Annotated in this window: 209 protein-coding genes and 6 pseudogenes (2 of these 215 running past the window's edge); 92 read left to right on the plus strand and 123 right to left on the minus strand. The window is 66.1% G+C overall.

Going from position 1 to position 226,740, the window contains the following annotated elements; genetic code table 11:
• The 3 genes in view from AB3K92_RS07895 to AB3K92_RS07905 are tightly spaced (at most 52 nt apart) and all read right to left on the minus strand, a layout consistent with a single transcriptional unit that may run on beyond the window.
• Positions 1-1,082, minus strand: the 5' portion of a protein-coding gene (locus AB3K92_RS07895; protein WP_021163707.1) for a patatin-like phospholipase family protein. The gene continues 136 nt to the left of window position 1, outside the view; 1,082 of the gene's 1,218 nt are visible here — the first part of the coding sequence; the start codon lies at positions 1,080-1,082; its stop codon lies beyond the left edge, outside the window.
• Positions 1,079-1,864 carry a 3-hydroxybutyrate dehydrogenase gene (locus AB3K92_RS07900; RefSeq protein ID WP_048021178.1) on the minus strand — a complete coding sequence of 262 codons (786 nt, stop codon included), beginning with the start codon at positions 1,862-1,864 and terminating at the stop codon, positions 1,079-1,081. Before AB3K92_RS07900 ends, AB3K92_RS07895 begins: the two co-directional genes overlap by 4 nt.
• A gap of 52 nt (positions 1,865-1,916) precedes the next feature.
• Complete coding sequence (locus AB3K92_RS07905; RefSeq protein WP_021157498.1) at positions 1,917-2,657, minus strand: acetoacetate decarboxylase; 741 nt, start codon at positions 2,655-2,657, stop codon at positions 1,917-1,919.
• Between the two features lie 443 nt (positions 2,658-3,100).
• Here AB3K92_RS07905 and AB3K92_RS07910 point away from each other — a divergent pair, with 443 nt between their 5' ends.
• Positions 3,101-3,682: an undecaprenyl-diphosphatase gene (locus AB3K92_RS07910; protein ID WP_021157499.1), complete on the plus strand. Its 582-nt coding sequence runs from the start codon at positions 3,101-3,103 to the stop codon at positions 3,680-3,682.
• Positions 3,683-3,706: 24 nt separating this feature from the next.
• On the opposite strand, the gene AB3K92_RS07915 is transcribed toward AB3K92_RS07910, so the two are convergent.
• The 6 genes from AB3K92_RS07915 to AB3K92_RS07940 all read right to left on the minus strand — a co-directional run bounded on the left by AB3K92_RS07915 (position 3,707) and on the right by AB3K92_RS07940 (position 9,742).
• Positions 3,707-3,931, minus strand: a complete 225-nt coding sequence (locus AB3K92_RS07915) for a hypothetical protein (RefSeq protein WP_021157500.1) — start codon at positions 3,929-3,931, stop codon at positions 3,707-3,709.
• Positions 3,932-4,098: 167 nt separating this feature from the next.
• A complete protein-coding gene (locus AB3K92_RS07920; protein WP_059496690.1) occupies positions 4,099-4,920 on the minus strand; it encodes a siderophore-interacting protein in 822 nt (273 codons plus the stop codon).
• Positions 4,921-4,957: 37 nt separating this feature from the next.
• Positions 4,958-5,671 (minus strand): PadR family transcriptional regulator, encoded by a 714-nt coding sequence (locus AB3K92_RS07925; RefSeq protein WP_048021182.1) that lies wholly within the window; start codon positions 5,669-5,671, stop codon positions 4,958-4,960.
• Positions 5,672-6,651: 980 nt separating this feature from the next.
• Complete coding sequence (locus tag AB3K92_RS07930) at positions 6,652-7,860, minus strand: alpha/beta fold hydrolase (RefSeq protein ID WP_369464764.1); 1,209 nt, start codon at positions 7,858-7,860, stop codon at positions 6,652-6,654.
• A gap of 70 nt (positions 7,861-7,930) precedes the next feature.
• Positions 7,931-8,533, minus strand: coding sequence for a hypothetical protein (locus AB3K92_RS07935; RefSeq protein ID WP_369464765.1), 603 nt, complete (start codon positions 8,531-8,533; stop codon positions 7,931-7,933).
• A 69-nt stretch (positions 8,534-8,602) separates the two neighbouring features.
• The gene (locus tag AB3K92_RS07940) at positions 8,603-9,742 is read right to left on the minus strand and encodes an NmrA family NAD(P)-binding protein (RefSeq protein WP_369464766.1); all 1,140 of its coding nucleotides are present in this window, start codon (positions 9,740-9,742) and stop codon (positions 8,603-8,605) included.
• Positions 9,743-9,927: 185 nt separating this feature from the next.
• On the opposite strand from AB3K92_RS07940, the gene AB3K92_RS07945 reads away from it, so the two are divergent.
• The 3 genes from AB3K92_RS07945 (at position 9,928) to AB3K92_RS07955 (ending at position 12,931) form a co-directional block, all read left to right on the plus strand.
• Entirely contained in the window at positions 9,928-10,461 is a 534-nt protein-coding gene (locus AB3K92_RS07945; RefSeq protein ID WP_318827606.1) for a helix-turn-helix domain-containing protein, read from the plus strand.
• A gap of 337 nt (positions 10,462-10,798) precedes the next feature.
• A complete protein-coding gene (locus AB3K92_RS07950; protein ID WP_318828335.1) occupies positions 10,799-12,094 on the plus strand; it encodes an MFS transporter in 1,296 nt (431 codons plus the stop codon).
• Between the two features lie 54 nt (positions 12,095-12,148).
• The gene (locus AB3K92_RS07955) at positions 12,149-12,931 is read left to right on the plus strand and encodes a substrate-binding domain-containing protein (protein ID WP_059811951.1); all 783 of its coding nucleotides are present in this window, start codon (positions 12,149-12,151) and stop codon (positions 12,929-12,931) included.
• A gap of 24 nt (positions 12,932-12,955) precedes the next feature.
• Here the strand turns inward: AB3K92_RS07955 and dctA are convergent, their stop codons facing one another.
• From dctA to AB3K92_RS08010, 11 genes and pseudogenes are all read right to left on the minus strand, one after another.
• The gene (gene dctA, locus AB3K92_RS07960; protein WP_369464767.1) at positions 12,956-14,284 is read right to left on the minus strand and encodes a C4-dicarboxylate transporter DctA; all 1,329 of its coding nucleotides are present in this window, start codon (positions 14,282-14,284) and stop codon (positions 12,956-12,958) included.
• A gap of 33 nt (positions 14,285-14,317) precedes the next feature.
• Entirely contained in the window at positions 14,318-15,241 is a 924-nt protein-coding gene (locus tag AB3K92_RS07965; protein WP_318827607.1) for a LysR family transcriptional regulator, read from the minus strand.
• A 17-nt stretch (positions 15,242-15,258) separates the two neighbouring features.
• Positions 15,259-15,546: pseudogene (locus tag AB3K92_RS07970) on the minus strand (helix-turn-helix domain-containing protein); the annotation flags it as partial.
• 52 nt (positions 15,547-15,598) lie between these two features.
• On the minus strand, positions 15,599-16,801 hold the full coding sequence (locus AB3K92_RS07975; RefSeq protein WP_369465768.1) for an MFS transporter: 1,203 nt from the start codon (positions 16,799-16,801) through the stop codon (positions 15,599-15,601).
• A 144-nt stretch (positions 16,802-16,945) separates the two neighbouring features.
• Positions 16,946-18,373 (minus strand): MFS transporter, encoded by a 1,428-nt coding sequence (locus AB3K92_RS07980; protein ID WP_369464768.1) that lies wholly within the window; start codon positions 18,371-18,373, stop codon positions 16,946-16,948.
• A gap of 204 nt (positions 18,374-18,577) precedes the next feature.
• Complete coding sequence (gene aroQ, locus AB3K92_RS07985; RefSeq protein WP_021157525.1) at positions 18,578-19,021, minus strand: type II 3-dehydroquinate dehydratase; 444 nt, start codon at positions 19,019-19,021, stop codon at positions 18,578-18,580.
• Positions 19,022-19,040: 19 nt separating this feature from the next.
• Positions 19,041-19,874, minus strand: a complete 834-nt coding sequence (gene aroE / locus AB3K92_RS07990) for a shikimate dehydrogenase (protein ID WP_369464769.1) — start codon at positions 19,872-19,874, stop codon at positions 19,041-19,043.
• Complete coding sequence (locus AB3K92_RS07995) at positions 19,874-21,094, minus strand: CaiB/BaiF CoA-transferase family protein (protein WP_021157527.1); 1,221 nt, start codon at positions 21,092-21,094, stop codon at positions 19,874-19,876. The genes aroE and AB3K92_RS07995 overlap by 1 nt, the downstream gene beginning before the upstream one ends.
• Complete coding sequence (locus tag AB3K92_RS08000; protein ID WP_059489770.1) at positions 21,094-21,552, minus strand: MaoC family dehydratase; 459 nt, start codon at positions 21,550-21,552, stop codon at positions 21,094-21,096. The genes AB3K92_RS07995 and AB3K92_RS08000 overlap by 1 nt, the downstream gene beginning before the upstream one ends.
• A gap of 2 nt (positions 21,553-21,554) precedes the next feature.
• Positions 21,555-21,947, minus strand: coding sequence for a VOC family protein (locus AB3K92_RS08005; RefSeq protein ID WP_059620176.1), 393 nt, complete (start codon positions 21,945-21,947; stop codon positions 21,555-21,557).
• On the minus strand, positions 21,944-22,894 hold the full coding sequence (locus tag AB3K92_RS08010; protein ID WP_027790148.1) for a ketopantoate reductase family protein: 951 nt from the start codon (positions 22,892-22,894) through the stop codon (positions 21,944-21,946). Before AB3K92_RS08010 ends, AB3K92_RS08005 begins: the two co-directional genes overlap by 4 nt.
• A 132-nt stretch (positions 22,895-23,026) precedes the next feature.
• Here AB3K92_RS08010 and AB3K92_RS08015 point away from each other — a divergent pair, with 132 nt between their 5' ends.
• Complete coding sequence (locus AB3K92_RS08015; protein WP_042973576.1) at positions 23,027-23,947, plus strand: LysR family transcriptional regulator; 921 nt, start codon at positions 23,027-23,029, stop codon at positions 23,945-23,947.
• Here the strand turns inward: AB3K92_RS08015 and AB3K92_RS08020 are convergent.
• Positions 23,923-24,138 (minus strand): hypothetical protein, encoded by a 216-nt coding sequence (locus AB3K92_RS08020; RefSeq protein WP_021157532.1) that lies wholly within the window; start codon positions 24,136-24,138, stop codon positions 23,923-23,925. The two genes, AB3K92_RS08015 and AB3K92_RS08020, sit on opposite strands and share 25 nt — an antisense overlap.
• A 36-nt stretch (positions 24,139-24,174) precedes the next feature.
• On the opposite strand from AB3K92_RS08020, the gene AB3K92_RS08025 reads away from it, so the two are divergent.
• The 11 genes from AB3K92_RS08025 to AB3K92_RS08075 all read left to right on the plus strand — a co-directional run bounded on the left by AB3K92_RS08025 (position 24,175) and on the right by AB3K92_RS08075 (position 33,868).
• A complete protein-coding gene (locus tag AB3K92_RS08025; protein WP_042973529.1) occupies positions 24,175-24,855 on the plus strand; it encodes a hypothetical protein in 681 nt (226 codons plus the stop codon).
• A gap of 31 nt (positions 24,856-24,886) precedes the next feature.
• Entirely contained in the window at positions 24,887-25,384 is a 498-nt protein-coding gene (locus AB3K92_RS08030) for an Lrp/AsnC family transcriptional regulator (RefSeq protein ID WP_048021211.1), read from the plus strand.
• Positions 25,385-25,535: 151 nt separating this feature from the next.
• Positions 25,536-26,615: a homoserine dehydrogenase gene (locus AB3K92_RS08035; RefSeq protein ID WP_042973579.1), complete on the plus strand. Its 1,080-nt coding sequence runs from the start codon at positions 25,536-25,538 to the stop codon at positions 26,613-26,615.
• Positions 26,612-28,042, plus strand: coding sequence for an aldehyde dehydrogenase family protein (locus AB3K92_RS08040; protein ID WP_369464770.1), 1,431 nt, complete (start codon positions 26,612-26,614; stop codon positions 28,040-28,042). The genes AB3K92_RS08035 and AB3K92_RS08040 overlap by 4 nt, the downstream gene beginning before the upstream one ends.
• Before the next feature lie 78 nt (positions 28,043-28,120).
• Positions 28,121-28,918, plus strand: a complete 798-nt coding sequence (locus AB3K92_RS08045) for an ABC transporter ATP-binding protein (RefSeq protein ID WP_021157537.1) — start codon at positions 28,121-28,123, stop codon at positions 28,916-28,918.
• Positions 28,919-28,949: 31 nt separating this feature from the next.
• Positions 28,950-29,729, plus strand: coding sequence for a transporter substrate-binding domain-containing protein (locus AB3K92_RS08050; RefSeq protein WP_369464771.1), 780 nt, complete (start codon positions 28,950-28,952; stop codon positions 29,727-29,729).
• A gap of 71 nt (positions 29,730-29,800) precedes the next feature.
• Positions 29,801-30,478 carry an ABC transporter permease gene (locus AB3K92_RS08055; RefSeq protein WP_369464772.1) on the plus strand — a complete coding sequence of 226 codons (678 nt, stop codon included), beginning with the start codon at positions 29,801-29,803 and terminating at the stop codon, positions 30,476-30,478.
• A gap of 13 nt (positions 30,479-30,491) precedes the next feature.
• Entirely contained in the window at positions 30,492-31,187 is a 696-nt protein-coding gene (locus tag AB3K92_RS08060; RefSeq protein WP_021157540.1) for an ABC transporter permease, read from the plus strand.
• 43 nt (positions 31,188-31,230) lie between these two features.
• Positions 31,231-32,400, plus strand: a complete 1,170-nt coding sequence (locus tag AB3K92_RS08065; protein ID WP_369464773.1) for a PLP-dependent aspartate aminotransferase family protein — start codon at positions 31,231-31,233, stop codon at positions 32,398-32,400.
• Between the two features lie 104 nt (positions 32,401-32,504).
• The gene (locus AB3K92_RS08070) at positions 32,505-33,434 is read left to right on the plus strand and encodes a homocysteine S-methyltransferase family protein (RefSeq protein WP_369464774.1); all 930 of its coding nucleotides are present in this window, start codon (positions 32,505-32,507) and stop codon (positions 33,432-33,434) included.
• Entirely contained in the window at positions 33,431-33,868 is a 438-nt protein-coding gene (locus AB3K92_RS08075) for an Lrp/AsnC family transcriptional regulator (RefSeq protein ID WP_059651769.1), read from the plus strand. The genes AB3K92_RS08070 and AB3K92_RS08075 overlap by 4 nt, the downstream gene beginning before the upstream one ends.
• A 29-nt stretch (positions 33,869-33,897) precedes the next feature.
• Here the strand turns inward: AB3K92_RS08075 and AB3K92_RS08080 are convergent, their stop codons facing one another.
• Positions 33,898-34,839 (minus strand): LysR substrate-binding domain-containing protein, encoded by a 942-nt coding sequence (locus AB3K92_RS08080; protein WP_059489757.1) that lies wholly within the window; start codon positions 34,837-34,839, stop codon positions 33,898-33,900.
• Between the two features lie 82 nt (positions 34,840-34,921).
• Between AB3K92_RS08080 and AB3K92_RS08085 the strand changes: the two genes are divergently transcribed.
• Both AB3K92_RS08085 and AB3K92_RS08090 read left to right on the plus strand, forming a co-directional pair.
• Entirely contained in the window at positions 34,922-35,320 is a 399-nt protein-coding gene (locus AB3K92_RS08085; protein WP_185735145.1) for a nuclear transport factor 2 family protein, read from the plus strand.
• Positions 35,321-35,348: 28 nt separating this feature from the next.
• A pseudogene (locus AB3K92_RS08090) lies at positions 35,349-35,501 on the plus strand (aromatic alcohol reductase); the annotation flags it as partial.
• A 144-nt stretch (positions 35,502-35,645) separates the two neighbouring features.
• On the opposite strand, the gene AB3K92_RS08095 reads toward AB3K92_RS08090, so the two are convergent.
• Genes AB3K92_RS08095 through AB3K92_RS08105 form a run of 3 tightly spaced genes read right to left on the minus strand, consistent with a single transcriptional unit; the run spans position 35,646 to position 39,224 of the window.
• Positions 35,646-36,767 (minus strand): Rieske 2Fe-2S domain-containing protein, encoded by a 1,122-nt coding sequence (locus tag AB3K92_RS08095; protein ID WP_369464775.1) that lies wholly within the window; start codon positions 36,765-36,767, stop codon positions 35,646-35,648.
• On the minus strand, positions 36,761-38,341 hold the full coding sequence (locus tag AB3K92_RS08100) for a GH3 auxin-responsive promoter family protein (protein WP_369464776.1): 1,581 nt from the start codon (positions 38,339-38,341) through the stop codon (positions 36,761-36,763). The genes AB3K92_RS08095 and AB3K92_RS08100 overlap by 7 nt, the downstream gene beginning before the upstream one ends.
• A gap of 13 nt (positions 38,342-38,354) precedes the next feature.
• Positions 38,355-39,224, minus strand: a complete 870-nt coding sequence (locus tag AB3K92_RS08105; RefSeq protein ID WP_230953725.1) for a fatty acid desaturase — start codon at positions 39,222-39,224, stop codon at positions 38,355-38,357.
• A 179-nt stretch (positions 39,225-39,403) separates the two neighbouring features.
• Here AB3K92_RS08105 and AB3K92_RS08110 point away from each other — a divergent pair, with 179 nt between their 5' ends.
• Positions 39,404-40,288 carry a metal-dependent hydrolase gene (locus tag AB3K92_RS08110; protein WP_226281702.1) on the plus strand — a complete coding sequence of 295 codons (885 nt, stop codon included), beginning with the start codon at positions 39,404-39,406 and terminating at the stop codon, positions 40,286-40,288.
• Positions 40,289-40,449: 161 nt separating this feature from the next.
• Entirely contained in the window at positions 40,450-41,205 is a 756-nt protein-coding gene (locus tag AB3K92_RS08115) for a hypothetical protein (protein ID WP_369464777.1), read from the plus strand.
• Here AB3K92_RS08115 and AB3K92_RS08120 read toward each other — a convergent pair.
• Both AB3K92_RS08120 and AB3K92_RS08125 read right to left on the minus strand, forming a co-directional pair.
• Entirely contained in the window at positions 41,193-42,299 is a 1,107-nt protein-coding gene (locus AB3K92_RS08120; RefSeq protein WP_059651781.1) for a hypothetical protein, read from the minus strand. The genes AB3K92_RS08115 and AB3K92_RS08120 overlap by 13 nt on opposite strands.
• Positions 42,300-42,303: 4 nt before the next feature.
• Complete coding sequence (locus AB3K92_RS08125) at positions 42,304-43,029, minus strand: hypothetical protein (RefSeq protein WP_081058090.1); 726 nt, start codon at positions 43,027-43,029, stop codon at positions 42,304-42,306.
• On the opposite strand from AB3K92_RS08125, the gene AB3K92_RS08130 reads away from it, so the two are divergent.
• Positions 43,028-44,551, plus strand: coding sequence for a fatty acid desaturase family protein (locus tag AB3K92_RS08130; RefSeq protein WP_230956726.1), 1,524 nt, complete (start codon positions 43,028-43,030; stop codon positions 44,549-44,551). The genes AB3K92_RS08125 and AB3K92_RS08130 overlap by 2 nt on opposite strands.
• Positions 44,552-44,856: 305 nt before the next feature.
• Here the strand turns inward: AB3K92_RS08130 and AB3K92_RS08135 are convergent, their stop codons facing one another.
• Entirely contained in the window at positions 44,857-45,507 is a 651-nt protein-coding gene (locus tag AB3K92_RS08135) for an alpha-ketoglutarate-dependent dioxygenase AlkB (protein WP_369464779.1), read from the minus strand.
• A 67-nt stretch (positions 45,508-45,574) separates the two neighbouring features.
• Complete coding sequence (locus AB3K92_RS08140) at positions 45,575-47,086, minus strand: DNA-3-methyladenine glycosylase 2 family protein (protein WP_369464780.1); 1,512 nt, start codon at positions 47,084-47,086, stop codon at positions 45,575-45,577.
• 1,080 nt (positions 47,087-48,166) lie between these two features.
• On the opposite strand from AB3K92_RS08140, the gene AB3K92_RS08145 reads away from it, so the two are divergent.
• The 3 genes and pseudogenes from AB3K92_RS08145 to ansP all read left to right on the plus strand — a co-directional run bounded on the left by AB3K92_RS08145 (position 48,167) and on the right by ansP (position 53,944).
• Entirely contained in the window at positions 48,167-49,168 is a 1,002-nt protein-coding gene (locus tag AB3K92_RS08145) for an FHA domain-containing protein (RefSeq protein WP_369464781.1), read from the plus strand.
• 47 nt (positions 49,169-49,215) lie between these two features.
• A pseudogene (locus AB3K92_RS08150) lies at positions 49,216-52,107 on the plus strand (TOMM system kinase/cyclase fusion protein); the annotation flags it as partial.
• 346 nt (positions 52,108-52,453) lie between these two features.
• Complete coding sequence (gene ansP, locus AB3K92_RS08155; RefSeq protein ID WP_048021232.1) at positions 52,454-53,944, plus strand: L-asparagine permease; 1,491 nt, start codon at positions 52,454-52,456, stop codon at positions 53,942-53,944.
• Positions 53,945-53,993: 49 nt separating this feature from the next.
• On the opposite strand, the gene AB3K92_RS08160 is transcribed toward ansP, so the two are convergent.
• The 6 genes and pseudogenes from AB3K92_RS08160 to AB3K92_RS08185 all read right to left on the minus strand — a co-directional run bounded on the left by AB3K92_RS08160 (position 53,994) and on the right by AB3K92_RS08185 (position 59,869).
• Positions 53,994-54,533 carry a cytochrome b gene (locus tag AB3K92_RS08160; protein WP_059620183.1) on the minus strand — a complete coding sequence of 180 codons (540 nt, stop codon included), beginning with the start codon at positions 54,531-54,533 and terminating at the stop codon, positions 53,994-53,996.
• Positions 54,534-54,918: 385 nt separating this feature from the next.
• Positions 54,919-56,010, minus strand: a complete 1,092-nt coding sequence (locus AB3K92_RS08165) for a porin (RefSeq protein ID WP_369464783.1) — start codon at positions 56,008-56,010, stop codon at positions 54,919-54,921.
• Between the two features lie 184 nt (positions 56,011-56,194).
• A pseudogene (locus AB3K92_RS08170) lies at positions 56,195-56,912 on the minus strand (SDR family NAD(P)-dependent oxidoreductase).
• Positions 56,890-58,011 (minus strand): 2,3-butanediol dehydrogenase, encoded by a 1,122-nt coding sequence (locus AB3K92_RS08175; protein WP_369464784.1) that lies wholly within the window; start codon positions 58,009-58,011, stop codon positions 56,890-56,892. Before AB3K92_RS08175 ends, AB3K92_RS08170 begins: the two are co-directional and overlap by 23 nt.
• Before the next feature lies 1 nt (position 58,012).
• The gene (locus tag AB3K92_RS08180; protein ID WP_369464785.1) at positions 58,013-59,317 is read right to left on the minus strand and encodes an MFS transporter; all 1,305 of its coding nucleotides are present in this window, start codon (positions 59,315-59,317) and stop codon (positions 58,013-58,015) included.
• Between the two features lie 18 nt (positions 59,318-59,335).
• The gene (locus tag AB3K92_RS08185; protein ID WP_021157568.1) at positions 59,336-59,869 is read right to left on the minus strand and encodes a 2,4'-dihydroxyacetophenone dioxygenase family protein; all 534 of its coding nucleotides are present in this window, start codon (positions 59,867-59,869) and stop codon (positions 59,336-59,338) included.
• 184 nt (positions 59,870-60,053) lie between these two features.
• On the opposite strand from AB3K92_RS08185, the gene AB3K92_RS08190 reads away from it, so the two are divergent.
• Positions 60,054-61,034, plus strand: coding sequence for a helix-turn-helix domain-containing protein (locus AB3K92_RS08190; RefSeq protein ID WP_021157569.1), 981 nt, complete (start codon positions 60,054-60,056; stop codon positions 61,032-61,034).
• Between the two features lie 94 nt (positions 61,035-61,128).
• On the opposite strand, the gene AB3K92_RS08195 is transcribed toward AB3K92_RS08190, so the two are convergent.
• The 5 genes from AB3K92_RS08195 to AB3K92_RS08215 form a co-directional block, all read right to left on the minus strand.
• Positions 61,129-62,694 (minus strand): GMC family oxidoreductase, encoded by a 1,566-nt coding sequence (locus AB3K92_RS08195; protein ID WP_369464786.1) that lies wholly within the window; start codon positions 62,692-62,694, stop codon positions 61,129-61,131.
• Positions 62,695-62,839: 145 nt separating this feature from the next.
• Positions 62,840-63,820 (minus strand): helix-turn-helix domain-containing protein, encoded by a 981-nt coding sequence (locus tag AB3K92_RS08200; RefSeq protein WP_369464787.1) that lies wholly within the window; start codon positions 63,818-63,820, stop codon positions 62,840-62,842.
• 203 nt (positions 63,821-64,023) lie between these two features.
• A complete protein-coding gene (locus AB3K92_RS08205; RefSeq protein ID WP_369464788.1) occupies positions 64,024-64,812 on the minus strand; it encodes a hypothetical protein in 789 nt (262 codons plus the stop codon).
• 220 nt (positions 64,813-65,032) lie between these two features.
• Positions 65,033-65,980: an aldo/keto reductase gene (locus tag AB3K92_RS08210; RefSeq protein ID WP_060280207.1), complete on the minus strand. Its 948-nt coding sequence runs from the start codon at positions 65,978-65,980 to the stop codon at positions 65,033-65,035.
• A 381-nt stretch (positions 65,981-66,361) separates the two neighbouring features.
• A complete protein-coding gene (locus tag AB3K92_RS08215; RefSeq protein ID WP_369464789.1) occupies positions 66,362-66,982 on the minus strand; it encodes a LysE/ArgO family amino acid transporter in 621 nt (206 codons plus the stop codon).
• 110 nt (positions 66,983-67,092) lie between these two features.
• Here AB3K92_RS08215 and AB3K92_RS08220 point away from each other — a divergent pair, with 110 nt between their 5' ends.
• The gene (locus AB3K92_RS08220; RefSeq protein WP_039344521.1) at positions 67,093-67,986 is read left to right on the plus strand and encodes a LysR family transcriptional regulator ArgP; all 894 of its coding nucleotides are present in this window, start codon (positions 67,093-67,095) and stop codon (positions 67,984-67,986) included.
• A 56-nt stretch (positions 67,987-68,042) separates the two neighbouring features.
• Here the strand turns inward: AB3K92_RS08220 and fnr are convergent, their stop codons facing one another.
• The 3 genes from fnr to AB3K92_RS08235 all read right to left on the minus strand — a co-directional run bounded on the left by fnr (position 68,043) and on the right by AB3K92_RS08235 (position 70,354).
• A complete protein-coding gene (gene fnr, locus AB3K92_RS08225) occupies positions 68,043-68,789 on the minus strand; it encodes a fumarate/nitrate reduction transcriptional regulator Fnr (protein WP_042973551.1) in 747 nt (248 codons plus the stop codon).
• A gap of 103 nt (positions 68,790-68,892) precedes the next feature.
• Positions 68,893-69,360 (minus strand): universal stress protein, encoded by a 468-nt coding sequence (locus AB3K92_RS08230; RefSeq protein WP_021157579.1) that lies wholly within the window; start codon positions 69,358-69,360, stop codon positions 68,893-68,895.
• 583 nt (positions 69,361-69,943) lie between these two features.
• Positions 69,944-70,354 (minus strand): DUF3005 domain-containing protein, encoded by a 411-nt coding sequence (locus tag AB3K92_RS08235; protein WP_048021258.1) that lies wholly within the window; start codon positions 70,352-70,354, stop codon positions 69,944-69,946.
• A gap of 278 nt (positions 70,355-70,632) precedes the next feature.
• On the opposite strand from AB3K92_RS08235, the gene AB3K92_RS08240 reads away from it, so the two are divergent.
• A complete protein-coding gene (locus AB3K92_RS08240; RefSeq protein ID WP_011356723.1) occupies positions 70,633-70,866 on the plus strand; it encodes a hypothetical protein in 234 nt (77 codons plus the stop codon).
• 137 nt (positions 70,867-71,003) lie between these two features.
• On the plus strand, positions 71,004-71,924 hold the full coding sequence (epsC, locus tag AB3K92_RS08245; protein ID WP_021157582.1) for a serine O-acetyltransferase EpsC: 921 nt from the start codon (positions 71,004-71,006) through the stop codon (positions 71,922-71,924).
• Positions 71,925-71,966: 42 nt separating this feature from the next.
• On the opposite strand, the gene AB3K92_RS08250 is transcribed toward epsC, so the two are convergent.
• The 3 genes from AB3K92_RS08250 to AB3K92_RS08260 all read right to left on the minus strand — a co-directional run bounded on the left by AB3K92_RS08250 (position 71,967) and on the right by AB3K92_RS08260 (position 74,418).
• Positions 71,967-72,770 (minus strand): SDR family oxidoreductase, encoded by an 804-nt coding sequence (locus AB3K92_RS08250; RefSeq protein ID WP_048021261.1) that lies wholly within the window; start codon positions 72,768-72,770, stop codon positions 71,967-71,969.
• The gene (gene folE, locus AB3K92_RS08255; RefSeq protein ID WP_021157584.1) at positions 72,770-73,402 is read right to left on the minus strand and encodes a GTP cyclohydrolase I FolE; all 633 of its coding nucleotides are present in this window, start codon (positions 73,400-73,402) and stop codon (positions 72,770-72,772) included. Before folE ends, AB3K92_RS08250 begins: the two co-directional genes overlap by 1 nt.
• Positions 73,403-73,491: 89 nt before the next feature.
• The gene (locus AB3K92_RS08260) at positions 73,492-74,418 is read right to left on the minus strand and encodes a LysR family transcriptional regulator (protein ID WP_059489708.1); all 927 of its coding nucleotides are present in this window, start codon (positions 74,416-74,418) and stop codon (positions 73,492-73,494) included.
• A gap of 116 nt (positions 74,419-74,534) precedes the next feature.
• Here AB3K92_RS08260 and pobA point away from each other — a divergent pair, with 116 nt between their 5' ends.
• The 7 genes from pobA (at position 74,535) to AB3K92_RS08295 (ending at position 81,607) form a co-directional block, all read left to right on the plus strand.
• Entirely contained in the window at positions 74,535-75,767 is a 1,233-nt protein-coding gene (gene pobA, locus AB3K92_RS08265) for a 4-hydroxybenzoate 3-monooxygenase (protein WP_369464790.1), read from the plus strand.
• 143 nt (positions 75,768-75,910) lie between these two features.
• Positions 75,911-76,627, plus strand: a complete 717-nt coding sequence (locus AB3K92_RS08270; protein WP_021157587.1) for a 3-oxoacid CoA-transferase subunit A — start codon at positions 75,911-75,913, stop codon at positions 76,625-76,627.
• Positions 76,628-76,646: 19 nt separating this feature from the next.
• On the plus strand, positions 76,647-77,303 hold the full coding sequence (locus AB3K92_RS08275; protein ID WP_006482308.1) for a CoA transferase subunit B: 657 nt from the start codon (positions 76,647-76,649) through the stop codon (positions 77,301-77,303).
• Positions 77,304-77,391: 88 nt separating this feature from the next.
• Complete coding sequence (locus AB3K92_RS08280) at positions 77,392-78,750, plus strand: 3-carboxy-cis,cis-muconate cycloisomerase (protein ID WP_369464791.1); 1,359 nt, start codon at positions 77,392-77,394, stop codon at positions 78,748-78,750.
• Between the two features lie 16 nt (positions 78,751-78,766).
• Entirely contained in the window at positions 78,767-79,552 is a 786-nt protein-coding gene (gene pcaD, locus AB3K92_RS08285; RefSeq protein WP_060280203.1) for a 3-oxoadipate enol-lactonase, read from the plus strand.
• Positions 79,553-79,562: 10 nt separating this feature from the next.
• A complete protein-coding gene (gene pcaC, locus AB3K92_RS08290) occupies positions 79,563-79,949 on the plus strand; it encodes a 4-carboxymuconolactone decarboxylase (RefSeq protein WP_021157590.1) in 387 nt (128 codons plus the stop codon).
• Positions 79,950-80,248: 299 nt separating this feature from the next.
• Positions 80,249-81,607 (plus strand): MFS transporter, encoded by a 1,359-nt coding sequence (locus tag AB3K92_RS08295; protein WP_021157591.1) that lies wholly within the window; start codon positions 80,249-80,251, stop codon positions 81,605-81,607.
• Positions 81,608-81,667: 60 nt separating this feature from the next.
• Here AB3K92_RS08295 and AB3K92_RS08300 read toward each other — a convergent pair whose 3' ends face one another.
• The 8 genes and pseudogenes from AB3K92_RS08300 to AB3K92_RS08335 all read right to left on the minus strand — a co-directional run bounded on the left by AB3K92_RS08300 (position 81,668) and on the right by AB3K92_RS08335 (position 87,837).
• Positions 81,668-81,916, minus strand: coding sequence for a hypothetical protein (locus AB3K92_RS08300; protein ID WP_027790093.1), 249 nt, complete (start codon positions 81,914-81,916; stop codon positions 81,668-81,670).
• Positions 81,917-82,023: 107 nt separating this feature from the next.
• Positions 82,024-82,641, minus strand: coding sequence for a LysE family translocator (locus AB3K92_RS08305; protein ID WP_021157593.1), 618 nt, complete (start codon positions 82,639-82,641; stop codon positions 82,024-82,026).
• Positions 82,642-82,899: 258 nt separating this feature from the next.
• The gene (locus tag AB3K92_RS08310; protein WP_124818357.1) at positions 82,900-83,415 is read right to left on the minus strand and encodes a hypothetical protein; all 516 of its coding nucleotides are present in this window, start codon (positions 83,413-83,415) and stop codon (positions 82,900-82,902) included.
• A 255-nt stretch (positions 83,416-83,670) separates the two neighbouring features.
• Positions 83,671-84,075, minus strand: coding sequence for a hypothetical protein (locus AB3K92_RS08315; RefSeq protein WP_369464794.1), 405 nt, complete (start codon positions 84,073-84,075; stop codon positions 83,671-83,673).
• Positions 84,076-84,499: 424 nt separating this feature from the next.
• Entirely contained in the window at positions 84,500-85,678 is a 1,179-nt protein-coding gene (locus AB3K92_RS08320) for a chromate transporter (protein ID WP_369464795.1), read from the minus strand.
• Positions 85,675-86,652 carry a chromate resistance protein ChrB domain-containing protein gene (locus AB3K92_RS08325; protein ID WP_369464796.1) on the minus strand — a complete coding sequence of 326 codons (978 nt, stop codon included), beginning with the start codon at positions 86,650-86,652 and terminating at the stop codon, positions 85,675-85,677. Before AB3K92_RS08325 ends, AB3K92_RS08320 begins: the two co-directional genes overlap by 4 nt.
• Before the next feature lie 237 nt (positions 86,653-86,889).
• A pseudogene (locus AB3K92_RS08330) lies at positions 86,890-87,117 on the minus strand (hypothetical protein); the annotation flags it as partial.
• A 114-nt stretch (positions 87,118-87,231) separates the two neighbouring features.
• On the minus strand, positions 87,232-87,837 hold the full coding sequence (locus AB3K92_RS08335; protein ID WP_059676363.1) for a TetR/AcrR family transcriptional regulator: 606 nt from the start codon (positions 87,835-87,837) through the stop codon (positions 87,232-87,234).
• Between the two features lie 110 nt (positions 87,838-87,947).
• On the opposite strand from AB3K92_RS08335, the gene AB3K92_RS08340 reads away from it, so the two are divergent.
• The 4 genes from AB3K92_RS08340 (at position 87,948) to AB3K92_RS08355 (ending at position 92,460) form a co-directional block, all read left to right on the plus strand.
• Positions 87,948-89,003 (plus strand): sugar phosphate isomerase/epimerase, encoded by a 1,056-nt coding sequence (locus AB3K92_RS08340; RefSeq protein WP_021158065.1) that lies wholly within the window; start codon positions 87,948-87,950, stop codon positions 89,001-89,003.
• 32 nt (positions 89,004-89,035) lie between these two features.
• Positions 89,036-89,920, plus strand: coding sequence for an alpha/beta fold hydrolase (locus tag AB3K92_RS08345; protein ID WP_060155764.1), 885 nt, complete (start codon positions 89,036-89,038; stop codon positions 89,918-89,920).
• Between the two features lie 2 nt (positions 89,921-89,922).
• A complete protein-coding gene (locus tag AB3K92_RS08350; protein ID WP_060155766.1) occupies positions 89,923-90,861 on the plus strand; it encodes an alpha/beta hydrolase in 939 nt (312 codons plus the stop codon).
• Positions 90,862-91,224: 363 nt separating this feature from the next.
• Positions 91,225-92,460, plus strand: coding sequence for an MFS transporter (locus tag AB3K92_RS08355; protein WP_369464798.1), 1,236 nt, complete (start codon positions 91,225-91,227; stop codon positions 92,458-92,460).
• 27 nt (positions 92,461-92,487) lie between these two features.
• Here AB3K92_RS08355 and AB3K92_RS08360 read toward each other — a convergent pair whose 3' ends face one another.
• From AB3K92_RS08360 to AB3K92_RS08375, 4 genes are read right to left on the minus strand one after another with little or no spacing between them, the layout of a single operon-like run.
• A complete protein-coding gene (locus AB3K92_RS08360; RefSeq protein WP_176130281.1) occupies positions 92,488-93,222 on the minus strand; it encodes a polysaccharide deacetylase family protein in 735 nt (244 codons plus the stop codon).
• A 23-nt stretch (positions 93,223-93,245) separates the two neighbouring features.
• The gene (locus AB3K92_RS08365; RefSeq protein WP_225723393.1) at positions 93,246-93,812 is read right to left on the minus strand and encodes a hypothetical protein; all 567 of its coding nucleotides are present in this window, start codon (positions 93,810-93,812) and stop codon (positions 93,246-93,248) included.
• The gene (locus tag AB3K92_RS08370; protein WP_042973836.1) at positions 93,812-94,957 is read right to left on the minus strand and encodes a glycosyltransferase; all 1,146 of its coding nucleotides are present in this window, start codon (positions 94,955-94,957) and stop codon (positions 93,812-93,814) included. The genes AB3K92_RS08365 and AB3K92_RS08370 overlap by 1 nt, the downstream gene beginning before the upstream one ends.
• A 21-nt stretch (positions 94,958-94,978) precedes the next feature.
• Positions 94,979-95,284, minus strand: a complete 306-nt coding sequence (locus AB3K92_RS08375) for a hypothetical protein (protein ID WP_369464799.1) — start codon at positions 95,282-95,284, stop codon at positions 94,979-94,981.
• Between the two features lie 299 nt (positions 95,285-95,583).
• Between AB3K92_RS08375 and AB3K92_RS08380 the strand changes: the two genes are divergently transcribed.
• The 3 genes from AB3K92_RS08380 (at position 95,584) to AB3K92_RS08390 (ending at position 100,542) form a co-directional block, all read left to right on the plus strand.
• Positions 95,584-96,888: a dicarboxylate/amino acid:cation symporter gene (locus tag AB3K92_RS08380; RefSeq protein WP_048021285.1), complete on the plus strand. Its 1,305-nt coding sequence runs from the start codon at positions 95,584-95,586 to the stop codon at positions 96,886-96,888.
• Between the two features lie 538 nt (positions 96,889-97,426).
• A complete protein-coding gene (locus AB3K92_RS08385) occupies positions 97,427-99,361 on the plus strand; it encodes an SMP-30/gluconolactonase/LRE family protein (protein ID WP_369464800.1) in 1,935 nt (644 codons plus the stop codon).
• Positions 99,362-99,702: 341 nt separating this feature from the next.
• Entirely contained in the window at positions 99,703-100,542 is an 840-nt protein-coding gene (locus AB3K92_RS08390) for a peptidyl-prolyl cis-trans isomerase (protein WP_369464801.1), read from the plus strand.
• A gap of 25 nt (positions 100,543-100,567) precedes the next feature.
• Here AB3K92_RS08390 and AB3K92_RS08395 read toward each other — a convergent pair whose 3' ends face one another.
• A complete protein-coding gene (locus AB3K92_RS08395) occupies positions 100,568-101,005 on the minus strand; it encodes an N-acetyltransferase (RefSeq protein ID WP_059489793.1) in 438 nt (145 codons plus the stop codon).
• 130 nt (positions 101,006-101,135) lie between these two features.
• Positions 101,136-102,041 carry a LysR substrate-binding domain-containing protein gene (locus tag AB3K92_RS08400; RefSeq protein ID WP_369464802.1) on the minus strand — a complete coding sequence of 302 codons (906 nt, stop codon included), beginning with the start codon at positions 102,039-102,041 and terminating at the stop codon, positions 101,136-101,138.
• Between the two features lie 174 nt (positions 102,042-102,215).
• Between AB3K92_RS08400 and AB3K92_RS08405 the strand changes: the two genes are divergently transcribed.
• From AB3K92_RS08405 to AB3K92_RS08415, 3 genes are all read left to right on the plus strand, one after another.
• Positions 102,216-102,716, plus strand: a complete 501-nt coding sequence (locus AB3K92_RS08405) for a lipocalin-like domain-containing protein (RefSeq protein WP_053076238.1) — start codon at positions 102,216-102,218, stop codon at positions 102,714-102,716.
• A gap of 294 nt (positions 102,717-103,010) precedes the next feature.
• Positions 103,011-104,303, plus strand: coding sequence for an MASE1 domain-containing protein (locus AB3K92_RS08410; RefSeq protein WP_059586476.1), 1,293 nt, complete (start codon positions 103,011-103,013; stop codon positions 104,301-104,303).
• Positions 104,304-104,316: 13 nt separating this feature from the next.
• A complete protein-coding gene (locus AB3K92_RS08415; protein WP_059620206.1) occupies positions 104,317-105,132 on the plus strand; it encodes a carboxylesterase in 816 nt (271 codons plus the stop codon).
• A gap of 7 nt (positions 105,133-105,139) precedes the next feature.
• Here AB3K92_RS08415 and AB3K92_RS08420 read toward each other — a convergent pair whose 3' ends face one another.
• Positions 105,140-106,162, minus strand: coding sequence for a MerR family transcriptional regulator (locus AB3K92_RS08420; RefSeq protein WP_124469321.1), 1,023 nt, complete (start codon positions 106,160-106,162; stop codon positions 105,140-105,142).
• A 226-nt stretch (positions 106,163-106,388) separates the two neighbouring features.
• On the opposite strand from AB3K92_RS08420, the gene AB3K92_RS08425 reads away from it, so the two are divergent.
• The gene (locus AB3K92_RS08425) at positions 106,389-107,081 is read left to right on the plus strand and encodes a hypothetical protein (RefSeq protein WP_042973845.1); all 693 of its coding nucleotides are present in this window, start codon (positions 106,389-106,391) and stop codon (positions 107,079-107,081) included.
• A gap of 34 nt (positions 107,082-107,115) precedes the next feature.
• Here AB3K92_RS08425 and AB3K92_RS08430 read toward each other — a convergent pair whose 3' ends face one another.
• From AB3K92_RS08430 to AB3K92_RS08440, 3 genes are all read right to left on the minus strand, one after another.
• Positions 107,116-108,201, minus strand: a complete 1,086-nt coding sequence (locus tag AB3K92_RS08430) for an ATP-binding protein (RefSeq protein WP_059553797.1) — start codon at positions 108,199-108,201, stop codon at positions 107,116-107,118.
• A gap of 2 nt (positions 108,202-108,203) precedes the next feature.
• Positions 108,204-108,935, minus strand: coding sequence for a response regulator (locus tag AB3K92_RS08435; protein WP_021158045.1), 732 nt, complete (start codon positions 108,933-108,935; stop codon positions 108,204-108,206).
• A gap of 166 nt (positions 108,936-109,101) precedes the next feature.
• Positions 109,102-109,257: a DUF3309 family protein gene (locus AB3K92_RS08440; RefSeq protein ID WP_021158044.1), complete on the minus strand. Its 156-nt coding sequence runs from the start codon at positions 109,255-109,257 to the stop codon at positions 109,102-109,104.
• A 200-nt stretch (positions 109,258-109,457) separates the two neighbouring features.
• On the opposite strand from AB3K92_RS08440, the gene AB3K92_RS08445 reads away from it, so the two are divergent.
• From AB3K92_RS08445 to AB3K92_RS08470, 6 genes are all read left to right on the plus strand, one after another.
• Positions 109,458-110,132 carry a histidine phosphatase family protein gene (locus AB3K92_RS08445; RefSeq protein WP_048021300.1) on the plus strand — a complete coding sequence of 225 codons (675 nt, stop codon included), beginning with the start codon at positions 109,458-109,460 and terminating at the stop codon, positions 110,130-110,132.
• A gap of 19 nt (positions 110,133-110,151) precedes the next feature.
• Positions 110,152-111,183, plus strand: a complete 1,032-nt coding sequence (locus tag AB3K92_RS08450; protein ID WP_021158042.1) for a phosphotransferase — start codon at positions 110,152-110,154, stop codon at positions 111,181-111,183.
• A gap of 43 nt (positions 111,184-111,226) precedes the next feature.
• Positions 111,227-111,991 (plus strand): SDR family oxidoreductase, encoded by a 765-nt coding sequence (locus tag AB3K92_RS08455; RefSeq protein ID WP_027790057.1) that lies wholly within the window; start codon positions 111,227-111,229, stop codon positions 111,989-111,991.
• A 7-nt stretch (positions 111,992-111,998) separates the two neighbouring features.
• Positions 111,999-112,757: an SDR family NAD(P)-dependent oxidoreductase gene (locus tag AB3K92_RS08460; protein ID WP_059709205.1), complete on the plus strand. Its 759-nt coding sequence runs from the start codon at positions 111,999-112,001 to the stop codon at positions 112,755-112,757.
• Positions 112,758-112,790: 33 nt separating this feature from the next.
• On the plus strand, positions 112,791-114,035 hold the full coding sequence (locus AB3K92_RS08465; RefSeq protein ID WP_021158039.1) for an acyl-CoA dehydrogenase family protein: 1,245 nt from the start codon (positions 112,791-112,793) through the stop codon (positions 114,033-114,035).
• Between the two features lie 76 nt (positions 114,036-114,111).
• Positions 114,112-115,017: a LysR family transcriptional regulator gene (locus AB3K92_RS08470; RefSeq protein WP_027790054.1), complete on the plus strand. Its 906-nt coding sequence runs from the start codon at positions 114,112-114,114 to the stop codon at positions 115,015-115,017.
• Between the two features lie 17 nt (positions 115,018-115,034).
• Here the strand turns inward: AB3K92_RS08470 and AB3K92_RS08475 are convergent, their stop codons facing one another.
• The 4 genes from AB3K92_RS08475 to AB3K92_RS08490 form a co-directional block, all read right to left on the minus strand.
• A complete protein-coding gene (locus AB3K92_RS08475; protein WP_369464805.1) occupies positions 115,035-118,073 on the minus strand; it encodes an FAD-binding and (Fe-S)-binding domain-containing protein in 3,039 nt (1,012 codons plus the stop codon).
• A 52-nt stretch (positions 118,074-118,125) separates the two neighbouring features.
• Positions 118,126-118,887 (minus strand): 2-keto-4-pentenoate hydratase, encoded by a 762-nt coding sequence (locus AB3K92_RS08480; RefSeq protein WP_369464806.1) that lies wholly within the window; start codon positions 118,885-118,887, stop codon positions 118,126-118,128.
• 52 nt (positions 118,888-118,939) lie between these two features.
• Positions 118,940-120,214 (minus strand): MFS transporter, encoded by a 1,275-nt coding sequence (locus AB3K92_RS08485; RefSeq protein ID WP_060218443.1) that lies wholly within the window; start codon positions 120,212-120,214, stop codon positions 118,940-118,942.
• Between the two features lie 194 nt (positions 120,215-120,408).
• Entirely contained in the window at positions 120,409-121,629 is a 1,221-nt protein-coding gene (locus tag AB3K92_RS08490; RefSeq protein ID WP_048021310.1) for an alanine--glyoxylate aminotransferase family protein, read from the minus strand.
• Positions 121,630-121,812: 183 nt separating this feature from the next.
• On the opposite strand from AB3K92_RS08490, the gene AB3K92_RS08495 reads away from it, so the two are divergent.
• A complete protein-coding gene (locus AB3K92_RS08495; protein ID WP_369464807.1) occupies positions 121,813-122,517 on the plus strand; it encodes a GntR family transcriptional regulator in 705 nt (234 codons plus the stop codon).
• A gap of 49 nt (positions 122,518-122,566) precedes the next feature.
• Here AB3K92_RS08495 and AB3K92_RS08500 read toward each other — a convergent pair whose 3' ends face one another.
• The 7 genes from AB3K92_RS08500 to AB3K92_RS08530 all read right to left on the minus strand — a co-directional run bounded on the left by AB3K92_RS08500 (position 122,567) and on the right by AB3K92_RS08530 (position 131,874).
• A complete protein-coding gene (locus tag AB3K92_RS08500; protein ID WP_369464808.1) occupies positions 122,567-123,637 on the minus strand; it encodes a porin in 1,071 nt (356 codons plus the stop codon).
• 66 nt (positions 123,638-123,703) lie between these two features.
• Entirely contained in the window at positions 123,704-124,804 is a 1,101-nt protein-coding gene (locus AB3K92_RS08505; protein WP_369464809.1) for a porin, read from the minus strand.
• Between the two features lie 166 nt (positions 124,805-124,970).
• A complete protein-coding gene (hutH, locus tag AB3K92_RS08510) occupies positions 124,971-126,605 on the minus strand; it encodes a histidine ammonia-lyase (protein ID WP_369464810.1) in 1,635 nt (544 codons plus the stop codon).
• Between the two features lie 17 nt (positions 126,606-126,622).
• Complete coding sequence (locus tag AB3K92_RS08515) at positions 126,623-127,945, minus strand: MFS transporter (protein ID WP_369464811.1); 1,323 nt, start codon at positions 127,943-127,945, stop codon at positions 126,623-126,625.
• A gap of 30 nt (positions 127,946-127,975) precedes the next feature.
• Positions 127,976-129,619, minus strand: a complete 1,644-nt coding sequence (locus AB3K92_RS08520; protein WP_369464812.1) for a urocanate hydratase — start codon at positions 129,617-129,619, stop codon at positions 127,976-127,978.
• Positions 129,620-129,631: 12 nt separating this feature from the next.
• Positions 129,632-130,723: a DUF917 domain-containing protein gene (locus tag AB3K92_RS08525; RefSeq protein ID WP_369464813.1), complete on the minus strand. Its 1,092-nt coding sequence runs from the start codon at positions 130,721-130,723 to the stop codon at positions 129,632-129,634.
• Positions 130,724-130,983: 260 nt separating this feature from the next.
• The gene (locus AB3K92_RS08530; protein ID WP_369464814.1) at positions 130,984-131,874 is read right to left on the minus strand and encodes a LysR family transcriptional regulator; all 891 of its coding nucleotides are present in this window, start codon (positions 131,872-131,874) and stop codon (positions 130,984-130,986) included.
• Positions 131,875-131,974: 100 nt separating this feature from the next.
• On the opposite strand from AB3K92_RS08530, the gene AB3K92_RS08535 reads away from it, so the two are divergent.
• Together AB3K92_RS08535 and AB3K92_RS08540 are read left to right on the plus strand one after the other, a co-directional pair.
• Positions 131,975-133,360, plus strand: a complete 1,386-nt coding sequence (locus AB3K92_RS08535) for a dihydroorotase family protein (RefSeq protein WP_369464815.1) — start codon at positions 131,975-131,977, stop codon at positions 133,358-133,360.
• Positions 133,357-134,628, plus strand: a complete 1,272-nt coding sequence (locus AB3K92_RS08540; protein WP_369464816.1) for a Zn-dependent hydrolase — start codon at positions 133,357-133,359, stop codon at positions 134,626-134,628. The genes AB3K92_RS08535 and AB3K92_RS08540 overlap by 4 nt, the downstream gene beginning before the upstream one ends.
• A 35-nt stretch (positions 134,629-134,663) precedes the next feature.
• Here the strand turns inward: AB3K92_RS08540 and AB3K92_RS08545 are convergent, their stop codons facing one another.
• The 5 genes from AB3K92_RS08545 to AB3K92_RS08565 form a co-directional block, all read right to left on the minus strand.
• Entirely contained in the window at positions 134,664-135,686 is a 1,023-nt protein-coding gene (locus AB3K92_RS08545; RefSeq protein ID WP_027790048.1) for an AraC family transcriptional regulator, read from the minus strand.
• A 100-nt stretch (positions 135,687-135,786) separates the two neighbouring features.
• Positions 135,787-136,983: a porin gene (locus AB3K92_RS08550; protein WP_059553785.1), complete on the minus strand. Its 1,197-nt coding sequence runs from the start codon at positions 136,981-136,983 to the stop codon at positions 135,787-135,789.
• A gap of 137 nt (positions 136,984-137,120) precedes the next feature.
• A complete protein-coding gene (locus tag AB3K92_RS08555) occupies positions 137,121-138,305 on the minus strand; it encodes an MFS transporter (RefSeq protein ID WP_369464817.1) in 1,185 nt (394 codons plus the stop codon).
• A complete protein-coding gene (locus AB3K92_RS08560) occupies positions 138,302-139,732 on the minus strand; it encodes a D-arabinono-1,4-lactone oxidase (protein WP_369464818.1) in 1,431 nt (476 codons plus the stop codon). Before AB3K92_RS08560 ends, AB3K92_RS08555 begins: the two co-directional genes overlap by 4 nt.
• Positions 139,733-139,797: 65 nt before the next feature.
• Positions 139,798-141,024, minus strand: coding sequence for an amino acid deaminase/aldolase (locus AB3K92_RS08565; protein WP_369464819.1), 1,227 nt, complete (start codon positions 141,022-141,024; stop codon positions 139,798-139,800).
• A 430-nt stretch (positions 141,025-141,454) separates the two neighbouring features.
• Here AB3K92_RS08565 and plcR point away from each other — a divergent pair, with 430 nt between their 5' ends.
• On the plus strand, positions 141,455-142,174 hold the full coding sequence (plcR, locus tag AB3K92_RS08570) for a phospholipase C accessory protein PlcR (RefSeq protein WP_369464820.1): 720 nt from the start codon (positions 141,455-141,457) through the stop codon (positions 142,172-142,174).
• A 66-nt stretch (positions 142,175-142,240) separates the two neighbouring features.
• A complete protein-coding gene (locus AB3K92_RS08575) occupies positions 142,241-143,617 on the plus strand; it encodes a pectin acetylesterase-family hydrolase (protein WP_027790043.1) in 1,377 nt (458 codons plus the stop codon).
• A 71-nt stretch (positions 143,618-143,688) separates the two neighbouring features.
• Here the strand turns inward: AB3K92_RS08575 and AB3K92_RS08580 are convergent, their stop codons facing one another.
• The 4 genes from AB3K92_RS08580 to AB3K92_RS08595 form a co-directional block, all read right to left on the minus strand.
• A complete protein-coding gene (locus AB3K92_RS08580; protein WP_226167853.1) occupies positions 143,689-144,816 on the minus strand; it encodes a J domain-containing protein in 1,128 nt (375 codons plus the stop codon).
• Between the two features lie 108 nt (positions 144,817-144,924).
• Positions 144,925-145,248, minus strand: a complete 324-nt coding sequence (locus AB3K92_RS08585; protein ID WP_369464821.1) for a DUF4148 domain-containing protein — start codon at positions 145,246-145,248, stop codon at positions 144,925-144,927.
• 150 nt (positions 145,249-145,398) lie between these two features.
• Positions 145,399-147,795: a DNA polymerase II gene (locus tag AB3K92_RS08590; protein WP_369464822.1), complete on the minus strand. Its 2,397-nt coding sequence runs from the start codon at positions 147,793-147,795 to the stop codon at positions 145,399-145,401.
• Positions 147,796-147,990: 195 nt separating this feature from the next.
• Complete coding sequence (locus tag AB3K92_RS08595; RefSeq protein WP_369464823.1) at positions 147,991-148,971, minus strand: LysR family transcriptional regulator; 981 nt, start codon at positions 148,969-148,971, stop codon at positions 147,991-147,993.
• Between the two features lie 103 nt (positions 148,972-149,074).
• On the opposite strand from AB3K92_RS08595, the gene AB3K92_RS08600 reads away from it, so the two are divergent.
• The 3 genes from AB3K92_RS08600 (at position 149,075) to AB3K92_RS08610 (ending at position 151,811) form a co-directional block, all read left to right on the plus strand.
• Positions 149,075-149,449: a nuclear transport factor 2 family protein gene (locus AB3K92_RS08600; RefSeq protein WP_113044740.1), complete on the plus strand. Its 375-nt coding sequence runs from the start codon at positions 149,075-149,077 to the stop codon at positions 149,447-149,449.
• A 462-nt stretch (positions 149,450-149,911) separates the two neighbouring features.
• Positions 149,912-150,202 carry a hypothetical protein gene (locus tag AB3K92_RS08605; RefSeq protein WP_369464824.1) on the plus strand — a complete coding sequence of 97 codons (291 nt, stop codon included), beginning with the start codon at positions 149,912-149,914 and terminating at the stop codon, positions 150,200-150,202.
• 688 nt (positions 150,203-150,890) lie between these two features.
• Entirely contained in the window at positions 150,891-151,811 is a 921-nt protein-coding gene (locus tag AB3K92_RS08610; RefSeq protein ID WP_146107265.1) for a hypothetical protein, read from the plus strand.
• A 91-nt stretch (positions 151,812-151,902) separates the two neighbouring features.
• Here AB3K92_RS08610 and AB3K92_RS08615 read toward each other — a convergent pair whose 3' ends face one another.
• Complete coding sequence (locus tag AB3K92_RS08615; protein ID WP_042973830.1) at positions 151,903-153,471, minus strand: EAL domain-containing protein; 1,569 nt, start codon at positions 153,469-153,471, stop codon at positions 151,903-151,905.
• Between the two features lie 464 nt (positions 153,472-153,935).
• On the opposite strand from AB3K92_RS08615, the gene AB3K92_RS08620 reads away from it, so the two are divergent.
• Entirely contained in the window at positions 153,936-154,232 is a 297-nt protein-coding gene (locus AB3K92_RS08620) for a hypothetical protein (protein WP_104766528.1), read from the plus strand.
• A gap of 35 nt (positions 154,233-154,267) precedes the next feature.
• Here AB3K92_RS08620 and AB3K92_RS08625 read toward each other — a convergent pair whose 3' ends face one another.
• A complete protein-coding gene (locus AB3K92_RS08625; RefSeq protein ID WP_369464825.1) occupies positions 154,268-154,573 on the minus strand; it encodes a hypothetical protein in 306 nt (101 codons plus the stop codon).
• Between the two features lie 104 nt (positions 154,574-154,677).
• Positions 154,678-155,724 carry an AraC family transcriptional regulator gene (locus tag AB3K92_RS08630; RefSeq protein ID WP_369464826.1) on the minus strand — a complete coding sequence of 349 codons (1,047 nt, stop codon included), beginning with the start codon at positions 155,722-155,724 and terminating at the stop codon, positions 154,678-154,680.
• Positions 155,725-155,818: 94 nt separating this feature from the next.
• On the opposite strand from AB3K92_RS08630, the gene AB3K92_RS08635 reads away from it, so the two are divergent.
• From AB3K92_RS08635 to AB3K92_RS08645, 3 genes are all read left to right on the plus strand, one after another.
• Positions 155,819-156,838: a sterol desaturase family protein gene (locus AB3K92_RS08635; protein ID WP_059489608.1), complete on the plus strand. Its 1,020-nt coding sequence runs from the start codon at positions 155,819-155,821 to the stop codon at positions 156,836-156,838.
• A 35-nt stretch (positions 156,839-156,873) separates the two neighbouring features.
• Positions 156,874-157,554, plus strand: coding sequence for an alanyl-tRNA editing protein (locus AB3K92_RS08640; RefSeq protein ID WP_059857983.1), 681 nt, complete (start codon positions 156,874-156,876; stop codon positions 157,552-157,554).
• Between the two features lie 229 nt (positions 157,555-157,783).
• On the plus strand, positions 157,784-158,314 hold the full coding sequence (locus AB3K92_RS08645) for a YcxB family protein (RefSeq protein ID WP_318827659.1): 531 nt from the start codon (positions 157,784-157,786) through the stop codon (positions 158,312-158,314).
• 90 nt (positions 158,315-158,404) lie between these two features.
• On the opposite strand, the gene AB3K92_RS08650 is transcribed toward AB3K92_RS08645, so the two are convergent.
• The 3 genes from AB3K92_RS08650 to AB3K92_RS08660 all read right to left on the minus strand — a co-directional run bounded on the left by AB3K92_RS08650 (position 158,405) and on the right by AB3K92_RS08660 (position 162,321).
• Positions 158,405-160,024 carry a histidine-type phosphatase gene (locus AB3K92_RS08650; RefSeq protein ID WP_369464827.1) on the minus strand — a complete coding sequence of 540 codons (1,620 nt, stop codon included), beginning with the start codon at positions 160,022-160,024 and terminating at the stop codon, positions 158,405-158,407.
• Between the two features lie 179 nt (positions 160,025-160,203).
• Positions 160,204-160,638, minus strand: a complete 435-nt coding sequence (locus AB3K92_RS08655; RefSeq protein ID WP_048021354.1) for a phosphatase — start codon at positions 160,636-160,638, stop codon at positions 160,204-160,206.
• Between the two features lie 324 nt (positions 160,639-160,962).
• A complete protein-coding gene (locus AB3K92_RS08660) occupies positions 160,963-162,321 on the minus strand; it encodes an NAD(P)/FAD-dependent oxidoreductase (protein ID WP_369464828.1) in 1,359 nt (452 codons plus the stop codon).
• Positions 162,322-162,421: 100 nt separating this feature from the next.
• Between AB3K92_RS08660 and AB3K92_RS08665 the strand changes: the two genes are divergently transcribed.
• A complete protein-coding gene (locus tag AB3K92_RS08665; protein ID WP_021158002.1) occupies positions 162,422-163,375 on the plus strand; it encodes a LysR family transcriptional regulator in 954 nt (317 codons plus the stop codon).
• 26 nt (positions 163,376-163,401) lie between these two features.
• Here AB3K92_RS08665 and AB3K92_RS08670 read toward each other — a convergent pair whose 3' ends face one another.
• On the minus strand, positions 163,402-163,596 hold the full coding sequence (locus AB3K92_RS08670; RefSeq protein ID WP_059709232.1) for a hypothetical protein: 195 nt from the start codon (positions 163,594-163,596) through the stop codon (positions 163,402-163,404).
• A 194-nt stretch (positions 163,597-163,790) separates the two neighbouring features.
• On the opposite strand from AB3K92_RS08670, the gene AB3K92_RS08675 reads away from it, so the two are divergent.
• Complete coding sequence (locus AB3K92_RS08675; RefSeq protein ID WP_059493008.1) at positions 163,791-164,699, plus strand: AraC family transcriptional regulator; 909 nt, start codon at positions 163,791-163,793, stop codon at positions 164,697-164,699.
• Positions 164,700-164,902: 203 nt separating this feature from the next.
• Here AB3K92_RS08675 and AB3K92_RS08680 read toward each other — a convergent pair whose 3' ends face one another.
• The 5 genes from AB3K92_RS08680 to AB3K92_RS08700 form a co-directional block, all read right to left on the minus strand.
• A complete protein-coding gene (locus AB3K92_RS08680) occupies positions 164,903-165,415 on the minus strand; it encodes a hypothetical protein (RefSeq protein WP_133295788.1) in 513 nt (170 codons plus the stop codon).
• A 293-nt stretch (positions 165,416-165,708) separates the two neighbouring features.
• Positions 165,709-166,140 carry a hypothetical protein gene (locus tag AB3K92_RS08685; protein WP_226193510.1) on the minus strand — a complete coding sequence of 144 codons (432 nt, stop codon included), beginning with the start codon at positions 166,138-166,140 and terminating at the stop codon, positions 165,709-165,711.
• 4 nt (positions 166,141-166,144) lie between these two features.
• The gene (locus AB3K92_RS08690; RefSeq protein ID WP_060218458.1) at positions 166,145-166,894 is read right to left on the minus strand and encodes a hypothetical protein; all 750 of its coding nucleotides are present in this window, start codon (positions 166,892-166,894) and stop codon (positions 166,145-166,147) included.
• Positions 166,891-167,454: a PAAR domain-containing protein gene (locus AB3K92_RS08695; RefSeq protein ID WP_060218531.1), complete on the minus strand. Its 564-nt coding sequence runs from the start codon at positions 167,452-167,454 to the stop codon at positions 166,891-166,893. Before AB3K92_RS08695 ends, AB3K92_RS08690 begins: the two co-directional genes overlap by 4 nt.
• A 78-nt stretch (positions 167,455-167,532) precedes the next feature.
• The gene (locus tag AB3K92_RS08700) at positions 167,533-167,760 is read right to left on the minus strand and encodes a hypothetical protein (protein ID WP_369464829.1); all 228 of its coding nucleotides are present in this window, start codon (positions 167,758-167,760) and stop codon (positions 167,533-167,535) included.
• Positions 167,761-168,049: 289 nt separating this feature from the next.
• On the opposite strand from AB3K92_RS08700, the gene AB3K92_RS08705 reads away from it, so the two are divergent.
• Complete coding sequence (locus AB3K92_RS08705; RefSeq protein ID WP_369464830.1) at positions 168,050-168,937, plus strand: NAD(P)H-binding protein; 888 nt, start codon at positions 168,050-168,052, stop codon at positions 168,935-168,937.
• Between the two features lie 32 nt (positions 168,938-168,969).
• Here AB3K92_RS08705 and AB3K92_RS08710 read toward each other — a convergent pair whose 3' ends face one another.
• Entirely contained in the window at positions 168,970-170,172 is a 1,203-nt protein-coding gene (locus AB3K92_RS08710; protein ID WP_124627110.1) for a benzoate/H(+) symporter BenE family transporter, read from the minus strand.
• Between the two features lie 240 nt (positions 170,173-170,412).
• Entirely contained in the window at positions 170,413-171,438 is a 1,026-nt protein-coding gene (locus AB3K92_RS08715) for a fatty acid desaturase (protein WP_226204985.1), read from the minus strand.
• A gap of 299 nt (positions 171,439-171,737) precedes the next feature.
• On the opposite strand from AB3K92_RS08715, the gene AB3K92_RS08720 reads away from it, so the two are divergent.
• The gene (locus AB3K92_RS08720) at positions 171,738-172,562 is read left to right on the plus strand and encodes a phosphate/phosphite/phosphonate ABC transporter substrate-binding protein (protein WP_369464832.1); all 825 of its coding nucleotides are present in this window, start codon (positions 171,738-171,740) and stop codon (positions 172,560-172,562) included.
• A gap of 138 nt (positions 172,563-172,700) precedes the next feature.
• On the opposite strand, the gene dbpA is transcribed toward AB3K92_RS08720, so the two are convergent.
• Positions 172,701-174,098, minus strand: coding sequence for an ATP-dependent RNA helicase DbpA (gene dbpA, locus AB3K92_RS08725; protein ID WP_048021368.1), 1,398 nt, complete (start codon positions 174,096-174,098; stop codon positions 172,701-172,703).
• Positions 174,095-174,292, minus strand: a complete 198-nt coding sequence (locus AB3K92_RS08730; protein WP_021157994.1) for a hypothetical protein — start codon at positions 174,290-174,292, stop codon at positions 174,095-174,097. Before AB3K92_RS08730 ends, dbpA begins: the two co-directional genes overlap by 4 nt.
• Before the next feature lie 822 nt (positions 174,293-175,114).
• On the opposite strand from AB3K92_RS08730, the gene AB3K92_RS08735 reads away from it, so the two are divergent.
• The 5 genes from AB3K92_RS08735 (at position 175,115) to AB3K92_RS08755 (ending at position 182,380) form a co-directional block, all read left to right on the plus strand.
• A complete protein-coding gene (locus tag AB3K92_RS08735; protein WP_369464833.1) occupies positions 175,115-177,217 on the plus strand; it encodes a type VI secretion system Vgr family protein in 2,103 nt (700 codons plus the stop codon).
• A 14-nt stretch (positions 177,218-177,231) separates the two neighbouring features.
• Positions 177,232-179,916 carry an SH3 domain-containing protein gene (locus AB3K92_RS08740; protein ID WP_226281697.1) on the plus strand — a complete coding sequence of 895 codons (2,685 nt, stop codon included), beginning with the start codon at positions 177,232-177,234 and terminating at the stop codon, positions 179,914-179,916.
• A gap of 1,040 nt (positions 179,917-180,956) precedes the next feature.
• Positions 180,957-181,616 carry a hypothetical protein gene (locus AB3K92_RS08745; protein WP_224051545.1) on the plus strand — a complete coding sequence of 220 codons (660 nt, stop codon included), beginning with the start codon at positions 180,957-180,959 and terminating at the stop codon, positions 181,614-181,616.
• A 22-nt stretch (positions 181,617-181,638) separates the two neighbouring features.
• Positions 181,639-181,896, plus strand: a complete 258-nt coding sequence (locus AB3K92_RS08750; RefSeq protein WP_124469657.1) for a PAAR domain-containing protein — start codon at positions 181,639-181,641, stop codon at positions 181,894-181,896.
• A gap of 223 nt (positions 181,897-182,119) precedes the next feature.
• Positions 182,120-182,380, plus strand: a complete 261-nt coding sequence (locus AB3K92_RS08755) for a hypothetical protein (RefSeq protein ID WP_124469656.1) — start codon at positions 182,120-182,122, stop codon at positions 182,378-182,380.
• 31 nt (positions 182,381-182,411) lie between these two features.
• Here AB3K92_RS08755 and mqo read toward each other — a convergent pair whose 3' ends face one another.
• The 3 genes from mqo to AB3K92_RS08770 form a co-directional block, all read right to left on the minus strand.
• Complete coding sequence (mqo, locus tag AB3K92_RS08760; protein ID WP_369464834.1) at positions 182,412-184,073, minus strand: malate dehydrogenase (quinone); 1,662 nt, start codon at positions 184,071-184,073, stop codon at positions 182,412-182,414.
• Between the two features lie 522 nt (positions 184,074-184,595).
• The gene (locus AB3K92_RS08765) at positions 184,596-184,883 is read right to left on the minus strand and encodes a hypothetical protein (protein ID WP_059498326.1); all 288 of its coding nucleotides are present in this window, start codon (positions 184,881-184,883) and stop codon (positions 184,596-184,598) included.
• Between the two features lie 65 nt (positions 184,884-184,948).
• Positions 184,949-185,437: an Lrp/AsnC family transcriptional regulator gene (locus tag AB3K92_RS08770; RefSeq protein WP_059489442.1), complete on the minus strand. Its 489-nt coding sequence runs from the start codon at positions 185,435-185,437 to the stop codon at positions 184,949-184,951.
• A gap of 115 nt (positions 185,438-185,552) precedes the next feature.
• Here AB3K92_RS08770 and AB3K92_RS08775 point away from each other — a divergent pair, with 115 nt between their 5' ends.
• Positions 185,553-186,590, plus strand: a complete 1,038-nt coding sequence (locus AB3K92_RS08775; RefSeq protein ID WP_369464835.1) for a histone deacetylase family protein — start codon at positions 185,553-185,555, stop codon at positions 186,588-186,590.
• A gap of 69 nt (positions 186,591-186,659) precedes the next feature.
• Positions 186,660-187,802, plus strand: coding sequence for a branched-chain amino acid ABC transporter substrate-binding protein (locus AB3K92_RS08780; protein ID WP_369464836.1), 1,143 nt, complete (start codon positions 186,660-186,662; stop codon positions 187,800-187,802).
• A gap of 80 nt (positions 187,803-187,882) precedes the next feature.
• Here AB3K92_RS08780 and AB3K92_RS08785 read toward each other — a convergent pair whose 3' ends face one another.
• Entirely contained in the window at positions 187,883-188,752 is an 870-nt protein-coding gene (locus AB3K92_RS08785; RefSeq protein ID WP_021160618.1) for a mechanosensitive ion channel family protein, read from the minus strand.
• A 339-nt stretch (positions 188,753-189,091) separates the two neighbouring features.
• On the opposite strand from AB3K92_RS08785, the gene AB3K92_RS08790 reads away from it, so the two are divergent.
• Both AB3K92_RS08790 and AB3K92_RS08795 read left to right on the plus strand, forming a co-directional pair.
• On the plus strand, positions 189,092-190,456 hold the full coding sequence (locus tag AB3K92_RS08790) for a M23 family metallopeptidase (RefSeq protein WP_369464837.1): 1,365 nt from the start codon (positions 189,092-189,094) through the stop codon (positions 190,454-190,456).
• A 284-nt stretch (positions 190,457-190,740) separates the two neighbouring features.
• Positions 190,741-191,175 (plus strand): type II toxin-antitoxin system RelE/ParE family toxin, encoded by a 435-nt coding sequence (locus tag AB3K92_RS08795; protein ID WP_369465769.1) that lies wholly within the window; start codon positions 190,741-190,743, stop codon positions 191,173-191,175.
• On the opposite strand, the gene AB3K92_RS08800 is transcribed toward AB3K92_RS08795, so the two are convergent.
• The 4 genes from AB3K92_RS08800 to AB3K92_RS08815 all read right to left on the minus strand — a co-directional run bounded on the left by AB3K92_RS08800 (position 191,063) and on the right by AB3K92_RS08815 (position 193,757).
• Positions 191,063-191,908 carry an AraC family transcriptional regulator gene (locus tag AB3K92_RS08800; RefSeq protein WP_369464838.1) on the minus strand — a complete coding sequence of 282 codons (846 nt, stop codon included), beginning with the start codon at positions 191,906-191,908 and terminating at the stop codon, positions 191,063-191,065. The two genes, AB3K92_RS08795 and AB3K92_RS08800, sit on opposite strands and share 113 nt — an antisense overlap.
• 153 nt (positions 191,909-192,061) lie before the next feature.
• Positions 192,062-192,880 (minus strand): fucose-binding lectin II, encoded by an 819-nt coding sequence (locus AB3K92_RS08805; protein ID WP_124843561.1) that lies wholly within the window; start codon positions 192,878-192,880, stop codon positions 192,062-192,064.
• A gap of 124 nt (positions 192,881-193,004) precedes the next feature.
• Positions 193,005-193,394 carry a fucose-binding lectin II gene (locus AB3K92_RS08810; protein ID WP_021160613.1) on the minus strand — a complete coding sequence of 130 codons (390 nt, stop codon included), beginning with the start codon at positions 193,392-193,394 and terminating at the stop codon, positions 193,005-193,007.
• Between the two features lie 96 nt (positions 193,395-193,490).
• A complete protein-coding gene (locus AB3K92_RS08815; RefSeq protein WP_369464839.1) occupies positions 193,491-193,757 on the minus strand; it encodes a hypothetical protein in 267 nt (88 codons plus the stop codon).
• Between the two features lie 596 nt (positions 193,758-194,353).
• On the opposite strand from AB3K92_RS08815, the gene leuA reads away from it, so the two are divergent.
• A complete protein-coding gene (gene leuA / locus AB3K92_RS08820) occupies positions 194,354-196,063 on the plus strand; it encodes a 2-isopropylmalate synthase (RefSeq protein ID WP_042975707.1) in 1,710 nt (569 codons plus the stop codon).
• A 95-nt stretch (positions 196,064-196,158) separates the two neighbouring features.
• Here leuA and AB3K92_RS08825 read toward each other — a convergent pair whose 3' ends face one another.
• Positions 196,159-196,932: a helix-turn-helix transcriptional regulator gene (locus AB3K92_RS08825; protein ID WP_369464841.1), complete on the minus strand. Its 774-nt coding sequence runs from the start codon at positions 196,930-196,932 to the stop codon at positions 196,159-196,161.
• Between the two features lie 194 nt (positions 196,933-197,126).
• Between AB3K92_RS08825 and AB3K92_RS08830 the strand changes: the two genes are divergently transcribed.
• The 4 genes from AB3K92_RS08830 (at position 197,127) to AB3K92_RS08845 (ending at position 201,969) form a co-directional block, all read left to right on the plus strand.
• Positions 197,127-198,551, plus strand: coding sequence for an efflux transporter outer membrane subunit (locus tag AB3K92_RS08830; protein WP_369464842.1), 1,425 nt, complete (start codon positions 197,127-197,129; stop codon positions 198,549-198,551).
• Between the two features lie 47 nt (positions 198,552-198,598).
• Complete coding sequence (locus AB3K92_RS08835) at positions 198,599-199,717, plus strand: HlyD family secretion protein (protein ID WP_059488562.1); 1,119 nt, start codon at positions 198,599-198,601, stop codon at positions 199,715-199,717.
• The gene (locus AB3K92_RS08840; protein WP_369464843.1) at positions 199,714-201,300 is read left to right on the plus strand and encodes a DHA2 family efflux MFS transporter permease subunit; all 1,587 of its coding nucleotides are present in this window, start codon (positions 199,714-199,716) and stop codon (positions 201,298-201,300) included. The genes AB3K92_RS08835 and AB3K92_RS08840 overlap by 4 nt, the downstream gene beginning before the upstream one ends.
• 264 nt (positions 201,301-201,564) lie before the next feature.
• Positions 201,565-201,969 carry a hypothetical protein gene (locus AB3K92_RS08845; RefSeq protein WP_021160608.1) on the plus strand — a complete coding sequence of 135 codons (405 nt, stop codon included), beginning with the start codon at positions 201,565-201,567 and terminating at the stop codon, positions 201,967-201,969.
• 93 nt (positions 201,970-202,062) lie between these two features.
• Here the strand turns inward: AB3K92_RS08845 and AB3K92_RS08850 are convergent, their stop codons facing one another.
• From AB3K92_RS08850 to AB3K92_RS08870, 5 genes are all read right to left on the minus strand, one after another.
• Entirely contained in the window at positions 202,063-202,383 is a 321-nt protein-coding gene (locus AB3K92_RS08850) for a helix-turn-helix domain-containing protein (protein ID WP_048021404.1), read from the minus strand.
• Entirely contained in the window at positions 202,380-202,661 is a 282-nt protein-coding gene (locus AB3K92_RS08855; RefSeq protein ID WP_230942976.1) for a SymE family type I addiction module toxin, read from the minus strand. Before AB3K92_RS08855 ends, AB3K92_RS08850 begins: the two co-directional genes overlap by 4 nt.
• A gap of 577 nt (positions 202,662-203,238) precedes the next feature.
• Positions 203,239-204,048, minus strand: a complete 810-nt coding sequence (locus AB3K92_RS08860; RefSeq protein ID WP_369464845.1) for a prolipoprotein diacylglyceryl transferase family protein — start codon at positions 204,046-204,048, stop codon at positions 203,239-203,241.
• A gap of 727 nt (positions 204,049-204,775) precedes the next feature.
• Positions 204,776-205,363: a DUF4410 domain-containing protein gene (locus AB3K92_RS08865; protein WP_059587098.1), complete on the minus strand. Its 588-nt coding sequence runs from the start codon at positions 205,361-205,363 to the stop codon at positions 204,776-204,778.
• A gap of 258 nt (positions 205,364-205,621) precedes the next feature.
• Complete coding sequence (locus AB3K92_RS08870; protein WP_369464847.1) at positions 205,622-206,629, minus strand: hypothetical protein; 1,008 nt, start codon at positions 206,627-206,629, stop codon at positions 205,622-205,624.
• Positions 206,630-206,822: 193 nt separating this feature from the next.
• Between AB3K92_RS08870 and AB3K92_RS08875 the strand changes: the two genes are divergently transcribed.
• The gene (locus tag AB3K92_RS08875; protein ID WP_104766502.1) at positions 206,823-207,548 is read left to right on the plus strand and encodes a class I SAM-dependent methyltransferase; all 726 of its coding nucleotides are present in this window, start codon (positions 206,823-206,825) and stop codon (positions 207,546-207,548) included.
• Between the two features lie 42 nt (positions 207,549-207,590).
• Here AB3K92_RS08875 and AB3K92_RS08880 read toward each other — a convergent pair whose 3' ends face one another.
• The 5 genes from AB3K92_RS08880 to AB3K92_RS08900 form a co-directional block, all read right to left on the minus strand.
• Positions 207,591-208,934, minus strand: coding sequence for a type II toxin-antitoxin system HipA family toxin (locus AB3K92_RS08880; protein ID WP_059587101.1), 1,344 nt, complete (start codon positions 208,932-208,934; stop codon positions 207,591-207,593).
• 2 nt (positions 208,935-208,936) lie between these two features.
• On the minus strand, positions 208,937-209,200 hold the full coding sequence (locus AB3K92_RS08885; RefSeq protein WP_042975682.1) for a helix-turn-helix transcriptional regulator: 264 nt from the start codon (positions 209,198-209,200) through the stop codon (positions 208,937-208,939).
• 317 nt (positions 209,201-209,517) lie between these two features.
• Positions 209,518-209,994, minus strand: a complete 477-nt coding sequence (locus tag AB3K92_RS08890; RefSeq protein WP_369464848.1) for an N-acetyltransferase family protein — start codon at positions 209,992-209,994, stop codon at positions 209,518-209,520.
• 157 nt (positions 209,995-210,151) lie between these two features.
• Positions 210,152-211,147, minus strand: a complete 996-nt coding sequence (locus AB3K92_RS08895; RefSeq protein WP_059860128.1) for a zinc-dependent alcohol dehydrogenase family protein — start codon at positions 211,145-211,147, stop codon at positions 210,152-210,154.
• A gap of 61 nt (positions 211,148-211,208) precedes the next feature.
• Positions 211,209-211,511, minus strand: a complete 303-nt coding sequence (locus tag AB3K92_RS08900; RefSeq protein ID WP_048021417.1) for a helix-turn-helix transcriptional regulator — start codon at positions 211,509-211,511, stop codon at positions 211,209-211,211.
• Between the two features lie 36 nt (positions 211,512-211,547).
• On the opposite strand from AB3K92_RS08900, the gene AB3K92_RS08905 reads away from it, so the two are divergent.
• On the plus strand, positions 211,548-213,374 hold the full coding sequence (locus AB3K92_RS08905) for an ABC transporter ATP-binding protein (RefSeq protein WP_226281695.1): 1,827 nt from the start codon (positions 211,548-211,550) through the stop codon (positions 213,372-213,374).
• Positions 213,375-213,408: 34 nt separating this feature from the next.
• Here AB3K92_RS08905 and AB3K92_RS08910 read toward each other — a convergent pair whose 3' ends face one another.
• Positions 213,409-214,446, minus strand: a complete 1,038-nt coding sequence (locus AB3K92_RS08910) for an aldo/keto reductase (RefSeq protein WP_369464849.1) — start codon at positions 214,444-214,446, stop codon at positions 213,409-213,411.
• A gap of 133 nt (positions 214,447-214,579) precedes the next feature.
• Here AB3K92_RS08910 and AB3K92_RS08915 point away from each other — a divergent pair, with 133 nt between their 5' ends.
• The 8 genes and pseudogenes from AB3K92_RS08915 (at position 214,580) to AB3K92_RS08950 (ending at position 224,610) form a co-directional block, all read left to right on the plus strand.
• The gene (locus AB3K92_RS08915; RefSeq protein ID WP_369464851.1) at positions 214,580-215,467 is read left to right on the plus strand and encodes a LysR substrate-binding domain-containing protein; all 888 of its coding nucleotides are present in this window, start codon (positions 214,580-214,582) and stop codon (positions 215,465-215,467) included.
• A 174-nt stretch (positions 215,468-215,641) separates the two neighbouring features.
• The gene (locus tag AB3K92_RS08920) at positions 215,642-215,941 is read left to right on the plus strand and encodes a helix-turn-helix transcriptional regulator (RefSeq protein WP_021160594.1); all 300 of its coding nucleotides are present in this window, start codon (positions 215,642-215,644) and stop codon (positions 215,939-215,941) included.
• Between the two features lie 26 nt (positions 215,942-215,967).
• Positions 215,968-217,320, plus strand: a complete 1,353-nt coding sequence (locus AB3K92_RS08925; RefSeq protein ID WP_369464852.1) for an aspartate aminotransferase family protein — start codon at positions 215,968-215,970, stop codon at positions 217,318-217,320.
• Between the two features lie 239 nt (positions 217,321-217,559).
• Positions 217,560-218,027 carry a cupin domain-containing protein gene (locus AB3K92_RS08930; protein WP_021160591.1) on the plus strand — a complete coding sequence of 156 codons (468 nt, stop codon included), beginning with the start codon at positions 217,560-217,562 and terminating at the stop codon, positions 218,025-218,027.
• Positions 218,028-218,355: 328 nt separating this feature from the next.
• Positions 218,356-220,815, plus strand: a complete 2,460-nt coding sequence (locus tag AB3K92_RS08935) for a GH92 family glycosyl hydrolase (protein ID WP_369464853.1) — start codon at positions 218,356-218,358, stop codon at positions 220,813-220,815.
• A 67-nt stretch (positions 220,816-220,882) separates the two neighbouring features.
• Positions 220,883-223,537 (plus strand): GH92 family glycosyl hydrolase, encoded by a 2,655-nt coding sequence (locus AB3K92_RS08940; protein ID WP_369464854.1) that lies wholly within the window; start codon positions 220,883-220,885, stop codon positions 223,535-223,537.
• Between the two features lie 78 nt (positions 223,538-223,615).
• Positions 223,616-223,735: pseudogene (locus tag AB3K92_RS08945) on the plus strand (MFS transporter); the annotation flags it as partial.
• Positions 223,736-223,788: 53 nt separating this feature from the next.
• Complete coding sequence (locus AB3K92_RS08950; protein WP_369464855.1) at positions 223,789-224,610, plus strand: SDR family NAD(P)-dependent oxidoreductase; 822 nt, start codon at positions 223,789-223,791, stop codon at positions 224,608-224,610.
• Between the two features lie 234 nt (positions 224,611-224,844).
• On the opposite strand, the gene surE is transcribed toward AB3K92_RS08950, so the two are convergent.
• The 3 genes from surE to AB3K92_RS08965 all read right to left on the minus strand — a co-directional run.
• On the minus strand, positions 224,845-225,624 hold the full coding sequence (surE, locus tag AB3K92_RS08955; RefSeq protein ID WP_369464856.1) for a 5'/3'-nucleotidase SurE: 780 nt from the start codon (positions 225,622-225,624) through the stop codon (positions 224,845-224,847).
• 196 nt (positions 225,625-225,820) lie between these two features.
• Positions 225,821-226,129, minus strand: coding sequence for an AzlD family protein (locus tag AB3K92_RS08960; protein WP_060225747.1), 309 nt, complete (start codon positions 226,127-226,129; stop codon positions 225,821-225,823).
• On the minus strand, positions 226,122-226,740 hold the 3' portion of the coding sequence (locus AB3K92_RS08965) for an AzlC family ABC transporter permease (protein ID WP_048021436.1). The gene runs 116 nt beyond the window's last position; only the last 619 of its 735 coding nucleotides appear in the window; its start codon lies beyond the right edge, outside the window; it ends in the stop codon at positions 226,122-226,124. Before AB3K92_RS08965 ends, AB3K92_RS08960 begins: the two co-directional genes overlap by 8 nt.

Here is a 226,740-nt window from a genome sequence, read left to right on the forward strand (position 1 = left end):
AACTGATAGTCCTTGTAGTGATGCTCGTACGCCTTCTGCTGGTAGATCAGGTGCTGGATGTTGTACTTCTTGCTGGACGACATCGCATCGGCCTCGACGCACCAGGGATCCGCCTTGCGCTGCTCTTCCGGCACCTGCTCGAGCACGTGGCGCAAAACGTTGCGGTAGCGCTGTTCGCGCTGCAGCGTGTCGGTCACGAAGCGCGTGCGGCTCGAATACTGCACGTCCTTCGTGCGCTCGGCGACGTCGGCCATCGTGCGCGGCAGCGGCCCGCGCGCGCTCCACAGGTCGACCTGGAACGCGAGCGTGTCGCGGCGCGGCCGTGCGCGGAGCACTTCCATCAGCGGCGTGTTCGACACGACACCGCCGTCCCAGTAGTACTCGCCGTCGATCTCGACCGGCGGGAACGCGGGCGGCAGCGCGCCGGACGCCATGAAATGCTCGGGTGCCAGGCGGATGCGCGAGTTGTCGAAGTACACGAAGTTGCCGGTGCCGACGTTGACCGCGCCGACCGACACGCGCGTTTCGCCAGAATTGATCCGGTCGAAATCGCACAGCTTCAGCAGTGTCGCGCGCAATTGCGACGTGTCGTACCAGCTGATCTTCTCCGGATGATCCGACACGCCCGGCAGCGGCGGCGGGAAGCGCGGCACGAAGAAGCCCTGCTGGCCCTGCATCATCGCGCTTGCGGCCTGCGACGCGGTGAAGAACGTACGAACCTGGTCGATGCTGTTGAACAGCGCGAACTCGAATGCGGCCGGAACCGTCGGGAAGAACGCCGGCTTGCAGATCGTTTCCCAGAACTCGCGCAGCCGCTCGACGCGATGCTCGGGCGCATTGCCCGCGATCAGCGCGGTGTTGAGCGCGCCGATCGAGATGCCCGCGATCCAGTCGAGCGGAATGCCCGCCTCGTGCAGCCCTTCGAACACGCCGGCCTGGTACGCGCCGAGCGCGCCGCCGCCTTGCAGCACGAGTGCAATCGTTTCGTACGGCAGCGACCGTGCGGGGACCGGTGCGCCGGCTTCGTGATGCAGGTCCGCCGCATCGACGGCCTGCTTTTCCGTGGGGGCGCGCGGCTTCACTGCATGAACCAGCCGTGGCTGACGATGAACGACTGGCCCGTGAGCGCGGCGCTCGGGAACGCCGACAGGAACAGCACCGTCTGCGCGACGTCCTGCACCGTCGTGAACACGCCGTCGACCGTATTGCCGAGCATCACCTTCTTCACGACTTCCTCTTCGCTGATCCCGAGCTCCTTCGCCTGCTCCGGAATCTGCTTGTCGACCAGCGGCGTGCGCACGAAGCCCGGACACACGACGTGCGAGCGCACGTTGTGCTTCGCGCCTTCCTTCGCCAGCACGCGGGCCAGGCCGAGCAGGCCGTGCTTGGCCGTCACGTACGCCGACTTCAGCGGCGACGCTTCGTGCGAGTGCACCGAACCCATGTAGATCACGACACCGCCGCGATCGTCCTTGTACATGTGCTTGAGCGCGGCCTTGGTCGTCAGGAATGCGCCGTCGACGTGGATCGCCTGCATCTTCTTCCAGTCGGAGAACGAGTAGTTCTCGATCGGGTTGACGATCTGGATGCCCGCGTTCGACACGAGGATGTCGACCGAGCCGAACGTTTCGGCCACCTTGTCGATACCGCTGTTCACGGCTTCCTCGTTCGTCACGTCCATCGCGACGCCGATCGCCTTGCCGCCGGCCTTGACGATCTCGTCGGCAACGGCGTTCGCGCCGTCCTGGTTCAGGTCGGCGATCGCGACGGCCGCGCCCGCTTTCGCGAGCTCGAGTGCGATTTCCTTGCCGATGCCGCTCGCGGCGCCCGTGACGACTGCGGTCTTGCCATTCAGGTTGCTCATGTTCGAATTCCCGTGGTGAAAGGTTTGACAGGGAGAAAGGACTGCGGACGTGTTACTGAGCCAGGTAATCGTAGACGACTTCGCCGAGGCCCAGTGTCAAATCCGCGACGATGTGCCGGGCTTCGACGATTTCGAGCACGGGCAGGTCGGCTACCGGCGCGAGCGCGTGCGGCGCCAGCTCGAGCGATGCGGGGCCCGTCCACGCGCCCTTCATCTTGATGTCCTGCATGTAGTAGCGCACCAGTTCGCAGACGCGCGCGGTGCCGTCGACGTGCGGGATGATCTTCAGCAGGAAATTGGGGCCGGCAAGACGCTTCGTCTGCTCGTCGATGTCGAGTTCCTTGTGCTTGTAGCCCATCGTGCCGGTCGCGACGCGCACCTTGCCGTAGTCAAGCGTGCCGAGGAGGTGGTCGGTGTTCACGTGCAGCGTGGGCGATGCGAGTTTCTTCGGGAAGCCCCACAGTTCGCGGCCGCCGGCGATCGGCGGGTGATCGTCGAGATACATCGCGAGCGTATAGCCGCCCGGCTGGCCGTTGTATTCGACGGGAATGACCTGGCCGCTTTCGGTGTAATCGCCGAAGCCGGTCGAATCGGCCATGCGGATGAATTCGTAATGCACGAGCGGCTCGGTGACCTGCAGCGGCTCGGGGACGATTTCGCGGAGACGGTCCGGATCGGTGCGATACGTGATGATCAGGAACTCACGATCGACGAAACGGTAAGGGCCCATCGGGAAGGCAGGGCTGGTCAACGGCATCGCAAACGCTTTCGATCGGACATCGCTGGGTTTCATGCGGACTCCTTGTTGTTGATCGCTTCGTGGATGAGTGCTCGTAAGCTCGTAATCCTATGCCTGTGCGTTGCCGTTGTGCGATGCCGCATATGGAATTAATTGTTGCCGATTTCGTAGAATTCGACGCGTAAATATTGAGATGAATGATGCAAACGGCCTGGACGGCACCCGGCGTCCCGATATTCGCATGCATCGATGACGTCACGATGTGAAAAAGGTGAGTCTTTACGGGATGGTAGGTGAGCGTTTCCGGGAGGCGGTCGCTCGGGAATGTGACAATTGTGTGAACTTGTGCTGCAGTGCAGGCTCTAAGTGCGTTCGCCGCGACGGGCTTCGTCGCGTGCGACTGCCGCATTAAGCATCGCTTAAGCGGGAGCGCCCTAGCATCGTTCGTATCAGGCCGGGCAACCGGCCGAGTTTTTACGCCCCACGCAACCGGATTCATGCAGACCCTCAATCTCACCCTTTTTTCCGCCATCAACGCCGGGGTTGCGCCGCAGCCGGGCGTTGCCCGCCTCGCCATCTTCGCCGCCGACTGGCTCGTCTATGCGCTGCCCGCGATGCTGCTGCTGACCTGGATCTTCGGCGCACGCACGACGCGGCGCCAGGCGATCGAAGCCGGCGTCGGCGTGTGCGTGGCGATCGCGCTCGCGCAGGTCATCGGGCATTTCTGGTTCTCGCCGCGTCCGTTCATGGCCGGCGTCGGCACGCAACTGATTCCGCATGCGCCGGACAGCTCGTTTCCGAGCGACCACATGACGTTCGCGTGGAGCATGGCAGTCGGGTTGATGCTCGGCGGCACGACCCGGCTCACCGGGTTCGTGATGGCCGCGTTGGCCGCGGCGATTGCATGGGGGCGTATCTATGCGGGCGTGCACTGGCCGTTCGACATGGCGGGCGGCGTGCTGGTCGGTACGGCCGGCGCGCTGGCCGCGCACCTGTATGGACAACGCGCGACCGCGCTGCTCGAACGGCTCGGCGATTCGGTGCATGCAGTCGTGATGGGGCGCCGGCACGCGCCGTAAGCGGGGGGATCGGGCCGGACGCCGTCAGCCGGGTGTCCTGGCCGGTTCAGCCGATGCGGATGGTCCGCCGCCCGCATCGTGCAGTTCGGGCGTATCGGCCGGATGTTGCGCGGCGTCGCGATCGAGCGCGCTTTCCTTCAGGATCGCGCACATCGCGACGAACAGCGCAAGTACCACCGCGGCAAGGCCGCAATAGCCGGCGATCTTCAGGTTGCGAAGGAAAGGCGAAGCGGGGCTTTCTTTTGTCATGACCGGACGCTCCTGGGCAGGCTGCGACGGCTGTCGCCCGACAGCGGCGTCGCACACACAGATATATACCAGTCGCGATAGCGGTGCCAAGCCCGCTGGTGCGCCGACGCGACGATTGTGTCATCCGCCGGTCAACCGGGTACGCCTTTGACGGCTACCCGCATCCGTCAATCTTCCAGGGTTTCGTGCACGGCCGCCGCGCCGCGCTTCCAGTAGGCCGCCGCGCGGATGCGCGATTTGTCGACGCCGCGCTCGCCCGTCAGGTGCTGGCGTACCGCGCGTATCGACAGCGCTTCGCCTGCCGCCCACACGTAGCCGTCGCCGGACGGCGGCAGCGGCAGGTCGCGCACGGCATTCAGCAGCACATCGCCGTTCGCGGCGTCGGCTTCGGCGCGGAAGCGCCAGATTTCATGCACGTCGGCGCGCGTGTCGAACGCGATCTGCGCGGTGCGATCTGCGACTTCCATCACGACGACCGCGCGCGCACCGGCCGGCAATTCCTCGAGGCGCCGCGCGACCGCCGGCAGCGCCGTATCGTCGCCGATCAGCAGGTGCCAGTCGAAACCGGTCGGGACAACGAACGAACCGCGCGGGCCGCCGATGCCGAGCCATTGGCCGACGCGTGCCTGGGCGGCCCACTGCGACGCGGGGCCCGGGTGGTTCAGCACGAATTCCAGGTCGAGTTCGCGGGCGGCGCGGTCGAAGCGGCGCGGCGTGAAGTCGCGCGCGACCGGCCTCGGTTCGCCTTCCGGAAACTCCGGACCGTTCGCGCCGAGCGTCGGCATCGCAGGCCGTTCGGCGCCGGGCGGCGGGAAAAATACCTTCACGTGATCGTCGAACGACGCGGATTCGAAATCCGCGAGATCGGGGCCGCCGAGCGTGACGCGCAGCAGGTGCGGCGTCACGGCGTGCACGCGCTGGACCTGCAGCAAGCGGAACTTGAGGGTGTGGCGCACGCGGGTCACGGTGCGCTCGGATGTGTTCTGCATCAATCCGTTCTCCTGAGGTTTGACGGGGCGGCGCGGATCACGCGCCGGTGCCGCCTTCGATTTCGCCCGTCGCGCGGCGCAGGATGGCCGCGACGCGGCGCTGTTCATCCGGGCCGGCTGCGCTCTTGTGCAGCAACGCGCGCTTGAGTGCGAGGCGCGCCTCGACGAACTCCGGCAGCCAGCCTGCTTGCGTTTCGTCCTGCGTTTCGTTGCCCGCCGATTCCCCGGCGAACGCACGGCGCATGAACTCCATCTTGCGCGCGAGGTGCGTGAGGCGTGCGAACAGCGTGTCGACCCGTTCGCGCTGGGCGTCGAGATGGGTGCGGCCGGCGTCGGTCAGTGCATAACGCTTGCGGTTGCCTTCCGCCTGCGACGCGACGAAGCCGACTTCTTCGAGATACGTGAGCGCCGGATACACCATGCCGGGGCTCGGGCTGTAGAAACCGTTCGAACGCGTGTCGAGCGCCTTGATCAGCTCGTAGCCATGGCTCGGTTGCTCGGCGACGAGCGCAAGCAACAGCAACTGGAGATCGTCGGAGCTGAACTGGCGGCCGCGTGGCATGCCGTCGTCGCCGAAATCGCCAAAGCCGCCGCGCCCGCCGCGGCCGCCGAACGGGCCGCCGCCACCGAACGGATCGTGGCCGCGACGGTGGCGGCCGATCGCGTACCAGAGACCGGCGAACCAGTCAGGGCGGGCATGCGCACCATGACCGTCGCTTCGGGCATGGCCGCGGGAAGGGTTGTGTCGCATGATCGTGTCCTATATGTCGGAAAACATATCTAAAGATATATATCGAAAGATAGGCCGTCAAGGGGATTTATTGGGGATGGATGGTGGGGGCCGGCAAAAAGGTGACCACTTTTGCGGTGCTTGAGCAGAACTACTGAGATCGTATTTTCAATAGTTTTCAGCGGGCGAGTTCGTTTGCCGAGACATCGAATATCTGTCGATCCGCTTGCCCGCCTCGGTAGACGAGCATGCCGACATCGTCAGCTCGACGCTGTGACCACGCTTGTTGGAGCAACCCACGAGCAGGACGGGCGAAGACTGTGTTCGAGCGATGTAACTACTGGGTCGCCAACTGGCCGGGCACTGTACGAGCGCTGCGCATCGAGCGCCGCAGTTATGGCGCGGCTCGAAACTTGCGGTGTCTTTTGGGTAGCGAAATTGCGACGCTCTTGAATTTCAGTGACGGTTCGCCGATAACGCCGCACTCTTTGTTGAAGCCCTGCATGACGGCATATGCGATATCGATCGACGCATCCGAATATGGGGCTGCCGCCCTGGCACTACGTGAACCGGGTACTCGCGCCCAGCGGATATGCGATCGAACAGCCCGACCTGATCGTCGGGTTTATGGGTTCGGTTGTTGCTGTGCCCGAAAATGTGCAGTCTCTCGATACATAGGCTAACGAACTGATCCAGCACTCGCTGGCCCAGTCGGAAGATCTGCTCAACTCATGCAAACGGTGTAGCGGGAGTGATTTGTCCTCGGCGATGAAGTCATCAAGACATTCGGGACGCAACGTTACTTGCTTGTGGTCCTCTCCGTCGACAAAACGCCCCTTCGTCGCTTCTCATCGGAACGGGTTGATCCAGTCCAGGTGATCGAACGCGCTTTTATGCAGTCTCGGCCAGTAGCTGCCACTGGCCGATCCTTCAATAGACCGCTCAATTGCGACATCGAGATTCAGAAGCGGTCGCCGCGGCCCCATCCCTCGTAGAACACATCATGAGCCGGCTGAAACCGGAATCGGCCGGATATCGCCAAGACTCGCTTGTGTGGGTGCCTCGCCCAGCCATTGCATGAATTCGCCCACATGCTGCGCCCAAAGATCGGGACGAGTCATCGTGAAATGGCCCGGCGATGACGGTGTGCCCTGCTGCACCAGATACCGGCCATGCTGAAGCGTTGGCACAAGTCGCTCGAGAACGCGCAGGGTGTCAGGGTTGAATTCGTCGTCGGAGAAATTCAGGGCAAACAGCTTGGCCCGAATCCTGGAAAGCCCTGGCTCGGGATCGTAGTCAAACGACGACTTGAGCGAATAAAGAATGTCGTTCGCGTCGATATGCTCCGCCTGGAAGCGCACGGTCGCGAGAAACTTGCTTGCCGCCGCGCCGTCCGGAATTTCCTGCTGTAGCGCGGGCGCACTGTCGATCATCATTCGCAACACACCGAAGCCTTGGACCCAGCCTCGGGGCGTTTGCGTGTACTGCCCGCTCTTCCAGTCGGGATCGGAACGGATCGAGTCGATCACCATGCGCCGCCACAGCAGATTGCGGCCCGAGACCGTAATCGGTAGTGAGACCACGGGCATGACGCCGTCCATCATGTCCGGATATGTTTCCGCCCATTGCCAGGCGTTCATGCCGCCCATCGACATGCCGAGAATCGCATGAAGATGCTCGATGCCCAAGGTTTCGGTCACCAGCTTGTGCTGGAGATCGACGATGTCGCCGTAATCGTAGTTTGGAAATTTCGCCCTTAACCCGTCACTCGGTTTGCTCGACTGGCCGTGGCCCACGTTGTCGGGAAAAATCAGGTAGTAGCGATTCGCGTCGAGTGGACGTCCCCGGTCGAACAGCGCTTTTGTGTAGGTCGGACTCAGCAGCGTTCGACTGTCCGCGCCGGTCCAGTGCAGGACCAGGACGGCGTTGTCAACGGCGCCATGGGCATTGCGATGCGGCGTGCCGAGCGTTGCGTAGTGGATCCTCAGCCGGGGCAGCGTCTCGCCATCCCGGAACCGGTAGTTGTCGAACCAGGCATCGGCCTCGACGGCCGTCGGATTCGCGCGCGGGTCCCACGGCGCCGTCGCTTCGCCGGCGGAGGCGGCCGACGGGATACCGGGCTGCGCCGACGCGGTGTCCTCAAACGTGGGGCCGCACAGCAGTAAGCCGAACAGCACGCTGGCTGCGGCACGGGTACGACGAAAGTTCACGATGATTTCCTTGTCCGATTGAAGAAGCGGTTTTGCACAGGGCGCGCCAGTGCCGTTGCTTCGGCAAGCTTCACCGCACGTTCGAGAGGCCCGGGCGGCGGCGCAGCAGGTCGAACGCCATGATGTGGCTCGCTCCTGATATTCCGACGCCGTAGAACGGGATCAATGCCATCGGCAGTGTCTGGATGCCGGACATGCGGGGATCGTTGAGCAGGAAATAGGTCAATCCCGTACCGACCGCCACGACGAAATCTGCGAACCCGAACAGATGAAAGGTCAGATACCGGTTGCGTGTTTTCGGCAGCATGGTGACGCCGAACGCCATCAACCCCGCGATGAGGTCCCCCCATCCCGCGTTCCTGACGAACGCTTCCGGCAGGAGATCGTGCGCCCCGTACCAGAAGAAGACGAGCGCGGCCGCAATCCGCCAGATATGAAATGCCGTCAGCGTTCTTAGCCCGATGGTCGCGATGTATGTGCGAAAGCTCCGGGACATCGAATAAACGACGACTGGCGCCACGATACCGAGGGCAATGAGGCAGGCGAGCCCCAGCGGGTAGATCGCTCGATAAACCCCCGCTTCGGCCGCCGCGGCAACAGCCAGTCCCCAGACGATCAGCACACCCAGCAAGCCCGTCCCGCCGTTCTTCCGGATCTCGACGATCTGATTCATTTCAGAATCCAGTTAGGTAAACTAAGCATTGATCGAATTCCCGGTATCGACCGAACGCGATGCCGTAGATTAAAGCGCGCCTTTTCTGCCGTCTTCGGACACCTTCAGAAGCGGCACCGACTTGAGCAGGGTTTCCGGCTGCACCCGCTCCCAGAGACTTCCTTTGCCTTGCTGCCGGCCACGCTCGTCTTCGCGTCGAAGCCATTGCTCGACGGTCCGGATACGGTTCGGATGGATTTCGTCGAGTAGCGCGTAGTCGCGTCGGATGACGCCGTGCTTCCAGATGTTCCAGAAACCGGTGAAGTTGTCGCGGAAACTCATCGTGCTCTTGTCATTCGGGTCCGCGTTGTATCCGGCGGGCGAGCTCGCCGCCATCTTGAGCGGGCCGTTCCAGTAAGTGTCCAGATCCGTGTCGATATAGCGCGCCGGATGCCCCGTTACCCGTTCGAACGCCTCGGCCAGTTTCCCGTACTCGACGTGCTCGATGGCGACCTGGAGATCCATGCCGTTCGCGCGCTCCGGGTGATCGAACAGCCAGCGCGCGTAGTAGCCGCAATCCTCCAGTGCGACATGCGGCACCGCGCCGTTGCCGAGCGGCACGCGCCAGGTGACGACTCCGTCCTCGACGAAGGGCATCATCGGCGTCTTCGCCGAAATGGCCATCTCCATGTATGGCCCGGTGGTGAACACGGCCGCGCCCATGCGGTCCCGGTTCGTCTGGTTCTGGAACAGGATCCATTCGCCCACGCGGCCCTTGCCGTCGTAGTGGCCAGCACGAAAGCGCGAATCGTAGCCGGCCTGTTTGAGCGCGTAGTCGAGGTTGCCATACACGAAGAACTCGATGCCTTCTTCCAGCGCGATTTCGTAGCAACGTATCGCCCAGTAGATCTCCGTTTTCTCGCCGGTGTTGAACCCGTCCAGATTGACGTACGCACCGTCGCAGCCGCGAAAGCCTGCCCGCAGAACGGCTTCGTCGGCAAACGTGCCTTTCAGGATCGACACGTTGCCGAGTGCGAGCAGCGCCTTGGCGCGCCGGGAATCGGGATCCCGGCTCAACGCGCGAACGGAATACTTGCCGTCCGCGACGAGCGCGCTGATGACAGGCAGGCCCTGCGCGCCTGTACCACCGATGACGAAGATTCTGGAAGGGGCGTGAGGAGGCATGATGGTTTCCTTGAGTTCGATGCTACGGACGCTCACTGACGACATCGGTCAACAAGTGGGACACTCACTCTTATAATAAGAGTGAGTGTCCCACAAGACAAGAATATTTCGGCACTTGAACTGGGAAGGCGGCGGGCTCTTGGAGGGAAACGTCCTGCCGACGCTCATGCGACTCTTATAATGAGACTCACTCTCGGCGACGATCGCCGGGGCTAATCAGGGAAACGGCCATGCGCTCGAAGGGTTTTGACGGAATGGTGTGCCCGATTGCCGGCGTCATGGCGGCGATCGGCGACCGATGGGGCTTGCTGATACTGCGCGACCTTGTCTGCGGGCTCAGCCGGTACGACGAGTTTCGCCAGTCGTCCGGCATCACCAACGCGACGCTCAGCGACCGGCTCAAGCATCTGGAGGCCAACGGCCTCGTTGAGCGTAGGCGCTATCAGGTGAATCCGGAGCGATTTGAATATCTCCTGACTCACAAGGGCTTGCAGATCGCCCCGGTGATGCCGGTACTTGCCCAGATTGGGGACAGTCTGGACGTTTCCGGCGCTTCGGCGCCTCCGATGAAGTTCGTGAATCGAAAGACAGGCGCCGAGGTGCGGTGGAGCTTTATCGATCAGGAGACGGGGGAGCGGACCGACGCGGCGGATCTGGAGATCCAGGAAGGTCCCGGCGCAGACGAGCTGGTCCGCTGGCGCCTGTCGCACGGTAACCGGCGTCGCCGAAAAGCAGATCCGCCAGGCGGACGAGCGCCTGCTTGATGGTCGCCCGGGTTTCTCCGTAGAACGCCATCAGGTTCTTCCCGGACACCTCGTCAGGCAGCACGCTGCGCTGGCGATCGTGGGCGATCCTGGCGAGCAGCGCATCCTCGGCCCTCGCCGAGTGTTTCGCTTGATCAGCTCGACATCTCGTGATGCCCGCCGACGTCGCCCGGCGTGCAGGCGCTGATCGAAACAGGCGGCGCCGTGTCGATTGATAACCTCGGTGCATCAATTCTTCCAAAAATCGCACTTATCGTTTGATCGACGCCGGGAGAACATTCCGGAAAACGACAATCGTCCCGCCCCGCATATTTCCGGATTTTCAGGAGACACCTCGATGCACCCCTCGTCCAGCCTTCCGGCCGAACGTTCGAAGGCCGCCGCGATCTTTCGCGTCACGGCCGGCAATTTTCTCGAGCAGTTCGACTTCTTCCTGTTCGGCTTCTACGCCACGCAGATCGCCAATGTCTTCTTCCCTGCGCAAAGCGAGTTCGCTTCGTTGATGATGACCTTCGCCGTGTTCGGCGCCGGCTTCCTGATGCGGCCGCTGGGCGCAATCGTGCTGGGCGCGTACATCGACGAGGTAGGCCGCCGCAAGGGCCTGATCGTCACGCTGTCCATCATGGCGAGCGGCACCATCCTGATTGCGTTCGTGCCGGGCTACGCGTCGATCGGGCTGCTGGCCCCCGTGCTCGTACTGATCGGGCGGCTGCTGCAGGGCTTCTCCGCAGGCGCCGAGCTGGGCGGTGTATCGGTCTATCTCGCCGAGCTGGCAACGCCCGGCCGCAAGGGCTTCTTCACCAGCTGGCAATCGGCCAGCCAGCAGGTTGCGATCGTCATCGCGGCGGGCCTCGGCTTTGCGCTCAATCAGTGGCTGAGCGCATCGCAGATCGCCGCCTGGGGATGGCGCGTGCCGTTCTTCGTCGGCTGCATGATCGTGCCGTTCATCTTCATGCTGCGCCGCAACCTGGAGGAAACCCAGGAATTCAAGGCGCGCAAGCATCGCCCTGGAATGAAGGAAGTGTTCGGCACGCTGGTTCAGAACTGGGGCGTCGTGGTCGCCGGCATGATGCTGGTCGCGATGACCACCACGAGCTTCTATCTGATCACCGTCTATGCGCCGACCTTCGGTAAGACGGTGCTGCATCTCAGCACTGCCGACAGCCTGCTCGTGACGCTCTGCGTCGGCGTGTCGAACTTCGTGTGGCTGCCGATCGGCGGTGCGCTGTCCGATCGGTTCGGCCGTCGGCCGCTGCTGGTCGGCATGACGATGCTCACCGTCCTGACCGCCTATCCGGCGCTGTCGTTCCTCGCTCACGCGCCGTCGTTCGCCAACATGCTGCTCGTCCTGCTCTGGCTCTCGTTCATGTACGGGATCTATAACGGTGCGATGGTCGTCGCGCTTACCGAAGTGATGCCGGTGCAGGTGCGTGTCGCGGGCTTCTCGCTCGCCTACAGCCTCGCGACGGCCGTGTTCGGCGGCTTCACGCCGGCCATCTCGACCGGGCTCATTCACATGACGGGCGACAAGGCCGCACCCGGCTACTGGATGAGCTTCGCCGCGGTGTGCGCGCTGCTTGCGACGTTCGCGCTCTACCGTCACCGCACGGCGACGCTCACGCCGGCGCATTGATGTTCAGCCCATCCGAAACCTCACCCACCCACACGAATTCGCATGACCACGACCATGAGAAATCAGCTCCTGAAATTTTGCGCGACCGCGCTCGTCGCCACCGCGGCGTTTGCGGCCAACGTGCAGGCGGCCGAGCTCCACGTGATGAGCTCGGGTGGCTTCACGGCCGCCTATAAACTGCTCGGCCCGCGGTTCGCGTCCACGACCGGCAATACGCTCGACACCGCGCTCGGCCCGTCGATGGGCAAGTCGCCCGAAGCGATTCCGAACCGGCTCGCGCGCGGCGAGCCCGCCGACGCCGTCATCATGGTCGGCTACGCGCTGGACGAACTGATCAAGCAAGGCAAGGTCATCCCGGGATCCCGCGTCGAGCTGGCCGATTCGCGCATCGGCATGGTCGTGCGCGACGGCGCGGCAAAGCCCGACATCAGCACCGCCGAAGGTCTCAAGCAGGTGCTGCTGCACGCGAAGTCGATCGCCTACTCGGACAGCGCGAGCGGCGTGTATATCGAACGCGAGTTGTTCAAGAAGCTCGGCATCGAGGAGCAGGTGAAGTCCAAGGCGAAGATGATCCCGCGGATTCCGGTGGCGTCCGTCGTCGCGAACGGCGACTACGAAATCGGCTTCCAGCAGGTCAGCGAGCTGCTGCCCGTCCACGGTGCGACCTTCGTCGGCAAGATTCCCGAATCGCTGCAGTCCGTCACGCGCTTCGCTGCCGGCATCCCCGTCGGCGCGCAGCATCCGAAGGAAGCGAAGGCGCTGCTCGATTATCTGGCGTCGCCCGACGTGCAGGCCGACGTGCAATCGACCGGGCTGGATTCCGCTTCCGCTCATTGAGCCTGATCGACGGGAAGGCTGGTGTCAGACCGCCTTCCCGTCACCGCCGCCGTCTTCCGCGACACCGTTTTCATCGGCCCCGTCCGGCGAGGCCGGCCCGCCCGCCGCGAGCCTCTGCGCAAGACGCGTACGATCGCACGCACCTTCCCACAGCGAAACGAAGATCACCGCGCATGCATTGCTGATCACGCTGGTTAGCGCGCGTGCCTCCGACATGAAACGATCGATGCCGACCAGCAGTGCGACGCCGGCGACGGGCAGGTCGGGCATGACGGCGAGTGTGGCGACCAACGCGACCAGCCCGCTACCCGACACACCGGCCGCCCCCTTCGATGTGAGCAGCATGATGGCGAGCATCACCGCGATCTGTGACGCGGAGAGCGGCACGTCGCACGCCTGGGCGATGAACAATGCCGCGAGCGTCAGATAGATCGCGGTACCGTCCAGATTGAAGGAATAGCCCGCCGGCAGCACGAGCCCCACGATGCCCTTGTCGCAGCCGAGTGCCTCCAGCTTGACGATCAGACGCGGCAGAACCGGCTCCGTGGACGATGTCGCGAGGACGATGAGCAATTCTTCGCGCATGTAGCGCAGGAGCCGCCACAGCGCGAAACCGTGCAGTCGCGCGAGCGGTGCGAGCACCAGCGTGACGAACAGCACGCAGGCCACGTAGAAGGACGCCATCAGCTTCGCGAGCGAGCCGACCGAACCGATGCCGAAACGGCCCACCGTGAACGCCATCGCGCCGAATGCGCCGAGCGGCGCGAGCCGCATGATCATCGCGAGCACGCGAAAGACGACCTGGGCGACACCGTCGATCAGCGCAAGAACGGGCCGGCCGGCCCGCGGGTGCGCATTCAGCGAGAAGCCGAACAACAGCGACAGCAGCAGCACCGGCAACACTTCGCCTTTGGCGAACGCGCCGAGCATCGTGTCCGGAATCACGCTCAGCCCGAACGCGACAAGCCCCCGCGGCTGCGCATGCTTCGCATACGGAGCGAGGATGCCTGCATCTAGGTGGTGGACATCGACGTGCATGCCGGCGCCGGGCTGCAGCACATATGCGGTGACGAGTCCGAGCGCGAGCGCAGCGGCGGTCAACAGATAGAAGAGCGCCAGTGCCCGCACGATCGTGCGGCCGATCGCCTTCCCGTTCGCCAGCGACGTGATGCCCGAGACGATCGTGCAAAAGACGATCGGGGCGATGGTCATCTTGACCAGGCCGACGAACGCATCGCTGAGGGGCTTGAGCATCGTGCCCGCCGCGGGCCATGCGTGACCGATGCCCATGCCGAGCATCATCGCGAGCAGAACCTGCACGTAAAGCGATCCAAGCGGCCTGGCCAACCTCACTGTCCGGTCTTCCTTCGTGTCTCTCTGTCGTCGTTATGCCGATGCGCCACTGCTTGCGGTCCCGCCACGCTTCGCCTCGATGACCATCCGATGAAATGCCTCGGCGGCCGGTGTGAGCGGTCGTCCGCGCCGCTTCACGATTCCCACGCGCCGTTTGACGACCGGTTCGACGAGCGGCACGCTCGTGAGAATCGGGTGGTCATGCCCAGGCATCGCCATCGACGGGACCGCGGCGACGCCGAGCCCCGCTTCGATCAATCCGAGCAGGGTCGTCACGTGGCGTGTCTCGCAGACGCTCGGCGCGCGCGGCGCGACGGCGGTCAGCGCCTGGTCGAGCAGCAGACGGTTGCCGGAAGTCTTGTCGACCGCCACATAATCGTGCTCGTAAAGCTCGTTCCAGGTCACGCGCTTCTTGCGCGCGAGCGGGTGGTCGCGGCGACAGGCGGCAACGAAGCGTTCCTGGAGCAGCACCTTGAACTCGATCTCAGCCTCCTGGCTGCCGATGAAGCTCACGCCGAAATCCGCCTCGCCGCTGATTACAGCCCCGAGCACCTCGTTGGCGCTTGCATCGAGCAGCTTCACCCGGATGCGCGGAAAGCGCTGATGATAGCGCGCGACGATGGCGGGAAGAAAGTAGTAGGCGACCGACGGCACGCATGCGATCGTCACATGGCCCAGGCGGCTCGATGAAACGTCGCGAATGCCGAGCAGGGCGGCATCGAGATCGTCGAGCAGTTGTTCGGCACTCTGCGCGAACACGCGCCCGACCGTGGTGAGCGAGACGCTGCGCGTGGTGCGCTCGAACAGTCGCACGCCGAGCGCTTCCTCGAGCTTGTCGATACGACGGCTCAAGGCCGGCTGGGAAATGTTGACTGCGTCGGCGGCCTTTCGGAAGCTGCCTGTTTCCACGACGGCGCGAAATGCCTGCAAGTCGGTTAAATCGAAGTTGATCCCCACAGGCAAATCTCCGCCACTCAGATGCGGTGCATTGTGCATGATTCCGCCGGCGCCAGGCGCGTTGCGTTGCCTGAAACCGATGTCTTCGGGTTTGCCCGCCGTGGTTGCCCGAACCGCGCACGATAGTCTCGCGGCGATGCGCCGATGCATGTTGCAAACGCACGCTGCAATGCGTCCACGCTTCCCGATCCCGATCGTTCGGCTATCCGTTCGAGCGGCCGGTCGGCCCGCTGCAGCCATGCCTTCGCACGCCCGACCCGCGCAGCCGGCACGTAACGGGCCGGTGAGAACCCGGTCTCTTTGAGGCGTGTGATCCTTGCGCGGCGGCAGATCGTCGGATCGTGGAAATCGAGGAGATTACCGGGCGACCAAGGTCGCGTGGATGACTTTTGGCAGCCACGCATACGCAATCGTTACCAGCGTCACGCCGACGACGAGCATCGGCACAACCATCGGCCATGCGCCAGCTTGATAACGCGGATCGGCGAATCCCGCTGCCGTTTGTCCTACGCTGAACGCGAAGAACATCATGATGAAGCCGGACCAGGATACGGCGCGGCCTGCAAGTTGAGGCAGGCCGCTGACCGCCCCTGCCTGCCCGCACGGCTGATGGATTCCGTGGCCGAGGCAATACACGCCATGCCCGACGAGCAGCGGCCAGATGCTGCCGGGAAGCAGCGCGCACCCCAATGCCTGGATCACCGCGCCGCAGAGGCTCAGCGTTGCGCCTTGCCGCACCGTTCGCAACATGCTCTGACGGCGCAGCAGCACGCGGCAGCCGAACGTGCTCAGGACATAGACGAGCGTACCGCTTGCCGGTATCCAGCCATAACGCTGGGGCGAGATGCCGAACTGCCCGATGTAGATAGCCGGAGACAGCAGCAGGAAGCAGAACATGCCGGTGTACGTCGACGCGGCCAGCAGTGTCCACACCCTGAACGGGGCATTGCCGAATATCTCGCGCACCTCCCGGGTCGAGTTCCGGCTTGGCGCGCTTCGCGCGAAGCTTTCCTCGAAGCCGTACCAGCACATGACGAGCAGCCCGAACGCATACGCGCTCATCCCCGCGAGCACCCATCGCCATCCGGCTTGCTGTGCGACATACGCACCGAGGATCGGGGCGAGGAACGCCATCATTCCCATCCCCATGAAACCGCGCGCCATCACGTACGGGCCGTCGCCCGCCGAATACCGGTCTCGCACTGTCGCACGGGCGCATACCAGTATCGCGGCCATGGCCAGCCCCTGCATCGCGCGAGCGGCCACCAGCATCGCCGCGGTCGAGGCCAGCGCAGCGGCCAGTGCGGACAGTGCATAGAGCGCAAGGCCGGCCAGCAGGACGGGGCGGCGGCCGAACCGGTCGGAAAGGCTGCCCATCGGCAATTGCCCGACACCGAATATCAGCGCGAAAACCGTGAGGCTGATACTGGCGGAGCCCAGCGTGGCGGCGATTTCGGGCAGCGCCGGCAGGTAACTGTCGGTCGCCACCGGCTGGGCCGCCAGCAGAAGCGGCAACATGAGCGCGAAGTTCAGGCGAGCGGGTCGCGTGGAGTCCGGCATGGCGGTTTTCGACACGGTATCGGGCATCGTGCTTCGAATAAGGGCAGCGGTTACGCCAGGTTGCTCGCCCGGCGAGGGCGGCCGCGGCGAGCTGAAGTGGCTGGGCGGAAGGGGCGCCGAACCCGACGCCCCGCCGAACGCCGGCTAGCTGCCGACGGATCCGGGCACGGGTTCGCGCGCGATGCGATCGTGCGACAGCGCCTCGGCGCGCAGCAGGTCGTATTCTGCCTTGCCGACCGGTTGCGCGTTCGCTCGGCCCAGGTCGTTCAAATGGATACGACTGGTCTCGCGTGCGCTCCAGGCCGCGAGCGACGCGATCACGGTGATGCCGAACGCGATCGCACCGACGATCAGCCAGACGTGATGGGCGCCGGGCGGCGCGACCGCGGTGAACAGTGCGGGCAGCATCGCCGTGGCCGCGGTACCGAGGTTCTGCGCGATGGCCATCGCCGAGACGCGCGTGCGGGTCGGGAAGAGTTCCGGGTAAAAGGCGGGAAATACCGCGTTGTAGCCCTGGTACACCACGCCCCACATCAGCATCGACATCACGAATGCGAGCGGCACGTTCCGGATGCTGATCGCATACAGGTACGCGAACGCGAGCAGCCCGGCGGCCAGCGAGCCGATGATGATCGGCGGCCGGCGGCCGACGCGGTCGGACAGGTTGCCGACGAACGGAATCACGATCATCGCAACGATATTGCCGACCACCGTGATCCAGAGATAGACATCCTTCTGGAATCCGATTCCATATGCAGGCTGAACCGCATAGGCCGCGCCGAAGATCGTGGCGACGACCGGAATCACGTTCATCATCGACATGCAGGCCACGCGCAGCATGTCGGGAAAGTGGTGCCTGAAAGCGTCGGCCACCGGCGAGCCGGCTTGCGACCGGTTGCGTACCGCTTCGTCGAAGGCCGGCGACTCGTCGACCTCGCGGCGAATGATCAGGCCCGCGACGATGACCAGCGCACTCAGCAGGAACGGAATGCGCCAGCCCCAGCTATCGAATTGCGCGGACGGCATGTAGTAGGCGAGCGGCAGGAACACGGCGGCGGCCAGCACTTGCCCGGCCTGCACGCCCTGCAGCGTGAAGCTGACGAAGTAGCCGCGCCGGCCGAACGGCGCGTGTTCCAGGATCATCGAGCTCGCGCCGGTGATCTCGCCGGCCACGGCGAAACCCTGCAGCAGGCGCAGCGTGACCAGCAGGGCGGGCGCGATCAGCCCGGCTTGCTGATAGGTCGGCAGGAGGCCGACGCCGACGGTCGAGATGCCCATCAGGAACATGCAGAACAGCAGGACGGTTTTCCGTCCGCGCGTGTCGCCGAGATGGCCCAGCACGAACGCGCCGATCGGGCGGGACACGTAGCCGACACCGTAAGTGGCCAGCGACGCGATGATGGCCGTCGTGGGGCTCCCGTGCGGAAAGAATATCTGCGGGAAGATCAGCGCCGACGCCGTGGCGTAGATGAAGAAATCGTAGTATTCGAGCACCGATCCGATCCAGCCGCTGATGGCGGCTTTTCTCGATTGGTGCCTGCCCCTGGGCTCGTCTCGCAAGGTCGTGGTCATCGTCGTCTCCGGATATTGATATGTGTGCCGGGCAAGGCGGTGATGCGGGGAGTCGTCACTGCCCGATGTGTCGACCCCGTCGTGCGACCTGACCGCGGCCCGTCGATACGGCGCGCGGCGAGCACGCGCGGTGCGCAACGCCGCGCCCTGGCGACGGCTGCGCATGCGCGTCGGTCCCGCATCGGCAGCGATGCGGGAATCGGCTTATTCGTCGCCGAGCGCCGAAACCGCGGCCCTCAGCGCGAGCAGATAACTTTGGACACCGAAACCGCAAATCTGCCCGCTGACGATCTCGGCCAGGACGGAGTGATGCCGGAACGGCTCGCGTGCGTGAATGTTGGACATGTGCAGTTCGACGATCGGGCACGTGAGGATCGCAAGGGCATCGCGAATGCCGTAGCTGTAATGCGTCCATGCGCCCGCGTTGATCAGCACCGCGTCCTGGTGTTCCTCGAAAGCGCGATGAATGCGCTCGCACATCGCGCCTTCGTGATTCGTCTGGAACGATTCCACCTGCACACCCAGTTCCGTCGCCAGCCCTTGCAGCCGCGCATCGATCTGCGCGAGCGTGATCGTCCCGTACTGCGCCGGATCGCGCTTGCCGAACATGTTGTGATTGATGCCGTGCAGCATCAGGATCTTCTTCATGCGAATCTCCGTTGCGTGTTCAATCAAAGGGCACGGCCAGACGATCGATCACCGCGCTGGTCTGGGGGCGTACGCCGCGCCACCACGCGAACGCTTCGGCCGCCTGCTCGACCAGCATGCCGACGCCATCCGCGATCCCGTGTACGCCTGCGTTTTTCGCGAGCCGGAGAAACGGCGTCAGACGCTTGCCGTATGCCAGTTCGTAGGCCGTGCCGGCCGGACTGAACACGCTCGGCGGAACCGGCGGCAGGTCGCCGGTCAGGCTCGCCGACGTGGCATTGACGACCAGGTCGAAACGCCCCATGCGTGCGAGGTCCGCGTAACCGCTGGCAACGAGCGGGCCGCGTCCGGCAACCTGCGCGGCCATTGCGCGCGCCTTGTCGACGTCGCGGTTCGCGATGACGAGTTCCGCCGGGCCGGCTTCGAGGAACGGCAGCAGCGCGCCGCGTGCCGCGCCGCCGGCACCGAGCACCAGGACACGCTTGCCGGCCATCGGCAGATTGAGGTTCGTTTCGATATCGCGCACCAGCCCGATGCCGTCGAAGTTGTCCGCCAGGATGCGGCCGCCTTCGAACTTGAGCGCGTTGGCCGCGCCCGCGAGCTGCGCGCGCTCGCTGCGTTCGTCCGACATCGCGAACGCGTCGAGCTTGAACGGCGCGGTGACGTTGATGCCCTTGCCGCCGCCGTCGAAAAACGCGCGAACCGCGTCAGCGAAGGCGCCTGCCGGTTCGATCGGCCCCTCGATCGCCGTATAGCCGAGGTCCTGCCGCGTCTCCTGCGCGAAGAGGCCGTGAATCAACGGGGATTTCGTGTGTCCGATCGGATTGCCGATCACCGCGTATTGGTCGGTCATCATTGGCTCGCTTTTGAGTAGAGGACGCCGTCGGCCTGCATCGCGTCGATTTCGGCCGAATCGAACCCGAGGGAGCGCGCGATCTCCGCGTTGTGCTGCCCGAGATCGGGCGCGACGTCGCGAATCGTCGTATCGCAATCGGAAAACCGGAACGGCAGGTTGGGCAGGCGCAGCGTCCCGTAGCGCGGATGCTGTTGCTCGACGACCATGCCTCTGGCCTGGATCTGCGGATCGTTCAACACCTCGTCGATGCGCTGCACCTTCGCGCACGGAACGTCGATGCCGTCCAGCAGATCCAGCACCGACGCGACGGAACGCGCGGCCACCCACGGCTCGACCACTGACAGAATCTCCGCGCGGTGCGCATTGCGCCCGGTGCTGTCGTGAAACCGCGTATCGGCGCCGAAGCCCGCCGGGCCGCCGTGCGTCGCGATCAGCTCGGCGAAGCGCTTCCACGCGTCGTCGACTTGCGCGGCGATCACGAGATCGCCGTCCGCGGCGCGGAACACGCCGTAGAGCGTCGAGGTCGGCATGTCGTGCCCGGTCTGCTCGGGCAGCACGCCCTGCAGCGTGTAGCACTGCACCGCGTATTCGTGCATCGATACCAGCGTGTCGTACAGCGCCATGTCGACGTGTTGCCCGCGGCCGCTCTTCACGCGTCCGAGCAGCGCGGCGTTGATGGCCGCGACCGCATGGATGCCGGTGTACATGTCGCCGAGCGAGATGCGCAGCAGCGGCGGCCGCTCGCCCGGCGTGCCGACCATCTGCATGATCCCGCTCTTGGCTTCCGCGATCAGCCCGAAGCCCGCGCGATGCGCGTCGGGGCCGGTATGCCCGTACGCCGAAATCGAGCAGTAGACGAGGCCCGGATTGCGCGCGGACAGTTCGGCATAACCGAGCCCGAGCTTGTCCAGCGCGCCCGGCCGATAGTTCTCGATGAACACGTCAGCGGAGTCGCACAGCCGCTGCATGAACGCCTTGCCGCGTGCGTCCTTCATGTTGACGCTCACGCCGCGCTTGCCCATGTTGAGCTGCAGGAAGTAGCCGCTTTGCTGGTCGTCGAGCACGGTCGCGTGCTGCCGTCCGGCGTCGCCTGACCCGGGCCGTTCGACCTTGATGACTTCGGCGCCGAGCGCCGCGAGACAGCGCCCGACATACGGCCCGGCAAGGAAATGGCTGTAGTCGACGACGCGAATGCCTTCGAGTGGGCGAGCCTGCATTACAGTGCCTCCGGGCGGCGCGGCACCATCAGGCGATGCTCGCCGCGTTGAACGACCTGACCGTCCTGATTGATCAGCTCCGACGGCAGCACGACGATGCCCCAGTCCGGGCGGCTCTTGCTGGCCCGCATCGAGCCGACGCTGAACTTCACGTGCAGCACGTCGCCGACCTTGATCGGCAGCAGGAAATCCCAGGTCCAGCCGAGCGACATCCCCGGCAGAAAGCGATAGTCGCTCTGCGTCTTCAGGCCGTCGGCGATGGACAGGCCGAACAGCCCGTGCGCGACGAGGCACCCGAAATGGCTCGCGTTCGCGTATTCCTCGTCGACGTGGACGGGCGTATGGTCGCCGGTGAGGTCGGCGTACGCGAGAATGCGCTCCTTGGTCACGATGTAGTTCGGGCTCGTGCACGTGTCACCCTCGCGGGCGTCGTCCCAGTATTTTTCGACGATCGTCATGCTCATGCCTCCGCACGCGGGTTGATTGCCAGCGCTTGTGCGACGCAGGAAGCCGGCCGGGCCTGGATCAGTTCGACGGCGAGCCCGTCTGGCAGGCGAAGCCAGTTGCGCCCCTGCGGCATCTCCGTCACGCCGAATCGTTGGGCTGCGGCCAGCGCGGCCTCGAGGTCTTCGCACATCACGCCGAGATGCGCGAGGCGGCCTTCCGGGCCTGCGTATTCCGGCGCGTGGATGAACTGCAGGCCGCCGAGCGTCCAGTACTGCCGCGGTGCGTCGAGCGTGCCGTCGACTTCGCGCAGCGTCATGCCGAGCACGTCCTCGAAGAAACGGATGTGCCAGCGGATGTCCTTCACCCAGATCGCAACGTGTTCGAGATAGGCTTTCTTGGCATTCATGCGGCCGCCTCCTGCCGTTGGCGGTCGGCCATCGCGCGCTCCAGCCCCTTGATGCACGCGACGAGCGTTGCATTCACCGGGGTCGGCACGCCGTAGCGCTGGCCCCAGCGCACGACCGAACCGTTGATGAAGTCGATCTCGGTGATCGAGCCCTTCTCCAGGCTTTGCAGCATCGACGTCTTGAAGGTCGCGGGCAGCCCCTCGGCGGCCAACGTCCATGCCTGTTCGGGATCGGTCATCGACAGCTTCACGCCCGCAGCCTGCGCCGCCGCGATCGCCTCGGCCACGGCCGCGAGCGACGTCGCCTTCAGCAGCGGCTCGTCGTAAAGCTGCCCGTAGGTGAGGCCGGTCAGGCCCGTCAGCGCACCCGTCGCGACGTTCACCAGCAGCTTGTCCCACATCGTGCCGACGATGTTGTCGCTGATCGTCGTGGCGAGGCCGGCGGCATTGAACGCCGCGGCGATCGCCTCGACACGCGGTGTGATGCGGCCGTCGAGTTCGCCGATGTAGGTGTATTTGCCGATCACGCCGGATTCGATATGGCCCGCGCCGCGCAGCACGCCGCCGACGTAGGTCTTGCCCGCGAGGACGCGCTCGCGGCCGACGACGTCGATCAGGATGTCCTCGTGTCCGAGGCCGTTCTGCAGCGACAGCACGGCGGTATCCGGCCCCACCAGCGATTGGGCGCCGCGGATGGCCGCATCGGTGTGGAACGACTTGACCAGCACCACCACCAGGTCGGCCACGCCGACATCGGCAGCCCGGGTCGTCGCGTGGACGCGCACGTGGCGGGTGCCGCCGGCATCGTCGACGCGCAGGCCGTCGCGGCTCATCGCATCGACGTGGGCGGGCGAGCGGTCGATCAGCCAGGTCTCATGGCCGCCTTGGGTGAGGGTGGCGCCGATCGCGCAGCCCAGTGCGCCGGCGCCCAGAATTGCTATTTTCAATGGATTCTCCTGTGTCGACCGGAGTTGGCGCTTTGGCGCCTTACTCCGGTCCCATGCAAAGCTGACGTATGGCCTCACGATAGGCGTTGCCGCTCATGCCGCCAATGCAATGGATACAATGGCGTCATTGCCATCGACAATAACGCCGCGATGCCCGCCGACCTGCCCGACCTGAAGCTGCTTCAGCTTTTCGATCTCCTGTACGACGTGCGCAGCGTCACGCGCGTAGCCGAGCAACTGGGCCAGAGCCAGCCGACGGTCAGCATCTGGCTCGGGCACTTGCGGGAACACCTGCACGATCCGCTTTTCATCCGGACGCCCGGCGGCATGGCGCCGACACCGCAAGCCGACGCGCTGATCGGGCCGTGCCGGGAAATTCTCGAATCCCTGCGGCGCTTCACCGCGTGGGAGATCGCGTTCGATCCGGCGACGGCCCAGCGACGGTTTCGCATCTGCATGACCGACGCGAGCCACATCACGCTGCTTCCGCGGCTGCTGGCCCATGTCCGGGCGCAGGCGCCCGGCGTCCGGCTGGAAGCCGCACGGATCGACGGCAATACGGAGCGCGCGCTCGAATCCGGCGAAGCCGATCTCGCGATCGGCTATGTGCCGTGGCTCGGCGGCGGCATTTATCAGCAGAAGCTGTACGACCAGGACTGGGTATGCCTGGCCAACCGGCATCACCCGAGGATTCGCGGTCGCCTCGGGGCGAAGCAGTATCGTTCCGAAGGACATGTCGCCATTACGGCGGGAACGGGCGCGCAACTCCTCGAGCAGGCGCTGCGGCAGGCGCGCATCGAGCGCGACGTCGTGCTGGAGCTGCCGGGTTTTCTGGGGCTGGGGGCGATCGTCCAGACGACCGACCTGATTACGACGCTACCCCGTCATATCGGCCAGACACTGGCTCAGGCGAGCGATCTGGCGGTTCATGCGTGCCCGATCCCGGTCGACGGGTTTGCGGTACGGCAGCATTGGCATGCGCGATATCACCATGAGGCGGGCAATCGATGGCTGCGTGGTGTCGTGATTCAACTGTTCGGTGCATCGGATTGACCTGCGGGTTTGGCGTTCGCGACGGATGCCGGACTGGCCGGCGTCGGGTTGGATGAGAAACGTCCTGAAAGCCGTATTTTTCGACGTTTTACGTCGATGTTCGATTCGGTTGAGATTTTTTCAGTCGCATCGAGGCGATATGATTTCTCCAGCCCCAACACCGTCGGCCGATCCATGAAGCGCGCCAGCATCGCTGCGACGCGGCCCCGCAAGCACGAGAGAGTTGTATGCCGGACACGCCAATCGTCATCGTTGAACACGCCCGCAGGCGAACCGCCCAAGTCCGGTCCGGCGACGTCCCCGCCGCCTTGCAGGAGGGTCCCAAGTGGGTGTGCCGTATCGTTCCGGATCACGCACAGCGATCCTGCGAAGGGCGCCGATCCGCTGCAAGCGCGGCTGAAATGCTCGGCCGACTGAAGCCTGCGAACGTCGTGTTGACGGACTCCGTGCCGAGCGCCGGCGGCTGGCTGGCGCGCGCTTCGACCGACGAGGCGGGCCGGTGTCGCGCCTATGCGCATCTCGGTGCGGACCAGGTCCTCGAGATGGTCGGCATGCCGGGCGTCGGCCCGTGGCTCGACGAGCACGACACCTGGTGGCCCGGCGCGTACGAGCTGCCGTTGCTCGAACAGTTGTCCGCGAACGAGTCGCCCCTGCGCAACCTGCTTGGCGCGACTGCGCCCGCCCATCTGTTGATGAGCCTGACCGAAGTCGACGGCACCGCACTCGTGACCGAATCGGACGATGGCATCGAGCGGCCGTTCCGTATTCCTGCAGGTGTGGACACGATCCATTTCGAACCCGTATGCATCCGCGGGCCAGTCGCGCAGTGGCGCGAAACGCTGGTTACCGCGTTCGACCGTGTGCGGCATCTGGTCGGGCTCAGGTCGGCCCGCCCTTTTTATCTTTGACGCAAGTAACCGTTCTCCGGCAGGCCACGCGATGACCGACGCACTCGACTCCTTCGACCGCAAGATCCTGAATATCGTCCAGCGCGATTGCACCGCGACGGCGGACGCCATTGCCGAACGGATCGGCCTGTCCACCTCGGCCGTGCAGAAGCGCCTGAAGCGCATGCGCACCGAAAAGATCATTTCGGCGGAAATCGCGGTGGTCGATCGCGCGGCGGTCGGCAGGCCGATGACGTTCATTGCGGCAATCGAGATCGAACGCGAAAACTACGAGACGGTCGCCAGGTTCCGCGAGTGGTCGAAGGCGCATGACGAAATCCAGCAGATCTACTACGTGACCGGTTCCGTCGACCTGATCGCGATCATCACCGCGCACGACGTCGAGGCGTACGACCGGCTGTCCGCGCGGATCATGCAGAGCAACCCGATGATCCGCCGGATCAACACGAATGTCGTGCTGAGTGCGGTCAAGGTCGGGCTGTTCGTGCCGGTCGACAAGGACGGTGACGACGAACCGCCGGCCACCTGACGTACCTGTTTCGCGCGGGAACGGGCGATCCGTCCGTCCCGCATGACAAACCGCAATGGATGACGATCTGAATCGCGCGAAACGACTAATTTGAAAATCGATTCGCATAACTAACCTGTGTCGTGTGGTCAATGAACAGGAGATGATCGAGATGGAACTCAAACTGGCACTGGTCGGTTTCGGCGGAGTCAATCAGGGACTGGTCGAACTGCTCAAAAAGAAGCGCGGGATGCTCGGGGCGGCGGGACTCGACGTATCGGTGACGATGGTCGCCGACCTGCGGCTCGGGATCGCGACGAATCCTCGCGGTATCGCGCTGGATGTCCTCGACGAAACCGCGCGGCGGGGCGTCGATGCGGAAGCGCTGCGCCGCGATCCCGGCACGCTGGTGTCGCCGGACGTCGGCCTCGGTGCGGTGCTGAAGGCCATCGCGTCGGATCACGTGGATGTCGTCATCGAGGCGACCTTCACGGATCCGAACACCGGCGAGCCTGCGCTGTCGCATTGCCGTACCGCGCTCGAATGCGGCAAGCACGTGATCACGACCAACAAGGGGCCGATCGCGCTCGCGCAGCCGGCACTGGCGCGGATCGCCGCGCAATCGGGTGCGTGCGTGATGTACGAGGGCACGGTGATGAGCGGCACGCCGGTGCTGCGGCAGCTCGCGACCTCGCTGCGCGGCTGCGACATCAACGGTTTCGCCGGCATCCTGAACGGCACGTCGAATTACGTGCTCGGTGAGGTCGAGGCCGGCGCGAGCTTCGATGCGGCGATCCGGGATGCGCAGCAGCGCGGCTATGCGGAGGCGAATCCGGCGGCCGACGTCAACGGTTCGGACGTACAGCTGAAAGTCGTGATTCTGGCGAACGCGCTGTGGAATGCCGGCCTCAAGCGGGGCGACGTGACGTGCCGCGGCATCGTGGAATTGACCGAGCACGACGTGCGCGCAGCCGCGGCGGAGCGTATGTCCTGGCGGTTGATCGGTTCCGCCGTCCGCCATCCGGACGGCACCGTGACCGCGAGCGTCGAACCGCGCAAGCTCCCTGCCGGCCATCCGCTGCTTGCCGCGAGCGGCGTGACGAACGCGATCACGTTCGACACCGACGTGCTCGGCGGCGTGACGATCAGCGGGCCGGGTGCCGGCCGTGAGGAAACGGCGTTCGCGATCCTCTCCGACCTGATCGAACTCGCGGACAGAATCGGCGCAGCCTCGCACGAGGTGGCGGCATGAGCGCGCGCGATGCGGTGATGACCGACTGCACGGGAGCCGGCGTGGCCGATGTCCGGTCGCCCTATGACGGCTCGATCGTCGGCCAGGTTCGACTGTCGCCTGCGGATGCGGCACCGGCCCTTGTCGAGCGCGCGCTCGACGGCGCGCGCTCGGCCGCAACCCTGCCACGCAGCCGGCGGGCAGACATCCTGTTTCGCGCGGCCGCGAGCGTGGAAGCACAGGCGGAGACATTTGCACGCACGATCGCGCTCGAAGCGGGCAAGCCGCTGCGGCAGGCCCGCAAGGAAGTCGCGCGCTGCGTGAACACGCTGCGCCTGTCGGGCGAGGAAGCGAAGCGACTGGCCGGCGAGACGATCCCGTTCGATGGGTATCCCGGCTCCGAGGATCGCAGCGGCTACTACACGCTGGAGCCGCTGGGCGTGATTCTCGCGATCACGCCCTTCAACGACCCGCTGAACCTCGTTGCCCACAAGCTCGGGCCGGCGCTCGCGACCGGCAATGCGGTCATCCTGAAGCCCTCGTTGCTCGCGCCGCTGTCGGCGCAGGCGCTCGTCGAGGTTCTGTGGGAAGCCGGGGCGTCGCGCGACGCGCTGCAGATCGTGCATGGCGGCGCGGATATCGCGTCGGCTCTGGTGCGCGACCGGCGGATCCGGATGGTGACCTTTACCGGCGGCCCGCAGACCGGCGAAGCCATCACGCGCGATGCGGGGCTCAAGAAGGTCGCGATGGATCTCGGTGGAAATGCGCCGGTGATCGTCATGGCCGACTGCGACCTGAAGGATGCCGCCGAATCCTGCGTGTCGGGTGCGTTCTGGGCAGCGGGACAGAACTGCATCGGCACGCAGCGGATCTTCGTCGCCGAGGCGGCATACGAGCCGTTCGTCCGGTATTTCGTCGAGCTGACCGGCAGGATGGTCGTCGGCGATCCACTGGACGATGCGACCGACATGGGGCCGATGATCGGCGAGGAACAGGCGATCCGCGTCGAACGCTGGGTCGACGAAGCGGTGTCGCGCGGTGCGACGGTGCTGACCGGCCATCGGCGGCGCGGGGCGCTGTACGAACCGACGGTGTTGGCGGATGTGCCGCACGACACGCGTGTATGGACCGACGAGGTGTTCGCGCCGGTCGTGACGATCGAGAAATTCACCGACCTGCAGCAGGCGCTCGACGCGGCCAACGCGTCGGAGAGCGCCCTGCATGCTGGCGTGTTCACCAGCCGGCTGGAGGTGGCGCTCGGCGCGGCCGAGCGACTCCAGGCGGGCGGCGTGATGATCAACGATTCGTCCGATTACCGCTTCGACGGCATGCCGTTCGGCGGATTCAAGCATGGGTCGCTGGGCCGCGAGGGCGTTCGGTTCGCGATGACGGAAATGACACAGCCGAAGGTGGTGTGCTTCAGGCGCAACCGGCGGCTGTCGAGCTGATGCGCAAGCGCCGGCGCCTGGCGGGCCGGCGCGAACCGGAGCGGTGTGGTGAGCAACGTATCGAAGAAGGAGTCGAGGATGCCAGCAGCAATTCCTGCATGCAAACCGGCGGCGGACGCGCTGGTGGTCGAGGATATTCACAAGTCGTTCGGCGGTGTCGAGGTGCTGAAGGGCATCTCGCTGACCGCGAGGAATCACGAGGTCGTATCGATCCTCGGCAGCAGCGGGTCGGGCAAGAGTACGTTCCTCAGATGCATCAACCTGCTGGAAATGCCCGACCGCGGCCGGATCTGCGTGAACGGCGAAACGCTCGCGCTGAAGCCGGCGGGCCGCGACGGCGCGCTCGTCGCGGCCGACGCTCAGCAGGTGATGCGTGTGCGTCGCAAGCTCGCGATGGTGTTCCAGCAGTTCAATCTCTGGGCGCACATGACCGTGCTGCAGAACGTGATGTTCGTGCCGGCGCGCGTGCTCGGCGTGCCGAAGCGCGACGCACGCGACAAGGCGATCGCGATGCTCGAACGGGTCGGGCTCGCCGGCAAGTGTGAACACTATCCGAACCAGCTGTCGGGCGGCCAGCAGCAGCGCGTCGCGATTGCACGTGCACTCGCGACCGACCCCGATGTGATGCTGTTCGACGAGCCGACGTCCGCGCTCGATCCCGAGCTCGTCGGCGAAGTATTGAAGGTGATGCGCTCGCTGGCCGACGAGGGACGCACGATGCTCGTCGTCACGCACGAGATGGGATTTGCGCGCGAAGTGGCGAACCGCGTCGTGTTCGTCCACCAGGGAAGAATCGAGGAAGACGGCAGTCCCGATGAGGTGTTCGCGAGCCAGAAATCGCCGCGTTTCCAGAAGTTTCTGTCCAGCATCATCTGATGCGGATTCGTTGTCAACGGGAGAGGAAACCATGAAGAAGCTGCTTCAGTCGCTGTGCGTGGGCGCGGCATTGCTCGGATCGGTCGCGCATGCCGAGCAGGTCGTGCGGATCGGTACGCTCGCCGATTACGCGCCGTTCGAATACAAGGATGCATCCGGCAAGCTGCAGGGCATGGAGATCGACATCGGCAAGAAGATGTGCGACACGATGAAGGTCAAGTGCCAGTGGGTGACGATGGATTTCGACGCGCTGATTCCGGCGCTCAAGGCGAAACAGATCGATGCGGTGCTCGCGCAGATGTCGAAGACGCCGGAGCGCGAGCAGTCGGTGGACTTCACGCGCATTTTCACGACGGCACCCGTGCAGCTCGTCGCGAAGCAGGGCTCGGGCATCACGGACAACGCCGCCACGTTGCGCGGCAAGACGATCGGCGTTCAGACGGCCTCGACGCACGAATCCTATCTGCGCCGCCGCCTGCCGGCAGGCAAGTCGGGAGTCAACGTGAAGGTCTATCAGACGCTCGACGAGGCCTGGCTCGATCTCGAGGCCGGGCGCGTCGATGCGGTGTTCGCCGACAACACGGTCGCGTACGACTGGCTGACGAAGGCCGGCAGGAAGGAAGGCTTCGACTTCGTCGGCAAGCCGATCGCCGATGCGGAGATCTTCGGCGACGGTACGGCGATCGCGGTACGCAAGGGCGACGCGCCGCTGAAGGCGCTGTTCGACAAGGGCATCGCGCAGGTGCAGGCGGACGGCACGTTCGCCGCAGCCAACACGCGCTATTTCCCGTTCAGCATCGCGCCGCAATAACCGCGCATCGGGGCCGCGCGGTCGCCGGACGGCGGCCCGCGCGAATCGGGCTCACAAGGAGCGATATAACGATGGACATCTTGGTGAACTACGGCGCGCAGATCGCGGCTGGCGCGCTCGTCACGCTGGAGCTCGCGGTCGCCGCGCTGTGCGTCGGCATGCTGCTCGGCATCGCCGGCGCATCGGCAAAGCTGTCGAGCCTGGGGTGGCTCAGACATGCGACCTATGCGCTGACCAATTTCCTGCGCGGCATTCCCGAGTTCCTGATCCTGCTGATCTGCTACTTCGGGCTGTCGCATCTGCTCAACGCGCAATTCGATGGCGCCATCGTCATCAGCCCGTTTTCCGCCGGCGTGATCGCGCTCGCCGTGGTGTTCGGCGCCTACGCGTCGGAGATGTTCCGCGGCGCGTTCGTCGCGGTGCCGGCCGGACAGATCGAGGCGGCGCGCGCGTATGGAATGACACGCGCGCAGACACTGTGGCATGTGCGCCTGCCGCAGGCGTGGCGCATCTGCCTGCCGAGCCTGAACAACATGTGGCAGAACCTGCTGAAGGACACCTCGCTGGTGTCGATCGTCGGGCTCGAGGACATGCTGCGCAAGGCCAACATCGCCGCGCAGTTCACCAAGCAGCCATTCGTCTTCTACGTGACGGTCGGCATCGTCTATTTCGGCTTTCTCGCCGCATCCAACCCCGTGTTCGCGTGGCTCGAGCGCATCGCGGGCCGCGGTTACGCAAAACGCACCTGAGGAGGGCCATGCGATGAACGACTTTCTTTCCCTCATCGTGCAGTCCGGCCCGGATATCGCGCGCGGCATATGGATCACGCTCGAACTGCTGGTGCTGTCGTGCACGCTTGCATTCGCGCTTGCGGTGCCGCTGGCGGTCGCGCGCACGTCGGCACGCCCGTGGCTGTCGACACCGAGCCGCCTGTTCATGTCGGTGTTTCGCGGCACGCCGCTGCTGGTGCAGATTTTCGTGCTGTATTACGGGCTTGCGCAGTTCTCGGTCGTGCGTGCGTCGCCTCTGTGGCTGCTGGTCGGCGGATCGTTCTCGTGTGCGTTGTGCGCGCTGACGCTCAATCTGGCGGCGTACATGGCGGAAGACATCCGGGGCGGGATTGCCGGCGTCCCCGCCGGCGAGAAGGAAGCCGCGCTCGCGTTCGGGATGAGCCGCTTCATGCTCACCTGGTTCGTGATCGTGCCGCGCGCGATCGGCATCGTCGCACCGACGCTCGGCAACGAGATCGTGCTGCAACTGAAGTCGACCGCGCTGGCCAGCACGATCACCGTGCTCGACCTGACCGGTGTCGCGCGCCGCATCTCCATCGAAACCTATACGACCGACGCGCTGATGCTGGCCGGCATCGTGTACGTCGGTATCACTGCGGTACTTTCGACCGTGCTCAAACGTGTCGAAGGTCTGCTGAATCGCCATCTGGGCAGCGCGCGTGCGTGACGGACGCTGCATAACGCGACACAACGAACGATCCGAGGACGACATGGGATACAAGCTTGAAACGCTGGCGCTGGCTGCGGACCGCGACGTGACCGACGAGAAGTCGGTCGCGCCGGCGATTCACTATTCGGCGGTGTTCAAGGCAGCCGGCAGCGAGGAGTTTGCGGAGATGTCGAGCGTGCCGCAGCATCCGCGCAACTACACCCGCTACGGCAATCCGGTTCACGAGCGCGTGAAGGCGGTCATGGCGGAGCTCGAAGGCACCGAGACCGCGCTCGTCACCGCATCCGGAATGGGCGCGATCGCGACCGCGATCCTCAGTGTCGTGAAGGCCGGCGATCACGTCGTCGGCCAGACGCGTCATTACATGAGCACTACGAAAATGCTCGACGACATGCTGCGCCGGTTCGGCGTCGAGGTGACGTTCGTCGACCAGACCGACGTGGGCGCGTTCGATCGTGCGATCCGGCCGAACACGCGGCTGATCGTGCTCGAGTCGCCGGTCAATCCGCTGCTGCTCGTGACCGACATCGCCGCGGTGACGGAAATCGCAAGGGCGCGCGGCATCCTGACGCTCGCGGACAACACGTTCGCTTCGCCGGTCAACCAGCAGCCGCACCGGCTCGGGGTCGACATCGTCGTGCACAGCGCGACCAAGTATCTGGGCGGCCATCACGACCTGACCGGCGGCGTGATCTGTACGAGCCGCGTGCTCGCCGAGCAGATCTGGCATACGCACATCACGCTCGGCTCGGTGCTGTCGCCGATGGACGCGTGGCTGCTGCTGCGCGGGCTGCGCACGCTGCCGATGCGGGTTGAGCGGATCAACGCGAACGCCCAGGCGCTCGCCGAATTCCTCGAAGCGCACGCGAAGGTCGAACGCGTGTTTTATCCGGGCCTGCGCAGCCATCCGCAGCATGGTCTGGCGTGCCGGCAGATGCGCGGCTTCGGCGGTGTGGTGGCGTTCGGCGTGCGGGGAGGCTACGGCGAAGCGCAGCGCTTTGTCGAGGCGCTGCGCTTGCCCCTGAATGCAGGCAATCTCGGCGGCGTCGATTCGCTCGCGATCCATACGGCATCCATGTGGGCGGGCACGATGTCGGCGGAGCAAATGCGCGCTGCCGACATTCCGCTCAATTTCATCCGCTATTCGGTCGGCATCGAGCACATCGACGACCTGAAAAGCGATGTCGCGCAAGCATTGGAGCAGATCTGACACGGACCAGCGCGCACGCTCGATCGACGACTCGCGCGCGTCGCGCCGACCTTTGAATCGATTCGGGCACGAGATGCGCGGATTGCAACGACGGAGCACGGACTATGCATGACATCACAGTACTCGACGGCGGCATGGGGCGCGAACTGGCGCGGATGGGAGCGCCGTTCAGGCAGCCGGAGTGGTCGGCGCTCGCGCTGATGGAAGCGCCCCATTACGTCGGCCTTGCGCACGACGCATTCGTCGCGGCGGGTGCCGACGTGATCACCGCGAACAGCTATGCGGTCGTGCCGTTCCATATCGGCGACGAGCGATTCCGTCGCGACGGAGCCGCGCTCGCGGCCCTTGCCGGGCAACTCGCGCGGCAAGCGGCGGACCGCGCAGGGCGGCCCGTGCGCGTTGCAGGATCGCTTCCGCCGACGGGCGGTTCCTACCGCCCCGACCTGTTCGACGCGGCGCGCGCCGATGCCATCTTGGCGACGCTCGTCGATGGGCTCGATCCCTACGTCGACCTGTGGCTGGCCGAGACGCAGAGCCTGACCGACGAGATCGGCGCGGTCCGGCGAGCGCTGGGTGAGAATCCGAAGCCGCTCTGGGTCTCGTTCACGCTGCGCGATGACGTCGAAGCAGGCGCCACGCCGGTATTGCGATCGGGGCAGACGCTCGACGAAGCGATCGACGCCGCCGTGTCCGCGCGCGCGACCGCGCTGCTGTTCAATTGCAGCCAGCCGGAGGCGATGGGTGCGGCGATCGAGACAGTACAGCGCACGCTTGCGCGAATGGGAACGTCGCTCGTGATCGGTGCGTATGCGAACGCGTTTCCGCCTCAGCGCGCCGATGCGCGTGCGAACGAGGAACTCCACGGCTTGCGCGGCGACATCGATCCGCCCGGCTATGCAAGATGGGCGGAGCAGTGGCTTGCGCTGGGCGCGCAGATCGTCGGCGGATGCTGCGGAATCGGCCCCGACCACATCGCGGCATTACGCGACGCGGTCGATGCACGCGGCACCCGGCATACCGGGTTCGGCGAATGAAGATCGACGGCCTGGACCAGAAGATAATCGACGCGTTGTGTGCCGATGCGCGGATTCCGCTCGCGGTGCTGGCCGACAGGATCGGTCTGTCCAGGCAGGCGGTCCGGAACCGGATCGACCGGCTCGAAGCGCTGAACATCATTGCAGGCTATACGGTGCGGCTCGCATTGCCCGACGATGTCGTGCCGGTGCGCGCCGTGATGCTTGTGTATCGCAAGGACCGGATGCGCGGTGCGGACGTGCTGGCCGCACTCGAGCGGATCGCCGAGGTGCGCGATTGCGCGGTGCTCAGCGGCGAAGTCGATTTGCTCGTACAGATAGAGGCCGCCACACACGAGCGCATCAGCGACATCTGGGCCACGATCAGTGCGATGGACGGTGTGCAGAACATGACGACCAGCTTCGTGCTCGATTCGGTTGTCCACAAGCGTTGACCAAACCGGCGCGACGGGAAAAGAGCAGGTCAGTCTTCTCGCGCAAGCCGCAGCAAGATGTCGGCGAGGGCTCGAATTTTCGGTTGTGCCGCACGTTGGGACGGATATACGAGGAAGTAGGAAAGGCCGTCGTGAACCACCTCCTCAAACGGCGTCACCAGCGATCCGGCTCGGAGTCGGTCTCGTGCCATTCGTGGGTCGCCGATTGCAATTCCGTGTCCTTCCGCCGATGCCGCGAGCGTCAATTCGAGGGTATCGAATACAAGTCCACGGTCCGCATCGATCTGGAGCGCCCCAACATGATCGAGCCAGCATCTCCACTCCGCGTGGCTGGGCCCGGGATGGAGCAAATCGACATGCGCAAGATCGGCAACGGATCGCAGTGATGTTGCCAATGCGGGCGCGCACATCGGCGTGAGCGTCTCGGAAAACAGCGGTAGCGCTTCCATACCGGTCCACTGTCCCGTGCCTCGCACAATGATGGCATCGACGTCGGACGTAGTGAAATCTGGCGTATCGTCCGCGGATGTCGAAATACGAAGCTCCGTCCCGCTCATGGCGCGATGAATGTCCGGCAGCCGCGGGAGCAACCAGCGAATGGCGAACGTGGACGGCAACGTCAAGGTGAGAACCGAGGTCGTCCGTGCATGGATGTCCGCGTGCTGAACCAATTGCGTGAGCACGTTGACCGCGACCGTCAGCAGTCCATTTCCTTCCGCCGTCAACGTCAGCCCCGATACATGGCGCACAAAGAGCGCGCATCGATAATGCGTTTCCAGCTGCTGTATCTGGCGGCTCACCGCGCCTTGCGTACGGCATAGATGAGCCGCGGCCTTGCTGACGCTGCCAAGCTGCGCCGCGGCGACGAATGACTGAATCGCTGCCAGCGGTGGGAGGGGCCGCGTCAGGTCAGCCAGCGGATATGCATGCGCTGCATACCCGGATTGCATATTTTTCGATTGTTCGGTCATCGGTGCGTCGCTATCGTGCGTCTACCGGATGCCCTGTTCTTGCGAATGAACGGGGTTGTCGACGAATGATCGGAGGATAATCTTGGACTCAACGTCGGGATCACTATATACGGAACAGGTTCGCGCGTACCTTCGGGAACTGGAGCGAGGCGATGTCGGTGCCATCTGCGCGCTATTTACGCCGGACGCGCAGATTTTCTCGCCATTTCTCGGCTGGATGCACCCTGAGCCCTTCTTTTCGAAGGTCGCTGCCGCGTCGGGAGAAAGCAAGATTACACCGATCGATATCTGCGTCAGCGCGAGCGGGGCTCGACGTGCAACAGGTTATTTCATCTACGACTGGGGCCTGAAAGACGGATCGGCGGCGCGCTTCGAGTGCGTCGACGTGTTCGAGTTCGACATCGCGGGGCGCATCGAACGGATGATCATCGTCTACGACACTCATCCGATTCGTAGTACGGTCGGCGACAAGTACGCGTAGCGGAATCGATGTCGCGCAATACCGAAGGCTGATTTATGGGGAGGTTGCCGACAAGCTGCAAGCGGGCCTCGGCCGGCCGTTCAGCCGTTCGGTGTGGAGCGAGCAGTATTTGCTGGACGAGCTGGCGCGCGACGCGAACAATATGATGCGCAAGTATCGTGTGGCTTTTGCTCATGGGCAAGTTGCCGCCTGCGACGGCGACTTGCTGGCATGCGGAGCACGCCTGATCGCGAGCCAGGATCAGACCGGCGGCTAACGGAAATACGGGCACTTAGGGGTGCGCCGGTCAAGCCGGGCCGGCCTCGCCCGATCGTGCCCGTGATGCTCAGATCACGAATTCCATCGGCTTCGTGCCGCATTGGGCATCGGGCAACGGCTCGCCACGCTGCGCCGCGGCCAACAACCGGCCGATCGCAATGTGGACCACATCGGCGCGCACGCTCGACGGGGTGAAGCCTGCGGCGTTGTCGAGTCCCTCGCGGTGCGCACGCATGATTCGCACGTCTTGCTGGATCACGGAATGCGTGTAGAGGTGCAGCAGCGGTTTCAGCGCACGCAGAACCGCAGCCGGCAACGCAAAGCGATAGGCGATGTACGTATAGACACGCGATCGACGCGTGTCGAGCGGCGTGATCTGGCTGACGATCAGAAAACTCGATCGGCTGCCCCAGTGATAGTCGCACCGCGTGACGTTCGGTACATAAAAATGATCGGTATGCCGAAGCGGTTCCCCGGACGGATTGGTCAGCCAGTCCAGCATGCCGATCTTGTCGCCGTCATCGTGATACGTGACCTCGACGCTCTGCTGCTTGAGTTCGACGGATGCCCGTAGTCGCCGTCCGGTGGATGAGCGGAAGATCCGGTCGTGCACGAACACCGTATGCGGGACGTCCATGAAGTTCTCGACCAGCGCACCGAGGTCGCCATCGAACGTATTGACCATGTAGTACGACTGCCACGGCCGTTCGCCGTAGTGCGGCATGTCGAACGGCCGCTTCAGCGCTGGATCGTCTCGCCCGCGATAGACCCAGACGAGGCCATGCCGAGTCAGCACCGGTAACCTGCGCTGACGATACGGGTAGGTCGTACCGGGCGGTGCGGCGCTCGCGCCGTCGATGCTGGGAATTCGGGTGACGCTGCCGTGCTGGTCATAATGCCAGCCGTGATACGGACAGACGAGGCAGCCGTCGATGACCTTCCCGGCCGACAACCGGGTGCCGCGATGCACGCATTGATCGACGAGCGCGACGATCTCGCCGCCGGCCGTCCGGAACAGCACGATGCCGAGGCCGAGTACCCGCGTGCCGAACGGCTTGTCGCGCTTGACGTCGGCTTCGGTGCCCGCGACGTACCATTGCTCGACCAGCGCGCCGAAGGCTTCGCCATCGGCGTCCGGCACGGATTCGTCGCAAGGGGGATGCGTCGATGCGATCGATATGTTCAACATGTGCACGTGTTCTCGATGAAGGCGCGGAGTGCGTTCGCCACGGCGGGCTTGGCCACCAGGGCGCGGGGTTTGACATCGCCGGCGCGGATGCCTGCACGCTCGTGGGCTCGCTGGACGAGATCCGCCAGCTGGGCGGCGCCTCCGGGCACGCGAACCGCGCGCAACGGGCCGAGCTGGCCGACCGTGCGTGCGTGCCGGTAGTGAAAAGCGCGGGCGAGAGCCTGTTCCAGCGCATCGCGCAAGGCGGCGACGTCCTGCGTACCGCTGGCAAGCAACAGCAGGTAATGGGGCGGATCCGCGTCGGCGCACGGAATCACGCAACCTTCATCGCCCGGTTGCAGCACGTCGGAAAGCGACGCAGCCAGATAGGCTTCGTCCAGCTTTTCACCGACCAGATCGCTTTGCGTGCCAGCCCGCCCGACGAAGGCCACGCATGGTGTCCGTCCCGCATATCCGGTCACACGGACCCGATCGCCGAGCCGATAGCGGTACAGGCCGCCTCCCGTCGTCACGACGACCTCGGCCGTATCGCCCGGCTTCAGTTCTTCGACGCCAATCGCGGTTCCGTCGTCGAACAGAAACTCCAGGAAGTGGCTGCAGACGGCGAGGGGACAGCCGGTCGTATCGCCGAACGGCAGGCTGACCACCGCCTCGGTGGAAAACAAGCCTTTCGGAAGCCATGCCGCCTGCGGAAACAAGGTGCGGGCATGAGTGGCGTAGCCTTTGCTTGGACCGTCCATCCAGCAACTCACTGCCGCGAGCTGCGGCCACAGCCGGCCGCAGTGGCCATCGTCGAGTGCGCGTCGCAGCGCTGCCATACGGATCGACGGCAGCGAATCGAACAGGAAGGTGAGCGTATCGCGGCGCTGCGGCTCGGCGTGGTCGAACAGCGGACGAAGCAGACTGGTCAGGAAGGTCGGGCTCCATACGCTGATGAAGGCGAGATCGTCGGCGGCGATAAGCGCGCGTAACGTTTCGTTGCGCCACGCCCGACCATTACCCGACAGCGACGGGGCGACGAGCGTCGGCAGTAGATCGACGAGCGGGCTGCCAGCCAGGTAATCGAGATCGCTGTCCGATCCGATCATGATGCCGTTGGGGGCGCGTTCGCGCGCTTGCATTGGCGGCGACATCGACCAGTACGCGCGCCCGGCCGCGACGCCGGGCACGGTGCGATGCAGATCGGCGAGCCAGACGATCAGCGCGAACTGCAATTCTTCGAGAAAGGCTGGCGTATAGGGAATGAGCTTTTGCTGCTCGCTGCCGCCGCTGGTGCGCTCGAAGAAGCGTGGCGCCTGGTCGGTCAGGATCGGAGCGGACTCCTGGAGGGCACGATCGATCCATCGGGACATGCCGGCGTAGGAGGTAGCCGGCACGCGCTCGCGAAATTGTGCCGGATCCGCGATATCGGCAAACCCGTTGGCCATGCCGAACGCCGTGTTCCGATTCGCGGCGAGCAAGCGTGACAGAACGGTTGCCTGCGCGTCGCCCGGCGCATCGAGCGCGGTGAGCCACGCGTGACGGAAGGGTTCTGCAGCAGCGCTAAACGCGGCCCACGCATCTTGTGCACGCACGTGCATCCTCTCGTCAGAAATAGGTCTTTTCGAGCTGTGTCAGATCGCCGGGCAAGCGCCGGGGCGCGTCGAACACATGCAGCCAACCGTACCACAGCGGTCGCGTCTCCGCCGCGTCGGAGCAGGCATGAAGCTCCTGCCAGCGCAAGCTCGGATGCCGGTGATGCGTCAGGTTGTAGTTGAAGTTGAGGAATGCCCAGCGGATCAGTGTGGGGGCGCGCATGTTGTATGTGCCCTCGACAACGTCGAGCGGCGTGTGCATGTGATACACCCATTGGAGCGACGACCACGAAAACGCGAATGCGAGATAGGCAAGCGCGATATCGAGCACGCGCCAGTCCAGCAATGCGCCCAGTGCGATCCACGCGGCCACGCCTGCGAGGGTTTCGTAGCGAATTCGTCGAAAATCGGCCTGGTCGAAGTCTTTGAACGCGGCGGCATACGTGTTGTCGCGTCCGTACTTCGCCCAGCCATACGGGACGCGACTCGGAAGCACGGCCAGGACGAAGCTGCCCGCGAAACTCGCGAACCAGATGCCGCCGACGATCGCCGCGTAGTATTCGATTCGCTTGCGCCACAGCGAAGCGTCCGGCTCGACGAAGTCCACCCGCTCCGCGAGCGTTCGATTCCGCACGTGGTGGCCGAGATGATTCACGTGGATCAGCGTTGCGGCCGCGCCGAACATCGCCGATGCCCACCACATCATCAGGTAGTTGACTGCTCCGCGCCGATGCCCGAAACCGTGGAAAGTTTCGTGCATCATCGAAAACACACCTTGCATGATCAGGCAGAACGGTACGAGCGACACCCAGCGCAAGGGGCTCGTACCGTGCGACAGCCACGTCAGGATGCCGGCCCATGCAACGCTCTGCAGCGCGAGCACGCAGAGATTCAGCCGATCGAACCGTCGCGAACATTTATCTATGGCGCTTGCATTGGCAACGAACATACAATTCGGACAGGGATGGTGGCGGCGACGCAGAGCATACCTTCGATCGCCATCATCGAACAATACGCCCGCCTGCGCTGATCTTGCGCGTTACGCCACGATCGACCGCGACCATGTCCGCCAAACGAACCGACGATTCCATGCATGAGCGCTGCAACGACGCGGCAGACATCCGTCGGCGCAATCCGCGTTTTTGTTTTGCCGACCACATTCCGCGCTATTGGTATCGCGACAAACGCCTCGTGACGCGCTTTTTCGACGCGTTCTCGATCATGTTTCCGCTCGGCGAAAAGTTCTTTGTCGATAGCGTGAGGCAGTACCGCGACGCGCTGCCGGTCGATGGCACACTCGCCGCTCAAGTGGATGCTTTCCTGTACCAGGAAGCCGCCCACATCCGCGAGCATCGCGCGTATAACCGGCGCCTGGCTCGCCAGGGCATGCCGGTCGACGCACTCGAGGCGCTCATGCGGAGACGGCAGCAACAATGCCGGCGTGTCGCGTCGCCGCTGCTTCAATTGACCTTCACGGCATGTCTTGAGCACTACACGGCCATTCTGGCCGATCTGCTGTTGCGCGATCCGGCCATTCTTGATGGCGTCGACCCGTCGATGGCCGCGATCTGGCGATGGCATGCGATCGAGGAAACCGAACACAAGGCCGTCGCGTTCGACGTATTTCGCGCTTGCGGCGGCGGCGCGATCAAGCGCTATTTCATACGGACGGCGGCGATGCTCGGCGTCACGGCATGCTTCATCGTCGATCTGGGCTATTTCATCGTTCGTCTCGCGCGTGCCGACCGCGGCGCCGGCAATTGGCGAAGCTGGGCACAGCTTGGCTGGTGGCTGTTCGGCGCGCCGGGCATCGTCACCCGCGTGCTGCCCGCGTGGCTGGTTTGGTTCTCGCCGCGTTTTCACCCTGCGCGAATCGGGGATCCGGCCACGCTGGCTGCTGCCCGTGCGGCACTCGCTGCCGATGGCGTGACAACGGAGCCGGCATGAACGCACGGCGTCCGGCATGGTCGCCGTCCGGCTTCGACGAGTGGCGGCAACACTACCCATCGACGCCGTTCGAACCGGCGCCCGCAGCAATCGACTGGACCGGGCGCTTCATCGAATGCTGGCATGCGCATGGCACCCACGCATGCCCGGAGACCGTCGTCGTGCTGATTGCGGGACTCTATTCCGAGTGGATACCTGCCTGCTTCCGGCATGCCGTGCGGGCGTTGCGTGCCGCGCGGTACCCAATCCTGCGTGTGCCGGTCCGCTCGTCGCGCAGGGTTGCCGAGCAGGGCGCGCATATCGTGCGCTACCTGCATGCGCGCCTGCCTGCCGATCGCCGCTTTATTGTCCTCACCCATAGCAAGGGCGGGCTCGATGCATTGGCGGCGCTGCATGCGGATTCAGGGCTTCGTGCTCGCTGCGACGGTATCGCACTCGTTCAGCCGCCCGTCGGCCCGAGTGCGATCGTCGACGGGCTGCTCGGGCAACGGGGGGCGCGCATCGATCCCGCATGGCTGGGTCGAGCCGCCGGGAGATTGTTGCGCACACGCTGGCTGTATGCAGGCTCGCGCGATATCGGCAGCGAGCGCGACGCCGGCATCGCGAATCTGCTGTCTGCGGTGCCCGGTGACCTGCACTGCGTGCATGTCGTGAGCTGGTCGATCGAACGCACGTCCCGGTTCGACGCACATCACTCACGCCTCGACCGCTACCGTCCCGGTTGTGCGCATGACGGACAGTTCTACCTGGACCACCAGACGATTCGCGGCATGCCTCAAGTATGCGTGCCGCATCTCGACCATGGCCAGCCAGTACTCGGCGGCGCCGGTTTCGATGCGGGGCGTTTCTGGCTTGCACTCGTTGCGCTCCTGAACGACACGCGAGCGGCAGCGGTCGCGAGCGGTCAGACGAGATAGATCTCGAATCCCGGGATCGCTTCGGTGCCGCCCGGATCGAGTGCGGTCGCGCCGGGCGTCGATAGCGTATACAGATCCATCGGCAGCGCGGTGTACCGATAGCCGCGCAACGCGGACCATAGCGGATCGTGATCGTACAGGCAAAGCTGCAGCAACGCATAGCGGCTCCGCTCTCGTTGCCAGACTGCATCGAGCAGTGCCTGTGCGATGTCCGGGTCGCGTCCGCTCACATGCAGATGAGTCAGGTAGATGTCCTGAAGCGGCTGGCCGGGTGCTGCGATGGGAGGGCGTCCGAGCAACGGCGCGATGGCGTTGACGCCGTGACGCAACGCACCGAGTGAGCGCGGCAGACGTTCCAGGACGATGCGCTTGATACGTCCCGCATCCCACGGAGCAACGCAGCCCACGATACGCCCCTGCGCATTGCGTGCGACCAGAAAGCGCTCGATTCCGAAGTCGGGCCAGGCGTTCAGGCGGCGCGCGAATTCGTCCGCCGTAAAGACGCAGCCGAAGGGTTGGGAGCGCGACTCCTGGTCCAGGAATGCGCGGAGCGCGTCGGCATCGCTGGACGACGCGTTCGTGATCCTGACGGAGTCGGCGCGCCGCGCAGCAATACGTCGCGCATAGATCGATACGTTACTGTAGCCGCGCCAATGTCGAAATCCGAGCCGGGTCCGCTTGCCTGCCCTGAATAGCGATTGCGTTGCGATCCGGTTGTCGCGAATGACGCAGCAGTACGTATGCTGCACATCTTCGTGCCGGGCGAGATCAGCGAGGCGATCGACGACATAATCGACCCACGTGCGTGCCAGTTCTCGATCGGGTGCGATGCGCAAGTCGCCGAGATAAGCGATGCGCTGCTTCTCGCCGGCGAGGTAGCCGTCGCGAACGACCATGCTGGCCATTCCCTTGACGTGCCCGGCGCTGTCCTCCGCGAGCCAGGTTCGATAGTCGTTCGAATGACAACGATGCAGTGCGAAGTAATCCGGTGAGCGATCGAAGCGAAGCGGCATCCCGCCGAGCATCGCATAACGTGTTTGAAACGCGAGGAGCCGTTCGTTGTCGGACGCTGTGGCTGGCCGGATCCGCGTCATTGGCTCATTCACCGGTGAAGATGCGTCTTGCCATCGGGCGCAGGTTTTCCGGCGTCAGTTCACACAGGCAGACGAGCTCGTTTCCGTGCGCGTATTCTGGATTGCGCTCCAGAAAATAGGCGACATCCGGCAGCCGCCGATGCGCGTCAGGCACTTCGGCGAGGGCTGGAGCAAGGCGGCCTTGCGGTGTAGGGAAATTGAGCACGCCGGACGCGGCGTCGTATGCGTGCCCGAAGCGCTCGACAGCCAGATGATCGAGCAGTGCCTGACGCAAGGGCTCAGCCGGTCGGTCGAATCGCGGGGTGAAATCATGCGCGAACGCTCGCAAGTAGCGGTACGTGCGATGCCCTTTGCAGATCAGGAACCAGTATAGTGCCCGGTCAGGCGAGTTGCGTTTGAGCTCGCCGGCGAGTCGAATCCAGCAAAACGCGAGTTGCTGGCTGCCCCAGCAGGCCGGATCCACGATCGTGTCGCCGGAAAACAGGATGCGCAGTGTGGTGTCGCCCCACTGCTGTTCGTACAGTTTCAACGTGGAGAAGCCGCGCAGCTTGCCCGTGTCATCGCGCATGATGACGCAATGTGTCTTGTCGTCGAGATCGTGTTCGAAGCGTGCCTGTTCCGTATCCCGGTAACAGGTCGAGTAGAGCGCGTACATGTGTGCAACGTCGACGTCGCGCAGCTGCGCACGTGTGATGGAACTGGCTCGAAGCGGCATAGCGTCGTTATTCATGCGAGCTGAAACGATTTATCATGATACGCGATCGAGCCGCTCCATTTTTCACATGCGCGCCATACCTTCTGTTTCCCTCTCCTATATACCGTCAGCGTTCGACGCGTGGCGGTGGCTCGCAATCTATGTCGTCGTGTCGGGCGCACTCTACTTCTGGGTTACGCACGCGCCGATGGCGCCCGTGGTGGTGCTGCGTCCGTGGCCGTACGATGCGGTTATTCCGCGCGTGTCCGCCAGTGTGCCGCTCTATTTGAGTTACGCGCTCGTGATGCCGTCGATTGTCTGGTTCGGCCGAGGCCGCAATTGGCTGCTGCCCGCGTTTTTCGCCGGTGCGCTTGCCGCAGGCCTGTGCATCGTCAGTCATCTGTTCTGGCCGACTGCCGTGAGCCGGTCGCCGGCTGTGTCGGGATGGATCGCATGGCTGTATCGGATCGACGCCCCACTCGCCGCGAGTCCATGCGGGCATGTTGCATTGCCTGTGGCGGTAACCGTGGTATTGGCTGCGCTACGTGTCCGCGCAGCGCGCTATTACGCGGCGTGGAGCGCAATACTCGCGCTCACGGTCTTGACGACCGGGCAGCATCTGCTCGCGGACATGCTCGCGGGGCTCGCACTCGGCGTCGGCGTTGGCGGTGCGACGACCGCGCTCATTCGTCTCGATGTCGACCTGCGTACGGCTGCGGCACTGCTGCTTGAATGGCTATGTATCGTAGTTACGCTACGAGTTGCGTTGTCGGTGGGCCATTGGGGCGGTTACCTCGTCGCCGCCGTCATTGTCGCGACGCGGCAACACGCGTTATTCATTCTGTATCACGACGCGACACACTATCATTTGACCCGCCGCCGTTTCGCGAACGACTTTCTGATCAACCTGGCAATCGGCGTACCGGGGCTCGTGCCCATCGAATTCTATCGCCCGTTGCATCTTGCACACCATCGGCACGTCGGGACTGCAGACGATCCTGAGCGGAATTATCTGTACCACGCGCAGCCATGGAAATTCGAGCCACTCGACACACTCCCGCTCATCCGGCAACTGCTCGGTGACCTGTTCGTGGTCAACATGGTGAAAAACATGCGCGCATACCGGCGCGCGAACGGGCGTGGTGCGCCCATGTCACTGCCGCTGCTCGCTGCGATATCGGCATGGGGCATCCTGCTTGTGCCGCTCGTGCATGCCTGCACGGTACGCGAACTGTTGACGCTGGCGGCGCTTTGGTTCGTGCCTCTCGTGACAATCGGCGCGCTGGTGCAGAAGATCCGTAGCATTGCAGAGCACAGCGGCGGGCCGGGTGTCACGGCTGGCTGGAATGACTGGACTTATTCGTGGCGTGTCGGGTTACTGGGCCGCTTCTTTATTTGGCCGTACAACATCAACTACCACCAACAGCATCATCGTGAACCCGGCGTGGCGTGGCATCGCTTGCCCGGATTGCGTGCGTCCGACGAGCCGGTTCTGTCTTCGCGGCAGTTGCCTGCATTGCTCTGGTCGGGCGCCTCGCGTCGTGGTAGTCGAAGATAGAAAATCCCTTTCAAGACACGATGAAGTGCCCCATCGATCCAGGAGCGAAAGATCGGCACGGCCCGTTGCGATCCGTCTGATGCGTGCCGCGCAAACCCGATCGTGAATTGAGCGCAGCCATTGTCTTGACGCGCCGGGGATTCATCGACCGTAGCGCGAGGCCTTGTCCGGAACGACGGGGTCGACTCCACGCCAATGCGCAGCGGTCAGGCGGCATCGACGCGCACGCGGCCCGGATGAATACCCGTGCGGATTGTCTTGGTATCGAGAGGCGTCACACCGCCAGATCTCGGCAGCTTCGCGGGCTAATCCCTCACGCCCTGCGCCGAGCTCATGAAGTTGACGCTGATCCGCGTGCCGTCGATTTCCGGTTCCTTGGGCACGCAGTGCACCCAGTCTTGCTGCGCGCGCCCTCCCATCACCACCAAGTCTCCGGAAGACGGCTTGAAGGTCATGGAGCGGCCGCCCTTGATCGGCTTGATCAGGAACCGGCGTATCGTGCCGAGCGTCAGGACGGGCACGATGCAGTCGAGCTTCCGGCACGAGCCGTGGTCGCGATGCCAGCCTGTACTGTCTTGCCCGTTGCGATAGAGGTTCATCCACAGGCCGTCGTATTCCACGCCGTAGTGACGCGATAGCGCGCGCACAGCCTCCAGCAGGCGCGCGTCGGGCACGTCGGCGACATGCTTGTAGACCGCCGTCATGCGCGGCTCGCGAAACACCTGGTTGAACATGCGCCGATCGTGCTCGAGCCACGGAACGCTGTTGCGCAACTGCTCATAGAGCAGCGAAGCCCCCGAAATCCATCCGGGCACGATGTCGATCCAGGAATGAGCGTCGAGATCGAAACGCCTTGCCGATCCGAAGGACTCGTCTATCGAGAATTCGGCGTCGCTGCTTCCGAACAAATCGCTCTGAGCAGGTACCGTGCTCCGGATCCGTGTGATTGAATTCATCGTGCAAGTTGATCGCTTCCGGTGTGACGAGTCACGCGGCCGGGAAAGATGTCGATATGAGTCGTAGTCAGGCAGAAGCACCGTGATTCATCGCATGCCACGCACGCAGCACCGAATAGCCGCGCCAGGGCCGCCATTTCTCGGCGGCTTGTGCCGCGGCACGGGCGCTACCTACACCCAGGGCTTTTTGCAACGCGACGTCGCCGGCGGGAAAGGCGTCGGGCCAGCGCAGCGCGCGCATGGCGATGTACTGCGCCGTCCAGTCGCCGATGCCGGGCAGTGCACACAATTCGGCGCAAGTCGAAGCGACGTCTACGCCGGGATGCAAAGCGATGCGCCCGTCCAGCACGGCATGCGCCAGCGCATGCAGCGCGGTCTGGCGTTGCCGCGTGATGCCCAGGCGGCCGAGCTCATCGCCGGTGGCGGCCGCCAGGGCAGCAGGCGTGGGAAAGAGACGATCCAGACCCGCGACAGGCGTTGCGATCGGATCGCCGAAGGCCGCAACCAGTCGCGCGCCCAGTGTGCGTGCAGCGGCCACGGTGACCTGCTGGCCCAGCACGGCGCGCACCGCCAGCTCGAAGCCGTCCAGTGTGCCCGGCACGCGCAAGCCTTCGCCCGACGGGAACGCGGCGTGCAGAGCCGCGTGGATGGCGATCGGGTCGGCGTCCAGATCGAACGCGGCGCGCACACGGTTGATCAGCGCCGGCAGGGTGGCGGCCAATGAATCGCTGATCGTCAGCACGGCCTGCGCGCGATCTTCGTCGAAGCGAGCGCGCAACCAGCCGCTACGCGCCTGCGCACCTTGCACAAGCCGCAGCGTTCGCGTGTATTCCAGGCCCGCGACCTGCTCCACGCCGGGCAACGCGCGCAGGCGCAAGAAGCCCACCATTGCCTGTACGTCATAGGGCGGTCGCCAGCCGAGTCGCACAGTCACGCCTTGTCCATCGGACGTGGATCTGGCCCGGCGCAAGGCGCTGGGATTCAGGCCGTAGTGGCGCGAGAAGGCATCGTTGAAGCGTCGGACGCTGGAAAAGCCGCTGGACGCCGCGACCTGGCCCATCGGCAATCGGGTGTCGGCAATCAGCTGCTTGGCTGCCAACAGCCGGCGTGTTTGAAGGTACTGAAGCGGCGATACGCCGAAGTGTGCGTCGAAAATGCGGCGCAGATGGCGGTCGGTCACGCCCAGCCGTTGCGCAATGCGCGGCATCAAGCCGCCGCTCGACTGCCCGAAGGTCGGGCGCGCGGAGGTCATGTGCCGCCATGCGTCGGGTTCATCCATCAACCTTGCGGCCTGCAGGGCCAGGATGCGCGAAGCGTCCTCCGTGCTCCAGGATGCTGCGCGCGGGGCCAATTCGGGGCGGCAACGCAAGCAGGGCCTGAAACCGGCCGCTTCTGCTTCTGCCGCGTGACGGTAGAAGCGGAGGTTCTCGCGACGTGGCGTTTTCACGCGACACACCGGACGACAGTAGATGCCGGTGCTGGTGACGGCCGCGAAAAACGAGCCGTCGAAGCGCGCGTCGTGCGCCTTCAGCGCCAGGTAGCAGGCGTCGCTGTCGGGGGTGTCGATGGGGGTAGGCATGGGTGACATCGTATATCCCGGGCGCCCGCGACGTGCGCCATTTTCGGACATGTGGTCTGTCGGCTTTGCGCCGCCAAACACCGGGCATCTCGAGCATCCGGGACGGCGGGGAATGATTGCGCGGTTCGGCCCCGCCAACCTTCACGGAACGCGGTATGCGCTTGACTTCAAGGTGATCGGGAAGCTGGATCGTGCGTGAGGCAGTGCGGTGCGCTCATAAAACGGACCGGCCCTCACGATGGCGCATTCCCGTTCCATCGCAAGATTCGGAGTTGCCGCGCGACTTCTTCCCGACAAAGTGTCGCCACGCGCAGGCCGGATGATCAAGCCGTGAGTTGCACGGGCGATAGCGGCCCCATTTTTTGCGAGCCTGCCGCTTGCAGCGTTGGTTGTTGCCGATGCGTTCCATCGACCTCCTGGCGGGGCGATCACGGCGATCGAATCGTCGACGTCTTGCCTGCTTTCAGCCGTTGCCGGCAATCGATCGTGACGCGGCGGCGTGCCGGTACCCGCTTGCCCGCCGACACCCTCCGAAATATCGGATGCGACACCTTAACCCCGCAGTAACTCTTTTAATGCAATCCGCCAAAACATCGGATGGAATTATTTAAACGGAAGAAACTATTTAATTTATTTCCTTTTAATCAAACAAAACGTCAGCGCCGGCAAAGGTATTTTAGTTAGCCTCGTCATTCAATGTGACTTCTTCCGCTCCGCATAAGCCTGGCGGGGCTCTGTGGGTGATTCAGATTTACGACCCTTTATATGCGACCTAAAAATTGATCGAAAATGTAAAGCATTGCAATATCAAGGAATAATTTGAGTGTTTCGATTGCGATGCATGATTTTATTTGGCAGGATTTTCATCAGGTTGCTCGATTTCAAGACAACAATACAGCCGGCCATTCAATCAGTCGAAACAACGCGTGCCGGATGAGCAACGATCCGAAAAGAAGCTGACGAAGAAACGGATAACGAGGCGGCGAACGGGCGACATCGTTCGCGTTCATTGAAGCAATCGTTTGCCTGGGCGTCGATGCGTCACTCGAGCGACCCGGGCGGATTCGATACGGGGCAGCCATGGCGATACTCATGAACGATTCTTCCGGGGAAGCGTGCCTGCTCCGCGCGTATCACGTGTTCGGCCGGGATGCCGCGCGTTGCGATACGGTCATCCGGGATGCGTCGGTGTCCCGTGTTCACGCCCATATCCGCTGGGTGGGCGGGCTGTGGGAACTCCACGATCACAGCAGCAACGGCACGTCGCTGTCCGGCGTACCGTTGCGCCACGGCGATCACGCGGTACTGCGGCCGGGTGACGTGATCCGGTTCGGCAGGGCCGGCATCGCGCCGTGGCGCGTTGAAGCGCTCGACGATCCGGCCGATACGCTGTGGCCGATACGAGGTGCTGCGCATCCGATCGTGCTCGCGCCGCGTCAGATCCTGGCCGCACGCGCCGCGCAGCCGGTCACGATCGTCCGGTCGCCGGCCGGCGAATGGTTGTGCGACGACACGTTGCCGCCGCGCGCGCTCCATGACGGCGACGAAGTATCGACCGGCGACGCCACGTGGCGCCTGGCACTCGCGCGCAATGGTTCGACGATGAGGCTCGCCGCGCCCGCCGATCCGGCCGTGCCGGCGCAACTGCTCGAATTCCTCGTCAGCCGGGACGAAGAGCATGTGCGCATGCTGCTGCATGTTCGCGGCGGCGTGGTCGATCTCGGCGAGCGCGCGCATCACTACAGTCTCGTCACGCTAGCCCGCGCGCGTTCGGCCGACATGCAGGCCGGCTACGACGCGGCCACGCAAGGCTGGATCGAACTCGACCGGCTGGCGCGCATGCTCGGCATCGATACGTCCCATGTCAACGTGCAGATTCACCGCGCCCGGAGCCAGTTCGCGGCCCTGCCGGGGATGGGCGCGAGCCAGCTCGTCGAGCGCCGGCGCGGCAGCGTCAGGTTCGGCGATTTCCCGTTCCGCGTCATGCGCGGCGCGCATCTCGAATGCGAGTCGGTGCCGCCCGCTCAGCCGCGCATCGGCGTGCATCGTCCGGCGCCGGCCCCGGCAGTCCATTGCTCATGAACGCGAGAGAACCGGTCTCGGCACCGGCGGTGCCCCGCGCGCCCTTCGCGCCGTTTGCGGAACTGGCCGGCAAGCGGCGTTACCGGCTCGGTTCGTTGCTCGGCGAAGGCGGTAATGGCGTGGTGTTTCGCGCGACCTGCTGCGAAACGGGACAAGCCGTCGCGATCAAGCTGATGCGGGATCACGCCGCGCGGACCGCGACGGAGCGCGCGCGTCAGCATGCGCGTTTCCAGCGCGAGACGAGCCTGTGCGAGGCGCTGCGGCATCCGAACATCGTGGCATTGCTGGACAAGGGGGAAGCGCCCGACGGCCGGCTGTTCGCCGTATTCGAGCTGGTGCAGGGCCGGACCTTGCGCGACCGGCTCGCGGCACAGGGGCCGCTGTCGGCGGTCGACACGGGCCGGCTGATGGCGGAGGTGCTCGACGCGCTCGCGGCCGCGCATCGCCGGGGCATCGTGCATCGGGACCTGAAGCCGCAGAACATCGTGATCGCGATGGCCGACGACGGGCCGCACGCGAAGCTCCTCGATTTCGGCATCGGTGCGTTGCTGCCCGGCGCGGAAGACATCGGGCGCCGGACCCTGACGCTGGCGACCGAGGTGCTTGGTTCGGCGTCCTATTGCGCGCCCGAGCAATTGCGCAACGAGCCGCCGACGCCAGGAAGCGACCTGTATGCGTGGGGCCTGGTCGTGATCGAATGCCTGACGGGCGAGGTCGTCATGCGCGGTGCGAGCGTGGCCGACATTCTCTATCAGCAGCTCAGCCCGGTGAATGTCGTGTTCCCTCCGCCGATCGCGTCGCATCCGCTCGGCGCGGTATTGCGGCGCGCGTTGAGCAAGAATCCGGAGCAGCGCGCGGCGTCGGCCGACGAACTCGCGGAACCGTTTCGCGCGCTCAACTTCGCGGCGCTCGTCGGCCAGTTCGATGCCGGCCGCGCAAGCGGGCCGACGCATCCGCGCCCGTTCGCCCCGTACGGAGAGCCGATCGCAACGGCGGGCGGGTACCGTCAGATCACCACGCTGTGCTGTTGTGTGACGATCACCGGGGAAGGCCGGCGACGCCGCGCCGAAGTCGATCACGACGCCTTGCTCGACGGCTACGAGGCGCAATGGCAGACGAAGTGTGTGGATATCGCGGTCGGTTACGGCGCGCAGGTCGACGCAAGGCTTGGCGACACGCTGCTGTTTCATTTCGGCCTGCAAGGCGACATCGATCGGCCGGCGCGTCGCGCGGCGCGCGCGGCACTCGACATGGTGCGGGTGGCCGGGTGCGCCCGGCTGCCGGTGCCCGCGTTGGCCGGCGGCGACGCCGATGGCGCGAGCTGGCGCGTCGAAGTGGCCGCCGCGATTCACGTCGGGCAGGTTCTCGCCCATGCGTCGCATATGTCGGGCGTATCGACGCCTGCCGCGGCCGCGCGGCTGCTGCGGCTTGCCGGGCCCGGCCAGATTCTGATCAGTGACGATGCGCGGCTGGTGCTCGAACGGCATGCGGACTGTCGGCCGACGCCGTTGCGGCTCGCGCGGGCGGGCCTCGTGCCGCAGCCGGTTCACGAATTGCTCGGCGAGCGGCGCGCCGATACGCCGTTCGATTCGCTCGACGCCGGCATGCGGGCACCGATGATCGGCCGCGCGCGCGAACTCGACGTGCTCTCGCGCGCGTGGCAGGAGACGCTCGCACGACATCGTCGCGTGATGCGCGGCGAGCCTGTGCCGAGCGGTGTGCCTCGACTGGTCGTCGGCGACGCGGGGCTCGGCAAATCGCGCCTCGTACACGAGTTGTGCGAGGCCGTCCGGGGCGAGGGTTCTGCGTGCGCGTATTGCGGGTGCCTGCCCGAGCGGGAGAATCACGCACTGTTTCCGGTCCTGCGATTCATCGCCGCGCATTGGCATATCGACGCCGGCGACCCGGCGGGTCTCGCGCTCGCGGCGATCGACACCATGATCGCGCCGCTCGAATGCGATCACGCGGCGGCCCGTGTCGCGCTCGCGACCTGGCTGGGGGTGCCCTGCGGCGGGACGAGGGCTCCATGGTCGAGTGCGCGCGAACAACACGCATTGTTCGACGTCCTCGAGCAGCTGATCGTGTCGCTCGGCAATGGCGCGCCGGTGTTGTTCGTCGTCGAGGATGTCCAGTGGATCGACCGCACGACCGAGGATTTTCTTGCGTACCTGCGGCGCTCGCCGCGCGCGGCGGCGCTCGGCATCGTGCTCACGTCGCGCCCCGACAAGCTCGCGCGCTGGCGCGGCGCGACGAAGCGCCTGGTGTTGCGCCGCCTGCCGCACGACGACGCGCAGCGCCTGATGTCGGCATGCCTGGGCCCGGGCGAGCTCGATCCGCTCTGGCTCGACCCGCTCGCCCGGCGCACGGGGGGCATTCCGCTGTTCATCGAGGCCGTCGCGCGCGAGCTGACGATGGGCGGCGCGGACGACACGCTCGCCGGGCTGCTGACGACGGAACCCCGTCCGCTTCCGCTCAGTCTCGGCGGGATACTCGGTCGAGCGTTCGACCGGATCGACGACGCGCGCGACACCGCGCAGCTCGCCGCGACGATCGGGCTCGAGGTCGATGCGCAACTGCTCGTCGCGGCTTCGCCGCATGATCGCGCGACGCTCGACGCACACCTGCAGTTGCTGCTCGAGGAACGGATCCTGTACGCGCAACATCGGCGCGATCGCGTGGTCTATTCGTTCCGCCATGCGTTGATTCGTGATGCGGCGTATGCGTCGATGCCGCCCGACCTGCGGCGCGGCAACCATGCGCGCGTCGGCCGCGCGCGGGTTGCGTGAGCCGCTCGCGGCGCCGGTGCACATGCGTTTGGCGTCGCTCATTTCTGGCCGCGTTTTGGTGCACGACGGCTTTACCCGGTGCCGGTGGATCTTGGGTGGTGCACCCGGCCACGCAGCGAAGCGGAGTTGAATCCGGCACGGCTGTTTTCGTGACCTGACCGGTCGTCCGCCAGCGGCGCCGGGTGCCGGGCGCGACGTCGGGCGTGGCGTAGTTTCATCTCGTGCTCCCGCTTTCATCTTTCGAAATCCTGACGTATTTCAAAATGCTTTCCATCCATGCCGCATGCGCGATTCGATGCCGGGACAGTCGAAATTTGCATAGCGTTTGTGAACGGAATTACGGCTGCATACGTTCACGGTTGACGGTGCCGCGCGCCATGTCCGGCGCGCAGCGGCCTCGATGCGCGGCGTGATGGCGCGTCGCACGGCCGCAGGCGCCGACGGGCCCGGATCGCGGTACGGTCCGAACGAGATCACGCAAGCACATGAGGATGCAGTCATGGCATCGATTCCCGAACCCGCGCCGACCGGCGACACCAGCAAACGGAACTGGCTCGAATCTCACGAGGCCGGCTATCACAAGACCCTCGGCAATCGACAGGTGCAGATGATCGCGATCGGCGGCGCAATCGGTACCGGCCTGTTCCTCGGCGCGGGCGCGCGCCTGCAGGCCGCCGGGCCGTCGCTCGCGATCGTCTATCTGGTGTGCGGCGTGTTTTCCTTCCTGATCCTGCGCGCGCTCGGCGAGCTCGTGATGCATCGCCCGAGCAGCGGCAGCTTCGTGTCGTATGCGCGCGAATTCCTGGGCGAAAAAGCGTCGTTCGTCGCCGGATGGATGTATTTCCTGAACTGGGCGATGACCGGCATCGTCGACATCACCGCGGTCGCGCTCTACATGCATTACTGGGCGCCGTTTTCGGGCGTGCCGCAGTGGATCTTCGCGCTCGCCGCACTGTGCATCGTCGCGACGATGAACCTGATCGGCGTGAAGTGGTTCGCCGAGATGGAATTCTGGTTTGCGTTGATCAAGGTCGCCGCGATCGTGCTGTTTCTCGTGATCGGCAGCGCGATCCTCGGCACCGGCGGGCATGTCGCAGGCCATGACACGGGCATGCACCTGATCACCGACAACGGCGGGTTCTTCCCGCACGGGCTGATGCCGGCGCTGGTGCTGGTGCAGGGCGTGGTGTTCGCGTTCGCGGGCGTCGAACTGGTCGGCACCGCCGCCGGCGAATGCAAGGACGCGCGCAAGGTGCTGCCGCGCGCGATCAACAACGTGATCTGGCGCATCGCGATCTTCTACGTCGCGTCGGTCGTCCTGCTGGTCTGCCTGCTGCCGTGGAGCGCGTACAAGGCGGGCCAGAGCCCGTTCGTCACGTTTTTCGGCGCGCTCGGCGTGCCCGGCATCGGCTCGGTGATGAACCTGGTGGTGTTGACCGCGGCACTGTCGAGTCTCAACTCGGGACTGTATTCGACCGGGCGCGTGCTGCGTTCGCTCGCAATGGGCGGCTCGGCCCCGGCTTTCCTCGGGAAGATGAGCGGGCAATCCGTGCCGTACGCGGGCATTCTCGTGACGGTCGCGATCTACGTGGTCGGCGTGCTGCTCAACTACCTGGTGCCGTCGAGCGTGTTCGAGATCGTGCTGAACATCGCGTCGCTCGGCATCATCAGTACGTGGGCATTCATCGTCGTGTGCCAGATGAAGTTCCGCGCGGCGGTCGCGCGCGGCGAGGTGGACGACGTGTCGTTCAGGATGCCCGGTGCGCCCGTGACGTCATGGCTGACGCTGCTGTTCCTGCTCGGCGTGCTGGTTCTGATGGCATTCGACTATCCGAACGGCACGTGGACGATCGCGTCGATCCCGCTCGTCGCGCTGCTGCTCGTGGCCGGCTGGAAGTGGCTGAGCGGCCGTGCGCACCGCGCGTCGCTCAAGCCGACGATTCCGTCGGTCGCGCTCACGCAGAACGTGCTCGAGAAGGACGGCGACTGACGGCATGCGCGACAAGGGGCGGGCGCCGGCTCGATTGCGGCGCGCCCGCTCAAATACCCATTCGCGCGGCAACACCGTCGCGATCGACGAACTTGTGTTTCAGCGCGGCCGCGACGTGCACGGCCAGCAACAAGCCGAGCGTCAGCACCAGTGCACGATGCAGCGCGTCGGTCAGGAGTCGCAACGGTTCGTCGCGGCCGACAAGCATCGGCAGGTCCGCGATGCCGAAGAAACTGACCGGATGCGCCCCGGCGAGGCGGTGCACGTAGCCGGTCAGCGGCACGAGAAACAGCAGCAGGTACAGCACGCCGTGCAGTGCGCCGGCGATCCGCGCCTGCCATGCAGGAACGCTGCCAGGCAGCGGCGGCGGCGTGTGCGTCGCGCGCCACGCGAGGCGCGGCACGGTCAGCATGAAGATCAGGCTGCCGATCGACGCGTGATAGAACAGGATGCCGTTGAACTGCGGCGAGCTGTGCGGGAACGTATCCATGTAGAGCCCGATCGACAGGTTCGACAGGATCAGGATCGCGATCGACCAGTGCAGGGCGATCGCGAAGCGTGCGTAGGTAGGGTGGTTGGGCTGTGACATGAGCGGTCTCGCTGTTTCGGGTGGGGTTCGCCCGCCCGCACGTCCGGGGCGCGAACGGCGTGGCGACCTCCGATATACCGGAGCCGGCCCGGATTTATTCCCGTTGCATGTGTCGACCGCCGTGTCTCGCTTGCAGCCGGTATTCCCGGATCCGGTTCTGTGGCATATGGTCGGTTGCGGCGAGTGCGCCGTAGCGCGTGCGCCTCGATACGTTCGATGTGCTTGCCAGCCGGTCGGGCGACAGGCCGGGGGCGCGACCGTGATGCGCGCGACGGCTTCTACGTGAAGCCGACCCTCGTCGTGCCGAAGTCGTTGCAGTCGAGTGTGTGCCGCAACGAAAGCTTCGGGCCGGCCACGCGGGTCGCGCGGCCGGCCGCCGTGCGTGTCAGAACCGCGTACTGAATCCGACCCGCGCGATCGACTGCAGTGCGCCGCTCGACGCACCGTTCGCGTCCATCACGCCGTTGATCTGCGCGTTGCTGCCGTGGTTCGCGCGCTGATGCACGCCCGCCACGTACACCATCGTGCGCTTCGACAGCCAGTACTGGACGGCCGCCAGGAACTGGTGCGCGTGCGCATTGTCGAGTGTGTCGTTGCCTTTCATGTAGGTGTAGCTCGCGCCGACCACCCACGCAGGCGACGGATGCCACGACGCGCCGGCTTCCGCCGACCACGCGCCCGCGCCGTTCGCCGAGTTCCGTAAGGTCGTCACGAGCGCTTTCCCCGTGACCGTGCCAAGCGTGTAGTGCACCCCTGCGCCCCAGTTGCGCACGCTGGTCGGCGGGAGTCCCGCCGACGCGCCGTATTTCTGGTTCGTATAGGCCGCGCCCGCGCCGAACGGGCCGTTGTCGTAGCTCGCGCCGACGCTGACCGTGTTGTTCGCACCGACCGACCCCGCGACGTTCCCGAAGCCGTACAACGCGCCGAAGGTCAGGCCCGACAGCGACGGGCTCGTGTACTTGACGGAATTCGCGACGCGATTGCTGCCTGCGACGCAATCCCAGTCGAACGCGCCGGTGGGGTTGTTCGGCAACGCGAGCCTGTCGAACGGCCCATTGCGAAAGCCGTACAGGCCGACGAGATCCTGCGCGATCTCGTTGCCGCTGGCGGCGAGCGCATCGACCATGAACTCGTACTGGTTGCCGAGCGTGAGCTTGCCGTAACGGTCGTTCTCCAGCCCGACGTAGGCCTGCCGAGCGAACAGCCCGCCGCCGATGATCGAGCCGTTGCCGAGCGAATACTGGTTCACGAGCCGGAAGATCGCGCGCGTGCCCGCGCCGAGATCCTCCTTGCCTTCGAAACCGAGCAGGTTCGGAAAGAAGATGTTGTCGTCGAACTTCGCGTTGCCGTGGCCGCCTTCGTTGCTGACGTAGCTGATGCCGGCATCCATCAGCCCGAACATCGTCACGCTGCTCTGCGCGAACGACACGGCGGGAAGGGCGCATGCCGCGAGCGCCAGAAGGGTCTTATTCGTCATCTCCAATGTGCTCCTCACATGTTTCCGATCGGGTCGGATATTTTTGATTGGACTACTGATTGATATGAACAAACCCGAGCCGGGCGATTCCCGGTTCGGTGGCAACCGGAGCGAGCCGGTGCGCGGCCGGAATCGGCTGGAACTGCGTGGCCGCCAATGCCTGCCGATGCCTGTCGAGCGTGCGCTAGACCGTCGAATACCCGCCGTCGACCGGCACGACCGCGCCTGTCACGAACGACGCAGCGGGCGAGCACAGGAACAGGATCACGTCCGCGACTTCATTGGCCGTGCCCCAGCGCCCGAGCGGCGTGCGTTCGAGGATGCGTCGAGACGCCTGCGTGTCGGCCATCAGGCCGCTGCGGCGTGTCGATCCAGCCGGGCGCGACCGCGTTCACGCGGATGCCGCGATCGGCCCACGCCTGCGCGAGCGAGCGCGTGAGCTGTGCGATGCCGCCCTTGCTCGCGCTGTACGCGGGGCGGTCCTTGCTGCCGAAGTACGTGTACATCGATGCGACGTTGACGATGCTGCCGCCCTGTACGGACAGCGTCGGCAATGCGGCGTCGGAGGCGCGCATCACCGACGTCAGGTTCACGTTCAGCACGAGTTCGAACTGGTCCATCCGGTATTCGTCGGCGTGCCGGCTGATGCCGACGCCGTTGACGAGCACGTCGAGCCGCGGCAATGCGGCGATCGTGTGCGTCAGCGCCGCGTTGTCGGTCACGTCGAGTTCGACGCACCGGACACGCGGATGCACCGGCGCATGTGGGCCGGCAGCATCGAGCCCGAGCGCGACGACCGATGCGCCGGCTTCCGCGAAACGCCACGCCGTGCCTGCGCCGATGCCCGATGTGCCGCCGGTTACAACGACGGTTTTTCCCTCAAATAACCACTGGCGACTCATGTTCGACACTCTCGACGGCGTGGGTGGCGCGCGCATGCCGCTGCGCGGGGGAAACCAGGATCTTGATCTGCGTACGATCGGCGAGCAGCGCGTCGAAGCCGTCGGTGACGGCGTCCTCCAGCGACACGGTGCGCGTGACGATCGACGTCAGATCGAGCGCACCCGACGCGACGATGCGCAGCAGGTCCTCGTACGCATGCCGGTAGCCGACGCTCGCCGTGAAGGTCAGTTCGTCGTTGACCGCGCGGAATGCGTCGAAGCCCGCCTGCGGCATCAGGCCGACCATCACGACGCGGCCGCCCTTGCGCAGCGCCTGCATCGCCGCTTCGAACGTGGCGGGCAAGCCGGCCGCCTCGAAGCTCGCGTCGACGCCGAGCCCGCCCGATGCCTCGTGGATCGCGTCGCGCAGCACGGACGCGTCGAGCGTGCGCGCATTGAACGTGTGCGTCGCGCCGAAGCGCGCGGCGGCCGCGAGGCGCTCGGTCGACACGTCGACCGCGACGAGGGTCGTCGCACCCTGCAGCTTCGCGAGCTGGATCAGCAGCAGGCCGATCGGCCCGAGCCCGAATACCGCGCACGTGTCGCCGAGCCGGAGCTCGGCCCGGCGCAACGCGTGCAGCGCGACGGCCGCGGGTTCCATCACGGCGGCCTGCTCGAGACTCACGCCGTCGGGCAGCCGGTGCAGCATGTAGGCGGGCACGACCGCGAAGTCGGCCATCCCGCCGTCGCCCATCAGCCCGGCAAAGCCCATCGACACGCACAGGTTGTACGACCCCGAGCGGCAGTACGCGCACTGGTGGCAGCGATATTCGGGCTCGACGGCGACACAATCGCCCGGATTCAGCGTCGTCACGCCTTCGCCGACTTCGACGACGGTGCCGCAGAATTCGTGGCCGAGCGTCAGCGGCGCGGTACGGCGCGACAGCGGATGCGGCGTGTCGACCGGAATCGCGTGCGGGCCGTCCGCGTATTCGTGCAGGTCGCTGCCGCAGATGCCGCAATACGCGACCGCGATGCGCACCTCGCCCGGCCCGGGGCGCGGCGTATCGATTTCCACGAGACGGACGTCGCGCGGGCCATGCCATTGAAGTGCACGCATGTCAGCGTCCTCCGAGGTTCTGTGTATCGAGACGGTTCGCGGCCGTGCCGGCGAGCGCGCGCTTGCGCAGCACGGCGGGCGCGGTTTCGACGAGGCCGAACGACAGCACGCACGCGAGGATCGCGCCCGTGGCCGACGTCCACATCGCGAACTGCAGGCCGTACTTGTCCGCGGCGAAGCCGGCGACGGTCGGCGCGACGAAGCCGCCGATCAGCTCGCCGGCGCCCATGATCAGCCCGAGCGCGCTGGCGATCGCGCGCGGCGGCACCGTTTCCGCCGGGATCGTCGCCATGAACAGCGTGAAACAGCCGAGGCCCGTGTAGGTCGCGAGCACGAGCGTGCAGAGCGCCCACAGCGAATTCGCGTGAATCATCGCGACGGGGCACGCGGCGGCGATCAGCGCGAACACGATCATCGTCGGCTTGCGGCCGATCCGGTCGGAGATCGCGGGCACCGCGAAACCCCAGAACACCCACGCGGCGCCGAGGCAGGTCATCACGACGCCCATGTCGGCAGGGGACAGGTGGCGGCTGTCGACGAGGAACACCGGCGCGAACGAGATGATCACGATGAACCACGTGAGGAAGAAGCAGCTGATCAGCACGCAAAGCAGGATGTTGCGTTCCTTCAGTAGCGCCCAGCGGCTGATCGCCGCGCCGCCCGCGGCCGGTGCGCCGACGGTGTCGGCCTGCGCATGCCGTGCGCCGCCGGGCGGCGCCTCGCGCACCCAGCGCCAGATGCAGAACGCGATCAGGAAGCCGGGAATGCACGATACGAAGAACGCGTGGCGCCAGCCGTGCGCGGTCGCGATGCCGATCACGACCGGCGGGCCGATCATCGCGCCGAGCAGGCCGGCGGCGGAGCCTTGCAGCAGGCCCATGTTCAGCCCGCGGCGGCTCGGCGTCGAACTCTCGACCATCAGCGACTGCGAGAGCGGCAGCACCGGGCCTTCGGCGATGCCCATCAGCGCACGGAACGCGATCAGGCTCGCGAAACCGCCGACGAGCCCCGACAGCGCCGAGCACACGGAAAAGCCGATCACGGCGGCGATCAGCAGCGGCTTGCGGGTGCCGCGCGCGTCGGACCATGCGCCGGTCGCGGCGCCCGACAGCGCCCACGTGAGCGCGAGCGCGGACGACACCATGCCGAGCTGCGCATTCGTCAGGTGCAGCTCGGCGGACATGAACGGGAACAGGAACGACAGCGCGAGGCGGTCGAAGAACACGAAGCCGAACGTCATGAACAGGATCAGCAGCAGCCTGTTCTCGTACGTCCAGGCGGGCCTGGAGGAGGAGGGGGATGTCATGGTGAGCCTCGCCGCGCGTCAGCGGAACAGCTTCTCGATCGCTTGCGCGCCGAGGCCGACCTTCTCGTAGTGCGCCTTGCACATCGCGATGTACGAGTGCACGTCGAAATAGCCGTCGGGTTGGCCTTCGTCGTCGAGCCAGATCAGCGGCCCCTTGACGATGAAGAACGCGCGCATCGGCTCGGGGTGATCGAATGCGACGAGCGTGTGGCCCTCGCCCGGCGTCTCGTATACGAAATCGCCGCGCGTCGCGGTCCATTCGTGCTCCAGGTAACCCCACTTGCCCGACAGCGTGTAAGCGAACACCTCGTGCGGGTGATAGTGCCGGTTCACGAGCCCGGCTTCCTTCGCCATCAGGATGTCGCACCATTTGTTCTGCGACGGCGAGATCCACAGCGGCCGCGACGAAACCGTTTCGGTGAACGGAACGTAATAACGCTCGTCGTCGGTGGCCGCGTTCGCGATGTAGGCTTCCGGAAGCGCATCGGGCTTGAACGGATTGGCAATCGGCGGGATGTTTTGCCAGAATTCGGCTACGGCTTGGTCGACCACGGTTCGTCTCCTTGTGTATGAGTGTCGTGGGCTCGACTTTAGCCAGCAGGTGCGCGCCGCTCTTGACTGGGCTGGACGAATTGCTTGATCGGGCCGGACATCGCACCGCACGACGTTTAAACGATCCATCCCCCAATTTCGCAATGCATGGCGCTCCGCACGACGGGCGCCAGCAGGAGGCGACGTGACGAATTCGACCGTTTTTTCACGCACGCGAGGCTCGACGGCCGACGTGCCGGTGCGCGACCGGATGGCGTACTGGGACGCGTTCAATGCAGAGACGCTGGTCGGCCTGCGCTGCTCGTCGCTGTCGCCGGCCGGGCTCGAGGTCGAGAAGACCGACATCGCGCTGCCGGGCCTCGGCATCGCCGACATCAGCGGCCAGGATCACGTGATCGAACGCAGCCCCGCGCTGGTGCGCCAGTTGCCGAAGGAGTCGTTGTTCGCGTGCCAGATCCTGAGCGGGCGTGCGTATTTCATCCAGCACGACCGGTGCCTGCTCGCGGAAGCCGGCGATGTCGTCGTCTACGACACGCGTGTGCCTTATCTGTTCGGATTCCTGACACCGATGCGGCAGTTGCTGATCGATATCCCGGTCACGACGCTCGACGACCGGCTCGATGCGGAACTGGCGGCGCTGCCGCTGCGGATCGCGCCGAAGCCGGGCGCGGGCGCGATGCTCGGCGCAACGTTGCGCGCGAGCGTCGAGCGGTTCATGAAGGACCCGGTCGAGCGCGATGCCGCGCGATTCGCCGAGCACACGCGCACGCTGATCGCGGAACTCGTCGACGCGGAAGTGAACGGCGCGGGCGCGTCGCGTGCGTCGTTGTCGTACCTGCTGACCGCGAAGCAGTACGTCGCGACGCACCTGGGCGACCCGGAGCTCGGGCCGCAGGCGGTTGCCGACGCGGTCGGGCTGTCGTTGCGCCATCTGAGCCGGCTGTTTGCGGCCGAAGGCGAGTCGATCACGCAGCACATCTGGTCGGAGCGGCTGGCGCACGCGCATCGCGAGCTGACCGATGCGCGGCTGCGCAAGACGAGCATCGGCGAGATCGCGTTTCGCTGGGGTTTCTCGAGCCAGGCGCACTTCAGCCGGGCGATTCGCGAGCGCTACGGCGCGTCGCCGATGGCGTTGCGCGATGCGGCGCACGCGGCCGGCCGCTGATACCGGCGGTCGATGCGGATGGAGCGGCGGCGCGTGTCCCACGCGCCGCTTTTTTTTCGTGCAGTGAACGACGGCGCAGATCCGCCGCGTCGCGTCATTCCGCCAGCATGAATTCGGCGCAGCGCTCCGCGATCATGATCGTCGGCGCGTTCGTGTTGCCGGACACGATCCGCGGCATCACCGACGCATCGCAGATCCGCAAGCCGTCGACACCCTGCACCGAGAGGCGCGGCGTCACGACCGCGTGTTCGTCGTTGCCCATGCGGCAGGTGCCGGCCGGGTGATAGACGGTTTTCGCGCGGCGCCGCACGTAGTCGGCGAGTGCCGACTCGGTCAGCGTCTCGGCTTCGCGCACGATGCGCGCGAGCGACGGCGCGCGGATGATCCGCCGCGCGAGCGCGACGCCGCGCACGAGACCGTCGACATCGGCCGGGTCGGACAGCGCGCCGCTGTCGAACAGAATCGGCGCGGCCGGATCGTTGCCGCGCAGTTGCACCGAGCCGCGCGAGCGCGGCCTGAGCAGGCACGGGTTGATCGACAGGCCGTGGCCGGGCAGCGGCTCGCGATCGACGTCGCCGACGAGCGTCGGCAGCACGTGGAACTGGATGTCCGGGCGGCCGCTGCCGGTCGTGTCGACGAACGCGCCGGATTCGACGACGTTCGACGTCAGCAGGCCCGTGCGGCACAGTATCCACTGCAGCCCGTGCCGCAATGCCTTCAGCCCGCGATCCTCGCCCAGCAGGCTCACGGGCGCGTGGCTGCGGCCGTAGATCGAGACTTCGAGATGATCCTGGTAATTCGCGCCGACGTCGCGGCTGTCGTGCCGCACGTCGATGCCGTGCGCGTGCAGGTGCGCGCCGGGCCCGATGCCCGACAGCATCAGCAGCTTCGGTGTGCTGAGCGCACCGGCTGCGAGCACGACGTCGGCGCGCGCGGCGGCCGAACCCGTCGCGCCGCTTGCCGTCCGCCATTCGACGCCGGTCGCACGCCGGCCGTCGAACAGGATGCGCGTCGCGCGGCAGCCGGTCAGCACGCGCAGGTTCGGATGCCGCAGCGCGTCGGCGAGATAGGTGGCTGCGGTACTGCCGCGCCGGCCGTCGAAGATCGTCGTGTGGTAGAACCCGACGCCATGTTGCGCGGCGCCGTTGAAATCGTCGTTGTAGGCGATGCCGGTTTCCTGAGCGGCTTTCACGAACGCGAGGCTCAGCGGATGCCTGAAGCGCGTGTCGCCGACCTTCAGCGGCCCGTCGGTGCCGTGAAACGGCTCGGAGAGCCGCAGGTGCGATTCGGCGCGCCTGAACACGGGCAGCACGTCGTCCCAGCCCCAGCCCGTGCAGCCGAGCGCGGCCCAGTCGTCGTAGTCGTCGCGCGTGCCGCGCACGTACAGCATCGCGTTGACCGAGCTGCCGCCCCCGAGCGTGCGGCCCTGCGGCACGTAGGTCCTGCGTCCCGCCGCACCGGCTTGCGGCTCGCTCTCGAACGTGACCGTGCGGCGCGTGCCGAGCACGCGGATGAACGTCGCCGGTATCCGGATGAACAGGCTGTCGTCCTTCGGGCCGTCCTCGAGCAGCAGCACGCGCCTGCCGGCCTTCACCAGCCGGTGCGCGACCGTGCAGCCGGCCGAGCCGCCGCCGACGACGATATGGTCGTACGTCTCCATCCCGCTTCTTCTCCTTGCTGTCGGGCGGCGAAACGAGTGCCGCCGCGCAGGAAGCCAGCTTAGCGACCGCCATGCGGCCCCGTTTGACCGGGACGGACGGGGTGTTTGCCTCGCCGGGACACGGCGGCGGGTGGACGGTGGCGGGCTAGCGCGCGTCGGCCGGCGCCGGCGCCGACGCGCGCGACTCGCTCGGCGTCTCGCCGAAGCGCGCGCGATAGCTGCGGCTGAAGTGCGCGCTGTTGTTGAAGCCCCAGCGGAACGCGATTTCGCTGACCGTCAGGTGCTTCAGCGACCGGTCGCGCAAGTCGGCGCGGCAGCGTTCGAGCCGCCGCGCAAGGATGTAGCGCGTGAGCGGCGTTCCTTCGATCTCGAAGACGCGCGAGAGCTGGCGCGGCGACAGGTTGATCGCGCGGCTCACCGACCGGCTGTCGAGATCGTCGTCGGCGAGATGGCTGTCGATGAACGCTTTTGCGCGCGACAGCGTGTGGACGGTCGACCTGGTCGGCGACGCGTCGCCGTCGCGCAACCGCAGCATCGACTGCACGAGATCGAGGATCGCGGCGGCGCGCCGTTCGCGCGCACCGGGCGTCGACTCCTGCGGCGCGGCGAGCAGCGCATACACCTGTCGCACGGCCCACGATGCGAGGCCGTCGTCACGGTCGATCTTGACGAGGCTGCGGTAGCGCCACGGGCCGACGCGCGCCTCGAACACGTCGCGCGGCACGTCGAGCACGGTCATCGCCATGTCGGCGGGAAAACCGTGCCCGTACGGCATCGACGTGTCGTAGAGCACGAGGTCGCCGGGCCCGTGCTGCATGCAGTCGACGTCCTGGAACGTATAGCCTTGCCCTGCGTGCATCAGGCAGATGAACACGGCATCGCGCTGGTCCGCGTGGATGTTGTGCGACGTGCGCACGACTGCGTGCCGGTTCGCGACGATGTCGCACGCGCGGAACAGCCCGAGATCGCGTTTGCGCAGCGACGCATCGATCCCTTCGGACGACTTGCCGCTGCATTCGATCCGCACGAGCGTGCGAGCGACATGGTCGACCCAGTAGTCGACGCGTTCGTGGCCGCGCACGGCGCGCGTCGAGATCGTGGCGATCTCCGTGCTGGTGTCCGGCATGACGTTCTCCCGATGACCGCCTGAGCGGCGCAGTCTCGGGCACGCCGGAGCGCGTGGTCAATCCGTGAAAGACCCGGGGCATGTGCGTGACGCGCTTGCAGCGGGGCATGGCGGGCGATTGCGCGATCGATGTCCGTTCGGATCAACGAAAGCGGCCGTGCGAGTCAAGACACGGATGCGGCTTTGGGCTAAGCGTGGCCGGCTTACTTCGACGAAGACGACGGCAGCCCGAGCGACACGTCCTGCTCGTAGCCCATCTTGCCGCCGCGGTACTCGACACTGACGTAGCCGGCCCGCCGCGCGTCGGTGACGTTCGCGTAGATCGACGTCATCACCATCCCCGCGTCGCAGTCGAGCGCGATCGTGCGGTCGACGCGGCCCGTCGCGATGTTCACGGCCCGCAGCGACTGCATCGCCACGCCGCACTTGTCGGACAGCGCGTAGACGCCGACCAGCATGTGCGTCTTCGTGCGATACCACATCGGGATATCGACGTTGCCGTCCAGCTGCGGGTGCTGGTCGTCGGTGTCGTTCAGCCGGCCGACTTCGTCCAGCGTGATCGGCAGCGTCTTGCGGCCGTCGTCCCACGTGCCGGTTGCCGTTTTCCCGGTGACGTTCAGCGCGATCGGGCAGGGCTTCGGCCGTGACGGCGAGGCGGCCGGTACGACCGGCGAGTCGGCGTTCGATGCCGGCGGCGATGCTTCGCACAGCGTCATGCGGCCATCGGGCTCACGGCGGCCCTGCAACGGGATGGGCTTGCGATGCGCGTCGTAGTAATAGCTGCCGTCGACGCGCCAGCGGCCCGCGTCGTTGTGGTTGATCGCGTCGTAAGTCTGCAGCGACACGTGTACCGGCGCGTTGCCGATCGTGCCGGTGTAGTTCGCGATTTCGTACCAGCCCGCGTAAGACGCGGCCGGCGCGCAGGCGAACGGCACGGCGAGCATGGCGGCGAACGGGGAGGCGTAGCGGGCGCGGCGGGTGTTCCGGGGCATGGGCGTTTTTTGTGCGAGGTGTGGGGCCGGGCGTCACGGATATCGGTCCGGCCATGTCGAGCCGTGCGGCGGGCCGCCCGTGCGCCGCCATTGTATTCATCCGCCCCACCCGAATGCCCCGCCTCCGCGCATGCGGTGACAGGGGCGCGCACACGACACGGGCCGGTCGCGGAACCACGCGGGCCGCGCGATCCGGTCGGCCGGCCCGCTGCCGATGACTTCAGGGCGCGCTGGCCTCGTCGATCCGGCGGATGTCGTCCTGATCGAGCGTGACGCGGATCGCGTCGCCGAGCGATTCCAGCTGCGCCAGCGACGTCGCGCTCGCGATCGGTGCGGTGATCGTCGGCCGCGCGATCTGCCAGGCGAGCGCGATCGCAGCCGGCTGCGTGCCGTGTTTCGCCGCCACCGCATCGAGTGCCGCGAGGATGCGTAGCCCGCGTTCATTCAGGTAGCCGGCGACGCGGTCACCGCGCACGCTCTTCTTCAGGTCGGCCTCGCTGCGGTACTTGCCCGACAGGAAGCCGCTCGCGAGCGCGTAGTAGTTGACGACGCCGAGTTTCAGGTCGCGCACGACCGGCTCGAGATCGCGTTCGTAGTCGGCGCGGTCCAGCAGGTTGTATTCCGGCTGGATGACCTGGTACGCGGGCAGCCCGTCGCGCGCGCTGATCGCGGCGGCTTCGCGCAGGCGTGCGCCGCTGTAGTTCGACGCGCCGATGATGCGCACCTTGCCCGCTTCGATCAGCGTTTGATATGCGCCGAGCGTTTCTTCGAGCGGGGCCGTGTCGGCGAGATCGCGGTGCGAGAAATACAGGTCGATGTAGTCGGTCTGCAGGCGGCGCAGCGAATCGTCGACGGCCTTCAGGATGTTGCCTTTCGACAGCCCCGCGCGCGCGGCGAGCAGGCCGACCTTGGTCGCGATCACGACCTGCTCGCGCTTGCCCGAGCGCTTCAGCCACTTGCCGATGATCGTTTCCGATTCGCCGCCGTGGTTGCCGGGAACCCAGGCCGAATAGACGTCGGCCGTGTCGATGAAGTTGATGCCGGTGTCGGCGAGCGCGTCGAGCAGCGCAAACGACGTGTTCTCGTCGACGGTCCAGCCGAAGACGTTGCCGCCGAACGCGAGCGGCGAAACCTGGATGTTCGATGTGCCGAGGGGGCGGTGTGCCATGTTCTGCTCCGATTTCTGCGGGATGACGGAATTGAACTGCGGGATGGGCCGAATCGATCACCGCGAGACGACGGGTGCGTGCGGTCACGCCGTTGTCGCGGGGCGCCGGACATTCTCGCCGATCGCTCCGATTCGTGCAGGCGGCGCGCCGTCGCGATGACGGACGGCTTGACGTGCATGACGAACACCTCGTCCGCTTCGTGAGCGCTTTGTATGGCTGCGTTCGATCGGGAACCGATTTTTGTTGCTGCTGGCGCAGTGGGATGCGCAACGGCGTGTGGGTGGCACGGGCGGGAGGGCGCGAAGGCGGATGTGCCGGCGTTGCGCCGGCGCGGGCGGGAAGACGGGCGACAAGCGGCCGCCCGTGCGTCGGTGAGCCGGTCAGCGCAACTGCACGGCCGCGAGAAACAGCACCATGCTGCCGATCGCGCCGTCCAGCACGCGCCACGCGACTGCCTTGCGGAACCACGGCGCGAGCAATCGCGCGCCATAGCCGAGCCCGAGGAACCACACGACGCTGACCGACATCGCGCCGATCGCGAACGCGAGCCGCGCACCTTCCGGTTCACGCGCGCCGGCCGTGCCGATCAGCAGGAACGTGTCGAGATACACGTGCGGGTTGAGCCACGTGAACGCGAGCGTCATCAGCACGATCGCGAGCCCGCTCTGCGGCGGCGGGGCGACCGCATCGCCGCGCACGTCGAGTGTTTCGTGGCCCGGCTTGAACGCGCGGCGCAGCGCGTTGATGCCGAACCACGCGAGATAGGCGAGGCCCACGTACAGCACCGCATGGACGAAGGTCGGATAGCGTTCGACGAGCGCCGATGCGCCGCCGACGCCTGCGCCGATCAGGATCATGTCGGACAGTGCGCACAGCAGCACGATCTTGCCGACATGCGAGCGCATGATGCCCTGCCGCAGCACGAATGCGTTCTGCGCGCCGATGGTGACGATGAGCGACCCGCAGAGCGCGGCGCCGTGGGAAAAAGCGAGCCAGTGCATGATGGATGACAGCAGGAGAAGCAGTAGACGGATGAATCGGGTAGCGCTAGTCTGCGGTCAGCATGAAAATAAGAGAAGCTAAATCACCTAATGCAGATTAAGGAAATCTAATGCTCGACTACGCGTTGCTCGATGCCCTCGCGGCGGTGATCCGGCACGGTTCGTTCGAGCGTGCGGCCAAGGAGCTGAATGTCACGCCTTCGGCCGTGTCGCAGCGCGTGAAATTGCTGGAGGAGCGGGTCGGCAGCGTGCTCGTCAAGCGCGGGCAACCGTGCGTCGCGACGACGTCGGGTGCGCTGCTGTGCCGTCACACCGAGCGCGTGCAGCTGCTCGAGGCCGAGCTGGGCGGGCGGATGCCGGCACTGCCGGGCCAGATCGCGAGCGCATGGCCGACGTTGCGTGTGGCCGTCAACGACGACAGCGTCGCGACATGGTTCATCGACGCGGTCGGGCCGTTCTGCACGGAGCGCGAAACGTTGCTCGATCTCGTGATCGACGATCAGGATTACACGGCGTCGCGTATCCGCGACGGCAGCGTGCAGGGCGCCGTGACCGCGCAGGCCGAGCCGATCCAGGGGTGCCGGTCGGAGCGGCTCGGGCGGATCCGCTATCGCGCGGTATGCTCGCCGGCGTTTTACGAACGCTACTTCGGCGCGGGCATTACGCGCGATGCGCTGCGTCGTGCGCCGTGTGTGATGTTCAATCCGAAGGACGGGTTGCAGGCGCGTTTCATCCGGCGCGTGACGCGCGCGGATCTCGATCCGCCGCAGCACTGGATACCGCACGTCGCGGGCTATCTGCGCGCATGCGAGACGGGATTGGGATGGGGGATGTGTCCGGACCGGATGGTCGATCGCCAGCTGGCGGCGGGTGAACTGGTCGACATGTCGCGCGGGCGAACGATCGATATCGACCTTTACTGGCAGAGCTGGCGTTTGTCGATCGGCTGGCTCGACGATTTCAGCGCGGCGCTGAAGGCGCGCGCCGCGCTGTTCCTCGATTGACCGGTCGCGTGACGCGGGCGGCGCGGCGCGCGAGATGCGCGCCGTGCGGCATCACGTCAGACGTGGTGCAGGCCGTCGAAATCGATGATCTGCACGTGGCGGCCCTGCATTTCGATCAGGCCGCGCTTCTGGAATTTTGACAGCGTGCGGCTGACCGTTTCGAGCGTCATGCCGAGGTAGCTGCCGATGTCTTCGCGCGTCATCCGCAGGTTGAATTCCGACGGCGAGTAGCCGCGCTTCAGGTAACGCGACGATACGTCGAGCAGGAACGCGGCGACGCGCTCTTCGGCATTCAGCGAACCGAGCAGCATCGTTTGCGACGTTTCGCGCACGATCTGTTCGCTCATCAGCTTGTGCATGCGCAACTGCATCGAACCGGCTTCCGAGCACAATGCCTTGAGCGCGCTGTACGGAATCACGCAGACGGAGCTGTCTTCCAGCGCGACCGCGGTGCGCGGATGCGTGTCGTCGCAGATGCCGTCGAGGCCGAGCGCTTCGCCGGCGAGATGCAGGCCGGTGACCTGCTCGCGGCCGTCGTGGCGCGTCGCGACGGTTTTCAGCGAACCCGAGCGCACCGCGTACAGGTTGTCGAATGCGTCGCCTTCGCGGAACAGCGCTTCGCCGCGCTTGACGGGGCGCGCCGCGCAGATCACCGATTCGAGGCGGCTGAGCGCTTCGGGCGCCAGCCCCTGCGGCATGCACAGGTGCCGCATCGCGCACGTCGAGCAGTGGGCGGCCTGGCGAGGCGCCCAGCTACCGGCATGAGGCGTGGCGGCGGGACGTGTGGCGACGGGCGTCAGCATGATCGTTTACTCCGGCATTGAATCGACGGAATCATTGTCCCACCGCAACTTGCCGCTGTCGGGTGACAAAACGTCGCGACCGGCCGCGTATGCCGAACGCCGTTCACGCGGCCGGCTCGTCGGCGTTGGCGGCCGCCGGGATCAGCAGCACGGGCAGCGTCGCGTGGCGCACGCATTGCTCGGCGATGCTGCCGAGCACGAGACGGCGGAACCCGCGGCGGCCGTGCGTGCCGAGCACCAGCAGATCGGCGCCGAACGCTTTCGCGCCGTCCAGGATCAGCGACGATACGTCGTTGAGCGACGTCGCTTCGCTCCGCCGCGTCTCGCCCTTCACGCCTGCTGCCTGCATCAGCGCCGTGAAATCCTTCGCGAGCGCATCGCCCTGCGCGACGAGCTGGTCGCGCAGCACGGACGGATCGTAGCCGGGCACGTTGTAGTAGATCGCGGCGTTCTCGACGACGTAGAACGGTTGCAGCTCGGCGCCGTGCGATTTCGCGAGCGCCAGCGCGGCATCGAACGCATGGCGGGACGTGTCACTGCCGTCGACGGCAACCAGAATACGCTTGTACATAGTGTCTCCGAGTGGCGGGTTGAAACGAAGTCGGCCGAATGGCCGATCGGGCTGGGTGATGCGCGATGCTGCGAGGCAGGGTAAACCAATGGCCGGGACTTTGCAGCGAGGTGCCGGTCGTGCCGCGCGGCGGTGCCGCCTCCGATTGCGCGGCGCACGCCATGCACAGGGTGCATGCAGTGACGTGCGAGGCGTGTCGTGCGGCGTGGCCCCCGCCGTCGTCCGCATCGTCGGTGGAAATGCATGCGCAGGCAGCGTTGTCGCGCGCGGCACATGCGCATGCATGTGCATCGCCACGCGCGCCGATCGAGGCGACACCGCGCGACGGTCACGCGGATGCATCGCCCCCCTCATCATTCAATCGCAATCGCGCCGTTTCGACATGACCTCGATCAACGCACCTGCATCGGTGCGATTCACGGCGTGCATGAGACCGCCGGCGCCGTCGCGCGGAATCGTTCGTTCCTGCATCGCGCGGTTGACGGCACACGGTCGGCGCACTGTCGCGTGCGCCGATCCTCGGCCATCGGCTGTCGGCCGATACCGGTTGGCAAACGAACGATCGATTCAAACGCCGCGCCGGCTATCTCGGGACGGCGGTCAGCTCGAATACGCGCTCCGGCCGCCGCTGGTGGCCGGGCCAGTACGTGCTGCCGTACATCCGGTGGACGGGGCCGAACGGCGCATCGCTCATCGCCGGCGGCGCGTCGAAGCCTTTCTCGATCACCATGTATCCGGCACGCAGCGCGAACGCCGGATGGTTGCCGCCGGGGCGGCTGTCGAACCCGGCGAAGCCGTCGCCGGCTTCCGGCATCGCATTGACGAGCGACGCGTTGCTGCGCGTGATCTGGTCGGGCGAGATCGGCCCGCCGCCGGCGAGACGCGACGCCTCGCGGTTCTTGCCGTCGGTGTCGACCGTGCTGTCGTGCGTGTCGTCGTTGTCGAGCTCGATGCTGCGTGGGCGCGAGCGCTCGGTTTGACCGGATGATTCCATCGCGGCTCTCCTCGCGGCGAAGCGTTCCGGATCGAAGCAAATCCCGTTCCGGGCATGACGGGAAAAGGCGCGCGGGCGATCGCCGCGGTCGCGCGACGCGCACTGATTTGTCGTGATTTATTTCAGCTAGAAGACGCGTTTTCTACAGAGTATGATTCTTTTCCTGCGAAGCGGCGACAGGGGATTGAGTCGCGCCGCCTCTGCCCGCGCCGGGGCGCCGCAGCACCCTTAAAGACGGGCAGTGAACAACAAAGCAAGGGACTAGAGGTGGCGGATTCATGCAAGCGACTACTGCCTTCACGCACCGCGGTTATCTGTTGAACTGCGCGCCCGCGCGTGCCAGCGACGGTTCATTCAAGCCCTACGTCGTGATCTCCCGATCGAGCGACGGGGAGCTCGTTGCGAACCGCTTTTTCCCGATCGAGCTCCAGTTCAACGACGAAGGCGACGCGATCGCGCACGCGCGCGACTGGGCCGTGCGATGGATCGACGCCAGCAGCATCACGATCTGACGCTGCCGCGATTCGGTGCCCTCGGCCGTCCGGCCGATCCCCGGCGTGCCGCTGGCGGGCACAAAACGCGGTAATCTTGCGGAACCCGTCACTTTATTAGCGGCCGTGCGACCGAGCGCGGCCGCCTGCATTGATATATGTCGACATCACCCGCCCGTCAGTGGGGCCTGGAAGAAATCGTCGCCGGCTTGCGTGAGTCGCGCGAGGAACTCCATCGCACGCGCCATCCGCGCGGCATCCGCGAACTGCCGTCACGCGATGCGATCTGCAAGATTGTGACCGGCCTGCGCGCGTCGATGTTTCCGACGCACTACGGCGCACCCGACCTGACCGACGAAAGCGTCGATTTCTACGTCGGCCACACGCTCGAAAGCACGCTGCGCATCCTGTCCGAACAGATTCGCCGCGCGCTGCCGTTCCTGCCCGAACATGCCGATACGCCGTTCGCCGAGCTCGACGAACGCGCGTTCGAGATCGCGCGCGAATTCGGCCGGCAGTTGCCGGCGGTCCGCGCGCTGCTCGTCAGCGATATCCAGGCCGCCTATGCGGGCGATCCGGCCGCGCAGCACATCACCGAGATCCTGCTGTGCTACCCCGGCGTGCTGGCGATGATGCACCACCGGCTCGCGCACGCGCTGCACCAGCTTGGCGTACCGCTGCTTGCGCGCTTCATCAATGAAATCGCCCACTCGGCCACCGGCATCGACATCCACCCGGGTGCGCAGATCGGCCCGAGCTTCTTCATCGACCACGGCACGGGTGTCGTGATCGGCGAGACGGCGATCATCGGCGAGCGCGTGCGCGTGTACCAGGCCGTCACGCTCGGCGCGAAAAGCTTCCCGGCCGATGGCGACGGTGCGCTGGTCAAGGGCAACGCACGGCACCCGATCGTCGAGGACGACGTGGTGATCTACGCGGGCGCGACGATTCTCGGCCGCGTGACGATCGGGCGCGGTTCGGTGATCGGCGGCAACGTGTGGCTCACGCACAGCGTGCCGCCCGGCACGAGCGTCGCGCAGGGCAAGGTTCGCGAAGGCGGGAGCACCGAGAAGCCGTAACCCGGCGCGCGGGCGCCGGCCGCCCGCCGCCGCGCGCGTCGGTCAGTGCTTGCTGTCGGGCGCGCGGTGCTTGTACAGCACGTCCTGGTCGACGCGGATCAGGTTCTGCCCCGCATCGACGACGAAATCCACGCCGTTGTACGCGTTGCCCGTCAGCATCAGGATCGCGCTCGCGACGTCGTCGGGGCCCGCGATGCGCGCGAGCGGCGTCGATGCGCGGCTCGCGTGTTCGAAGTCGGCCGGCGTCTGGTCGTCGCTCGGCAGCATCAGCCCGGGGAACACCGCGTTCACGCGCAGCACCGGCGCGGACGACAGCGCGAGCATCTGCGTGAGGTTGCCGAGCGCGGCCTTCGCGACCGTATAGCTGAAATGGTCGCGGTGAAAGTTTTCCTTGATCTTCTGGTCGACCACGTTCACGACGACACCCTGCGTGCCGGCCGCGCGGGCCCGTTCGTAGAACGCGCGCGTGAGCAGGATCGGCGCGCGGCAGTTGACGGCCCACGCCTGGTCGAACGCCGCGAGGTCGAAGCTCGGGAAATGATCCTGCCAGAATACCGACGCGTTGTTGACGAGCACGTCGAGGCGCCCGAAGCGCGCATACACCTGGTCGATCAGCGCGGTGATCTGTTCGGCATCCGACAGGTCGGCCTGCAACGCAACCGAATCGTGCCCGCGTTCGGCGATCGCGCGGGCCGCGGCCTGCGCCGCATCGGCCGAACGGTCGTAGTGCACCGCGGTGCGATAGCCGTGCGCGGCGAAATACTCGGCGAACGCGCGCCCGGCCCGGCGCGCGGCGCCGGTCACGAGCACGACGGGCGCGTGCGCCGTTTGCTTCGTCGACTCCATTACGTATTCGTCAGGTTGACTGAAGAAGGATTCGCGACGATCGACAGGAATTCGCGCCGCGTCGACGGATCGGTGCGGAACGTGCCGAGCATGCGCGACGTCACCATCTCGACGCCCGGCTTGTGCACGCCGCGCGTCGAGATGCACTGGTGCGCGGCTTCGAGGATCACGCCGACGCCCTTCGGCTGCAGCACGTCGAACAGCGTGTCGGCGATCTGCACGGTCATCTTTTCCTGGATCTGCAGGCGCTTCGCGAACGCGTCGACGAGGCGCGCGAGTTTCGAGATGCCGACCACGCGATGGTTCGGCAGATACGCGACGTGCGCGCGGCCGATGATCGGCACCATGTGGTGCTCGCAGTAGCTCTCGAAGCGGATGTCCTTCAGCACGATCATTTCGTCGTAGCCGTCGACTTCGCTGAACGTGCGCGCGAGGATGTCGCGCGGCTCCAGCGCGTAACCGGCGAAGAACTGCTCGTAGGCGCGCACGACGCGCGCGGGCGTGTCGATCAGGCCTTCGCGTGCGGGATCGTCGCCGGCCCAGCGCAACAGCACGCGAACGGCGTCTTCCGCTTCTTCGCGGCTCGGACGGGATGCGGCGGGTTCGGGCCGCGCGGACTTCTTTTTAGCCATCTATCTGCTCCATCGAATGCCGCCGCCGGGGCGGCGCGGAATCCGGGCATTGTTTCATGCTTTCGCAGGTCGCGTGCGAGGCCCGGCGCTCACTTCGGCCACTCGTCCTGCTCGTCGTTGAACAGCGACGCGACGACGCCGCGCAGCCACGCGGTGCGCGGATCGTTGTGGTACTTGCGATGCCAGTGCTGCTTCAGGTCGAAGCGCGGCAGGGCGAGCGGCGGCTCGACGGGCACGATGAACGCGTGCTCGGCTGCATACGCGTAGCCGATCGCATGCGGCACCGTCGCGATCAGGTCGGTGCGGCTCAGGATGAACGGCAGGCTCATGAAATGCGGCGTCTCGAGCACCGCGCGGCGCTGCATGCGCTGCTTCGCGAGATATTTCTCGAGCACCTCCTGGCTGCGCCCTTCGGCGCGCACCACCGCATGCCCGCAGGTGAGGAACTGTTCGACCGTGAACGGCGGCGCCTGTTCGAACGGGTGGCCGCGCCGCATCAGGCAGACGAACCGGTGCGTGAACAACCGCTGCTGGAAGAAGTTGTTGCCGTCGAGATCGGGGAAGTAGCCGACCGCGAGATCGATCGACCCGGCTTCGAGGCCGCGACCGACTTCGTCGTGCGCGAGCGAGACCGAGCGCAGGTTCGCGTGCGGCGCACGCATCGCGAACGCCTGCAGCAGCTTCGGCAGGAACACGATCTCGCCCACGTCCGACAGCGCGATCGAGAACGTATGCGTGCTCGCGGCCGGGTCGAAGTCGTGCGGCGCGACGAGGCCGCGCTCGATCTGCGCGAGCGCGTCGCGGGCGGCCGGCAGCAGCGCGAGCGCGCGCGGCGTCGGTTCCATCCCGCGCGACGTGCGCACGAACAGCGGATCGCCGAAGTACTCGCGCAGCCGGCCGAGCGCCGTGCTCACGCGCGGCTGGCTTACGCCGAGCAGGTCGCCGGCACGGCTCACGTTGCGCGTGTCGTCGAGCGCGACGAGGTAGGGAATGAGGTTCAGATCGAGCGCTTCCATCGCCAGGCCAGTATCTTGAAAACGTATACAACATATCTCCTGAATCGCGTTGCCGCATAGTCGGGAAAGCGCTCAAATGTGTTCGACGATTCGAATTAATGTTCAGGAGACGAACAATGCGCACCCAGGTCGCCATCATCGGCGCCGGCCCGTCCGGCCTTTTGCTTTCCCATCTGCTGCGCCTGCAAGGCGTCGATTCCATCCTCGTCGAAGCGCGTTCGCGCGAATACTGCGAGAACCGCATCCGCGCCGGCGTGCTGGAGCAGGGTACGGTCGATACGCTGAACGACGCCGGCCTCGGCGACCGGATGCGCCGCGAAGGGCTCGAGCATCACGGCATCGAGCTGCTGTTCTCCGGGCAGCGCCATCGCATCGACCTGTCCGAATTGACCGGCGGGCGCGCGATCACCGTCTACAGCCAGCATGAAGTCGTGCGCGACCTGATCGCGGCGGGCGTCGAGCATGGCCACCAGATGCATTTCGAAGTCAGCGACGTCGCGCTGCACGACGTCGAAGGCGAACACCCGTTCGTCACGTTCAAGCATGCGGACGGCCGCGAAGACCGCATCGACTGCGACTACATCGCCGGCTGCGACGGCTTCCACGGCATCGCGCGCCAGACGATCCCGGCCGAGCGGCTGAACACGTTCGAGCGCGTGTATCCGTTCGCGTGGCTCGGCATCCTCGCCGACGCGGCGCCGTCGCTCGACGAGCTCGTCTACGCGCATCACGACAACGGTTTCGCCCTCTTCTCGATGCGCTCGCCGACGGTCACGCGCCTGTACCTGCAGTGCAAGCCCGACGAGGACCTCACCGAATGGTCCGATGCGCGGATCTGGGACGAACTGCACACGCGCTTCTCGAACGACACGGGCTGGACGCCGACCGAGGGCCGGATCACCCAGAAAAGCGTGACGCCGATGCGCAGCTTCGTGTCGGAGACGATGCAGCACGGGCGCCTCTTCCTCGCCGGCGACGCCGCGCACATCGTTCCGCCGACCGGCGCGAAGGGGATGAACCTCGCGGTGGCCGACGTCCGCGCGCTGTCCCGCGCGCTCGGCGCGCGCTACCGCAACGGCGACGCGACGCTGCTCGACACGTATTCGGCGACCTGCCTCGAACGCGTATGGCGGGCCGAGCATTTCTCGTACTTCATGACGAACATGCTGCACTCGTCGCCGGAGGATTCGCCGTTCGTCAATCGCCTGAAGTTTGCCGAGCTGAAATACGTGACGCGCTCGCGGGCCGCCGCGCAGTCGCTCGCCGAAAACTACGTCGGGCTGCCGTTCAATGACGCGACGGCCCCCGAGGGAACCCGCCTTGACAACGCGCTGTGCGCGACTCTATGATCGGCCCATCGTTCGCTAATCGAATCTAGGTTCGATTGGCGAACAAATACCGGGATCGAGATCGGCCCCGGCGCGACACGCGGCACGCGCGTGTCCCCTCGACAGGCCGCGCATCGAGCCGCGGGTTCGTATCAGGAAGAGACATGGTCAACAAGATTTTCGAATCGCTTCAGTCGGCGGTGGCCGACATCCACGACGGCGCGACAATCATGATCGGCGGCTTCGGCACGGCCGGCATGCCGTCCGAGCTGATCGACGCGCTGATCGAACAGGGCGCGCGCGACCTGACGATCGTCAACAACAACGCGGGCAACGGCGAGACGGGCCTCGCGGCGCTGCTGAAGGCGAAGCAGGTGCGCAAGATCATCTGCTCGTTCCCGCGCCAGAGCGACTCGCAGGTGTTCGACGGGCTGTACCGCGCCGGCGAGATCGAGCTGGAACTCGTGCCGCAGGGCAACCTCGCGGAGCGTATCCGCGCGGCGGGCGCCGGCATCGGCGGCTTCTTCACGCCGACGGGTTACGGCACCAAGCTCGCGGAAGGCAAGGAAACGCGCGTGATCGACGGCAAGCCGTATGTGTTCGAGACGCCGATCCACGCCGATTTCGCGCTCGTGAAGGCGTACAAGGGCGATCGTTGGGGCAATCTCGTGTATCGCAAGACCGCGCGCAACTTCGGGCCGATCATGGCCAGCGCGGCGAAGGTCGCGATCGTGCAGGTGTCGGAAGTCGTGCCGCTCGGCGCGCTGAACCCGGAACACATCGTGACGCCGGGCATTTTCGTCCAGCGCGTCGTCGAGGTGCCGCAGGCCGCGCATGCGGCCGAGCTGGCTGCCGAACATGCTGCATCGCAAGCCGCCTGACCCGCCTGGAGAAAACGACATGAAACGACTGACCCGCGATGAAATGGCCAAGCGCGTCGCCCAGGACATCCCCGAAGGCGCGTACGTGAACCTCGGCATCGGCGTGCCGACGCTGGTGGCGAACCACCTCGACCCGAGCAAGGAGATCTTCCTGCACAGCGAGAACGGCCTGCTCGGCATGGGCCCCGCGCCCGCGCCGGGCGAGGAAGACGACGAACTGATCAACGCCGGCAAGCAGCACGTGACGCTGCTCACCGGCGGCGCGTATTTCCACCATTCGGATTCGTTCGCGATGATGCGCGGCGGCCACCTCGATTACTGCGTGCTCGGCGCGTTCCAGGTATCGGCGAACGGCGACCTCGCGAACTGGCATACGGGCGCACCCGATGCGATTCCGGCGGTCGGCGGCGCGATGGACCTCGCGATCGGCGCGAAGCAGGTGTTCGTGATGATGGAGCACCTGACGAAGCAGGGCGAGAGCAAGATCGTCGCGCAGTGCTCGTATCCGGTCACCGGTGTGCAATGCGTGAGCCGTATCTATACGGATCTGGCCGTGCTCGACGTGACGGCCGACGGGCTGGCCGTGAGCGAGATCTTCACCGACCTGTCGTTCGACGAACTGCAGAAGCTGACCGGCGTGCCGCTGATCGACGCGACGCAAAAGGCGGCTGCCTGAACCACCGACGTGCCGGCGCGTGCGTTTGCGCGCATGCCGGCGCGCTTGGGTGGACAATAGGCGCACGCCGTTTCCCCAATCTGATGCCATGCTCGAAGACAGCGCCCGCCTGACCTCCCTCATCTGCGGCACCGAGCCGCTCAACCGGATCTGGTCGCCCCGCGCGACGATCCAGCGGATGCTCGACGTCGAGGCCGCGCTCGCGCGTGCGCTCGCCGCGCAGCAGGTGATTCCCGCCGCCGCGGTCGCGCCGATTGAACGCGCGTGCGACGCAAGCCGGCTCGACGCCGACGCGCTCGCGCACGGCGCGGCGCTCGGCGGCAATCTCGCGATTCCGCTCGTCAAGCAGCTCACCGCGCAAGTGAAGGCCGACGACCCCGAGGCCGCGAAGTTCGTGCACTGGGGCGCGACGAGCCAGGACATCATCGATACCGCGACCGTTCTTCAGCTGCGCGACACGCTCGACGTGCTCGAGCCGATGCTCGACGAAACGTGTGCGTCGCTCGCGGCGCTCTCGCGCACGCATCGCGCGACGCCGATGATCGGCCGCACGTGGCTGCAACAGGCGCTGCCGATCACGCTCGGCCTGAAATTCGCGCAATGGCTCGACGCGCTGCTGCGCCATCGCGCGCGTTTCGCCGAATTGCGCGAACGCGCGCTCGTGCTGCAGTTCGGCGGCGCGGCCGGCACGCTCGCGAGCCTGCGCGAGCACGCGGCCGGCGTCACGGCCGCGCTGGCGGCGGACCTGAAGCTCGCCGCACCGGCCGTGCCGTGGCACACGCAGCGCGACCGCATCGCGGAAGCCGCGTCCTGCTTCGGGATGCTGACGGGTACGCTCGGCAAGATCGCGCGCGACGCGTCGCTGCAGATGCAGACCGAAGTCGGCGAGCTTGGCGAACCGGCCGCCGCCGGCAAGGGCGGCTCGTCGACGATGCCGCACAAGCGCAACCCGGTCGGTTGCGCGGCGGTGCTCACCGCCGCGGTGCGCGCGCCGAACCTCGTCGCGACGGTGTTCGCGGGCATGGTCCAGGAACATGAACGTGCGCTCGGCGGCTGGCAGGCCGAATGGGACGCGCTGCCCGATCTCGCGCGCCTGACCGGCGGCGCGCTTGCGCAGATCGCCCAGATCGTCGCGGGCCTCGACGTGAACACCGAACGCCTTGCCGCGAATCTCGGCCTGACGCGCGGGCTGATTCTCGGCGAAGCGGTGATGCTCGCGCTCGGCGACAAGATCGGCCGGCTCGACGCGCATCACGTCGTCGAGCATGCGTCGAAGGAAGCCGTGCGCACGGGCTCGACGCTGTTCGATGTGCTCGCCGCCGATGCGACCGTGTCGGCGCACCTGTCGCGCGACGCGCTCGCGCGGCTGCTCGATCCCGCACATTACGTCGGCGAGGCGCAGGCCTATGTCGACGCCGTGCTCGCGCTGCACGCGGGCGCGAAATAACCAGGAGAACCTTGAGATGCCTTTCGCCACTGTCAACGGCGTGAAACTGCATTACCGGATCGACCGTGCCGCGCGCGACGACGCGCCGTGGCTCGTCTTCTCGAATTCGCTCGGCGCCGACCTGCAGATGTGGGCACCGCAGATCCGTCCGCTCACGCAGCACTTCAACATCCTGCGCTACGACACGCGCGGCCACGGCCACTCCGAAGCACCGGCCGGCTCGTACACGATCGAGCAGCTCGCCGGCGACGTGATCGGCCTGCTCGACCACGTCGGCATCGATCGCGCGCATTTCTGCGGGATCTCGATGGGCGGGCTGACGGGCGCGGCGCTGGCCGCGCGCTTCCCGTCGCGCATCGTGCGCGCGGTGCTGTCGAACACCGCGGCAAAGATCGGTTCGCCGGAAGTGTGGGCGCCGCGCGCGCAGAAGGCACGCGCCGAAGGGATGGCCGCGCTCGCCGACGCCGTGCTGCCGCGCTGGTTCACCGACGCATTCGTCGAGCGTGAGCCGCGCCTGTTCGATGCGATCCGCGACACCTTCGTGCATACCGACAAGGACGGTTATGCGGCGAACTGCGACGCGCTGAATGCCGCCGACCTGCGCGAAGAGGTGAAAGGCATCGCGCTGCCGGTGCTCGTCGTGACCGGCGCGAAGGACATGTCGACGCCGCCCGACCAGGGCCGCGCGCTCGCCGCCGCGATTCCGGGTGCGCAGCACGTCGAATTCGACGCCGCGCATATTTCGAACATCGAGTGCACCGACGGCTTCAACCGCGCGCTGCTCGATTTCCTGACCGCGTGAGGCACCGGCGATGAACGACCAGGAACGTTACGAAGCAGGGATGACGGTGCGTCGCGCGGTGCTCGGCGACGCGCACGTCGATCGTTCGATCGAGAACCGCACCGAGGTGACCGACGAATTCCAGAACCTGATCACGCGTTATGCATGGGGCGAGATCTGGACGCGCGACGGCCTGCCGCGCCATACGCGCAGCCTGCTGACCATCGCGATGATGGTGGCGCTCAATCGCGGCGAGGAGCTTGCGCTCCATCTGCGCGCCGCGCGCAACAACGGCGTGACCCGCGACGAGATCAAGGAAGTGCTGCTGCAGACCGCGATCTATTGCGGCGTGCCGGCCGCGAATTCCGCGTTCCATCTCGCGGACAAGATCTTCAAGGAACAGGACGCGGCCGCGTAAGACGGTCGGTCAGGCGCGGCCGGCTGAGGGCGGCCGCAACCCATCGCATGGCCCGCTGTCGCAAGCGGGCCGTCGACGACGGAATCGATGAACGCGCCGGCAGAGCATCGGCGCACGGCACACCGGATGATTGGTGGACGAACAAAGGAAGGGCGCGGCTGCCATGCCGTATTGCTCATACATTATTAGCGTTGCTGGGGACCGGAGTAAGCGCTGACGCGCCAACGCCGGTCGACCACGACGCATGGGATCCAGGTAGACGCCAAGGCGCGAACCTGGATCGACACAGGAGACTAGCGATGAATCGCGCACCCGTGGTCGATGTCCAGACCTTCATCAACGAGCAGCCGTTCGGCGGCTTTCAATGGCTCGTGTTCCTCATGTGTTTCGTGATCGTGCTGCTCGACGGCTTCGATACGGCCGCGATCGGCTTCATCGCGCCGTCGCTGCTCGGCGAATGGAACCTCACCAAGCCCGATCTCGCACCGGTACTCAGCGCCGCGCTGTTCGGCCTCGCGTGCGGCGCGCTCGTGTCGGGCCCGCTGTCCGACCGGCTCGGCCGCCGTTCGCTGCTGCTCGGCTCGGTATTCCTGTTCGGCGTCGCATGCCTGATGTCCGCTTTCTCGAATACGATCGGGCACCTGACGATCCTGCGTTTCATCACGGGCGTCGGGCTGGGCGCGGCGATGCCGAACGCGGTCACGATGATGGGCGAGTTCTGCCCGGACAAGCGCCGCGCGACCGTGATCAACCTGATGTTCTGCGGCTTCCCGCTCGGCGCCGCGTTCGGCGGTTTCCTGGCCGCGTGGATGATTCCGCATTTCGGCTGGCGCAGCGTGCTGATCCTCGGCGGCGTGACGCCGCTGCTGCTCGGCGTGCTGTTGCTGCTGAAGATGCCGGAATCGGTGCGCTTCATGGTCGCGAGCGGCCAGCATGTCGACAAGGTCCGCGCCACGCTCGCGCGGATCTCGCGCGACGCGCTGAACGCCGGTTCGTTCGCGATGACCGAAGCCGCGCCGCAGACCGGCAGCAAGGGCCTCGGCGTCGTGCTGTCGCGCTCGTACATCGTCGGCTCGGTGATGCTGTGGCTCGCGTACTTCATGGGGCTCGTGATCTTCTACGCGTCGATCAACTGGATGCCGATCCTGCTGAAGGATGCCGGGCTGACGCCGAAGAGCGCGACGCTGATCTCCGCGCTGTTCCCGCTCGGCGGTGTGGGTGCCGTGCTGTGCGGCGTGCTGATGGACCGCTTCAACGCGAACCGCGTGATCGCTGTGTGCTACGCGCTGACGGCCGTCAGCGTCTATGCGATCGGGCAGGCGGCCGGCAACGTCGGGCTGCTCGTGCTGGTCGTGTTCGTGGCCGGCGTGCTGATGAACACCGCGCAATCGTCGATGCCGGCGCTCGCCGCCGCGTTCTATCCGACCGAGGGGCGCGGCACGGGTGTCGCGTGGATGCTCGGCGTCGGCCGCTTCGGCGGGATTGCGGGATCGTTCCTCGTCGCCGAGCTGACGCGCCGGCATTTTTCGTTCGCGGGCGTGTTCGCGACGATCGCCGTCGCGGGCTTGCTCGCGTGTGTCGCGCTGCTGATCAAGCAGATGGCGCGGCCGCATGGCGTGACGCAGCCGGCAGGCAAGATCGAATCGCTCGGGCATTGAGCGAAGCGCGGGCCGGTGCGATGCGCCGGCCCGCCGATACGGCGGCCGTCGGGCCGCCGGTTATTCTTCCGCGTCGTGTTCCTTCACGAAATTGCGCAGATACGCGCGCAGCGCAGCCTCCCGGCTGCGATGATCGGAGAGGTTCGCGGCGCCCATGTCTTCCTCTTCGCCGAACATCGTCGGCGGCGCGCAATAGATGCCGATCTCGATGTCTTCGCGCAACACACGAATCTCGTGCGTGAGCGGGCGATACTCGGCGATCCAGTGCATCCCCTCGATGTGTTCACCCGCCCTCAGCAGTGGCTTCATCGGCACTCTCCCGGCAGCAGCGGCGCAACCGGCGAAGCGGTTGCGCGCGCCCGTACCAAAAGGGTACGCCTGCATGGCACGAATCTCAACGGGCACGCCGTGAGCGCTCACTGCGGCAGCAGGTGCGCGATCAGGGGGTAGAGCGACAGGATCAGCAGCACGGCCATCGTCACGTTGAAGAGGCGCAGCGCGCGGGGATTCGACAGGAAGCGGCGCAGGCCGAGCCCGAACGCGGCCCACAGGCTGATGCACGGAAAGCCGATCAGAATGAATACGACGGCCATCCACGCGGCGTTCATCCCGTAGTCGCCGGACAGGCGGACCGTCGTCGCGGCGGTCAGCACCATCATCCATGCCTTCGGATTGATCCACTGGAAAGCGGCGGCTTCGATGAACGTCATCGGCCGCGGCTTGCCGCCGTGTGCCTTCACTTCGCCCGACGTGCCGATGCGCCACGCGAGGTACAGCAGGTACGCGACGCTCGCGACTTCGAGGATCGTATAGAGCAGCGGCAGGCGCTTGAATGCTTCGCCGAGGCCGAAGCCGACGCAGAGCATCAGGATCGCGACGCCGGTGCTGATGCCGAACAGGTGCGGCATGGTGCGGCGGAAACCGAAATTGACGCCGGATGCGAGCAGCATCGTGTTGTTCGGGCCGGGCGTGATCGACGTGACGAGCGCAAACAGCATGCCGGCGGGCAGCGCGCTCAGGGTGAGGAATTCCATCGCGGATTCTCCATTCTGTTCTGGACTGGGATGGAGGTCAGTTTAGCGACGGTTTTCTGTACAGTACCGGTACAGTTTGATTGACGATTGCCGGTACGGGGGAGGGGTGTTGCTGTGGGGTTGTTGTTGATGTGTGTGGGCTCTCGGAAAAGATGCCCGCGGTCTCAATAAGTTGTCTTTGAATAATTGGCTGCGTTCAATGTGGGACGAAAGCGGTTCGTCAAATCGCCCTTGCGAACAATAGCCATCATGTGGCTGCTACTCCGTCCGATGCTTCTTTACCAGTTCCAGCGTCTCGCACGCACGAAGAATCGTGTCTTTCGAGAATGGCGAGAGCGGATGTTCGTTGAGCCAGAGAAGCCATTCGATTACAGCGTCGCACTCGACGTCTGTCAGCTTGGGCCAACGCTGCAGAAAATAGTCGTCCCAGTATTCCACAACCGGCGACCTGTCCAACGACCCCATCAAGCTCTCGATGACCGTCAACGCGACCTGATTGTCTTCGATCGAGACGCGCATGATTCCGGGCAAAAAGTAGCAGAACGCTTCGGGAGTAAATCTGTAGACCGCGTCTGCGTAGTTTGTCCAGTCGTAAGCAGTCGTCTCGTCCCAGAGCAGGTTTGAGAAGTGCAATGCGTCGTAGTACTCGTTCGTGTCGGGTGAGACGGTTGGAACGACCGACATCGGCTTTTTCCTCTCGGAAAAAGCCCGCCTAATATGTCCCATCACCAAACGCCCGTCATCAGCTGTTTGCATTTTTCTACCATCGCTCATGCGTCTGCCATCGCTTGTTGGCGGCCTGGGTCCCCACCGTTCCAACACCGTTGCTCGCGTTGTGACCTCGCCTTCGCAAGACCAAGCCAGGCGTTGTAACGGACCGTCAAGTCGTAGCCTCTCATAGCCGGTATACACCTGCCGAGCAGGCCGACGACGTCCTGTCCAATTGGTTCAAATCTCGTACCGATCCGAGCACCCGTCAAATAGACTCCTTGGGCGGGCCGGGGTGAACAAGTTGCACACCGGCCGAGATCAATCTTGTTTCCGCCGTATAAGCGCACGCACCCAACCAGTGATCGCAACAAACGTCAGACCGGGGGAAAGTATCAGTGCAATCAGTAGGTCGAAGACCTTGGAAAGCTCGGATTCCGTGGCCCCAAAAATCCGGTGACTGGCAGTTCGGGTCACGGCGTACCATAGAAGTGCGCCACCAATCGAACACAATCCGATCCTGAGCCAGGATTTCGCTTCCGGTTCAACCTTGCGCCAGGCAAAAATCGCGCTCGCAGCCCACGCGGCATAGATTGGAACCCACAAGGGTCGTGAAATTTCGGAGACCGATACAAAGGTCGACAGGATTGCCACAAGGATCATGAGAACAAGCAAACCGATGGCATCCGGGAAATATCGGCTTCGTTGCATGGTGATCAACGGCATTGGTTTCTCATTTCTTGAATGCTGAATTGGGACACGTGCAAGCGTACTGAGCCTGATCCATTGCGGCCGTGCCAAACGGAGTGAAGACCGTGCCGGCCGGCTCAACTGCTCCGGAGAGAAATGACGAGACTGTACCCAAAACGCCAGCAATCGCTGGGGAAATGCCACTTATGACCCTTCCAACAAGGCCGGGTTCTTTCGTAAGGGTTGCCGAGCAGCTTCTCGAGCTCGATGTTGAGGTCTCGAGACGCGAGCCTCAATCTCCGCGTACTGCTGATCCTGGTCATCACCGCCCGGTGTCGTTCCACCGGGCGGCCGATGCAGCGCACCACGCTCGCTCGCGTCGCTTTCTCGAACATGAGAACGACGATCGCATGGCAACGTCCTTGCCTGGCACGTCATGTTCGTTTCCCGGTGACGCGAGTCAATGGTGGAGAAGCGGGAAAACCACGAGTCCGATGACGGCGGCCGCCGTCACGATCACCGGTTCCTGGAGCTTCTTGAAGCGCCACAGCAGCAGCACGGTCGTGACGGCGAGCAGTGCGGTCGGGACGTCGACGATCGATCGCTTCGCGATGACGAGGACGGAGCCCGTGATCGCGCCGACTGCCGCAGCCGTAATGCCATCGACGAATGCCTTGACGCCTGGACGGTGCCCATACTTCTTCACGTAGGGCGCGGGAATGACCGTGAACAGGTAACACGGTAGGAATGTCCCGAGCGCGGCGACGCATGCGCCAGGCAGGCCCGCCACGAGGTACCCGATAAAGCCGACAGTGATCACGACCGGGCCGGGCGTGATCATCGCGACCGCGACGGCATCCACGAACTGCTTGTCGTTCAGCCAGTGATGTTCGGTGACGACGCCGCCATAGAGGAACGGCACGATCGCGAGTCCTGAGCCGAACACGAACGCGCCGGCCTTCATGAAGAACGCACCGATCTGGACGAGCTGCGGCAGGTCGATGCCGCTCAGTAGCCCGCTGGCTGCCGGCAAGTTGGCGGCGGCAACTGCATTCAGCCCGCCCCGCTGCAGCCACCTGGGCGGCGCGCGCCACAGCCAGCCGATCAGGCCTGCGGCAACGAAAAGCCATGCGATTTCCGATTCCGTGATGAAGGTCACGGCAGCCAGCGTCAGGAAGATTGCCCAGAGGAGCTTGTCGTTGCCGACGGTCTTGGTCGTGAGCTTGTAAGCGCTCATCGCGATGATGCCGACCACCGCGGCGCCGACGCCGTAGAAGACGGTCTGCATCCACGGCAGCCCGCCAAAATGCGCGTACGCGAACCCGAGCGCGAGCACCATCAGGAACGACGGCAGCACGAACGCGATACCGACGAGTGTCGCCCCGAGAAGGCGGTAGTGGACGAACCCGAGATAGATCGCGAGCTGGGCCGCCATCGGCCCCGGTGCGAGCTGGGCCAGCGTGAGCCCTTCCTTGTAGTCGGCCTCGGTTATCCAGCCGCGTCGCTCGACCAGATCGCGACGCATATAGCCAGCGAGCGCGACCGGTCCGCCGAAACCGAACGTGCCGAGACGCAGCATGTAGGCGACCAGCTCGCCAAGCGAGTAGATCGGTTCGGTCGTGGCGATGGTCGTCGTCATGATCTGGCTGGGGTTTCGCTCTTGCCGTTCGATGTGAAGTGCGCATACAGGGAGTCGAGTACGGCGCCCATCTGCTCGAGCAACTGATCGTCGTTCTCCGTCCGTTGGCGCGTGCCGGCCATCACGGCCTCGAAGCCCACTGCTTCAGGCGCGGCGGGACCGCCCACGTCGAGCGCGTGCACGATCTCGCCGACACGCATCAGGGCCGGGTCCTTGTCGAGTCCGAAGCTGGCCAGCAGAACTTCGAATGTCACGCGCTCGCCCACGTGCGTAAAAGTCGCGCCGTCGAAATCGAAGCCCAGCGCGTCAGCCGGGCAATCGGCCGGCGACGCGAGCCAGATGAAGCGCGCTTGCGCGTCGATGAATCGGCGGATCAGCCACGCACTGGCGACGCGATCGACCCACATCCGCTGCCGCGTCGCCCAGGCGCGGCCCTGGTACTCGCCGATCGAGAGCGGACGAACGACGCGGTCCGCGGCATGCGGCTCGCCCGGCGACAGCACCGTGTCGACCAGCGCACCGAAATCCTGCAGGGCGACTTCGGCGCGGGTGGCCGAATCACCCGGGAAATAGTCGATCGCCCGGATGGCGTCGAGATCCTTGCGCAGGCGACGCAACAGGCGAGTGAGCTCGGCGGCTGATTGCCCGTCAAGCGTCTTGCGCACGTCGGCGAGCGCGCGCGTGAAGGTTGCGTAATCGTCGGCCCGGTCGAACAGCGCCCGGAATTCCTGTTCCTGGGACCGGTCGAGACTCGGTGCGCGCAACAGGTGAGCTGCGCCGCCGCTCTCGGCAATCGCGCCCGCGAGTTCACGCAGCGTCTCTTCGTGCGCTTCGGTGTGGGGCAGCAGGTAGACACCGTCGCGCAGCACCGCACAGCCTTTCGCCTTGAGCGCGCGCCAGAACCGCATGCGGGCCGTCGCGTTTTCCGTCGGAAGGGTCAGAACAAGCAGCGACCATGTAGAAAGGGTTTTCATGTAGCGAATTCTACGTCTCGGTTATGTTTTCTACAAAATTTATTTGAGTGATCGCGTGTCGTCCCGCACGCGCTCCCGGCAGGTGGCCAGGGTGTGCGAGGGGTGCCGCTCGCACGAGGCGCGCCAAGAAAGCGCCGTGCCTCGCTCGGGTGAGGGTCGGATGAGTGACCGCGTAATGCGGAACGAGGTAGGCGACGCCCAGGTGCTGCGGGCCGGATTTCGGTCCTGCGGAACGATCTACGGCGTCACGACAAGTGCCGTATGCATCCTCGCTTCATAGTGGCCCGGCTGGTTGCAGATCAGCGCGTCGTGGCCAGGCGTGAGCTTGAATGACATGCGCTTGCGCTTGCCGGGCGCGATATCTTCCACTTCCCCGATTGTTTTCAGGGTGTGCTCCATCACCTGTCCTTTGCCGACAGGGAGTGCATCGTCGGGGAGATCTGTCCTGAAGACGACGAGCTCGTTGGTCGTTGCGGCCATGCACCGGATTGTCGAAGGGCGTGGCGTCGTCTGCCGCGTTGCTTTTCCGGTCGATCTGCCCGAGCTCGAAACGGCCGTCCTGTCGGTCGACCGGGCGGGTTACGCGCCGCCACGCACCGCCATCGCGAGCGGCATCATCGCCGGCCCGATGGACGCGAGCAGGCGCTCTTTCGATACCCCGTCGCGGGATTGAACGGAAATGCCGTGCAACTGCGTTGCATAGAAATCGGCCAGCGCCTTGATGTCGGTGCCCCGCGCGAGCTGCCCCTGTTCGGCCGCGAGCTGCAAACGCTGGGCGATCGATTGCGTGCGTGCGCGCCGGTGGGCGGCCAGCCATTCCATGACACCTTCGTTTTCGGCCGAGTAGTTGGTCGCGGCGGACACCACCATGCAGCCGTGCGGCTGGCCGCGCCTGGTATAAGCGGCGACGGCATCGCGCAGCATCCGTTCGATGGCCGCGCGGACATCGGTTTCCTCGCCGAGCGCACGATCGGCGAAGCCGCCTTCGCCTTGCTCGTAGAGCGCCACGGCCTCGTGGAACAGGGCTTCCTTGCTGCCGAACGCGGCATAGATGCGCGCTGACGCGATGCCCATCGCTTCGACCAGGTCGGACATCGACGTGCCTTCGTAGCCGCGCCGCCAGAACGCAAGCATCGCGCGTTTCAGCGCCATGTCGCGATCGAATTCTCTCGGTCGTCCCGCCATATCCCTTTCGTCCGTCGTCACATCGTGCGCCGATTTTATCGCGCGCCGTGTTGACACGCGCCGTTCCCGCATTCTATTCTTTGTCGATCAACAAACAATAGGAATCGATCATGCGTACTCTCAAGGGCCCCAGTCTTCATCTCGCGCAGTTCGCCGACGATGCGGCGCCGTTCGACAGCCTGCCGCATATCGCGCAATGGGCGGCCGGCGTCGGCTTCAAGGCGCTGCAGATTCCCGCGTGGGACGGTCGGCTGTTCGACGTGGAGACCGCCGCGGACAGTCAGGCCTATTGCGATGACATGAAGGGCATGCTGGCCGAACATGGGCTGGAGATCAGCGAACTGACCACGCATATCTTCGGGCAGCTGGTTGCCGTGCATCCGGCGTACGACGCCATGTGCGACAACTTCGCGCCCGAGGCCGTGCGCGGCAACCCGGCCGCGCGCACCGCATGGGCGCTGGATCGGCTCGAGCTGGCGGCACGGGCTTCACGCCGCCTGGGGCTGACCGACATGGGCACCTTTTCGGGCTCGTTCGCGTGGCCTTACCTGTTTCCGTTCCCGCAGCGGCCCGCGGGCCTGATCGAGACGGCCTTCGACGAGCTGGCGCGTCGCTGGCGGCCGATTCTCGACGCCTGCGACGAAAACGGCGTCAACCTCTGCTATGAGATTCACCCCAGCGAAGACCTGCACGACGGCGTCAGTTTCGAGCGCTTCCATGCGCTGGTCGGCCAGCACGCGCGCTGCAAGATGCTGTTCGATCCCAGCCATTTCGTGCTGCAGCAACTGGACTATCTGGCGTACATCGATATCTACCGCGACCACATCCGCATGTTCCATGTGAAGGACGCGGAGTTCCTGCCTTCGGGGCGCCAGGGCATCTACGGCGGCTACAGTTCGTGGCTGGAGCGCGCCGGCCGTTTCCGTTCGCTTGGCGATGGTCAAGTCGACTTCAAGGCGATTTTTTCGAAATTTGCTCAGTACGACTACACAGGGTGGGCCACCCTCGAATGGGAGTGCTGCCTGAAGAATCAGGAGGACGGCGCGCGCGAAGGCGTCGCGTTCATCAACGACCACATCATCCGGGTGACGGAGCGCATCTTCGACGATTTCGCCGGTGCCGCGGTCGATCAACGGCAAATCCACGACATGCTCGGCATCGCTTGAGCCGTTTCCCCCCACTTCCAGGAATCATCGAAATGTCCGCTCGACTTCAGTCGTCGTCTGCCGACGCTCAAAGCTTTGCTCACCAATACGTACGCATCGACGGCCAGCGCATCCATTGCGTCACGGCCGGCGCCGGTACCCCGGTCCTGCTGATTCCGGGATGGCCGCAAACCTGGTACGCGTGGCGTCACGTGATGCAGGCGCTCGCCGCGCGCGGCTTCATGGCCGTCGCGGTCGATCCGCCAGGTACCGGCTATTCCGATCGGCCGCATGCGGGTTACGACACGGGGCACACGGCGGCGACGTTGCATCGCGTGATGGCGCAGCTCGGCTTCGATGTTTACCAGGTGGCCGGCCACGACGTCGGCATGTGGGTGGCCTATGCGCTGGCGAGCGACCGGCCCGACGCCGTGAAGTCGCTGGCGCTCACGGAGGCGGTGATCCCCGGGCTGGCGCCCGCGCCGTCGATCTTCGCCCCGCCGGAAGAAAACATCTTCCTGTGGCATTTCATGTTCAACCAGCTGGCCGACCTGCCCGAGACGCTGGTTGCGGGCCGCGAGCGGGCGTATCTGGAGTTCATGTTCAACCGCTGGTCGTTCCGGCGCGACTGTGTGGCCGTCGATGTGTATATCGATGCCTATGCGGCACCGGGCGGCTTGCGCGGCGGCTTCTCCTATTACCGTGCGATTCCGGAGACGATCCGGCAGAACCAGGCGCGGGCGCAGCGCAAGCTGACGATGCCGGTGCTCGCCATCGGTGCCGAACATGCCACCGGCGATGCGCCGCTGGTCACGATGCGCGACAACGCGACCGATCTGCAGGGCGCGGTGGTCCCGGCTTGCGGTCACTTCATCATGGAAGAGGCCCCCGACGCATTCATCGGCCATCTGTTGCCTTTCCTGGAGCGGAACCGCTGAACATGCCGATCGACACCGACATCGCATCACTGCTGGAGCGACTGGCCGTGACCGAGGCGCCTGCGTCGCTGGACGCGTTGAGACGGGTGACCGATACGACACTGCGGGGCTGGCATGGACCGCTGGAAGCGGTCGACCATACGGAAACCTTCGCGGTGCCCACGCGCGACGGGCAGCAGATTCGCGTGCGGGCTTATTGGCCAGCGGTCGCTTCGGAAAGCGCGGCGCGCCTGCCGGCGCTCGTTTATGCACACGGCGGCGGGTGGTGCCTCGGCACGCTCGAGCTATACGACAATCCCTGCCGCGCGCTGGCCAACGCGACGCAATGCGTCGTGCTGTCGGTCGATTACCGGCTTGCGCCGGAGCACCGGTTTCCGGTGCCGCTGGAGGATTTCTGCGATGCGCTGAACTGGGTGGTGCGCGAGGCGGCCGGCCTGGGACTGGACCCGGCGCGCATCGCCGTCGGCGGCGACAGTGCGGGAGGAAACCTTGCGGCAGCTGCCTGTCTGGTCGCACGTGGGCGGGGCGGCCCGTCGATCGCGCATCAGCTGTTGCTGTATCCGCCGCTGGATGCGTCGATGAGCACGACGTCCTATCGGACTTGCGGGCAGGGCTACTACCTGACGCAGGATGTCATGCGGTATTGCTTCGACATGTACCTGACCGATCCGGCCGACGGCGGGTCACCCCGCGTGTCGCCGCTGCAGGCGGCTTCGCTCGAGGGTTTGCCACCGGCCACGTTGCTGGCCTGCGAGTACGATCCGGTGCGCGACGACGCGCACGCGTATGCGGAGCGATTGCGGGAGGCCGGCGTGGCGGCCGATTTCGTCGTGCTGCCGGGGATGATCCATGCGTGCATCCATATGGCCGGCGTGACGTCGGCAGCCCGCCAGGTGTTCGACGTGGCCGGCGCGCAGATGCGCAGGGCTTTCCAGCGGTGAGCGTATGGCCGAAGGGGGCGGTGCGAACTGCGTGGAGGGTTGTAGGGTTCGGCGGCCGCGCGATATCGGGAATGGCCGAGCGATTTCCGTGGTTTCGACGGATTGCCTGTTTGATCGGTTACTCGGCTCCCGTATTGACGGCCGACAGCAGGTTGGCTAGATTCTTCGCATGAACGCACTTTTCGTCACGACTACGACCACCATCACGACCGCCAATGGCGGGCCGGGAGGAGGTTGCGCGTCGTAGGTCGGTGTGTCGAACTCACCCCAAGCCCCGCCGGAAACGGACGGGGCTTTTTTCATGCTCCGTTTGGCCGGCATCGAACGTCAGCGGAGAACATGATGGATGATTGCGATCGCCGAGTGTCCGGCGACAGAGTCGGCTCGTTTCGCCAGAAGGACAGCAACCCGGCCGCATGGCTCACCGGATTCGTGGAAGGCGTGCCGGCGTCGACGCGGATCCTGCTGGTCTTCCAGTTCCTGGTGAATCTGTCGGTGTTCGGGGCGCTGCCGCTGCTTGCCGCGTTCCTGGACATGGAGCGCCATCTGAACGCGAGCAGCGTCGCCAGCGTGCTGACGGTGAATCTGCTGGCGAGCCGGCTGTTGCCACTGCTGCTGGGTGCGTCGGCGGATCGCTTCAGCAGCCGCGTGCTGACCACGCTCGGTCTGCTTTGCCGTGCGGCCGGGTTTGCAGGATTCGCATTTGCGCGATCGCTTCCGGGCCTGTTGATGTGGGCGTGTCTGTCCGGGCTTGGAGCCGCGCTTTACGAAACGACCGCGTATTCGATCTTCGGCTCGCTCGATGGCGCCGTGCGTCCCAAGGTGTTCGCGCTGAACAACCTGGCGCTGAATCTCGGTGCGTTGATCGGTCCGGCGCTGCTGATTGTCGTGCCGAACACGAACGGGGCGCTGCCGTTTTTGGTGAGCGGTGCGGTCTTCACGGCGCTCGCGCTGGTTGCACCGTGGATCGCGGGGCGAAGCAGGCACGACGTAGTCGACGCGCATCCGCTGCGTGGCGTGCTGGTCGCGTTTGGCGACCGGCGGTTTCGCCGGCTATGTTGGTCGCTTGTCCCGTTCTGGACCGTGTATACGCAGATCTACGCATTCATCCCGTTGACCTTTTCGCATGGCGCACACGGCTACAACGGCGTGAGGCCGTTCTACATCACGAATGCGCTGATGGGAATCGCCACCGCCTGGCTCGGCATGGGCTGGTTTCAGCGTACGGGCTGGCGATCGATGATGGTGATCGGGCATGCGTCGTTGTGCGGCTGTTTTGCGCTTGCGGCATGGCTGGTCGTCCGCGATCGGGGCGCAGATTCGTCGCTCGTGATCCTGATCGTGTTCGCGATCGTATTCACGTTTGGCGAAAGCCTGATTCTTCCCGCGTCGAACATCGCGCTCGCCAGCCTGACGACGGACGGCAACGCCGGCCGTTATTTCGGTGCGTCGGCGATTTCGTGGGCGATCGGCGGGATGCTGGGCAACTTCATCGGCAGCGCAGCCGCACGCTGGACGGTGCTCGCGCCGGCATGGGTCATGTTCATGGTGATCGCACTGACCGGCCTGCTCGCCTTCCGGAGCCGGTGGCCACAATAGCCATCAATGCAGTCGATCCAGCGCGAGCTACCTGCGCGTCCGAACCCGCGCCTTCACACACTTGAACCAGAGCCGCATCGCACCGACCCCGCCCGCCACCGGAACGCGCGGCAACAGGAACGCATCGTCGGACGCCCCGGCGCAACCGCGCCGGGTCGTCGTCGCGTTGCGGTAGCCGGCGGCGGCGACCTGGTCGCGCACGCGCGGGTCGAGATCGCCGTACGGGTAGCAGAACGATTCGACAGGCTGGCCGCTCAACGCTTCGAGCCGCCGCTTCGATTCGATGATCTGAACCGCCGACACGTGGGCCGGCACGTGCGACAGCGCGACGTGATCGAGCGTATGCGAGCCGATTTCGTGGCCGCGATCGCGCCATGCGAGCATGTCCGCGCACGTCATGAGTGGCGAGCGCGCCGTATCGGCACCCGCATCCCAGTCGTTCTCGCCGCCGAACCGGCCGGCGACGAAGTAGCAGGTCGCGGTGAAGCCGAGCGCGTCCAGCACGGGCATCGCATGCGTGAGCACGTTGAGAAAGCCGTCGTCGAACGAGATGCCGAAGACCTTCCCGCTGCGCTCGCCGCGCAGGTACGGCTGCAGTTCGCGCACGCTCAGGCCGCGGTAGCCGAGCCGCCTGAACAGCGTCATCTGGCGGTGGAACGCGTCGGGGGCGACGCTCAGGCTGCGCAGCCGGTCGGACGGCGGCGGCAGCGTGCGGATCTGGTGATACATCAGGATCGGGTAGCGCGTGGCGGACAGCAGCATGAGCGGGTCGCGGGAATGGGGCGTTACGCGGCCTTGCGGAAAATCCGCAGGGTCTTGAAGTCGCCGATTTCGGTGAAATCGGCATTGGCCGCCCATTGCTCGATGATCGGCTCGGCCTTCCGGTACGCCGACGAGCCCTTGTAGAACAGCAGGTGGCCTTCGCGCGCGGTATGGCGTGCGAACAGGTCGAGCACTTCGGCGTCGGTCTTCGCGCCGTAGCGGCTGTTCGTCTCGTCGCGGAATTCGCACAGATGGAACAGCGTGACGACGTCGAACGCCGGCAGCAGGTCCGTATTGCTCGTATAGATGTCGCCGAAATAGGCCAGGTAGGTCTTGCTCACCTCCGGTTGCCGCGTGACGAGATCGACGTACGACTTGTATTCCTTCGGCGACGCCGTCACGCCGAAGACGGTGTTGTTCAGGTGCGGCCGTGCGCATTCCACGCCGACGTGGTGGTGGCCGCCGGTGCCGAAGTGATAGATGCGGATGCCGTTGAGACGAGCGGATTCCAGCCATTCGACGAAGTGCACGTCGCACGGGCACTCCTGCGTGCGCAGGTCCCAGTACTTCTTCCAGATGTTCATTGCCATTAAACGGACCTCATGGATGTCACCCAGCGATAGGGGTTGTGTCGAATCGATTTCTGATAGACGGACAACGTCGCATCGACGAACCGGTCGAACGAGAACTCGCGCTTGCCCTTCAGCCGCGCGCTGCGCCCCATCGCGCGCACGCACGCGGGCTCGCGCACGATCTCGCGCAAGATGGCCTCGATCGCCTCGGGCTCGCGCGGCGGGACGACCCAGCCGTCCACGCCCGGCTCGACGTTCTCGGGCAGCCCGCCCACGCGCGTCACGATCGCGGGGCAGCCGAGCGACATCGCCTCGCGGCACGCATACGACAGGCTCTCGTGATACGACAGCACGAACGACACGTCGATGATCGAGAACGGCGCGCGCACATCGTCGAGGCGCCCGGTGAAAGCGGTGCGCGACGCCATGTGGTGCCGCTCGATCTGCTCGCGTTGCTCGCCGGACGGTTCCGCGCCGACCAGCAGCACGCGAAACCGCTCGCGCTCGTGTTCGGGCAAGCGGCCCAGCGCCGCGATCAGGTCCATCCAGCCTTTCTCCGGCGCGGTGCCGGCGCTGCTGCCCAGCACGATCGCATCCGCGCCGGACGGCCCGAACAGCGCGATCTTGCGGCGGCGGATTTCGTCGCCGGCCAGCTGTTCCGCGGCCTGCCGGCGCACGCCGTGCTTGACGACCGTGACGTTGCCGTACGGCGACCGGAGCGCGAGCATGCTCGCCACATAGTCGCTGACCGCGATGGTGTGGTCGGTTGCCAGCCGGGCGCGCAGCACGTTGCCGAAGCTGTCGGCGCGATAGGTGTTGTGCTTGGTGAGCACGACCGCGGGCCGATACCGGCAGCCGAGCAGCGCGAGCATCACCTGCCGGTGATCGGCGGACCCGTTGACGTGGATGATGTCGAAGCGCTCGGCGCGGATCCGCTGGCGCAGCCGGACGATTTCCTGGCACAGCCGGTTCCAGCGCGGCTTGAATTCCATGTCGAAGATCGCCACGTCGGGACTGTCCTTCAGCAGTCGCGACAGGCGGCTCCCTTCAGGCGACGCGACGGTCACGCGATGGTGCCGGCTCATCGCGGCGGCGAGGTCGCGGACGTAGGTGTCCTGGCCGCCGCCGTAGTCGCCGTGGAAGTTGGTATACAGAATGTTCATCACGATGCTGCCTTTCCTCGATCATTCATTTGGCAGGACTGCTGAGAAAATGAATGCCTCAACGTGTTGAAAGCAATGACTCGAACCCGGTTCCGCATTGCCGATGCGTGATTGCGCACCGATGCCCGGAAGGGGGCATTGCGAAACGTTTCGAAATATTACAGACGCATTACGTGCCGTAGTGTCGAGGTCTGCGCATCTTTGTGAGGATGTGTCGCGATCGTTTGCAGTGTCGTCACATCGTGCGACGGCGCAGTGGGGAAGGGGGAATTCCGGCGCGAACGGTGGTGTGGCCCGGGTACCTTCGCCGACCGGGCCGGAAAACACGCCCGAAGCGGGCAGGAAGCAGGCAGGAAGCGATCAGGAAGCGGGCAGAAAGCGGGCAGAAAGCGGGCAGGATCGCGACAAAACCCGATTTTTCGACGACATCCGGACGCAAATCAAGCCGGCTGACTTTCAGATTTGAAAGCCGCGGGGCCATTTGCGTTAGAATGCCCCCCCTTGTCCGCCATGGCGACCGCCAAAGGCGGACTCGTCGCACCCAGAGAGACGTGGGTTTCGATTCGTAGCCGGGCGCGAAAGTTAGCCAGCCGTTAGCAACATACGCTTTGTGATTTGGAATACTAATGAAGAAGAAGCACAACATCACCAAGTACATCGTTGTCGCGATGATTCTTGGTATCGCCGTGGGTTACGCCTGCCATAGCGCATTTCCCGACCCGGCCATGGCGAAGGAAGTCGCCGGGTACGTGTCGTTGCTGTCCGACGTGTTCCTGCGCCTGATCAAGATGATCATCGCGCCGCTGGTATTTGCGACGCTGACCGTCGGCATCGCGCAGATGGGCGACGGCAGCGCGGTAGGCCGTGTCGGCGTCAAGGCGTTCGGCTGGTTCTTCATCGCTTCGTTTACGTCGTTGCTGCTCGGCCTGCTGACCGCAACGATCCTGCAACCGGGCAGCCATCTGAGCTTGCCGCTGCCGGCATCCGACGCAGCCCTCAACCTGAAGACGGGCGCCTTCACGCTGAAGGATTTCGTGGTCCACCTGGTGCCGAAGTCGATCGCGGAAGCGATGGCGAACAACGAAATCCTGCAGATCGTCGTCTTCTCGATCTTCTTCGGCACCGCGCTGTCGGCGCTCGGCGAATCGGGCAAGCGCCTGACCGGCGTGATCGACGATCTCGCGCAGGTGATGCTGAAGGTCACGGGCGCCGTGATGTGGTTCGCGCCGGTCGCGGTGTTCGCGGCGCTGGCGTCGACGATCACCACCCAGGGGCTCGGCATCCTGCTCACGTTCGCGAAGTTCATGGCGAGCTTCTACCTGGCACTGGCGCTGCTGTGGGGCGTGCTGACGCTCGCCGGCGTGACGTTCCTCGGCAAGCGCGCGTTCACGCTGATCCGGCTGATCCGCGAGCCGTTCCTGCTGTCGTTCGCGACCGCGAGTTCCGAGGCCGCCTATCCGAAGCTGCTGGATGCGCTCGACCGCTTCGGCGTAAACCGCAAGATCTCGAGCTTCGTGCTGCCGATCGGCTATTCGTTCAACCTCGACGGCTCGATGATGTACTGCACGTTCGCGGTGCTGTTCATCGCGCAGGTGTACGGCATCCATCTGCCGCTGGGCACGCAGATCACGATGCTGCTGATGCTGATGGTCACGTCGAAGGGGATGGCGGGCGTGCCGCGCGCGTCGCTGGTCGTGATCGCGGCGACGCTCAACCAGTTCAACATGCCCGAAGCCGGGTTGCTGCTGATCATGGGCGTCGACATGTTCCTCGACATGGGGCGCTCGGCCACCAACGCCGTCGGCAACTCGATCGCGGCTGCCGTGGTCGCGAAGTGGGAAGGACAGCTCGACGCCCCGCGCGACGACAACGATCCGGACAACGGACGCGTCATGAAGGTGAAGGTGCCGGAGACTTCGGCATCGGCTTGACGCGTGGCAGTGCCGCAGTGCGGCAGCGCGGCGTTAGTGGCGCGTTGCCTGCCCTGCGGCAACGGACGATCGCCGGCCTGGATTCGCAATGGATTCAGGCCGGCGATTTGCCGGGTGCAATGAAGCCGCGTTGAATGCGGCGGTTTTTCCCGATTCTCCGAAACAGGCACTCGCCGTTTCAATCGATCGTCGCTGAACCGGCGGCGATATTCCCGCAGGCACGAGCCTGAATTTCCCGATCTCCGATTCGACGCGTAAGTGACCATTCACTGTCGCGCAGTCACGCGTGCCGCCGGCACGCAGGGGCGCCACGGGCGACGCCGTCGAAGCCGCTTCCGCGAAAAGCGCAATGGCGCGCGATCCGCAATTTTTTTCGATTTATATAACGCTATTCTCGCGCTGCGCATGATCGAACGCATGCCGTACGTAATACCGACTGCGCCGGATGCTTCAGCGGAAGAATTGACGTATTGCGGCTTTCAAGCCGTCCGGCCGGCCCTTCATGTGAATGTTCGCACCATTCAGGAGTGCATCCGTCATGGTCGCCAGACAACGGTTTCAGGCCGCGCTGCTCGCCGCGGCGATCGCCGCGATTACCCCGCCCGTTCACGCAAGCAACACCACCGACTGGCTGGCGAACACGTACGGCACGCTCGCGGCCCACGTCGGCAATGTCGCGCGTGCGATGTGGGTCGCGCCTGAAGGCGTGATCTATACGGCGTCGATGTGGGACGAGGACGAAGGCGGTGTCGCGATTTACCAGAACGGCAAGAGCGTCGGCTCGATCGGCACGCACTCGGAGTTCCAGGGCAGCGCGATCACGGGCAACGCGACCTCGCTGTTCGTCGCGCTGCAGCCCGGCAAGACGTACGGCAGCGGCGCGGTGGGGCGCTACAACCGCGCGACGAAGTATCGCGACCGCGTGATCCAGGTCAGCGCGGCCACCAACCAGCCGCGCATCGACGTCGTCACCGGGCTCGCGACGGCCGGCTCGCTGCTTTATGCGAGCGACTTCTACGGCAATCGCGTGCGCGTGTTCACCACCGACGGCGTGTGGCAGCGGGATATCGGCGTATCGGAGCCGGGCGCGCTCGCGCTGGACGCAGCGGGCAACGTATGGGTGGCGCAGAAGCGCGCAGGCTCGATCGTCGGCTTCAGCCCGGCCGGTGCGCTGCTGAACACCATCCGGATGCCGTCCGGGTCGCAGCCGTCGGCGCTGTATTTCGATGCGGCGGCCGGGCAACTGCTGGTGGGCGACGAAGGCCCGGACCAGAACATCAAGCGCTATACGGTGTCGGGCCGGCCCGCGCTGGCCGGCACCTTCGGCGTGCGCGGCGGCTATCTCGACACGACGACGGGCATCAAGGGGCAGGTCGGTGCGCAGCGCTTCACGCGCATCGTCGGGATCGGCAAGGACACCGGCGGCAATCTCTACGTGCTCAACAATCCATGGGGCGGCAGCTGGGATCTCGGCCGCAACGGCGCGACCGACATTCATGCGTACAGCAGCACCGGCAGCCTGCGGTGGACGCTGCAGTCGCTGAACTTCGAAGGCATCGCCGCGCCGGACCCGGTCACGGACGGTGCGCTGTTCTACGGCGGCACGCACGTGTACGGCGGCAGCGCGGGCGGCAGGTTCATCGCGAACACGGTCGATCCGTTCACGTACCCGGCCGATCCGCGCATCGACATGAACGACACGCAGCGCGACGAGCATTTCGGTCTGCTCACGTCGGTGGGCGCGAACCGGATTCTCGTCGCGGCCGGCCAGAACCCGCCGGTCTTCTACTTCTTCCACTTCAACGCGGCGAACGGCTATGTCGCGATTCCGGACGGCGCGATCCCGGGCCCCGCGTTCAACACGACGCGGCGCGTGACGGGCGGCTTCAGCGTCGACAGCAAGGGCGGCGTGTGGGCCGGCCTCGACAAGACCGGCGCGATTACGCACTACCCGCTGACCGGCTTCGACGCGGGCGGCAAGCCGTCGTGGGGGCCGGGTGTCGCGACCCGCGTGCCCGACAGCATCCAGCCGCTCACGCGCATCGTCTATCTCGCGGACAGCGACACGATGGTGCTCGCGCAAGGCGCGATCGGGACCAACGACTGGACGTCGATCGGCACGCGCATCGAGGTGTATCACGGCTGGAGCGCGGGCAACACGACGAAGCCGGACCCGGTGATCACGCTGCCGCACAGCGGCGCGAAATCGATCGACGCGGTGGGCAACCATCTGTTCGTCGGTTACTGGTTCAGCAGCAGCGGGCCGCTGTGGCCGAACGTCGACGCGTTCAACCTGACGACCGGCAATCTCGACACGACGCTGGTGAACGCGAGCCCCGCGACCGTGGATACCAGCAGCGCGATCGATGCGATGTACAGCATCCGCGCGTACCGCCGCTCGAACGGCGAGTACGTGGTGATGAAGAACAACGTGAAAGGCAACAGCATCACCGTGTACCGGTGGACGCCTTGATGAACGCGCGGCCGCCTCGACCGGCGGCCGCGCTCGCGAACGCCTCACCGTATTCGTCGCGATTTCGCGGGATTTCCACCGCGCATCCACGCAATTTCCACATCACGCGTTCATCATGAGCGGCGTGCGCAACGCGCGCCTCACCGCCGGCCGGGCGGCCGTTCCAAACCTCACGACGCGGAAAAGCGGTTCCGGGCACAATGACAGCGGCACCGGCAGGCACTGCGCGTGCCCACGACGATGAACCGGATCGACTGATGGGTTGCGCCGGCGCGTTGCAGCGCCGGTGAACTCGCGCGGCATGCCCCATGCCGCGTTTTTTATGCCGAAGTGACGAAACGATGAAGATGAAAACGACACCGAACCGCCTGTTCCTGATCGCCGCACTGGCCGGCGCGATGAGCGGCCCAGTCCACGCAGAGACGCCGGCGGCCGCCGCGACCGTTGCGACGGTCAACGGCACGCCGATCACGCAGGCCGACGTCGACACGTTGCTGCGCGCGACCGGGCAACCCGACTCGCCGCAGGTCCGCCAGGCGATCAAGAATCAGCTGATTACGCGCGTACTGGTCCAGCAGGCCGCCGAGAAGGCGAACTATGCCGACAAGCCCGAGGTCAAGGCGGCGGTGCAGCAGGCGAAGGCGAATGCCGAAGTGCAGCTTTACCTGCGCGACAACGTGAAGCCCGAGCCGGTGACCGACGAGCAGGTCAAGGCGCGCTACGACGAGCTCGTGGCGTCGCTCGGCAAGAACGAGTACAAGCCGCGCCTGATCGTCGTCCAGGATCCGGTGACGGCCGCGACGGTGCTGAGCGAGCTGAAGGCGGGCAAGTCGTTCGACGGGCTGGCGCGCCAGTACAGCATCGCGCCGAGCCGCGACAGTGGCGGCGAGTTGCCGTGGGTGAGCTTCCACACGCCGGCGGCGGAAGGCAAGACGTCCGGCTTGCCGCTGCCGGTCGCGCAGGCGCTCGAGAAACTGACGGTCGGCGCCGCGACGAAGGATTCGATCCCGGTCGACGGCGTGCGGGCGATCGTGAAGCTGGATGCGAAGCGGCCGACGCAGGTGCCGGGTTTCGCGACCGCGAAGCCGGCGCTGCAGCAGCAACTGCAGGCGGCTGCGGTGGAGAAGGCGAGCGCGCAGATGATCGGCAACCTGCTGAAGGACGCGAAGATCACGCAGTAACGCGGCGGCGTCGAAACGCCGCGCGTCACGCGCGCCAGATCATGCTCGCGCTCGTGTCGGTTGCCGACTCGACGCGAAAGCCGAGCCGTTCGTAGAGCCGCCGCGCCGGGTTGCCGTGCAGCACGCTGAGCGATACCGGCACGTGCGCGCGCGCCGCGTCGGCCAGCAACGCGTTCAGCACGGCTTCGCCGATGCCCCGGCCCTGGTGATCGGGGAGGATCTGGATCTGGTGAACGTGCCACTCGTCGGCGGCGCGTGTCACCTTCAGCAAGCCGATGGCGTCGTCGACGTCGCAGACGATCATCGCATCGTCGAAGTTCGCGCGAATGCGCCGGTCGTGCGCTTCGTCGTCGGTGGGCGCGCCGACGCGCTGCAGGTGCACGGTCATCGTGAGCCGACGCAAGGTCAGCAGGAACGGCAGGTCGGCGGCGCATGCCGGACGCAGGCGGATTGCGGGTGTCATCGTGCGGACTCGTACGTTCGTTCGGGACGGGAGCGCCGACGGGAAGGTCGCACCCCGCAGCGCATCATCCGCGATGACGGGAAGCCGGTCAAAGGGCGCAACGCCGAATCCGGCGCGCATGCGTGGCCGATCATCCGGCGCGCCGGCCCGAGTGCGGGTGCACATCGGCGAGATTGGCGATCAGCGTGTCGATCACGACGCGCTTCAGGCTCACGAGCGCAGAAGGCGCATCGCTTGCGCCCGCGTGAAGGCACACGTCGACGGACGGCAGCGGCGGCAGGCCGTCGCGCTCGCCGAGCTGCCGCAGCGCTGGCGGCACACCCGCCATCGTTCTCGAGGTAATGCCCAGGCCGCCGGCGACGCCGGCCCACAGGCTTTGCAGGCTGCCGGTCGTGTACGCGAGCCGCCACGGGATGCCGGCCTTGTCGAGCGCGTCGGTACCCGCCTTGCGGAACAGGCACGGCGGCTTGTACAGCGCAAGATCGAGCGGTGCGCCGGCACGCGGACGCACGTCGATGCCTTGCGGCCCGATCCACGCCATCGGCAGCGTGACCAGGTGTTCGGCGTCGGCGCGATGCCCGTGCCCCATCGCGAGCACGATGTCGAGTTCGCCGCCATCGAGCCGGTCGAGCAACGCGCCGTTGCCGTCGACGACGATGTCGACGCGCACGCCCGGATGCGTGCGCTTGAACCGGCCGAGCGCGACGGGCAGCCACGATTCGGCGAAATCGCCCGGCAGTCCGAATCGCACGGCGCCGTCGACTGCCGCGCCGCGGATCGCGCCGATCGCCTCGTCGTTCAGTTCGAGGATGCGGCGCGCATAGGACAGCATCAGCTCGCCCGCTTCGGTCGGCACGAGGCCGCGCCCCTGGCGGCGAAACAGCGGCTGGCCGATCTGCGTTTCGAGCTTGCGCATCTGCTGGCTGACCGCCGACTGCGAGCGGCCGATCCGGTCGGCGGCGCGGTTGAGGCTGCCGAGCCGATCCGCGGCAATCAGCGTGCGCAGCGCATCCATGTCGAGATTCGGAAGCGTCATGATTCGGTTTTTCTTATAAGTCGATTTCGAATTATCGTATTGATTGCAGATTCCCGTCGCTACCATCGAGTGAACCGGTCGTTTCGGTTCACGGGGATGCGCGCGATACGCGGCTGGATAAGCGGCTGCGGATGTCCGTGAGGTGGCTTCTTTTCTTTCCGACAAGGACATTGAATGAAAATCGGCTCGATATTCCGCCAAGGCTTTCCCGGCATGCTGCTGGCCGCGTCGATGATTCCCGGTGACGCATCGGCCGCGCCGTCGCTCGCGGGGACGTGGACGCTGGTCGCGGCGGACGTCCAACATCCCGACGGCACGATCGGCCGCGACTACGGTGCCGATCCGGCGGGCCTGCTGATGATCGACGCGCACGGGAACTATTCGCTGCAGATCTTCAAGTCGGAACGCCCGCGCTTCGCGTCGAACGACAAGGCGACCGGCACGCCGGAGGAATTCCGTGACGCCGTGCTCGGCTCGAGTACCCACTACGGCACGCTGAGCGTCGATCCCGCGAACCACACGCTGGCGTTTCACATCAGCAATGCGTCGTACCCGAACTGGGCCGGGCAAACGCAGACGCGAACCTATCAGTTGAAGGACGGCGAGCTGAGCTACCGCGTTCCGCCGCGTGCCAACGGCGACATTCCGATCTCGGTGTGGCGGCGAAAGGAGTGAACCGGGAGGCCGTTCGATCCGTGACGCATGCGGCCGTGAGGTCGTGATCGCGGCCGTTCCGGCACGCGCCGGGTAGCCGGCGCCACACGCGATTTCCGCCGGCCCGCGCAAGCCGCCGCCGCCGGCCCGGCGAGCCGGATCAGAGGCCGCGGCTTCCCGTGCCTCCCCACCGGTATTCCTCCGTCTGCCCTGTCCGCATATCATTCGCACATCGCGCACCTGCCGGCCGCAGGCGCCGCCGCTTCCGACGCGGCGGTGCGTCTGCCTGCACGGCGCAGCACACAGGGATTCTCGATGGACACCAAACGATCGCGGCCGGGCCTCGTCGCCGCGCTGCTCTGGGCGGCGCTGTATCTCGCGACCGGCTATATCTCGCACGAGTTCAACGGCCCCGTCCGGCTGACGGGCTACATCTGGCTGCCGGCCGGCGTGACGGTCGGCGCGTTCATGCTGCGGCCGATGCGCGAATGGCTGACGCTGGCCGGCGCGTTCCTGGCCGGGCAACTCGCGCTGACCGGCATCGAACATGGCAGCCTGGTCAACGCGGTGCTGTTCACGGTCGACGAGGTCGGCGCCGCCGCGCTCGCGGTGTGGCTCGTCCAGCGCGTGCGGTTCTCGCTCGAAGGGCTGTATTTCCTGCGCTCGGTGATCCTCGCCGGCCTGATCGCGGGCGTGATCGGCGCGATCGGCGGCGCGGCGTGGTACACGGCGGTCAAGGGCGCGCCGTTCCTCGACGTGTGGTCGGTGTGGGCCGCGTCCGATTTCGTCGGCGTGCTGCTGGTCACGCCGGTACTCGCGTCATGGTCGCGCTTTCGCGCGCACCGCTCGGGCGACCACGAGCGCTTCGACCTGGTACTCGGCATCGTCGCGTTCGCGCTGCTCGTGATCGGCGCGCTGGTGATCTTCGACGGCGACACGTCGAAGAAATTCGGCACGGGCGCCGGCTTTGCGCTGACGTATATCCCGCTGTTCCTGACCGTCGCGGTGACGCTGCTGCTCGGCGGCCGCGCGGGTTCGTCGTCGGTGCTGGTGCTCGCGCTGATCGTGATCGAGCAGACCGCGCAGGGCGACGGCCCGTTCGCGTCGTTCCATGAGCACTACGGCAGTTCGCTGCTCGAGGCGCAGCTTTACCTGGCGGTCGCGTCGCTGCTGGTGCTGACGGTGAGCACGCTGAAGACGACGCGCGAGCGCGTGCACGAGCATGCGGCGGTCCTGCAGAACAACATGGAGCTCGCGCTCGCGAGCGCCGGCCAGATCGCGTACGTGCTCGATCCGGAATCGGGGCGGATCGAGTGGAGCGGCGACGTCGAGCGCGTGTTCGGTGTCGGCGTCGACGCGGCGCAGATCGCGAGCGTGTCGCTCGTGCTCGAACGTGTGCAGCCGGGCGACCGCGATGCGTTGAGCGACTACTGGAACGCGGAGATCGCCGGCGAGGATCGTGCGTCGCTGTCGCTGCGTATCGTGCAGCGCGACGGCGGCACGCGGACGATCACCGATCACGGCGCGCCGTTGCTCGACTCGAATGTCGACGTGACGGTGGTGGCAGGGGTCTGGCAGCTCGAGCGCGTGTGGCCGGCGGACGAATGAGCGGGGACGCGTCATGACGGGCCGCACGGGCGTCCTGCTGATCCACGGGCTCGGCGGCACGCAATACGATCTCGGTTCGCTGCACAAGGCGGTGCGGCGCGCGGGCGGCGAACCGCACATGATCACGCTGCCGGGGCACGGCACGCGCCCCGAGGATCTGGTCGGCGTGCGCGCGGAGGCATGGCTCGACGCGGTGACCGAGCAGTATCGCGCGCTGGAGAACGAGTACGACACCGTGCATGTCGCGGGCATGTGCATGGGCGCGCTGGTCGCGCTGCTGCTGTGCCATCGCGTGCAGCATGCGCGCGGCCGGCTCGCGCTGCTGGCCACGCCGGTGTTCATCGACGGCTGGTCGACGCCGTGGTACCGGGCGTTGCGGCATGTGCTGTATCGCGTGCCGGGTGTCGCGGAGCGGATGCGCGTCGAGGAAGGCGATCCGTTCGGCATCAAGAACGCGACGATCCGCGCGATCGTGAAGAAGAAGTTCGAGCGCGAGGACAGTTTCCACTATGCGTGGGTGCCGCTCGCGTGCGTGCGCCAGGTCGACCGGATGCGCGACTGGGCGCTCGAGGCTGCTGCCGGCACGCCGTGCGCGACGCTCGTGCTGCATGCGCGCGAGGACGAGCTGACGAGCCTGCGCTCGGCCGATTTCCTGCTCGAGAAGATGCCCGACGCACGCGGGATCGTGCTGGAGAACAGCTACCACATGATCTGCGCGGACAACGATCGCGACGACGTCGCGCGCCACGTGCTCGAATTCTTCGGGTTCGATCCGGTGCATGCGGTCAGCCCGGCGATGGCGCGCAGGATGGGGCGGATGGCGCCGTGACGACGGCTTACGCCGCTTCCGGGGGATGCGCGATCCGCGCCCGGATCTCGGGCGACGCAAGACACGTGGCAACCGCTTCGTAGCCGGGCGAGCCCGGGTAAGGCGCCACGCGCGAAGGCGGACTGTGATTGGCCGGGCACAGGATGATCGCTTCATGCGGGCCGACCGCCGACAGGTCGAGGATTGCCGACGAACGCGTCAGCAGGAACAGCGGCCGCATCCCGGCGGCGGCCTGTTCGCGCAGACGGGCAATCAGTGCCTGTTGCGTGGGGCGATCGAGATCCTGTTCGATCATGTCGACGACCCGTGTGCGCGGGCCTTCGGCTTCGAGGGCGACGAGCAGCGCGGTCAACGCCGCCGACGGCATCGCGCCTCGGGCGGCGAGCGCTGCCGATGCACGGTCGACGCGCGACTTCAATGCAGGATCGGTGCGCAGCACGTCGCGCGTCGCCGCACCGTCGTTCTCCAGCCGGTCGAGGCCGACGAACGTGGCGCCGGGCAGTGCGTCGGCGAGCCGAAGCGCCAGCCGCGTCTTGCCGCTGCCGAGCGGGCCGATGATGTAGTTCAGCGGCCGGATATCGCGACACTCGAACCACTCGCCGCCCCACGGCCACGGCAGGCTGAATGCCACGCCCGCGCTGCTGTCGTCGACGAGCCGGGTCAGTTCGCCGTCGGCCGGCATCCGGCCGCGCGCGAGGCCGGCGCGGATTGCGTGTACGCGATCGACCTTGCGCACGAGATCCTGAATGCCGTGGTCCAGCGCCGCTTCGTGAGCGGCCAGTGCGTCGTCGAGGCTGCGCGCGTCGCCGTCGAGCACGCTCGCCACCTGCGCGAGACCGAGGCCGAGTGCGCGCAGCGCGGCGATGTCGGCCGCGCGGGCGAGATCGTCCGGGCCGTACGCACGGTACCCGGCCGGCGTACGTTCCGGCGTGACGAGGCCGTGCCGCTCGTACAGCCGCAGCGCCTTGATCGAGACGCCGAGCCGCGCGGCGGCGGCCGACGCGTTCAAACGGGGCGTAGACGTGCTCATCCGTCACTCTCCTTGCTGTCGATTCGTTGCGCCCAGCATAAAGGCGATCCCAAGGGCCGGGTCAAGCGAGCGTGCGTGTGCGATACACACGATGTGTCGGTCGACCGGGAACCGGAGGCCGGCGGCGGCGCCTTTCTCGCCGTGCCGCGCATCTGGGAGAATGCGGCTGCGGCCGTGCCGATTCGCGGCCGGCGCCGACACGGCGCAGGATCCGACAGGTGGGAAATTGACCGACAACGAAGAACTTTCGCTCCACCAGGAGAGCCGCTTCTGGCAGCTTGCGCCGGTGAAATGGTGGATTCGCGGGCACGGCCGCGACGGCTATTCGTTCCGGCTGCTGCTGTGGCCGCCGGTGATCGTGTTCGTGCTCGAATTCCTCTGCATGATCTTCGATGCGCTGTACACCAGCATCGGCATCAGCGCGGTCGCGACGCTGTTCCTCGGTTTCGCCGGATACCATGGCGCGCTGCGCGAATGGCTGGTGCCGTCCGCGACCACGCGCGCGCTCGTGAAGGCACGCATGAAGAAGGCGGCCGAGCGGTTCTCGTCGCTCGGCGTGGGCGCGACCGTGCTCGCGATCTTCGTCGCCGCGACGTCGCTGTCGCTCGTGATGTCGGGTCAGGCGGTGCTGGACAGCGTATCGAAGGACGCCGTGTCGATCTTCATCGCGCTGGTGTTCCTGCCGGTGTACGTGTCCGGCGCGGTGCGCAAGCTGGCGATCGCGCGGATCGAGGAACTGGAGGCGCTGCGCAACGCGACCGTCGGCACCCGCCTCAAATTCGACCGGGCCGGCGCGGTGCGCGCGGTCGTCGTGCGGGGCGCGGCCGGGAAAGGGACGGTGTCCGTGCTGGAGTACACGGTGCTCGGGTTCAACCCGCCGCTCGAACAGGTCGGGCGCGAACCGCACGAGGTGCGGTAAAGGCGGGCGTCAGGTCGGACCCAAAGGCGGTGTCTCAGGCCGGAAAGCGCGCGTGTTCCGGCGCCGGCGTGAGGTTGTCGGGCCACTGCACTTCGAACAGCGTGCCGCCCGTGCGGCTCGGCATGCAGACAGCTTCGCCATGATGCGCATGGGCGATCGCCGCGACGACGGCGAGCCCGAGGCCGCTGCCGCCCGGCTGCGTATCGTCGGCGCGCCGGAAGGCCTTGAACACGTGCGGCGCGAAATCGGCCGGGATGCCGGGGCCGTCGTCTCCGACGCGCAACCGGCACATCCCTTGTTCGATGCGCGTCTCGATGCGGATCGCGCCGGGCACCGCATGGCGGCGCGCGTTTTCCAGCAGCGCCAGCAGCGCCTGGCGGATGCGCACCGGGTCGCAGCACATGCGCCGCGTGTCGAGATCGAGCACCGGATGCTGGCCGGCGGCCCGCAGCGCCGGCTCGAACATGTCGACCACCGCACGCGCTTCCGACGCGAGATCGGTGTCGCGGATCTCGATGCTCAGGTGGCCGCTGTCCGCGAGGCTGACCACGCGCAGATCCTCGATCAGCCGCGTCAGCCCCTCGACCTGCGCGAGCAGGCTGCGGAACTGCGCTTCGTCGGGCTTGAACACGCCTTCGGCGAGCCCCTGCAGGCGCCCGCGCAGCACCGTGACGGGCGTGCGCAGCTCGTGCGCGATCGCCGCGTTCCAGATCGCCTGCTCGTTGGTCACGCGCTGCAGCTCGCTGGCGAGCGCGTTGAAGTTGTCGGCGAGCAGCGCGGCTTCGTGCAGCGAGCGGTCGCCCGCGACGGCGCGCGCGTCGAGATCGCCGCGCGCGACGCGGCGAATGCTGTCCGTGACCGAGTTAAGCGGCACGAGGATGCGGCGCGCGAGATTGACCGCGACCGCGACCGACAGCGCGAGGCCGACCGACGTGGTCGAGACGAGCCACACCCATTCCGGCGCGGTCGGCAGCAGGTTCTTCGTGTCGAAATGTGCGGGCCAGTAATTGAACGCGAAGTAGTAGAAGACGTACGCGGTGAGCACCATCAGCAGTGTCACGCCGAACGCCATCCCGGCCATGGTCAGCGCGATCTGCCGGCTCAGGCCCTCGAGCTTCATGCTCAGCTCCAGAGCTTGTAGCCGACGCCGCGCACGCTGACCGGCACGCCCTGCACGCCGAGGTCGTCCAGCTTCTTGCGCAGCTTGCTGACGTGGCTGTCCACCGTGCGTTCCAGCGCGTCGCCTTCCGGCAGGCAGGTGGCCATCAGCTCGGCGCGGCTGAACACGCGCCGCGGCGCGCGCGCGAGTTGCGCGAGCAGCTTGAATTCGGTGAGCGTCAGGACGAGCGTGTGCCGTTCGCTGCCCACTTCGAGCGTGGCTTCGTGGTGTTCGAGATCGATCTCGAACGGCGCGACCCGCAGCACGCGCTGTTCTTCCTGGCGCGCGCCGGCCATCGAGCGGCGCAGCACCGCCTGCGCGCGCGCCACGACTTCGGCGGGATTGAACGGCTTCACCACGTAGTCGTCGGCGCCGATGCGCAGGCCGGTGAGCTTGTCGATGTCCTGGTCGAGCGCGGTCAGCATGATGACGGGCGTGTCGCCGCGATGACGGATTTCGGCGAGCACTTTCCAGCCGTCGACGTGCGGCATCTGCACGTCGAGCAGCACGAGGTCGGGCTTGAGCTGCAGGTGCAGCTCAAGCGCGCGGCGGCCGTCGGCGGCGTGCACGGTGCGCAGCCCGCCGCGTGCGAGATAGGCGGTCAGGATCTCGGCGATCTCGGGTTCGTCTTCGGCGATGAGGACGAGCGCCTGGGCGTTCTGGCCGGCGCCGGGCGATGAAGAAGATTCGGGCATGGCCACTCGTTCAGGTCCATCAGGGGGTTCCATCAGGTCGCCATACTACCGCACGGCCGGCGCAATCGAACGGAGGCGGCGGGACAGCGCGGCGCGACGCGATTCGCGCCCGGCCGACGGATGTCCCGCCCTTGCTTGCGTTTGTAAAGAAGCTACGGCGCCGGACTCAGATGTGACCCAGCAGCACGAGTATCACGACGATGACGACGATCAACCCGACCGAGCCCGACGGCCAGTAGCCCCAGCTTCGGCTGTGCGGCCACGCCGGAAACGCCCCGATGAGCAGCAGAATCAGAATGATGATGAGGATCGTACCGAGCATCGCACCCCTCCTGACGTCGTGAATGGACGGTGCCTCCCGCCGCAATTCGCGTGCCGCGGCGAGGGCGGCCGAAAGCCGGCGCAAGCGCACGGTTGGCCTGCCTGGAATTCACCCGATGAATACCCGCCGATTCAGAAAATAAAGTTTGAAAATGCATCCCCGCCCCCTATGCTGAATCCTTCTGATCTGGCGGGCAGGCGATGGCTGAACTTTTTCTGGTACGGCACGGGCAGGCGTCCTTCGGCACGGACGACTACGACCGGCTTTCCCCGGCGGGCGAGCAGCAGGGCGTCTGGCTCGGCGAATACTTTGCGCGGCAAGGCCTGGCGTTCGACCGCGTGATCTGCGGCACGATGAACCGCCACGCGCAGACGGTCGACGCGATCCTGCGCGGGATGGGCCGCGAGGGCGCGGAGATCGACCGCCATCCCGGCCTGAACGAATACGACTTCCACGGCCTGTTCGCCGCCGCCGCGCACGACTACCCGGACATCGCCCGCCTCGCGGCCGGCTCGATGAAGGAGCATTTCCGCGCGCTGCGGCAGGTGCTGCAGCTCTGGTCGGAAGACAAGCTCGGCGACTCGGCCCCCGAGACCTGGGCGCACTTCCAGCAGCGCGTGGCCGAGGCCCGCGCGGCCATCCGCCACGGCGGCGGCCAGCGCGTGCTGACGGTGAGCTCAGGCGGCCCGATCGCGGTCACCGTGCAGCAGGTGCTGGCCGCCCCGCCGTCGAGCGCGATCGCGCTGAACCTGCAGATCCGCAACAGCAGCCTTTCGCAGTTTTTCTTCAACGCCGATGCATTCCATCTCGCGTCGTTCAACGGCATTCCGCATCTGGAGGATCCCGAACGACACGCGCTGCGAACCTACGGCTGACCCACGAACGATCGCGACGATGACGAACCCTACCCAGCAACTCGACGTAGCCCGCCTCACGCGCTATCTGGAAGCGCACGTGCCGGGCTTCGAAGGCCCGGTCGACATGGAGAAGTTTGCCGGCGGCCAGTCGAATCCGACTTTCCTGCTGCATGCGAAGAGCGGCCGTTACGTGCTGCGCCGCCAGCCGCCGGGCGAACTGCTGAAATCCGCGCACGCGGTCGACCGCGAATTCCGAGTGCTGAGTGCGCTGTCGGGCACCGCGGTGCCGGTCGCGCATCCGTATCACCTCTGCGAAGACCGCGACGTGATCGGCAGCCTGTTCTACGTGATGAGCTTCGAGGACGGCCGGATCTTCTGGGATCCCGCGCTGCCGGAGCTGCCGAAGGCCGATCGCGCGGTGTGCTACGACGCGTTGCTGCAGACGATGGCCGCGTTGCACGACGTCGATGTCGACGCGGTGGGCCTCGCCGACTACGGCCGCCCCGGCAACTACTTCGAACGCCAGATCGGCGTCTGGACGAAGCAGTACCGCGCGGCGGAAACGGAGCGCCTCGACGCGATGGAGACGCTGATCGACTGGCTGCCGAAGGCGTGCCCGGCCGACACGGGCCGGCCGACGCTGGTGCATGGCGATTTCCGGATCGACAACCTGATGTTCGCGCGCGACAGCTATCGCGTGCAGGCCGTGCTCGACTGGGAACTGTCGACGCTCGGCAACCCGCTCGCCGATCTCGCGTACTTCTGCATGTGCCTGCGGCTGCCGTCGGGCGGCCAGGTGCGCGGGCTCGCGGGCCAGGATCGCGCGGAACTCGGCATTCCCGACGAAGCGGCGATCGTTGCGCGTTATTGCGAGCTGCGCGGCATCGAGCCGATCCGCGACTGGCATTTCTACCTCGCATTCAGTTTCTTCCGGCTCGCGGCGATCGCGCAGGGCGTGAAGGCGCGCGCGCTGCAGGGCAACGCATCGAGCGAGCAGGCGCTGCGCGTCGGCGCGATGGCCGGACGTCTCGCCGAGATGGCCGTCGGCGTGATCGACGCGCATCGCTGACATCGCCGGGCACGACACCACATCAATGGAGGAGCACAGCAACATGGCAACGAATCTGTTCGACCTGACGGGCAAGATCGCACTGGTGACGGGCGCGAGCCGCGGCATCGGCGAGGAAATCGCGAAACTGCTCGCGGAGCAGGGCGCGCACGTGATCGTGTCGAGCCGCAAGCTCGACGACTGCCAGGCCGTGGCCGACGCGATCGTCGCGGCCGGCGGCCGCGCCGAGGCGCTGGCCTGCCACGTCGGGCGCCTGGAAGACATCGCCGCGACGTTCGAGCATATCCGCGGCAAGCACGGGCGGCTCGACATCCTCGTGAACAACGCGGCCGCGAACCCGTATTTCGGGCACATCCTCGATACCGATCTCGCCGCTTACGACAAGACGGTCGACGTGAACATCCGCGGCTACTTCTTCATGTCGGTCGAGGCCGGCAAGCTGATGAAGGAACACGGCGGCGGCGCGATCGTCAACACGGCGTCGGTGAATGCGCTGCAGCCCGGCGACCGGCAGGGCATCTACTCGATCACGAAGGCGGCCGTCGTCAACATGACGAAGGCGTTCGCGAAGGAGTGCGGGCCGTTCGGCATCCGCGTGAACGCGTTGCTGCCGGGGCTCACGAAGACGAAGTTCGCGGGCGCGCTGTTCGCCGACAAGGACATCTACGAGACGTGGAAGGCGAAGATCCCGCTGCGCCGCCACGCGGAACCGCGCGAAATGGCCGGCACCGTGCTGTACCTCGTGTCGGACGCGGCGAGCTACACGAACGGCGAATGCATCGTCGTCGACGGCGGCCTGACGATCTGAGCGCGCGATGAAGATCGACAGCTACGACGGCCAGGCCGTGATGATCACCGGCGCCGCGAGCGGCTTCGGCGCGTTGCTCGCGAGCGAACTCGCCGCGATGGGCGCGCGGCTCGCGCTCGGCGACCTGAACGGCGAGGCGCTCGAACGCGTGGCCGCGCCGCTGCGCGCGGCCGGCGCCGACGTGATCGCGCGGCGCTGCGACGTGCGCGTCGAAGCGGACGTCGCCGCGCTGGTGCACGCGGCGGCCGAGCGTTTCGGCCGGCTCGACGTGGGCATCAACAACGCGGGCATCGCGCCGCCGATGAAGGCGCTGATCGACACCGACGAAGCCGATCTCGACCTGAGCTTCGCGGTGAACGCGAAGGGCGTGTTCTTCGGGATGAAGCACCAGATCCGCCAGATGCTCGCGCAGCGCGAAGGCGTGATCCTGAACGTCGCGTCGATGGCCGGGCTCGGCGGCGCGCCGAAGCTGGCCGCCTATGCGGCGTCGAAGCATGCGGTGGTCGGGCTCACGAAGACGGCGGCCATCGAATACGCGCGCCACGGCATTCGTGTGAATGCGGTGTGCCCGTTCTACAGCACGACGCCGATGGTCACCGACAGCGAGATCGGCGACCGCCAGGATTTTCTCGCGCAGGGCTCGCCGATGAAGCGGCTCGGCCGGCCCGAGGAAATCGTCGCGACGATGCTGACGCTGTGCGCGAAGGAAAACACTTATCTGACCGGGCAGGCCGTCGCCGTCGACGGCGGTGTCTCGGCCTTCTGACGGAACCGGACGAACGGAATCGAGGAGTCGATCATGGACTTTGGCTACACCCCTAAAGTGGAAGAACTGCGCAGCCGCGTGCGCGCATTCATGGATGCACACATCGTGCCGCGCATCCGCCAGTGGAACGAGGAAGTGCACGCGGGCCAGTATCCCGTGTCGTTCATGGAGGAACTGAAGGAACGCGCGAAGACGGAAGGGCTGTGGAACCTGTTCCTGCCGCACCTGAAGGACGACGAGCCCGGCACGGGCCTGACGAACCTCGAATACGCACCGCTCGCCGAGATCATGGGGCGCGTGGGCTGGGCGTCGGAAGTGTTCAACTGCAACGCGCCGGACACCGGCAACATGGAGCTGCTGCACATGTTCGCGACGCCCGCGCAGCGCGAACAGTGGCTGAAGCCGCTGCTGCGCGGCGAGATCCGTTCGGCGTTCGCGATGACGGAGCCCGATGTCGCATCGTCGGATGCGACGAACATCACGACACGCATCGAGCGCGTGGGCGACGAGTACGTGATCAACGGCCGCAAGTGGTTCATCACCAACGCCGCGCATCCGAACTGCAAGATCTTCATCGTGATGGGCAAGACCGATCCCGATGCCGAGTCGCACCAGCAGCAGAGCATGATTCTCGTGCCGCGCGACACGCCGGGCGTGACGGTCGTGCGCAACATCACGGTGGTCAATCACTACGCGCCGGAAGGGCACTGCGAGATCACGTTCGACAACGTGCGCGTGCCGGCGAGCAATCTGCTCGGCGAGGAGGGCAGCGGCTTCGCGCTCGCGCAGGCCCGCCTCGGGCCGGGCCGCATCCACCACTGCATGCGTTCGATCGGCGCGGCCGAGCTCGCGCTGGAGCTGATGGTCGACCGCGCGCAGTCGCGCGTCGCGTTCGGCAAGCCGCTGAACCGGCACGGCACGGTCGGCGAATGGATCGCGCGCTCGCGCATCGAGATCGAGCAGGCGCGCCTGCTCGTGCTGAAGGCCGCGTGGATGATCGACAAGGTCGGCGCGAAGGCCGCGCGCAAGGAAATCTCGATGATCAAGGCGCTGGTGCCGACCGTGTACGCGAACGTCTGCGACCGCGCGATGCAGGTGTTCGGCGCGGCGGGGTTGAGCCCCGATACGCCGCTCGCCGACCTCTGGACCTGGGGCCGCGCGCTGCGCTTCGCCGACGGCCCGGACGAGGTGCACCTGCAGGCGATCGCGCGGATGGAAATCAAGGACGGCGAGCCGGGTTCGACGGCGCCGTACCTGACGCCGCCGCTGCGCGCCTGAGCGTCGCGCCGGGATGCGCAGGGCCGTGGACGAGCCGGTGGCGCACGCCGTAAGATGCCGGCAAGGAGATCCGGCGATGCGCCTTTCGAAGATTGACCTGAACCTGTTCGTCGTATTCGACGCGATCTACACGAAGCGCAACCTGACGCGCGCGGCCGAGGTGCTGAATCTCACGCAGCCGGCCGTCAGCAACGCGCTGGCGCGGCTGCGCAAGACCCTGAACGATCCGCTGTTCGTCAGCACGCCGGCCGGGATGATGCCGACGCCGCTGGCCGAGAACATCGTCGGCCGGGTGCGCGAGGCGATGCAGCTGCTCGATTCGAGCGCGCACGAAGGCGACGTGTTCGATCCGGCGTCGTCGACGCGCGTGTTCCGGATGAGCATGAGCGACCTGACCGAAGCGCTGCTGCTGCCCGCGCTCGGCGAACTGCTGCAGAAGCATGCGCCCGGCATGCACGTGCGCAGCTACACGATGGACCGCCGCGAAGTCGCGACCGCGCTCGCGAACGGCTCCGTCGACATCGCGATCGACGCGCCGCTGATCGGCGATCCGCACCTGCATCAGGCGCTGCTCGTGCGCGATCGTTATGCGTGCATGATCCGCGACGATCACCCGTTCAAGGGCGACACGCTCACCATGGACGACTACCTGTCGATGGGGCACATCCACGTGTCGAGCCGCCGCAAGGGCAGCGGGCACGTCGACGCGGAGCTGACGCGCCTCGGGTTGCGCCGCACCATCCAGATGCGCGTGCAGCACTACATGGTCGCGCCGCTGATCGCGATGCGCGGCGACCTGGCGCTGACGGCACCGCTGCGGCTGCTGCAGCGTTATCCGGCGCGGATTCTCGAACTGCCGTTCGAGATGCCGGCGCTCGAATACTTCTGCTACTGGCATCGCAGTGCGGATCAGGATCAGGGCAGCCGGTGGCTGCGCGAACAACTGGTGACGCTGATGGGCGGGATCGGCGAACCGCGGTGAGGCGCACGCGGCGGCGGTCAGCTTCGCAATGCCCGCGCCAGCACCTTCGCCACATGCACGGCCTGCGCTTGCGCGCCGTCCTGGATCTGATGCCGGCAACTCGTGCCGTCCGCGACGACGATCGCGCCTTCCGCCCGCGCACGCACGGCCGGCAGCAGCGACAGCTCGGCCATCGCCTGCGATGCGGCGTAATGCTCGGCTTCATAGCCGAAGCTGCCGGCCATTCCGCAGCACGACGATTCGACCGGCGATACCTTCAACCCCGGAATCCAGCGCAGCACCGTCTGCACCGGCGTGAACGCGCCGAACGCCTTCTGATGGCAGTGGCCGTGCACGAGCGCTTCGTTCGCATCGATCGCGTGCAGCGGCAGCGACAACCGGCCGGCCTCGTGTTCGCGCACGAGAAACTCCTCGAACAGGAACGCGTGGCTCGCGAGCCGTGTGGCTTCGTCGCCGTAACCGTAGGCAAGAAACTCGTCGCGCATCGACAGCAGGCACGAAGGCTCCAGCCCGACGATCGCGATACCGCGTTCGAGGTACGGCCGCAGCGCGTCGAGCGTGCGCCTGGCCTCGGATTTCGCTTCGTCGACGAGCCCGGCCGCGAGGAACGTGCGGCCGCAGCACAGTGGCCGCGCGCCTGCGCGCACGTTGAAATGCACGGTGTAGCCGGCCGCTTCGAGCACGGCTTGCGCGGCGCGCGCGTTGTCCGGCTCCTGGTAGTTGCTGAACGTATCGACGAACAGCAGCACTTCGCGGGTGGCCAAGCCGGTTTGCGTGGGCGTTGATGCACCCGCACCGGCACCCACATCCGCCAGAAACGGTCGCGCGAACCCGGGCAGCGCACGCTGCGGCGCGAGGCCGATCCATCGCTTGATCGACGACGCGACGACCGGCACGCCATTGACGAACGCGATCGCGCCGCGCATGCGCGCGGCCCACGGCGCATAACGCGGCAGATACGCGACGAGCCGTTCACGCAGCGTCGTGCCGTGCTTGCGGTTCCACGCGTGCCGCGCCTCGATCTTGAAGCGCGCCATGTCGACGCCCGTCGGACAATCGCGTTTGCAGCCCTTGCACGACACGCACAGGTCGAGCGCGGCCTTCACGTCGTCGCCGGAGAGGCCGTCGGCGCCGAGCTGGCCCGTCACCGCGAGCCGCAGCGTGTTCGCGCGGCCGCGCGTCACGTGCTGCTCGTCGCGCGTCACGCGGTAGCTCGGGCACATCGTGCCCGCGTCGAACTTGCGGCAGTGGCCGTTGTTGTTGCACATCTCGACGGCCGACGCGAGCCCGTGCGTGACATCGGTGCCCGAGCCGGGGGCGGTTTCTTCGCCGGTCAGCGGATTGCGCGTGACGTTCCATGCCGACCAGTCGAGCGCGGGCCGCAGCGGCAACGCCGCATAGCCGGGCGCGAAACGGAAATGCTCGCGCGCATCCATCTTCGGCGGATTGACGATCTTGTCGGGGTTGAAGCGGTTGTCGGGATCGAACAGCTTCTTGATCTCCGCGAACGCCGCATTCAGGCGCGGGCCGTACTGCCACGCGACCCATTCGCCGCGGCACAGCCCGTCGCCGTGTTCGCCCGAATACGCGCCCTTGTACTCGCGCACGAGTGCGGCCGCTTCTTCGGCGATCTCGCGCATGCGCGTCGCGCCGTCGCGCCGCATGTCGAGGATCGGCCGCACGTGCAGCGTGCCGACGCTCGCGTGCGCGTACCACGTGCCTTCGGTCTCGTGCCTGTGGAACACGTCGGTCAGGCGGCGCGTGTATTCGGCGAGATGTTCGAGCGGCACCGCGCAATCCTCGATGAACGACACCGGTTTGCCGTCGCCCTTCATGCTCATCATGATGTTCAGCCCGGCCTTGCGCACCTCCCACAGCGCCTTCTGCGCACCGGCATCGATCATCTTCACGACGCTGCCGGGCAGGCCGAGATCGGCCATCAGTTCGGCGAGCCGGTCGAGCTGCGTGTGTTGCGCGTCGCGCGATTCGCCCGCGAACTCGACGAGCAGGATCGCCTGCGGTTTGCCGACCAGCGCCCGTTCGATCACGGGCCGGAACGCGGGGTTTTCCATCGACAGGTCGATCATCGTGCGATCGACCAGCTCGACGGCCACCGGCTTCAGCTTCACGATGTGCTGCGCGGTGTCCATCGCCTGGTAGAAGGTCGGGAAGTTCACGACGCCGAGCGTCTTGTGCGCGGGCAGCGGCGCGAGCTTCAGCGTGATCTGCCGGCTATGGGCGAGCGTGCCTTCCGAGCCGACGAGCAGGTGCGCGAGATTCGCATGGCCGTCGTCGGTGTAGGCGCGCGGGTTCTGGCAGTCGAACAGGTCGAGGTTGTAGCCGGCCACGCGGCGCAGCACCTTCGGCACGCGTTCGACGATTTCGTCGTGCTCGCGCTTCGCGATGCGTTCGACACCGTGCAGCAGGTCGAGCGTGCGGCGATCGGTGACGGGCTGCGCGAGCGAACCGAACCGGCATTCGCTGCCGTCGGCGAGGATCGCGTCGATCGCGAGCACGTTGTGCACCATGTTGCCGTACTCGATCGAGCGCGACCCGCACGAGTTGTTGCCGGCCATCCCGCCGATCGTGCATTGCGCGGCCGTCGACACGTCGACGGGAAACCACAGCCCGTGCGGTTTCAGCCACGCGTTCAGGTGATCGAGCACGATGCCGGGCTCGACGGTGACGGTGCGCGCCTGCGCATCGAATGCGACGATCCGGTTCAGCCATTTGCTGTTGTCGACGACGAGCGCCTCGCCGACCGTCTGCCCGCACTGGCTGGTGCCGGCGCCGCGCGCGAGCACGGGAATCTTGCGGTCGCGCGCGATGTCGAGCGCGATCCGCAGGTCGTCCTGGTCGCGCGGCACGACCACGCCGAGCGGCATGATCTGGTAGATCGACGCGTCGGTCGCATAACGACCGCGGCTCGCGCGATCGGCGTAGACGTCGCCGCGCATTTCACGGCGCAGCCGCTCGAACAGCGGCGACAGCGCGGCGCCTTGCGACGGCACGAGATGGACGGGGCGAACCAGCGAAGGCGAGACGGCGGATGTCATGGCGGCGGTCGGTATCGGGTGGGAACGGATCGGGCGAGGATCGGGTGAGGGATCAGGCGAGCGTGACGCTGACGGGCGGCAGCCCCGCGATGCGGCCGACGGCCGTGCCCGCGGCCCGCGGAAAATACATGCCCGTGTACGAGCCGGTCGTGACGACGGTGCCGGCCGGCAACGCGATGCCGCGTCGCGACGCGTGATTCACGAGCCACGGCAGCAGGCGGCGCGGGTCGCCGGCCGGGTTGGTGCCAGGTGTGGTGCCGGCGATGTCGTGCCCGTCGAACGTGAACGCCGGGGCCGGCGCGGCGAACGGGAAATCGGCGCGATAACCGGTCATCTCGCCCAGCACGAGCGCACCGTGGTTCTGCAGGTCGGCGAGCTGGGCGGCCGGCGCGACGTCCGGCCATTCGCGGAAGCGGCTCGCGACGATCTCGATCGCGGCACCCATCTGCGCGATACCGTCGAACACTTCATCGTCGGCATAGGCGGGCGCACGCGGCGCGAAGTCGCGGCCGAAGCGGAACGCGATCTCCAGTTCGAGGCCGAGCGGCCGGAACGCGCCGCGCGGCAGCGTGACGCCGCTCGCATGGCGGCAGTCGTCCGGCAGCGGCGCGCCCTGGATCGGCCCGTCGGGCTGTTTCGCGCCGACCTTCCACGCGCCGATCGCGGCGCGGCGCTCGGCGAGCAGTTGCGCCTGCACCGCATAGGCGGCGTCGGCATCGGCGGGGACGAGGGCTGAAGGCAGCGCGGCGAACGCGATGCCGTATTGCCAGCCGGCGGCGAGCCGGACGGCGAGGTCGTGGGTAGCCTGGGTCATCGTTGCAGTCGGGGAAAAGGTGGGCGCCGCGGGCGGCAGCGCCCCGTTGGCATCAGGCCGGCGAGCGATTGGCGGCCGGTTGTTCGGCGGGTGCGTCGGCGAAGCGGCTTTCCGGCTGCATGCGGAACGCGAGCAGCACGCCCACGCCCATCAGCACCATGCTGCCGATGAACGGCAGCTCCCAGCTGCCGAAGCGGTCGATCACGAAGCCGGAGATCACGGGCGACAGGATCGCCGCGAGCGCGGAGCCGGAATTCATCATCCCGCTCGCGGTGCCCGAGTATTCCGGCGCGATGTCCATCGGCACGGCCCACATCGGGCCGATCGTCATTTCGGCGAAGAAGAAGCCGGCCGCGAGGCACGCCATCGACACGTACAGGTGATGCGTGAACAGCAGCGGCAGCAGCGACAGCAGCGTGAGCAGCATGCAGATCGACACCATCCGGCTGCGTGCGCGCTTGAGGCTGCCGGTGCGCGTGAGGATGCGGTCGGTGACGATCCCGCCGAGCGTGTCGCCGATCACGCCCGCGAAGAACACCGCCGACGCGAACACGGCCGATTTCTTCAGGTCGAGGTCGTAGCTGTGCAGGAAGTACTGCGGAATCCAGCTCAGGAACAGCCACAGCGTCCAGCCGTAGCAGAAGTACACGATCGTGACGGGCATCATCCGGCGGAACAACGGGCCCCAGGGCACGGCGGCGGGTTTCGGCTTCGGTTGCGGCAGCGCGTCGAGTTCGGCCTGCGTGATGCGCGGGTGGTCCTTCGGGTGTTCGGTATAGACGAGCGCCCACACCGCGACCCACACGATGCTGATCACGCCGCAGATGTAGAACGATTCGCGCCACCCGTACACGGCCATCACCGCGACGACGGCGGCCGGCGCGACCGCGTTGCCGACGCGCGAGAACGCATGCGTGACGCCCTGCGCGAAGCCGCGTTTCTCGCGCGGCACCCAGCGCGACATCGCCGACGTGGCCGCCGGGAACGTCGCGCCTTCGCCGAGCCCGAGCAGCAGGCGCGCGGCGAGCAGCGACGCGAGGCCGCCGGCCATCCCGGTGAGCAGCGTCGCGACGGCCCACAGCAGCCCGCAGGCGAGCAGCGTGCGGCGCGCGCCGAAGCGGTCGCTGACCCAGCCGCCGATGATCTGGAATACGAGATACGGATACGCGAACGCGGAGAACACGAGGCCGATCTCCGTCTTGTTCAGCCCGAATTCCTTGCCGAACCCGGCAGCGGCCGTGCTCACGTTCACGCGATCGAGGTACGTGATGAAGTACATCACGCACAGCATCACCAGCACGATGCCGGTCGCTCGGAACAGCTTCATGTTTCGTCTCCTGGATGTTGTCTGGCTGGCTGCCCGTGCCGGCGTCGAGGCCGGCATCGAGGTGGGTCGTGCCGATGAAGCGGGGCGGGCGCCGGCAGCGGCCGGTGCGTGTCGCGACGACCGCGCGGCCGCCCGTGAAGCGGAAAGGGCGCGTCAGGCGGCGTGCGGGAAACGTGCGCGCCGCCCGCCGGCGCTCAGGCCGCCGCGCGCAGCGCGGGGGCGTGCGTGTTCGATGCGAGGGTGTCCATCGCCGCGACGACGCCGCTCGCGGCAACCGGCACGCCGGCGAGCTTCAGCCCCATCTCGCAGCCGGCGAGCGTGGCCATCAGCGTGAGGTCGTTGCAGTCGCCGAGATGGCCGATGCGGAACATCTTGCCGCGCATCTTGCCGAGCGCCTGCCCGAGCGACATGTCGAAGCGTTCGTAGATCAGCTTGCGCACGGCGTCCGCGTCGACGCCGTCGGGCATCATCACGCCGGTCAGCACGGGGCTGTAGACGGCCGGGTCCGCGCACTGGATCTCGAGGCCCCACGCGCGCACCGCGCGCCGCGTGGCTTCCGCGAGCCGCTGGTGGCGCGCGAACACCGCGTCGAGCCCTTCGCCGAGGATCATGTCGAGCGCTTCGGCGAGCCCGTACAGCAGGTTGGTGTTCGGCGTGTACGGCCAGTAGCCGTTCCTGTTCGCCTCGATGATCTCGTGCCAGCCCCAGAACGCACGCGGCAGCGTCGCGTGCCCGCTCGCCGCGAGCGCCTTCGGCGACACCGCGTTGAAGCTGATACCGGGCGGCAGCATCAGCCCTTTCTGCGAACCCGACACCGTCACGTCGACGCCCCATTCGTCATGGCGGTAGTCGGCGGACGCGAGGCCCGAGATCGTGTCGACCATCAGCAGCGCCGGGTGGCCGGCCGCGTCGATCGCGCGGCGCACGGCCGCGATGTCGGAGGTGACGCCGGTGGAGGTTTCGTTGTGCACCACGCACACCGCCTTGATGTCGTGCGTGGTATCGGCGCGCAGGCGCGCTTCGATCATGTCGGGCTGCACGCCGCGGCGCCAGCCTTCGATGCCCGGCAGCCCGAGGAATTCGGGCTTCAGGCCGAGCGCGTCGGCCATCTTCTTCCACAGCGTCGCGAAGTGGCCGGTCTCGTACATCAGCACGGTGTCGCCGGCGCTCAGCGTGTTGGTCAGCGCGGCCTCCCATGCGCCGGTACCCGACGCCGGATAGATGATCACCGGCTGCGTGGTCTTGAAGATCTTCCTGATGCCGGCGAGCACCTTGAGGCCGAGCGCGCCGAATTCGGGGCCACGGTGGTCGATGGTCGGATAGCTCATCGCCCGCAGGATGCGGTCGGGCACCGGGCTCGGCCCGGGAATCTGCAGGAAATGTCGGCCGGACGGATGAAAGTCGAGTTGCAGCATGGTCGTTCTGTCTCCTTGGTTGCATTTTGAATTTTGCATGCAAAATACTTTAGCAGAGCGATCGCGGCAAACCCAAGCACTGATTTCACCGAAAATGCCGGTGTTTACCCGGCGTTGGCGGGGAGATATTCGGGTCGGGCGAGTTGAAGTAGAATCGCGTGAAGCAAGAAGGAAGGATTTTGCATGCAAGATTTGAATGATCTGGAGCAGACCGGCGGCGCGCCGGCACTGCCGAAACTGGAGCGGCAGCGGCTGCACGACACGGTCGTCGAGCACCTGCGCAAATTCATCGTCGAAGGTGTGCTCACGCCGGGCATGCGGCTGAACGAGCGCGAGCTGTGCGAGACGCTCGGCATCTCGCGCACGCCGCTGCGCGAGGCGTTCAAGGTGCTGGCGGCCGAGGGGCTGCTGGTGCTGTCGCCGAATCGCGGCGCGAGCGTGTACCGGATGAGCGAATCGGAGATCCGCGAGACGTTCGAGCTGATGTCGGGGCTGGAGGCGTTTTCAGGCGAGCTGGCCTGCGAGCGCATCACGCACGCGGAGCTCGCGGAGATCAAGGCGCTGCATTACTCGATGCTCGCGTGCCGGCTGCAGAACGACCTGCCCGGCTACTACAGCCGCAACCAGGAAATCCACGACCGCATCAACGAGGCCGCGCGCAACTCGGCGCTGCGCGCCACGTACCAGTCGATCAACCGGCGGATCATGTCGATGCGGTTCCGCTCGAACCAGCACGTCGAGAAGTGGGATCGCGCAGTGCACGATCACGAGGAGATGATCAAGGCGCTGGAGGCGCGCGACGGCAAGGCGCTCGCGGCGATCCTGCGGCGGCATCTGCTGGAGAAGCGCGACGCGGTGTTGTTGCAGCAGGGGGCAGTGGACGCGTAGTCGCACGCTGCACGCGAACGGTCATCGCGTCGTGCCGGCGTGTACCGGCTCAGAATGCCGTGCGCAGGCCGAGCCCGGCCGAATCGCCGTTCCCATAGCCGCTCGTGCGATCGCGCATGTATGCGACGTAGACGTCGGTCCGTTTCGACAGCCGGTAGTCGTAGCCAAGCGCCCAGGTCGTTCTCGACGGGCGGTCGCGCCCGTGGCTTTTCGCGGCCATCACCGACGCGAGCAGCGTGCCGAAGCCGAGCGGCACCGCCGCGCCCACTTGTCCGCTGTGCGTGCCGAGCCCGCCGCCGTCGATCGCGTCGTGCACGTACTGGTAGAACGCGGTGAACTTCACGAATTTCAGGTCGTAGCCGACGCCGGCCAGCACGGCGTCCTGCTGCGTGAAGCCGGCGATCGACGCATTCAGGTCGCCCGGTGTCCGGTCGTACTTCGCCTGCTGGAACGCGAGCGTCGCGCTGAACGCGCGCTGCCGGTCGTAGGTGATGCTGCCGCCCCATTGGTTTGCGCCGGCGTGACCCGGTGCGTTGCCCGTCGCGTAGATCAGGCTCGCCTGCAGCGCGCGCTCGCCGGGTGTCGTGACCAGCACCGAATTGCTCCAGCCGTTGTCACCGACGAGGCCTTGCCCCGCCACGCCCTTGTACATCTGGTTCAGCGCCGGCGAAAAGCCGAACGACGTCGAGAACGGGTTGAAGCGCACGACCGAGACGTAATACGGCGTCGTGTTGCGTCCCGCGCGCAGCACACCGTACGGCGTCGCGACGCCGACATACGCGTTGCGCCCGAAGAACGTATCGCCGCTGAAGCGGCCCAAGCCGCCGTTCGACGGGCGCATGAATGCTTCAAGGGCGAACTGCAGCGCGTAGCCGCCGCCGAGATCCTCGCGGCCGCCGATTCCCCAGAAGCTCGTCGTGAAGCCGCCCGAATTCATGGCATACGCGCGCGGCTTGCCGAGGCTCTTCTGCGTGCCGACATACACGTCGGCCAGTCCGTACAGCGAGACGGACGACTGGGCCGTGGCGTCATCGGCGATCGTGCAGGCGATCAGCGATGCGCCGATGGTCGACAGCAGCCGGCGGCGCCGGCCGGCAATCCGGGTCAAATGAACAGGCATACTGATTGAATTGCGTGAAGGAAGAGGGAGCGGACGGGCGCGCGACGGCACCCGCCGAACAAGGCGTCAGAACACGTGGCGGATACCCGCGCGCCCGACGGCCTGCTTCTGGTTGCTCGACGGATTGAAACCCGCGATCTGCGCGACCGGCGCGTCGCCGGCCGCCTTCTGGAACGCGCCCATCACGTAGACGCTGGTGCGCTTGGACAGCGAATATTCGGCGCTCAGGTTGAACTGGTGATACTTGGGTTCCGCGTTCGTCGCATGGTCGCGGCCCGTCGTGTACGTGTAGCCGGCGCCGACTGTCACGGCCGACGTCGGCGTGACGAGCGTCGACAGCTCGTAGTTCTGGAACGTCGCGTCGTGCCCCGCGCTGCCCCGCTGGAAGTTCGTGTTCGTGAAGTCGGCGAGCACCTTGAGCCACTGCACGACCTGGTATGACGCGCCCACGCCGAACACCTTCTGAGCACGCGCCGCATCGAGGTAGTTGCCGTAGATCGCGTTCGTGAAGCCCGGATAGTTCTGGTAGCCCTGCGTCGACACGCCCGGGTTGTTGATCCGCAGATAGCCGATGCCGAAGCCGACCGGGCCCGCCGCGTAGCTCGCGCCGACGCTGAACGTCGCGTTGTCGGAGAAGCGGCCGGCCTGCCCGCCGAATGCATAGAGGCCGCCGAACGTGATGCCCGCGATCGTTGGGCTACGGTACTTGACCGCATTCGAGATCGGGAAGCCGTTGTCGGTGTTGTCCATGTCGTTCGGGTGCGCGAAGTAGTAGCCGCCGATGTTGCCGTTCAGCGTGAACGGCTCGACATAGTCGACGATCGAGTCCCATTGGCGGCCGAGCGTCAGCGTGCCGAGCTTCGTGTCGTTCAGGCCGGCGTAAGCGTTGCGCGAGAACGCGAGCCCGCTGCCGAGACGGCCGGAGTTGATGTCGAAGCCGCTTTCGAGGCGGAAGATCGCGCTCAGGCCGCCGCCGAGATCCTCGGTGCCGCGCACCCCCCAGCGGCTGCCGGCCGTCACGCCCGACGCTAGCTGCACGAGGTGCTTGCCCTGCACGTTCGACACGTAGTCGACGCCGTCCTCGACGATGCCGTACAGCGTGACGCTGCTTTGCGCGTGGGCGGTGGCGGCCGCGGCGAGCGGCAGCGCGAACAGGAGTTTTTTCATGATGATGTTCCAGTGCGGTGTGGGTGGAAGACGGCGGTGAAACACGGCGAACGGCGGGCCGTTCCGGCTGCGTGCAGACGTACGGACGTGCGTACCCCGCGCCGCGATCGAACGACGATCGAGGCAGCGGGTAAAGCGATGAAACGAAGGAAGGCCGGTGCGCCGCTCAGTCGCGATACGCGCGCAGCAGCGTATCGGCGGCCCGGAAGTCGGGTGTGAGCGGGCGGTCGCGCTCGAGGAACGCGACCTTCGTGCGCAGCGCGCGGTAGAGCGGCTGCGTGGCCGGCGCGAGCGTGAACGACGGCTGCTTGCGCTGGCGCAGGTCGATCGCCTGCGCGGCTTCGACGAGTTCGAGGCCGAGCAGTGTGTAGCTCGCGTCGATCTGCTTCTGCACGCGTTGCACGACGTCGGGCGCGTTCGTCGCGACGTCCTCGATGCCGCCGGCAACCGGCAGGTAGTCGAGCGACACGGGCATCGCGAGCGACTTCACGCTCATCGCGAGCGCGGTCGGAGGCTTCTCCATCGCGCCGAACGCATGCACGGTGTCCTCGGTGCCGAGGAAGCGCGAGAGGCCGGTGAGGTGCGGGTCGTTCAGCTTGACGATGCGTTGCGCGGACGCGAGCGCGTTGTGGCCGAGCGCGAGCCCGAGCTGTTCGAACGCGAGCACCCACGGAAGCGGCTCAAAGTTCGCGCTTGGCAGCACGGCGCCACCGCCGTCGACATAGCCCGCCGCATCCTGTGCACGCGCCGACTTCGGCGTGACGCTGACCGCGACACCCGGGTTGTCGTCGCTCGAATTGAGCTGCACCTGCAGCAGCGCACGGGCCTCGTCGTAAGTGCGATCCTCTTCGCCGAGCAGGTATACGCCGGAGCGGAAGCTGAGCGGATCCTGCAGCGGCCGCTCCGGGTCCTTGTTCCACAGGCTGCTGCCCGCGAGCAGCGTGCGCAGCGTGGCGCCCGCGCGCAGCGTGGCCGGGAACGGCCGCAGCGCGAGCGTGTCCTCGCGGAATGGCGACACGTTGCCGTTCAGCCCCTGCAGGCTCAGCGCGAACACGACCTTCGACACCTGCGCGAGCCGCGCCATGTCGGTGAGCGCCAGCGCACCCATACCTGCCGAATACGCGTTGGAGCTGAGGATCGCGAGCGCGTCCTTGCCGTACGGGCGGATCGTTGCGATGCCGGCCGACTTCAGCGCGTCGGCGGCCGCTACCTTGCGGCCCTGGTAGTACACGTCGCCTTCGCCGAGCATCGCGAGGCCGACATGGCTCAGGATCGTGATGTCGGCTTCGCCGATCGAGCCATCCGCGGGCATCGCGGGCGTGACGCCGCGATTGAGCAACTGCGCGTATGCCTCGACGATCGACGGCTGCACGCCGGCGCCGCCATCGAGCATCGCGTTCAGGCGGGCGGCCATCGCGGCACGCGCCACGCGTACGCTCATGTCGGGGCCGACGCTGCCCGAGTGCGCATGGATCAGCCCGATGTTGAAGCGCGTCGACGCATCGATGACTTCCTGCGACAGCTTGCCGTGCGCATCGACCATCTCGCGGTCCTTGTTGAGGCCGACGCCGACCGTCAACCCATAGATCTGCTGGCCGGCCGCGGCGGCCTTCAGCAGTACGTCGTGCGCGGCGACCACGCGCTGGCGGGCGGCCGGTGCGATCGACACGGCTTCGCCGTCGGCGATGCGCGCGATCGATTCGGGTGTGGCCGACCGGCCGTCGAGCGTGACGTCGGCGAAGGCCGGGACGGCGGCGAAAAGCGCGAGCGCGAGCGCGCTCCGCATGAGGAAGCGTTGCATGAAGCAGTTCTCCGAATTCAGGCGTGACGTGACGTGGAAGACAGCGCTGCGATCGACGCGAGTGCGATGGCGCTCGCGGCCATCACATACCAGGCAGGCGCGAACGGGTTGCCCGATCGTTGCGTGAGCCACGCGAGGATCGCCGGTGCGAAGCCGCCGAAGATCGTCGTGGCGATGTTGTAGGACAGCGACATGCCGGTCGCGCGGACGCGGGTCGGAAACAGCTCCGACAGCGCGGCGGGCGCGACACCGGTGAAGATCGCGACCATCACGCAGAACGCGCTTTGCACCGTGATCAGCGCGGCGAGCGTGTGCACGTCGGCGAGCCAGTGCAGCAGCGGATACACCGACACGAGCATCAGCGTCGCGCCGACGGTCAGCACCGTGCGCCGCCCGAAGCGATCCGACCAGCTTCCGGCGCACACGCAGGTGACGGCCATCAGGCAGTTGCCGACCAGCGACGCGATGAACGCATCCCGCCCGTCGAAATGCAGCGCGCGCTGTACGTGCGTCGGCATGTAGATCACCAGCGCATACACGCACACGGCCCACAGAACCGAGAACCCGGTGCCGACCACGAGCGCACGCGGATAGTCGCGCACGACCTGTAGCAGCGGCGTCTTGCGTTCGGCCGGGGCGTGCGCGGCGCGTGCCATTTCCGCGCGGAAATGCGGCGTTTCGTCGAGCGTCTTGCGCAGCCACAGGCCGACCGGTGCGATCGCGAGACCGAGGATGAACGGAATCCGCCAGCCCCAGTCGCCGATCTGTTCGCGCGATAGCGTGAGCGTCACGGCGGTGGCGACCAGCGCGCCGAGGATGTTCGACGCGGCCATGCTCGCCTGCAGCCACGATGCGTAGCGGCCTTTCTTGTCCGCCGGCGCGTGCTCGATCAGGAACGCCGCGGCGCCGCCCACTTCGCCGCCGGCCGAGAAGCCCTGCAGCAGGCGGCCGCACAGGATCAGCAGCGGCGCGCCGATGCCGATCGCGGTGAACGGCGGCGCGAACGCGATGATGCCGGTGCCGGCCGCCATCACGAGGATGGTCAGCGTCAGCGCGGCCTTGCGGCCCGCACGATCGCCGTACACGCCGATCGCGAGTGCGCCGAGAGGCCGCGCGATGAAGCCGATTCCGAACGCCATGAACGCTTCGACCAGCTCGGTGCCGGTGTTGCCGCGATGGAAGAAGTTCTGCGCGATGTATACGGCAAAGAACGCGTAGACGGAAAAGTCGTACCACTCCAGCGCGTTGCCGATCGATGCCGCGGCGATCGCGCGCCCGGCACTCGAGGCGGGGGGCGACACGGCCGTGGCCGTGTCGAGGGGAACCGCGGATTGCTTCACTTCGATCTCCTGTCGTCGTGCGGGACGGCCTTACAGCCGGATGTGCGGAATCTGCTTGCGTTCCGCTTCGTCGAGCGCTTCTTCGTAGCCGGCGTCCGCATAGCGGATCACGCCGAGCGCGGTGTCGTTGGTCATCGACAGCGTGAGCCGCTGGTTCGCCGCCGCGCTGCCGTCGGCGACCACGGTGATGCCCGCGCTGGTCATGTAGCCGCTGTAGCCGCCGCCGCCCGAATGGATCGCGACGAGGTCGGCCATCGACGAGCAGCTCATCATCGCGTTCAGCAGCGGCCAGTCGGCCACCGCATCGGAGCCGTCGCGCAGGTTCTCGGTCATGATGTTCGGGTGCGCCATCGCGCCGGCGTCGAGGTGATCGCGCGTGAACGCAATCGGCCCCGCCAGCACGCCGTCGCGCACCATTGCGTTGACTGCGAGCGCGAGCCGCGTGCGCTCGCCGTGGCCGAGCCACGCGATGCGCGCCGGCAGGCCTTCGAACGGTACGCATTCGCGTGCTTTCCGGATCCAGTTCGTGACGATCCGGTTGTCCGGGAAGTGTTCGAGCAGGTAGTCGTCGATGATGCGGATGTCGTTCGGGTCGTTCGAAAGCGCGATCCAGCGGAACGGGCCGATCGCTCGGCAGAACAGCGGGCGCAGGAACGCCTCGGTGAACACCGGGATCTCGAACGCGCGCGTGACGCCGCCGTCCTTCGCGTGCGTGCGGATCAGGTTGCCGTTGTCGAACACGATCGCGCCGCGATCCTTGAATCCGAGCATCGCCTCGACGTGCCGCACGATCGACGCGCGGCTCGCGTCCATCAGCTGCGTGCGGTCGCCGTCGCGCAGCGCGCGTACTTCGTCGAGCGTGTAGCCCGACGGCACGTAGCCGTACACGAGATCGTGCGCGGCTGTCTGGTCGGTGACGATGTCAGGCACGACGCCGCGCGCGAGGATCGCCGGGAACACGTCGGCCGCGTTGCCGAGCAGGCCGACCGAAATGGCCTCGCGCCGCGCCTGTGCGTCGTGGATCAGCGCGAGCGCTTCGTCGAGATCGCGCGCCTGCCGTTCGAGAAAGCCGATCTGCAGCCGCTTGTCGATGCGTGTCTGGTCGATCTCGACGACGAGCGTCGCCGCGTTCGCCATCCGGCCCGCGAGCGGTTGCGCGCCGCCCATTCCGCCGAGACCGGCGGTCAGGATGAAGCGCCCGCGCAGATCGTTGTCGAAATGGCGCTCGGCGATCCGCGAGAAGATCTCGTAGGTGCCCTGGATCACGCCCTGCGAGCCGATGTACTGCCAGTCGCCGGCTGTCAGGCCGCCCCAGCAGATCAGGTTGCGCCGTTCCAGTTCGTAGAAGTGGTCGGCCTTTGCCCACTGGCCGATCAGGTTGCAGTTCGCCATCACGACGAGTGGCGAGCTCGCATGCGTGCGCAGCAGCGCGACGGGCTTGCCGGACTGCACGACGAGCGTGTGGTCCTCGTCCATCGTCTTCAGCGTGTGCACAATGGCGTCGTGTGACGGCCAGTCGCGCGCCGCGCGACCGAGCGCCGCATAGACGATCAGTTGATCGGGATCCTCGCCGACGGCGAGTACGTTCTCGAGCAGGCGCAGCAGCGCTTCCTGGCGCCAGCCCTTGCAGCGCAACGTGTTGCCCGACGCGACTTCGAAAGTGCGGTTCGTCATCGTGACCTCCGTTCAGCGCGCGAGCGCATAGTCGGCGATCGAGATGCCGAGCGCGGCTTCGACCGGCGGGTACACGGCCGGATCGAATACCGACGACGACAGCGGAATGTGTGCCTTCGCCACGCGCAGTACGTGGATCTCCATTCCCTCCTTCAACTGGCCCGCGCTGACGGGGCGGCCTTGTGCATCGAGCGTCGTGATCACGTCGGGGTAGGTCGCGATCCGTGCGCCGTGCGCGTCGTCCACCGCCATGTGTTCGTTCATCACATGAATGACCGCGCGTTGCGCGCCGCTGCCGAGATAGACGAGGCCGACGTCGAACGCTTCGCGCGTGTATTCGAGCGTGTTGCGCTCGACCTTGCCGCTCGCGATGATCTCGCCGTGCGTGGCCGCGCAGATCGCATCGATCACGGCGCTGCCGCCGCGTCGCTCGGCGTCGATGATCGCTTCGCCGAGCGCGAGTGCGCGGCTGATGCCGCCGAGCGCCGCGTGCTGGCGCACATACGATGCGCGAATCGGGTTGCGGCAGCTCGCGATGAAGCCGCCGGCCATGTCGGCCGCCTTGCGCAGCACCGGCGACACCCGCGCAGTCGCGCCGCGCACGACCACCTCCATGTACGCGTGCCGTGCGCGGTTGCCGCCGGCCGCCGCCTGGATCATCGGCGCGGTGCTCGATGCGAGGCCGAGCGAGCCCATGTCGCCGGTCGGATGCGCACGGATGTCGCCCACCGCGTCGACCACCTTGGTACCGAGCAGCGCAGACGGCAGCCACGCGTTCAGCGTGCTCGACATCCCGTTCTGCCCGATGATGAGCCCCGCGAGCGGCGCGCCGAGCGCGTCCTGCACGAGCTGCGCGGCCTTCACGTAGTCGGCGCCGAGCATCTGCCAGTCGGTGAGGCCGCCCGGCGCGCCGATCGCGGCGGCCGTGGCGATCCATGCGTCATCCGGCAACTCGTCGATGCTCACCAGTTCCGGGCGGCCGATCGTGACCGCGAGCGTACCGAGTTCACGGCCGTGGTCGGCCCAGCCGCCGCCGCCGCATGCGAAAACCGAACCGCCCTTGACGGCGGCTTCGACGTCCTTCGAAGACAGAATGCGTCCCATGTGTCGTTTGTCCTGAGAGGGAAAAAGGGCTGTACGCGCCGGCCGGAAAGCCTTGTGTGGCGGTACTGTCCAAACGATTCTAGGGACGCCGAATATTGAGCGTTATTGCTATTTTATGGAGACTTCATAACGCGATGTTAAGCCTAGGGTAATCCCGGCGACGCTCGAACGACGGGCTGTCGGCACGGCGATCGGCTGCCGTTGGTGCGATGGCGAAACGCTGGCTGGACAACGTTTTCAGCCCGTTTGGGCAACGGAATTCATGCGTCCGCGGAGAGCGCATGAAGGGTGTCGATGAACTCGTGCGCAAGTCGCGACAGCGGTGCGAGTACGGGGTGCAGCACGCTGACCGGCGCGGAAATGGTCGGCACGACCGGCTTCACGACGATCTGCGGCCACACGGGCCCCGCGACCGTCAGTTCGTCGATCAGCGCGATGCCGGTGCCGGCCTGCGCGAGCGCGCAGGCGACGTGCGCCTGCTGCACCTCGATCTTGACCTGTGGCACGAGCCCTTCGTCGCTGAACAGCCGCCGCACCAGCTGCCCAAGCGGAATGTCGCTGCCATAGCCGATCAGCGGCTGGTTCGCTAGGTCGCGCACGGCGAGCGTCTTGCGGCGCGCGAACGGGTGCGATGCGGGCACGGCTGCGACCATCCGGTTTTCATAGAGCGGCTGGCTCTCGACGTTCGGGTGCGTGTCCTGCAGGAACGCGATGCCGAGTTCGACCTGCTGCGTGAGCACCGCCTGCAGCAGCACGCTCGGGATCATCGTGTGCAGGATGATGCGGACGTCGGGAAAGCGCTCGTAAAACGCCGCGATCGCGCGCGGCAGCAGCGATTGCCCGAGATTGGGGCTGCACGCGATGCGCAGGTGGCCCATCCGGTTCTCGATCAGGTCTTCCGCGATTTCGTTGACGCGCTGCACGCCCTGGTACACCGCGTTCACTTCGACGAACAGCCGCTGCGCTTCCGGGGTCGGGTAGAGCCGCCCCTTGATGCGCTCGAACAGCGCGAGGCCGAGCCGTTGTTCGGCATAGGAAATGAGCCGCGAGACGGCTGGCTGCGACACGTGCAGCAGCTTAGCGGCGCCGCTGATCGAGCCGGTCAGCATGATGGCGCGAAACACCTCGATCTGGCGCAGGTTCAGACGCACAGCCTTAACTCCATGTTATGTGGGGGCGATAAATCAGCATGAGACATTCTGGCAGAGCGCTGCCTAAACTGCTCGTGATCAAAAAAAGCAGGAGGCGAAGATGAGCGAATTCGAGCAGGTAGTGCGCGGCCGGCTGGTCGATGCGCGCGAGGTGGTCGACGACGGCTGGCTCGCGATCCGTGGCGGACGGATTGCCGCGCGCGGCGCGGGCGCGCCGCCGGCGGCGCGCGACACGATCGATGCGCGCGGGCAGTGGGTGCTGCCGGGCATCGTCGACGGGCAGGTGCACGCGGCCAGCCAGGCCAACCAGGAGGGGCTCGGTCACGCGTCGCGTGCGGCCGCTGCGGGGGGCGTGACGGTCATGGTTGACATGCCGTACGACGATCCGGAACCGGTCGCGTCGCGCGCACAGCTCGACCGCAAGATCGCGGAAGCCGAGCGCGATTGCCACGTCGACGTCGCGCTGTACGGCACGCTCAACGCGAAACACGGTCTCGAAGCGGCGGCCGGTCTGATCGACGGCGGCGTGTGCGCGTTCAAGTTCTCGACGTTCGAGGCGACACCCGGCCGGTTTCCGCGCGTCGAGGAGGACGTGCTGTACGACGCGTTCCGGCTGATCGCGCCGTCGGGCCTCGCGTGCGGCGTGCACAACCAGATGCAGGAGATGACGCGCAAGAACGTCGCGCGGATGATCGAAGCGGGCGACACGGGCTGGGATGCGTTCCTGCGTGCGCATCCGCCGCTGATCGAGAACCTCGCGACCGCGTTGATCTACGAGATCGGCGCGGAGACGGGCGCTCGCGCGCACGCGGTGCACGTGTCGACGTCGCGCGGCTTCGCGCTGTGCAACATGTTCCGGCAGGCCGGCCATCGCGCAAGTATCGAGACCTGCGTGCAGTACCTGATGCTCGATCACGAGACGCACACGAAGCGCTTCGGCGCGAAAACCAAGCACTACCCGCCGATCCGGCCGCGTGGGGAGCAGGACCTGCTGTGGACGCACATCGCGCGCGGCGAATGCACGTTCGTGTCGTCGGATCACGTGAGCTGGGGGCTCGAGCGCAAGGGCGACCCGAACGTATTCCGCAACGCGTCGGGCGGCCCGGGGCTCGAAACGCTGTTGCCGGCGTTCTGGACCGGCTGCGAACAGCATGGCATCGCGCCGACGCGCGTGGCCGAACTGCTCGCGACGAATCCTGCGCGGCACTTCCTGCTCGATGACCGCAAGGGATCGCTCGACGTCGGCGCCGACGCGGATTTCGTGATCCTCACGCCGGAACGCTATGCGTTCGATCCGTCGCGCAGCCTGTCGGCCGTGCAGTGGAGCGCGTTCGAGGGGATGGAATTCACGGTGCGGATCGCCGCCACGTACTGTCGCGGCGCGCTTGTGTACGACGGCGCCAACGTCGTCAATCCGGCAGGATCGGGCCGCTTCCTGAAGCCGCACGGCAGTCGGTCGATCGCCACGCAACAGGAGTCCGAATGAAACAGACAGTATTCCCGCCGTTGAACGCCGATCGCCTGAACGCACGCGTCGAGCAACTGGCGCGCTTCACGCGGCCCGACGTCCCGTGGACGCGCCGTGCGTTTTCGCCGCTGTTCACGGAGGCGCGCGCGTGGCTTGCCGCGCAGTTCGCCGAAGCCGGGCTCGCGGTGTCGATGGACGCGGGCGGCAACCTGATCGGCCGCCGCGAAGGCAGCGGCCGTTGCACGAAACCGCTCGTCACGGGCTCGCACTGCGACACGGTGGTCGGCGGCGGCCGCTTCGACGGGATCATCGGCGTGCTCGCCGGCATCGAGGTCGCGCATACGCTGAACGAGCACGGGATCGTGCTCGATCATCCGTTCGAGGTGATCGACTTCCTGTCCGAAGAACCGAGCGACTACGGCATCTCGTGCGTCGGCAGCCGTGCGCTGTCGGGCGTGCTCGACGCAGGCATGCTGCGCGCGACGAATGCCGACGGCGAAACGCTCGCCGACGCGCTGCGCCGCATCGGCGGCAATCCGGATGCGCTGCGCGAACCGCTGCGCGCGCCGGGCAGCACGGCCGCCTTCGTCGAACTGCATATCGAACAGGGCCCGGTGCTCGAGACGCGCGGCTTGCAGATCGGCGTCGTGACCAACATCGTCGGCATCCGGCGCGTGCTGATCACCGTGACCGGGCAGCCCGACCATGCGGGCACGACGCCGATGGACATCCGTCGCGACGCGCTCGTCGGCGCAGCGCACCTGATCGAGGCTGCGCATGCGCGCGCGTCGGCGCTATCTGGCAATCCGCATTACGTCGTGGCGACGATCGGGCGGATCACGATGACGCCGAACGTGCCGAACGCGGTGCCGGGGCATGTCGAGCTGATGCTCGAAGTGCGCAGCGACAGCGACGCGGTGCTCGACGATTTCCCCGAGGCGCTGCTGGCCGGTGCGGCCGCGCGGCTTGATGCGTTGCGATTGAGCGCGCGCGCGGAGCACGTGAGCCGCGCCCGGCCGACCGATTGCCAGCCGCTCGTGATGGACGCGGTCGAACAGGCGGCCACGCAGCTCGGCTATCCGAGCATGCGGCTGCCGAGCGGAGCGGGGCACGATGCCGTGTACGTGGCGCCGACCGGGCCGATCGGGATGATCTTCATTCCGTGCCTGGGCGGCCGCAGCCATTGCCCGGAAGAATGGATCGAGCCGCAGCAACTGCTCGATGGCACGCGCGTGCTATACCAGACGCTCGTCGCGCTCGATCGTTCGCTAGCGGGCGCGGCGTAGGGTGACGGTGCAAAGCTCGACGGCAGGCCGCGCCGCTACATCGCCGCCCGCTGCCCCTCTCTCGGCCCGTGCCCCGTCCACCGCTTGAACGCGCGCCGGAAGTTGTGCGCGTCGCTGAACCCGACTTCGTGTGCGACGTCCTCGATCGACAGCCGCGGATTGCTGAGCAGCGTGAACGCGCGCTTGCGGCGGATCGTGTCGATCACGGTCTGGTACGACACGCCCTGGTCGGCCAGCCGCCGCCGCAGCGTGCGCTCGCTCATGCACAGCTGCGCGGCGATCTCGGCGAGCGACGGCGCATGCCGCAGGTCGCGCCGCATGATCCGTTCGATCGATTCGAGAAATTCGGTGCCTTCGGGTTCGGGCGGCAGCGCGTCCTGCAGGAATTCGAGCACCTGGCGATGCGCGAGCGGATCGTGGGTCGCGATCGGGCGGTTGCCGAGCGCGGCGTCGCACGAAAACAGGTTCTGCTCCTGTTCGAACCGCACCGGGCACGGGAACACGCGGGCGTATTGCTCCGCATAGGCCGGCGGCGGGTAGCTGAGATCGACGACCTTCGGCTGGAACGCGGGGCCGACGAGCGAGCGCCCGATCTTCATGAAGCTGCCGAACGCCTCCTCGACGAGGAACGCCTCGATGTCGGGCTCGAGGAAGACGTTGGTCGCGCGAACCGACAGCGTGCGCGCATCCGACATCACGTCGAAGCGCATCAGCGGCCCCGTGTGGCGCTGCAGCCCGATACCGGTCACGATCGCGTCCTTCAGCGTCGGGCTCGTCAGCATCGCATAGCCGACCAGCCCGATCGACGCGATCGTCTCGCTCGTGCCGAGTTCGAGGCCGAGCGCCCGCCCCGGCGCCATCTCGAGCGCGCGGCGGATCATCGTGCTCGCCTGGCGCAATGAAATCCGGCACGACGGATTCGACAGGTCGGCGACGTCGAAGCCGAGCCCGAGGCACAGCCGCGTGGGGTCGATGCCCAGTTCCTTGCTTGTCTCCGCGAGGCACCGCAACAGATGGACCGGCAGATTCGCCGTCGTATAACGGTCGGTATCGTCCATGGATGCTCCGTATTTTTTTCCATGGATTGTACTCGTCCCGCCCGGCCGGAGACCCGGTGCCGCCCCGGCCGCGATCGCCCACATCCCGCGCGGCCCCGCTTCAGAAGTAGTGACGCAGGCCGACCGTCGCACCGAGCTGCGTGGTGCCGGTGCTCGGCGCCTGCCCGTTCACGCCGACCAGCTGCGCGCCGACCAGCCCGCCGCGGTAGATCGCGTAGTCGACTTCCGCATAGAGCATGCTGCGCTTCGACAGGCTGTAGCCGGCGATCACCTGGAACTGGCGCGCACGGCCGTCGAAATCCGCCGTATAGCCGGACTGCTGCGTCCACCACGCGTTGACGGCCGCCGTGAACGCCGACGTGAAGCGGTAGGTCAGCCCCGCGAGCGCCATCTTGCGGCGGCGGAACCCGCCGGGCACGGTCGGGTCGACCACCTGCGCGGGCGAGATGATGCCGAGCCCCGCCAGATCGGTCGGGCTGAACGGGCCGTTCTCGAACGACGTGAAGTCGTTGTCGCGAGCGTTCTCGATGTAGCCGGCGTTGACGGTCGCGTTGCCGATCGTCACCGAGCCGCCGCCCGTGTAGATGTCGAATTTCCCGTGCGTGACGTCGTCCCAGCTGCGCATGAACGATGCGCCGACCGTGAATGGCCCCTTGTCCGGCGCATACGCGGCGGCCGCGCCGAGCTGGCCGCCGCGCACGCCGCCGCCCGCGTGGCCGCCCGGCGCATATTGCGCGAGCAGGTAGAAGCTGCCGAGTTGCGCGCCGTACTGGATCATGTTGCTGGTGCGCGCGCCCGCGAGCATCGTCTGCTCCGGCTTGAACAGGTTGAAGTACGGGTCCTGGGGGCCGGCCCACAGGTTCGAGCCGAAGGTCAGCGACGCCATCTCGAACGGCACGTTGTACTGGCGCCCGAGCGAGAGCTGGCCGAGCGACGTCGACGTCAGCCCCACGTACGCGACCTGGAAGAAGTTCGGCGAGCCGGCCGGCACGATGGCGCCGCTGTTGGGGCCGAAGTGGCTTTCGACGTTGAACTGCGCGGACAACCCGCCGCCCAGATCCTCGTTGCCCTTGAGGCCCCAGTAGCTTTCGGTCAGGCCGCCGCCGTCGGCCATCGAGATCTTGCGGCCCGTCGACACCGGCGTGCCGTCGGCACCGTAGGACACGCCGTGCGTTTCGTAGCGGATACCGGCATCGATCACGCCGTACAGCGTCACGTTGCCTTGCGCGTGCGCACCGGTACCGGCCAGGACCATCATCGCGCAGCACGCGGCGCGAACGCTATCGTGACGATTCATTCTTCTGGACTCCGCATTGAGCTGGGGATGGACGGCTCGCGCCGTCGGGAACGACTGTAGAAAGCCAAATTTGCGCGGGCCAAGGCCGCGGCGGCCATTCTCGTGGTGCGTCGCGGCCACGGCATGGCGCACTGCGGTCAGGGCGCCGCGCCGGCCACGGCAGCGGGTGCCGCGCGGCGCAGTGCCAGCCGCACGAACGGGGCGGCGGCCAGCACGGCCACGCACAGCACGTGGGCGACGCGCGTGCCGCCGAAGCGGCCGAGCAGCGCGCCCGACAGCGCGGTGCCGATGCCCGCCGCGAAGAACGTGATGACGAGCGTGCGCGCGACCAGCGAGCCGTCCGGGTCGACGTCGGACAGCATGCCGGTGAGGAACGGCACGATCACGAAGAACGCACTGTTCAGCACGAACTGGCTCAGGAAGTACGCGCTGCCGCCGCGCGCGCCGAAGAACCATTCGATCGACGCGATCATCGCGAGCTGCGCGGCCCAGATCAGCGCGAGGCGGTGCCGGTGGCTGGCCGGATGCGACGGAATCGCCGCGCCGACGAAGCCGAGCAGGGACGACACCGACAGCAGCACGCCGATCGTCGTGGGCGACAGCCCGGCACGCTCGCCGACGAAACCGGCGATCGCCCATTGCGACGCCTGCACGCCATAGACGAGCGCCGTCACGACCCAGATCGCGAGCACCGGCCGCCACGGCAGCGTGCCGGCGCGCAAGCGGGCCTGCGCGGGCGCGCTCGCGAACGCGTCGATGCCGCGGATCGCGGGCGCCAGCACGGCGACGACGGCGGCCAGCAGCGCGAACACCCAGCGCCCGAGCCACGCGGCCGGCAGCGCGGAGATCAGCACGAGGATGCCGCCGTTGACGATGCCCGCGAGCAGGTTGATTTGCCCCCACAGGCGGTCGGTCGATGCGCGCTGCGACACGCCGGACGCGACGACGACGAACAGCATCCCCTCGAACAGCCCCGTCATCCCGCGTGCGAGCGCCGCCGACACGATGCCGGGCGCGACCGCGCTGAGGGCCTGGCCGGCGATCGCGCCGACCAGGCCGGCCAGCGTGAACGGCCGCGCGGCGCGCGCGATCCGGTGCGACAGCAGCGCGCAACTGATCGCGATGCCGAGGATTTCGGCGCTGACGAGCGCGGTCGCGGTGCCTTCGTCGAGCCGGAAGCGCGTCATCACCGCCGCGACGAGGAACGGTGACAGGATCAGGCCGTTGGTGGCGGCCGCGAACGCGAGCGCAAGGCGGACGACGGCGCCGATCGACGGATCGGGACGCGATTGCGCGGCCGCGTGCAGCGTGGCTGTGCTCATGAGGCCTCCTGGCTGGATCGCGGCCGATCTTGCGCGACGCCGGCCGTTTCGTGCATCGGGTGTGTCCCGCGGCGGGCCGGCGTGGCGCGAGCGGCGGCGCTTGCGTTTGCACCTGCGCCTGCGCCTGCGCCTGCGCTTTGCGGCAGGCCGAACAGCGTGCGCAGGTACGGCGTCAGGAAGCGGCCGTGCGGGTCCATCCGCTCACGCAGCGATAGGAAATCGTCCCAGTGCGGGTAGCACGCCGCCAGCTCGGCGGCCTTCATCGCGTGCACCTTGCCCCAGTGCGGCCGCCCGCCGTGATTGCGGCAGATGGCCTGCACGCCCGAGAAATACGCGTCGAACGGCATCCCGCGATACTGGTGCGCCGAGATGCGTACGCTGTCGCGTCCGTAGTCGGGGCTCAGCCAGATGTCGTCGCCGCGCACCCAGCGGTATTCGATCGGGAACATCAGCGGAAAGCTGCGGCGCGCGATGAATGCGCGGATTTCGCGCAGCGCGTCGGCGCCGCGGTCGGCCGGCACCGACCACTCCATTTCGTTGAAGCGCACGCGGCGCACCGTCGACAGCATCGCGTAGCTCGCATCCACGTGCCGGCCGGCCGACACGGTCGATGCGCACAGCCTGCTCAGCGCCGGGCACAGCGACGGCACGCGCCGGCCGAGTCCGCACAGCGTGCCGAACACCGTGTTCTCGAGGAACGACTCGGACGCGCGGCTCGCCCAGTGCACCGCGTCGGCCGGCTCGTCGGTCATGTCCCACGCCTTGGTCAGCACGGTGTCCGTGTGCGGGAACCAGTAGAACTCGAACGAGCGATGTTTCGCGATCAGCGCGTCCGCCTGCGCGAGGCAATCGTCGAGCCGCATGCCGCCGCGCTCGAGGCGGAGCTTGAACGCGGGCACGAGGCGCAGGCCGATCTCGGTCAGCACGCCGAGCGCGCCGAGCCCGATCCGGCCGCCGGCGAACAGCTCGGGATGCGTGTCGGCGCTCGCGCGGATCTCGCTGCCGTCCGCGCACATGAAGGTCAGGCTGTCGATCTGCGTCGCCAGGTTGCCGAGCGTGATGCCGGTGCCGTGCGTGCCGGTGCTGGTCGCGCCGGCGATCGACTGCACGTTGATGTCGCCGAGGTTCTCCATCGCGAGGCCGTGCGCGGCGAGCGCCGGGCCCAGCGCCCACAGCCGCGTGCCGGCATGCACGCGCGCGACGCGCCGGTCGCGGTCGACGTCGATCACGCCCTGCATCGCGTCGAGCGACAGGATCACGTCGTCGGTCTGCACGAGCGGCGAGAACGAGTGACCGGCGCCGGCCGCGCGCACGGTGGCGCCGGCTGCTGCCGCGTCGCGCAGCACCGCCGCGAGCGCGGCGTGCGACGCGGGCGTCGACACGGTTGCATCAGGACTGCAGACATATCCCGACCAGTTACGCCACATGGCATTGTCTCCGTGGTTGTCGATCGAATGAGTTGAACGGTTTGAACGACGGGCCGCGCGGCCCGCTAGAAAAAGCTCTTGCCTTCGCCGCGATAGGTGGGCGCCTCGCCGACCACGCGGCCGCCGCGGATCAGCAGCAGCGTGTTGAAGCGTTCGCACAGTTCGCCGGCCTTCGCGTGGCGGAACAGGATCGGATCGCCGATCGCCGGTGCGACGCCGCGCGGCACGCGCACGGGCGTCTGCACCTCGCCCGCGCCTTCGTTGTCGATCAGCGTGCAGCCGGCCGGCAGCCACGGGCGGGGCAGCCGGCTCTTGCCGGCCGGGCCCGATGCGATATAACCGCCGCCCGAGCAGGTCACGATGCCCGGCTGCGGAATCCGCACGACGGGCAGCGCGAAGCCGGCGGCCGGTTGCGCATGAAACGCCGCATAGTGATCGAACAGCGCCGGCGCGTAGAGGCCGGAGCCGGCCGCGAGCTCGGTGACCGATGCGTCGCCCAGCGTGCTTTCGAAGCTGCCGGTGCCGCCGCCGTTCACGAAGCGCAACCTGTAGCCCGCCGCCGCGAGCGCCTGCACGGCCGCGTGGCGGCGCGCGTTGATCTCGCGCGCCGAGCGGCGCTTCAGGTGGCGTACCAGCGCGTTGCGCGCGCCGTTGCCCGGCTCCGTGTCGGCCACGCCGGCGATCTGTCCTTCGTAACCCATCAGCCCGTCGAGCCGCACGTGCCGCCGCTCGCCGATGTGGTTCGCGAGGGCGAGTGCGCCGGCCACGTCGCGCACCGGCGAGCGGTACATGCCGAAATACAGGCCCGGATACGCGGACGACATGTCGAGATCGATCGCGAGCGGGATCGTCACGCTTTCCGCGCGTGCGAGGCGGTCGATCGCGTCGACCTGGGCGGCAGCGTCGACCATCAGCGTGATCGAGCGGCCCCGCCTGAGCTGCGCGGCCACCGCGCGAACGTCGTCGGCCTCGACGGTCGGATAGGCGACGACGATGTCGTCGAACCCGCCGTCCGCAAGCCACGCGGCTTCGCCCGCGGAATAACACAGCAGCCCCTGCATGAACGGGCCGGCGGCGAGCACCGCGCCGATCAGTTCGCGCGAGCGTACCGATTTCGTCGCGAGCCGGATCGGCAGGCCGCGTGCGCGGCGCTTCAGGTCGGCGAGGTTCGCGTCGAGGCAGTCGAGATCGACGAATGCGGCGGGAAGGCGGCGGCCCGCGAGCGCGTCGCGATAGGTCGGATAGTCGTGGACTGCGGCGGGTGCGCGATGCGGAAGGTCTGCACGGCTCATGGAACGGGCTCGGCTGGGTGGGGTATGTGCCGCGCCGACCGTTCGACGCGTGTCGGAAACCAGCATAGGGCCGGCCAAAATGACGACCAAGCGCTCAGCGGGTCGTTCGACGGGTCTTATCCGGCCATCCGTATCGGCCACGCGCACGCGTGAGCGTCGCGCCCCGTGAAGGTGGATCGTTGCTTGCTTGGTGTCGCGGCGCACATCGCGCGTGCCGGCGCGAACCACCGCCGGACGGGCACGACGCTCGACATCACGCGCGTGCCGATACGACAACGAAATGCGTTTCAAACGTCTTGCCGGCCATCGTCGCTGCGCGCGGGTTTAGTGCCCGCGTTCTAGTGCCGCTTTTGACTGCATGCCGGATTCGACCTAGAACCTACTCGCGGATGCACCGGCGAAGAACGGCATGACGTGACGAGGAGGCGACGTGAAGAAGAACAGGGCACGCTGGCGGCGCACGGGCGCGATCGCGGCGATCGGCGTGGCCGTCGTCGCGATCTGGCGATACGAAGCGGCGACACCGGCGCAAGCCGCATCGTCCGGCACGCCGGTCGCGGCGGCGGGCACACGGTCCGGCGCGGCCGATGCGTTCGGTACCGGTACCGGCACCGCGACACCGGGCCCCGAGGAGCGACGGCTCGACGTCGACGCGCTGCGCCGCAGCCTTGCCGGGCGCCCCGATGCGGACGCGGAAGTGAAGCGCGTCGTCGCATTCGCGCGCTTCCGCGACGAGGTCGCCGCTTACGGCGATCGCCGCAACAGCCTGCCGCAAGCCGAACGCGACGCGCTCGCGCGCCGGATTCTCGACGAACTTCCCGACCACGTCGCGCGCAACGAGATCGTGCCCGTGCAGGCCGAAGCGCTGAGCGCGGCGCTGCTGACCGACACCGAAGCCGACCCGGCGACGCGCGGCGCGGCGATCCGGTCGATGCGCGCGCAATGGGACACCTATGCGCAGCGGACGGTCGGCCCGTCGCCGGCGCAGGACCCGCGCTATCTCTCGTACGAACAGCAGAGCCGCGACGTCGTCCGGCAGGTTCAGGCGAGCATTCCCGATCCCGACCAGCAGCAAGCCGTCATCGCACAACGCCTGCAGGCGCTGCGCGTCCAGCTGTTCGACGGCGCTTCACCGTCCGGCGTGCACTGAGCGCCGAATCCGCGCGGCCGGGGCGGCGCCCGGCGGCCGCGTCATGTCCATCGACAAGGAGGGGAGATGTCCACAGCACGATGCCTGCTGCGCGCGGCCGTTGCCGCGCTGCTCGGTTGCGCGGCACTGAACGGTCACGCGGCCGATACGACGATGCCGGATCCGTCGGTTCCTTATTATTCGTGGTACGAAGTGACGTTGCCGGAGAGCACCGGTGCATCGTGCGGCAACGGCACGCCGATGCGTTTCTACATCAATCGCGCGCAGTCGGACAACCTGCTGTACATGATGGAGCCGGGCGGCGCGTGCTGGGACTACGGCACCTGCACGCAGACGTCGACCGGTGCCGAGGCCGGCCTCGGCGGCTTCAACCCGGACGGCATCCCGCACAACTACATGAACGGCACCGCGAACGAGAGCCTGCTGTCGTCGTTCCTGTCGCCGCTGCTGACGCGCATGGATCTCGCGCACATTCTCGTCGGCGAGCCGAAGGTCGAAACGCAGCAATGGACACAGGTTTTCGTGCCCTATTGCACCGGAGATATCCACATGGGCAGCGCGGTGCGCAACTACACGTCGCCGTCCGGCGACTGGCGCCTGCAGCACTACAGCGGGCTGAAGAACATCCAGGCCGTCGCGCAGTGGCTGACGTCGCACGGCTTCGGCAAGCCGAACCGGCTGCTCGTGTACGGGATGAGCGCGGGCGGTTACGGCACGCTCGCGAACTACGCGACACTCCGCAACACGCTGCAGCCGCAGGCGCACAGTTCGCTGCTCGACGACGCCGGCACTGTGTTCAACACGCCGTTTGATGCGGACGCGGCCACGCATCCGTCGGTCGGCCTGTACGACCGCGTGCGCACCGAGTGGGGGATGACGGGCCCCGACGGGATGATCACCGTGAACAGCCGGCTGACCAGCCGGTTCGACCCCGGCAACATGGGGAGCGCGTACGCGGCATTGTCGGCGACCTTTCCGCATGATCGCTTCGGTTTTTCCAGCTACCAGCGCGACAAGATCATCGCCGCGTATCACTATCGCGCGTTCGTGCCGGCCGTGATCGCGGCGCCGGACGACGCGACGAAGGATGCGCTGTCGCTCGCGATGTTCGGGAAGGAGCTGGACGGGTTGAAGCAGACGCTGAACCCGTTGCCGAACTTCGGCTACTTCATGCCGTGGGCGCGCAACGACTTCATCGCCAACCATCAGGTGACGGCGGTCAGCTTCACCGGGTCGGGGATCCACGAGAACGGCACCGACGCGGATATCGGCACCTTCGTCGACAACCTGCTGAACCAGCAGGACCCGGCCGAGACGCCGGTGATGAAGGCGTTCCGCACGCAGCAGTGGTCGGATTTCACGTTCTCGACGTTTCTCGCGTGGATCGACAGCGTGTTCAACCTGACCGGCGAAGCGGGGCCGATCTCGGGGCACCGGGCGTGAACGGGTGACGGCGGCGCGGTGCGCTGCCCCGCGCCGCGCCGCCGTGTCGCCGTTGCGTCTGGCATGCGCGTTCAGTACGAATCGTCGTCGAAGCGGGACGATGCCGGACGGCGCTTCATGTCCTTCAGCCATTCCCTGACGTTGTCCGGGTCGTCGAATTCGCGCACCGCGATGGTCAGGTCCTGGTTGCTGCGCTGCATGCCGGCAATGTCGCGCGTCAGTATCCGCATGACCGTATCGGGCGCGATCTTGACGGACGATGCGATGCCGTAGGTTCGGCGGAAGTGGGTCTCGACGTGCCGGATCTCCTGGTCCAGCTCGCGCACCTGTTCCTCCAGGATGCCGTTGTAGCGCATCAGTCGGTCTTCGCCGAGGCCGTCGATCGCGCGCCGGTCGATCTGCTCGATCTCCAGCTGCAGTTCCAGCAGCTGCAGCAGGTTGCCTTTCGCATACGCGTGGTTGACCCGCTGCATCAGCACGGTCTTGCGTTCCTGTTCCTTCGGATCGGTTTCGCGATCGGGATGCAGCACGCTCGCGAGCTTGCGATAGACGTCGCGGATCGACTTGCTCGATTCGGCCTGCTCGGCTTCGCGCCTCGCTTGCGCCGCCGATTGCCGGGGCGCCTTCTTGCGTTTCGCGCGCTGCGCCTCGCGGGCCTCGTGCTCGGCCATGTCGCGCCTGAACTGTTCGTCCAGCTCGGCTTGCATGCGCTCGGCGAGTTCGTCGGGCGACAGCGTGTCGAGATCGTCTTCCTGCGCGGGGGCGGGCGCCGGCTCCGGTGCCTGCTTCGGCCGTGCGCGATCGGCTGCCGTGCGGTCGTCGTCGCCGGATGCGCGGTGCCGGTTATAGAGGATCTTCAACTGCGCGTCGTCGCTGACGTCGAGCAGGTCGCGCGCCATGTTCGCGATCACGTCGGACAGCGTGCGCTGCTCGGCCTTGCTCAAGCCCTTTTGCAGGAACGCGTCGTCGAGCCGGTTGAGCAAGCTGATCCGCAACGCCGTCGCCGCCTGCTCGAGCGGCAGCAGCCCGTCGACGAATTTCTTGTGGAAGGCCGGCGTCACGGCGTCCCATGCGCCGAGACGTTCGCGCCGCGCTTCGATCTGCTGGACGAGCGTATTGAACGTCTTCTGGGCTTTCGACAGGCTGGCTGTCTCGTGGCCGGGCGCAATGACGACCGCGGCACCGCGTCGTGCGGTCATGGTGAATGTCCTCCGGCCGCGGCAGGACGCGCAGCAGGCCGGTATTCTAGCCGGATGTGCGGCCGGCGGCGCGGAACGGCCTGCTTCGCCGACGCTTTCGCCAGCGCGTTACGGCCGCGGCGCCGCGACCGCAGGTGCGCCCGAATCCGTGCCCGGCGTGCCGCCCGGCCCATAGGCGGCAGCGGCGTTGTTGCGTTCCGCGAGACGCTTGGCAGTCAGGCGCTCCTGCGCGGCGACGATGTCGCCCGGATAGTTGTCCCCGTTGCTGGCGACCGGGTCGTAGCCGACGGCTTCGAGGTCCAACAGTTCCTGGCGTACCTGCGCACGCGTGAGCGTCGAGTGCGACGACTGCGCGTACGACACGGCCGGCGCGGCGAGCAGGGCAGTCGCGGCAGCGGTGGCGACGACGACGGTGGCGATGATCGATTTCATGATTTCCTCAGACGGTTGCGTGGCGGTTCACCGAACCGACGAAGCAAGTTTAGGAATCCATGCCGGCCGGATAAATGCCGATTCCGGGTGAACTGTGTTTCCGGAATGCGCCACAGTGGGCGACGGGCGTGCCGCCGTGCCGCCACGTCGTCAATCGCCGAACAACTGCCCCTGCCCGGAGATCACGCGTTCGAAATCGTCGCGCAGGAACGGCAGGATCGCGTCGGCCACGGGCTGCAGCTGGCGGCTCAGGTAGAACGCGTAGTCGATTGGCGAGCGCATCGTCTCGAGCGGCTCGGGGCCGGCCGTCGTCATCACGTAGCTGATCCAGCCGCCGCGCTGGTATTGCAGCGGCCGGCCCTGCGCGTGATTGAACTCGTCGGCGATCCGCGCCGCGCGCACGTGCGGCGGCACGTTGCGCTCGTATTCGCGCAACGGCCGGCGCACGCGCTTGCGGTAGACGAGCTGGTCGTCGAATTCGCCGGCCAGCGTGCGCTGCACGTAGTCGCGAATGAAATCCTGGTAGGGCTCGCGGCTGAACACGCGTCGATACAGCTCGCGCTGAAACTGCTGCGCGAGCGGCGTCCAGTCGGTGCGCACCGTTTCGAGCCCCTTGAACACGAGGTCCTCGCCGCCGTCGGCCGCCGCCGCGAGGCCCGCGTAACGCTTCTTGCTGCCTTCTTCCGCACCGCGCACGGTCGGCATCAGGAAGCGGCGGTAGTGCCGCTCGTACTGCAGTTCCAGCGCGCTCTCGAGCCCGAACTGGTCGCGCAGGTGCGCGTGCCACCAGCGGTTCACGTGCGCCACGAGCGCGCGGCCCTTGGCGCCGGCTTCATCGTCGTCGTGCGCGCGGCCGAGCCACACGAACGTCGAATCGGTATCGCCATAGATCACTTCGTAGCCCTGCGCTTCGATCAGCGCGCGCGTGCGGTGCATGATCTCGTGCCCGCGCATCGTGATCGACGACGCGAGGCGCGGGTCGAAGAAGCGGCAGCCGGTAGAGCCGAGCACGCCGTAGAACGAATTCATGATGATCTTCAGCGCCTGCGACAGCGGCGCGTTGCGCTGCCGCTTCGCGTCGTCGCGGCCTTCCCACACGCGGCGCACGATATCGGGCAGGCAGTGTGCGGTACGCGAGAAGCGCGCGCCGAGAAAGCCGGGCACCGATGCGTCGTCGCCGGGATTCGCGAGCCCTTCGATCAGCCCGACCGGATCGATCAGGAACGTGCGGATGATCGACGGATAGAGGCTCTTGTAGTCGAACACGAGCACCGAGTCGTACAGCCCGGGGCGCGAATCCATCACGAAGCCGCCGGGGCTGTTTTGCCCGGTCACGTCGCCGAGGTTCGGCGCGACGTAGCCTAGCCGGTGCATGCGGGGCAGGTACAGGTGCGTGAAGGCCGCGACCGACCCGCCGGTGCGATCGGCCGCGAGGCCCGTCACGCTCGCGCGTTCGAGCGCGAAGGACAGCAGGTCCGCCTTGTCGAAGATGCGCGTGACGAGCTCGCAGTCCTTCAGGTTGTAGCGTGCGAGCGCCGGCTTGTCGTGATCGAAGCGGCGCTGGATCTCGTCCATCCGCTGGTACGGATTGTCGATCGACTTGCCTTCGCCGAGCAGCGCCTGCGACACGTATTCGAGGCTGAACGACGGGAACGTCCACGTCGCGGATTTCAGCATGTCGATGCCGTCGAGGATCAGCCGGCCGGCCGCGCCCGCGAAGAAGTGGTCCGGCTGCTGGCCGTGCGCGCGCCAGTCGAGCACGCTGCCGCCGCGCCCGAGCTTCAGCGGCACGCCGTATTGCTCCGAATGCGCATGCAGGATGCGCAGGTCGAACTGCACGAGGTTCCAGCCGATCACGGCATCGGGATCGTGTGTTTCGAACCAGTCGTTGAGCCGCGTGAGTATCGCGGCGCGGCTGTCGCAATAGTCGAGGTCGAAGTCCCGCGTGCCCGAGTCGCTGCCTGCTTCGCTGCCTGCATCGCCGTTCGGCGGGCCGAGCATGTAGACCTGCCGCTGCCCGCAGCCTTCGAGCGCGATCGAATACAGCTCGCCGTGGACGCTGGTTTCGATGTCGAGCGACACGCAGCGCAGGGCCGGGCGATAGCCGGTCGCGGATTTCAGCTCGGTGCCGGTCAGCGTGCCGTCGCGGCCGGGCCGGCCGCGAAACTGCACGCATGCCGTGATGAAGCGTTCCATCGCGTAGCGGTCTGGCGGTTGCACGTCGGCTTCGTAGACGTCGACGCCCGCTGCGGCGAGGCGTTTTTGCAGCCCGGACAGATGGCGATAGCGCTTGCAATAGAGGCCGACGACGGGGCGCTGCCGGAAATCGCGCAGCGTGAGCGGGCGCAACTCGGCGTCGTGCTCGCCGGCCAGCGTGCGTTCGGCGAGCGCCTGCTGTTCGGCGGGGATGAACGCGACGGCTTCCTGCGGGCGCAGGCGCACGCGGCGCGGACCGTGTTCGGTTGCCAGCCAGAACTCGATCTCGATGCCGGATGCGGTGTCCCGCCAGTGGCGGGTGAGGATGAAACCCTGCTCGAACGCCGTCAAAACGCTTGCTCGTCGTGAATGCCCAGGCGGCGGATTTTAGCGCTTGAATGGCGGCCGTGCCGACGGTGGTGTGCGTGGCAACAGGTGGCAACAGGTGGCAGGAAGCCGGCCGGCGACGCGCGATCTTCCGCGTGCCGGCCGGCGTTCGGGTTTTTCGACGCGATTGACGTCCGGCGCGCGACGGAACGAAGGCGACTACTCGCGACGCAGCGTCTCGAGCACGGCGGATGGCGGTTGCCGGCACGCGCCGTAGCCATTGGACTGCAGCCTGGGCATCATGCCGACGACGAAGTCGATGAACGTTCTCACCTTGGCCGGAACGTGGTTCCGGCTGGGGTAGTAGACGTAAAGCGGGAACGTCTCGTCGCACCAGTCGGTCAGCACCGGCTCCAGTGTGCCGGCACGCAGGTGCGTGTCGATTCCGAGGTCGATCACCTGGGCGATCCCGAAGCCTGCGACGCAGGCGCCGGTCTTGGTGCCCGCATCCGTGACGGTCAGGCTGCCGCTTACGGCCACTTTCGTTTTTTCGCCGTCACGCCAGAATTCCCAGTCGAAGGGGCGGCCGGTAGCCGGGTCGATGGCCAGGATGCATTCGTGGCCGTCGTCGACCAGATCCTGCGGCGACCTCGGCCGGCCGCGTCGCTCCAGGTAGGACGGTGCGGCCACCGTCAGCACCCGCGGGCTGTACAGCCTTCGACAGACCAAGGTGGAAACGGATGGGGGGCCAAAGCGGATGGCGAGATCGAAGCCGTCGCTGACGAGGTCCGAGAGGTCGTTCCGGGTCTCCAGCTTCAGGTGCAGAGCGGGGTGTTCCTTCATGAACCGGGCCAGGTCCGGTGCGAGCACAAGGCGGGCGAATGCGGCATCGCACGCCACACGGAGCGTGCCGCTGGCGACCGAGGCCTGGCCGGAAGTGCCGGCGGTCGCCTCCTCGATCCCCTGCAGTAACGGCAGCACTTTCGACAACAGTTTGTGGCCCGCGTCCGTCACTTCGACGTGCCGGCTGGTGCGATGCACGAGCTTCGCGCGCAGGCGGTCCTCCAGTCGCTGGATCGCGCGACTGACCGCGGGCTGGGTCTTGCCCAGGCGGGAGGCCGCTCGACCGAAGCTCCCGGATTCGGCCAGGGCCGCAAGGACAAGCAAGCCGCTTACCAGTCCTCCGTCGAGGTCTTCCATGATCCATGTGTTCCTGTAATGGCAGCGATAACCGGGTCGCCGTAGCCGAGGGCGGGGGCGATCGCTCACTATACGAGCGGTTCACTATCGAGGAAAGCCAGCCATGACCCAGACCCAGGCCGTAGTCGCGTTGATCGACGACTACTTCAATTTGGCTTACGAGCCGAAGAGCCGCGACTTCGACAAGGTTTTTCACCCGAGCTGCGTGATTCAGTGGCTCGATGAAGGCCGGTTTCGCACGCTGGCGTCGCACGAGTATGCGGCGCTCATCAACGGGAGGCCGAGTCCGCGATCGACCGGCGCGCCCAGGGACGAGGCGATCCTCTCGATGGCGCATGTGTCGGACGGCCTTTCAACGGCTACGGTGCGGGTGCGAATCGGCAACCGGCTGTTCAACGATCACTTCGTCATCCACAAGGTGGACGGCAACTGGTTGATCGCAACCAAGGCGTCCGCCGTGGTGCGTACGTTCGACTGAAGCGCAGCGCGGCAGATGCGCGTCCGGTTCCCGGTTTTTTTGCGTCAACGAAATGCGGTGTCTCGGCATCGACGGGGGAATCCGTAATGGGACCCTGCTCGAACGCCGTCAAGATACCCGCTCGTCGTGGATGCCCGGGCGGCCGATTTCAGCGCTTGCGCGGGGCTGTGCCGGCGCGGGATGCGCGATACCGTTCCGGCATCCGGCCGATGATCGTAAGATTCGGGCTCGATTGAACCCGTCAAGGATCATTGAATGAAACTCGCGATTGATCGCGTCGCACGTGTTGCCGGCTGTGTCGTCGTTGCGGCTTGCCTGTGTGGAAGCGGGCGTGCGATATGCGCTTCCCCGAAAGTGAAGGCACTGCCGGCGACCACGGAAGCCAACTGGATACAGGCGGTCAGGCAGCATCGGACAAAAGATGGCGCAACGGTTGCCGAAGTGCTGTCCTATGCGGAAAAAATGAGGCCGCGCATCTTCAAGGCCGGACGATTCGAAGTGGGTTACAACGGCGCGACCGGCGTTGCCAGCTCGGTTTCGATCGGCTACTGGATCGGAACGAAGCGCGCGCCGGACGATGCGTTCGTCGATCTCGGCTATTCGATGTCGCCCGATGGCCGCGTGATGCCCGTCCCGCCGGACGCGCACACGGCCGCGGCATTGGAGAACGGACGGAAGGCGTTTCTGCGTGCCGTCGACGACGCCTATCGGGACACATGCCTGTCCGATCCCGATCATCCGCCGGCATGCTGATGAATCCCGCCCGATTGACGTCACGGAACCATCGTTCGTAGAATCGCCGGTCAAGAACAACATCATTCTGAGAGAGGCGCCATGAATGCGTACCGCATGATGGACGCAATTGCGGAACGGCCGGCTCGGCAAGCATCGCTTGTCGCGTTCAATTTCCGGCCTGGCAATCGTGCTCCGATTCGCCACCGCAGGGCCGGGCATCCCTGCATCGGTCGCGATGACGTGCCGACACATCGCGCAAGCTGCGTGGGAGCGCATGACGCATGCCGACCTGACTTCGCCTGCCTCGTTTCCAGTCGCCGCTGGTGAAAGCCTCCATGCCGCAGTCGACCGGCCCGTCGCTCGACATGAGCGAAGGCAATCGACCGCAAAACCGCACGCATCCACCGATCCCGATTGAATTCGGTTCGCTGTCGCTCGTCCTCGGGTTGCCGGGGCGGGCCCTTCTGCGCGACACGCTCGAGGGTCTTGGCCGTGCAGCCGGTTCGCCGGAAACGGTCGCAACCGGTGCGTCGCCCCGGTCGGGGCCGCGGGTCGCTGCCCGGAAGCACCACACGAAACGCACACGCGCATTCTCCCGGCGGATGCCCGGCCGTCCTGTTGCTGCAGGGAGGGCGTGGCTGTTCGGTTTGCCTGGAAGTGCGGCGCCGCACGCATTGCCGATGAACCCATTTACCTCGGACTCCCCATGAACGCCTCCTCCCGGCAAATTTCTTTACCCGGTATCGCCGCGCTCATCGCGGCGGTCATCACCACGGCGCAATTTCTGATCGGCCTCTACGTGTGGTCGACGAAGTCTTCGCCGTCCGTGAATATGCTGGCCGTGCAACTGTCCACTTTCATCGGGAGCCTGGTGTTTCGAAGCGGCCTGGTGTTCCTGATCGTCCGCTGGCATGGAGAGTACCGGGATCAGCTCGCATTCCGTCGCCCCGCGTTGCCGCTGACGGCCTTTGCGTTATGCCTGCTGGTCTGGCAGGCCGCGCAGGTGCTGGTATTCCAGGCGCTCGTGGGCATGTTGCGCGGTGGTTCTCTCAGCCTGACGCACATCGTGACGCTCATCGCGCCGGTGAATGCCGTCCTCTACGCGCTCGTCGCCTGGCTTGCGTGGTGGTTCGTCACCCACCTGTTTCGCAACGACGCGTTGCCCGAGGCGCCGCGCGGCAATGCGCGGCGGCGCATCGCGGGTCTCGCGGCCTGGTTGTTTGCCAGCGTATTGCTGCTTTTCATGACGCAGGCCGTGATGATCCTGCTCGACCATTTCGACGACGATCTCAAGCTCGTGATGCTGAACTACGTCGGAGGGATCGTCGTGCCCGCCGCGATCGTCTTCGCAGGCGCGATGCTCGGCCTGCCTCGCGATCTCGGTCGGCTGCACGTCCGGCGTCTGCTGGGGGCGTCGCTTGCGTCGATGGTATCGGTCCTGCTGCTGGCTTATGCGGTGCTGCGCCTCGTGGGCGACGTGCTCGGAATAGCCAGCCTGATGTCCGGCATGATGCCGGTCGTCGTTCTCGCCGGAACCGGCGCGGCCTACTGGGTGTGGTTCCGCGTGTTCTATGCCGCTGTGCGTCGCGAGACCGCTGGACCGTCGCAAGGCATGCCGTCGGCGTGAAACCCGCAAGCGGATATGGCGTGAGCCGCGTGCGCGACCAGACGACCCGCGGCGATTCGGCAGCGGGCGCATCAGCGTACGCACCGGCGCCCTACACCCACGCGACATCCCGTTTCAAGTGCTCTGCCCGTTGCGGCCGCTGATACAGATACCCCTGCGCATACTGAATCCCGACCGTCTGCAGCGCGCGATGCTGTGCTTCCGTTTCCACGCCCTCGGCGATGATCTTCAGGTCGTAGTGATGCGCGACGGACGCGATTCCCTCGATCAATCCCGCGCTGCCGCCGTTCAGTTGCGAGACGAACTGGCGATCGATCTTCACGTAGTCGAACGGAAAACGCGACAGCATGTCGAGGTTGCTGTGATGCGTGCCGAAATCGTCGATCGCGAATTTCGCGCCTTTCGCTCTCAGCGCATGGAAGATCGCGGTGGTCCGCGCGTTCTTCTCGAGCAGGATGCGCTCGGTGACTTCGAGCACCAGCGTAAAGCCGGGCGGCAGTGCGCGAATCGCATCCTCGACGATCGACACGAACCGCGTGCGCTCGAGATCCTTCGGCGCGATGTTGACGGCGATGCGCAGCGGCGTTGACGGCGTCAGCGCGGAGAGTTCCGACACGGCGGTCCGCAGCACGAATTCGGTCACTTTCGGCAGCACCGCGCTCGATTCGACCTGCGGGATGAACACCGCCGGGCTGATGGCCCCCCACTTCGGGTGCTGCCAGCGCAGCAGCGCCTCGACGCCGACGGTCCTGCGCGTCCCGACCTCGACGATCGGCTGGTACACGACATGGAGTTCGTCGCGCCTGAGCGCGTTGCGCACGGCCTTCAGCAGCAGCCGGCGCGGTGCCATCGCCAGCAGGTAGGCCGCCATCACGAGGCCATCCGCCAGCAGCACGATCGTGATGCCGATCAGCCGATAGTGGTGCCGAACCTGCGACGCGTAGCGCGTGGATGCCGCAACCGACACCGTGAACGGCCAGCGGGGCGACACGATCGTGCTGCCGCGTGCGGGTTCCGCTGCCGATTCCGGCGCGAACTTCCCGTACTGATCGAGATGGCCCGAACCCGCGATCGACAGCGTCGCGGTTTCCGTCCCGTAGCGGGCGCCGTGCGCGAGCGCGTCGGCCACGTAGTCACCCTCGACCAGGTAGAGCACGCCCGCGCCGGGCGCGGTGGCGTAAAACACGGGCAGCACCGGGATGCCCTGCTGGAACGGCGTTTGGCGCAGCAGCGTGACGAGCGTCGAACCCGGCTCCGGCTCGTGCGTGTACGCGCCCAGCGGCAAGTCGATTGCCCCCAGCGCCGACGAGCACATGACACGTCCGTCGTACACCAGCGCGACGGCGCGCAGGTAGCGCAGGCGCGTGCCTATCTCGGCGAGCGTCCGGAATACCGCCGAGCATGGCCGCCCGACGAGTGCGGTGAGTTCGTCCACATGTCGCAGGCGCGCGCCGTCCAGGATGCGGTCGACCGATGCCACGATATCGTTCGCCACGACGTGTTCATGTTCGATGACGGTATCGCGCGCATAGCGGTCGGCAAGCGCGATCGCGAAGGCCGGCACGAGTACGCAAACGATAACGGCGACGAACAAGACGACCCGCGGCCACGCGCCGCTGCGCTGGAACACTGGTTTCGAGCCTGGCGTGAACGCCGACATTCCCGCGGTCGCCTTTGGTGTTGTGTGTTGGGAGAGGCAAGTCGTACCGGTCGATACATCGACGGCACGCCTGCGTCATGCGCGCCGCCATCTCGATGCGATCGATCCTACGATCGCGACGGACACCCGTGACCGCCTCGTCGCAATGGGCCGTTCATTCCGAGGCTTGCCTCCATGAACATGCGCATTCGGCGCATATGAACTGGCGGAGCACACCGAAAAAACCCCGGCCGCATGGTCTTGCGGCCGGGACGAAAAAACACCGTCTCTTGGCACGAGGATGGTGCGCGGCAAGTATAAGATGTGATGAGAGATTACGAAATATTGTTATTCAACAATTGGTGTAATTTTGTCATTGTGTCTCGACAAGAAACATTCTTTCGGGATGCTGTCTTTGCCGACTTGCCCGCGGCCCGCGTTCGGTCGCCGCGCGATACGGTCGCATGTCTCGCCGGAGCTTCGGGATGGAAGAAAATACCGTGCCCACGGTCATCGTGACCGATGGTGCAGCCGCAGCCGACGGCGGTTCGCTGTGGATCCGGATCGACATGAACGGGCAGGCCCGCGATTACGTGCTCGATCGCGCGCTCGCGTCGCGCGGCACGCCGCGCTACAACACCATCCGCGGCGCACATGGTCCGCTTTCGAAAGACGAACGAAAGGAAGCGCTTGCGCTGCTGCGCAGCATTGCCGACCCCGCGATGTGGGCTGGCATGGTCGGCACGTTCACGCAGGTGCTGCAGGCGTCCGAAGATGAGTGAACGATGCGGTGCCCGCGCGCCGCGCGGGCCGCGATTCAGAAATCGTCGCGCATCTTTCGCAGCAGGTCACCGCCCGACTGGTGCGTGTCCACCGCGGTGAGCACATCGGTCAGGAACCACGGCAGGTTCAGTTGCGTATTGGAATCGCCGACGCATACGCGGATCGGCGGCGCCTTCGACGGCGAGCGCGCGTCGGGCGTGGCGCTGCGGGACTGCACGCAGTTGTTCGCGTGCGATTGAACGGGAACCGGCCCGGCGCTGCCGGATGGTGCACCGGCGGCCGCCGGCAAGCTGACGGCGGCAAGCAGGGTCAGGACAGCGACAGCGGCAACGCGTTTCATGGGATTCTCCGGCGATGCTCGTTCGACCGCGCGGGTGGACGCGAGTTCGTCGGCGGCACGGTTACGCGCTGCGCCCAGTGGCGCTCAGTGGCGCTCAGTGGCGCTCAGCCGCGCGCGACGCTGGCCGCCCGCGCAGGTTGCCGGCTGCGCCACTGCTGCGGCGATTCGCCGGTCCAGCGCCGAAAGGCGCGCGTAAATGCGCTGTGTTCCGAATACCCGAGCAGCCACGCGACTTCCGCGAGGGTCAGCCGCGGATCGTTCAGGTGGTCGATCGCGAGCCGCCGCCGCGTGTCCTCGCGCAGTGTCCGGAAGTTGAGCCCGAGTTCGGCAAGCCGCCGATGCAGCGTGCGCGACGAAACATGCAGGTCCGACGCGATCTGTTCGATGCTCGCTTCACCTTGCGTCAGCAGGCGCGCGACGGCTTCGCGCACCGACTGTTCGAGATCGTCCGTCTGCCGCAACTCGGCCAGCAGCGCGCTTGCCTGCCGTTCCATCATCTGCAGCAGCGCGTCGTCCGGTTGGCGCAGCGGCTGTGTCAGCAGGTGCAGCGGGAACGCGAGGCGGTTCACCGGCTGGCCGAACCGCACCGGGCAGCCGAAATAATCGACGTAGGGCCGATCGTCGCCGGGCGACGGGTGCACGAAGCAGACTTCGTCGGGCCCGTCACGCGTGCCGGTGATGTTGCGTGCGAACTGGACGATGGCCGTGAGCGCGACTTCGTCGACGAGCGGGCCGAGCGGCTCGGGCGCATCGTGCCATTCGATCGCGACCGACGCCGCCTCGACGCGCACTTCCATGCGCGCGACGTTCGCGATCAGGTGTTCGTATTGCTGCCAGCGCGCGAGCGCGGCGCCGGCATCGCGGCACGCATGCAGCGCGTAGCCGAGCGCGCCGAGATGGGCCGGCGTGATCCGCTGGCCGACGTGCAGGCCGAGCAGCGGATCGTCGAGCACGTGCACCGCGCATTCGAGCAGGCGCCGCCAGTGCGCGCTTGCGTACAGCGTGAGCCCGCGGTCGTCCTCGGGCGGTCGCGCCTCGCCCAGCACGCATGCGGCGTCTTTACCCTGCTCGGACAGATAGTCGAACAGCAGCCGCACGTAGGTGCTCGAGTAGTAGACGCGCTGCGTCGATAGCGGGGAGGCGGCGGGCATGGCGGAAAGTGTCAAGTAATCGTCGGCAAGTGTCAACGCGGAGCGACCCGCGCGCGACCATACTGCCGGCCAGTTCCTGATCGAGGCTGCGAAGATGCCGACCGAGTTGATGACGTGGCTCCATGCGTTCCTGGGTAACGACGTGGACTGGAAGCAGGTGTTGTTGATCGGCATGACGCCGGTCTTCCTGATCGCGTTCGCGATCGAATACGCGGTGATGACCGGGCGTGGCCGCCGCGAGCCGTTTCGCTGGAAGGAGATCGTCGCGAACCTGTCGCTCGGCGCCGGCTATCAGGTGGCCGAGACCGTGATGGGGCTCCTGTTCACCGGTGCGATCTTCGCGTGGGTCTACCGGCACCGGCTGTTCGACGTGCCGGTGAACGGCCTCACGATCGTGCCGATCTTCGTCGTCGTGGAATTCTGCTACTACTGGTTTCATCGCACGTCGCACCGCGTGCGCTGGTTCTGGGCCGCGCATGTGCCGCATCACAGCGGCGAAGTGATGAACTTCACGACGGCGATGCGGCAGTCGCTGCTGAACGCGTTCGTCGGCGTGTTCCTGTTCTACCTGCCGCCAGTCTGGTTCGGCATCCCGCCCGCAGTCGTGCTGTTCCTGCTCGCGGTCGATCTCGTGTACCAGTACTTCGTGCATACCGAAGCGATCGGGCGGCTGCCGCGCTGGTTCGAGTACGTGTTCGACACGCCGTCGAACCATCGCGCGCATCACGGCCGCAATCCGCGCTATATCGACAGGAACTACGGTGGCGTGCTGATCGTCTTCGATCGCCTGTTCGGCACCTATGTCGAGGAAACGGAGCCCGTCGACTACGGGATCACGCAGCAGATTCGTTCGTACAACTTCCTGGTGCTGAACCTGCACGAATTCGTCGACATGTGGCGTGACGTATTCGCGCCGGGGCCGATCCTGCAGCGGCTGAAGCATCTGTGGATGCCGCCCGAATGGGAGCGGCCGGGGCATCGGCCGATCCATACGTGGAGCGTCGAACGCAAGGGCGAAGAGGATACCGCGACTGCAGCGCGTGCCATGGCTGATGACGGTGCGCCGGCGCAAGGGCGCAAGATCGTACAAGCCACCCCGACGCGATCCGGCTAACCTGCGTGCTTTCCTCGGCGAAAGGCGCGGCGGCAATGACGCAGAAAGTATTCTGGGACGATCCCTACCGGACCACGCTGGATACCGTCGTCACGCACGTCGACGGCGAACGCGTGCAGGTGGACGCGACCATCTTCTTCGCGTTTTCGGGCGGACAGGAAAGCGACGCGGGTTCGCTCGGCGGCTATCAGGTCATCCGCGCCGAAAAGCAGGGTCTCGACATCGTCTACACGCTGCCGCACGATCATTTGCTGAACGTCGGAGATCGCGTGACCTGGCGCATCGACTGGGTGCGCCGGTACCGGCTGATGCGCCTGCACTTCGCGGCGGAAATGGTGCTGCAACTGGTCTACCGGCTCCGGCCCGGTATCGAGCGCATCGGCGCGCATATCGGGCAGGACAAGGCACGCGTCGACTTCGCGAGCGACACGAGCCTGTCGCCGTTGTTTCCGGAGATCGAATCGGCCGCGGCCGATCTGTCGATGCGCGACCTGCGCATCGTGACCGGCTTCAGCGATGTCGACGCGCAACGCCGCTTCTGGACGGTCGACGGCTTCGCGACGATGGCGTGCGGCGGCACGCATCCGGCGTCGACCGGCGAGATCGGCATGCTGACGCTCAAGCGCAAGAACACCGGGAAGGGCAAGGAGCGGATCGAGGTCATGCTGGTCGAGCCCGGGATGCTCAGCGGGCAGGGGGGCGGGCGGGTTGCGTGAGCGTCGGAAGTGCATGCCCGACAGGTTGAGCGCCGTCGTCGATCCGCGATTCGCCTGAGTCCGCGTTCTGCGCATGTATATTGGCGATCCATGCATCGAATGGCCGGCGCTTTCGCGCGGCTTCGTTTGCAGGTCACCCTGCGCACGCGTCGCCGACTGTCCGCATCGCGGCGCTCGCGGTGAACAATCCAGCGCAAGCATAAAAACAGCGAACATTCCGAGCCCGCACATGAGCGATACCGATATCGTGTTTCAACCGACGGTGGACGATCTGGTCCACGCTTACCGCCTGAATCTTTGGCGCAGATATAACTGGAAATATCTGCTCAAGGCATTCGCGATCACGTCGATAGCGTATGCCGTCCTTTTGTTCGGTGGTTTCCGGGTGGCAAGCGGCGCGTTGCCGGATTGGCGGAACGTCTGGTGGATGCTGGGAATCGCGGCGGTGGTCACGATCGGCGTGCCGCTGCTCAACCATCTGCTGTTGCGTCGTGCCGCTCGCAAGATCTACAGCCAGCAAAAGACCCTCCAGCAGCCGCACACGGTCATCTGGCGCAGCGACCATTTCGTGGTCGATTCCCCGACCTCGCACGAGGAATTTCGCTTCGCGGATCTCGTTCACTGGAGCGAGGATCGTTTTGTGATCCTGCTTTATCAGTCGGCGGTGATGTTCCGCCTCATCCCGAAGCGGGTGCTCGCGGCGTCGCAGGTGGACCTCCTGCACCGGACGCTGCTTCAGAACGGCGTCCGCAAGATCTAGCAGGCAGGCGCGTGCATGCTGAAACCCGGGCGAGGTGCAGCGTCCGGGTTTCGAAACGGGCTTGTCGCGCGCGGCGTTGCCTGCATCACGTCACTGATACCCGTAACACTGCTTCAACCCCGCGTAGTCGTAGAAGTGACTGCCCGGCGTGAGCTTCGCGCCGTCGCACGCAGCCTGGAAATCCGTTTCGCGCTCGTTGTACAGCATCTTCACGATGAGACGCGATCCGTTGCGATAGACATCCCACTGCATGTTCGCGGCCATCGGCGACACCTGATCGCCGCGCCATGGGTTGTTCGCGTATGTGTACGTCTGCGCTTGCGGCGTCGGCACGAACACGTTCTTCAGGTTCATGATCGACGCAAACGGAATCATGATCTCCGCATGCGTGAAGCGCAGCTTCGCTGCGTGGGTCAGGTCGCCGCGCGCGATCGCATCGACTTCGCCGAAGAAATCGTCCTGCAGCACCTTCGCCATCCGGTACGTGACGGGGTTCGCTTCCTGGATGCCGGGCCCCTTCTGGTAGTAGTCCTCGGCATCCTGCAGATACGCGAGATACTGCGCCTGCTCCGCGCCGATGTACTTTTCCATCGTGACGCCGCCCGTTTCCGCCACCATCGCGGGCGCGACCTGCAACAGGTTGTACAGCACGTTCACCGCATCGACAGCCGTCGCGATCTTCGTCTTGCCGTCGCCCTTCAGCGTGTTGGTGAACTTGCCGTCCGCCGACGTGAACGCGTAGGTGCCCGTGTTCGCGAACGTGTAGCCGCTGGTGCCGAGCTTCGCGATGAATGCCTGCGACACGAGCGCGGACAGCACGGTTTGCGCGACGTCGGCCGCCTGCGGCGCGGCCTTGATCGCGTTGAGCTTCGCGGCCACCGTCGCGTCGTTCGCATAGGCCTGGTAGGCCTGGCTCGCCTGGTAGGTCGCGTAGTACGGATTGCCCGCATCGGTCACGAGGTCGGTGGCCGGCTTCAGCGAGTGGAAGTACAGCAGGAAACGGTTGGTGCCGGCCGGCTGCGCGACCGGCGCGCTCGCGGGATAACCGGACGGCGCGGCCGGCAGCGTGATCGCCGGGGCCAATGCCGGTTGCGCGGCCACGAGCGACGAGGAGAAAAAGGTCGAACTGTCGACCGCGCGGTCCTGGCCCGAGTTGACGACGACGATCTGCCGGTTCCCGGCCGCGAACAGCGCGGGCAGTCGCTGCGCGAGGCGCGCGGCGAGTTGCTGGTGTTCACGGATGCCGGTTTGCGTGAGGTTGCCGTACCCGGGCGTGGAGATGCCCGCCACGCCATAGCCGAGCAGCGCATTGGCTTTCATCATCGCGTACGTATCGGCCTTGAGCTGTGCGCCGAGCGCGGTCAGGGCGCCGTCGGCTTCGGCCTTGACCAGCATCGCGTAGATCGCGCCGTCGTACTTGAAACCCGACAGCCCGCGCGAGCCGTGGCGCGCGACGAGTTCGGTGTAGACGGGCGCGTAGCCGGCGGGCGGTGCTTCGTACGTCGCGGCGTCCTGCTGCGGACGGTATGGCGTCTTCGTCTGGTAATAAGTCGCGGGTGCCGGCGTGGGCTGGGGTTGCGGTTGCGGTGCGGGCGTCGAGCCGCTGTTGTCGGCCGAGGCCGCGGGCGGTGTCGAATCGTCCCCGCCGCAAGCGGCGAGCAGCAGGCAGGCAACGGCGAGGGCGGCGGCGGTGCGGGTCGGGCGTGTCATCGTGGTGTGCAACGGGCGGGACGATGCGGTTTCGCGTCGTCCCGTCTCCGAGAGGGATCGGTCAAGCCCGGAAGTGTTGCAAGCGACTTTGACAGCAGAATGTCAGGATTCGGTCGGGCAATCGTCGGATGGCCGCCGGATCGAGGGTGGCCGGCCGTCGCCAGCCGGTGTGCCGGCGGTCAGTGCAGGCCGGCCGATGCGATCGAGCGCACGGTGTCGGTGATGTTCACGCAGCGCGACAGGCCGAAATGCTCGGCTTCCCGGCGCTCCGGTTCGCTGCTCGCGATCCCCACCGCGCGTTCGGGCGGTACGCCGAGTGCCTGCAGTGCGACGTCGAAAGGATGCTGGTTTGATCGGGAGTCCTGCTGATTGGCGTCGGTGACGACGACCGAGAAGCGGTCGAGGTTCGCGCGGCCGAACTGGCCTTCGAACATGTCGCTGAGCCGTGCAGCCGGCAGCGTCGTGACGAGACCGAGTCGATATCCTTCTTCCGATGCCCGGTCGAGCCACTGGATGATCGCGTCGCGTTGATGGCGCGATTCATGCGAATCCGGTGTTGCTTCGATTTGCGCGAATGCTGCGTCGAGACGGGTGACGATGGCTTCGATAACCACGGTGATTCCTCTTCAGAAACGTGATGATCCGTTCGCCGACGGGAATGCCACACACCTTAGCGTCGATCCTGAAAACACAACCAATTAATATTTTTATCCGACCTATACGATTCGACTAATGAATCGGGGTGTCAGCCAGAACCGGCGCGGGATGTGTGTCGCGCGACATTTTTCGAGCGACAAGCCTGGCATCGACGGTCTTCGATGTGATGCACCAAACTCGCGCACGTTGTGGATGCAACCGTTATATGCATATAAAAAAACGGCATATCGAGCGATGGTCGCCCGATATGCCGTTGTGCGATGCTGCGTGCGAGTCGTCGCTCAGTGCAGCTTGATCGACGGCTGGTTGCGGCTTTGCAGCCAGTGGCTCAGCGACTGGAACAGCGCACGCTTCACGCCGACCACGCTGAACAGGTGCTTGCGATACAGGAACTTGTACAGGCCGATCGCGGCGAGCCCGTCGACGATCAGCGAGCGCGAACGCACGCCGAGGTCGGCCTGGTACACGGCGCCCGCATGCCCGAGCGACACGACGGTGCCTGCATCACGGAACGTGAAGCCGGCCACCGGCTTGCCGGCGACACGGCGCGCGAACGCGTTGACCAGATACACGGCCTGCTGGTACGCAACCTGCGCGCGCGGCGGCAGGAAGCCGCTCGCACCGGCCGTCGGGCATGCGGCGCAGTCGCCGAACGCATACACGTGCGGATCGTCCGGCGTCTGCAGCGTGTCGGTCACGATCACCTGGTTCGCACGATTGAGCGCGATGTCGCCGATTTCGCGCAGCATCGCGGGGCCCGCCACGCCGGCCGCCCAGATCGTGATGTCGCTCGCGAGCCGTTCGCCCGTCGCGGTCGTCACCGCATCCGCGCCGACTTCCGCGACGCGGGTATCGGTCAGCACGTCCACGTTCAGCGCGCGAAGCTGCGCGTGCATCTTGCCGGACAGCCGCGCGTCGAGTGCCGGCAGGATGCGCGGGCCGCCTTCGATCAACCGGATGTGCACGTCGCGTGCGGATACCAGCGCCTTGAAGCGGTACGTCGTCAGCTGCTGGATCGCATGCCGCAATGCCGCTGCCAGCTCGACGCCCGTCGCACCCGCGCCGATCACGTTGATGCAGATCGGCGCCGCGCGTCGCGCGGGCTGCTGCTCGGCCAGGTGATTCGCCTTCGTGCAGGCCGCGAGGAACTTCCGGCGGAAATCCTCGGCCTGGTCGAGGTTTTCGAGCGGCAGCGCATGGCGCGCGGCACCCGGTACGTTGAAGAAGTTCGTCACGCTGCCGACGGCGAGCACGAGGTCGTCATAGTCGAGTTCGCGCTGCGGCAGGATTTCCGTGCCGTCCGCGTCCTGCACGGCCGCGATCGTTGCGATGCGTGCCGCGCGGTCGACCCGCTGCAACGCGCCCTGCACGAAACGGAAACCGTGGCGCTTTGCTTGCGCCGCGTACTCGATCGTGTGCGATGCCGGGTCGCGATGGCCCGAAGCGGCTTCGTGCAGCAGCGGCTTCCAGAAGTGCGTCGGGTAGCGGTCGACGAGCACGACTTCGGCTTGCCCGCGGCGTCCGACCGTATCGCCGAGACGCGTGGCGAGGTGCAGGCCGCCGGCGCCGCCGCCGACGATCACGATGCGCGGCAGGCGCGGTGCGCGGTCCGTTGCAAGGTTGGGCGTGGTGTTGTCCATGTGGGGCTCCCGCTGAATGACGATTCGGATGACATTGCTCAAGAACCGACGATATAGTTTCGAACCCACTCGAACAATTTAATGTTTATAAGCGACCCATATGTATTCACTTATAGGAAAGACCGCGACGTTCCGGCAGCTGAAGGCGCTGGACATGATTGCGCGGCTCGGCAGCGTGTCGCGGGCGGCCGAGGAGCTGAACCTGACGCAGCCGGCCGTGTCGCTGCAGGTTCGCCTGCTCGAGGAGGCGGTGGGCGCCGCCTTGCTGCAGCGGGTGGGGCGCGGGGTACAGCTGACCGCTGCCGGCGAGATCGTGTCGCGCTATGCGCGCGAGATCCTGCATCTGTGGAGCGAGGCCGGCGACGAAGTGGCCGCGCTGACGGGCGATCTCGGCGGCACGCTGCGGATCGGCGCGATCACGACGGCCGAGTACCTGATTCCGCCGCTGCTCGTGAAATTCACCGCGACGCGTCCGCATGTGAAGACTTATTTCAAGGTTGGAAATCGCGACGACATCATCCGCATGCTCGCCACGCATGAAATCGATCTCGCGGTGATGGGCAGCGCGCCGAAGGAATTGCGTACGCATGCGGTGGAGTTCGCGAAGCATCCGATGGTGTTCGTCGCGGCGCCTGGCCATCCGCTGATGCAGCGCAAGCGCATCTCGCTGAAGGATCTCGAATCCGCGCACCTGCTCGTGCGCGAACGCGGCGCGGGCACGCGCTCGACCGTCGAGAACCTGTTCAAGACGGCCGGCCACCGCTTCCATGTGGGCTCCGAACTGTCGAGCAACGAGGCGATCAAGCAGATGGCCGAAGCCGGGCTCGGTGTCGCGTTCCTGTCGTTGCACGCGTGTGCACTCGAATTGCGCACCGGGCTGCTCGGGCAACTGCCGTTCCCCGGCAACCCGATCGAACGCGAATGGTATGTGGTCACGCTCGCCGACCGGCGCATTTCGCAGGTCACGGGGCTGTTCCGCGATTTCCTGATCAAGCAGGGCGCGCCGGTGATCGACGGCGCGACGGTGGCACCGCACGAGCGGCGGCGCAAGTAGGTGGACGATGCCGGCCGCGCGGCCGGTCAGACGAGCCCGAAGTCGTCGTTGCTGTCGGGGATCGACGCGAGCAGCCGTTCGAGCCGGTACCAGCCGACGATGCGCAGGCACAGGGCGGCGAGCGTGGTGCGGTCGTTGCGGGAGCGGGGGCCGGACGAGGGGCGGGTGGCGGCGGGCGACGGCGCGGTGAGCGCGGTGCGTTGCGCAAGGCAGTGAGGCATGACGGTCTCCGTAGGTGTCGGATGGGGCCATCGTAAGCGGCACGGCGCCCGCCGGCGCACACGCAAGGATGGCCCCGAGCAGAAACGGATGATCTTTTTCTGCTCGACCGGGGTGAGCCGCCGGCAGGCCCGGCAGGCGGGCCGAAAACGCGTCACAATGCGCGTTCGACATCCCCATTCACCGGAGGAAGGCCATGAGCGATGCGATTCTCGCGGCGCCGACGGACAACGGCGTCCCGGTCAGCCTGCGCTCCAGCCGCGGGCTCGGCTGGCAGGGCTTCGGCGCGTCGCTGCTGGAAATCCGCGCGGGCACCTACCGGATTCCGGCGGCCGAGCATCACCGGATCGGCGTGCATATCGGCGGGCCCGTTCGCGCGGATTGCGTGTGCGACGGCGAGCGCGTATCGCGTATCCAGGCGCATGGCGACGTCGACGTGATTCCGGCCGGCTTGCCCGGCCAGTGGACCGACAGCGCCGACTGCCGGATCCTGCACATCATGCTCAGCGACACGTTCGTGCGGCGCACCGTCGAGCAGCTCGAACTGAAGCCGTCGCAGGGGCAGATCCGCCGCCGGCTGCAGGTGCGCGACCCGCGCCTTCAGCACATCGCGTGGGCGATGGCGGCCGAACTCGAAGCAGACGACGCGTCGGATCCGCTCTATGCGGAAAGCCTGTGCACGGCGCTCGTCGCGCGGCTGGTCGACGGCCAGCCGGCGTTTCGCGAGCGCCGCCGCACGCTCGCGCCGAAGGCGGCCGCACGCGTGATCGACTATGTCGAAGCGAATCTCGAGCGGCGCATGACGCTTGCCGAACTCGCGGCGCTCGTGTCGATCAGCGTCCCGCATTTCAAGGTGCTGTTCCGCGAAACGCTCGGGATGCCCGTGCACCAGTACGTCGTGCGGCGCCGCGTCGAGCGGGCGAAGGCGTTGCTGCTCGAAGGCCGGCTGAGTATCAGCCAGATCGCGCTCGAAGCCGGGTTTGCGCACCAGAGTCACATGGCGAACTGGATGAATCGCGTGGTGGGTGCGACACCGACGGAGATTGCGCGATCGGGTGAGCGGGGTGGGTTGAGGCTGGCGTATGACGGCGAGGGGAAGGGCTGACGCATGGCTACAAATCCGGTGACCATGTCGGTTTCGGTACCTGTTTCGACACGGCCACCGTGATTGCAGGCAATCGGCCGGGAATCCGGGCATGAACGTACACCGATTACGGCGATGTGTCTGGGGCAGTAATGGGGTTGGTGAAAGGTAGCGCCAGTGGACGCCACCCCCAACCTAAACAGCGGCGATGGCGGTTTTATGGCCTAGTGATATAGGAACAAGAGCGGACTTCCAAGGCAGGCTTTTACTTCATTGACTGGCACGCACTGTGGACCTACTCCTTCAGAATATTTGCTTGTCAATCGTGCGAAGCAGGATGCGTTGGCGATGGCTTGCTTGTAGATTTTTGAGTTCCTGGTGGTCGATAAATTCAATTCCTCTGTCAGCCCGAATCCTCTTTGAAAATCGTAATTGATAGTTCTCTGTACGTCGACGGCGAATAGATATTTATCCCAACATTTCTTGTATTCTGATGTTGCGTAAGGGGAGTCGCTGTGAAGTGATAATTTGTGGCGAAGATTGATATCTCCGACTATAAAAAAATACTCGGGCCTCGGGAGCCATGCTATTGCGTCACCGTAGCCATGGAGGTAAGCCTTTTGAAGATCTCCATTTAGGAATGCCTTTCGACCTCTCTCCTCGGCTTCCCTGGCATTTTTAATGCTCTCCTTTTTATTTATATTTTCTCGATATCCTTCGACTGTTCTTCTGAACATGGTCCACTCGGTTGCGGGGCTGCTGTTTAAATCAGATGATGCGAATGAACAACCGGAGAACCCGATGAACGCAACGAGAAAGCAAGCGGTGAAAAGGGGGCGGCTACGCACTATCTTGTTCTCCGAGGTTGACCTTTGACGATGAGGGTGCCTACGCTGTTTCCGTCTGGACCGCGGTGGCGAACAAGCGTTTCGTGAGTCTCGGACGATGGAGATTAGGTTGCGCGCGTGCCGCTGTGGTCGCTCTGACTTCAGGCTGACAAATCACCTCATCCATTTCGCTTGGTGTCATGTCAGGAGCGGTGCCAAAATAGGTGGCCTATCGTAGCGATTGCGCGTTGGATGTAGCCGTCCGCCATGGTAAGCAACAGCCATCCTGCGCTCAGGACGAGCAATTCGTCCAATAGCCGTAGCGAAGGAAAGACGCCGCTATCCGGAACGAGGGCGGGGGTGGTCAAGCGCAACGTCACCAACCACGCAAGCGCGGCCAGCGAGCTTATCCGTACCACGGGGCAATAACCCCACCATCGTGTGAGTTGGCCGATCACCAGAAACGAGACGCCCCACAAGAAGGGGTAGACGCCGTTATCAAACAGCATTCGCCGGGTGTCGACGTATTCGTCGCCGTTAGTCGTGTGGGATAGGTCGAGCAAGCCATAGAAGACCAGGGCAACGGCTACGGCCAGCGACGCTACCGCGAGTGAGCGCAGGATTCCTCGGACCATCGCACTAACCTTCCTCACTCGACAAGGCTTCCAACTCACGCTCGGAGAGCTGGCCCTTCTGCCGGGTTGTCTTCAATACCTGGCCGTTCCGATAGATCAGGCGCAGCCCATGTCTATAGTCCTGCTCGTTAAGTTTCTCGCCGCCTCCCTTGATGTTGGGGGTGGCCTTGTCGGCGTGGCCAATCACGGTGGACGTCGATTTTCCGGCGGCAAAAAGGCGTTGCGAAAAATCGGCGGCGATATTGTCACCGTCGGAGGCGGCATCCGCCGTCTTGCAGCCATGCAGTTCGATCTTGGCGTTGGTGATAAACGTTGAAAATGAGATTTCGCGGATGAGTGCCGATCCGGCCGTCCATCCGGCGGCGTTGAAAACCATCCGCCCCACCGAGCGATAAAGGCTGGAGTTATGAAGTACGTAGCGTAGCGTCGGGCTGGTGTCGGGGCTGGCCGTTGTCAAGTACAGGGCCTGCGGTCCGCCGTGCGTGAAAATGTCTAGCGAGGCGATGCTGTCGTCCTCTTGGGCGTTGACATGAAACACGATGTCCTTCGCGACGGCGATGTTCTTCTGGATGATCTCGTAGTTACCTTTATCGCGTGCTTTGTAATCCTTGATGACGTTGAGTGCCGCGAACTGAAAGGCCGAGTTATCTCCCGTTGTGGCCGCGCCACCCCACAATACAAGGCGGATTTTGCGCCGATAGGGCAGTTGCGCGACGGAGCCTTGCTGACGATTGGTCTGCGCCTTCCCGGTCATCGGCTGTCCTCCTGCTTCCGGGTTGCCTCCTCTCCGAACCATACGATCAACGTTTCCAGATGATGGGTCGCAATGCGCTTGCATAGCCCTTGAGCATCTGTGTGCCCCATGTAGACCGAACCATCCGGTGCCTCGATGTAGTAGGCCAGATGAGGGATAGGGCGGCCCGTTTTCGGGTCGATGGCGCGCACCTGCTCGTCGGGGCTACTGTTGGTCAGCCGCTCGGGGCCGAACCGGGGCAGCCATGTGCCGCTACTGGACAGATAGAACGTTGTCGCGACTGGCTTACCACTCGCATTACGCAGGCCGTGCACGTCGTTGAGGGAGGACTGTAGTGGACACCCACCACTGGTGCGCTGCCCATGATGCGGCACCGTGCAACCGTTAGGCAGCACAAAATCAGGGTGCCCTTCGGCAATGACGCATCGTTTGGGGCACGCCATCGAAGCACCGCGATATGCCAGCGACCTGCCGTGGCTCTCATAAGCCGCGTCGCCTGTGGATACGGGGGCGCCGCAGGCGGCCTGGTCGCCTTGACGTATCCATCCGAGAATCTTCATGTTCGCAACTCCTTGGCCCATGGCCTTGCGGGATGCCTTGCCTGAAAGGGTGGCGATGCTACCTAGCGCACCGCCACATCAAGTGGCCGCATCCATACCCACGTGACGCGGGCTTCGTCTTTCGAACGTCCCAAGCCGACGGACGGCAGCTTGTCCGGTGAACTGGTTGATGTGATGAAGATCCAGACGCTCGACTTCAATACACACGGCGGCGGTCAAAGTGCGCTTCTCGGCGTCGTAAGTCATTTCGAATTTTCGATGGCCGCCACCGCTCACCGGTTTGGGTTTGCCGGTGCTCAACAGCATCGGCTTTCCACGGTCGAATAGTGGTCTTTTGAATCACTAAGCGTCTATGAGACGAGTCCGAAAATTGGTAACGCCAATGTCGCTCATCGGCATCCCGTCGAACGTGAGCGACAGGTACTTCCGGTTGGGGGACGCTTTCGTCCGGTAGGAGCTGAACGCTTCTGAAATCAGAAAAAATCGTCAGATGTTGAATCGTTCATCCATTTCTGTCCGATTCATCTGTCTGTGTCCGACACGCTGACCGCGCAACCCGACAATCACCCCACCTTCATCCCCCCAGGAGCGGATCGTGTTCGTGATCTTCGGAGCATCAGGCAACGTCGGCCAGTCGACCGTGACGACCTTGCGCAACGCCGGCCATCCCGTGCGCGCGGTGTTGCGCGACGCACGCCATCGTGAGCGTTTCGCGCAGCTTGGCTGCGATGTCGTGATCGCCGAGCTGACGGACGCAAACGCGATAGCTGCGGCAATCGACGGCGCACAGGCCGTACAGATACTGTGCCCGGTGCCGGTCGCCGACCCCGATCCGGCGGCGACGATGATGCGTACGATCGACGTGGCCACCGCCGCGCTCGCCGCCAACCCGCCGCCTGCGCTGCTCGCCCTGTCGGATTACGGCGCGGAGCGCGAAGGCAACACGGGCATCACGCGTCTGTTCCATTACCTCGAGGAACGGCTGAGAACGATCCCGACGCAATTGACGCTGCTACGTTCGGCCGAGCATCTGCAGAACTGGGCGCGCGTGCTGCCGCTCGCGCTCGGCACCGGCGTGCTGCCGAGCTTCCACCATCCTGTCGGCAAGGTGTTCCCGACGGTCTGGGCGCCCGATGTGGGCGTCGTCGCGGCGCGGTTGCTGCTCGATGCGCCCGAGGGCGGCAACGGGCCGCGCATCGTCAGCGTCGAAGGGCCGCAGCGGGTGAGCGTGACGGCGATTGCGGATACGCTCGGCGCGGTGGCCGGCCGTGCCATCGTCGCGCATGAACTGCCGCGCGACACCTGGACCGCGACGTTGCTGCGCGCGGGCCTCAGCGAACGCCATGCGCAGTTGATCGTCGATCTCTACGACGTGCACAACGCCGGGCAGATCGACGTCGAGGAGGGCGTGTCGGAGCGACTTTACGGGGCGACGGCGCCGGCCGATGCACTCGTGCAGCTATTGCACCAGCACGCGCGCTGAACGACGCGGTGGCGAGCGTCGCGCGTGGCGCTTCACACTTGTCGCCGCACCTTGTTCAGTACCGCATACGAAAACGACCCGATCACGATCCCCCAGAACGCGGACCCGAGCCCGAGCCACGTCATGCCCGACGCCGTCGCGAGGAACGTGATCACCGACGCCTCGCGGTGATTCTCGTCCTCGAAGATCCCGTGCACGTTCGCGCCGATCGCGCCGATCAACGCAAGCCCCGCGAGGATCGCGACGAACGCCTTCGGCAGCGCGAAGAACACCGTGACGATCGTGCCCGCGAAGAGCCCGCCGACCAGGTAGAACGCGCCGTTCGCGAGCCCGGCGACGTAGCGCCGGCCCGCATCCTCGTGCGCGTCCTTGCCGGTGCACAGCGCGGCCGTGATCGCCGCGACGACGATCGTGATCCCGCCGAAGCACGCGACCACGAGCGACATCACGCTGGTCGCCGTGATGATCGGGCGCGCGGGCGTGTGATAGCCGGACACGCGCAGGATCGTCATGCCCGGCAGGAACTGGCCGGTGAGGCTGACGACGACGAGCGGCAGCGCGAGGCTGAGCGTCGTGCCGAGCGTCCATTCGGGCGCGATGAAGATCGGGTGCGCGATGCTCGGCGACACATTGCCGAGATGCGTCATCCCGAGCGCCGTCGCGAGCGCGGCGCCCGTCAGCAGCACGAGCACGATGCTGTAGCGCGGCAGCAGGCGCTTGAAGATCACGTAGGCCGCGATCATCCCGAACGCGAGCGCGGGCTGCTCCGATGCGGCGGCGAACGCGTGCGTGCCGAACGGCAGCAGGATGCCGGCCATCATCCCGCATGCGATGCCGCGCGGAATGTGACGCACGAGCCGGTCGAAATAGCCGGTCACGCCGATCAGCAGGATGATCAGCGCGGCCGTGATGTAGGCGCCGACGGCCTGGTTGAGCGTCAGTTGCGGAAACAGGCCGACGAGCAGCGCGGTGCCGGGTGCCGACCATGCGGTGACGACCGGCACCTTCAGCTTCCAGCTCGCGAACAGGCCCGAGATGCCCGCGCCGATCGAGATCGCCCAGACCCACGACGACACCATTTCATTGGACACGTGCGCGGCCTGCGACGCCTGGAAGAAAATCGCGAGCGGGCCCGCGTAGGAAATCAGGACCGCGAGAAAGCCCGCGGTGATCGCGGAAACGGACCAGTCGTTGCCGATCGCGCGGATTGCGCCGGGCGGGGAGTTCGGTTGCATCGTCGTCGGGGAATGCGGCGCGCGGCCGCGAGGCAGAGCCGGGGCGAATGATTGTTGGAAGCCCCGGATGAGCCGTCATTCTGGGCATTGGCGGCGCAATTGGCAATGCGCGGGCGCGAGCAGCATCGTCGGCATTTCGTAAGGGAAAGGCGGCGAGGCGGACGAATCGGCGGCCGTACGGCCTGACGCCCGCGTCGCTGAATCGGGCTGCTTCACGAAGAAGTGCGGCGCCGACGCACGTCACGTACTGATCTGCAGCACCTCGTCGACCACCGCCACCTTCACCCCGCTCCCCGTCGACAGCGACGCCGTGCCCTGGTCGAACGGATGCACGGGCGTATCGGTCGGCGTCCACGCATGGCGCGCGAGCAACGCGCGATACCCGCCGCGGATCACGAAGCCGCCGCATTTCTTCGCATACGCGTCGCGCCGCATCCGGTACGCGCGCGGCAGGTCGTACCACGGCAGCTTCGGCAGGTCGTGATGAACGAGGTGGTAGTTGTTGTTCAGGTACAGCAGCCGCATCGCGAAGCCGGCTTCGTTGATCGTGATGCGTGCCTTCGGGTGCCGCGCGGCGCGGTGCTCGTACAGCGAGCGGATCATCGCGAGCGACAGCGCGGGCCACGTGACGGCCAGCAGGTAGTACCACCACGGCACGCCGATCTCGCGTTGCAGCCATGCGAGCAGCACGACCACGCAGGCTACGTGCATGATCCACATCGGCAGATGGCGGAAGTCGCCGCGCCGGAACCTGGCGACCGCATCGGCGGCCGTCGCGGCGATGGCGAGCGGCGGCCCCACGACGATTCGTCCGATGAAAGTCTTGCGCGCGACCGTCAGCGCGCGACGCCAGCGCGGCAGCCGCGCCCAGCGTTCGCGCGTCACGTAATTCGTTTCGGGATCGACGCCCGGCACGGTCAGGTCTTCGTCGCGGTGATGGTTGAGGTGCGTGTCGCGATACAGCGTGTACGGATACCAGACCGTCAGCGGCGGATAGCCGAGCAGCTTGTTCACGAACGCGGAACGCGTCGGATGGCCGTGCAGCAGTTCGTGCTGCAGCGACAAGTGCCATGCGCCGAGCAGGATCAGCGGCGGCGTCGCGGCCGCGAGCGACAGGTGTCGTTCGCGCACGAGCAGCAGCACGGCGAGCCAGCCGCCATAGATCGCGGCGACCAGCAGCCAGGTCGGCCATTCGGTGCGAGCGGTGAAGCGGGCGTGGAGCGCGGCGATCGCACGCGCGTGGTCGACGTCGAAGTATTCGGCCATGGCGTTGAGGCAGGATTGAACGGGCAGTGCGGGGAACGAGCGGTTGAACCGGTGCGCTCGGCCCGGTGCGCAGGTGTCTCGCGGATCAGGGTCGGCCTGTCCGGTATCGCGACGATGGCGATGCTCGGGCAGGCATCACGACGGTACCGGGATCCCTTGGCATGGCCAACCAATCGATTCGCATTTGCTTATCGTCGCGCGGCCGATAAGCTTCGGGCGCGTGGCATGACGGTCGTGCCCCCGTTCCGGCGCGATGAACCGGGTTCCACTGTGCCGCCGTCGCTGCGTAGAATGGCCGCATGAGCCAATGGATCGCCGCCCTGCCGATGTACAACGTGACGCCGCGCCATGCCGTGCTGTGGCGCGCGCTGCTGCGCGACGCGCTCGTCGCGTTTGCGAACGCGGGCGGGCCCGCCGATGTCGCGCTGCCCGACGAACCGTTCGGCGACCTGCACGCGCTGTGGCGGCGCGGTGACCTGCTGCTGTCGCAGACCTGCGGTTACCCGTACCGTATGCTGGGCTTGCGTGATGAGGTGCGATTGATCGCGACACCGCGTTTCGATGCGGACGGCTGCGACGGTGCGCAATACCGCAGCATGCTGGTCGTGTCGGCACGCGCACATGCCGGCGGCGCGACGACGCTTGCTGCCTGCCGGGGGCTGCGGGCCGCATTCAACGGTGACGACTCTCACAGCGGGATGAACGCGCTCCGGCATGCGGTTGCGCCGCATGCGCACGACGGACGCTTCTTCGGCTCGGTTGCCGCGCTCGGCTCGCACCTTAACGTATTGCGTGCGCTGGCTGCGGAAGAAGCGGATTGCGCGGCGATCGACTGCGTAACATTCGCGTATGTGGGCGACGCGCTGCCCGGGTTGCTCAAGGACATCCGGGTCATCGGCATGACTGCCGCCGCGCCGGGATTGCCGTTCATCGCATCGCGGGCGCTGGAAGACACACGGATCGCCGCATTGCAGGACGCACTCGACATCGCGGTCGTGGCCGATGACGAACGGGCGCGCGTGCTGCGGCTGAAGGGATTCGAGCGGCTGTTGCCGAACGACTACGACACGATCGAGCGATTCGCGCAGGAGGCCGCCGCGCACGGGTATCCCGCACTGGCGTGAACGATGTGAGCGGCATGAGCAGCATGAGCGTTGTGAGCACCGCTGCGCCGCGCTCAGCCGGATCGACGCGCAACGAGAGGCGTCAGTATCCGACGATGCCGGGCGCGCGCCGCGCAAGTCGCACGGCGCGCGCAGGCATTACTCTTCGTCCATCAACCGGACCTTGACCCGCTTGCCCTTGATTTTCCCCGCATTGAGCTTGCGCAGCGCGTCGCGCGCGACGCCGCGCTCGATCGCGACATAGGTCGAGAACTCGGTCACGTTGATCTTGCCGATCTGCTTGCCGTCGAACCCGGCGTCGCCGGTCAGCGCGCCGAGCACGTCGCCCGGGCGGATCTTGTCCTTGCGTCCGCCGAGGATCTGCAGCGTTTCCATCGGCGGCGTCAGCACGCCGTCGTCGGCCGGCTTCAGTTCCGCGAGCGGATGCCATTCGACGTCACGCTTCTGCGCCTGCTCGATCGCACCGACGCGGCCCATCTCGTCCATGCTCGCGAGGCTCAGCGCCCAACCGTCCTGATCCGCGCGGCCCGTCCGGCCGATGCGGTGCACGTGCACTTCGGGATCGGGCGTCACGTCGACGTTGATCACGGCTTCGAGCTGCGCGATGTCGAGCCCGCGCGCGGCGACGTCGGTTGCCACCAGCACCGAGCAGCTGCGGTTCGCGAACTGGATCAGCACCTGGTCGCGTTCGCGCTGGTCGAGCTCGCCGTGCAGCGCGAGCGCGTGGAAGCCCTGCGCGTGCAGCACGTCGAGCAGGTCGCGGCACTGCTGCTTCGTGTTGCAGAACGCGATCGTGCTCACCGGCCGGTAATGGTTCAGCAACTGGCCGACCGCATGCAGACGCTCGTTCTCCGTCACTTCGTAGAAACGCTGGCGGATCTTGCTGTTGTCGTGACGCTCCTCGAGCTTCACTTCCTTCGGATTGCGCAGGAATTGCTGGCTCAGCTTGACGATGCCGTCCGGATAGGTCGCGGAGAACAGCAGCGTCTGGCGCGTGGTCGGGCACATCCGCGCGACCTTCGCGATGTCGTCGAAGAAGCCCATGTCGAGCATCCGGTCGGCTTCGTCGAGCACCAGCGTGTTCAGCGCGTCGAGCTTCAGGTTGCCGCGATCGAGGTGATCCATGATGCGGCCCGGCGTGCCGACGACGATGTGCGCACCGTGCTCGAGACTCTGCGCCTGCGGGCGCATCGGCGTGCCGCCGCAGAGCGTCAGCACCTTCACGTTCTCCTCGGCGCGTGCGAGGCGGCGCACTTCCTGCGCGACCTGGTCGGCGAGTTCGCGCGTCGGGCACAGGATCATCGCCTGCACGTCGAAGCGGCGCGCGTCGAGGCGGGCCAGCAGCGCGAGCGAGAACGCGGCGGTCTTGCCGCTGCCCGTCTTCGCCTGCGCGATCAGGTCCTGGCCGGCCAGCGCGATCGGCAGGCTCGCGGCCTGGATCGGCGTCATGTCGACATAACCGAGCTGGGCGAGGTTGGCGAGCGTGGCCGGCGTCAGCGGCAGCGCGCTGAAGGGCGTGGCGGTCGGCTGGGTCATTCGAGGTCTCCGAGGTAAGGCTTGCCTTCCATCTGTTCGTAGGCGACGTTGCCTTCATCGTCCTCGAAGCGCTCGAGGTAGTTGCGGGCGCCGCACAGCGGGCAGCGGAACAGCAGCCCCTGGCCTTCGTCCTTGATGACGACGTCGGACTGTTCCCACTGCGTGCCGCAGCTCTGGTTTCGGCAGGTAAACACGGATTTTTCTCCAGCTGAATTCGGTTGGGCGCCCCGGCATGTCGGGTAAGGGCGCCGGTATTGCGCGGTCGTGGCGCGCGGCGTCCGCGCGAAAGGGCGGGGCGCGGTGCAGCCGTTCGCGTGATGGTTCGTCGGGATGGTGATGGATCGGGGCGCGATCACAGGACAGGAACGCGCGTGGCGCAATTCTAGCGGATACGTGGTGGCGCAGGCTGTTTCGCGACGGCGTGCGGCGTTACCACGTGTCGAACCTGCGTTCCGGCGCAGCGCGAGTTGTGTAGGCCGGCGAGCGCGTTGGCGCATCGAGAACAGCATGCACTGGGTGCCGGCATTGGCTTTCGGCGGAGACCGATGCCGGATTCGCATTGACCACGCGGTACGAAATTGGCGATCGTGCGGCGCTTCTGCCCGAATCCGTTCAGATACTTGTCTCGCCACCGTTCTTTGTCTGTGACCTTTCATTCGACTGGCCGTGGTTTAGTTTCGAATGCAACCGTTTTCGAATTTGTCCCATAGACGCGAGTGTGGCAATAGATAACTATCGCTGCCGGACGTCCAGCATGAGCTGTCATACACCATCGACTCTCCTGAGAGACTGCGTTGCATCACTGATGCGAGTCACCGGGGCGCTTCTGTTTTCCAATGTCGCTGACCAGGACAGTTGTGCAGCCTGTCAAGGTAGGAAGTTCATGGATGTCCATCTGCGACGGCCGACTCGGCGAAAGTTCCGCGCTGGCCTGTGCGTTTGCCATTCATTCGCCACCATCTATCGGGCGACGCAAGACGCGATAGGTTTGTTGTGGCAGAGAGCTCACGATGCCCATGCAATCCGACCTGTGCTTCACCCAGTCTGACCTGCGCTTTACCTTCACCGGTGGCATCGAATCGTTCGAGGTCGTCGAGTTCACCCTGCACGAGGGCCTGTCCGAGACCTTCCTGTTGCAGGTGGAATTGGCCAGCACGAATCCCGCCATCGACTTTGGCGAGGTGCTTGACCGCAACGGCCTGCTCACGATTTGGCAGGGTGGGCAGCCGGTGCGCTACGTGCATGGTGCCGTTTCGTCGTTTGTTCAGGGAGAGACGGGATTTCGACGCACCCGCTATTCCGCCGTGGTCGAGCCGCGCCTGGCGCGCCTGAAGCTGTCCTCCGACTGGCGCATCTTCCAGACCCTGAGCGTGCCCGAGATCGCTACGGCCGTGCTCAAGGCACACAATCAGACGCTGGACTACGAGCAGCGCGTCACCGCCGAGCACTTGGCGCGCGAGTATTGCGTGCAGGCCGGCGACACCGACTACGACTTCATCGAACGTATTTTGCGCGAGGAGGGCTTCTTCTACGCCTTCCAGCACAAGGCTGATGGCCACCGCCTGATCCACTGCGACCGCCTGTTTATCTACGGTCGGCAGCAGGGCGAACCGGTGCTGTACAACCCGACGCCCGGTGGTGATCAGCCCGCGCCGTGCCTGCGCAAGTTTGCCTACACCGAGAACGTACGTACCGCGCGCCAGGTGCAGCGCGACTACACCTTCAAGAGCCCACGCTTTCCGCACGAGTACCCGCGCGAGGGCACAGACCTCGATCATCAGGGCCGCGGCTACGCGCGCTACGACTATCCGGGCCGCTACAAGCACGAGGGCAGTGGCAAGGCGTTTACGCAGGATCGCTTGCGCGGCCATCGCCGCGACGCATGCATTGCGCGGGTGAACGGTGATGATGCGCGCCTGCAACCGGGAGTCGCTTTCGATCTCACCGGCCACCCGCGTGAGGACATGAACCGCGGCTGGCGTCCGGTCAGCATCGTCCATCACGGCGTGCAATACACCAGCCAGGCGGAGGAGGGTGCTGACACGCAGCAAGGCACGCACTACCGCTACGAAGCGGTGCTGGTGCCGGACGATGCCGAGTGGCGCGCCGAGCCGCTGCCGCGCCCGTGTATCGACGGTCCGCAGCCGGCGACCGTGGTGGGTCCGGAAGGCGAAGAGATCTACACCGACGCGTACGGCCGGGTGAAGGTGCAGTTCCCGTGGGATCGCGAGGGCAAGTACGACGAGCACAGCTCGTGCTGGATTCAGGTCGCGCAGAACTGGGCCGGTGCGACGTGGGGCCACATGGCGATCCCGCGCATCGGGCAGGAAGTGATCGTGGTCAACCTGGATGGCGATCCGGACCAGCCTCTCATCATCGGGCGGGCATACAACCGGCGGCAGTTGCCGCCGTACGAACTACCGCGACACAAGACGCGGATGACGATCAAGAGCCAGACGCACAAGGGCGAGGGCTACAACGAACTGCGCTTCGAGGACGAGAAGGATCAAGAGGAAATCTACGTCCACGCGCAGAAGGACCAGAACATCCACGTCAATCACGACGAAACCACCTTCGTGGGCAACGACCGCAGCGAGCAGGTCGAGCACGACGAAACCATTGCCATCGGCAATGACCGCAAAGAGACCGTGGGGCGCGATGAGCAGGTCACCATCGGCCAGGACCGACGCCACGACATCGGGCAGGACGACTTCCTGACCATCGGCCGAAACCACACCATCCACACAGCCAAGGACCGCACGGAGGAAGTCGGCAACCATCGTCGCGACAAGACCGCAGCCAATCACACGGTCGATATCGGTGGGCATCTGAAACAGCGCGTGGCAGGCCATGCTGAGCTGGAGGCGGGACAGGCTATCCGGTATCGCACCAAGGTCGTCGAGTTGCAAGCTGGTGAGGTCATCCGCCTGCGCGGCCCCGGCGGCACGATTACGCTGGACGATTGCGGCGTGGAGATCGAAGCCGTCGCCATCCGCGTGAAGGGCCCAATGGTCCAGGATCGTAAGGGTGCAGGGAATGTGCTCTCACTATCTGGCGACTCGGTATTCGGTGATTCGCCGGATGACGCTTTCTACCTGACCTTCTCGGGCGATGCCTAAGCACACGGACATTTATGGCTAACTACAAATACCCCTTCAAGGACAAGGCCGGAAAGGACGTGGTCGACGCCGATGTTTACTACAGCGCGCTCGGTATGGCCAGCGGTGGTTATTACGTGTTCGGACCATCGGGCGTACATAGTGGCATTCACTATGAGTCGGCGATGGCCAACCTGCTGTCCCTCGACGAGGGCATTGGCGCCATGACCAAAGGCGAAGTGGTCGCCTATCGGATCAATCGCGAATACCCCACCTCCGCCGGGGCGGCCAATGTGCCGACGACCGCCGAATCCACCTCGGCCGCCTTTAGTACCGGGTTTGTCCTGACTCGGCACACGTTGGAATACCCGACCGGCAATAAGCTCACGTACTTCTGCTTGGCAATGCACTTGCGCTCGTTTGGCGATTACGAACGCATGGGGAGTGTGGTCAAGCGTCCCGCGTACTGGCCGGCCAAGATCTGTCGTGTCAAGGAAACCGCCAAAGAAAAACAAACTGTACCGAAAGGGGCCACCGATCAGCCAGTCATCGGGCTGAGCGTGCGCGCGAAACCTTCGTTTGCCAAAGACTCCCCCGTCCTTGGTTACCTGCCACACGGTGCTCGCTTCACGGTGCTCCAGCGCGATAAACAGTGGGTCAAGATCAAGCGCGTGATCGAGAAAGCGATCGTGCCGCCATCGACTGCGCAGACGGAGGTGCCAGCCGCCGCGCATAACGGATGGGTCTCGACGAGCTGGCTGGAAGCACTAGGCCAGGCGCCGGAGGACTTTGATGTCGTGGTTACGCCAGTGAGCCCGCCGGCGGTCAAAGCTGGCGAACTGTTGGGCCACATGGGTGAGTATCGGCGAGTACAGGATCCGCAGCAGAGCCGCAAGCTGATGCATCACGAGATCATCGTCGGCCCGGAACTGCGCGCATTTCTGGAAAAGAGTCGTGCTGCTGCGGCAAAGGCCACGCCTCAGCAGAAAACGCTGCTGCGGGTGGCGCCAGATGCTCAATTGCATAACCCGGTACTCGCGCCGCCGCAGGCCGGCTTGCTGCCGGTGAATACCATTGTCGCCTTGGACGGTACGCCGCCTGACGATGCCCTGTACGTCAAAGTCAAGCCAACGGGGGGTATGCAGTGGATCGACCGCAAAGCCAAGTTGCCGACTGGTGCCAAGGAGGCCAATCTGTTCCGTCTCAACGATGGGGCCGTGTACACGGCGGCGGATATCGTCCGCGTGCCTCGGCAGGGGACGGTCGGTCAACCTGGAGCCACGCGCTTCCGCGGGGTTTTCGTCGGGGCTGCCAGCCAAACACCGGTCTGGATCACCAAAGATGCATACACTGCGCTGGTCAGTGTCCAAGGAGGCAAGTTGTTGACAGCGGACTTGGCGCAAGGGTGGGAAAGTTTTCCGCTGACGTTCGCAGCCAACGGCCCCAAGAATGGTGCGCAGCCGCAGCACATGTCGCGGCTCATGTTGCAGCAATCGAGACCGGACAAACAAATCCCCACGGAGCTGCCCAAGGTGTTTGCCCTGGATGAAGCGGGTAACGCATGGTGGCAGGTGCAACTGAAAACCGGTGGCACCACCGCCATCGGCTGGGTAGGCGAAGTGGGCCATGCAGGCGTTTCCCGGCACTCGCCGAATGAGTGGGTGGACTTCAAACTGATTGAGTCCAAGCCAACCACGGCCGCCTACGGCAGCTATTTTGCCGACTTCAAGCAGATGGAGGAGTTTCAGCGCGGCCGATTGGGATTGAAGGACGCCGACCTCGACGTGCCGCTGCGCGAAGTGCGAGCGCTGCTCGATGCCAATCACGACGGCCAGCTCACCTTGGCCGAAGTGAAGGCGGCGCAGCGCGATCGTGACACCATCCGCCAACTGTCGCGTGTGATCCTGCGCTATCCGAGTGAATGGAAGGCAGACAAGAAGGCATGGGATGCCTACGATGAGTTGATCCCCCCGTCATCGAGGGCAGCTTGGGAGGCGGAGAAAGCGCGTATCGCGCAATTGGTGTGGTGGGATGCGGTGGCCGGAGAAGTTTCTGGTTTTTCGTCGGAAGCTTTTGTGTTTCACCTGAGTCCTTTGGGTTTCTTGGCTAATTTTTTACTCCCTCAGCCGGTAATTAAAGCTGGCCAATTAACGTTTGATGCAGAAGGTAACGACATCAAAGATTCGCAATATTTTAGTCGTGTCATACATTGGCCCGGTAATGCCTTGTCCGGTGTAACTCTTGGCAGAGGCTATGACATGGGTAATCGCGATGAGCATGAGATATTCGATCACTTGACCTCATCAGACATGTCGGGTGAGCAGGCAAAGAAAATATCCTTGGCGGCAAAACTGAAGGGATCGGCGGCTCGGGATTTTGTTTCTTCGAATAAAAATGATGTTGGTGAGATATCTTGGGAGCAGCAAATTAGATTGTTCAATTTAATCTATCCGGACTATGTAAGCAGGGCGATCGCAAATTACAATCACTGGACGTCTGGCTTCCCTGATAAGGTGGCTTGGGGGCAATTGCATCCCGTTATAAGGGATGTGTTGGTTGACTTTGTTTATCAAGGTTTTACCAAAGGATCCAAACCAATGGAGGCGGGAATGAGGAACGACATTGATGAGTTGATTCGATACATCGAGAATACCCCGGGCATCAGTCAGTACGAGCCAGGAAGGCATCGGGCCGAATATTTACGGAAAAATCGGCGATGATCATGAATGACAGTGGGCGCGGCGCTATCATTAGGACGTGCATGCTTTACTTCCTGTCGATCGGAGCGGTAGAGGCAGCGGAGCCAAATTGCGTACGCGCAGAAAGTAGCCAAGAGATATTCGAATGTTCCAGGGGCGCAAGAGAAGGAGCGGTACGGGCGGTGACATTGTCGTATAAGAACCTTCTTAATCGAATCCAGATGCAGTATGTCAACGACGCTGCCCTGGGTGTCGACTTTTCGAAGCTAGTGGCTAGCTCGCACAAATATTGGGTGATACACACGGAAAAAGACTGCCGCATTGAGGCGTTCGACATTGAACCTGGCACGCAGGCATACGAGACAACAGTGAATCATTGTGTAGCGCGGAAATCTGTGGAGCGCACAACCTATCTCGACTCTTTGGTTCGTTAAATCGAGGCAAGACTAACTGTGAATCGACGGACTCAGGATTCTCTATTCACCCTGCAGGATGCGCGTGGATGTGGTGCCTTCCTTGTGGCTCTGTATAGACCGTGTCTGGGAAACGGTCACCTTGGCAAGCCGGCTTAGGGCGCCGGAGGCCGCTCTCTCGTGGACAAGTAAGTTTCTCGCAAGGGGGATCGAGCCGCGAGCGCGTTGCGTTCGCGCAGCAGGAGTTTTATGCGCGGACGGGGGGCGGGCGAGGCGGTGCGGCACTGATTCGTGGTTGAGGGCGGTGAAACGCCGAGGATCGAGATCTTTCGGAGTTTCGCGTTTTGGGGAGCGGCGCAGAGGCAATCGCCAGTGGAGACGAAATTTGCGACGAAGTGACCGGGGCAGTCTGGCTCCCGGTCGCGGATAGGACCAACGCATCCCACGGCCTTGTGCTGATACGTGGTGTGCCATGTGTTCAACGTGCGCAGCGCACCGCCACCTTCGGAAGCACTGAATGGGGGAGAGCCGACGCGCTGCACGAGGTGAGGCGACGCGATTATCCACTCTATCGAACGACCGGAAACACAACATCACACCCCAACGGTCTCGAAGCTGCCGATCAAATATTTTCTGGAGTGCGCTTGCATGAACAACCCCGGCCTCGAAATGGCGATCAACGGAGTCAATGACCTACCTAACGTGGTTATCTACACCAAGTGGCACCAGGTCGCCCCGCTGTCGGCGCTTTTTTCTCCCCTGTTCGTCGTGGCGATGCTCGCGCTATTCCCATCGCTCACCGAAGTATCTCTTCTTGCCATCGCTGCGCTGATAGTCGTCTGTATCGCCACTCCGTTGATCCTGGCCCACGTGGTGTACCCGCCTGCCAAAGACGTGGTGCACATCACACCCGATTCATTGGTCTTCAAGCGCTATGGAACAGTCCCCTTTGACAGTATCACCGCGTATACCTTGGACGGACTGATCCGACTCACGCGCCGGGAGCAGCCAACGCTCACCTTGCTCGGTAACCGCAAGACACCCGGCTACAAGGACTTCCAGGCGGCGCTTGGCCCAGCCATGGCGACGTGGCGGTCGCACCACCCGACGGTGCCGATCAAGCAGAGCCATTTCCAGGGCACGTGGCTAGCAAAGGTGCTCGGTGCGCTGATCGTGGTCAGTTGCGTCGGTCTCACCATCACCGTCGTGACTATGAAGCTCGCCCTGGCCTCGTTACCTGCCTTGGCGATCGGCATCTTCGGTGGTCTTCGCCTGCTCGCTAGTAAGCGCCAGGATATTCAAAAGTAGTACAAACCATAAGGAGCTTGATATGCGACCTGTCGTACTCGTCGGTCACCGACACAGCTGTCCCATCCACGGCGACGGAACCGTTGTCAGCGGCGCCGAGTCCGCTGCCATTAACGGCCGAGCAATCGCGCGCGTCGGCGATCGCATCAGTTGCGGTGCGGAGATTCAAACCGGTTCGCCCGGCACGGAGATCGAAGGCCAGCCGGTGGCGCGCGAAGGCGATACCACGAGCCATGGCGGCGCTCTGGTCGAGGGCGAAGCAGGATGGCAGGTGGAGTGACAGCGGCTGTTGAAATCAGTCGGAAGTTACCTGTTCGAAGGTCCCGATGGCGAGCAGGTACTCGTCTCGGAGTCAGGCAACATGAGTGGGAATGTCCCGGCGATCCGCCGTGTGCAAATCGATGACCTGCGCCAGGTTATACGCCACGAAGTCGTGCAGATCCACGACACGATCTCGCATACCATGCATTTCGTGGAAAGTGGCGTATTCGGATACCTGCAACTTGCGGCATCAACCGGGATTCCTGTCGCGTCATCTGGTGACGCTGCGAGACGGCACCTATCTCGACCTTCTGTTCGCTACCAGCCAGCAGTCTGTTTGGGACATCTGCGACGGCTGGCGGGGGCCGCCGCAGTGCGAAGCCTTCCTCGCACTGATCGAGCCTGAGTCGGTCACGTTCGCCAACGTCCTGGAGTCCTGCGGCAAGGACCATCATGCAGGAGGCGCGGCCCGCGCACGTAAAAACGGCCATCCTCGCGGATAGCCGTTCAAATCACGCGTTGCCGCTCAGCGCATCACAGCGCCATGTCGGCCGACGCCTTCGCGGGGCGTGCCGGGGCCGTGGCCGTCGCCTGCGACGGCGTCGCCATGTCGATCTTCGGCGGCGGCGCCAGTTGCAGCACGTCGCTCGTGTAGGTCCATTCCTCGACGACCTTCGCCGGGCTGTCGTTCAGTTTCGTGCCGTAGCTCGGCACGATCTGGCGGATCTTCTGCTGCCACTCGGGCGTCGCGACCTTGTCCTTGAACACCTTCTTCATCAGGTTCAGCATGATCGGCGCGGCCGTCGACGCACCCGGCGACGCGCCGAGCAGGCCCGCGATGCTGCCGTCCTGCGAGCTGACGATCTCGGTGCCGAGCTTCAGCACGCCACCCTTCACTGGGTCGCGCTTGATGATCTGCACGCGCTGGCCGGCCTGCCACAGGCGCCAGTCTTCCTTCTTCGCGTTCGGGAAGTATTCCTTCAGCGCGTTGAAACGGTCGTCGTCGGACAGCATCAGCTGGCCGGCGAGGTACTGGACCAGCGGGAATTCGTCGACGCCCACGCGCATCATCGGCGCGACGTTGTGCAGGTTGGTGCTCTTCGCCAGGTCGAAGTACGAACCGTTCTTCAGGAACTTCGTCGAGAACGTCGCGAACGGCCCGAACAGGATGATCTTCTTGCCGTCGATGATCCGCGTGTCGAGGTGCGGCACCGACATCGGCGGCGAGCCGACCGACGCCTTGCCGTACGCCTTCGCGAGATGCTGCTTCACGACCTCGGGGTTGTCCGTCACGAGGAACGAGCCGCCGACCGGGAACGCGCCGTAGTCCTTCGCCTCGGGGATGCCCGACGCCTGCAGCAGATGCAGCGCACCGCCGCCCGCGCCGATGAACACGAACTTCGCGTCGACCGACTGCGCCGGTTCATCCGAGTGCAGCTTGACCCACGTCACGTGCCACGTGCCGTCGGCATTGCGCGTGATCTCGCGCACTTCGCTCGACAGCGACAGCGTGAAGTTCGGCTGCGTCTTCAGGTAGCCGACGAACTGGCGCGTGATCTCGCCGAAGTTCACGTCGGTGCCGATCGGCGTCCACGTCGCCGCGACCTTCTGGTTGCGGTCGCGGCCTTCCATCATCAGCGGCACCCACTGCTTGATCTGGTCGTAGTCTTCCGAATACTGCATGCCGCGGAACAGTGGGCTGGCCTGCAGCGCCTCGTAGCGCTTCTTCAGGAAGCGGACGTTGTCGTCGCCCCACACGAAGCTCATGTGCGGCGTCGAGTTGATGAACGAGTGCGGGTTCTTCAGCACGCCCTGCTTGACCTGCCACGCCCAGAACTGGCGCGAGATCTGGAACGACTCGTTGATCTCGATGGCCTTCGAGATGTCGACCTTGCCGTCCGCCTTCTCCGGCGTGTAGTTGAGTTCGGCGAGCGCGGAGTGGCCGGTGCCGGCGTTGTTCCAGCCGTTCGAGCTTTCCAGCGCGACGCCGTCGAGGCGCTCGACCATCGTCATCGACCAGTCAGGTTGGAGCTCGTGCAGCCAGACGCCGAGCGTCGAGCTCATGATGCCGCCGCCCACCAGCAGGACGTCGACCTTCTTCGTATCGGCGGCATGCGCGGACGACGCGGCGACGCACAGCGCGAGCGCCGACAGTATTACCCGTAACGTTTTGATCACAGCAGATCCCTTTTTCAACTTGGATGCATCGGTTTGCCAAGCCGCCCGGCGCGCGTGTCGACCGCGGTGAAACGTCGATCCGGAGATCCGGATCGCGAATCCGGAATTCCGGATCGACACCGCGCCGCGTTGCATTTGCGCACGCGAAACCATCGGGAAGGACACCTTCGGATCGGCTTCCCGCGGGCAGGCAAGCGCCTGCGTCACAGTGGCGCACGACGCGCCCGGGCCCTTGCGGCAAGCCTGGGCGGAAGGCGCTTCAGGCTGCGTGGAAAGAGGCCGCGCGCGACGCGTTTTGCGGGGGGCGGGGTGGCAAGGGGCGCGTAATGTAACCGAACTCGTTTGCTGTGTCACAAACGAAAAATACCGTTGTTTTCGTGGGGTTTTTTGCGTGTCCGGGTTTCCGGAATGACGGTCGGCGGAACCGGGAAACGTGTGGATAACTGCGCGGGATCGCGACGGTTTTTCGGGAGCGTCTTGCTTGTGTCTCGTCGTGTCGCGGCAGCGTGCCGCGACACGATCGCGCGACGTCACGTCACTTTACCTGGCGGCAGCGTTCCGGCAGAACTGGTCGTACGCTTGCGTCGAATTCGCGAAACCCTTCTGCTTCGCGAGTTCCCACGGGCGCTCGCATCGTTGGGTCGTTTCGCACCACGAATAGCCGGCCGAGCCGATGCAGCCGTGCGCGTCGCGATCGCTGCCGACCATCGGCGGTGCGGGCGGTGCCGACGATTGGGCCGGCGGCGTGGATGGTGCGGCACAGGCGCTCAGGGCGAACGCGCAGGCCAGCGTGGCGGCCAGCGACAGGGAAGGGACGAAACGCTTCATGGGTGGTGCTCCATGGGATGAGTATTCGGATAATCGGCTGACGGCCCCTGCGTTCGCCGCGTCGTTCAGGCGCCCGGCACCGGCACGCGCGACGAGAACTTCACTTCGCGCAACGCGAGGCTCGACTGGATCGACGAAACCCCGGCCTGCTTGCGCAGTACGCGCTCGACGAATTCGGCGTACGCATCGAGATCGGCCGCGACGACCTGCAGGATGTAGTCGGCCGCGCCGGTGATCTTGTGGCACGACGTCACTTCGTCGTGCCGTCGCATCACCTCCTCGAAGTGATCGGAATCCTGGTCGGAATGCATGTTGAACGTCACCTGCACGAACGCGAACACGTTCATGCCGAGCGCGCGCCGGTCGAGATTCGCCTGGTAGCCGGTGATGACGCCTTCGTCCTCGAGCCGCTTGCGGCGGCGCCAGCAGGGCGTGACGCTCAGCGACAGCTTCTCGCCGAGCGTCGCGTTCGACAGCGCGCCGTCGTCCTGCAGCAGGCGGAGCATGGCGCGGTCCACGCCATCCAGTTCAACCGAAGCGCGAATTTTGCTCATTTCCGGGATTCCGTAGGCGGTTTTCTCAAAATTGTATGAAAGGCGCGCGTCGAAAGCAAAGTTATTGCCGCTGGTGGTCAATAAACTGTTGCCACCCTCACCGCAACAGTCAACCATGCTCACGGTCTACAGCAGCGATCACCAGTTGCATCGCGGCGTCGAACTGAAGGACGGCGCGATCACCGATTCGTTCGAAAACCCCCTTCGCGCCGAGACGGTGCTCGCGCAGGTGCGTGCCGCAGGACTGGGCGACGTCATCGCGCCGAAACCGTTCGACCGCGCGCACTACGCGGCCGCGCACAGCGCGCGCTACGTCGATTTCCTCGCCGGCGCGTGGGACGAGTGGGCCGCGACGGGCCGCACCTGCCAGGCGCTGCCGCTCGTGTGGCCGGTGCGCGCGATGCCGGCCGCCGCGACGCCGCCCACGTTCATCGACGGCAAGCTCGGCTTCTACGCGATGGACGCCGGCGCACCGATCAACGCCGGCACGTGGGACGCCGTGAGCGCGAGCGCGAACTCGGCGCTCACCGGCGCCGACCTGCTGTCGAGCGGCGCGGCGCGCGCGGCGTTCGCGCTGTGCCGCCCGCCCGGCCATCACGCGGGCCGCGAGTACATGGGCGGTTATTGCTACCTGAACAACGCGGCGATCGCCGCGCAGCACTGCATCGCGCAGGGCGCCGCGCGCGTCGCGGTGCTCGACGTCGATTTCCATCACGGCAACGGCACGCAGGACATCTTCTACGACCGTGCGGACGTGCTGTTCGCGTCGATCCACGGCGAGGCGCCGGTGTCGTACCCGTACTTCTCCGGCTACGCGGAGGAGCGTGGCATCGGCGCGGGCGAAGGCTTCAACCTGAACCTGCCGCTGCCGAAGGGCACGCTGTGGGACACCTATTCGGCGGCGCTCGACCAGGCGGCAACCGCGATCGCCGCGCATGCGCCCGACGCGCTCGTCGTCTCGCTCGGCGTCGATACCTTCGAGCACGACCCGATCAGCCATTTCCGGCTGCGCTCGCCCGACTACCTGCGCATCGGCGCGGCGCTCGCGCGCCTGAACCTGCCGACGCTGTTCGTGATGGAAGGCGGCTACATGGTCGACGAGATCGGCATCAACGCGGTGAACGTATTGCTGGGATTCGAAGGGCGCGCGTGAGCGTGCGGGATGACTTCGACGAACGACGGATCTGAACACGAACGAAGCGCGACAAGGACGGAGACAACCATGAATCGACATCACAAGACGGTACTCGCCAGCGCGGCCGCACTGACGTGCGCGCTGTCCGTATTGCCCGCGCACGCGGACGAGATCGTGCGCATCGGCCACGTCGCGCCGCTGACCGGCGCGATCGCGCATCTCGGCAAGGACAGCGAGAACGGCGCGCGCCTCGCGGTCGAGGAAATCAATGCGAAGGGGCTCGTGATCGGCGGCAAGAAGGTCACGCTGCAGCTCGACGCGCAGGACGACGCGGGCGATCCGCGCACCGCGACGCAGGTCGCGCAGCGGCTCGTCGACGACAAGGTGATCGGTGTCGTCGGCCATCACAACTCGGGCACGTCGATTCCGGCGTCGCGCGTCTATCGCGACGGCGGCGTCGTGCAGATCTCGCAGGCCGCGACCAATCCGACGTACACGCAGCAGGGCTTCAAGACGACCTATCGCGTCGTCGCGACCGACGCGCAGCAGGGGCCCGCGCTCGCGATGTATGCGGCGAAGAACATGGGCATCAGGACGGTGGCCGTGGTCGACGATGCGACCGCGTACGGGCAGGGCCTCGCGACCGAGTTCGAGAAGGCCGCGAAGGCGGCCGGCATGAAGGTCGTGTCGCGCGACGCGACCAACGACAAGGCGATCGACTTCCGCGCGATCCTCACGAAGATCAAGGGCACGAACCCGGACGCGATCATGTACGGCGGAATGGACGCGACGGGCGGCCCGCTCGCGAAGCAGGCACGCCAGCTCGGCATGCGCGCGAAGATCCTCGCCGGCGACGGCGTGTGCTCGACCGACCTGCCGAAGCTTGCGGGCCCGGCCTCCGACAACGTCGTGTGCTCCGAAGCCGGGATCGCGCTCGAGAAGATGCCCGGCGGCGCGGCGTTCGCGAAACGCTACGAGGCGCGTTACCACCAGCCGATGCAGGTGTATGCGCCGTTCTCGTACGACGCCGTCCACATCATCGTCGACGCGATGAAACGCGCGAACTCCACCGATCCGGCGAAGGTGCTGGCCGCGATGCCGGCCACCGACTATCGCGGCGTGATCGGCGAAACGAGCTTCACGCCGCAGGGCGACCTGAAGCACGGCGCGATCTCGGTGTTCACGTACAAGAGCGGCAAGAAGGCGCTGCTCGATATCGTGAAGATGTGACGCGGCGGTGATGTTGCGTTGATGTCGCGCCTGATGTCGCGGGGGCCGCGAAGCGGGACAGGCTTCGCGGCCCTCGCCGTTTACAGCGCGCGCACTCGCGTGCTGTCGGCGCGGCGCTCCGCGTCGTGCACGATGTGCAGCTCGCGTGCGCGGATCGGCAGCACGCAATCCGCATCGGCAAGCGTCTTGCGCACCTGGCGCGCGAGGCGCCAGCGCATCGCCCAGAACTTGTCGGTGTGCGTCCACACGCGCATGTTCGCGACCGCCGTGCTGTCGTCGAACCGCATCACCATCACGTCCGGTTCCGGCTCGCGGAGCACGTCGGGATCGGCGAGCGCCAGCTTGCGCAGCGCATCGAGCGCACGGTCGATGTCGTCGTGTACCGATACTTCCACTTCGAGATCGAGGCGGCGTGTCGGATTGCGCGTGTAGTTGCGAATCGAGCTGCCCCACAGCGCGCTGTTCGGCACGTATTCGCAGATGCCGTCCGGTTTCGTCAGCCGCGTCATGAAGAGCCCGACCTCGTCGACGGTGCCCGCGACACCCGTGCCGCCGTCGATATAGTCGCCGACCTTGAACGGCCGCAGCAGCAGGAGCATGATGCCGGCCGCGATGTTCTGCATCGTGCCTTGCAGCGCGAGCCCGATCGCGAGGCCTGCGGCGCCGAGCACCGCGACGATGCTCGCGGTCTCGATGCCGAGCTGCGACAGCGCGCCGACGATCGCGACGATGCGGATGCCCCACACGGCGACGTCGCAGAGGATCGGCCGCAGCGTGTCGTCGACGCGCTCCTTGTTCGAGAGTAGACGGTTCAGCCAGTTGCCGATGCGTTTCGACAGCCACCAGCCGACGACGAGCAACGCCAGGCCGGCGGACAGCTTGAGGGAGAGGGTGGACAACGCGTTCCACAGGAACGTCCAGCGTTCCGGATGTAGTTGGTCGAGAAACATGAAGGGATTCCGGGTTGGGGAGCAGTGTGCGATGCGACGCGAGCGTGCCGTGGTCGGGCACGCTCGCGTTCACGCGCCGGCAGCGTTCGACTGTCCCTGCGGCACGATGGTTCGCCCGCATGGGTGGGGTCGAATGCCGCACAGCCGTGCCGCCGGCGCGCGACATCGCGATTTCGATTTAGTACGAAACGGCTTTTCCTGTAAATAAGACGTGTCCTATTCAGCTGTTTTGATCGCGCCGATACACTCGTCTTCACGTTGCCGGGTCGCGACGATCGTTCCTCCGCGATACCCGGTTCTTTCCCGATTTTTCATTGACAGACAGCGAGTGACGACGTCATGCGGTTAGACCTGCGTTTCCGTCTCGCACGCGAACAAGGTCTACCCGCGCTCCGCGGCGCTTGCGGTTTCCCGATGCGCCGCGCGCTGCTGCGCGGTGTCGTCGCGGCCGCCTGTGTGGCGGGTGCACCGGGCGCGCCGGCGCATGTGTCCAACGACACCGCGCCGTTCCCGTCCGTGACGGCCGACCTTGTCGACGTGCCCTTTTTCAATGCCGCGCGAACGACGTGGGGCGGCTTGCACGCGTCGTCGGCAGCGCCGCTCGACGTGGCCTATGCGGCGCCTGCGTTGACCGTGCCGAGCGAGCATGAACGCGACGGCGCCGTTGCGCGCTTCGGTGCCTGTGTGGCCTACCGCGTACTGTGCGACGCGGCGCGCGGTGCGGTCGAGCGCGCGTACGCGTCGAGGTTCGATTACGGTCTTGCATCGGCGTTGCCCGCGATGGGTGAACGGGCCGCGTACGAACGGCGTCCCGTCGATCTCGCCGCCGCTGAACCGTTCGTGCTCGAAGAGGCCGAGCGCGGTGCGCGTAGCGGCGCGATCGTCGGCAACCTGCGGGCGTCGCTGGCGCGCGCCGATCTGCCGGCCGGCGTTGCCGCGCAGGTCATCCGCTTGGTCGCCGGGCGCATCGACCTGAAACAGCACGGCGCACTCGGCGACACCTTCCGCGTCGCATATGAACCCGACGACAGCGCGATGCAGCCGGGCGGCACGCGCGTGACGGCACTCGAACTCCGCTTCCGCGGCCAGTACGTCGCGGGCGTGTGGTTTGCGCCCGCTGACGGCGCGTCGGGGGGCTATTACGACTTCGACGGCGTGCCGCTCGCCGGTTCGCGGTTTGCGATGCCGGTCAACGCCACGCGGATCAGCTCGCATTTCGGGGCGCGCGTGCATCCGGTGACCGGCGTGCGTCATGTGCATTCCGGCGTCGATCTCGCGGCACCGGCCGGGCGCGCGGTTCATGCGTCGGAACGTGGGGTCGTGACGTTCATCGGCACCGAGCCGCGCGGCTATGGCAAGTACGTGGTGATTCGCCATGACGGCGGCTATGCGTCGTACTACGCGCATCTGTCGGCGTTCGAGCCGACACTGCGAACCGGCATGCGGGTCGCGCGCGGCGAGCGTGTTGGCGCGGTCGGCAGCACCGGGACGGCCACGGGGCCGCATCTGCATTTCGAGGTGCGCAGGCATGACCGTCTCGTCGACCCGGTCGCGCTCGTACAGGCGGGCGACGCGGCGAAGCTGACGGGCGAGCGGCGCGTGGCGTTCAACCAGGTGGCGCTCGATGCGCGCACGCAGCTCGCGTCTGCCGCCTGGCTGCAGCCAGTTGCGATGACGACGCTTTCCCCGTCGCACGATGGTTGACCCCGCGGACGTGCAACGTAGGAACTGGATAGTTCGGTTAGCTTACGAATCGCAACGACGTCGCCTTGGAGGCTGAAGGAAGCGTCTAGAAGACGAATTGACAAACGGCAGCCGGGTACCCGGTTCACCCAGCCTGACGAGAGGTACCCGATCGGGGCTCGTGGCCGGCAGCGGGCATGTCGCTTTGTCGCAGGAGTCGCAATACATGCGGAGGGTCAAGTGCACGTAGCGCGTCGAGACGATGGAAGAACATGGTGCGGATCTGCGGATGCCGTATTCGCGCGATGGGGGAAGGATTGCTCGAATTGCGCCCGCGAGGCCGTGAAGGCATCGGGCGTGTGTTCCATTGCATCCGGGTGGGAGATGAACTCGTCGTCCTGCATTTCTTCGTCAGGAAGACGCAGGAAACACCCAACGACGAGTTGCACATGTCAGGCGCTGATTTCGCAAATGAACTTTGTCGGGAGACCGCATACGCGGCCACGACCCTGGCTGTGAATCGCGCACCTCGAGAAACGGCAACCCGTCCGGTTCATCGTGTGGACACATCCTGGTCGAACACGTTGGCTGCAGAATCAGCGTGGTCCGATGGGTTGTCACGTTCGTTCACGTTGACGCCACAGGTTCGACCGGCAACCAGATCTCCAGCACGCCGGCGCCCGTCACCGGATCGTAGTCGCCGCTGTAGCGTTCGAACTCGGGAGCGTCCACCGCCTTGAATCCCGACGTCGGCAGCCAGCCGTTCCAGATGCTGTAGAAGGTCTGGTGCAACGTCGAGATATGCCCGGCGTGTTCGAACACCGCGTACCGCTGTGGCGCCAGTTCGACCCAGCGAAACGGTGCGGGCAGCCGGTCGCGGCTCGTGACTTCCACGCCCGCGATGTATTCGAAGCTGCCGTCCGCATCGGGGTTGCAGCACACGCCGTACGTCACGTCGCCGATCTGGCCGGGAAGGGTACCGATGTATGGGATGAACGCTTGCCAGAGCGCCGGAATCCCTTCGTTGCTGTCAAACGTATAGCGGTCGCTCATGCCCGCGATCAACCGCTTGCCGGCGGTTTCGAAGCGCGACGGCCTCACGTCGATGATCTTCGGTTCTTTCATGCGCAGCGGCTCCACAAGAGACAATCCGTCGAGGGTGCGCCGTGCCCGCACGTCCTCGGGCGTGACGCCGAAGAGATCGCGGAAGGCGCGCGTGAACGCCTCATGGGAGCCATAGCCGGCATCGAGCGCCACGTGCAGGATGTCCGGCGCGCCTTGCGCCAGCGCACGTGCCGCGCGCGTGAGCCGCCTCGACCGCACATAGCGCATCACCGGCCAGCCGGTATTCATCGAGAACAGGCGCGAGAAGCCGAAGCGCGACATGTCGCAACCGGTGGAGATCCTGTCGAGCGTCAGTTCCCTGTCCAGTTCGGTTTCGATCAACCAGAGAGCTTTTCCTACCGGGTTCATGGCGTGCCAATGAGGGTGTCGGTCGGACTGTATGGTATCGGCGCCGGGGGCACTTGATCGTTCTTGCGGCGCGGGCGGGGAGTGCGCCGGCTGACGCACTGGAACGGATCGCCACGCCGGGCGGCGTGGCGACGGCAGGCAGGGCGGTGCTACTCAGCCCAGCGGCCAGTTCAGGAACACGATGCCGTCGTTGTAGTCGTCGTCGGCGCCGTCTTCCGAGCCGACGATCCCGAAATACGACTTCTTGAAGATATCGACCTGCCGAGAGCCGAGCCGCGACGGCTTGCCGTTCGCCATCACGATCACGCGCACGCGTCCCTTGCCGGAGTCGAGCACCTTGGTGCCGAGGTTCTGGTCCTGCGCGCCGGCACCCTTGAACGTGGCGGCCGGGTTCGGGTTGTCGTCGACGTAGATGTCGATCGTCTGGTCGTTCGCCGCGTTGGTGAGCGCGGTGACGCCGAACTTGATGTTCGGCGGCAGGTTGAACGTGCCGTCGCGCTCGCCGCCGCCGATGCCGCCGGCACCGCTGCCGCCCTCCGCACCGGTTTCGTTGCCGCCGCCGGCGGGCGACGACGATGCAGCCGTTTCCCCGATCGCGGACAGGCTCGCGTACGAGTCGATATGCATCGCGCTGCCGCGCACGCTTTTCCACTGGCCCTTCACGAACGTGACGCCGGTGCCGACGTCGATCGTCGCGACGAGCGTGAACGGCATGCGCCCGGTGCTTTCGGGCACCTTCGACGAATAGGTGAAGCAGCCGTCCGCGACGACACCCTTGTTGGTCGCGATCGCGAAATAGATGCCGGGGAAGTTGTTGCCGGTCGCGTACGGCGTCGGCACGTTGAGGATGACCTGCAGTTTCCCGTTCCGAATCTCTGCCTTGGCGATGTCGATGTACAGGCCCGGGATGTCGACGTAGGTCTCCGAGGTCGCCACGGGGGCACTGACGATCGAAGCCGAAAGGAGGGGCATGGATGTCTCCGTTGGTTGGGCGGGTTTTCGTGGAGTGCGGCGCGAGGTGCCGCTGAATGCGGTGCCCGACCGCCGGCCGGCCCGGAGGCGGCCGGCGGTGGTCGGTCGTCGGCCGTGCGTCAGGTCAGCCGATCGGCCACTGGAGCACGACGATGCCGTCGTTGTAGTCGCTGTCGTGGCCGTCTTCCGACACGACGATCCCGAAGTTGACCGTGTACGGCGAGCCGTCCGATTTCTTGCCGTTGATCGGCGCGAGGCGCGCGTCGGTGGCTGACGGCTTGCCGTTCACCGACACTTCGAAGCGGATCTTGCCGTTGCCGGAATTCAGCGTCGCTTCACGCGGGCCGTCGCGCGTCGTCAGCTTGTGATATGCGGCGGGTTCCTGGCTGTCGCCGATGAACAGCTTGATGTGTTGCTGCTCGGCGGCATTCGCGAAGAAAATCGCGCGGAAATCGGTATTCGGCGGAATCGAAAACTCGCCGGCGCGATTGGAAGACGTTTGAGAATCGGCCATGCTTTCCTCCTGAGGAATGATGGGTAAGGCTTGGAGCCATGTCGCACAAACGTTTGCCGTTTGAAATGCGACGCATCGAGCATGCCGAAAAATAAATCATAAAATATTCGACGAGGAATGGCTATTGTTCAGTAAATCGAAAACCAGGGTTAATCGATTTAATGAAGCGTGTTTAATTGGTGTTATTTGGAAATATTCGGGAACTATATCGGCGTGTATATCGCTTTTCTGAACGATGCGTGATTGCGCCGGCGGGGCAGGGGAGGCGGGGGTGGCAGGTGAGGCGACAGCAAGCGGGCTTGGGCGCGGACGTTCGGTGTTCGCATTTGGCAGCGTTCGTTTCAACATCAGCATCTCGGTCATGGCCGCGCCCACCGGCCACCACCGAACGCCTGCGCCGAAACCCGATCGCAACGGAAATGGGGTGCGGCAACCGGCGAAGTGGATTGACCCACTCACTCCGAACGCGAACAGGGCCCCACCGGCGCCGCACCCATGAAGCATATCGACGGGGCTGCGCGATGCCTATCGGACACGACCGATTCTGAGCGATCAAATTCGGCGCCATTTGCGCCAGGCCCGTTGACAGCCCCCGTCACCCTGTGATTTGATTCCGGCCATGCAAGCCGCCCAGCCCCTCTTCTCGCTACGACTACTAGCCCGTTTCTCCGGGCTGGGTCTGCGGCTGCGCGCTTTCCATCTGCTTCTTTCCTGAAGCGCCAGATTTCCCCCGCATCACCGACCTGGCCCCGGTTGTCGACCGGCGCCTGAGTTCGTCTTTCTTCCGAATCGTTCCGCTCCGTCCCGGTCGCTCAACCGCCAAGGCTGTCGTTCGCCGTACCGCTTTGCCGTTGTGCCGCTTTCCACCGTTTTCACCGCTGTGCGCGCAGCCTGCCACCACGACTGATGGCCATCGCGCCGCGGTTTCCCGACCAACCGACCGAGGACCGAACATCATGATGCTGAAGAACCCCGCGACGAAGTACCGACCGTTCACGCCCGTCAACCTGCCGAACCGCATGTGGCCGACGCGCACGATCACGCAAGCGCCGATCTGGATGAGCACCGACCTGCGCGACGGCAACCAGTCGCTGTTCGAGCCGATGGACGCGGCGCGCAAGATGCGGATGTTCAAGATGCTGGTCGCGATCGGCTTCAAGGAGATCGAGGTCGCGTTTCCGTCGGCGTCGGAGACCGACTTCAACTTCGTGCGCGAACTGATCGAAGGCGGCCACATTCCCGACGACGTGACGATCGAGGTGCTCACGCAGGCCCGCGACGACCTGATCGAGCGTACCTTCGACTCGCTGCGCGGCGCGAAGCGCGCGATCGTGCACCTGTACAACGCGACCGCGCCGGAATTCCGCAAGATCGTGTTCGGCCTCGACCGCGACGGCGTGAAGGCACTCGCGGTGAACGCGGCGCGCACGATCAAGCGCTTCGCCGACGCCGCGACCGACACGCATTTCACGCTGCAATACAGCCCGGAAACCTTCACGGCGACCGAGCTGGATTTCGCGAAGGAAGTCTGCGACGCCGTGTTCGACGTCTGGCAGCCGACGCCGGAGCACAAGGCGATCGTGAACCTGCCCGCCACGGTCGAAGTCGGCACGCCGAACTTCTACGCGGACCAGATCGAATGGATGCACCGCAACCTCGCGCGCCGCGATGCGCTGATCGTGTCCGTGCATCCGCACAACGACCGCGGCACCGCGGTCGCGGCGGCCGAGCTCGCGGTGATGGCCGGCGCGGACCGGATCGAAGGCTGCCTGTTCGGCAACGGCGAGCGCACCGGTAACGTCGATCTCGTCACGCTCGCGCTGAACCTCTACTCGCAGGGCGTCGATCCGGGCCTCGATTTCTCGCAGATCAACGAAGTCGCGCGCACGTCCGAGGAATGCACCCAGTTGCCGATCCACCCGCGCCATCCGTATGTCGGCGACCTCGTGTTCACCGCGTTCTCCGGCTCGCATCAGGACGCGATCAAGAAGGGCTTCGCGGTACAGAAACCCGACGCCGTATGGGAAATGCCGTACCTGCCGATCGATCCGAGCGATGTCGGCCGCACGTACGACTCGATCATTCGCGTGAACAGCCAGTCGGGCAAGGGCGGTATCGCGTACCTGCTCGAGCAGAGTTATGGCGTCGCGCTGCCGCGCCGCCTGCAGGTCGACTTCAGCGCGGCCGTGCAGCGCCTGACCGACGACAGCGGGCTCGAGGTGACGAGCGCGCAGATCTGGTCGCTGTTCCAGCAGGAATACGTGGAAGGCGATGCGCCGCTGCGTTATGTCGGTCATGAGCTGAGCGAGCGCGACGGCCGCGAGACGATCGTGCTGACCGCCGACGTGCACGGCGAGCGCCGCGTGCTGCGCGGTGAAGGCAACGGCCCGCTCGACGCGCTGATGCACGCGCTGCGTACGCCGCTGCGCATCCAGCACTACGAGGAACGCGCGCTGTCGCAAGGCGCCGACGCGAAGGCGATCGCGATCGCGGAACTGGCCGGCACGGGCGTGCGCGGCAGCGCGTTCGGCGTCGGCATCGACGCGAACCTGACGACCGCGTCGATCCGCGCGGTGATCAGCGGGGTCAACCGCGCGTATGCACGCGCGGACGAAGCGGCGCAGGCGACGTTTTTTGGCGCGCAGCAGGCGGTGAAGGCTGTCGCGTAAGCGGCGTCGTGGCGGCTGCGCCGGCGGTGCCCGGCGCGGTCGCGTCGCCGCCGCCGCGCGGCAGCGCGCTATCGTCGCGAAACGGACAGCGCCGCTTATCGGCGCCGGAAGTATTCGCTCGGCGGCACGCCGAGCGCCTTGCGGAACATCGCCGCGAACGCGCTCGGGCTGTCGTAGCCGTGCTCGAGCGCGAGTTCGAGGATCGGCGTGCCGGCCGCGAGGCGCGGCAGGCTCAGCAGCAATCGCGCATGGCGGCACCATGCGCCGTGCGTCATGCCCGTCTCGCGCTTGAACGTGCGTGCGAGCGTGCGCTCGTTCATGTGCGCATCGCGCGCCCACGACTGCAGCGTGACGGCCGCCGACGGGTCGCTGATCAGCCGCGTGCACAGCGCGGCGAGTGCCGGATGGCGTGGCATCGGCACATGCAGCGACAGCAGCGGCGCGATTTCGATTTCGTCGAGGATCAGCGCGAGCACGCGTCCCGCGCGATGCGAAAGGTCGTAGTCGGCTGGCAGTTCGCACGCGGTCACGATCAGTTCGCGCAGCAACGTGCCGACCTCGATCACGCGGCACTCGGCCGGCAGGCTCGGCCGCACTTCGCGCGCGACGAACACCGAGCGCATCTGCACGTCGCCGGCCATCCGGATCTCGTGCTGCGTGCCCGCCGGCACCCACACCGCGCGCCCGGTCGGCACGACCCAGCTGCCGGCATCCGCATACACGAGCATCACGCCGGAGATCGCGTGAATCAGCTGGCCGTGCCGGTGCGAATGCGGCGGATACAGGACACCGGACGCCGCGTCGGACACGGCGACCGCGATCTGCTTGTGCTTGTCCTTGCGCTCGAGCGCGCGGAAAAATGGGTCCACTTGTCCTTTTCTCGACGACGAATGCGCTTTGCGCGCGAGATCGACTGAATGTGCCGAAATTACCATAGGCCCATCGTTTGTTCGACTGCCACCGCACGATGCGCGCCTCCTTCCTTGCTTCGCTTTCCTTCGATTTACCCTTTGCCGCCTCGTCTTGCGCGCCGCGCATTGCCGCCACGCTGCTGAGCGCGGCAATGCTTGGCGCATGCTCCGTCGGCGAGCCGTATCGTCCGCCGTCGATCGATGCGGCACATCGCGCGCCGTTCGATGCCGCCGTCGATGCGCCCGTCGCATCGAGCGGTGCGTTGCCCGATCGCTGGTGGCAGCTGTTCGACGATCCGGCGCTGGACGCACTCGTGCGCGAAGCGCTCGCGCAAAACCGCGATCTCGCGGTGGCCGCGGCACGCGTCGCGCGTGCGCGCGCCGTGCTCGACGAAGCGGGTGCCGCGCGATTGCCCGATACGACGGCCAGCTTCGGCGTCGACTACGGCAAGCACGCGCCCGACCAGATCGTCGCGAGCGCGAAGGGCACCGATGCGCGTACGCGCCGGGGATTCGCGCCGTCGTTCGCGTTGTCGTGGGAAGTCGATCTGTGGGGGCGTGTCGGCCATCTCGTCGATGCCGCGCGCGCCGATTCGGAGGCCGTGCAGGCGGCATCGGATGCGATGCGCGTCGCGGTGGCCGCCGAGACGACGGCCGCCTACGCGCAGGCGTGCGCGTACGGCGAGCGGATCGACGTGGCCGAGCGTTCGGTCGCGATTGCCGACCGCCTCGCCGCGCTGACCGCACGGCAGCGCACGCACGGTCTCGTGTCCGATCTGGAAGTCGCGCGGTCGCGCGCGTTCGCCGACGATACGCGTGCCGAACTGCCGGCGCTGACTGGCGCGCGCCGCGCCGCGTTGTATGAGCTGGCGGTGCTGACCGGGCACGCGCCCGGCGCGATTCCCGATGCGGCCGCGCGCTGCCATGCGACGCCGGCGCTGGCGCGGCCGTTTCCGGTCGGCGATGGTGCCGCGCTGCTCCGGCGCCGGCCCGACCTGCGCGAAAGCGAGCGCCGGCTCGCCGCGTCGAACGCGCGGATCGGTGCCGCCACGGCCGAGCTGTATCCGTCGATCGTGCTCGGTGGGTCGGTGAACTGGCTGTCGACGACCGCCGATCCGTCGTCGCTCGGCGACAAGTACGCGATCGCGTGGGGCGTCGGGCCGCTGATTACCTGGCGCTTTCCGAATCTCGCGGCGAGCCGCGCGCAGCTCGCGCAGGCACGCGCGGACGATGCCGCCGCACGCGCGTCGTTCGACGCGCAGGTGCTGCGCGCGCTGAAGGAAACCGAACAGGCGCTCGCGCGATATGGCGCCGAGTGGCGCCACAAGGCCGCGCTCGAAACCGCGCGCGCCGAACACGCGCGCGCTTTCCGGCTCGCGGAACTGAACTACGACGCGGGCGCGCTGGATTTTCTCGGCGTGCTCGACGCGCAGCGCAGCCTCGTCGCGGTCGATGCGGCACTGGCCGCGTCGACGCAGCAGGTCGCGCTCGATCAGGTTGCCGTCTTCAAGGCACTGGGGGGCGGCTGGCAGCGTCAGGGCCAGCGCAAGCCCGTTATTGACGTGAACGGGCCCTGACCGGCCGTTCGTGAATCCGCACGCACTCAACCCTTCCGATTCCGATCATGAGCACCACAGCCGTACCCGAGAAATCCGCCCGTTTCGCGCGGCGCCACTGGATCGCCGCCGGCGCCTTCATCACCGTCATCGTGCTGGCCGGGTTCGGCTGGCGCTGGTGGACGGTCGGCCGCTTCATCGAACACACCGACGATGCATACGTGCGCGCCGACATCGTGACCGTCAGCCCGCGGGTGGCCGGTTATGTCGCAAGCGTGGCCGTCGACGACAACCAGCCCGTGAAGCGCGGCGACGTGCTCGTCACGCTCGACGATCGCGACTATCGCGCGAAGCTCGACGACGCGCAGGCGGCCGTTGCCGCCGCCGATGCGACGTTGCAGGCCGAGGAAGCCGCGGCCGCGACGCTCGACGCGCAGGTCGGCCAGCAGCGCAGCGTGATCGAGCAGGCGCAGGCCGACGCGGCCGCCGCGCGTGCCGAGGCGACCCGACGCGACGCGGATGCGGCGCGCTACAAGCAGTTGCTCGCCGAATCGGCCGCCAGCGGGCAGCGCTGGGAACAGGCGCACGCCGACGCGCTGAAGGCGCGCGCGGAACTGGCGCGCGCCGGCGCGGCCGTGCGCGCGCAGGACGACCAGCAGACGGTGTTGCGCCGGCGCCGTGCGCAAAGCACGGCCGCGATCGAGCAGGCGCGTGCGCGCCTTGCGGCGTCCCGCGCGAAGCTCGCGCTGGCGCAACTCGATCTCGAGCACACGGTGATCCGCGCGACACGCGACGGCACGATCGGCCAGCGGGCGGTGCGCGCGGGCCAGTACGTCGAGGTCGGGATGCCGTTGCTCGCGGTCGTGCCGCTGCGCGACGTGTACGTCGTCGCGAACTTCAAGGAGACGCAGCTCGGCGCGATGCACGACGGGCAGCCGGTCGAGATCGACGTCGATACCTACTCGGGCCGCACGCTGCACGGCCGCGTGCTCGGTCTCGCCCCGGGCTCGGGTGCCGAATTTGCGCTGCTGCCACCCGACAACGCGACCGGCAACTTCACGAAGATCGTGCAGCGCGTACCCGTGAAGATCCGCCTCGATGCGCCGCCGCCGGGCCTCGTGCTGAGGCCTGGCATGTCGGTGATCGCGCGCGTCGATACGCGCGGCGCACCGGGAGCCGGATCGTGACGGCCGCGGCATCGCGGGCCGCGCAGGCCGCGCAAGATGAATCCGTCTCGCTGCGCGCGTGGGTCGCGGTGCTCGGCGGCGTGTTCGGCTGCTTCATGGCGGGGATGAACGTGCACGTGACGAACGCGTCGCTGCCCGACATCCGCGGGTCGCTGGGTGCGAGCTTCGAGGAAGGCTCGTGGATCTCGACCGCGTACCTGGTTGCCGAGATCGTCGTGATTCCGCTCACCGGCTGGCTCGTGCAGGTGTTCTCCGCGCGCCGCGTGCTGCTCGTCGGCGCAACGGGGTTCCTCGCGTTCTCGATCGCGTGCTCGGTCGCGCCGACCATTTCGACGATGATCGTCGCGCGCGCGCTGCAGGGCGCGTTCGGCGGCGTGCTGATTCCGCTGTCGTTCCAGCTGATCGTCACCGAGCTGCCACCGTCGAAGCATCCGCTCGGGATGGCACTGTTCGCGGTCGCGAACAACGTCGCGCAGGCGGCCGGGCCGTCGCTCGGCGGCTGGCTCACCGACATGTATTCGTGGCGCTGGATCTTCTATCTGCAGATTCCGCCCGCGATCGCGCTGATCGCGGCGATCGCGTGGGCGATCCGCCCGGTGCCCGTGCAGTTGGCGAAGCTGCGGCAGGCCGACTGGTTCGGGATCGCGACGATGGCGATCGGCTTGAGCGCGCTGCAGATCGTGCTGGAAGAGGGCGGGCGCAAGGACTGGTTCGCATCCGACCTGATCGTCGAGCTGTCGATCGTCGCGGTGGCGGGGCTCGTCGCGTTCGTCGCGATCGAGCTGCGGCGCGAGGCGCCGTTCATCAACCTGCGGCTGCTCGGCCGCTACAACTTCGGGATTGCGAGCCTGATGCAGTTCCTGTTCGGCGCGGTGGTGTTCGGCGTCGTGTTTCTCGTGCCGAACTACTTCGCCGAGCTGCACGGTTACAGCGCGCGCGACATCGGCCTCGCGATGATCCCGTATGGGCTCGTGCAGTTCGTGATGTCGTTCCTGACGCCGCCGCTGATGCGCCGCACGAGCCCGCGCGCGACGATCGTGCTCGGCTTCGCGCTCGTCGCGGCCGGCTGCCTGATGAACATCCACCTGACCGCCGACGCCGCGTCTAACGTGATCGTGCCGTCGCTCGTCGTGCGCGGGATCGGGCAGTCGCTCGTCGTGATCGCGCTGTCGGTGATGGCCGTCGACGGAATCGAGAAGGCGCAGCTCGGTTCGGCGTCCGGCGTGTTCAACATGGTGCGCAACGTCGGCGGTGCGATCGGCATCGCGGTGGCGAGCCAGATCGTCGTCGAGCGGCAGAAGCTGCATGCGATGCGGATCGGCGAGGCCGTGACGCCGTTCTCGGAAGCGTTTCAGGAGCGGATGGCGATGCTGGTGCGGTTGCTGTCGCGCGTGCATGTGCCGCGTGCCGATGCGTTGCCGGGTTCGGCGACCGGCGGCGTGCACGAGCTGGCGCTCGCGCTCGTGAACCAGCGCGTGATGCGTGAGGCGCTGTTGATGGCGTACAGCGATACGTTCCTGATCGCAGGTGTTGCGATGGCGGGATGTACGGTGGCTGCGTTCCTGTTGAAGGGGAAAAGGTAAGCGTGATGGGGACGGACACCCGATATCGAAGCCTGACATACCTGACAGGCGAAGAATTCCTGCAATGGGGGTATCGTTCACCCGGCGCAGGCGGGACGACCGGCCTGCGGCCGATATCGTGAGCCAGGCCGGCGCATGTCGCCGGCCTGTCGTTCGTGGTGGCCACGGACGCCAGGGTCGCGCAGGTGCGCGCGTCAGCCTCCCTCTCCGTGGCCCTTGTCCATTCAACCGGCCCTTTGTCGGGCCCATCGCGAGGAAAGCGTCATGACGAAACCCGATTCCCTGAAAGGCGACATCAAGGAGCAAGCCCAGGAAGCCGATCGCCACAACCTGGCGCGCCCCGCCGTGAACGGCGCATTGTGGGCGCGCGGACTGACGACGCAACGGGTGGCCGATCTGTTCAGGACGCAGCGGGGCCTGCCGGGGCACTGGATGCAGGTTCAGAACGAGGTCAACGCCGGGAACCGCTATTTTTATGGTGTCCAGAACGGCCACCAGACGACTGACGAAGGCAAGGAACTGATCCGCTGGATCGCCGATGCGGTGATCAGCGCCGCGCAGCGCGCGGAGTTCGATTTTCCGCTGCAGCAGCTTCAATTTACGGCCGACACGGGCTGGCTGAAGCTGCAGCGTGTGTCGGGTCGTGTGATGGTGTTGTCGCGGCCCTGACCGTCGGGTCCGGCGCGTCGCCTGAACGCGGGGCGACGGGGGTGCGGCCAGGCCCGGCCGCTACGCCCTCCCCTTCGTTCATGTTGCCGACCGTCAGACCGAAACCGTGATGCCTGCCGAATTCGATGGCCCCGCAGGCCGCACCACGATTTCCACCTGCTGACCCAGCGACACCAGCGTCTGCATCAACAGTTCCAGCGAGACGTTCCGGAGCATTTCGCGTTGCTCGGGCGTGACGACCGGCCGGGCCATCTCCGCGAGCGCCGCCGCCTCGTCTTCGCTCAGGCCGCGCGAGACGGTCAGTGCGTTGATCTTCAGAACGAGCGCGGATTTGGCCGACAGTGCTCCCGCGTCATCGAGGCCGAAGTCGGCTGGCAACGTGTCGGCACGTTGTCGCGAGTCGTTGCGATTCATTGTGCGCCTCCCGTGATCACCGAGAACGTCGGCCGCGGCCGTCGTGTTGCGCGATCGGCATCCTGGCCGAAATCGTCGCCGGGCCCGTCTTCGATCGGCGTGACCACCAGCCGCTTGTGCATCACCTCGATCCGCAAGCGCTGCCCGGGTTCGAAACCCGCTGCGTCGATCCAGCGGCCGGACAGTTTCATCCACAGATGGAGGGCTGGCGGTGCCGTGTCGGCGAGCCTGAGATGTGGAACGATGCGGCGAGTCTGAAAAGACGTGCGAGCGGGCACGGAACAATCGTGAAAGCGAACCGGTGCGTTATGATTCCCGTCAGCCATGACTGACTCCTGTACAGAGTGGGTTGTGGTCAGCGGCCCGCGCGTGGTAGTGCACGCGCGGGCCGCGCTCGTTTACGCAGTGGATTTCGATCGACATCCCGTCACATCGTTGGCATGACGAAATGAAATGACATTCCACGCGAAAACGTGCAATCACTCTAGCCGAGATCGGCCGGCATCAGGTGTCGGTCCGGAGCGTCTTCGTCTGCACGGATGGATGCCCCGATGTCTTGCAGGCTTGCTGCGAAACGCTTCCCCGGCGATTGCGCCGGCGGGCCGTGCCGTCACTTTATTGACGATATGTCAGAAAGCGTGTCGGTCGAATACTCCGATTCGCCCGCCACACGTCGCCCGAGGATGTCATGGGCGTCGTGCAGGTGCCGCCCGAACTTGCGCGGGAACGCCGCGGTGCTTTCCGCAACGGCGACCGCGAATCATGCGTGCAGCGCGTCCGTCTGCCGGCGTGCGCTCGCCGCGGTCGAGGCGCGGATGTGACGCAGCGATGCCGCGGCCGTTCGGCCGACGCGCGTTACTGGCCGAAGCGGTCCGCCACGGCGTCCTTCAGCCGCGCGGCGGTGATCTCGCCCATGTGCGATTCGACGAGATTGCCTTTCGCATCGAAGAAGAGCGTCGTCGGCAGCCCGCGCGAACCATAGGCCTGCATTGCGTGCAGTGTGCGATCGAGCAGCACGTGATCGAACCGCAGCCCTTTCTGTTCGAGGAACGCGCGCACCGCTTGCGCGTCTTCGCCCTGGTTGACCATCAGCACCGTCATCCCCGGATGATCCTGCTGCGCTTGCGCGAGGATCGGCATTTCGCGCTGGCACGGCGGGCACCACGTGGCCCACAGGTTCACGACGACCGGCTTGCCCGCGAAGCGTTGCACCGGCACCGGCGTGGCGTCGAGTGCTTCGAGCCGCAACGCGGCAAGCGGCGGCGCGCCGTGCTGCAACGTTGCGAGCGTGCCCTGCGCGATGCCCCACGCGGCGAGGCCCGCGAGCATGCCGGCCATCACCGGGCGACGCAGCGCGGGCACGCGGCGCACGCGCCAGACCGCGAACACGATTCCGGCCGCGAGGCCGATGCGCCAGTCGAAGCCGCCGTCGCCGAGCGCGACGATCGCGCGCGGTGCGGCGGCGTACTCGTGCCACCACTGCGCGACGTAGCCGATGCGCGCGGCGATCAGCCCGAGCAGCAACGTATCGAGGATCAGGCTCGATGCGGTCTTGTGCTGGCCGTCCGGCGGGCGGCGCTGGATGAAACGGGCGACGAGCCACGCGAGCAGCGCGGCGACGGCCACCGCGACGACGCGGATCGAGAAGGGACCGATGCTTAACATGAGCAGGAAAGGGGCGACTTGATCGAGCGGGGGCAGGAGGACGATGATCGGCCGATGAACGCGATGCAGTCAACGGTCGTGATGCGATTCGACATGGCCCGATGCGCGCGGGTTCCCGGCGCGGCGCGTGCATAGTCAGGATGCCGTCATTTTCCGGTAAGCGTGCAGTTATTCGGGCTGGTCTGATGATCGGTTGAGAATCGCTCATCGACAATGCGGTCGCCGGTCCGGCGTGGTGTCCGCCGGTGTCTCGAAAGGGATCTCTGCCTGACGGTCGGCTCCCCCGAGCGGCTGCATTTCCATCGTTTCACATGCGATCGTGTATGCGTTGTGGCGGCAGATGGGCACGGCCGCGATCCGATTCATGCCGGCTGATTCGACGAAACGGGATCGTCGCCGGATTCGGGCACCGGGCATTCACTCGCGCACGGCGTGGTGCGAGGTTGGTGGCAGGCACAGGGTTCCGATGGAGGCAACACACATGAACCGTCGTTGCTGATCGGCCGACCGATGGCTGAGCATTCGCGCAAGCGGGGCTTGCGACCGTATTCAGGAATTTGGCGATGGAGTCATGCCGCGCGCGGGAGCGCGGTGAGAGGCGGGGCAGGCTGAAAGGCCCCCGGTCGACGACGATCGTTGAGTGCGACATCCGCATCGTCGCCGGCGGATGAGCGCGACCGCAGCCGCCCGGCCGGCCGCGCATCGGCGGCCGGCCGGGCGGCGGGCATTACTGCGTCTTCGTCTGCGTGGCGTTCGCCTGTTGCGCGCCGGCCGCCGGTTCGAGCGTCGTCAGCGTCTGCTCGGTGAACTTCTCGTACAGCCAGCTCATGCGCGTATCGTCCATGCCGCCGGCGATGCCGCCGAGCGCGTACGAAGCCGATACCTTGAAGCGGTCGATCTGATGATTGTCGGCGTCGAGCAGCGTCACGGTGCCGTCGACGTGATCGTTGCCCGCCATGAAGCCGAACATGACGGCCGAGAAGCTCGAGCGCACGCGAATGCCGTTGACTTCGACGTTCAGGTGCATTGCATCGGTCGAATCCGCTTTTGCCAGCAGCTTGCGTGCATCCAGCGCGCTTTCGATTTTTTCCTGCAGTTTCTTCGCGTCGAACTTCAGGTTGTCTTTCAATGCTTCCTGCGCGGTGTTGTCGAGCGTGACCTTCACGACCACGGGTTTCGTGCCGAATTTCATCGTTGATGCGGTCACGGCGGCCCCCGCCGGATCGCTGGCGTCGCGTGTCACGCTGCTGGCGCAGCCCGACAGGAAGCCGATCGTCACCAATGCCAGAGCGGCATGACGGAATACAGATTTCATGATTTGGTCTTTTTGGTTCGGGTTATTTGAGATGGCTCTATGGCCGGGCGCGAATCTAGCACAGGGCGATCCGGTTCAAATGGTCGAATAGATCGAACATTCCGTTTGATCCGGATTCGTCGCGGCCTTCGGCGCCGATGCAGACATGCGCCGCTCACGTGACGGGCGATGACGGCGCGCGGTTCACCGTAGCGACGGGTTCCACGCGCAAGCGGGAGGCCGGCTTTCGCCGTGGCCGCACCGGCTATGTGCCCGTCGTCACGGGTTGTTACCCGGCGCCGCGCCGCCGAGCCGATATGCCGTGAAGAATTCGTACCACGGCGAGCCTTCCGCGACGGGCACGTCGAGCGCCGCGGTCCGCCGCTTCAACGCGCCGAACACGTCGTTGATACGCGCGGCCTGCCCCGCATCGTTGAACGGATAGGGCCGTGCCCGGCCGGCCGCGAACGCGCCATATGCAATCGCGAGCAGGCGTGCGCTGTCGTCGGTCGACGCGATCGATCCGTTGATCGCTTCGGCGAGGCGCGGCCGGTCTTCGGCGCGTGATCCGGACAGGCACAGGAATACGATCGCCGACAGTTCGTGCAGGTCCTTCACGCGCAGCAGCGCCGGCAGCCGCGCGACGATTCGCTCGACCGGCTCGTCGCGCAGTGCGTCGCCGAAGTCGAGCACGGCGGTCATCGGGTTCGTGTCCGCTGTCAGGCGATCGAGCGCCGACGGTGCGGCGGACGTGCTGGCGCCGTCCGGCGACTCTGCCGGCGCAGACCGCAACGCATCGGCCACCTGCCGCGTCCATTCCGGGAAGATCATCCGCACGTTGCCGAACTGCTCGCCGCCTTCCGCCGCCGGATTCCATCGATATACGATCGTGCCGCCGCGAATGAACGGCGAATACAGGTGTTCGGGCGTTTGCGGCAGCGGCCGCCGGTTGATCGGCAGCCAGGCGAGCGTCAGCCAGTCGTAGCGGCCAGTAGCGGGCACGGCAGGGCTCGAGCTCGCGACGACCTGCCACGTGCCGCGATTCGCATAGCGGCGGCGCGCGTCGGGCAGCGGGACGGTCCGGCCTTTCGCGGAGTCGAAGTACGTCGTGCCGGTCACGTTCGTGCCGCTGTCCGCGGCCGGCGTGATGGTGGAGATGACCCACGACACGCCGTCCGCCGAGCGGTAGTCGGACGGCTTCAGCGTCGCGACGTCGTGCACCATGCGCGTTTCCGCCGCGACGGAGCTCGGGGGGAGATTGGCGGGCGCGGCCAGGATGCTCGGCATGGGATGTCCTCGGAATCGGGTGCGCATCGCCGGGCGGGGGCGACGCGCGGCGGCGCGGATTGTTTTATGTCACTGTAGAACGTCGCCGCCGGAAACGGAAACCGGCCGCGCGGTGCCGCCTGGTCGCGCGTTCCGCCGCATCGGCTTACCATGCGCATCCTGAGCCAACGACGCCCACCGGGCGGGAGCGCGCATGACCGACACGAAAGCCATCACCGAACACTGGACACAGGTCGCCGACCAATGGATCGGCTGGGCCGGCAAGCCCGGGCACGATGCGTTCTGGAAATACCGCGCGGGGCTCGCGGCCTATATCGGCCGCGACACCGGCCGCGCGCTGGAGATCGGCTGCGGCGAAGGCCGCGTGAGCCGCGAGCTGAAGGCGCTCGGCTACGACGTGACCGCGACCGACGTGGTGCCCGCGATGCTCGACGCCGCCCGGCACGCGGATTCCGCGCATCGCTACGAGCTGGCCGACGCGGCGTCGCTGCCGTTCGACGCGGCCAGCTTCGATCTCGTGATGGCGTACAACGTGCTGATGGATCTCGACGACATGCAGCGCGCGTTGAACGAGGCGCGCCGCGTGCTGAAGCCGGACGGGCTGCTGTTCATCTCGCTCGTGCATCCGTTCCGCGATCGCGGCGGCTTCGCGGGGCCGCAACCCGATGCGCCGTTCGTGCTGAAGGGCAGCTATTTCGGGCGCGAGCACTTCGCCGGCGTGGAAACGCGCGATGGGCTGTCGATGCATTTCGCCGGCTGGTCGCTGCCGCTGCAGGCGTATATGGAAGCACTGGAAGCGGCCGGGTTCGCGATCGTGTCGCTGCGCGAGCCGCCGCCCGATCAGGCCGATACGGATCAACTGAAGCAATGGGCGCGCGTGCCGCTGTTTCTGTGGATCAAGGCGCGGCCGGTGGGGTGAGCGCGACCCGGACGTGTGTCGGTGGGCTGAACTATGCGGGTGTCAGTTGTCCCTGCCGTGATTGGCCAGCAATTCCGAGCGACCAATGACCTCTCTCGTGTTGTCGGCCTTGTCGGCATCCGAGAAACCGGCGGCCTCGATGATTGGCGTGAGCGCTTTGAGTGCGACCTGCGGTTTGGTGCTGCGAAGCGATCCCATCCCTTCGTTCCATGCATGCAGCATCTGTTTGGCGATCCACCGCCACCGCGTCTCGTTTTTTGCTGCTTCGACGATATCTTTCCCTGTCGATACGGCGGAGTCGCACAGCGCTTCGACCATTTCGCGGTATTGCCTTGGCGGGATGCCGAGGCGCGTGTTGAAAAAGCGCTCCAGCGTTTTCCCCGGAGCCCACGTTTTTCGACCTTCGATGCTCAGCCCTGGCGGGTTGTTTGCAAAGCGCGGATAAGCCTCCGTGGTGACGATGTCATAGGCGGGTGTGTAGATGACGTCGTCGATGTTCGAGTAGATGAGTGCGATGTTCTTCGCGTGACAGTCCGCGTTGCGCACGACGTAGTTGGTGATGAGTTGCCAGCCGAGTTGCTCGGCCTCTCGTCGCCAATTGGCGGGGCCGATGTAGGGCTTCGTTGCGTTGAGGACCTGTTCGGTCGACGGGCGGTACTTCTCATGCGGAGGCAGGCCAAGTAGGCTGCAAGCGTCTTCGAGGCCAAGGGCTGGTTTGCCTTGTTCGTCGATGTCGAACCGGTCGACGACGAGCACACGGCCGTCGTCCGACATCGTGGTCTTCGCTACTCGGGCGGCCCCGAGTCTTGCCAGCACCTGCATCGAGTAATGCTCATTGAAACCGAGATAGGGCGTTTGCTCGTCGGATCCCTTGACGATGTGCCGGCTCGTGCGTAGCGTTTGCTTGCCTACGGGTGCCTGGCCTGACCGGAGTTCAGGCGCAAGGAATTTGGGTACGGCGCCTGAAATGGCGGCGCGAGCGTAATACCGCACGAGTTCCGCAAAGCGGGCGGTCGTGATGTCTTCGTGCAGCAGGCTCTTCAGGTCGAGCGGGTCGAGCTCGCCGCCAGGGGGGCCGCCTTCGGGTGTGACTGTTACCCGGCCGATACCGGAGCCGCCGATGATGGCCAGGAGCGAGAGGTCGGTTCCGTCGAGATAAGGGCCGAACTCTTCGCGAATCACTTGAAAGAGAAACCCTTCGGGCAGGTTCTGCCGGAAGAAGGGATGCAGGTCGCGAGGCCAGACCCAGGCATCTTCGCGAACGGGCATGGTCAGGCTGGCAAAGTCGGCGTCGAGGGCGTCTGCGGTGTAGCGCAACGCATAGTCGTCCGCTTGGCGGTAGAGGTGAGCAACGAGTTTGCCTTTGACATACACGTGGAGGCGCATGGTCACGTATCTCCCATCGTGCGCTGTTCGGCCAGCACGTCATCGAGCGTGCGCCCGTGTCCGCGCTTCACGACGCGCAGGTCGTAGCCGGCGGCCTCAAGGAGGCGGACGAGCGCAGATACGCTCATGTCGCCTCGTGCAAGTGTCTCCATGCGTGCGAGCGTCGTGCGTGCGACACCGGCGTGCTCAGCCAGCTCACTCTGAGAAAGTCCCGCCGCGTGGCGGGCATCCCTCAGCATTTCTCCCACATCGGCCAATGTTGTCATTTGTAGCCCCAAGGCATCAGAAAGCGCCAAACCGGCTTTAATTGTAGCCCTTCTGCTACAAAATGGCATGCAAGGATTGTAGCCTCAGGGATACAAAAATGGATGTAACCGGAGATTTTGTGTCTCGAGGGCTACCAAGCTGCCGAGGTAACCGCGACTGTGATCGATCGTGGCATTCATCATGGCATTCAATCGGGCGGGCTTATCCAGGGGCTGACGCTGGTTGGTGTTCCTGCATTCAGCGCGTTGAAGAAAGGGGCGCGCATGCCGTCGTCTTCGCGGGGCAAGGTGGCAGATGGGCGCCCGGCCGCGCGTACTCAGCGCAACAACTCCTTCCGGTAGAGCACGGCTCCCGGCTTGTCCGCGACGGTGTCGTAGAGGCGCATCGCCGTGTGGTTCGATTCGTGCGTCTGCCAGGACACGCGTTCGGCGCGATGCGCACGCGCGGTTTCGTACACGGCTTCGATCAGCGCGCGGCCGACGCCCTTGCCGCGCTCGCTGTCGAGCGTGAACAGGTCCTGCAGGTAGCAGACCGGCCCGGCGTGCGTCGTGCTGCGGTGATACAGGAAATGCACGAGCCCGACGAGCTTGCCGTCACGTTCCGCGACGAAAGCATGGACAGGCTCGTAGCCGTCGAAGAAGCGCGACCACGTGAGCTGCGTGATGCGCAGCGGCAGGGCCGTATCGTCGAAGCGGCCGTAGAAGCGGTTGTAGCCGTCCCATAGCGGCAGCCACTGGTCGTAGTCGTTTTCAGTGACCGCGCGTACGGTCAGTCCTGTGTCGTCGGCATTCATGTTGTTGGCGAACCTTTCGATGAGAAGGGCGCGCGCCGCCGGTCCGGCCGGCGCGTCGCAGGTCTCTACGATAGGAAGCTCGCGGCACCATGGGTAGGCCCATGGCGACAGCATTTCATGGTGCCACGGCCAACGGTCGAGCATCCGCGCAACAGGATCATGAAGACCCGTCGACACGGCCGGGATGAGCCAATGGCTCGACCGCGATCGCGATCTTTCCGCGAACACCGTGGCGGGGACTTTCCAGCCGGGCATGGGCGAGCGGGATATCGGCAAGGGAATAGACGGCGCCGACGTGTGGCCGCAGCTGTCCGCGCGCAACCAATGCGCTCAGCTCATCCAGCTTGCCACGGTTTTGCCTCGTGAAAACGAAGTGATAGCTCGCGTTCTTGCCCCAGGCCTGAATGACGTTTTGCGGCTGTGCGATGTCCACGATCGTGACGACGCGGCCAAGCTGTGCGAGCGCGTCGGGGCTGCGCGACAAGGTGTTGCCGCCGATGGTGTCGAACACGACGTCGACTCCGCGGCCACCCGTGGTCCGCATGACGGCGTCGACGTAATCGTCCTTTTCGTAGTCGATGACCTCGTCGGCCCCCAGACTTCGGGCGAATTCGACGTTGGCTGCGCGCACGGTCGTGAACACCCTCGCGCCGATGGCTTTGGCGAGCTGGATCGCCACATGGCCGACGCCTCCCGCGCCACCGTGTACCAGAATGCTTTCCCCCACGCGCAGCGCCGCACGCACGACCAGTGCTTCCCATGCCGTCCCGCCGACCAGGGTCAGGCTTGCCGCTTCGAGATGGCTCAGTGACGGCGGCTTCTTCCCGACGATGTTTTCGGCGGCGACGTGGTACTCGGCATAACTGCCCGGCCCGTCGAAGATTTGCGGGGTGTACCAGACTTCGTCTCCCGGAGAGAAGGCCGTCACACCCGGCCCGACTGCTTCGACCACGCCGGAGACGTCATGCCCGGTAATGGCCGGCAGCGGCACCAGGTCGGGATAGTCGCCGCGCCGGACCTGGTAATCCAGCGGGTTGATGGACGTCGCATGGACGCGAACCAGGACTTGTCCCGCGAGCGGCACGGGCTTGGGTACGTCACTCAGTTCGAACGATTCCGGGCCGCCAAATGATTTGAGCATGAGCGCTTTCACTGGAACTCCTTGTTTCGATAAAAAGGGATATCGGGAATTATCGATATGATGCGGCAAAAAATTACAGCTCTTTGCCAATGGCCTTGGCAAGCGCACTGATGGCTGCTTCGTTGCGCTTGTAGTAGGTCCACTGACCGATGCGCCTGACCTCGACCAGGCCGGCGCGTTGCAGCGTGGCAAGATAATCGGACACCGTCGACTGCGACAGCCCGACACCCTCCTGAATGCTGCTGACGCAAACGCCCACCGTGAGCACGTCCCCTTCGTCCTGTGGAGGGAAGTTTTTCACGGGATCCTTCAAGCCTTGGAGGATCTCGAGACGTGTCCGGTTCGAGAGGGCCTTGAAAATGTCGAGCAATTCCATGGCGCGGAGTATATCGAGATTTACCGATATGTCAATGTGAGGGACATCCGCCGTTTGGTAGCGTCCACGGCCAACCGGTCTTCGAAGGCCTCGTGTTGCTGCCGCCATGCCGCCCGAACGCCGCCGTGTCTTTTCTTTCGGTCTGTTAGACTTTTCGGCCGTCTGTCGCCATCCGGGTCGCCCCCGGTTTTTCGCGTCATGAACGAACACCACGCGCCGAATCCGATTGCCGAGGTGCTGCGAGCCTACTGGAAGGCCGATCGCTGGATGCTGCTGACGGTCGCGGCGGTCGTCGTGCTGTCGAGTGCGAGCGCCGTCGCCGCGCCCTATCTGTTCTCGCGCCTGATCGACGCGCTGTCGCATCGCGGCGTGCTCCATGCGCTGATCCCGGGCTTTGTGCTCTATGCGGTGTTGCTGGGCCTGTCCAGCGCGCTGCAACGCGTGGTGCAGTACCTGTCCTTCATGAGTTCCGAGAATCTCGGATTCATCACCGGCACGCGCTTCTTCGAGCGCATCCTGAAGAAGACCACGGCCTTCTTCGTCGAACACAATCCGGCTGAAATCCAGAATGCGAACGAACGCGGCAGCCGCGCGCTGTCGGTGCTCGTGCAACTCGCGCTGATGGACCTGATTCCCGGCACGCTTCAGATCGTGCTGACGCTCGCCACGCTCGGCGCGCTGATCAATTTCGAGGTCGTGGCCATCACGGCCGCCTACGGCGCGGTCGCAGTGACGATCGCGATCGTTGCCGCGCGGCGCTCGCGCGCGTTTCTCGACCGCGCCATCGAGGCCGGGCAGGAGAATGCGCGTTTCGTCGGCGGCGCGATCAATGCGATGGAGACGCTTCGGCATTTCGGCAGCCATCGGTGGATGAGCGAACGTTTCTCCGAGAAAGCGCGCGTCGAGCGCGACAGCTGGCGCGCATACGTGCTGCAGCACGTCGGCTATCTCGCGCTGCTGGGTCTCGGCCTCGCGGTCCAGTTCTCGGTGACGTTCTGGTTGCTGCTGCCGCGCCATGAGGCCGGTGCGCTGTCGATCGGCGACATCGTGCTGTTCAACACGTTGCTGTTGCAACTGAACCTGCCGTTCGAAATGCTCGCGCGCTCGATCGACGAGAGTGCGCGCTCCCGCGCGGCCCTCGTGCCGTTCGCGGCGCTCTGGACGGCACCCGAGGAGCGGCAGGTGTCGCACGCATCGGCGTTCGTGCCGCGCGAAGGGCGCGTGGTGTTCGATCATGTCGGCTACGCATACGGCAACGGGCGCGGCGTGACCGATGTCGATTTCGTCGCCGAGCGCGGGGCCGTCACGTTCATCGTCGGCGAAACGGGGGCGGGGAAATCGACGATCTTCAAGCTGGCGCTGAAGTCGATCGAACCGACCGGCGGGCGCATTCTCGTCGACGGCGTCGATCTCGCGGACATCGACCGCGCCGACTGGTACGCTGCCGTCGCCGTCGTGCCGCAGGACGTAGTGCTGCTGAACGAAAGCCTGGAGGACAACATCCTGCTCGGCCGGCCGCACGATGCTCGGCGTTTGCGGGAAGCCGCTGCGAGGGCCACGATCCTGACGTTCATCGACGGCCTGCCGGACGGCTTCCACACGACGGTGGGCGAGCGCGGGCTGAAGCTGTCCGGCGGCGAGCGCCAGCGCATCGCGATCGCCCGGGCGCTGTACGGCAACCCGACCGTACTGTTTCTCGACGAGGCGAGTTCCGCGCTGGATGAAGCGACGGAGCGCGACATCATGGAACACGTGCGACTGCTCGCCCGCGATGTCACGGTGATCGCGATCACCCACCGGCGCTCGGTCATCGGCGCGACCGACAAGGTCGTGCGGCTCGGCCACGCAGGCGTGCCGGCCTGACACAGGCACGCAACCGCGTCGCCGCTACCGTCCCTTACCCGCGCATCGGCGGATTGAGCCGCGCGAACGCCGCCTGCCGGCGATACGGGAAGTACGGATAAGGCGCTTCGACAGCACTCGCCGCATCGAGCTTCGCGACCTGCGCATCGGTCAGCGCCCAGCCTGCCGCGCCGAGGTTCTGGCGCAACTGTTCCTCGTTGCGCGCGCCGATGATCACCGACGACACGGTCGGCCGTTGCAGCAGCCAGTTCAGCGCGATCTGCGGCACCGTCTTGCCGGTTTCCTCCGCGATCGCGTCCAGCACATCGACCACGTCGTACAGGCGTTCTTCGTCGACCGGCGGCCCGTAGCTCGCCGTTTCGTGCAGGCGGCTGCCTTCGGGCAGCGGTGCGTTGCGCCGGATCTTGCCGGTGAGCCGGCCCCAGCCGAGCGGGCTCCACACGAGTGCGCCGAGGCCCTGGTCGGCGCCGAGCGGCATCAGGTCCCACTCGTAGTCGCGGCCGACGAGCGAGTAGTAGACCTGGTTCGCCACGTAGCGCGACCAGCCGTGCCAGTCGGCCACAGCCAGCGACTTCATGATCTGCCAACCCGCGAAGTTCGACACGCCGATGTAGCGCAGCTTGCCCGCGCGCACGAGATCGTCGAGCGTCGACATCACTTCCTCGACCGGCGTGCCCGCGTCGAACGCATGAAGTTGCAACAGGTCGATGTAGTCGGTGTCGAGGCGGCGCAGCGCGTGGTCGACCGCGCGGACCAGTCGCGCGCGCGACGTGCCCGCGTCGTTCGGGCCGTCGCCGGTCGGCAGGCCCGTCTTCGTCGAGATCAGCACCTGGTCGCGACGTCCCTTGATCGCGGCGCCGAGCACGCGCTCGGATTCGCCGTCCGAATACACGTCGGCCGTGTCGAACAGGTTCACCCCGGCTTCGAGGCAGATGTCGATCAGGCGGCGCGCTTCGTCGACGCCCGTGTTGCCCCATGCGCTGAACAGCGGGCCGGTGCCGCCGAATGTGCCGGCGCCGAAGCTCAGGACGGGAACCTTGAGGCCGGAGCGGCCGAGGGTGCGGTATTCCATGGCGGGGTTTCCTGTGGATGATCGAAGCGCTGGGGTGGACGGCCGTGACATCGAGCGTTGCCGCACTGTATCGCTTGCGGACATTTCGGATAATCGGGCAGGCTTCGAAAATATCCTTCGGAAGGAGCGAACAATGCTGCTCGACAATCTCGCGCTGTTCCTGCGCATCGTGGAGAAGGGCGGGCTGGCCGCGGCGGGCCGCGAGGTCGGGCTGTCGCCGGCCTCGGTGTCCGAGCGACTGACGGCGCTCGAGCGCCACTACGGCGCGGCGCTGCTCACGCGCACGACGCGCGCGATCAGCCTGACCGACGAGGGCCGCACGCTCGTCGACGGCGCGCGGCGCCTGCTGGCCGAAGCCGACGAACTCGAAAGCCGCGTGCGGCTGGGCGTGCAGACGCTGTCGGGGCCCGTGCGGCTGAGCGCACCGGCCGATCTCGGGCGCGAGCGCGTCGTGCCGGTCGTCGATGCGTTCCTGGCCGAGCACCCGGGTGTGACGGTCGACCTGCATCTCGGCGACGGTTACGTCGATCTCGTCGGCCAGGGGCTCGATTTCGCGATTCGCCGCGGCACGCTCGCGGACAGTTCGCTGCGCAGTCGCTCGCTCGGCCGCGCGCGGCGCGTGGTATGCGCGTCGCCTGCGTATCTCGCCGCGCAAGGCACGCCAACGCATCCGGACGATCTCGTTTCTCACGACTGCATCGTGATGCGTTTCGGGCCGGACCTGTATGCCGAATGGCCGTTCAGCATCGATGGCGAAGCGAAGCGCGTGATGGTACGCGGCCGGCGCGTGGCCAACGACGGCGCGCTCGTGCGGGCGTGGTGCATCGCGGGGCATGGCGTCGCGCTGAAGTCGCTGGTCGACGTCGAGCAGGATCTGGCGTCCGGCGCGCTCGTCGAGATCCTTCGCGATTTCTCGCCGGGCGATGTCGACTTGCAGATCGTCTATCCCGGCAGTGCCGCGCAGCCGAGACGCGTGCGTGCGCTGATCGAGCGGATGGCGCAGGCACTGACTGCGGCGTGATGCAGATTACACGGGCTGTCGCGAAACGTTGAAGCAGCGATCCCGCTGCGCTTGCATCGCGTGTCGACGCAACGCCCCTACCCACCACATCGCCAGCCGAAATCGTCCTTCAAACCGATTGCCCACATTTCGTCATTTAGCTAATATTCGAAACGTCAAACGAAACCGCACCCCATGGACGACGTTACCCGCATCAGCGCTTTGGCCAACGAAAGCCGTCTGGCCGTGATGCGCTGGCTCAAGCAGCCGCGCAAGCATTTCCCGCCGCAACCGCACGGCGACTTCGACGAGCTCGGCGTGTGCTGCACGTACATCACCGAGAAGCTCGGCATCGCGCCGGCCACGACCACGCGCCACATGCGCATCCTCGCGGATGCCGGGCTCGTGCGGGCGACCCGCGTCGGCAAGTTCACGTACTACAAGCGGATCGACGGCGCGCTGCAGCAGCTCGGCCAAGATCTCTCGCAACTCTGATTCCATTTCCCCCCGAGGCAACCGACATGGACGAACTTGCACTGCTGGCCGACGCCGACCGGCGCGCGCACGCGTATCTGGCCGCAACCGGCGAGCGACGCGCGTTTCCCGACGCGGCCGCGCTGGCCGGCCTCGCCGCCTTCGACGAGCCGCTGCCCGACGCGGGCCGCCCGGCCGACGACGTGCTGCGCCTGCTCGACGAGTACGGCACGCCCGCGACGGTCGCGTCGAACGGCCCGAACTACTTCGGCTTCGTGATCGGCGCGGCGCTCCCGGCTGCTGCCGCGGCCGAGCGACTGATGCTCGCGTGGGACCAGTGCGCGTCGTCGTACGCGAATTCGCCGGTCGCGGCGACGATCGAACGTCAGGCCGCGCGCTGGGTCGTCGATGCGCTCGCGTTGCCCGAAGGCAGCGCGGTCGGCTTCGGCACGAGCGCGACAGCCTGCACGCTCGTCGCGCTGGTGGCCGCGCGGCGTGCGCTGCTCGCGCGCAAGGGCTGGGATATCGACGAGGACGGGCTGATCGGCGCGCCCGAAGTGAAGGTCGTGATTTCCGCGCTCGCGCACATCACGGTGAAGAAGGCGCTGCGCGTGCTCGGCTTCGGGATGAAGCGCATCGTCGTCGCGCCGGTCGATGCGCACGGCCGCATCGACCCCGCCCAGTTGCCGCCGCTCGACGACATGACGATCCTCTGCGTGCAGGCCGGCGAAGTGAACACCGGCGAATTCGATCCGTTCGCGGCGCTGATTCCGCCCGCGAAGGCGGCCGGCGCATGGGTGCACGTGGACGGCGCGTTCGGCCTGTGGGCACGCGCATCGTCCAAGCGCGCGCTGACGGACGGCATCGACGGCGCGGACAGCTGGACGACCGACGGCCACAAGTGGCTCAACACGCCGTACGACGGCGCGATGGTGATCTGCCGCGACGCGGCGGCGCTCGCCACCGCGATGAACAGCGACGCCGTCTACCTGAGCGGCGCGCAGGATGCGCAGAAGAACCTGAACCTCGAATTCTCGCGGCGGGCGCGCGGCATTCCCGTGTGGGCTGCGTTGCGTGCGCTCGGCCGCGCCGGCGTGGCGACGATGGTCGAGCGACATTGCGCGCAGGCGGCGCGGGTTGCGGACGGCCTGCGTGCGGCCGGTTACGACGTGCTGAATCGCGTCGTGCTGAACCAGGTGCTCGTGCGCGCCGGCACCGACGACGAAACCGCGGCGATCCTCGAAGCCGCACAGGCATCGGGCGACGTGTGGTTCGGCGCGACCGTGTGGCAGGGGCGGCCGGCGTTCCGGATCAGCGTGTCGTCGTGGCGCACGGAAGATGCGCACATCGATCGGCTCATCGCGTTGCTGACGGCGTTGCGCGGCGTGCACGTGCGCTGAGCGTCACGCGGCCTCCGCGTCCGTCAGGTTGGCGGGCGCAACCTTCATGCATGCGATGACGTGCAGCGCGGCGCGCACCATTCGCATCGATGCGCTCGCGCAACGAACGGGGGTGTGTGAGCCGCGTGCGACAGCGGTGCGAATGCCACGTCTGCCGGCGTGAAAATGTCGGACAATAGCCGCTCGCGCGCCGCGCCGGCGCAGCGTTCAACCGATGCATTCACGCTTGCGAGACCCCCATGTCGACTCCCTTTCCCCGGGAACTGCTGAAGGCCGCCGATATCGCGAAGATGGAACCGACGCGCGAGGTGCATTCGCTGAATCCCAATGCCGTCCGCCTCAAACGACAACTCAGCGACCTGACCGGCCTGACGCAATTCGGTGTTCACCTGCTCACGCTGATGCCCGGTCACGAATCGGCCGAGTATCACCGTCACCTGTACGAGGAAGAATTCGTCTACGTGCTGTCCGGCACGGGCTCCGTCACGATCGGCGAACGCGTCAGTGAAATCGGGCCCGGTGATTTCATCGGCTTTCCGCGTGGCGGTGAAGCGCACACGGTGCAGAACACCGGCGATGCGCCGCTGGAACTGCTCGTCGGCGGACAGCGACTCGAACACGATGTCTGCGAATACCCGCGTATCGGCAAGCGGCTTTATATCGCCGGCGAGCTTGAAGACTACGTCGAGCTGCCGAAACAGCCCTGATTGCCAATCGCATTCGCAATGTCGAATTCCGTATAAAAAACCGAATCAATTACATATTGTTTAGATAAACAAAATAAAAATTCGTAAAAATACGGGGTAGAGAAACCACGTTTATTTGGGCACGCTTGTGTGCATTGTCCGTTCCCGGGTGCCGGCATGTCGACCTGCCGGCATGTCTTTTTCGGGCATCCGGGTACGGAAATAAATACACGCGTCCGGCAGTTTCGACCGATTGACCGCGTACGCGACAAGTCACGAAAAGATTCCTGATTTAAAGCTCAGTAGTTCGAACCAACAGCTTGATTCAAGAACGAAACGGAGACAGGCGATGTCGAGGAACTGGGGGTTGGGAGCGGCGCTGCTGGCGCTCTGCGTTGGCCTGGCTTCGTGCGGGGGCGATGGCGATTCGCCGTCGGCAGCCGCTTCGAATCTGTCGGCCGCGGCGCAGTCGCAAGGCAACGAAGACGGCAACGGCGGCAACGGCAATGGAAACGACAACGGCAACGCAGCAGCGAAGAAGAACGCCGACATTCGTGTCGTTCAGTACGTCAATCCGCTGATCGGCACCGACTACGCGACCGACCAGCCGGCCGACCCGGTCGGCTCGGGTCTGGGCGGCGGCACGTTCCCGGGGCCGACGGTCCCGTTCGGGATGATGCAGTGGAGCCCGATGACGCCCACCGCGCAATACGACAGCCGCAAAGGCGACGGTTCCGGCTTCTCCGGCGGCTACTGGTACGGCGACACGTCGATCAACGCATTCAGCATCCTGCACCTGAGCGGCACCGGCTGCTGGGCGAACGGCGGCTACCTGAACGTGATGCCGCAACTCGCGCCCGGCGACGCCGGCACGCCGGCCAGCTTCAGCCACGCGAACGAAACCGTGCAGGCCGGTTATTACGGTGTCACGCTCGGCAACGGCATCAAGGCCGAGCTGACGACGACGCTGCGCACTGGCTTCGCGCGCTTCACGTATCCGGCACTCGCGCAGGGCCAGCAGGCGACGATCGCGATCGATCCGACCGTGCTGAACAATCGCGCGCAAGGCTCGACGGGCGACACGATCAGCCAGGTCGGCGACCGCGCGTTGTCCGGCACGATCGCGGGCGGCGGATTCTGCTGGGCCGGGCATGCGGTACCCGTCTACTACTACGCGGAATTCAGCCAGCCGTTCGCGGCGAAGCCGGCGCTGTCGAACGACAGCCCCGTGGCGTTGACGTTCAATGTCGACCGCAAGCACCCGGATGTGATGATGAAGCTCGGCATTTCGTTCGTCAGCGAAGCGAATGCGAAGGCGAACCTGCTCGACGAGAATCCGGGCACCGACGCGCAAGGCAACCGGAACTGGCGTTTCGACAAGGTACGCAGCGCGGCGAGCGCCGCGTGGAACGCGCGCCTGAACGCGATCCAGGTCACGGGCGGCAGCGATGCCGACAAGACGAAGTTCTACACCGCGCTCTATCACGCTTCGCTGCACCCGAACGTGTTCAACGACGTGAACGGCCAGTATCCGGACTTTTACGCGTCGAACGGCGCGTCGGCCGCGCCGACGCGTCAGGTCGAGCGAGGCCGCACGATGTACGCGAACTTCTCCGGCTGGGACATCGACCGCTCGTTCATGCAGCTTCAGGCATTGCTCGATCCGGTGCGGACCAGCGACATCGTGCAGTCGCTCGTGCTCGATGCAAAAGCGTGCGGCGCGTTCCCGCGCTGGGCGTACTTCAATACCGAGACGGCCGTGATGCCGGGCGATGCGGGATCGATCATCGTCGCGAACGCGCATGCGTTCGGCGCGACGAACTTCGACACGCAGGCCGCGCTGTCGATCATGAAGCGCAGCACGTCACCGGGCGCCGCATGTGCCGGCACGCCGGTGATGGCCAGCCGCGCGGATTACGACCGGCTCGGCTACGTGCCGTCGTCGGGCCCGGGCGACAACCAGACCGCGTCGAACACGCTCGAATATGCGGTGCGCGACTTCGCGGTGTCGCGCTTCGCGACGGCGCTCGGCGATACGGCGACGGCCGGCACGCTGCTGAAGTCGAGCGGCAACTGGCAGAACCTGTTCGACAGGAATGCGATCCAGCCGAAGACCGCGGCGGGCGCGTGGGTCACCGACGGCACCGGTTTCATGGAAGGCAACTCGGAGCAGTACACGTGGTACGTGCCGCACGATCTCGGTGGCGTGGTCGCGCAGGCCGGCGGCGCCGCATCGGTCGTCAAGCGGCTCGACACGTTCTTCACGCACCTGAACATCGGCACCGTGCAGCCGTATTTCTACGTCGGCAACGAAGTGACGATGGCCGCGCCGTGGGTCTATGCGTGGGCCGGCGCGCCGTCGCATACGCAGCGCGTGCTGCACGCGTCGCTCGCGAACGCGTTCGGCACCGGTGCGGCCGGGCTGCCCGGCAACGACGATCTCGGTGCGATCTCGGGCTGGTACGTGTGGGCCGCGCTCGGTCTCTACCCGGTCGTGCCGGGCGTGAGCGGCGTCGCGCTGTCGAGCCCGCAGTTCGAGAAGATCGTCGTGCGCGTCGGGCAGCAGGACGGCAGCTACCGCCTGCTGCACATCGTCGCGCCGGGCGCGGGTTCGGGCGATGCCGCGTCGTTCTACGTGAAGTCGCTGAAGCTGAACGGCGCACCTTACCCGACCGCGTGGCTGCCGTTCGAGCACATCGCGAAGGGCGGAAAGCTGTCGTATTCGATGACGGCCGACGCGAGCGCGGCGACGTGGGGCACCGACGCATCCGCGATGCCGTCGTTCCCGCAGGCGGCCAGCGCGCCGTAACGGTCGAGAAGATCAACGAGCGGTTCTTGCCGACAGGATCGACGCAGAGAGAGGGAGGGACGAACGGATGAAGCTACGTCATGTGGTGGGTATCGGGTGCCTTGCCGTGTTGTCGGGGTGCGGGGGCGATCAGGCTTCGACGGATGCGAGCGTGCTCGCGCAGATGTCGAACGCGCAGGGCAACCGGAACGATCAGGGCAACCAGAACGACCAGAACGACCAGGGCGAGAACGGCGGCGCGGGCAAGCGATCGGTGCTGCGCAGCGTCGATCCGATGATCGGCACCGCGAACCTCGACATCAACGCGGACTGGGGCAGCGGCGTTCGCGGCCACGGCCACGTGTACCCGGGCGCGACCGTGCCGTTCGGGATGGTGCAGCTCGGGCCGGACACGACCGGCGGCGCGCACACGCTGCCGTGGAACTGGGATCGCACGTCCGGCTATCAGTACGACGATCCGCTCATCACCGGCTTCACGCATACGCACCTGTCGGGCACCGGCATCGGTTCGGGCGGCGAAGTGCGGTTCCTGCCGACGCTGGCGCCGGTCGACACCGCGACGCTGGCCAAGGTGGCCGCCGATGCGTCGATCACCTACAACGCGTCGTTCAGCCACGACGACGAAACCGCGAGCCCCGGTTACTACCGCGTGAAGATGGCACCGGCCGGCAGCGGCAACACGCCATGGAACGTGAAGGGCGCGAAGATTCTCGCGGAGATGACGGCCACCGCGCATGCGGGTGTGCATCGCTACACGTATTTCCCGAGCGCGGCAGCACAGAAGCGCAGCATGATCGTCAGCATCGACAACCCGACCGGCGGCTCGACCGCGAGCGGCAAGATCCAGGTCATCGATGCGCAGACGATCGCCGGCTGGGAGATCACGAACAACTGGGCGAACAACAAGCCGACGTATTTCGTCGCGCGTTTCTCGAAGCCGTTCGATACGAAGCACGTCGCGTTCAGCGCCGACGGCTTCAAGGCCTACCTGACGTTCGCCGACGGCAACGACAGCGGCGCGGTTACGGTGAAGGTCGGCATCTCGCCGTCGAGCATCGCGGATGCACAGGCCAATCTCGCCGCGGAAGTCGGCGCGAAGTCGTTCGACCAGGTGCGCGGCGCCGCCGAACGCGTGTGGGCCGACGCGCTCGGACGGATCAGGATCAAGGGCGGCAGCGCCGACCAGCGGACGATGTTCTATACGTCGCTGTATCGCACGATGCTCGCGCCGACCGTCTACAACAACGCGGACGGCAGCTACGTCGGCACCGATTCGACCAACGACGGCACGACGTCGCCGCCGACGACGAGCAAGCATGCGAATCCGGGCTTCGATTATTCGTCGACGTTCTCGCTGTGGGACACCTTCCGCGCCGAGTCGCCGTTGATGACGCTGGTACAGCCCGAGCGCGTCGACGGCTGGGTCAAGTCGCTGCTCACGCAGTTCAGGCAGAACGGCAAGGGCGAGCTGCCGGTGTGGCCGCTCGCGCAAACGGAAACCTTCACGATGGCCGGCCACCCGTCGATCCCGCTGATCGCCGATGCGTACCTGAAGCACCTGACGAGCGCGGGCATCGACGACATCTGGGCCGCGTTGACGACCACGCAGGGCGCGAGCGCGCACGGCTTCGACCAGTACCGCCAGCGCGGCTACGTGGTCGCGGGCGACAACGCATCGGTGTCGACGACGCAGGACTATGCGTTCGACGACTGGGCGACGGCCGCGGTCGGCAAGGCGGCGGGCAAGAGCACGGCCGACTACCGGCCCTACCTGCAGCGCAGCCAGAATTACCGGAACGTGTTCAACCCGACGCTGAACAACGGCTGGAAGTTCTCGCAGCCGAAGGATGCGCAGGGCAACTGGGTGGCGGGCTTCGACCCGACGGCGGCGGAGAAGACGGACTTCTCCGAATCGAATGCGTGGATCGATACGTGGAACATTTTCCACGACTTCCCGGGGCTCGTTGCGTTGCTCGGCGGGAAAAGCCAGTTCATCGCGCAGCTCGATCGCACGTTCGATCCGGCCAACCCGCTGACCTTCCTCGACAACCAGGGCTTTCCGGACCTGACCGGCCGCAGCGGCCAGTTCTTCGCCGGGAACGAGCCGGCGAACCATCTGCCGTACCTGTACGACGTCGCGGGCATGCCGTCGAAGACGCAGGACCGCGTGCGCACGGTGATGGACGACATGTACTCGCTGACGTTGACGGCCGGCGATCGCGCGCTGCTCAGCGGCGACAGCCTGAAGGCCGCGCTGGCCGACCCGCGCCGCGTGCGCGATTCGGCCATTCCCGGCAACGACGATTGCGGGCAACTGTCCGCGTGGTACGTGCTGTCCGCGCTTGGCATCTATTCGCTGAATCCGGTGGGCGGCGTGTTCTACCTTGGCACGCCGCTGTTCGAGGAAGCGACGATCGACATCCCGGTCGCATCGGGCGGCGGAGACGGCGGTGCGTTGAAGTTCGGCAAGTCGCGGCGCTTCACCGTGACCGCGCACACGGCCGGCGGCGGCGCGCCGTCGTCGGTCAATCGCTATGTGCAGTCGGTGAGCCTGAACGGCGTGCCGCTGCATCGGCCGTACATCACCTACGACGAAATGAAGGCCGGCGGCACGCTCGATTTCGTGATGGGGGCGACGCCTAACGATGGTTGGGTCAGCCAGTGGAACGGCCAGGATCCGAACAGCGCGCTCGCGCCTTCGCTGGCGTTGGCAGCGAAGTAGCAGCAGGCAACAGCGAGCGGCCCGCCTCGATGCGGGCCGAATGGCTTCGTCCGGTGGTGCCGGTTTCGAGCGGATCGCATCCTGGAGGCCGTCTGTCCGGCCGTGTGGGGCAGTTGCCGGATCGTCACCGGGCCGCTGAGCGACTGCTGGGGCCGCAAGGGGCTGATCGTCGCCGGGATGTGGGTGCCGGCGGCCGGGTGTGCGCCGATCGCGCTTATGATGCGGGAACGCCACTGACAGGGGTCCCCGACATGGACGCGCCGCTTCCGCCGATTTCTGCCCCGATTCCCGAAACGGAACCTGAAACCGAAACCGTCGCCGAGCCGCGCGCGTCGCGGCTGCATCGGCCGGTCGCGCTCGTCACCGGATCGACGTCGGGCATCGGCGCGGCGATCGCGCGCCGCCTGGCGGCGGACGGTTATGCGGTGATCCTGCATTCGCGCAGTTCGGCGGACGTGGGGCGAGCAATGGCGCGCGAGCTCGGCGCGGCCTACGTGCAGGCCGATCTCGCCGACGATGCCGAACGCGTGCGGCTGATCCGCGACGCCCTGGCCGTGCACGGGCGGCTCGACGTCCTCGTCAACAATGCGGGCGTCAGCCGCGTGATTCCGCATGACGACCTTGCCGCGGCGACGCCCGACGTGTGGCGTGAGATGCACGAGATCAACGTGATCGCGCCATTCCGGCTCGTCGCCGAAGCGGAGGCCGCGCTGCGTGAGGCGGCGTCGCACGGGCGGGCCGGGTGCGTCGTGAACGTCAGTTCGCATGCGGGCGTGCGGCCGAAGGGCGCGTCGATTCCCTATGCGGCCGCGAAGGCCGCGCTCAATCACACGACGCGGATGCTCGCGCGCACGCTCGCGCCGGCGATTCGCGTCAACGCGGTCGCACCGGGGCTCGTCGATACGCCGCTCACGGCCGACTGGACGGACGCGCAGCAGCTCTGGCGCGAGCGCGCGCCGATGCGCCGGGCGGCGGCGCCGGATGACATCGCGCAGACGGTCGCGATGCTCGTCGCGTCTGATTACGTGACGGGCGAGATCGTGATGCTTGATGGGGGAATGAACCTGACGTGATGGGGTGAAGTGGTGATGCAGTGATGCGGTGATGCGGTGATGCAGTGATGCAGTGATGCGGTAATGCGGTAGTGCGGTGATGCGGTAGTGCGGTGATGCAAGTGATGTGGGGATAAAGCGTCGCGGTGTGGTGGCGATGCGGTGATGTCGTGATGCAATGTCGCGGCCGAACAGCCGCGCGCAAGAATCATGCACGCGATTGCCGCGACCGCTTTTTTTGCCTCCGTACGCGGATCAGCCGAGGCGCGACCGCAGTTGCGCGAGCGCGTGATCGTGCGTGCGCTCGAACTTCAGCGGCGTGACGGCGACATACCCTTCGCCGAGTGCGACCGTTTCCGAATCCGGATCGTCCTCACGCGGCGCGCGAGCGAGTTTCAGCCAGTGATAGTCGATCTCGCGCGGATCGCGGCCCGACACGATCTCGACGCCCTGCAGCGTACCGGCCCCCTGGTTCGTCACCTTCAGGCCGCGCACGTCCTCGGCCGGCCGCGCCGGGAAATTCACGTTGAGGCACGCGTCGCTGTCCCAGCCGGCGGCGACGAGCCGGCGAATGACGTCCGGCGCGAGCGCCAGCGCGGTGCCCCACGGCACCGCATTGCGATCGGTGAAGGCCTGGCTCAGCGCGATGGCCGGCACGCCGACCAGCATGCTCGTCATCGCGGCGCCGACCGTGCCGGAGAACACCGTTTCGGTGCCGAGGTTCGCGCCGCGATTCACGCCGGACAACACGACGTCGGGCCGCGCATCCTTCATCAGGTGGCTGATCGCGATCGCGACGCAGTCACCGGGCGTGCCGCGCACAGCGAAACGGCGTTCGCCCTTGCGATGCACGCGCAGCGGTTCGTGCAGGCTCAGCGAATGCGACGTGCCGCTCTGGTCTTCCGCCGGCGCGACGATCCACACTTCGCGCGCCAGTTGCGTGGCGTCCTGTTCGAGCACTTCAAGGCCGGGGGCGTCGAATCCGTCGTCGTTGGTGAGCAGGACACGATCGAACAGCGGGCGGGTTTCTTGCATCGGGACGATCCTCGCAGGTAGGCAATGAGGGGAGATGGCATCGCGGGTACACCCGCAAGGCTAGCATCCCGTCGCGACGCCTGTCGTGCCACGCAGCACCTTGCACCGTGCGCGCATGCGAAAACGGGCGCATCGCGCGCCCGTTCTCGGGTTCGGCAGACCGCCGATGCGGCGGGACGGATCGGCGTTACCCGCGTTATCCGAGCACGTGCCGCAACACGCCGGCCGACACGACGCCGACGATGACAGTCGGCAGGATCGACAGGCGTGTCGCCGCGAGCAGCGTAATGGCCAGTGCGAGCAGGTCGGCCGGGCGCGTCGACACGAAGGCCGGCGCGATCACGGAGATCAGCACGCAGCCGGGCACGTTTTCCATCACCGACGCCATGCGCGGGCTCAGCGTGCGGTTGCGCAGCAGCACGTAGCCGAGGATGCGCGACAGGTAAGTCGTCGACGCCATCAGCACGATCGTGACGACCGTGTTGAGATCCGGTAAATCAGGCATCGCGCGGCTCCCACAGCAGCGCGGCGATCAGCCCCGCGCAGGCGCCGGCCGCGACGTACCACGCGCCGGGCACGGCCAGGTGCGTGGCCGCCGCGACGACGAGGCTCACGAACCACGGGCGGCTCGCGCGCATCCCTTTCCACATCCCGCGCAGCAGCACCAGGAAGACGGCCGTGAACGCCATGTCGAAGCCGTACTGCTCGACGTCGCCGATCGTCGGGCCGACCGCCGCGCCGAGCGTGGTCATCGAGATCCATGTCAGGTAGAGCCCCACGCAGATACCGGCGTAGTAGGGCACGCTGATGTGGGTGGCCGAGCGCGCCCGGGCGTCGGCGAGCGACATCGCCCAGCTTTCGTCGCACATGAAGAACAGCGCGAAGAACGCGCGGCGGCGCGGCAGGCGGCGGATATACGGCGCGAATGCGGCGCCCATCAGGATGTGGCGCGAATTCACGAGGAACGACATCGCGACGATCAGCGCGATGTGCGGCGGCGACGTCCACAGGTGGATCGCCGCGAATTCGGAGCCGCCGCCGAAGTTCATGCCGGTCATCATCGGCACCTCGAACAGGCTCAGCCCTTTCTGCGCGGCCTGCGCGCCCAGCACGAGC

It is taken from the genome of Burkholderia sp. Bmkn7 (genome assembly GCF_041103175.1).
In the GTDB taxonomy this organism is placed as follows: Bacteria; Pseudomonadota; Gammaproteobacteria; order Burkholderiales; family Burkholderiaceae; genus Burkholderia; species Burkholderia cepacia.

Excerpts from the sequence above, each read along its gene's own strand:
- AB3K92_RS08860 (WP_369464845.1), bottom strand. The coding sequence starts at position 204,048 with ATGTTAAGCATCGGTCCCTTCTCGATCCGCGTCGTCGCGGTGGCCGTC.
- AB3K92_RS07980 (WP_369464768.1), bottom strand. The coding sequence starts at position 18,373 with ATGACCACGACCTTGCGAGACGAGCCCAGGGGCAGGCACCAATCGAGA.
- AB3K92_RS08535 (WP_369464815.1), top strand. The coding sequence starts at position 131,975 with ATGAGCGAATTCGAGCAGGTAGTGCGCGGCCGGCTGGTCGATGCGCGC.
- AB3K92_RS08055 (WP_369464772.1), top strand. The coding sequence starts at position 29,801 with ATGGACATCTTGGTGAACTACGGCGCGCAGATCGCGGCTGGCGCGCTC.
- AB3K92_RS08710 (WP_124627110.1), bottom strand. The coding sequence starts at position 170,172 with ATGCAACCGAACTCCCCGCCCGGCGCAATCCGCGCGATCGGCAACGAC.
- AB3K92_RS08470 (WP_027790054.1), top strand. The coding sequence starts at position 114,112 with ATGCGCCTTTCGAAGATTGACCTGAACCTGTTCGTCGTATTCGACGCG.
- AB3K92_RS08800 (WP_369464838.1), bottom strand. The coding sequence starts at position 191,908 with ATGAACCCGGTAGGAAAAGCTCTCTGGTTGATCGAAACCGAACTGGAC.
- AB3K92_RS08400 (WP_369464802.1), bottom strand. The coding sequence starts at position 102,041 with ATGACGCTTCCGAATCTCGACATGGATGCGCTGCGCACGCTGATTGCC.
- AB3K92_RS08610 (WP_146107265.1), top strand. The coding sequence starts at position 150,891 with ATGAACGCCTCCTCCCGGCAAATTTCTTTACCCGGTATCGCCGCGCTC.
- AB3K92_RS08545 (WP_027790048.1), bottom strand. The coding sequence starts at position 135,686 with ATGGACGATACCGACCGTTATACGACGGCGAATCTGCCGGTCCATCTG.
- AB3K92_RS08810 (WP_021160613.1), bottom strand. The coding sequence starts at position 193,394 with ATGGCCGATTCTCAAACGTCTTCCAATCGCGCCGGCGAGTTTTCGATT.
- AB3K92_RS08815 (WP_369464839.1), bottom strand. The coding sequence starts at position 193,757 with ATGACCGAGATGCTGATGTTGAAACGAACGCTGCCAAATGCGAACACC.
- AB3K92_RS08200 (WP_369464787.1), bottom strand. The coding sequence starts at position 63,820 with ATGCCGGACACCAGCACGGAGATCGCCACGATCTCGACGCGCGCCGTG.
- AB3K92_RS08685 (WP_226193510.1), bottom strand. The coding sequence starts at position 166,140 with ATGGTCCGAGGAATCCTGCGCTCACTCGCGGTAGCGTCGCTGGCCGTA.
- AB3K92_RS08550 (WP_059553785.1), bottom strand. The coding sequence starts at position 136,983 with ATGAATCGTCACGATAGCGTTCGCGCCGCGTGCTGCGCGATGATGGTC.
- AB3K92_RS08365 (WP_225723393.1), bottom strand. The coding sequence starts at position 93,812 with ATGGCAATGAACATCTGGAAGAAGTACTGGGACCTGCGCACGCAGGAG.
- AB3K92_RS08395 (WP_059489793.1), bottom strand. The coding sequence starts at position 101,005 with ATGACACCCGCAATCCGCCTGCGTCCGGCATGCGCCGCCGACCTGCCG.
- AB3K92_RS08215 (WP_369464789.1), bottom strand. The coding sequence starts at position 66,982 with ATGCACTGGCTCGCTTTTTCCCACGGCGCCGCGCTCTGCGGGTCGCTC.
- AB3K92_RS08665 (WP_021158002.1), top strand. The coding sequence starts at position 162,422 with ATGTATTCACTTATAGGAAAGACCGCGACGTTCCGGCAGCTGAAGGCG.
- AB3K92_RS08340 (WP_021158065.1), top strand. The coding sequence starts at position 87,948 with ATGCGTACTCTCAAGGGCCCCAGTCTTCATCTCGCGCAGTTCGCCGAC.
- AB3K92_RS08220 (WP_039344521.1), top strand. The coding sequence starts at position 67,093 with ATGCTCGACTACGCGTTGCTCGATGCCCTCGCGGCGGTGATCCGGCAC.
- AB3K92_RS08645 (WP_318827659.1), top strand. The coding sequence starts at position 157,784 with ATGAGCGATACCGATATCGTGTTTCAACCGACGGTGGACGATCTGGTC.
- AB3K92_RS08630 (WP_369464826.1), bottom strand. The coding sequence starts at position 155,724 with ATGCCCGCCGCCTCCCCGCTATCGACGCAGCGCGTCTACTACTCGAGC.
- AB3K92_RS08210 (WP_060280207.1), bottom strand. The coding sequence starts at position 65,980 with ATGGCACACCGCCCCCTCGGCACATCGAACATCCAGGTTTCGCCGCTC.
- AB3K92_RS08680 (WP_133295788.1), bottom strand. The coding sequence starts at position 165,415 with ATGTTCAGAAGAACAGTCGAAGGATATCGAGAAAATATAAATAAAAAG.
- AB3K92_RS08390 (WP_369464801.1), top strand. The coding sequence starts at position 99,703 with ATGAAGATGAAAACGACACCGAACCGCCTGTTCCTGATCGCCGCACTG.
- AB3K92_RS08165 (WP_369464783.1), bottom strand. The coding sequence starts at position 56,010 with ATGACGAATAAGACCCTTCTGGCGCTCGCGGCATGCGCCCTTCCCGCC.
- AB3K92_RS08235 (WP_048021258.1), bottom strand. The coding sequence starts at position 70,354 with ATGGAATCATCCGGTCAAACCGAGCGCTCGCGCCCACGCAGCATCGAG.
- AB3K92_RS08625 (WP_369464825.1), bottom strand. The coding sequence starts at position 154,573 with ATGAAACGCGTTGCCGCTGTCGCTGTCCTGACCCTGCTTGCCGCCGTC.
- AB3K92_RS08450 (WP_021158042.1), top strand. The coding sequence starts at position 110,152 with ATGACGAACCCTACCCAGCAACTCGACGTAGCCCGCCTCACGCGCTAT.
- AB3K92_RS07995 (WP_021157527.1), bottom strand. The coding sequence starts at position 21,094 with ATGCAGGCTCGCCCACTCGAAGGCATTCGCGTCGTCGACTACAGCCAT.
- AB3K92_RS08850 (WP_048021404.1), bottom strand. The coding sequence starts at position 202,383 with ATGAATCGCAACGACTCGCGACAACGTGCCGACACGTTGCCAGCCGAC.
- AB3K92_RS08795 (WP_369465769.1), top strand. The coding sequence starts at position 190,741 with ATGGGGGAAGGATTGCTCGAATTGCGCCCGCGAGGCCGTGAAGGCATC.
- AB3K92_RS08575 (WP_027790043.1), top strand. The coding sequence starts at position 142,241 with ATGTCCACAGCACGATGCCTGCTGCGCGCGGCCGTTGCCGCGCTGCTC.
- AB3K92_RS08270 (WP_021157587.1), top strand. The coding sequence starts at position 75,911 with ATGGTCAACAAGATTTTCGAATCGCTTCAGTCGGCGGTGGCCGACATC.
- AB3K92_RS08020 (WP_021157532.1), bottom strand. The coding sequence starts at position 24,138 with ATGCTGGCGCGCTTCATGGATCGGCCGACGGTGTTGGGGCTGGAGAAA.
- AB3K92_RS08325 (WP_369464796.1), bottom strand. The coding sequence starts at position 86,652 with ATGAAAACCCTTTCTACATGGTCGCTGCTTGTTCTGACCCTTCCGACG.
- AB3K92_RS08950 (WP_369464855.1), top strand. The coding sequence starts at position 223,789 with ATGGACGCGCCGCTTCCGCCGATTTCTGCCCCGATTCCCGAAACGGAA.
- AB3K92_RS08350 (WP_060155766.1), top strand. The coding sequence starts at position 89,923 with ATGCCGATCGACACCGACATCGCATCACTGCTGGAGCGACTGGCCGTG.
- AB3K92_RS08260 (WP_059489708.1), bottom strand. The coding sequence starts at position 74,418 with ATGGAAGCGCTCGATCTGAACCTCATTCCCTACCTCGTCGCGCTCGAC.
- AB3K92_RS08525 (WP_369464813.1), bottom strand. The coding sequence starts at position 130,723 with ATGGGACGCATTCTGTCTTCGAAGGACGTCGAAGCCGCCGTCAAGGGC.
- AB3K92_RS08595 (WP_369464823.1), bottom strand. The coding sequence starts at position 148,971 with ATGGAAGACCTCGACGGAGGACTGGTAAGCGGCTTGCTTGTCCTTGCG.
- AB3K92_RS08385 (WP_369464800.1), top strand. The coding sequence starts at position 97,427 with ATGGTCGCCAGACAACGGTTTCAGGCCGCGCTGCTCGCCGCGGCGATC.
- AB3K92_RS08305 (WP_021157593.1), bottom strand. The coding sequence starts at position 82,641 with ATGGAATTCCTCACCCTGAGCGCGCTGCCCGCCGGCATGCTGTTTGCG.
- AB3K92_RS08070 (WP_369464774.1), top strand. The coding sequence starts at position 32,505 with ATGCATGACATCACAGTACTCGACGGCGGCATGGGGCGCGAACTGGCG.
- AB3K92_RS08505 (WP_369464809.1), bottom strand. The coding sequence starts at position 124,804 with ATGAAAAAACTCCTGTTCGCGCTGCCGCTCGCCGCGGCCGCCACCGCC.
- AB3K92_RS07940 (WP_369464766.1), bottom strand. The coding sequence starts at position 9,742 with ATGTCGTCAGTGAGCGTCCGTAGCATCGAACTCAAGGAAACCATCATG.
- AB3K92_RS08940 (WP_369464854.1), top strand. The coding sequence starts at position 220,883 with ATGAAGCTACGTCATGTGGTGGGTATCGGGTGCCTTGCCGTGTTGTCG.
- AB3K92_RS07955 (WP_059811951.1), top strand. The coding sequence starts at position 12,149 with ATGAGAAATCAGCTCCTGAAATTTTGCGCGACCGCGCTCGTCGCCACC.
- AB3K92_RS08910 (WP_369464849.1), bottom strand. The coding sequence starts at position 214,446 with ATGGAATACCGCACCCTCGGCCGCTCCGGCCTCAAGGTTCCCGTCCTG.
- AB3K92_RS08440 (WP_021158044.1), bottom strand. The coding sequence starts at position 109,257 with ATGCTCGGTACGATCCTCATCATCATTCTGATTCTGCTGCTCATCGGG.
- AB3K92_RS08620 (WP_104766528.1), top strand. The coding sequence starts at position 153,936 with ATGGAAGAAAATACCGTGCCCACGGTCATCGTGACCGATGGTGCAGCC.
- AB3K92_RS08845 (WP_021160608.1), top strand. The coding sequence starts at position 201,565 with ATGACGAAACCCGATTCCCTGAAAGGCGACATCAAGGAGCAAGCCCAG.
- AB3K92_RS08915 (WP_369464851.1), top strand. The coding sequence starts at position 214,580 with ATGCTGCTCGACAATCTCGCGCTGTTCCTGCGCATCGTGGAGAAGGGC.
- AB3K92_RS08000 (WP_059489770.1), bottom strand. The coding sequence starts at position 21,552 with ATGACGATCGTCGAAAAATACTGGGACGACGCCCGCGAGGGTGACACG.
- AB3K92_RS08585 (WP_369464821.1), bottom strand. The coding sequence starts at position 145,248 with ATGAAATCGATCATCGCCACCGTCGTCGTCGCCACCGCTGCCGCGACT.
- AB3K92_RS08120 (WP_059651781.1), bottom strand. The coding sequence starts at position 42,299 with ATGACGCGGATCCGGCCAGCCACAGCGTCCGACAACGAACGGCTCCTC.
- AB3K92_RS08890 (WP_369464848.1), bottom strand. The coding sequence starts at position 209,994 with ATGAATGCCGACGACACAGGACTGACCGTACGCGCGGTCACTGAAAAC.
- AB3K92_RS07900 (WP_048021178.1), bottom strand. The coding sequence starts at position 1,864 with ATGAGCAACCTGAATGGCAAGACCGCAGTCGTCACGGGCGCCGCGAGC.
- AB3K92_RS08465 (WP_021158039.1), top strand. The coding sequence starts at position 112,791 with ATGGACTTTGGCTACACCCCTAAAGTGGAAGAACTGCGCAGCCGCGTG.
- AB3K92_RS08600 (WP_113044740.1), top strand. The coding sequence starts at position 149,075 with ATGACCCAGACCCAGGCCGTAGTCGCGTTGATCGACGACTACTTCAAT.
- aroQ (WP_021157525.1), bottom strand. The coding sequence starts at position 19,021 with ATGAAGAAGATCCTGATGCTGCACGGCATCAATCACAACATGTTCGGC.
- AB3K92_RS08195 (WP_369464786.1), bottom strand. The coding sequence starts at position 62,694 with ATGGAGACGTACGACCATATCGTCGTCGGCGGCGGCTCGGCCGGCTGC.
- AB3K92_RS08480 (WP_369464806.1), bottom strand. The coding sequence starts at position 118,887 with ATGACCCAGGCTACCCACGACCTCGCCGTCCGGCTCGCCGCCGGCTGG.
- AB3K92_RS08740 (WP_226281697.1), top strand. The coding sequence starts at position 177,232 with ATGGCTAACTACAAATACCCCTTCAAGGACAAGGCCGGAAAGGACGTG.
- AB3K92_RS08060 (WP_021157540.1), top strand. The coding sequence starts at position 30,492 with ATGAACGACTTTCTTTCCCTCATCGTGCAGTCCGGCCCGGATATCGCG.
- AB3K92_RS08775 (WP_369464835.1), top strand. The coding sequence starts at position 185,553 with ATGCTCACGGTCTACAGCAGCGATCACCAGTTGCATCGCGGCGTCGAA.
- AB3K92_RS08865 (WP_059587098.1), bottom strand. The coding sequence starts at position 205,363 with ATGAAATCTGTATTCCGTCATGCCGCTCTGGCATTGGTGACGATCGGC.
- AB3K92_RS08280 (WP_369464791.1), top strand. The coding sequence starts at position 77,392 with ATGCTCGAAGACAGCGCCCGCCTGACCTCCCTCATCTGCGGCACCGAG.
- AB3K92_RS08275 (WP_006482308.1), top strand. The coding sequence starts at position 76,647 with ATGAAACGACTGACCCGCGATGAAATGGCCAAGCGCGTCGCCCAGGAC.
- AB3K92_RS08230 (WP_021157579.1), bottom strand. The coding sequence starts at position 69,360 with ATGTACAAGCGTATTCTGGTTGCCGTCGACGGCAGTGACACGTCCCGC.
- AB3K92_RS08175 (WP_369464784.1), bottom strand. The coding sequence starts at position 58,011 with ATGCGTGCACTTCAATGGCATGGCCCGCGCGACGTCCGTCTCGTGGAA.
- AB3K92_RS08650 (WP_369464827.1), bottom strand. The coding sequence starts at position 160,024 with ATGACACGCCCGACCCGCACCGCCGCCGCCCTCGCCGTTGCCTGCCTG.
- AB3K92_RS08025 (WP_042973529.1), top strand. The coding sequence starts at position 24,175 with ATGCCGGACACGCCAATCGTCATCGTTGAACACGCCCGCAGGCGAACC.
- AB3K92_RS08790 (WP_369464837.1), top strand. The coding sequence starts at position 189,092 with ATGCGGTTAGACCTGCGTTTCCGTCTCGCACGCGAACAAGGTCTACCC.
- AB3K92_RS08415 (WP_059620206.1), top strand. The coding sequence starts at position 104,317 with ATGACGGGCCGCACGGGCGTCCTGCTGATCCACGGGCTCGGCGGCACG.
- AB3K92_RS08605 (WP_369464824.1), top strand. The coding sequence starts at position 149,912 with ATGAGGCCGCGCATCTTCAAGGCCGGACGATTCGAAGTGGGTTACAAC.
- AB3K92_RS08925 (WP_369464852.1), top strand. The coding sequence starts at position 215,968 with ATGGACGAACTTGCACTGCTGGCCGACGCCGACCGGCGCGCGCACGCG.
- AB3K92_RS08920 (WP_021160594.1), top strand. The coding sequence starts at position 215,642 with ATGGACGACGTTACCCGCATCAGCGCTTTGGCCAACGAAAGCCGTCTG.
- AB3K92_RS08300 (WP_027790093.1), bottom strand. The coding sequence starts at position 81,916 with ATGAAGCCACTGCTGAGGGCGGGTGAACACATCGAGGGGATGCACTGG.
- AB3K92_RS08380 (WP_048021285.1), top strand. The coding sequence starts at position 95,584 with ATGAAGAAGAAGCACAACATCACCAAGTACATCGTTGTCGCGATGATT.
- AB3K92_RS08420 (WP_124469321.1), bottom strand. The coding sequence starts at position 106,162 with ATGAGCACGTCTACGCCCCGTTTGAACGCGTCGGCCGCCGCCGCGCGG.
- AB3K92_RS08565 (WP_369464819.1), bottom strand. The coding sequence starts at position 141,024 with ATGAGCCGTGCAGACCTTCCGCATCGCGCACCCGCCGCAGTCCACGAC.
- aroE (WP_369464769.1), bottom strand. The coding sequence starts at position 19,874 with ATGACCGACCAATACGCGGTGATCGGCAATCCGATCGGACACACGAAA.
- pcaC (WP_021157590.1), top strand. The coding sequence starts at position 79,563 with ATGAACGACCAGGAACGTTACGAAGCAGGGATGACGGTGCGTCGCGCG.
- AB3K92_RS08475 (WP_369464805.1), bottom strand. The coding sequence starts at position 118,073 with ATGACATCCGCCGTCTCGCCTTCGCTGGTTCGCCCCGTCCATCTCGTG.
- AB3K92_RS08830 (WP_369464842.1), top strand. The coding sequence starts at position 197,127 with ATGCTTGGCGCATGCTCCGTCGGCGAGCCGTATCGTCCGCCGTCGATC.
- AB3K92_RS08615 (WP_042973830.1), bottom strand. The coding sequence starts at position 153,471 with ATGTCGGCGTTCACGCCAGGCTCGAAACCAGTGTTCCAGCGCAGCGGC.
- AB3K92_RS08295 (WP_021157591.1), top strand. The coding sequence starts at position 80,249 with ATGAATCGCGCACCCGTGGTCGATGTCCAGACCTTCATCAACGAGCAG.
- AB3K92_RS08140 (WP_369464780.1), bottom strand. The coding sequence starts at position 47,086 with ATGCCTACCCCCATCGACACCCCCGACAGCGACGCCTGCTACCTGGCG.
- AB3K92_RS08555 (WP_369464817.1), bottom strand. The coding sequence starts at position 138,305 with ATGAGCACAGCCACGCTGCACGCGGCCGCGCAATCGCGTCCCGATCCG.
- AB3K92_RS08670 (WP_059709232.1), bottom strand. The coding sequence starts at position 163,596 with ATGCCTCACTGCCTTGCGCAACGCACCGCGCTCACCGCGCCGTCGCCC.
- AB3K92_RS08135 (WP_369464779.1), bottom strand. The coding sequence starts at position 45,507 with ATGAATTCAATCACACGGATCCGGAGCACGGTACCTGCTCAGAGCGAT.
- AB3K92_RS08835 (WP_059488562.1), top strand. The coding sequence starts at position 198,599 with ATGAGCACCACAGCCGTACCCGAGAAATCCGCCCGTTTCGCGCGGCGC.
- pcaD (WP_060280203.1), top strand. The coding sequence starts at position 78,767 with ATGCCTTTCGCCACTGTCAACGGCGTGAAACTGCATTACCGGATCGAC.
- AB3K92_RS08160 (WP_059620183.1), bottom strand. The coding sequence starts at position 54,533 with ATGTCACAGCCCAACCACCCTACCTACGCACGCTTCGCGATCGCCCTG.
- AB3K92_RS08125 (WP_081058090.1), bottom strand. The coding sequence starts at position 43,029 with ATGAATAACGACGCTATGCCGCTTCGAGCCAGTTCCATCACACGTGCG.
- AB3K92_RS08660 (WP_369464828.1), bottom strand. The coding sequence starts at position 162,321 with ATGGACAACACCACGCCCAACCTTGCAACGGACCGCGCACCGCGCCTG.
- AB3K92_RS07975 (WP_369465768.1), bottom strand. The coding sequence starts at position 16,801 with ATGCCGGACTCCACGCGACCCGCTCGCCTGAACTTCGCGCTCATGTTG.
- AB3K92_RS08880 (WP_059587101.1), bottom strand. The coding sequence starts at position 208,934 with ATGCGCCTCCACGTGTATGTCAAAGGCAAACTCGTTGCTCACCTCTAC.
- folE (WP_021157584.1), bottom strand. The coding sequence starts at position 73,402 with ATGGCTAAAAAGAAGTCCGCGCGGCCCGAACCCGCCGCATCCCGTCCG.
- AB3K92_RS08460 (WP_059709205.1), top strand. The coding sequence starts at position 111,999 with ATGAAGATCGACAGCTACGACGGCCAGGCCGTGATGATCACCGGCGCC.
- AB3K92_RS08080 (WP_059489757.1), bottom strand. The coding sequence starts at position 34,839 with ATGACCGAACAATCGAAAAATATGCAATCCGGGTATGCAGCGCATGCA.
- AB3K92_RS08430 (WP_059553797.1), bottom strand. The coding sequence starts at position 108,201 with ATGAAGCTCGAGGGCCTGAGCCGGCAGATCGCGCTGACCATGGCCGGG.
- AB3K92_RS07945 (WP_318827606.1), top strand. The coding sequence starts at position 9,928 with ATGCGCTCGAAGGGTTTTGACGGAATGGTGTGCCCGATTGCCGGCGTC.
- AB3K92_RS08785 (WP_021160618.1), bottom strand. The coding sequence starts at position 188,752 with ATGTTTCTCGACCAACTACATCCGGAACGCTGGACGTTCCTGTGGAAC.
- AB3K92_RS08495 (WP_369464807.1), top strand. The coding sequence starts at position 121,813 with ATGCAAGATTTGAATGATCTGGAGCAGACCGGCGGCGCGCCGGCACTG.
- AB3K92_RS08040 (WP_369464770.1), top strand. The coding sequence starts at position 26,612 with ATGAGCGCGCGCGATGCGGTGATGACCGACTGCACGGGAGCCGGCGTG.
- AB3K92_RS08005 (WP_059620176.1), bottom strand. The coding sequence starts at position 21,947 with ATGAATGCCAAGAAAGCCTATCTCGAACACGTTGCGATCTGGGTGAAG.
- AB3K92_RS08345 (WP_060155764.1), top strand. The coding sequence starts at position 89,036 with ATGTCCGCTCGACTTCAGTCGTCGTCTGCCGACGCTCAAAGCTTTGCT.
- AB3K92_RS08750 (WP_124469657.1), top strand. The coding sequence starts at position 181,639 with ATGCGACCTGTCGTACTCGTCGGTCACCGACACAGCTGTCCCATCCAC.
- AB3K92_RS08180 (WP_369464785.1), bottom strand. The coding sequence starts at position 59,317 with ATGACATCCCCCTCCTCCTCCAGGCCCGCCTGGACGTACGAGAACAGG.
- AB3K92_RS08870 (WP_369464847.1), bottom strand. The coding sequence starts at position 206,629 with ATGCCGAGCATCCTGGCCGCGCCCGCCAATCTCCCCCCGAGCTCCGTC.
- AB3K92_RS08780 (WP_369464836.1), top strand. The coding sequence starts at position 186,660 with ATGAATCGACATCACAAGACGGTACTCGCCAGCGCGGCCGCACTGACG.
- AB3K92_RS08130 (WP_230956726.1), top strand. The coding sequence starts at position 43,028 with ATGCGAGCTGAAACGATTTATCATGATACGCGATCGAGCCGCTCCATT.
- AB3K92_RS07905 (WP_021157498.1), bottom strand. The coding sequence starts at position 2,657 with ATGAAACCCAGCGATGTCCGATCGAAAGCGTTTGCGATGCCGTTGACC.
- hutH (WP_369464810.1), bottom strand. The coding sequence starts at position 126,605 with ATGCAACGCTTCCTCATGCGGAGCGCGCTCGCGCTCGCGCTTTTCGCC.
- AB3K92_RS08315 (WP_369464794.1), bottom strand. The coding sequence starts at position 84,075 with ATGCCGTTGATCACCATGCAACGAAGCCGATATTTCCCGGATGCCATC.
- AB3K92_RS08500 (WP_369464808.1), bottom strand. The coding sequence starts at position 123,637 with ATGCCTGTTCATTTGACCCGGATTGCCGGCCGGCGCCGCCGGCTGCTG.
- AB3K92_RS08110 (WP_226281702.1), top strand. The coding sequence starts at position 39,404 with ATGTCCGCCAAACGAACCGACGATTCCATGCATGAGCGCTGCAACGAC.
- AB3K92_RS07915 (WP_021157500.1), bottom strand. The coding sequence starts at position 3,931 with ATGACAAAAGAAAGCCCCGCTTCGCCTTTCCTTCGCAACCTGAAGATC.
- surE (WP_369464856.1), bottom strand. The coding sequence starts at position 225,624 with ATGCAAGAAACCCGCCCGCTGTTCGATCGTGTCCTGCTCACCAACGAC.
- AB3K92_RS08715 (WP_226204985.1), bottom strand. The coding sequence starts at position 171,438 with ATGGCCGAATACTTCGACGTCGACCACGCGCGTGCGATCGCCGCGCTC.
- AB3K92_RS08065 (WP_369464773.1), top strand. The coding sequence starts at position 31,231 with ATGGGATACAAGCTTGAAACGCTGGCGCTGGCTGCGGACCGCGACGTG.
- epsC (WP_021157582.1), top strand. The coding sequence starts at position 71,004 with ATGTCGACATCACCCGCCCGTCAGTGGGGCCTGGAAGAAATCGTCGCC.
- AB3K92_RS08095 (WP_369464775.1), bottom strand. The coding sequence starts at position 36,767 with ATGTTGAACATATCGATCGCATCGACGCATCCCCCTTGCGACGAATCC.
- dbpA (WP_048021368.1), bottom strand. The coding sequence starts at position 174,098 with ATGACCCAGCCGACCGCCACGCCCTTCAGCGCGCTGCCGCTGACGCCG.
- AB3K92_RS08520 (WP_369464812.1), bottom strand. The coding sequence starts at position 129,619 with ATGACGAACCGCACTTTCGAAGTCGCGTCGGGCAACACGTTGCGCTGC.
- AB3K92_RS08930 (WP_021160591.1), top strand. The coding sequence starts at position 217,560 with ATGTCGACTCCCTTTCCCCGGGAACTGCTGAAGGCCGCCGATATCGCG.
- AB3K92_RS07925 (WP_048021182.1), bottom strand. The coding sequence starts at position 5,671 with ATGCGACACAACCCTTCCCGCGGCCATGCCCGAAGCGACGGTCATGGT.
- AB3K92_RS07910 (WP_021157499.1), top strand. The coding sequence starts at position 3,101 with ATGCAGACCCTCAATCTCACCCTTTTTTCCGCCATCAACGCCGGGGTT.
- AB3K92_RS08935 (WP_369464853.1), top strand. The coding sequence starts at position 218,356 with ATGTCGAGGAACTGGGGGTTGGGAGCGGCGCTGCTGGCGCTCTGCGTT.
- AB3K92_RS08445 (WP_048021300.1), top strand. The coding sequence starts at position 109,458 with ATGGCTGAACTTTTTCTGGTACGGCACGGGCAGGCGTCCTTCGGCACG.
- AB3K92_RS08410 (WP_059586476.1), top strand. The coding sequence starts at position 103,011 with ATGGACACCAAACGATCGCGGCCGGGCCTCGTCGCCGCGCTGCTCTGG.
- AB3K92_RS08900 (WP_048021417.1), bottom strand. The coding sequence starts at position 211,511 with ATGGAATTGCTCGACATTTTCAAGGCCCTCTCGAACCGGACACGTCTC.
- AB3K92_RS08875 (WP_104766502.1), top strand. The coding sequence starts at position 206,823 with ATGACCGACACGAAAGCCATCACCGAACACTGGACACAGGTCGCCGAC.
- AB3K92_RS08045 (WP_021157537.1), top strand. The coding sequence starts at position 28,121 with ATGCCAGCAGCAATTCCTGCATGCAAACCGGCGGCGGACGCGCTGGTG.
- AB3K92_RS08435 (WP_021158045.1), bottom strand. The coding sequence starts at position 108,935 with ATGCCCGAATCTTCTTCATCGCCCGGCGCCGGCCAGAACGCCCAGGCG.
- AB3K92_RS08035 (WP_042973579.1), top strand. The coding sequence starts at position 25,536 with ATGGAACTCAAACTGGCACTGGTCGGTTTCGGCGGAGTCAATCAGGGA.
- AB3K92_RS08075 (WP_059651769.1), top strand. The coding sequence starts at position 33,431 with ATGAAGATCGACGGCCTGGACCAGAAGATAATCGACGCGTTGTGTGCC.
- AB3K92_RS08490 (WP_048021310.1), bottom strand. The coding sequence starts at position 121,629 with ATGCTGCAACTCGACTTTCATCCGTCCGGCCGACATTTCCTGCAGATT.
- AB3K92_RS08360 (WP_176130281.1), bottom strand. The coding sequence starts at position 93,222 with ATGCTGCTGTCCGCCACGCGCTACCCGATCCTGATGTATCACCAGATC.
- AB3K92_RS07950 (WP_318828335.1), top strand. The coding sequence starts at position 10,799 with ATGCACCCCTCGTCCAGCCTTCCGGCCGAACGTTCGAAGGCCGCCGCG.
- AB3K92_RS07935 (WP_369464765.1), bottom strand. The coding sequence starts at position 8,533 with ATGAATCAGATCGTCGAGATCCGGAAGAACGGCGGGACGGGCTTGCTG.
- AB3K92_RS08805 (WP_124843561.1), bottom strand. The coding sequence starts at position 192,880 with ATGCCCCTCCTTTCGGCTTCGATCGTCAGTGCCCCCGTGGCGACCTCG.
- AB3K92_RS07920 (WP_059496690.1), bottom strand. The coding sequence starts at position 4,920 with ATGCAGAACACATCCGAGCGCACCGTGACCCGCGTGCGCCACACCCTC.
- AB3K92_RS08240 (WP_011356723.1), top strand. The coding sequence starts at position 70,633 with ATGCAAGCGACTACTGCCTTCACGCACCGCGGTTATCTGTTGAACTGC.
- AB3K92_RS08050 (WP_369464771.1), top strand. The coding sequence starts at position 28,950 with ATGAAGAAGCTGCTTCAGTCGCTGTGCGTGGGCGCGGCATTGCTCGGA.
- AB3K92_RS08580 (WP_226167853.1), bottom strand. The coding sequence starts at position 144,816 with ATGACCGCACGACGCGGTGCCGCGGTCGTCATTGCGCCCGGCCACGAG.
- fnr (WP_042973551.1), bottom strand. The coding sequence starts at position 68,789 with ATGCTGACGCCCGTCGCCACACGTCCCGCCGCCACGCCTCATGCCGGT.
- pobA (WP_369464790.1), top strand. The coding sequence starts at position 74,535 with ATGCGCACCCAGGTCGCCATCATCGGCGCCGGCCCGTCCGGCCTTTTG.
- AB3K92_RS08405 (WP_053076238.1), top strand. The coding sequence starts at position 102,216 with ATGAAAATCGGCTCGATATTCCGCCAAGGCTTTCCCGGCATGCTGCTG.
- AB3K92_RS08205 (WP_369464788.1), bottom strand. The coding sequence starts at position 64,812 with ATGCCCCGGAACACCCGCCGCGCCCGCTACGCCTCCCCGTTCGCCGCC.
- AB3K92_RS08455 (WP_027790057.1), top strand. The coding sequence starts at position 111,227 with ATGGCAACGAATCTGTTCGACCTGACGGGCAAGATCGCACTGGTGACG.
- AB3K92_RS08770 (WP_059489442.1), bottom strand. The coding sequence starts at position 185,437 with ATGAGCAAAATTCGCGCTTCGGTTGAACTGGATGGCGTGGACCGCGCC.
- AB3K92_RS08320 (WP_369464795.1), bottom strand. The coding sequence starts at position 85,678 with ATGACGACGACCATCGCCACGACCGAACCGATCTACTCGCTTGGCGAG.
- AB3K92_RS08370 (WP_042973836.1), bottom strand. The coding sequence starts at position 94,957 with ATGAACATTCTGTATACCAACTTCCACGGCGACTACGGCGGCGGCCAG.
- leuA (WP_042975707.1), top strand. The coding sequence starts at position 194,354 with ATGCTGAAGAACCCCGCGACGAAGTACCGACCGTTCACGCCCGTCAAC.
- AB3K92_RS08885 (WP_042975682.1), bottom strand. The coding sequence starts at position 209,200 with ATGACAACATTGGCCGATGTGGGAGAAATGCTGAGGGATGCCCGCCAC.
- AB3K92_RS08310 (WP_124818357.1), bottom strand. The coding sequence starts at position 83,415 with ATGAGCGATGGTAGAAAAATGCAAACAGCTGATGACGGGCGTTTGGTG.
- AB3K92_RS08675 (WP_059493008.1), top strand. The coding sequence starts at position 163,791 with ATGAGCGATGCGATTCTCGCGGCGCCGACGGACAACGGCGTCCCGGTC.
- AB3K92_RS08335 (WP_059676363.1), bottom strand. The coding sequence starts at position 87,837 with ATGGCGGGACGACCGAGAGAATTCGATCGCGACATGGCGCTGAAACGC.
- AB3K92_RS08765 (WP_059498326.1), bottom strand. The coding sequence starts at position 184,883 with ATGAAGCGTTTCGTCCCTTCCCTGTCGCTGGCCGCCACGCTGGCCTGC.
- AB3K92_RS08695 (WP_060218531.1), bottom strand. The coding sequence starts at position 167,454 with ATGAAGATTCTCGGATGGATACGTCAAGGCGACCAGGCCGCCTGCGGC.
- AB3K92_RS08640 (WP_059857983.1), top strand. The coding sequence starts at position 156,874 with ATGACGCAGAAAGTATTCTGGGACGATCCCTACCGGACCACGCTGGAT.
- AB3K92_RS08735 (WP_369464833.1), top strand. The coding sequence starts at position 175,115 with ATGCAATCCGACCTGTGCTTCACCCAGTCTGACCTGCGCTTTACCTTC.
- AB3K92_RS08745 (WP_224051545.1), top strand. The coding sequence starts at position 180,957 with ATGAACAACCCCGGCCTCGAAATGGCGATCAACGGAGTCAATGACCTA.
- AB3K92_RS08960 (WP_060225747.1), bottom strand. The coding sequence starts at position 226,129 with ATGCCTGATTTACCGGATCTCAACACGGTCGTCACGATCGTGCTGATG.
- AB3K92_RS08485 (WP_060218443.1), bottom strand. The coding sequence starts at position 120,214 with ATGAAGCTGTTCCGAGCGACCGGCATCGTGCTGGTGATGCTGTGCGTG.
- AB3K92_RS08030 (WP_048021211.1), top strand. The coding sequence starts at position 24,887 with ATGACCGACGCACTCGACTCCTTCGACCGCAAGATCCTGAATATCGTC.
- AB3K92_RS08720 (WP_369464832.1), top strand. The coding sequence starts at position 171,738 with ATGAGCCAATGGATCGCCGCCCTGCCGATGTACAACGTGACGCCGCGC.
- AB3K92_RS08690 (WP_060218458.1), bottom strand. The coding sequence starts at position 166,894 with ATGACCGGGAAGGCGCAGACCAATCGTCAGCAAGGCTCCGTCGCGCAA.
- AB3K92_RS08145 (WP_369464781.1), top strand. The coding sequence starts at position 48,167 with ATGGCGATACTCATGAACGATTCTTCCGGGGAAGCGTGCCTGCTCCGC.
- AB3K92_RS08540 (WP_369464816.1), top strand. The coding sequence starts at position 133,357 with ATGAAACAGACAGTATTCCCGCCGTTGAACGCCGATCGCCTGAACGCA.
- AB3K92_RS08700 (WP_369464829.1), bottom strand. The coding sequence starts at position 167,760 with ATGCTGTTGAGCACCGGCAAACCCAAACCGGTGAGCGGTGGCGGCCAT.
- AB3K92_RS08560 (WP_369464818.1), bottom strand. The coding sequence starts at position 139,732 with ATGTGGCGTAACTGGTCGGGATATGTCTGCAGTCCTGATGCAACCGTG.
- AB3K92_RS08635 (WP_059489608.1), top strand. The coding sequence starts at position 155,819 with ATGCCGACCGAGTTGATGACGTGGCTCCATGCGTTCCTGGGTAACGAC.
- ansP (WP_048021232.1), top strand. The coding sequence starts at position 52,454 with ATGGCATCGATTCCCGAACCCGCGCCGACCGGCGACACCAGCAAACGG.
- AB3K92_RS08250 (WP_048021261.1), bottom strand. The coding sequence starts at position 72,770 with ATGGAGTCGACGAAGCAAACGGCGCACGCGCCCGTCGTGCTCGTGACC.